Genomic DNA, 225,284 nt, shown 5'->3' on the forward strand with positions numbered 1-225,284 from the left:
TCCGATCGAGTCCGGCGATCAGCACCAGCGCGGCGAAGCCGTCCTCGGTGCCCGGCCACTGGGCTCGAACCGCGTCGATCCCTGCGCGGCGTACGACACCACGCAGGACGGCGGCGACGATGATCGCGTCGTCGGCGTAGCCCAGCACCGGGATGAAGTCGGGCACCAGATCGATCGGCAGCGCGAGGTAGACCATCAGCAGCCCGAGCCTGATCCGTACGCCGCGAGGCATCGACCTGTCAGCCGCGAGCCGGCGCAGCAGCCGCACCACATCGGGCAGGATCCGCAGCGCCTCGCGCAGCAGGTCACCGCGCGGGCGGACGACGAGCAGCGCGACGATGAGGCACAACCAGGTGAGCAACAGGGCCGCGACGATGCCGATCGCCAGGTCCCACCAGAACGAACCGGTCATCCTCACCCTCCGAGCCACGCCGCGCTCCGTGGTGGCGCCGCGCCCCTGAATTCCATCACGGCGCCACACCGGACCGGACGCTCAGGCCGCGACGACCGCCACGCCCGTCCGTCCGCCGTCGACGTCCAGCACGGCGCCGTGGACGAACTCGGCCTCATCGGAGGCGAGGTACGCAACGGCCGCGGCGATCGCGTCCGGACCGCCCGAGCCGCCCGCCGGGGTGCCGGCCATGAGTCCGTCGGCGGCCCAGGGTCCCTCCAGCGCGGGGTCACGGATGACACCGGGCGAGACTGCGTTGACCCTGATCCCGCTGTCGGCGAACTCCGCGGACCAGGCGCGCGTGAGGGTCTCCATGGCCGCCTTCGTCGAGGCGTACAGGGCACCGAGCGGAAGACTCAGCCGCGCGACCCAGCTGCCGAGGTTGATGATGACGCCTCCACCGGCCGCCGTCATCTGCGGCGCGAGCGCCTGGGTCAGGAAGAACGGCGCCTTCACGTTGACGCCGTACACCTGGTCGAACATCGTGGCGTCGGCCGTGAGGGTGTTGGCCGCCGGGAAGATCCCGGCGTTGTTGACGAGGACGTCGAGCCGCCCACCGAGCGTGGCGAGGGCCTGCTCGGCGAGGGCAAGGCTCGCTTCGGGACTGCCGTCGAGATCCGCGACGACGAAGTCGGCGCGGCCACCGTTCGTACGGATCGCCTCGACGACCGCCGCTCCTCGCTGTTCGTTGCGGCCGGACACGATCACGTGCGCGCCCTCGGCGGCGAGACGCTGAGCGATCGAGCGTCCGATGTTGCTGGTCGAGCCGGTGACGAGAGCCGTCTTCCCAGAGAATCTGTGTGTCATGTCTGCGACGGTAGAGAGCGTAAAATGGACTCACAAGTCCAGTTTTTCGACGAGCGGGAGCGGCATGGGGCTGACGCCGAAAGGCATGCGGAGACGCGCACAGATCATCGAGGGCACGGCCGCCCACCTGCGCACCCAGGATCCCGGCGGCATCACGCTCGAGGACATCAGAGCCGTCACCCGAACGAGCAACAGCCAGATCTTCCACTACTTCCCCGGCGGGAAGGAGGAGCTGTTCCTCGAGGTCGCCCGCTACGAGGCCGACCAGGTGATCGAGGACCAGCAGCCCTACCTCTCGGCTCTCGACACCTGGGCGGACTGGGAGCGATGGCGCGAGACCGTCCTCGCCCGCTACCGGGCCCAGGGACAGCAGTGTCCGCTGGGATCGCTGATGAGCCAGCTCGCGGAGACGCCCGGCGCACCCGAGGTCATCTCGGCCCTCATCGGGCGGTGGCAGGCCGAGGTCGAGCGCGGGATCCGCACCATGCAGGCCTCCGGCCTGATCCGCGCCGGTATCGACCCGGTGCGCTGCGCGGCCGCGATGATCGCCGGGATCCAGGGCGGCGTGCTGGTGCTGCGCTCGACGGGCGACATCGGGCACCTCGAGGCATCCATGGAGATCCTGTTCGATCACCTCCGCGGCTGATCCTCGAGCAGTACGCTCGACAAGACGGCGAGCTGACCTCGACGTCATGGTTCACGGAGGAACCCATGCCACTCACCAGAGTCCACAATCTTTCGATCTCGCTCGACGGCTTCGCCACCGGGGAGCCGCAGTCGGCCGAGGCTCCGTTCGGGCATGCCGGCGAGCGCCTTCACGAATGGATGTTCGCCACCCGCTACTGGGACTCGTCCGGCGGCGCGGGCGCGGACGACGCGTTCGCACAGCGGCACAGCCAGGGCATCGGCGCCGAGATCATGGGTGCGAACAAGTTCGGTCCGCCGGGATGGCAGGACGACCCCGAGTGGAAGGGCTGGTGGGGCCCCAACCCGCCGTTCCACTCGCCGACCTTCATCCTCACCCATCGGCCGCGTCCGCCCGTGGAGATGGAGGGTGGCACGACCTTCTACTTCCTGGATGCGCCTCCGGCCGAGGCGCTGGCGGCCGCGTTCGAGGCAGCCGACGGTCAGGACGTACGCCTCGGGGGCGGCGCGACCGTGGTGCGCGACTTCGTCGCTGCTGGGCTCGTCGACCTGATGCACCTGGTCCAGGTCCCGATCGTCCTCGGTCGTGGCGTACGTGTCTGGGACGGGCTGGAGGGCACCGAGAACGACTACGACATCGAGGCGGTATCGACGCCCAGCGGCGTCACCCACCTGACCTTCACCCGCAAGCCTGCCGACTCCTGACTCGGGCGAAGGGTCCGTCGAGGGCGGCCCACTGCAGGAGCATGACCGTCTTGCCGTCGATGATCCGGCCGTCCCGCGTCATCGCGAGCGCCTCGGTGAAGTCGAGCTCGAGCACCTCGATGTCCTCGCCCTCCTCGGCGACTCCTCCCCCGTCTCCGGTGCGGCTCGCCGGCGAGTAGGCCGCCGCGAAGAAGTGGAGCCGCTCGGTCACCGACCCGGGGCTCATGTAGGCGTCGAAGACGTGGTCGACGTGGTCGAGACTGATGCCGAGCTCCTCGGCGCTCTCCCGGCGGATGGCGGTGACCGGGTCATCGGCATCCAGCAGCCCCGCGGCCGCCTCGATGAGGAGCCCGTCGGGATGGTCGTTGACGTAGACCGGATATCTGAACTGCCGCGTCAGCAGGACCGTGCCGCGCTCGACGTCGTAGGGAAGGAGCACGGCGCCGTTCCCACGGTCGTACGTCTCGCGCTGCTGCGTCTCCCAGCGCCCGTCCCGTCGGCGGTAGTCGAACGTGGTGCGCCTGAGCACGTGCCACCCCTGTGAGGTCAGCTCGACGTTTCGGACCACGACGTCGGGGTTGCGGGTCAGCTCCCGCCCGGCGCGGTCGAGACCGATGCGGCCCCGATGGTCGGGGACCTCGATGCCTGGGCGCGCGTCGGCATTGGCTGTCGTCATGGCGGCAGCGTACATGCAATACTGTGCAAGAATAGAAAGGAACGTGCATGCTTGTTGGACAGCGTCGCGCTCACCTCCTGCGCATTCTGGACGAAACAGGCAAGATCGTGGCCAAGGATGTCGCGACAGACCTGGGCGTCTCCGAGGACAGCATCCGCCGCGATCTGCGCGATCTGGCCGCGGAGGGGCTTTGCCAGCGGGTCTACGGTGGCGCGCTCCCCGTCTCCCCCGCGGTCGTCGACTACACCACTCGTCACACCGTCGAGCCCGGTGGAAAGCGTGCGGTGGCGGCCACGGCGGCCGGTCTCGTACGCCCCGGAAGCACGCTCATCCTGGATGGAGGCACCACCGCACTCGCCGTCGCGGAGGCGCTTCCCCGGGACCTGGAGTGCACCGTCATCACCAACAGCCCGACCGTCGCCGCGGCCCTCCTGCAGCACCCGAGCGCCGACCTGTTCCTCCTCGGCGGCCGGGTCTTCAAGCACTCCGCCGTCGCCTGTGGCGCGGCAGCCGTCGAGGCAGCCCAGAACGTCTCCGCCGACCTCTGCCTCATCGGCGTCACCGGCGTCCACCCCGAGGCCGGTCTCACCACTGGCGACGCCGAGGACGCAGCGATGAAGCGCGCCCTGGCCGCGCGTGCGGCCGAGACGTACATCCTCGCCTCCTCGGAGAAGATCGGCACCGCCTCCCCCTACCGGGTGCTCCCCTGGGGTCAGATCACCGGCATCATCACCGACGCCGACCCGGCCGATGACGTGATCGAGCAGCTGTCAGCACTCGACATCGAGATCCTGCACGCCGGCGGCGCGCGCTAGGAACCGTTCGACATCCCGCCTCGATCGAAGCCTGACGAATCGCAGGCGGGAGTGCGGCTCTCCGCAACGTACGCAGAGTGACCTGCACCATCACGCGCCACCGCGGCGGGTTCTTCCTCGACCCACCCCGGGCGCCAATGAATCGCGGCGAGCTCGACGTAAGGCACGCCGAGGATGTCCGCCAGTCTCCTGGCGACCGTCGACTTGCCCGAACCAGAAGACCCGACCACCGATACCCACATCAGAGTGTCTTCTTCATGAGCACACGACGGTATCCACTCTCGACCAAGTAGCCGGTCTCCCCATACCCCAACCGCGCGTAGAGTCGCCGGTTCTCGGTCATCGCCTCATGCGTGAAGAGCTCGACGCACCTCGCGCCGCGGGCCATCGCGCGAGCCTCGACATGGGCGATCAGCGCTCGTCCGATCCCCCTGCCCTGATGACCCGGTGCCACCGCGAGGTTCTCCAACAGCACGCCGTCGTTCCCCGGGTGCCTCATGACCGCGTATCCGGCGACCTCGCCATCAGCCGTCGCCACCCAGACCTCGGCGGACTCGATCGCCTCCTCGTAGTCCGCCCCCATCGGCGCCGGCTCGAGCCCGATCCGCTCCACGTACCTCGCGTACGCCGCTCGCGCTATCTCCTTCAGCCGCGGGGCATCCGCCGGCTCCGCTGGTCTGATGCCCTCCGGTGTCGGCCCGATCGGGATGGCGCTCATGTTGGCAACCGTACGTCGGGTCTATGTGCGTCTGGTGAAGCGGATGTCGCCGCTGGGTAGGCGTTCGTGGAGGTACGCGGCGTCGTGGGCGCGGTGGTGGTGATGGGAGCAGAGCAGGGCGGCGTTGTCGAGGTCGGTCGCGCCGCCTTGAGCCCAGGCGATCCAGTGGTGGGCCTCTGCCCAGGTGCCGGGGATGTCGCAGCCCTCGGCCTCACAGGTCTCCGAACGCAGCAGGAGGGCACGGCGTTGGGCGGCGGTGAAGAAGCGTTCCTTGCGCCCGAGATCGAGGACTTCCGAGGCACCCCCGAGGACCGCCGGAATGATGTTCGCGGTGCAGGCCAGGCGCCGTGCCTCGGCCGCGGTGATCGGGCTGCCACCGAGGATGTCACCGACGCCAGCCTCTTTGCGGAGCTGGTCGATATCGATCGTGACGATCACCGTGGTGGCGTCCCCGCCATGGATCGGGAGCCGGTCGGGTCGAGGGTCTCGAGGAGCTGGCAGAACGCTCGCCCCAGGCGGCGGTCGTAGGGGAGGTATTCGCCGGTGTCGGTGCGGGTGCCGTCGTCGCGGCGGGGTGAGGCGAAGGCTTCCAGGTTGGTGGCCAGCCGGTCCGCGGCCGCATCCGGGACCACAGCCGAGATGCGGGTGGTGCCGTCGCCGAGACGGCGCATGCTGAGTCGGGTCTTCTTGCGGGCGTGGGCCTCCTCCGCGGCGAGGCGTCGGGCTTCTTCGGCCTCGGCGATCTCGGGCGCGATGACATCGAGGATCCGGCGCCCGAGACGACGGAGTTGGGTGGGGTCGAACCGGGTCGCGTAAGCGACCAAGGCCTCCTCGGCCTTGGTCTTGATCTCGGGGTCGAGGTCGGCGGGGAGGTCGTCGAGGGCATTCACGATGACGTGGGCCTGGGCCGGGTTGCAGTCCCCGCGGCGCATGGCTTCGGCGACCTGGTGATAGGTCCGGTCCAAGGCCTCGGCCAACCGGAGGTCGGCGCGCAGGGTCTCGGGGCGTTGGTGGGTGTGGTGATGCAGCCACGCCGCCACATCCCGCGCCGCGGACTCGGCCGCGACATCGTCAGCAACGGCGAGCACCCGCAGCTCGAGCTCAGCCAACTGCGCCTTCGCCCGCGCGATCTCGACCAGGGTGGCGGCCTTCTGGTCGGTGGCCATGAACGCCGGATTCGCCTCAGCAACCAGACCAAGCGAGGCAGTAACCGCGACCACGGCCCCGAGCACAGGGTGTCGTGGCTGTTGCAGCGTGGTCATCACGGTCACCTCCCGACGTACGAACTCAAGGGTTTCTGCCTGTGCAGAATCCCGGTTGGTTCGCTGGTCTCGGAGGCCCGGCAGTACGGGCTATTACTTACCCTCGCAGCTCAGCGTTCACGCCCCTGGTTCCCCTGGATTACCCCACACCCGTTGTGTCCCGGATGAACAGAGCACGCCTCTTGAGAGGTGGTCGGCCTTCACGTTCACGCCTGTGCCGAGCCTACCACACAACGCAAAACCCATGAACCCAATCAGGGACAGGTATCCCCACCAAAACCCAGACCGCTGCTGGAAGCCCGCAAGACACCCACGTGGCACCCAACCCAGGCACCCTGCTTCTAAATCTCCCAACCCAAACAACGTATTGGCCCCACCCACGCTGGAACCCAAACACAAATGCCCGATCCGTCGAATAACCTGCAGCCATGAGTAAGCCGCTGGACGACGGGCCGTTCTACCACGGCACAAAGGCCGATCTTCGCGAAGGAGATCTACTCACCGCCGGGTTCCGCTCCAACTACAAGCCCGACGTCGTGATGAACCACATCTACTTCACCGCGCTTCCCGACGGCGCAGGTCTCGCCGCCGAGATCGCCCCCGGCGACGGTGATCCACGGGTCTACCTCGTCGAACCGACCGGGGACTACGAGAACGACCCCAATGTCACGGACAAGAAGTTCCCCGGCAACCCGACCCGCTCCTACCGCAGCAAGGCGCCGCTCCGGATCGTCTCCGAGGTCCACGACTGGACCCGGCTGACCCCCGAGGCCTTGCAGATGTGGCGAGACCGCCTCGCTGCCATCCGGACGGACGACCGGGCCGAGATCATCAACTAGCCGATCAGTGCAGGGCGGCGTCGGCCGAAGTCGTACGCCAGGCATGGAAGGCGATCGTGAGCCCTGCCCGCGTGGGAGCACAGGTGAACGGCCCGGCCTCGGCGAAGAGGTCCGGGGCGAAGGGGACCAGTCGGACGAGCTGAAGAGACCCACCGTCGACCGCGGCCCGGATGGTGAGCGCGTCACCGGATCGGCTGACCCGCATGAGGACCCGCCGGTCGCGCCAGTCGGGCACCGGCGCCAGCGACCAGTCGGACCTGCCGTCGGTGACGACGGCACCGAGCTGCGGACGGCCGTCGGCGTACTCGACGCCTGCCTTGACCCAGTGTGACTCGCTGACGCGTACGAAGATCCCGGCCTGGTCGAACTGCTGCGAGAACGCGGCCGTGAACTCGACCTCGACCGCGGTGTCCTGGCCGAAGGGAGCCAGTAGGGCGTGCTCGCTGTCTTGGACGAACCCGTAGGAGGTCGTACGCCACGCGTCGCTCCCCTCGGCGGCGGTGACGAGCAGGTCGGAGCCGCGCTCGACAGCGGCGACGGGCGGATGGGTCCAGCGCCCACTCCCCCAGCGGATCGAGGTCAAGGCGGGTCAGCCCTCGCGAATGGTCATCTTGGTGAGCCGGTCGCCGTCGATCTCGAAGACGAACTTCGAGCGGCCGTTGGCGTGGGTGGAGCGCCAGTCACCGATGACGGTCACGCTGTTGCCCGCGGCCTCGACCTCCTCGACGGCGAGGGTGCCGTTCGCGCCGATGAACTCGTTGTCGCTCCACCCCTTGATCTGCTCACGTCCGGTGAAGACACGGCCCCAGTCGTCGACGGCTCCACCCTCGGTGAAGGCGTCGAGGAACGCGGACTCGTCGTGCCGGTTGACGGCCTCGATGAAGGCCGCGACCGGCTCAGGGATCGTCTGCTCTGTCATGTGCACTCCTTCTCAGCGGGTGATGTCGCCAGTATTCAGTGTCGCTCCTCGAGCCCCACGGCCTCGCGCAGGATGCGCACCGAGTCGGCGAGCTCCTCGTCGTCGCGGGCCCGGGACTCCATGAGATCAGAGAGGGCCGAGGCGATGACGTTGAGCTTCTCGTGGGACGCCTCCTCCGAACGCCGCTCGGCGTTCTGGAGCAGCACGAGCAACAGCAGCGAGAGGACCGAGGAACCCGTGTGCACCGCCAGCTCCCACTTGGTGCTCGAGGACCAGAGCGGGAAGCTCACCACCCATACCAGCAGAACGCCGACGATCACATAGAAGAACGGAGCATGGCTGACCACAGAGGTGACCACCTCCACGAAGTGTTCGAACCTGTTCCGTCCGTCGCCTCGCTGACGAGATTTCCTGGCCTTGTTCTCTACGGTCATGCGCACACCGTAGTCGCGATCGCCGCCGCTCAGGCCGCGATGACGGAGGTGACCAGGACGTACGCCGCCGTGCCGGCGAAGATGCTCAGCGTCATGCTGCCTCGCCACAGGTGCAGCCCGATCGTGATCGCGAGGGCCAGGGCGGCCGGTCCGGCAGAAGTCAGGACGACAGGGTCGGTGTCACGAAGGGTGTAGGCGGCGAGGATGACCATCACGCCGATGGGCATCCGGTCGCCGATGTAGGCCAGCAGCGCGCTGTGGCGCAGCGGAGCGAGCATCGCGAACGGCGCCGCGCGAAGGGTCCAGGTGACGGCCGCGGAGACGAGGACGGCGGACAGGACGTACCAGGGATCAGTCACGCCTGCTCCTGCGGGCGGCGAGGACGTACGAGCAGACCAGCGCGACACAGAACATGCCCATCGCGATCAGCAGCATGTTGTCCCGCGAGATCAGCGCCGCGACGATCGCGCAGCCCAGAGCAAGAGCCGAGATCGGCACCGACCGACGGACCTTGTACGCCTCGATCCCCAGCACCACGAACAATGCGGTGACGGCGAAGTCGAGGCCGACCACCTGCGGCGGGATCAGCGAGCCCAGCCCGGCGCCGGCGGCCACGCAGAGCACCCACGCCAGATGGAAGAACGCCTGGATGCTGATGATCCGCGTCCGCGACCAGCCGGCCGCCTCCGGCGTCGCGGTGAGCGCGTACGCCTCGTCGGTCAGGGCGAAGGTGCTGTAGGCCTTCCACCCGCGGCCGTGAACGCGGTGCATCGGGAACGAGATGGCGTAGAAGACGTGCCGGAAGTTCACCAGCAGCGTGCTCACCGCGATCTGCGCCAGCGGCGCGGCGGCGGCCAGGAGGCCGACCAGCAGGAACTCCATGGAGCCGGCGAAAACGACCGCTCCGAGCACCGGCGCCCACCACCAGGCGAGCCCGGACTGGACCACAAGTACGCCGAGCGCCAGCCCCAGCGGGACGACCGCGACACAGGCGGGAAGCACGATGCGCCATCCCGCCGCGACCTCGCTGCGCGCTTCGTCGCGCGCCTGGGGAACTGCCTCCGACTCCATCACTTGCATGCCGCAAGCCTAGGAAAGTTCTGACGTCCTTGGGTTGCCCATTGGCGATGCTAAAGTGCCACTGTGCGCAATGATCATGCGATTGACGACCTGGATCGAGCAATCATTGCCGAGCTCGAGGATGACGCCCGGCTGAGCAACGCCGAGCTGGCCCGACGGGTCGGGCTCACCCCGGCGCCATGTCTGCGCCGCGTACAGCGCCTGGAGCGCGAAGGCGTGATCAAGGGCTACCACGCCAGCATCGACCCGAAGAGCGGCGGACGCGGTTTCGAGGTGATCGTGGCCATCGACATCGCCGTCAACGACGGCAAGACCATCGAGGATTTCGAGACCGCCGCCGTCGCGGTCCCCGAGGTCACCGAGATGCGCCGCATGCTCGGCCAGCCCGACTACTACCTGCGCGTCCAGGTCGCCGACCCCGATGCGTACGAGGCCCTCATCGTCGGGACGATCTCCCGGCTGCCCGCGGTGAACAGGCTGCTCTCGCACCAGACCATGCGGCTGATCAAGGGCTGACCGAACCCTGGTCGAAGCGGGCGAGCCCGAGTCCACCCGCCGAGGTAGGCGGCCCAATAACAGAGGCCGAGCAAGAGGCTCACGCGTTCACCTCGTCCCGACCGGCGCTCAGCACCTGTCGCGTCCGGTCGTCGGCGGGGACGAAGGTCTCCAGATGGAGGCCGTTGAGCGTGACGTCGGAGGCGCTCTCGATCTGGCTGGCGACGCTGAAGAAGCGGAGCACGAGGCCCCCTGCCTCGATCTCCAGCGGGACGACCGGGTCGGCCAACGGCCGGGCGGACGACCCGTCACCGGAGGGTAGGCGGTGACCTCGTCGCGGAGCCCGACCAGGGCCGGGTCACCGCCGGTGTGCGTGATGCGCCGGCCGAGCTGGTGGAGCAGGTGAGCACGCCAGACGGGGAGGTTGCGGATGCGCGGGGCGAGTCCTCGCGGATGCAGGCAGAGCCGGATCACGTTCAGCGGAGGCTCGAGCAGGCTGGGGTCACAGCCGTCGAGCAGCCCGTCGACGGGCTGGTTGGCATCGACGATGTCCCAATGGTCGTCGAGGAGCAGAGCCGGATACGGCGCATGTGCGTCCAACAGGCTGCGAAGTCCGGCCATCACCGGCGCGAGCGCGTCGTGGTCGGTGGCGCGGTGCGGATAGCGAGGGGCGAAGCCGCCAGCGAGCAGCAGCCGGTTCTGCTCGGCCATGGGCACCCGCATCACCTCGGCCAGCCGGACGATCATCTCCGGCGTCGGCCGGGAGCGTCCGTTCTCGACGTAGCTCACGTGCCGGGTGCTCACCTCGGCCTGGGTGGCGAGCGCGAGCTGGCTCAAGGACCGCAGCTCGCGCCAGCGGCGAAGCTCAGTGCCGACAGATGATGAAGACGCTGACGGTGACGTCGCGGTTGAGATCACGGCCCGAGGCTAGCCAACCCGGCATCACAACGACCATGACCTCAGAGGTCATCGACCGGCGCACCGATCAGCGGCGAACCTTCTCGTGGCAACCCGATCCGAGAGAAGGAAGACACCATGAACGACATCGTGACGCGCTACCTCGACACCTGGAACGCCACCGACGAGTCGGTGCTCACCGAGCTGCTGGCCAAGCACTGGTCCGACGACTGCGTCTACGTGGACCCGCTCGCCGACGTGCAGGGGCGCGAGGCCGTCGGGGCGACCATCCAGGCCGTACGCGCGCAGTTCCCGGACTTCGTGTTCACCCCTGTGGGCACGGTCGACTTCCACCACCAGCAGGCCCGCTTCCAGTGGGGTCTGGGACCGGCCGGCGAGGAGCCGGTCGTCGTCGGCTTCGACGTGGTCGTGGTCGATGCGGACCAGCGGATCCGTGACGTACGCGGCTTCCTCGACAAGGTCCCCGCCTGACATCAGGCGCGTGGCAGCACGCCCACGAGTGCGGCGCTGCACGAGGTCCGCAGGGCGTCGCGCAGATCCAGATGGAGTACGCCGAGGTCCGGCTCGTCCGCATATGCGGCTAGCAGGCTCGGCGGTGGGGGGACGTACGCCGCGAGAGCACCCGCGGAGATCAGGCTCATCACGCAGAACGTCTGGGCGCCGTCACCGAGCTCGGGCAGGTGACGGCGCACGAGCTCGACCATGGTCACGAGCTTCGCGTGGGAGGAGCGCTTGTGGCGCTTGACGACCTCGACCGAGACGTTGTGCTCGAGGACACCGCCTTGCGCGCCGAAGAGGTCGCAGAGCACCATCCGCTCCGACAGCGACCGGCTGAGGACCTCGGCCAGCTGGTCCGCCCGCACCTCCGGTGACGCGTCGGCCTCGATACCCGCGGCCAGCTCCTCGGCCAGCTCCTCGAGCCACGTTCCCAAGAAGTCGTCCAGCAGCTCGAGCAGCACCGCCTCGCGCGACTCGAAGTAGCGCAGGACGTTCGACTTGGCCAGCCCCACCCGCCGGCTGAGCTCGTTGAGACTCACCTCGGCCACCGGCATCTCGTCGAGCATCGCCGCCGCCGTGTCCAGGATCGCCCGGCGGCGGATCTCCCGTTGCTCGTCGCTTCGCGCCCGTTGGAATGTCACGGTCCCAGGCTAACTTAAAGACCGCCGGTCCCTTGACATTAGACCACCGGTCTCTTAAGTTGGTCGTAACAGACCGATGGTTCTTTAGGGAGCGGACAAATGAGCGAGACCTGGACCGAGCAGCACATCCCCGATCAGCACGGCAGAGTGGCGATCGTGACCGGCGCCAACACCGGGCTGGGCTACGAGACCGCCCGGATGCTCGCGGAGCACGGAGCCCACGTGGTCCTGGCCGTCCGCGACGTCGAGAAGGGGAAGCAGGCGGCCGCACGCATCGACGGCGACGTCTCCGTCCAGGTCCTCGACCTGACCTCTCTGGACTCGATCCGATCGGCGGCCGCCGATCTCCGCGCCGCCCATCCGCGGATCGACCTCCTGATCAACAACGCCGGCGTGATGTACACGCCGAAGCAGACCACCGAGGACGGCTTCGAGCTGCAGTTCGGCACCAACCATCTGGGCCACTTCGCCTTCACCGGGCTGCTGCTGGACCACCTCCTCCCCGTCCCCGGGTCCCGGGTCGTCACCGTCAGCAGCATCGGTCACCGCATCCGGGCCGACATCCACTTCGACGACCTGCAGTGGGAACGCTCCTACAGCCGCGTCGCCGCCTACGGCCAGGCCAAGCTCGCCAACCTGATGTTCACCTACGAGCTTCAGCGCCGGCTCGCACCGCACGGCACCACGGTCGCGGTGGCCGCTCATCCCGGCGGATCCAACACCGAGCTCGCCCGCAACACACCCGCCGCACTTCGGGTGCCGCTCACCTGGCTCGCGCCGCTGATCACCCAGCCGGCCGAGATGGGCGCCCTGCCCACGCTCCGCGCCGCCACCGACCCGGCCGTCCTCGGTGGCCAGTACTACGGACCCGGCGGCCGGGGCGAGGTCCGCGGACATCCGAAGCTGGTGACCTCGAGCCCCGCCTCCTACGACCCGCAGACCCAGCAGCGACTGTGGACCGTCTCCGAGGAACTCACCGGCGTACGCATCCCTCCTGCTCAGTCGCGGGCCAAGGCGGCGAGAGCTTCGGTCTCGAGGTCGAGGTAGCTCTCGTCGCTGACGTCGACGGCGACGCCGAGGATCTTTCCCCCGGTGAACGTGAACGGTGCCCGGTAGCTGCGGCTGACCGCATCGGCGCTGTCGAAGCCGACACAGAGGCCATCGCCGCACAGGGTGAACTTGCCGACCTGGGCACGCATCTCCCCCGTGGCCACGATCTGGTCGTCGACGTACAGGTTGGTGGTGCCGACCGACTCCTTGTACGGCCCGACGCCTTCGCGGATGAACTCCATCCCCAGCGCGTGCGGCCCCGGGGTCAGCGGTTCAGAGACGAAGGTCTGCTCCGGCGGGATGCCGAGGAAGTTGTAGACGTAGTGGAGCTTGCCGTCCTGGAGGAACAGGGCGTGCCCGCCGAACCGGGAGCCGTGCGCGAAGATCACCCCTTCGGCGCCGTCGCTGATGTCGACGTCCGCGATGATCTTGTACGACCGGCCCCGCACGTTCACAGCCACGCCCTCCGGAACCGCACCGCTGCCCGGGTAGTAGACGTAGCGGTTGCGTGCCGGCTCGGGCACCGGCCTCGGGGTGGTCGCCAGCTCCATCGCGGAGCGGTCGTCGAGCGGGAGCCCGTGGTACTTCTCGGCCTCCTCGAACCAGGCGGCGACCAGCTCCTGCACCTTCTCCGGATACTGCTCGGCCAGGTCCTTCGACTCCGACCGGTCCTCCTCGACGTGGTACAGCTCCCACCGGTCCTGATCGAAGTTGCCCTTCCCGGACAGCGGTGCGTGAGTGGCGGCAGCCTTCCAGCCGTCCTGCCAGACGCCACGGGTGCCGAGCATGTTGTAGTACTGGCGCTTCTTCTTGGTCGGCGCGTCCGGGCTGTCGAAGCTGTAGCGCATCGACACCCCGGGCAGAGGCTCCTGCTCCACCCCCCGGTAGACCTCCGGCATCTCCAGGCCGGCGAGCTCCAGGATGGTCGGCACGATGTCGGTGACGTGGTGGTACTGGTGCCGGATCTCGCCCTTCGCCTTGATACCGGCCGGCCAGTGGATGATCAACGGGTCGCACGTGCCGCCGGAGTACTGGCTGTACCGCTTGAACATCTGGAACGGCGTGCTGAAGGCGGCCGCCCAGCCGGTCGGATAGTGGTTGTACGTCTCCGGCGAACCGAGCTTGTCCAGCATTGCGAGGTTCTCGGCGAGGTCATCGGGGTAGTTGTTGAAGAACTTGTTCTCGTTGACCGAACCGGCGTCCGATCCCTCGCCCGAGGCGCCGTTGTCGGCGCAGTAGAAGACGATCGTGTTCTCGAGCTGACCGGTCTCCTCCAGGTAGTCGATGACCCGGCCGACCTGCGCGTCGGTGTACTCGCTGAAGCCGGCGAAGACCTCCGCCATCCGGGCGAAGAGTCGCTTCTCGTCATCGCTGAGCTCATCCCACGGCGTGACATGGTCGGCCGGGTTGGCCTGATCCTCGGCCACGGGGTTCCAGGGGGTCAGCTCGGTGCCCTCGGGCAGGACGCCTCTCTCGATCATTCGGGCGAGCACCCACTCGCGGTAGGCGTCGTAGCCGTCGTCGAAGACGCCCTTGTACTTGTCGATGTAGTCCTGGGGTGCGTGGTGCGGCGCGTGGTTGGCGCCGGGACAGAACCACATGTACCAGGGCTTCGACGGGTTGGACGCCTTCTGATCGCGCAGCATCTTGATCGCGCGGTCGGCGAGGTCCTTGGAGAGGTGGTAACCCTCGTCGGGCGTGTAGGGCTGGTCGATGTAGTGGTTGTCCTCGACCAGGTCGGGGTACCAGTTGTTCGTCTCGCCTCCGAGGAAGCCGTAGAACCGGTCGAAGCCCTGCTGCAGGGGCCACTGCTTGCGGCTGGCACCGGCGGAGTTGTCCTCCTCCGGAACGTTGTGGTTCTTGCCCAGCCAGAACGTGCTGTACCCGTTGTCCTGCAAGATGTGCCCGATGGTGGCGCACTCCTCCGGAATGCGGCCGGCCTGCCCCGGGAAGCCGTTGGTCGCCTCCATGATCGAGGCCACCCGGTTCGTGGTGTGGTTGCGGCCGGTCAGCAGACAAGATCGGGTCGGCGAGCACAGCGCGGTTGTGTGCCACTGGGTGTAGGTCAGTCCGTTGTCTGCCAGGCGCTGCAGCGTCGGCATGTTGACCCGCCCGCCGTACGGCGACCAGGTGGCCATGCCGGTGTCGTCGTAGAGGACCACGAGCACGTTGGGCGCGCCCTCCTGCGCCCTCGGAAGCTCGTACGGGGACCAGTCCGGGACCGAGTCCCGGACGTCCAGATTGATGACGCCGTTGAATTCCTTGTCGGCCATGACTTGTCCTCTACTCAGCGGATCCGGGCAACGACCGACCGTCAGGGGGAAGTACGTCAAGGACTGAACCTGCACCTGGGGAGGTCGGCCACTTCCACCGTTCGCGCACCTAGCCATCACTGCTTCACCCGGTTTGAGTGAGTCACCCCTCGGGCATCAGGCCTGGTCCGCGACCAGAGGCGAGAGCGGCCGCTCGAAGAAGGTCTCCAGGACCACCGTCGCCTGGGTTCCGCTGACGCCCTCGATGGCGTAGCGCTGGCAGGGCAAACGCCTGAACAGCCCCAACGACGCGACCGTGAAATCCGACGGCTCGATCTGGTTCTCCGACCCAGACTTCGGCATCACCAGCGACTACGAGGGCTACCGCGCCGAGAGCGAGATCGGCTCCAACAACGTCTACCGGATCGACCCCGCCACCGGCGAGGTCCGCCTGGTCGCGGACTGCTTCGGCGCCCCGAACGGGCTGGTCTTCTCCCCCGACGAACGCCAGCTCTTCGTCTCCGACACCCGCGCCGGCCACATCTGGGTCTTCGACGTACGCGAGGACGGCACCCTGTCCGACGGCGAGGTCTTCGCCAACGCCGGAGCCCGCGACGACGCCCGCTTCGACAACCTCCGCTTCGACGACGGCGGTCGCCTCTGGGCCGCCGCGATGAACGACGGCGTGCACTGCTACGACCCCGACGGCACTCTCATCGGCCGGCTGAACGTCCCCGAAGTCGTCTCCAACATCTCGTGGGGCGGCGCCAAGCGCAACCGACTCTTCATCACCGCCGAGACCAGCCTCTACTCGGTCGTCATGGGCGTCACCGGCACCCACCCCACCGGCCCCGGGCGGCAGCCCTGGCGGTAGTCGGCGGCGATCCGGGACTTCAGAAGGACCGCTCCGCGACCCGTACGCGCTCAGCGCTCTCGAGCACAGACGCAAGACGCTCGGCGTCAACCGGAGCGGCGGGTGCGGTCAGCATGTCCTCGACTGGCGTCGACTGGTCGGCGAGGTAGACGCGGGTGTAGCCGGCAGCCTCCGGTTCGAAGCGCCAGCTCTCGGCGAGGGTTCCCGCATCGTGCACGTCGTAGCCCAGGCGATCGATCATGGCGGCCGCGAGCGACTTCGCCCGCTGGTCGTCGCCGGCCACCGGCAGGGCCGTACGGTCGGCGGCTCCTGAAGGCCGGGCGAGCAGCGGGATGTGATGGGCCAGGATGTTGTTGAACGCCTTGACCAGCTGCGCGCCCGCGAAGTGCCGCTGCACGAGCTCGCTCGTGGTGACCTGCTCGTCGTCCAGCTCGCGGATGCGGCCGTCCCGGTAGGGGTAGTAGTTGCCCGTGTCCAGCACCACCTTGCCGGCGAGCAGCGACGGCGGGATGCTCGTGTGGGCCGGCAGCGGCACCGAGAGCACCACGACCTCGCCCGCGGCCGCCGCATCCTCGGTCGTACCCGCCACGGCCAGCGGGCCCAGCTCCTCCACCAGGCCGGCCAAGCTCTCCGGTCCCCGCGAGTTGGCGATGACGACAGGTACGCCGCCCGCCACCGCCAGCCGGGCGATGGCCGCCCCGATGTTCCCGCTGCCGATGATTCCGAGCCTGGACATGATCCTCGATCCGACGAAGGTGGTGGACTGTACGTGCTGAGACGTCCCGTCGCTATGTTCACCTTCATTTAAACATAGGCCTGCGAGATACTGAGAACATGGCCAGCCGCACCTCGACTCCCCTCACGCACCCCGAGCGGGAGGAGCTCGACCTGTTCCAGGTCATGTCGGCGCTGGTGGACCCGATCCGACGGGGCATCGTGGTCCAGCTCGCCGCCTCGGCGGACCCCACGCCCTGCACCGAGTTCCCGCTGCCCGTCAGCAAGGCCGCAGGGACCCGGCACTTCCGGACCCTGCGCGAGGCGGGGATCATCCACCAGCACGATGTGGGCGTACGCCGCATGAACCGCCTGCGGCGCGAGGACCTCGAGGCGCGCTTCCCCGGACTGCTCGAGCTCGTCCTGCGCGAGGCATCGTGACGGGACAGGAAGAGCCCAACCGCCCGACCGACCCGGCAGGCGACTCGAACTCCACGACATCCGTCATCAACGTGCCACCGGCGACTGGTTCGGGGCAGCAGCCAGCACGGTCACGTTGTCGGCGATCGCCAGGCAGAACAGGGGGCACGTACGATCGAGTCAGGAGCTGACCCTGGTTCCCCAATGATGGGAGTCCGGATGTCCGGCGCTGTTCTACCCTTTTCCACCGCCCCCAGCTCATCGACCAGCACGCTGCTCACCCTCGGACTGCTCGCGGCATCCTCGATGGAGAACGAGCACCGGCTGCCGATCCACCCTCATCACCTCGATCTGATCGACCCGGACATCCGCGCGCGGATGATCGTCGAGCGTGGCTACGGCGCTGACTTCCAGCTGGAGCCCGGGTACGTCGAGTCGCGGGTCGGTAGGGTCGCGGATCGATCCGCGGTCATCGAGACGGCTGACGTGCTGCTGCTTCCGAAGCCGCAGGCGGCCGACGTGGCCGTGATCCCCCAGGGGCGTGTGCTGTGGGGATGGCCGCACTGTGTGCAGGACCCCGGGCTGACGCAGACGGCGATCGACCGCCGGCTCACGCTGATCGCATTCGAAGCGATGAACCACTGGAGCGGCCGTGGTGACTTCAGCCTGCATGTGTTCCACAAGAACAACGAGCTCGCCGGCTATTGCTCGGTGCTCCATGCCCTGAGCCTCATCGGATCCACGGGCATGTACGGGCCTCGTCGCAGCGCAGTCGTCATCGGCTTCGGGGCGACGGCACGGGGTGCGGTGACTGCGCTCACGGCGCAGGGCATCCACGACATCCAGGTCCTCACCCAGCGCGGCGCAGCAGCGGTCGGCTCCCCGATCCACGGCGCGCACATCGCCCAGCTCCACACCGGCGACGGCGAGACCCACCTCAGCGAGGTGCTCACGAAGGACGGCAACGTCCTGCTCCCGGAGTTCCTGGCGTCGCACGACATCGTCGTCAACTGCACGCTCCAGGACGTCGCCGCACCGTTGACCTATCTGCGTACCGAGGATCTGGCGGGGTTCGCCACCGGCAGCCTGATCGTCGACGTCTCGTGCGACGAGGGGATGGGGTTCGAGTGGGCGAAGCCCACCACGTTCGACGACCCGATGTTCACGGTCGGCACCGGCGTCAACTACTACGCGGTCGACCACACCCCGTCGTACTTGTGGAACTCGGCCACCTGGGAGATCAGCGAGGCGCTGCTCCCGTTCCTGCGCACAGTCATGGAGGGGCCGACCGCTTGGGCGGCGGACCGGACCGTCTCCCGGGCGATCGAGATCGACCACGGCGTGATCAGCAACCCGAGCATCCTGAGCTTCCAGGGACGCGACCCGGCCTATCCGCACATTCGCGCTGCCGAGGCGCTCAGTCGTTGAAGCGGAACTCCACCGTTCTGTCGCTGACCAACGTTTCGAACCGAGGCCGCTGAATATGATCGGATTGTTGCATGGAGATCGAGCGCATCGCCCCGATCCTGACCGTCGATGATCTCGCGACCGCCATCACCGAGCACACCGGCCTGCTCGGCATGCGGGTGGTCATGAACATGGGGTGGATTGCCTTCCTTGCCGACGACGCCGGCCACCAGATCGGATTGATGACCACTGACGCAACGGCGTCGGTCAACCCGGACGTCTCGATCTTCGTCGACGATGTCGAAGCTGCCCACGCCACGGCAGTGACTGCGGGCGTTGAGATCGTGCACCCCCTGTCCACGGAAGAGTGGGGCGTGCGCCGATTCTTCTACCGCGACTCGTCCGGGCGGGTGATCAACGTCGGCACCCACACCTGACCGCGGAGGACTGCGAAGATGCTGCCCCTACGACTCATCCGAGCCGAAGCCCGGTCCTACGTCCGGTCCGAGCTTTGGGGTACGACAGGTGGCGGGTGCCGTCGCGGCGACTTCATGGCTCCGGGTCACTCGGGCCCGAGGGAGTCGGACGCCTCGATCCGGTGTGCGTGCCGCACCGACACCGAACCGGCGTACCCCTCGACGAAGCCGGCCACCACGTCGTACTCATCCCCCGCGGTGGAGCGCAAGGTGAGCGTCCAGGAGTTGTCCGCCGCGTGGTGCTCCTCCGCGCGGAGCGACAGGGCGTCCGGGTCCACGGCGTACGCCGTCGCGGCCGCGCGCCGGGTGCGCTGGACCGCCGACTCCCGCGAAATCGGCGTCCGCTCCGGCTGGCCGACCACCTCCATCACGTCACGAAAGGCGCGGGACACACCGGCGTACGACGCCTCCGAGACGGTCGTGGTCCGGGGCCCGGTGTTCACCAGCAGCCCGATCTCGAGGGCGCCCGGACTGGCGCCCCAACTGGTGTGCCATCGGTGCTGGTGCAGCGAGTAGTGCCGCCGCGCGTCGGCCCCGGCGTACAAGACTGGCTCCAGTGCGGCGAGGATCCCCCGCTCGTCGAGGACATCCTCGCCTCCCCCGCCGTCCGGCTCTGGGACCGACAGGTCGAGCAAGTACTGCCGATCCACCTGCTCGTCCGGGCTGGCCCGATAGCCGACCTGGACCCGCACCGAGTCCACCCGGCCGAGAGTCAGCAGCGAACGCGAGTCATCGATCGCACGGTTAGTCATCTCTCCAGACTTCTCCTGGTCCCCACCAGGGTCAAGCGCCAGACCGTGCGCCGAGTGCTTCGCGAAGCTGTCTCGAGGCGGATCGCGGGGTAGCGCCCGCCCGCCAGATGGCGAGCAGCAGATCCGCCCGCGGCCGGCCAGGCTCGGTCCAACTCGGCCCGAGTCCTGCCTGGCGGAGCACGTCGATCAGGTCGTCGTCGGCTGCCGTACGCGCTTCGGCCCAGGCCAGCGCGTACGCCTCATCGACCCGGTTCAAGGTCGTCTCGGTCTCTACGATCGCAGGCGACACCGCGACCACGGCTCGGGACTCCTGTCGGTGACGCAGGAACGCGATGAGGAAGTAGACCAAGGCACCTGCCCAGCTGAAGACCAGCACCATCACGATGTCGAGGACGTCCAGCCCACTCATGCGTCCCCGGGCAGAGATACTGCGGACGATCAGGACCAGCGCGACGATCGTCGGCACCCACCACAGCGCCACAAGCGCGACGATCCGCATCACCTCAACCTGGCCAACCATCGCAACTCCACTCCATCAGCCGAGACGTCAGCCGAGACTAGCGGTGGCCAGCAGCACGGGGCGACGAGTGCTCGCGCCACGAGAGCCATCAGACCTCAGGCGCAGAGAGAGCGTCGACCAACCACGCGTTCCGTTGCTCCAGCAGCTTCGTCATGTACCGAGTCAGCACGAGGGCGTTCACGAACCGCCCGACCGCTCCGGCCGGCGACTCGAACTCCACGACATCCGTCATCCGGGTGCCGCCGGCGACTGGTTCGAATCGGTGCTCATGCCACCACCGCCGAAACGGGCCGGACTCCTGCTCGTCCACGAACCGGTACGAAGCGTCGTACTGACTGATCACCGAGGTCATCGTGAACGGGATCCCGAAATGTCGGGCTCCCCAGGTCACTGAGTCGCCGAGACGCATCACACCCGAGGTGACACCGGCGATGGCGCGCTCACCCGAGTCGGACATCGACGACTGGTGCGCGTCCACGGACAAGCTCAGCTCAAAGCACCGCCCCGGCGTCGCCGGAATCTCAGTGGTGAGCTCGATCCGTGGCACCTGAAGATCCTGGACTTCGGTCAGTCCATGCCTTCGATGATGCGGAAGTCGCGCTCGACGCCGACGGAGAGGGCGGCCAGCGCCTCCTGGTACGCCGCGCTCTCGTGCGCCGCGACGGCCTGCTCGAAGCTGTCGAACTCGATCAGGACGGTGCGCTCGGCGATTCCGGCGTCGTGCGCCACGACCCGACTGCCACGGCTGAGGACCCGACCGCCCCCGGCCTTGACGGCCTGCGGGGCAAGCTTGTTGTAAGCGGCCAGCTTCTCGGGGTCTGAAATGGTGCGGTAGGCGCTGACCCAGTAGCCCTTGGGCATGGAACCTCCAGTGTTGGGTTGAGGCGGCGTGTCATGCCCGCTCAGTATCACCTATGCGGATCAGGCCGACGGCCTCCGCTCATCAGGTGCGGTATTCGCCGAACCGAGCGGAGCCACCGCTCGATCAGTGGACGAGGCGCCGGATGGGGTGGGAGTCGCGGGACGTACCTCTGGCGCCTGACCGTTCAGCCGGGCCAGGTCAGTGGGTCGAGACGCAGATAGAAGCTCCGACGCTCGGCGTCGAGACGGATTCCGTACAGCTCGGCGAACTCACGATCGGCCTGGGAAGCGGTGGCCTCATCACGCCAGGTTTCGCGAGCATTCTCCAGCAACAGGGCGATATCAGCGTACGGGTCCGCACGACCGAGACGCCCCAGATCGATCAATCCAGATACGAGCATCGTGTCCGGATCCACGAGGATGTTCGGAAGGCAGAGGTCGCCGTGGCACACGACAGGTGCGCTGCGTTCATGAACCGTACGCTGCGGCAACTCGTCCTCGATCCCGTCGAGAATCATCGCCGGCGGCACGTGCTGCAGCTCTACTGGCAGGAACTCAGCCTGGACTCGACCCGCGGCGACCACTTCACGGGCGAGCCGCATCATCGCCCCAAGGCCCCTGTCGAAGGGACACTCCTCCACAGGAAGGCCATGCAGCGTACGAACGACCTCGGTGATGCTCGGCCAGGCGCGTCGAAGCGCAACGGCATCCAGCTGGTCGGCCGAGACTCCGGCCACCGCACTGGTGATCAGGCACGCGCCATCAGGTGTCACGCGCCAGTCGAGCACGGAGGCGACAGGGAGACCTGCCTCGCCGAGCCAGATGATCCGCTCTCGTTCCGCAGCCAGGTCCTGCGCCGCCGCAGCAGGAACGACTTTCGCATAGCGCGCCGCCTCATGGTCATGAAGCACGGTGGCACCGGATTCTCCGCCGGCGACCGGCGACCACTCCGCGTCGTCGGCCGGCAACAGCCCCGACACGATCAGACGGTCGATCGTCATGACACGAGTATCTCCGCAGAGGCTCGGGCCTGGAGGTTCACACGTTGAAGCGGAACTCCACGACGTCGCCGTCGGCCATGACGTAGTCCTTGCCCTCCATGCGGACCTTGCCGAGGTCACGGGCCTTGGCTACGGAGCCGGCGGAGATGAGGTCGTCGTAGGAGACGATCTCGGCCTTGATGAAGCCCTTCTGGAAGTCGGTGTGGATGACACCGGCGGCCTCGGGGGCGGTGGCGCCCTTGGGGATCTCCCAGGCGCGTACTTCCTTGGGGCCGGCGGTGAGGTAGGTCTGCAGGCCGAGGGTGTCGAAGCCGACGCGGGCGAGGATGTCCAGGCCGGGCTCCTCGACGCCGGCGTCGGCCAGGAACTCGCGGGCCTCGTCCTCGTCGAGCTCGACGAGCTCGGACTCGAACTTCGCGTCCAGGAAGATCGCCTCGGCCGGGGCGACCAGCTCGCGCATCGAGTCCTTCAAAGCCTCGTCTGCGAGCTCGTCGGAGTCGCAGTTGAAGACGAAGATGTAGGGCTTGGCGGTGAGCAGCATCAGGTCGCGGATCAGCGCACGGTCGATCTTCGTGGCGATGATCGGGGTGCCGGCCTCGAGGGCCTCCTTGGCCTCGACCGCGGCGGCGAGGTTCGCCTTGAGGTCAGGAGCCTTGCGCGACTCCTTCTCCAGCCGCGGGATCGCCTTCTCGACCGTCTCCAGGTCGGCGAGGATCAGCTCGGTCTGGATGGTGGAGATGTCGTTGGCGGGCTCGACCTTGCCGTCGACGTGGGTGACGTCGTCGTCGCGGAAGACCCGGGTGACCTGGCAGATCGCGTCGGACTCACGGATGTGGGAGAGGAACTTGTTGCCCAGGCCCTCACCCTGCGAGGCGCCGCGCACGATGCCGGCGATGTCGACGAACTGCACCGTGGCCGGCAGCAGCTTCTGGGACCCGTAGATCTTCGCCAGCTCGGCCAGCCGCTCGTCGGGCACCCCGACGACACCGACGTTGGGCTCGATGGTGGCGAACGGGTAGTTCGCCGCGAGTACGTCGTTCTTGGTCAGAGCGTTGAAGAGGGTCGACTTGCCCGCGTTGGGAAGTCCCACGATGCCGATGGTGAGTGCCACGATCGACAATCCTAGGGTCGTACGCCGACCACGGCCGAAACGCCGGACAGCGCTGGGGCGGTCAGGCCAGAACCGCCGATCACGAATTCCGACGGTAAAGGGACCTCACCCAATAGGCTCGCGCCCGTGAACGCCCCCGACGCACCACAGCGACTGCGCGAACCCGCACATCAGGTCTCCGAACGCGCGCCGGCGTACTGGCGTACGGCGGAGGCGATCGGCGCCGTGATCTGGCTGGCCCTCGCGGTGGGTGCGATCGTGGCGGCGGTCCTCGTCCCGGACGGCTTCTGGACCTGGATCCTCTGGCTCGTCGCCGTGGTCTTCGTCCTGGCGCCGGTGCCGGGGCTGACCTTCGTGCCCTCGATCCGGTTCCGGATCCACCGGTGGGAGGTGACCGACATCGCCGTCCACGTACGCCACGGGTGGCTCACCGTCGTCGACGAGATCGTGCCGCTCTCCCGGGTGCAGACGGTCGACTCGACCCAGGGGCCGCTGATGCGGCGGTTCGGGCTGCGTACGGTCAAGGTCTCCACCGCCTCTTCGGCGGGCATCGTCCAGATCGCCTGCCTCGACGACGCGCTCGCGCTCGAGGTCGTCGCGAAGCTGGTGGCGATCACCGCGGCGACGCCTGAGGACGCGACGTGAGCACACCCGAGGTCCCTGACGTTCCTGTCGCTCCGGACGCGGAGTGGCAGCGCCTGGCCGGCTGGACCGCGGTCGTCAGCCCGCTCTCGACGCTGCGTCAGGCGATCATCCCGGCCGCGGTCGGTGCCTTCGGTGCCGGGCAGGCGAACGTGTTCATCGGTCTACTGGTCGCGGCCGGCATCGCGGTGGTCGCGGCCCTGGCCGGCATGGTCCCGTGGCTGACCACGAGCTATCGGGTGACGCCGACACATCTGGAGGTACGCAAGGGTCTGCTCAACCGCACCACCCTGACCGCCCGGCTCGACCGGGTGCGCAGCGTCGACCTGAGCTCGACCCTCATCCATCGCGCGCTCGGGGTTACCAAGGTCAACGTCGGGACCGGGGTCGACGAGGGCCAGATCACCCTCGACTCGCTCACCAAGGACGCCGCCGCCCGGCTGCGGCGCGAGCTTCTGCACGCGGCCCCAGCGCCATCGGCATCCGCGCCATCCGCGTCCGCCGTGCCCTCAGCTGAAGGTTCCTCGCCAGAGACCGAGCCCGTCGCGACCCCGTCCGACGGCGAGGTCATCGCCAGGCTCGACTGGTCCTGGATCAGGTACGCCCCGCTCAACCTCAAGAACCTCGCGATCGCGGTCGGCGGTCTGGGCGCGGTCTTCGGTGCCTTCTCCGACCTGATCCCGTGGGGGTCCTTCGGCGTCCGGGTCACCAACGGTGAGGTCAACGGCGTCCCGGTCGACGAGGTCGTGCGCATGCTGTTCATCGCCATCCCGATCGCGATCGTCGGCGCGGCCGCGGTGTGGGCGATCGGGTCGTGCGTCGGCTACGCGGTGCGTTGGTGGGATCTCCAGGTCGTGCGCGAGCAGGGCAGGGAGGGCACCACACTGCGGCGCAGCTTCGGCCTGACCAGCACCCGCGCGACGACGGTGGAAGAGGCGAAGGTACGCGGCGCCACCTCCACCGTCGGCCCGCTGATCGGCCTGGCCGGCGGCGCCGACCTCAACCTGCTGACGACCGGGCTCGACGACAACTCCCCCGCGGTCCTGCCGACGGCCCCGGAGCAGGTCGCCTACGACGTCGGCACCGACATCCTCGGTGAGGACGCTTTCTCGGCGGCGCTCACGGGCCACGGGCCGCGGCCACGCCGGCGCTACTGGTTCCGGGCGGTCGTCGCCACCGTCGTATGGACGCTCGTCGCGCTGGTCCCGACCGTGCTGATCGGCGTCTTCGGCGACGTCTGGCTCTGGTGGATCCCGGTCGCCATGCTGCTGCTGGCCCTCGTTCTCGGGCTGCTCGGTGCCGAACTGCGTCACCGCCACCTAGGCCACGCGCTCACCGACCGCTACCTGGTGGTCCGCTCCGGCTCCTACACCGCAGTGCGCACCGCGCTGCAGACCGACGGCATCATCGGCTGGCGGGTCAGGCAGACCTTCTTCGACCGCCGCATCGGCCTGGCCCAGGTCACCGCGATGACCGCGGCCGGCCAGGAGCACGTCGACATCCCGGACGTGCCGCTCGAGACGGCCGTCGCCCTCGCGGCGGCGGCCACGCCGCGTACGGTCTCGGAGTTCGTCGAATAACCCGTTCCTCATCGGAGGGGCTTCGGTGGATGATCCGGCCATGACTATCCAGATCCGCCACCTCACCTTCGACTGCGCCGACCCCCGCAAGCTCGGGGAGTTCTGGTCGGCCGTCACCGGCTGGCACCTCTTCTACGACGAGGACCCCGAGGTGATCGTCGCCCGCAGCTTCCCGTCGAAGGAGCTGATGTTCCTCTTCGTCCCCGTGCCCGAGGCGAAGTCCGCGAAGAACCGGGTCCACATCGACATCAAGCCGGAGGACACCACCCGCGACGAGCTCGTCGAGCGTGCGCTCTCGCTCGGTGCGACCATCTTCGGTGACCACCGCAAGGAGGACGGGACCGGCTTCGTCGCGCTCCGCGACCCCGAGGGCAACGAGTTCTGCATCGAGCGCGGCGAGCACGAGATGACCTCGAGCGGACCGATGACGATCGGCCTCAAGATCTGACCTCAGCGGGCGAGCACCCCGACCCGTCCGCCCGCACCGGCGGCCCAGCAGGCGCCCCGGGTGCAGTCGACGGTGTGGAAGCGGGTCTGGGTGGCGCCGAACGGCTTCCAGGAACGGCCGTTGTCGTGGCTGATGTCGCTGCCGTTGGGGCCGACGGCGATCGCGGTGCGGCCGCCGATCCAGGCGACCGCTTCGCGGTATCCGCCCAGGTCAGAGCTGGAGTTGGTCCAGGTGCGGCCACCGTCGGTGGAGTAGGCGGCGCGGTCGACGCCGTCGTCCTCGAGGCCGAAGTCGCCACCGACCGCGATGCCCTGGCGAGGGTTGCGGAAACCGAGCCCGAAGACACCGGCGGCCTCGCCGGTTGCGATCGTGGAGTCGGCGGCGGACCAGGAACGACCACCGTCATGGGTGGCGTAGATCTTCGCGGCGGCGCCGCCACCGCCGACCCAGGCGTCGCGCGCACCCGCGGTCACCAGGCAGGTCCCGCTGGCCGAGTAGCCGAACTCGCCCGGCGCTTCCAGGCCGCGCGTGTCGGCGATCGTCCACGTGTCGCCGCCGTCCGAGGTCGTGATGATGCGCCACTCGCCGTCGACCGGGTCGCTCATCGCGATCCCACGCTTGCCACCGGGCCAGAAGTCGACGCAGTTGTAGAACGCGGCCGGCTCCGCGGACCGGAAGGTCTCTGTCCAGGTCGCTCCGCCGTCGACGGTCTTGTAGATCCGGCTCGCCTCGCCCTCGCCGATGGAGAGCACCACCGCCTCGCTCGCCGAGCGCGCCTCGACGTCGCGGAAGAGGAGCCCGTCGGATCCCGGCGGCGAGACCTCGTCCCATGTCTCTCCGCCATCGGTCGTACGGAACACTCCCCCGCCGTCGCCGCCGACCCACGCGGTCTCCGCGTCGACGGCGTCCAGCGCCCGGAACCCCTGTGTCGTATCCACGTTCACAGACGTCCAGTCGTACGCACCCCCTGACCGCACTGACTGCACAGCCTGCGCCGCCGGCGCGAACGTGAGGGTGGTGAGAGCGAGAGTGGCCGCCGCTGCGGCTCCGACAACGATGCGCACGAAGGTTCACCCTGGCCCTGCGGGGCCGTTCTGTCCACCGATCCGGCAAAACTCGTCCGCCGAATCGGTGGCAATGGCAGGCGAATCTGCAGTTGTGGACGACGAAAGTCGAGTTTCGTCCTCCAAAAGTGCAGATTCGGCGGGCCAGAAGTGCGGACTCGGGAATTTTCTTCCGTGACCGGTTGGTAGCCCCTAGAGTGAATCGCCGTGCCGCGTACCAGCGGTGCAGATGGGGAGGTTGTCATGAGCAGAACGACACTGACCAGACGCGGAAGGTTGGCGGCTGCGGGACTCGCGGCCGCGGTGGCGGTTGCGACGCCGTACGCAGCAACCCACGCCGCGGAGCCGGATCCGCCCGCGACGACCGCCACAAAGACGCCGACGCAGCACGGCCAGATCGTCTCGCTGATGCGCCACATGTCGCTGCAGCAGAAGGTCGGCCAGCTCTTCGTGATCGAGGTCTACGGACGCGACGCCAACAACGTCAGCGACACGGCGAAGGCCGGCAACCAGAGGCTCTACGGGGTGGACACACCGGCGCAGGCGATCGCCAAGTACCAGCCCGGCGGGGTCATCTACTTCACCACCCGAGGCCCCGACAACATCGGTGACGCGGCCCAGGTGGCGACGCTCTCCAACGGTCTCCAGCGCGCCGCGCTGCAGCAGCGGCCCAAGATCCCGCTCAACATCGCGGTCGACCAGGAGGGCGGCGCGCTCGTGGCCCGCTTCGGTCCAGCCAGCGGCGCCACCCAGATGCCCGGCCAGATGGCGCTGGGCGCCGGCGGCTCGACCGAGGACGCAGCCCGGTCGGCCGAGGTGATCGGCACCGAGCTGGCCGCCGTCGGCGTCACCCAGGACTACGCGCCCGTCGCCGACGTCAACCTCAACCCCAACAACCCGGTGATCGGGATCCGCTCGGCAGGGGCCGACTCCGCCGCGGTCTCCGACATCGTCGAGGCCGAGGTCGGCGGCTTCGACGACGGTGGCCTCTCCTCGATCGCCAAGCACTTCCCGGGCCATGGCGACACCGGCACCGACAGCCATTACGGCCTGCCCGAGGTGACCCACAGCCGCGAGGAGCTCGAGGCGATCGACCTGCCGCCGTTCAAGGCTGCGATCGACGCCGGCATCGACGCGATCATGACGGCCCACGTGACCGTGCCTGCGATCGACCCGAGCGGCGAGCCGGCCACCATGTCCGAGCCGATCCTCACCGGTCTGCTCCGCGAGGAGATGGGCTTCGACGGCCTGATCGTGACCGACGCCCTCGACATGCAGGGCGCGAGCGCGACGTACCCGCCCGACGTCGCCCCGGTCGAGGCGTTCCTCGCCGGCGCCGACCAGCTGCTCATCCCGCCGCAGATGGACACGGCGTACGCCGCGGTCCTCGACGCCGTCAAGGACGGCACCATCTCGCGCCAGCGGCTCGACCAGTCGGTCTACCGGATCCTGGAGCACAAGCTCGACAACGAGATCTTCGAGAGTCCGTACGTCGACGTGGCTGCCGCTCCGGTGGTCTTCAGCAACCCGGTGCACAAGGCCGACGCCCAGGCGATCTCCGACCGCACCACCACGTTGGTGAAGAACGACGACGACCTGCTGCCGCTGGCGCCCGGGGCGAAGAACGTCCTGGTCGCGGGCTGGGGCGTGGACACGACGGCAGGCATCGCGGCCGGGCTCCAGAAGCGCGGCGCGACGACCCAGGTGCTGCAGTCGGGAACGACCCCGACCGACGCGCAGATCAACGCCGCCGTCGAGGCCGCCGTGGGCAAGGATCTGGTGGTCGTGCCGACCAACAACGCCTGGCAGATCAATCCGGCGACCGGCCAGCCGACCCCGGCGTCCGTGGCCCAGACCAAGCTGGTCAAGGCGCTGCTCGCCACCGACACCCCGGTGATCGTGACCGCGATGCGCAACCCCTACGACGTCACCTCCTTCCCCGAGGCCGCGACGGTGCTCGACACCTACGGCTACACCTCCCACCAGCTCGAGTCGCTGGTGCGGGTGCTCTACGGCGAGGTGAACCCGAGCGGCAAGCTCCCGGTGGAGATCCCGGATCTCTTCCCGCTCGGGCACGGGCTGTCCTACTAGGCACCACATGACGGCGGCCCTCCCGGAAACCGGGAGGGCCGCCTTCGTGCTGCTAGAGGATCAGGAGCCGTACAGCGCCCGGATCCCGGCCGCGTCGGAGGCTTGGAACTCCAGGTCCTCCGAGCCACCGTTGCACTGCGGGTAGTGCATGATCGAGGAGAAGTCGTACGGGGTCAACGCACGCCAGTTGTTGTCCTCGAAGCAGGTCGCCGCCTCCGGGCGGGTGTGCTCGTGGCGGAACCCGAGGGCGTGACCGAGCTCGTGGCCGAGGATGTCACCCGGCTCCCAGTTGCCCGACGAGAAGATCGAGTCGTCGATGAGCACGTTGCGCGAACGCTTCGAGGTCGAGGGGAAGAAGGCCCGCGCGATGTACTGCGAGGTGCTGACCGGCTCGACCGAGAAGAGCACGTTGGAGTTGCGGGTGTTGCACGAGCCGTCCTGGGCAGGGACGTAGGTGAACTCGACCGCCGAGCTCGCCGCCTCCCACAGGCCGGCGCCCTGCTCCATCGCGGTGACGATGCCGGCCTTGTTGGTGCCGAACTTGTTCGAGACACAGTAGGTCAGGTTGAGCGCCTGGGAGGCCGACCACTTGTCGTCCTTCCCGCTGACGGTGTTGACGATGAGACCGTCCTTGGGAATGTGCTTCGGCGTCGAGACCATCGACTCGTAGAACTTGTGCAGGTCACCCTGGTTGGACACGACCTCGTCGCCGTTGACGACGTACTGACCGTCGAAGTCGACGTACGTGGACGCCTCGAACTCCTGGTAGCTCGGTGCCTCCTCGGCGAATGCGGGAACCATCGACGCAGTCAGCGCCGCGGCACCCGCAGCCGCGGCGATCATCATGGGAATACGAACTCGCATAGCTCTTCCTCCTGGATTCGTGAACGACCGCCGGCGATTGACGCCGGCGGCCACAGGAGATTCAAGCGTTGCGACTAGGGATGGACTATAGAAACTTCGGTGAAATTACCGTTGAACAGGCAAAACTTTCGAGACGAATTCCTGCGTTTGCCACCGGGAGCGTCACGGAGCGGGCCAGATCACCTTGTCGTTGTCGTCGACGACCGCCTCCGCGAAGGACGTGTCGAACCAGGACGCGGCCTGCTCGGGCGTGACCTTCTGACCCGCGTACGCCGTCACGACCCCGGCCAGCGCCGCGACGTTGTCGGGGTCGACCGAGCCGAACCTGCCCGGGAGCGGGTTGTCGGCCGCGACCTCGACCTCGGTGCGCCAGATGGCCGTCTCGTGCTTCTCGTCGGACTCCGCGCCGGCCAAGTCGTGCTGGTAGCCGATGCACTCCTCGACGTGGTCGTCGGCGGCGCAGTAGGTGTAGGCCTTGAAGACGGCCCGCAGGAAGTCCTCGACCGCGGTGGGGTGCTTCTCGGCCCAGGCGGGGTTGACGGAGTAGGCGCCGAGGGAACCTGGCACGTCGAAGTCGGTCGGCTCCCAGACGGTGACCTCCTCGCCGGCCTCCTTGAGCTGGTTGGGCTCGTTGGAGACGAACCCGACCAGCGCGTCGACCTGACCTCGCGGCAGCACGCCGGGGTCGTAGCCGACCTTGACCTGCTTCACCTTCCCCATGTCGACGCCCGCCTCGGCGAGCATCGCCTGCACGCCGACCGGGACCCAGCCCTTGTGGCCGAGCGTCTTGCCCTCGAGCTGCTTGAGGTCGGTGATCGAGGTGCCGGTCATCAGCACGTCGAGACCCGCGTTGGAGTAGGACGAGACGCCGAGCACCTTCAGGCCGCTCGCGTTGGAGGTCATGATGTCCTGTTCGGAGAGCGGCCCGACCTGCACCTTCCCGGCGGCGATCAGCTTGGCGTTCTGGGAGACGTCGCCCGAGCCCGGCTGGAGCTCGACGTCGAGGCAGAGATCTTTGAAGTAGCCCAGCTGATCTGCGGCGATGGCCTCCATGATCGAGGCCGACGCCTGCCAGTAGTAGCCCGACATGTAGGTGATCTTCCCGGCCTTCTCGTTCTGCTCGCAGCGCTCGGCCGAGACCGCGCTCCCCTGCTCGCCGGCGGAGTTCTGCGAGGACCCGCAGGCGGTCAGCGCACCGAGCAGGACGACCGCCGACGTGAGGGCAGCGGCGAACGGACGTACGCGAGACATGAAGGGCTCCTTCAACTCAGGTCAGGACTCGTGCCAGTGGAGCACTCGACGCTCGGCGAGCGTCACGAGCCAGAACAGCAACGACCCGAGCGCCGCGAGGACGAAGATCGCTGCCCACACCGTAGCCAGTCTGTTCTGCGAGCTGGCCACCTGTATCACGCTGCCGAGGCCGTCTGCCGACCCCGCGGCGGAGAGCTCGGCCACGACGGCGCCGATCATCGACAGCGGGAAGACGATCCGCAGGGACGCGAAGACGTACGGCAGCGAGGCCGGCACCCGCAGGTGGCGCAGCACCTCCAGCCGGCTCGCGGCCACCGTGCGGTAGACCTGCAGCACCGGCGCCGGCACCGCCCGCAGCCCGGTCGCCACGTTGATCAGGATCGGGAAGAAGCAGACCAGCGCGGTCAGAACGACCTTCGGCCCCATCCCGAAGCCGAGCGCGACCACGAGCAGCGGCGCGATCGCCACCAGCGGCGTCACCGAGAGCACGACTGCCACCGGCATCACCGCACGCCGCACCACCGCGACCTCGCTCACCACGACGGCGAGGGCGAAGGCCGCGACGAACCCGATCCCGAGTCCCACCAGCGCCTCGCTGAGCGTGACCAGGGTGTTGCTCAGGAAGTAGCCCGGGTCCTCGCTCAGCACGCTCGCGATGTCGCCGAGCGGCGCGAACAGGTAGGGCATCCGCCGCGCGCCCAGCTCCCAGGCGAGCCCGAGCACCACGACGAGGAGGACGAACGGGAGCCAGTAGCCCGGGCGGAGCAGCCGAGTGCGGCGGCGCAGGCGGCGCGCGGCGAGCTGCTCGGGGGTGGGGACGACGAGATGTGGCCGGCGCGGCGGGGCCGGCTGCGTACCTGAGTCCAGGGTCACGAGACGACCTCTCCGTGGCTGAAGGCGTCCCTCAGGCTGCCCCGGAGGGCCAGCTCGTAGGCGTGGAACTCCGGCGAGGTGAGGAGCTCCTGGTGACGCGGGCGAGGCAGGTCGATGTCGATGACGTCGGTGATCCGGCCCGGTCGCGGGGCCATCACCACGACCTTGTCGGAGAGCCTGACCGCCTCTGAGATCGAGTGGGTGACGAAGACGACCGTCGCGCGGGTCTGCTCCCACAGCTCCAGCAGCTGCTCCTGGAGCGCCTCCCGAGTGAACTCGTCGAGCGCACCGAAGGGCTCGTCGAGAAGGAGTACGTCGGGGCGCAGCCCGAAGGCGCGTACGATCGCGGTCCTCTGCTTCATGCCGCCCGACAGCTCGGCGGGGAGCTTGTGGAGCGACTCCCCCAGGCCAACCTCGCGCAGCATCGCCTCGAGATCAGGCCGGCCGCCGTCGCTGCGGCGATTCGCCCCGCGCCGATTGACTCTGTGCGGCAGGGTCACGTTGCCGAGCACGCTCAGCCAGGGCAGCAGCGCCGGAGACTGCGGCACGAACCCGAAGGCCTTCGCCTCGGCCGCCTCCTTCGGAGTCAGACCGCACACGGTGATCTTCCCGGCGTCGGCCGACTCCTGCCCGCTGATCAGCCGCAACAGCGTCGACTTGCCGCAACCCGAGGGGCCGATGATGCTCACGAACGTGCCGGGCTCGATGGTCAGGTCGATGTCGTCGAGAGCGATCAGCTCGGCGAGATCTGCCTGCTCGTAGAGACGACGGACCCCGTGCATCTCGATCGTCGCGCTGCCCACGCCTCAAACGGTAGTCCAATACGTCTTCTGGATAGTCTGACGGGCGTGCGTATCGCCACCTGGAACATCAACTCCATCCGCTCCCGCATCGACCGCGTCGAGGCCTTCGTCGAGCGACACTCGATCGACGTGCTCGCCCTGCAGGAGACCAAGGCCAAGCCCGACCAGATCCCGACGATGGGACTGGAGGCTCGTGGCTACGAGGTCGCCTCGGTGGGCTACGACCAGTGGAACGGCGTTGCGCTGATCTCCCGGGTCGGGCTGACCGACGTCCAGGTCGGGTTCGAGGGGATGCCGTCGTTCAAGGACGTCGCCGAGGCCCGCGCGCTCACGGCGACCTGCGGTGACGTACGGGTGACCTCCGTCTACGTCCCCAACGGCCGCAAGCCGGACGATCCCCACTACGCCTACAAGCTGGAGTGGCTCGCGGCCCTGCAGAAGGCCTCGCAGGCCTGGCACGACGGCCCCTCGGCCATGGTCGGCGACTGGAACGTCTGCCCCTTCGACGAGGACTGCTTCGACCCCAAGCAGTTCGTCGGCAAGACTCACCTCACCCCCGCCGAGCGCGACGCCTTCTTCGCCATCGAGAAGGACTTCAAGGACGTCGTACGCCCCTTCGTGCCCGGCCCGGAGGCCTACACCTACTTCGACTACTACCGCCAGCGCTTCGAGCGCAACCGCGGCCTGCGCATCGACTTCGTCCTCGGCTCCCCGACGTTCGCCTCACGGGTGACGGGTGCGTTCGTCGATCTCGACGAGCGCAACCCCGCCATCGGGACCGGCTCCCCCTCCGACCACGCTCCGGTGATCGTCGATCTCGCCGACTGACGACGATGCCGTGAAACGGGAGCGCCGGGGAACGGTCTGGTCCCGCGGCACGGTGTGCGCGGTCCTCCTACTCGTCACCGCCGGCGCGATCCTCTTCCGCGCCCATCTCCCGTCGGCGTTCGGCATCGGGAGCCTCGTGGAGACGTTCCTGCCGTGGCTCGGCGCGGTCGCGGTGCTGCTCCTGCTCGTCGGGCTGGCGCGACGCTCGGCCACCGCGGTCATCGCGTTCATCGTCCCCGCCGTAGCGTGGGGCTGGACGTTTCAGACCAAGCTCTCCGACGTACCTGCCCCGCGCCACGACCTGGTCGTCGTCCAGCACAACGTGAGCGACACGAACACGGACATCACCGGGACCGTCCGCGAGATCCTCGCTGCCTCGCCCGACATCGTGACGCTGAACGAGGTCGTTCCCGAGCTGGTCGACGACTACAGCCGGGCGTTCGGAGATGTCCTCCCGCACCACGAGACGTACGGCACCGTCGGGGTCTGGTCGGCACAGCCTCTGGAGAACGCGACACCCCTCGATCTGCGCCCAGCGGGCGTGGACGCGTCGTGGAGACGTGGGCTGCGGGTGGAGACCAGACCGGCCGAAGACGCCCCGGTCGTCGCGGTCTATGCGGTGCACCTGCCCTCGATCCGGCTGGGCGTCCGCGGTCTGGATGTCACGGCGCGCAACGGGAGCATCGGGCTTCTCGCCGAGGCGTTGCGGGCCGACGACGCCGAGGTCGTGATCGTCTCCGGCGACTTCAACGCAGATGCGGGTGACCGCGCGCTTCGTCCGGTCATCTCCCAGGTCAGCGAACCGCAGGACCGCTTCGGGTTCACCTTCCCAGCAGCCCTCCCGGCCATCCGCATCGACCACGTCTTCGCCCGTGGCGCCGAGGTCGAGGACGTACGACCGTTGGACCGGACCGGAAGCGATCACCTTCCCGTGGTCACGCTACTTCGGTGGCAGTGACTCGGCGGTGGCGACGCCGCGCTCGACCCAGCCGGCGAGCGCGTCGCCGCTGAGCAGGTCGGCGGCGACGTTGACGTAGCCGGACATCGTCCGGGCGCCCATGATCATCGGGTCGGCGCCTGCCGCGAGGGCGGCCTCGTAGGCCGACTTGCCGGTGCGTACGAGAAGGTCGTCGGCGCCGACCGCGCACGCCATGTTGCCGTTCACCATGAACGCCAGCCCACCGAACATCTTCACCTCGGTGGTTCCGGCGGGCATCAGGTCCCGGACGCGTTCGGCCAGCTCGACGTTGTGGGCCATGCCTCCATGGAACCACGAACGACCGGCCGTGCCCATCCGAACAAATTGTCGGTGGTCCCTGCGAGGATCGATGTCATGGAGATCTGGATCCTCGTGCTCGGACTGGTGATCGGTCTTGCCCTGGGCGTCGTGCTCGGGGTGCTGTGGGCGCGGGCCCGGAGCGTGGGGACGGTCGCCGCGGGGATGGTGGACCAGGCCGAGGTGATGCAGGGGCTCGACCGGCTCAGCGACCAGATGCAGCATCTCGACCGGGAGCGGGCCCGCTGGCAGGGGCAGTTCGAGACCGAGGTCGGGCGGCTCCAGACCGAGACCCGGTCGCTGTCGACGGCGCTGCGGAAGCCCCAGGTCAGGGGCCGTTGGGGCGAGATGCACCTGCGCCGCGCGGTCGAGCTCGCCGGCCTGGTCGACAAGTGCGACTTCTCCGAGCAGGTCCATCTCGAGGACGGGCGGCTGCGACCCGACCTGGTGGTGCACCTGTCCGGCAACAAGGAGCTGGTCGTCGACTCCAAGGTCCCCCTGGACGCCTACCTCGACGCCGCGTCCGCGGACAACGAGGACGACTACCGCGCTCACCTGCGCCGACACACCGCCCAGCTGCGTACGCATGTGGACCAGCTCGCCTCTAAGTCCTACTGGCGCTTCCTGGAGGAGTCGCCCGAGTTCGTCGTGCTCTTCGTCCCGGCGGAGTCGTTCCTCTCGGCGGCGCTGGAGACCGAGCCCGGCCTGATCGAGTACGCCGCGGAGCGCCGGGTCGTGCTGGCCTCACCGACGACGCTGATCGCGCTGCTGCGCACGGTGGCGCACGGATGGTCCCACGAGGCGCTCGCCGAACAGGCCCGGGAGATCCATCGGCTCGGCCGTGACCTGCACCAGCGCCTGTCCACGATGTCAGGCCACCTGGACGGGATCGGGCGCTCCCTCAACACCGCGGTGACCCGCTACAACCAGGCGATCGGGTCCCTCGACAACCGGGTCCTGGTGGCCGCCCGTCGTTTCAATGAATTATCGGTAACCGACGATGAGCTCGAGACGCCTCGTCCGGTGGAGATACGCGCTGTGGAGCGGCTCAGCAGCGTAAGGGAAGATGATCGGCGCGCCGCCGAGAATGACGGTGTGCCGGGCCCTACCGTGGGTTCGGATACACAGGCTGCATACGAGAGATCGTGACCCCATGAGTCAGCGCACCATCTGGGAGGAAGGACGCGAGTCCGGCCGCCATGTTGTCGCGCTCGGATCCGCCACCTCGCTGACGGTGACCTTCGTCGATCTGCTCATTGACGACCAGATCGGCCTGCTCTTCGACTTCGCCTTCGTGGCGATCGCGCTTACGCTCGCGCTGATCGTCAGACCCAGTGATTTCTTCGTGGTCGCGGTGCTTCCGCCGCTGATCATGCTCGGCATCTTCATCCTGTTGGCCGCGACCCAGCCCGGGTCGATCGCCGACGCCGGAGACGGCTTCGTCCAAGCCGTGGTCAGCGGCCTCGGACACCACGCGATCAGCCTCTTCATCGGCTACGCCCTGTGCCTGGGCTGCCTGGTGATGCGCCGCCGGGTTCTGAAACAGCGCATCGAGACCCGCGACGAGGTCGAGCGCGAACGCGCACTCGCCTCCTGATCAGTCCAGCGCCAGGAACCCGGAGACGTCGCCGGCACCCTCACGGATGACCTCGGGCTCGCCGTCGGACCAATCGATGACCGTGGTCGGCTCGGCCGGGGTCTCACCGGCCTCGATCACGATGTCGACCTGGTGATCGAGCGCCTCCTTGACGTTCCAGCCGAAGACCTCCGGCTCGGTCTCGCCGGGCAGGATCAGCGTCGAGGACAGCAGCGGCTCACCGAGCTCCTCGAGCAGCGCCTGCACGACGGCGTGCTCGGGGATGCGTACGCCGACGGTCTTCTTCTTCGGGTGCATCAGCCGTCGCGGCACCTCAGGGGTCGCCGGGAGGATGAACGTGTAGGGCCCCGGAGTCGCGTGCTTGATCGCCCGGAAGGCGCTGTTGTCGACGTGGACCATCGTGCCGAGCTGCGCGAAGTCCTTGCAGATCAACGTGAAGTGGTGGCGGTCGTCGAGGCCACGGATCCGCAGGATCCGGTCGCGACCGTCCTTGTTGCCGATCCGCGAGCCGAGCGCGTAGCCGGAGTCGGTCGGGTACGCGATCAGCTGGTCGTCACGCAGGGCATCGACGACCTGGCTGATCAGACGGGACTGCGGGTTGTCAGGGTGTACGTCGAGAAATCGGGCCACCCCTCGACCCTAACGCCACCGGGCGGGCTGGGATCAACCCCTCGCGGCAGCGGCTTTCAGGTCCTTGCGGAGTTCGGTGGGCAGCGCGAAGATCAGCGACTCCTCGGCGCTCTTGTGTGCCAGGGCGTCGGGGAAGCCACGCTCCTTGAGGAACTCGACGACGCCCTCGACCAGCTTCTCGGGCACGCTGGCTCCGGAGGTGACCGAGACGCTGCGTACGCCGTCGAGCCAGGACTCGTCGATCTCACTGGCGTCGTCGACGCGGTAGGCGGCCTTGGCGCCGGCCTCGAGCGCGACCTCGACCAGGCGGACCGAGTTGGAGGAGTTGCCGGAGCCGACGACGATGACCAGGTCGCTGGCCCCGCCGATCTCCTTGACGGCCTGCTGGCGGTTCTGGGTGGCGTAGCAGATGTCGTCGCTGGGCGGGTCGAGCAGCTCGGGGAACTTCGCCCGGAGCGCGGCGACCGTCTCCATGGTCTCGTCGACCGAGAGAGTCGTCTGGGAGAGCCAGACGACCTTGGAGGGGTCGGCCACCTCGAGGCCGGGTACGTCACCAGGCCCCTCGACGAGCGTCGTCGCCTCCGGAGCCTCGCCCATGGTGCCCTCGACCTCCTCGTGACCGGCGTGGCCGATCAGCAGGATGCTGTAACCCTCGCGCGCGAATCGCTTGGCCTCCAGGTGGACCTTGGTGACCAGCGGGCAGGTCGCGTCGATCGTCTTCAGCTCGCGCACGGCGGCGTCGGCGTGGACCGCCGGGGAGACGCCGTGGGCGGAGAAGACGACGGTCGCGCCCGAGGGCACCTCGTCGAGCTCGTTGACGAAGATCGCGCCGCGGTTGCGCAGGTCGTCGACGACGTGCTTGTTGTGCACGATCTCCTTGCGCACGTAGACCGGTGCGCCGTAGAGGTCCAGCGCCTCCTCGACGGTGATCACGGCCCGGTCCACCCCGGCGCAATAGCCGCGCGGCTCCGCGAGGAGGACAGCCTTCTCGTCGTCGGAGATCAGGCGTGGGGTGCCGAGGTCGATGCTCATGGGACCAGTCTAGAGACCGTGGCGTGACACCTCTAATGTCGGTGGCCCGCTCTAGGGTTGGCGGCATGGCCCTCGACACCTCCCCCGAGTCGCCCGCTCCGGTGCGGCAGATCGCGAACGCGATCGGCGGCTGGATCGACAAGCTCGGTGCGGTCTGGGTGGAGGGGCAGGTGGCCCAGATGAGCCGACGGCCGGGGATGCAGACCGTCTTCCTGACCCTGCGCGACTCGGTGGCCGACATCTCGGTGCCGGTGACGTGCACACGGTTCCTGCTCGACAGCCTGAATCCGCCGCTGGTCGAGGGCGCCTCGGTGATCATCCATGCGAAGCCGTCCTACTACGCCAACCGCGGCACCCTGTCGCTGCAGGCCCGCGACATCCGTCCGGTCGGGCTCGGTGAGCTGCTCGCCCGGCTCGAGCAGCGCCGGCAGCTGCTGGCCGCCGAGGGGCTCTTCGCTGCCGAGCTCAAGCGGCCGCTCCCCTTCCTGCCGACCAAGGTCGGGCTGCTCACCGCGGCGAACTCCGCGGCCGAGCGGGATGTGCTCGAGAACGCGAAGCGACGGTGGCCGCAGGTGCGGTTCGAGGTGGCGTACGCCGCGATGCAGGGGGCGCGCAGCGCTGCCGACGTCGTCGAGAAGCTGCAGCGGCTCGACCGCGACCCCGAGGTCGACGTGATCGTCATCGCCCGCGGCGGCGGTTCGGTCGAGGACCTGCTGCCGTTCTCCGACGAGCACCTGATCCGTGCGGTGCACGCCGCGCGCACCCCGGTCGTCTCCGCGATCGGCCACGAGCCCGACTCGCCGCTGCTGGACCTTGCTGCTGACGTACGAGCCTCGACGCCGACCGATGCCGCCAAGCTCGTCGTACCCGACGTGGTCGAGGAGCAGCGGATCGTCGCGACCGGACGCGACCGGCTCCGCGGCGGAATCGCCGCACTGATCCACCGCGAGCAGACGCTCCTGGACGCGTTGCGCTCCCGGCCGGTGCTGGCCGACCCGCGCTCACTGATCGACGCTCGGCGCGACGAGGTCACCTCGCTGCGCGACCGCGCCAGGCGCACCGTCGGGCACTCCCTCGACCGGGCCGCCGACGACATCGGCCACCATCGCGCCCGCGCTCGCGCGCTCTCACCCCTGGAGACGCTGAGACGGGGGTACGCCGTCGCCCAGGATGCCGACGGACACGTCCTCACCAGCGTCGCCGACGCCGCCGAGGGCGAGGCGGTCAGCATCCGCCTCGCCGACGGCCGCCTGACAACGACCATCACCTCGATCGAGAAGACTGAGCCCACTAAGGACGTAGCCGATGACTGACGACGACAAGAACCTGTCCTACGAGCAGGCCCGCGAGGAGCTGGTCGAGGTCGTCCGCAAGCTCGAGGCCGGCGGCATCACCCTCGAGGAGTCCCTGGCGCTGTGGGAGCGTGGCGAGAAGCTGGCCACGCTGTGCCAGGAGTGGCTCGACGGCGCCCGGAAGAAGATCGACGCCGCCATCCAGGACTGACGAGACGTCGCTCCCGCCGCCCGAGACGTCACTTAGGTCGGCCGAGAAGTCACAGCGCTGCCACCTCGGCCGACGTAGGCGACGTCTCGGCCGACGCGGGTGACGTCTCGCTACTTCAGGGGCTCGGTGGTGATGAGGGCGAGGTAGTCGCGTACGTCGCCGTCCTTGGGGCCCCAGAGCATCAGGGTCTGGCCGTCGACCTCGGCGGAGTAGCCGGTGTCGCCGCCGGAGTCGGACCATTCGGTCCAGGTGTCGGCGACGTCGGTGTCGATGCTGACCTCGTCGCCCTTCTTGGCCTGGGTGTCGACGTTCTTCTGAGCCAGCGCCTGCGCCGAGCGGGAGGAGAGCTCCAGGCCGACGTAGGAGGTCTCGCCCTTGACGAACGACATGGTCCACGCCGGCTCCTCGCCGCCCTGGTAGGACGGGTCGGTGTTGGCGTACCAGTCCGAGGGCAGCTCGCGCGGGTAGACGACGTCGAGGTCGGCGACCTGGGCGCTGCGTACGGCCTCGGCCCAGTCGGCCTTGTAGGTCTCGTTGGCTCCACTGACCTCGCGCTCGAGGTTGCCGCGCCACTGCACGATCAGCACGATCGGGACGACGAGGACGAGCAGGAAGATCATCGACCCGATCAGGGCACCGAACGTGCGTGGGTAGCTGCGCGCCGGGGTCTCCGGCTGCTCGCCCGCCGGCTCATTCGACGGCTGGGCGGGCTGCTGCTGATCGGTGTCGCTCACGCCCTCCATGGTCCCACTCGGTCGATGTTCCCTCGAATCGTGGTCTCGACGAGCTCGACCATCGAGTCCAAGCGTTCCGCAGATGAGGACATTTCGCACGGATCACGCCGCAGATGCGATACTCCTCCTGTGACCGCCTACCGCATCGCCGAAGCTGCCGGCCTCCTCGGCGTCAGCGACGACACCGTGCGCCGCTGGATCGACGCGGGACGGATCGAGGCGAGCACTGAGAACGGCCGGGCGGTCATCGACGGCGTCGCCCTGGCCGAGCTGGCCTCGGAGCTGGCCGGTGCCCCCGACCCGGACCGGGCGAAGGCGGTCAGCGCCCGCAACCGGATGCTCGGGATCGTCACCAAGACCACCCTGGACACCGTGATGGCCCAGGTGGAGATGGTCTGCGGGCCCTACCGGATCGTCTCGCTGATGAGCGCCGAGGCCGCCATCGAGCTGGGTCTCGAGCCCGGCGTCAGCGCGGTCGCATCCATCAAGTCAACCAACGTCGTCGTGGAGCGCCCATGATCATGAACCGTGGAATCGGTGCCGCCGTCGCGGTGACGGCCGCCCTCGCGCTCGCCGGCTGCGGGAGCTCGAGCGAGGGATCGGAGGACCGTGAGCTGACCGTCTTCGCGGCGGCCTCACTGACCGACACGTTCACCGAGCTGGCGGAGCAGTTCGAGAAGGACCACCCCGGTGTGAAGGTGACCACCAGCTTCGGCGGCTCCTCCGACCTGGTGGCCCAGATCGAGGACGGCGCCCCGGCGGACGTCTTCGCCTCGGCCGACACCAAGAACATGGACAAGCTCGGCGACCTGGCCGCCGACCCTCAGGACTTCGCCGCCAACACGCTGGAGATCGCCACGCCACCGGGCAACCCGGCCGAGATCACCGGCTTCCCGGATCTCGCCAAGGCCGGGACCAAGGTCGTCGTCTGCGCGGCAGAGGTCCCCTGCGGCAACGCGACCGCTCAGATGGAGGAGGAGACCGGCGTCGACATCGAGCCGGTCAGCGAGGAGCAGTCGGTCAGCGACGTACTCGCCAAGGTCACCTCCGGTGACGCCGATGCCGGGGTCGTGTACGTCACCGACGTGACCGCCGCCGGCGACACCGTGACGGGCGTCGAGTTCGAGGAGTCCGACCAGGTCGTGAACACCTATCCGATCAGCACCATCGACGGCTCCGACGACGCCGACCTCGCGCAGGAGTTCGTCGACCTGGTGCTGAGCGAGACCGGACAGAAGGTCCTGACCGATGCCGGCTTCAGCCAGCCCTGATCTTCTCGGGACCGCCAGGCGGACGGACCGGCAGAGGGGGGCCGGTCCGTCCGTCGGTATGCCACGCTGGCTGTGGTTCCCGGCGGCCCTGGCGGCGGCTTTCATCATCGTTCCGCTCGCCGCGATCATCCTCCGCGTCGACCTGGCGAGCTTCCCGGCGCTGATCACCTCGCCGTCCGCACTGGAGGCGCTCTGGCTCAGCCTGCGCACCGCGGTGGCGAGCACCGCGTTGTGCATCCTCCTCGGCGTACCTCTGTCCACCGTCCTCGCCCGCACCAGCTTCCGAGGTCAGGGCCTGGTGCGTTCGCTGGTGCTCCTTCCGCTCGTGCTGCCCCCGGTCGTCAGCGGGCTGGCGCTGCTCTACACCTTCGGCCGCCGTGGGCTGCTGGGACAGTCGCTGGACCTGATCGGCATCCAGATCCCGTTCACCACGCTCGCCGTGGTGATGGCGCAGACGTTCGTCGCGCTGCCGTTCCTGGTGATCAGCCTCGAAGGCGCGCTGCGCACCAGCGGCACCCGCTACGAGGCGGTCGCGGCCACGCTGGGGGCCCGTCCGACCACTGTCTTCCGGCGCGTCACCCTCCCCCTGGTCGGCCCCGGCCTGCTCTCCGGATCGGTCCTGGCCTTCGCTCGCTGCCTGGGCGAGTTCGGCGCCACGATCACCTTCGCCGGCAACCTCCCGGGAGTGACCAGCACGATGCCGCTGCAGGTCTACCTGCTCCGCGTGGACGACCCCGACGCGGCGGTCGCGCTGTCGCTGGTGCTGGTCGTCGTAGCGGTCGGCGTGATCGGGTTCGCCCGCCACGGGAGGGCTCTATGAGCTCTCTCCACCTGCATGCCGTCATCGCCCAGCGCGGCATCGACGTCACCCTCGACGTGGCCGCCGGCGAGACGGTCGCGCTCACCGGCCCCAACGGCGCCGGCAAGTCGAGCATCCTCGGCGTGATCGCCGGACTCCTGCGTCCCGACGAAGGAGAGGTACGCCTCGGCGACCGCGCCCTCGACAGCACTCCCCCGCACGCCCGCGGGATCGCGCTCCTCGCCCAGGACCCGCTGCTCTTCCCGCACCTGTCGGTGCTGGCCAACGTCGCCTTCGCGCCCCGGGCCCGTGGCGTACACCGCCGCCAGGCCAACGAGCTCGCCACCCGCCACCTCGCCGAGGTCGGCGCCGAGATGCTCGCCGGGCGCAGGCCGACGGAGATCTCCGGCGGTCAGGCCCAACGCGTGGCGGTGGCCCGAGCCCTCGCGGCCGACCCCGAGCTGCTCCTGCTCGACGAGCCGATGGCCTCGCTCGACGTCGACGTACGTCCTGCCCTTCGACAGACGCTGCGCACCGCCCTCGAGGACAGGACCGCGATCATCGTCACCCACGACGCGGCCGACGCCCGTGCGCTCGCCGACCGGGTGGTGGTGATCGAGCACGGCCACATCGTCGAGGACGGCCCCACCGAGCAGGTTCTCAACGACCCGCAGTCGGGTTTTGCTGTGAGGCTTGTCTCTGGATCGATCAAGTGACACCGTGGCCGCTCCACCGCGCCCGGCCGATAGATTGACCCTATGAACGACACCCAGCCGCTCGGCGTCGCCCCCACCGCCCCTGACCGCAACCTGGCCCTCGAGCTCGTGCGCGTGACGGAGGCCGCGGCGATGGCCGCCGGCCGCTGGGTGGGTCGCGGCGACAAGAACGGCGCCGACGGCGTCGCGGTCAACGCGATGCGCACGATGATCTCCACCGTCGCCATGAACGGCACCGTCGTGATCGGTGAGGGCGAGAAGGACAACGCCCCGATGCTCTACAACGGCGAGGACGTCGGCGACGGTACCGGCCCCGACTGCGACGTCGCCGTCGACCCGATCGACGGCACCACCCTGTGCGCCAAGGGCATGAGCAACGCCGTCGCGGTGATGGCGGTCGCCCCGCGCGGCAGCATGTACGACCCCAGCGCCGTCTTCTACATGGAGAAGCTGGTCACCGGCCCCGAGGCAGCCGACGTCGTCGACATCCGCCTCCCCGTCGCCGAGAACATCGCCGCGGTGGCCAAGGCGAAGGACACCAAGGCCTCCGACATCACCGTGATCGTGCTCGACCGGCCGCGCCACGACAAGCTGGTCGACGAGATCCGCCAGACCGGCGCCCGGATCAAGTTCATCGTCGACGGCGACGTCGCCGGCGCGATCTCGGCCGCTCGCGCCGGCTCCGGCGCCGACCTGCTGATGGGCATCGGCGGCACTCCCGAGGGCATCGTCGCCGCGTGCGCGATGAAGGCGCTCGGCGGCACCATCCAGGGCCGGCTGTGGCCCAAGGACGACGAGGAGCGCCAGCGCGCCCTCGACGCCGGCCACAACCTCGACCCCGACTTCGTGCTCCACACCGACGACCTGGTCACCGGCGACGACTCCTTCTTCGTCGCCACCGGCATCACCGACGGCGACCTGATGCGGGGCGTCCAGTACCTCCCCCACGGCGCCATCGTCACCGACTCCCTGGTGATGCGCAGCCGCTCGGGCACGATCCGCAAGGTCACCTCGGAGCACCAGCTCGCCAAGCTCCAGGCGTACAGCGCCATCGACTTCTGATCCTCGCCCGGCGCTTGCGCCGGCCAGATGCGCGGCAAGGACCTCCTGGTCCTTGCCGCGCTTCTCGTTGTCCTTCTTGTCCCCGGAGTGACCCCCGCGGTGCCACTTTGTTGCTATCTTGTGGTTCGACACGAGCATTGATGAGCGTCTCAGGTGTATGTCACTCGGGGAGGCATCGTTGTGACGGACCCATTCTTCGCCGCGCTGCGCGAGCGTCGCCCAGACGTCGACATCGTCATCCTGCCTCCGGCAGACCCTCCCGAGCCCTTACCCGAGGCGACGGCCGATCAGCTGAGCCAGTCGGCGCAGGTGGTGGCCGCAACCGTCGCAGCCATCGCCGCACGCATGCCGGAGCCGACCTCGGACGGACCGAGATGGGAGCCGTACAACAGCGAGAACGTACGCCGCTGGGCCCAGCTCGAGGCTCGAACGGCCGACGGCGACGTGATCCTGGGCGGCCTCGATCAGGCGTTCCGAGACGCGAGGTGGCACTCCGGCGTCGCGGCGAAGGCGTTCCACCGCTGGACAGCTTCACGAGCTGACGTCCAGATCGTCGGCACCTGGTCCGAACGTCACCACCGGCTCGTGGTGACCGTGACCGGCCAGATCCTCCGGCCCCCTGCGAACGTGCGGGAGGCGCTGGCATGACGCTGCACGTCGAACCCGCCAAGGTCCAGTCCACGGCTGCCGCGTGGGATACGGAGAATCTCCATCTCACCGCTGCGGCGAAGCAGATCGACGGTGCCGGCGCAGGTGGCTTCACGCCGACCGTGGCGGGTCTGGTCGGACAGTTCATCGAGGCGTGGCAGGCGATCGCCACGAAGTCCGCCCGCTCCGCCGAGTCCCAGGCCGACGGGCTGCGGAGCACCGCGATCGGCCTCCTCGAGACCGACGCGAAGACCGACATCAACGCATCCTTGGTGCTGAGCAGCATCAGGGAGATCCGGTGACCATCACCGTCTCCCTGCCCCCGAGGCCGAGCGAGACGCCCGAGTTCACCGCGGACGGCCAGAAGGTGCAGGAGATGGGGTCCACCCTGCGCACCTCGTCGTCGATCTTCGACGACCACGGCTCGTTCGTCGGCGGAAAGGCGAAGGACTCCGGCCTCCTCGACGGCGACGCGGCCGCCGCGTACGCCCAGGCGCTCAACCCCATCGGCAAACATGCCGATGCCTGCTCGCTGGCGTTGCGCGCCGCGGCCAACGCCGTCCTGGGCCATGGCGACGAGCTGGTCGACCTCAAGAGGCGTCATCAGGATCTCAAGGGCGAACGGGAGCGCCTGACCCGCCAGGTCGACGCGCTCACCGCCCGAGCGAACCCGCTGCCCACCGACGAGGCCGAGCTCCGGAACCTCCAGTCGGACTGCGACCGCTGCACCGACCAGGTCGAGACGTACGAGTCCGATCTGGTGAAGTGGGCCGAGGATCTCAGGGCCAGCGAGGAGAAGGTCGCGGCTGCGCTCCGCGATGCGATGACCGAGCGGCAGATCGACCAGAAGTACGCCGGAGTCGCCGACCCCGCTGACACCGCCAGGGACTCGATGCCGTCGAGCAAGGACCCCAAGGCGGTCAAGGCGTGGTGGGACGGCCTCACCGAAGAGCAACGAGCGGGCATGACCGCCGCCTACCCCGAGATCGTGGGGAACACCGACGGCATCCCGGCTGCCGACCGCAGTGACGCGAACACGATCTCCCTGGACCGCGACCTCGCCGAGCTCGGCGCCATCCCCGAGGACCAACGCACCGACGACGAGCAGACCCGCTACGACAACGCAAAGGCCGCAGATGTCGCGCGTGACAAGATCGAGAGGTCCAGGGACCCGATGACGAACGAGAACTACGACGCCCAGGTCTACATCTATGACCCGATGGCGTTTGGCGGCGACGGGCGTGTCGCGATGGCGGTCGGCGACCTCGACACGGCGAGCAATGTATCGGTCAGTGTGCCGGGCTTGACCACCGACATGGAGTCGTCCCAGTCGAATGCCGAGGATGTGATCAACCTTCATCAGGCAGCTTCGTTCGAAGGCGGCACCAGCACAGCCACCATGTTCTGGATCGGCTATGACGCGCCCAGCGGAGCCGACTCGGCCGGTGTTGCGGCCGAGGGCATGGCCACCGCCGGCGGGGAGCGGCTCGCCGACACCCTCGACGGCCTCAACGCCATGCGTTCCGACGACTTCCACCTCACCGCCATCGGCCACAGCTACGGCTCGACGACCGTCGCGCACGCGATGACCGACGGCCGCCCTGACGTCGACGACGTCGTCCTGCTGGGCAGCCCCGGAGCCGGCGACGATGCCGACTCCGCCGACGACCTGGGCGTCGGCTCGGGACACGTCTTCGTCGGCACGAACAGCGAGGATCTCGTCGGCCGGCTGGGGCAGACAGGATGGGTCAGCCCGGCAGCCGTCGGCGCGGGTGTGCTCACCGGCCCCCTCGGTGGCGTCGTCGCCCAGATGGCCGGCGCCGGCCTCGGCCACAACCCGGCCGAGGACGACTTCGGTGCCGTACGCTTTCAGGCCGAGAGCACCAGCAGGGGGTCGATCCCCAACATCGACGACCACGTCAAGTACTACGACCACGACTCGGAGTCACTCGCCAACATGGCCCACATCGTCAACGGCCAATACGACGAGGTGGTGCGCGCCGGGCAGGTGCACGACCCGTGGTACCGCGACCCGGTCGACCCCGAGAGCGACCGCAGTCCCTCCAGCCCGGACACGGATGGCCAATGACGGCTCGGGCCCTAGCCGCCGTGACGGCGACACTGACGATCCTGCTTACCGGAGGGTGTGGCGGAGTGAGCGACAAGACCTACGCCGAGCTCGAACAACAGCGAGACGACGTACTCACGTGGGCACGCGAGCTGTCGGCCGCTGCCTCAACGACCCTTGCCACGTCCCCCAAGGACGCAACGGAGGCGTACGACGGCGTGGATCAGAAGGGGCTTTCGGACAAGTACAAGTCGTACAAGTACGACGTCCAAGCCGACTTCGTCACGGAGCAACAGGACCCGCTCAACGCGCTGAGCGACGAGCTCGAGGAGTTCAGCCCAACGTTCAGTGGGAACTCGCTGCGGCTTTCGCACGGTGACCTGACCGCCCACTTCCAGACCTACCCGAATGCCCCCGGGGCGGTCGGCCTCGTCGTTCAGGGGCCACCGATCGAGATCGATCAGGAAGACATGAGCGACTGGGACGGCTTCGTCGTCGGTGAACCGGTCGACCTGCAATGACGACCCGGTAAAGTTTGCACATGACCACCGCCGCCGAGCCGACCGAGTCCACCGCCTTCCTCCCCGGAGGGGTCGAGCTGGCGTACGACACGTTCGGCAGTCCCAGCGCTGAACCGCTGCTGCTGATCATGGGGCTCGGCGGCCCGATGACCTGGTGGAACACCGAGCTGTGCGAGCAGCTGGCTCAGGCCGGGTTCTACGTGGTGCGTTACGACAACCGCGACATCGGCCACTCCTCGCCGCACCCGTCCGACGAGCGGATCACGCTCGCGAGGCTGGCCCGGGCGTTCGCGGGGCTGCCGACGCCGGCGCCGTACGCCATGGACGACCTCGCCGACGACGCCGCCGCGCTGCTGACCCATCTCGGCATCGACTCCGCGCACGTGTGGGGTGTGTCGATGGGCGGGATGATCGCCCAGACCCTCGCCATCCGCCACCCCGACCGGGTGCGCTCGGTCTGCTCGACGATGTCCACCACCGGCCGTCGCGGTGTCGGCTTCCAGCACCCGACCCTGCTGCCCGCGCTGGTCATCAAGAAGCCCGGTCTGGAGGGCTACATCGAGCGCCAGATCAAGGGCGGCCTCCAGATCGGCTCCCCCGGCTTCCCCGAGCCCGAGGACGAGGTGCGCCGTCGGGCGATCGACACCTGGAACCGCGGCGTCAGCGGGCCTGCCGTCGCGCGGCAGATGCTCGCCGTCCTCACCCAGCCCGACCGCACCGAGGACCTCGGGCGCGTCAAGGTCCCGTTCAGCGTGATCCACGGCCTGACCGACAAGATGGTCCACGTCTCCGGCGGCCGGGCGACCGCCGCGGCCGTTCCCGGCTCGGAGATCACCCTGTTCAAGGGCATGGGCCACGACCTGCCCCGACCACTGTGGCCGGCCTTCATCAAGGTCGTACGCCGCACGGCTGACCGAGCCGCCGACCGCACCGTCTCCGCGTAGCGGATGCGCGCCACGGTCCCCGAGGGCGAGTCGGGCTCGCTGCTCGCGAGGGCGCTCGCGGACGTCGCCGAGCCCATCGAGGACGAGGCGGTGACCGCGAAGCTCCTCGACGCCGCCGCGGAGCAGTTCCGCCAGATCGGGATCAGGCGCACCACCATGGAGGAGGTCGCGAACCGCGCCGGGGTCGCCCGGATCACCGTCTACCGCCGCTTCGCCAACAAGGACGCCCTGGTCGAGCAGGTCGTACGCCGCGAGTTCCGGCGCTACTTCGACCAGTTCGTGCTCGACATCGCCGATGCCGCCGACGCGGCCGAGCGCGTGGAGATCGGCTTCGCCAGCGCGATGCGGGCGATCCGCGGCAACCCGCTGATCGGGGGCCTGCTCACCGTCGAGACCGACTCGCTGGTGCACTCCATCGTCGGCGACGGCGGCCGCACCGTGGCCACGATCGCGCGCTTCGTCGCGGGCCAGCTGCGTCGCGAGCAGCGGGCCGGCAACGTACCTGCCGAGGTCGAGGTCGACCTCGTCGCCGAGCTGATGGTCCGCACCTCGACCTCGTTCCTGGTCACCCCGAGCGAGGTCGTCGACATCGACGACGAGGCGCAGCTGCGCGCGCTCGCCCGGCTGTTCCTGGTGCCGCTGATCGACCCCGGCAGCCGCCCGAAATAACCTTCGGCCTGGCCCCGGAGTTACCGTGAGACCATGCACGACCACGGCTCCCTGCCCCCGCTCGGTTGGTCCGAGTTCTTCACCACCTGGAGTCTCCAGCCCGGCTGGCTGCTCGCCGTGGTCATCCTCGCCGCGGGCTATCTCACGCTCCGCAACGCCGCCGGTCCGGCCTCCACGGTCAAGGGCTGGCGGGTGGCGTCGTTCCTGACCGGGCTCGGCCTGATGTACTTCGTGGTCGCCTCTGCCATCAACGGCTACGCGATGGCGCTGGCCTGGATGCACATGGTGCTCCACCTGACGCTGATCATGATCGTGCCCACGCTCCTGGTGCTCGGTCACCCGCTCACCGTCATCGCCGAGACCGGCCCGCGGGCCGAGCGGGCAATGCGCTCGCTCCCGGTCACCATCCTGATCCACCCGATCACCGGCACCCTGCTCTACTCGGTGGTCATCATCGGCACCCACCTGTCCGGGTTCATGGACTCGATGGCACAGAGCACCTCGCTGATGGTCGGCGAGCAGGTGCTCTACGTCGTCGCCGGCTTCCTCTTCCTCACCGGCGCGATCGGCGAGGAGAAGGTACGCACCGACCTGCCCTACCTGGGCCGGATCGCGCTCCTCGTCGTCGGGATGGTGCCCGACACGATCGTGGGGATCGTGATGCTGCAGACCGAGCGCGACCTCTACCCGGTCTACTCCGGCGCCCGGCCCGAGTGGGCGCTCGACGCGGTCAAGGACATCCAGACCGCCGGCGGCCTGATGTGGGCCGGCGGCGACGGCGGCATGATGCTGCTCGCCATCGGCCTGGTCATCGCCGTCGTCTCCTCACCGGTGCGGCGGGCCAAGATGACCGGCCGCTTCCTCGATGGCGTACGCAGCAGCCGGCTCGCCGAGGAGAGCGCCCGGGGCTCTGCCAACCATGCGACGGAGGGCCCCGCCGAGCCGGGATCCGTGGATCCCGACAGCGACGAGGCCCTCGATGCCTACAACGCGATGCTGGCTCGGATGAACCAGCAGCACTGAGTGCGTCGGTTGGCGGTCAGTTGACGCGCAGGCCCGACTCGGTGTCGAAGACGTGGACGTCCTCGGGGTCGGTGGTGACGTAGATCGTGTCGCCCTTGCTGACGTGGTCCTTGGAGGAGACCCGGACGATCAGGGTCGACGGAACACCCTCGACGTCGCTGGTGCCGTAGACGTAGGAGTCGGAGCCGAGCTCCTCCACGACGGTCACCTGGACCGGCAGCCCGCCCTGGCCCTCGCCGATGACCCGGAAGCTCTCCGGGCGCACGCCGATGGTGATCTGCGTGGGCATGTCGGTGGCGCCGACGGGGACGACGTACTCCCCGATCTTGGCGCCGCCGTCGGCGGCGGTGGCCTTGATGAGGTTCATCTGCGGCGAGCCGATGAAGCCGGCGACGAAGAGGTTGACCGGCTTGCGGTAGAGCTCGAGCGGGGTGGCTACCTGCTGCAGCTCACCGTTGTTCATCACCGCGACGCGGTCGCCCATCGTCATCGCCTCGACCTGGTCGTGGGTGACGTAGACGGTGGTGATGCCGAGGTCGGCCTGGAGCTTGGCGATGTCGGTGCGGGTCTGCACGCGCATCTTGGCGTCGAGGTTGGAGAGCGGCTCGTCCATGCAGAAGACCTGCGGCTGGCGGACGATCGCACGGCCCATGGCGACGCGCTGGCGCTGACCGCCGGAGAGCGCCTTCGGCTTGCGGTCGAGGTAGTCGGTCAGGCCCAGGGTCTTGGCGGCGTCGGCGACGAGCTTGTCACGCTCGGCCTTCGGGACCTTGGCCATCTTCAGCGAGAACGCCATGTTCTCGGCGACGCTCATGTGCGGGTAGAGCGCGTAGTTCTGGAAGACCATCGCGATGTCGCGGTCCTTGGGCGCCACGTTGGTGACCTCGCGGTCGCCGATCTTGATGGCGCCCGAGTTGACCTCCTCCAGCCCGGCGAGCATGCGCAGGGTGGTGGTCTTGCCGCATCCGGACGGGCCGACGAGCACCATGAACTCGCCGTCCTGGATCTCGAGGTCGATGCCCTTGACCGCGGGCTCGTTCGCGCCCGCGTACCAACGCTGCGCCTTCTCGAATGTAACTGTTGCCATGATTCCGTTGTCTCCTTCACCGGCAGGTACGTGCCGGACGATCCGTTGTGAAGTGACCGAGGACACATTTCCTCGGCGGAGACACCATAGCCCAGATCAGTTATCAGCGGGTCAAAGCCCGGCACACAGCTGGTGCGCAACCCTCGTAGGCGTTCAATCTGCGCATCAGGTCACGGGCGTACGGCTTCGCGTGGTCCTCGGCGAAGACGTTGCGGTCCTCCCACGGTCGGTCGTAGCGGTAGAGCTCGTAGGCGTAGTCGGTGCCCTTCCAGGACTTGTCCAGGTCGAACCGGACCAGCAGCCCCTGCGAGCCGCGCACGCCGATGTAGGACGGGATGATGTCGATGGTGCCGCCCGAGCCGCTGTCGAGGTCGACCTCGCCGGGATGCGACTTGGCGTAGGTGTGCTCGAAGAAGGCGTACCGCCCACCCGGAAGCCGCGGCCGGCTCAGGGTCTCCGCGAACGAGCTCCCGGAGACGTAGGACGGGGTCGGCGCACCGGCGATGTCGAGGAAGGTCGGCGCGAGGTCGATGTTGTTGACGAACTGGCTGCGCTTGCCCGGCACCACGTCCGGGCCGACGACGACCATGGGCACGCGGGTGTCGGAATCGTACGGCGCACCCTTGCCGCCGTTGAGCTGGTGCTGGCCGAGGTGGAAGCCGTTGTCGGAGGTCAGCACGATGTAGGTGTCATCGCCGGCGGCCTCGCGCACCTGGGCGATCATCCGGTCGATCGACTGCACCATCCGGGCGCGGTCGCGATACTGGCTCAGCGCGGTCTCGTCGCTCAGCGAGACCTTGTTGGTGCGCCAGGCGGGAGCCTGCGACGTACGTCCTCCGCGGCCGAGGTAGGTGGGCGCGTTGTCCCAGCGGTCGTCGCCGTAGCCGACCAGGTCCTTCAGCGTCAGGTCGGCGCACTCGACCCGGCCGCAGTTGCCGCCCGCGGGGTCGCCGGCGGGCGCCTGGTCGGCGAACGCGGGCGGGAACCAGGTGTCCAGGCCCGGGTAGTGGTGGCCGAGGCGCGAGTGGGGCCCGTAGGCGGCGATCTCGAGGAAGTAGGGCTTCTCGTCGTCGCGGTGCCCCTGGATGAAGTCCAGGGCGTAGTCACGGGTGACGTTGGTGGCGTACCCGGCGTCCTTGACAGCCGGGCCGGCCGAGGTCGGCGGCCGCGGATGGTTGCGCAGCTGCACCGCGCCGTTGCCGTCGAGGAAGGTGCTCTGGTAGCCCCAGCCGCCGTACGCGCCGCCGAGGAGTGCGTTCCAGGAGTCCCAGCCGGGCACCTTGGGCGGCGGCACGCGCTTGCCGTCGGCTCCGATGGTGGCCTCGTAGGCGTTGATGTACTTCCCCACGAAACCGGTCGTGTAGCCGGCCTCCTGGAGCCCGATGCTGAACTGCTTCTCGACGTTGCCGTAGCGCTGGAACGCCGACCATCCGCCGACCGGGTGCTCCGGGTCGTTCTGGGTGTTGGTGAGGACCTTGGTGTGGTGCGGGGTCTGCCCGGTCAGCAGCGCCGCGCGCGAGGGGCAGCAGAGCGAGTCGATGACGAAGGAGTTCTGGTACGTCGCGCCCTCGGCCGCCATCCTGGTCGCCTCCGGCATCGTGCGGAGCAGCTCCAGGGAGAAGTCGTCCATCAGGATCAGGACCATGTTGGGGCGCTCGTCGGTCGTCGCGGCCAGCTCCGCCGCGTCCTCGACCGGTGCGGCCGACGGGTCGGCGGCGGCAGAGCCGGCAGCGACGGTCTTCGGGCCGAGGACCAGGAGTCCGGCGATCAGGGCCACGACGGCCAGGAGTGCGGCGCCCAGCAGTGCGCTCCACTTCGGCTTCATCCCGAGACTCCTTTGTCTAGTATCTAACTGCACTATATCTGGTTCAGGCGAGGTTAGTGCCTCATTTCCAGGCACGACAAAATGGGTCCGCAGAGCGGACCCAAGGGGCGTGCACAGCCCCGAGTTGGTGCTGCTAGTGCAGCTCGTGCGGCGGCGGCATCTTCAGATGCCTGGAGCCCTTCGCTTCCTTCAGCGGCTTGCGGATGACGGTGACGCCACCCATCAGCGCCAGGCCCTTGACCCGCAACACGGGACCGCCGGTCGGCTCGATCCCGCGCGGACCGACGTAGCCGCCCATGATCCCGACTCCCTGCATCACGACCTGGACATCGGGGCCGACGGTGATGTTGACCCCGCCCATGATCGCGTTGGCGTAGATCACGGTCTCCTGCGCGGAGAACTGCGCCTGGCGCATGTCGAGCTCGGCGCCGCCCATCAGGGCGATCACGTTGCCGGTCGCCGGCACCGTCCAGACGCCGCGCCGGTCGACGCCGCTCATGATCGCGACGTAGAGCTGGCTCTCGATCGGATTGGCTGCGAAGACGGCGGGGCTGTTCGTGGTGGCGGGCTTGGACACCGGGACCGGCGGCGCCGGGGTGCCCGCGGCCGGCAGGTCGACGGTGATCGGGATCAGGTCGGCGTACGTCTTGGCCTTGAAGGTCGCCTCGAGGCGGTCGTCGAGCTCGTCGATCTCCAGGCGGCCCTCGCCTGCGGCCTCGCGCAGGATGTCGGCCACCTTGTGGCGGTCGGCATCGCTGATCCGCAGATTCGGATCAGGATTCTGGCCGCGAAATGGCTCGGGGGTCGTTCCCATGGGGCGAATGGTAGTGGGGGTCTCGCAGGCGTGCCTCAACACTGTGAAATTTGCTGGCCCTGATGGCATTCACTCCAGGCCGAGGTGTTGCCTCAGTGTGCGCTTCGGGCCGCGCGGACCCCGCCGTTTGACGGTCACGTCGCCGAGCACCGCGAGACCCCGCACCCGCACCACCGGCGAGTCCGCGGTGAGCGCCTCGGGCACCTTGTCCGACGGCTCCTTGAAGTCGCCGAGGACGCCGTTGCCCTCCACGATCACGTGCACGTTCGGTGGGACGGTGACCTTCACGCTGCCCAGGACGGAGGTCGCGTTGATGACCACCTCACGGGCTGAGTAGTGCGCCTCGCGGAGGTCGATGTTGGCGTCGCCCAGCACCGCGTTGACCGAGAACTGCTGGGGAACCACCCACACGCCCTTGCGCTCGACGTTGCTCAGGAACGCGCTGGCGCTGTCGCTCGCCGCGCCCTCGCCGTAGACGACGGGCACCGCGCCGGCGGCCGGCGCCGCGGCCAGTGGGGGTGACAGTACCGGCGCCTGCCCCGCAACCGGCAGGTCCTGCGTGATCGGCTCCAGGTCGGCGTACGTCTTGGCCTTGTAGGTCTCCTCGAGCCGCTCCTCGAGCTCGTCGATGTCCAGGCGGCCCTCGCCGGCAGCCTCGCGCAGGATGTCGGCCACCGCGTGGCGGTCGGCATCGCTGACGCGCAGGTCGGCTCGGCGGGGCTGGCCGGGTTGCGGTTCAGGGAGTCCCATGGTCCTGAATGCTATCGGCGTACGTGTCGCCCGTCTCTCAGGTTCAACCCTGAGGCTCTGCACAGACAGATCGACGCGGGGCACGGCTCGGAGGGACTTCCCAGGGTCGTCGAGAGCCTGCGCGCCGACGGGTAGCGCTGGGGCGACGGTGCCCTGGCCGCCGGTCGGCCAGGGCACCGTCGATTTCGGTTCAGTCGGCGAGCGGGAGATACACGCGGCTCCCCGCGGCCGCGAACTCCTTCGACTTCTCCAGCATGCCCGCCTCGATCTCCTCGGGGGACGCGCCGTTCTCGCCGCCGAAGCGGTCGCGTACGTCCTGGCTGATCTTCATCGAGCAGAACTTCGGGCCGCACATGGAGCAGAAGTGGGCGGTCTTGGCGTTCTCGGCCGGCAGGGTCTCGTCGTGGAAGCTCTCCGCGGTGACCGGGTCCAGCGAGAGGGCGAACTGGTCGCGCCAGCGGAACTCGAAGCGAGCCTTGGAGAGCGCGTCGTCGTGGTCGCGGGCGCCGGGGTGGCCCTTGGCGATGTCGGCGGCGTGGGCGGCGAGCTTGTAGGTGATCACGCCCGTCTTCACGTCGTCCCTGTCCGGCAGGCCGAGGTGCTCCTTGGGGGTGACGTAGCAGAGCATCGCCGTGCCGTGCATCGCGATCGTGGCCGCGCCGATGGCGCTGGTGATGTGGTCGTAGCCGGGCGCGATGTCGGTGGCGAGCGGACCGAGCGTGTAGAACGGCGCCCCGTGGCACCACTCCTGCTGGAGGTCGACGTTCTCCTTCACCAGGTTGAGCGGGACGTGGCCGGGGCCCTCGACCATGACCTGTACGTCGTGCTCCCAGGCCCTCTCGGTCAGCTCGGCCAGCGTCCGCAGCTCGCTGAGCTGGGCCTCGTCGTTGGCGTCGGCGGTGGAGCCCGGGCGGAGCCCGTCGCCGAGGGAGAAGGCGACGTCGTACTGCTTGAAGATCTCGCAGAGCTCGTCGAAATGGGTGTAGAGGAAGCTCTCCTGGTGGTGCGCGAGACACCAGCCGGCCATGATCGAGCCGCCTCGGGACACGATGCCGGTGACGCGGTTCGCGGTGAGCGGGACGTATCTCAGCAGGACCCCCGCATGGATCGTCATGTAGTCGACGCCCTGCTCGGCCTGCTCGATGACGGTGTCCCGGAACACCTCCCAGGTCAGCTTGTCGGCCTCGCCGTTGACCTTCTCCAGGGCCTGGTAGATCGGGACGGTGCCGATCGGGACGGGTGAGTTGCGCAGGATCCACTCTCGGGTGGTGTGAATGTCGTCGCCGGTGCTCAGGTCCATCACCGTGTCCGCGCCCCAGGTGATCGCGTGGGTGAGCTTGTCGACCTCCTCCGCGATGCTGCTGGTGACCGCGGAGTTGCCGATGTTGGCGTTGATCTTCACCAGGAAGCGCTTCCCGATGATCATCGGCTCGGACTCGGGGTGGTTGACGTTGTTCGGGATGATCGCCCGGCCCGCCGCCACCTCCTCGCGGACCAGCTCGGGGTCGCAGCTCTCCCGCACCGCGACGTAGGCCATCTCCTTGGTGATGATGCCCTGGCGCGCGTAGTGCATCTGGGTCACGTTCTCGCCCCTGCGCGGCGGCAGGCGCTCGCCCTGCCACTCCTGGGTGGCTTCGCCGCGCCGCACCGCGGTCTTGCCGTTGTCCCGGAGGTCCGTCGGGCGTCCTTCGTACTGCTCGGTGTCCCCGCGCTCCTCGATCCATTCGAGGCGGCGGGGCGGAAGGCCCTGCTCCGGCTGCGAGCCAGGGCCTTCCGTGCAGTAGCGGTCGAAGGTCTCGCCGTTGGTTAGCGCGACCCGGGTCACCGGGACCTTCAGGTCGCCGATCTCGAGGCGGGTGTGGGCGGGGTGGACGGTCATACGGTCTCCTCAGGTGTTCAGGTGGGCGATCGGTCCTCGGCCGCGGCCGAGGGTCCAGTGCTGGCTTCTGGTGAGCTGTCGGGTGACGTACGCCGCGGCCCGCTCGGCCGCTTCTCGCAGCGTCCCTCCGTGGGCGAGGTGGGCGGCCAGGGCCGAGCTGTAGGTGCAGCCGGTGCCGTGGTCGTTCTTGGTCGGGACGGCAGGGTGGGTGAGCGGGATCGGCGGTCTCCCCGGCTCGGCGAGCCAGTCCGTGCACGTCCCGGTTGCCTCCGGATCGCCGCCGGTGACGATCACGGCCGGCTTCAAACCGGCCAGCTCCCTGGCCAGCTCCTCGGGCGACCCGTCGTGCCCGGCCAGGGCCAGGGCCTCGTCCAGGTTGGGGGTGACGACGGTGGCGACGGGGAGCAGGTGGTCGAGGTAGGCGCGGCGTACGTCCTCCCCGCCGAGCACCGCACCGGAGGTGGCGACCAGGACGGGGTCGACGACGAGCGGCCGGCCGGCGCAGAGGCACGCGACGAGCTCGACCGCCGCGGCGCTGCCGAGCATGCCGGTCTTGACCGCCGCGACCGGGAGGTCGTCGAAGACGGCGTGGAGCTGGGCCTCGACGGTGGCGATCGGGACGGCGTGGATGTCGCTGACCCCGGTCGTGTCCTGGGCGGTGACGGCGGTGATCACACAGGCTCCGTGGACCCCGAGCGCGGCGAAGGTGGCCAGATCGGCCGCTGTGCCCGCCGCTCCCCCGGAGTCGGTGCCCGCGATGGTGAGTGCGACCGGCGGGTTCATGACGTCACCGCCGTCGTGTCGAGGGCGGCCAGCAGGTCTCGTACGACCTCGGCCGGCTCCTCCGCACGCATCACCGCGCCCATCACGGCCACCCCGTGGGCCCCGGCCGCCACCGCCGCGGCGGCGTTGTCCGGGGTGATCCCGCCCAGGGCGTACGTCGGGAGCGGCAGGTCAGCGAACGCCCCCGGCCCGAGCGGCGGCCCATAGCCGGGCTTGGACTCGGTCAACGCGTAGGGGCTCAGCATCGCGTAGTCGAACCCCTCCTCGGCGGCTCGGGCGACCTCGGTGGGGCTGTGGCAGCTGCGGCCGCTGGGGTAACACGGTGTTACAACGGGTAGCAGCGTGCTGCAGCCCGCTGCTACCCGAGCGGACACCGTGTTACCCCCGGTGGCGGCGAGCTGCACCCCCGCCGCTCCGGGCAGCGGGCCGTGGGCGGCGATGACCACCAGGCCCAGCTCGGTCGCTGCCGAGGCCAGCCTCGCGCGCTGCTCGGCGGGCTCGTCGAGCTCGCGGAGCACCACATGGGTCAGGCCTGCCTCCGCACACTCGGCCAGGGTCGGGAGCAGGCCGCGGCCGAGGCGGAGCTGGGAGCGGTCGGTGAGGACGAGCAGTCGCGGCAATTCGCTCATGCGATCCGGCCCTCCATCGGAGACGACGCCCTGGCGACCGCTTGGCGTGGGATCCGGCCCGCGGCGCGGGCGGTGTGCCCGGCCTCGACGGCCAGGCGCAGCGCGCGAGCCATCCCGACCGGGTCGTCGGCGCGGGTCACTGCGGTGGCCGCGAGGACCGCGGAGCAGCCGAGCTCCATCGCCAAGGCCGCGTCCGAGGCCGTCCCGACCCCAGCGTCAAGCACGACGGGCACGGACACAGCGGCGACGACAGCCTCGATCGCGTACGGGTTCAGCAGCCCCAGCCCCGACCCGATCGGCGAGCCGAGCGGCATCACCGCCGCGCAGCCGGCGTCCTCGAGCCGGCGGGCCAGGACGGGGTCGTCGGTGGCGTACGGAAGGACCGTGAAGCCCTTGCGCACCAGCTGCTCGGCAGCCTCGACGAGCTCGACGGCGTCGGGCATCAGCGAGGTCTCGTCGCCGATCACCTCCAGCTTGACCCAGTCGGTCTCCAGCGCCTCGCGGGCGAGCTCGGCGGTCAGCACCGCCTCGCGTGCCGAGAGGCAGCCCGCGGTGTTGGGCAGGATCGGCACCTTCGCCGCGCGCAGCGTCTCGAGCAGCCCGCCGGAAGCCGTCGAGGACGTACGCCGCATCGAGACCGTCACCAGACCGGGCTCGGCCGCGTCGATGACGTCGGGGAGCAGGGCCAGGTTGGGCAGGCCACCCGTGCCGAGGAAGAGGCGTGAGGACAGCTCAAGCCCGGCGATCTTCAGGATGTTGCTCATCCGCCCTGCACCGCCGTCACGATCTCGACGACGTGACCGTCCTGGAGCTGCCATCGCGCCCAGTCGTCGCGCGGCACGATCTCCTCGTCGACGGCGACGGCGATGCCGCTCGGCCGCCGGTCGCCGGTCCTGGCCTCGAGCAGGTCCGCGACGGTGCCGCTGACCTCCGTCGGCTCGCTGTTCACGGTGATCTTCATCCGTCCTCCTTCATCAGGAACCGACGCGGATCGACCGCGGGCTCCACTGACCCTGTCTCGATGTGATCGGCCACCAGCTGCGCGATGAGCGGCGCCAGCAGGACCCCGTTGCGATAGGCACCCGCGGCGAGCACGACGCCCGGCTCGTGGGTCGGGCCGACCAGGGGGAGGTTGTCGGCGGTCCCCGGGCGGTCCCGCGAGGTCACCTCCACCACGCTCGCGCGGTCGAGCGCCGGCACCACCCGGCGGGCGGAGTCGAGCAGCCGCCACACGCCCTCGACGGTCGGCAGCAGCGGACCGTCGCGCTCCTCGGTGGTGGCCCCGATGACCACCTCATCGCCGTCGATCCGCGGCACCACGTAGATCTGCTCGCCGTGCGCCCAAGCCCGTACCGTCCGCTCCACCGGTTCCTGCGTCCGCACCCGCACGACGTCCCCGCGCACCGGGCGGATGAGGGAGGAGTACGGATCGGGGAGCTGGGCGCCGGTCGCGATGACGGTGACCGTGTTGGTCTCGACACCGGCTCGCTGGCGCTCGCCGGGTCTGAACGAAGTGGCCCCGACCCGCGTGGACAACCGATCGAGCAGGGCCGCGACGACCGCACGCGGGTCGACCGAGTGGTCCTCGGCGAGGAAGGCCCCACCGGCGACCCGGCCGAGCCCGGGTTCACGGGCGAGCAGCTCGCGCCGTACGAGTCTCTCGTAGGAGACCCCGGCGAGATCGAGCACCGAGAGCTGCCGCTCGACCTGCTGGACGTCCCCGGCATCGACACCGACCAGCAGGGTCCCGCGGGTGTGCACGGGCACCCCGAGCTTGGCGGCGAGGTCGGGCCAGAGCGCGAGGGAGGACAGGCAGAGCCGGGTCAGTTCCTCCTCGCCGTGCCAGGCCTCACCGGCCGGGCTGAGCATGCCGGCTGCGGCGTACGACGCCCCCGAGCCCGGCGCCGGATCGACCACGGTGACCTGGTGCCCGCGACGGATCAGCTCGTCGGCCACGGACAGCCCGACGATCCCGGCACCGAGGATCCGCGCGCGCATCAGCCGGCCGCTTCCACGAGCTCCTTCGCGGCGTGAAGTGGGTCGGGTTGTCGCCAGAGTCCGCCGATCACGGCGACCCCGTGGGCGCCTGCGGCGCGTACGGCACCGGCGGAAGCGGTCGAGATCCCGCCGATCGCGATCAGCGGGAGGACACCGGCAGCGTCGGAGACCGCGGAGACCCCCAGCGGATCGGGAAGCCCGGCCTTGGAGGTGGTGGCGAAGACCGGCCCGAAGCCGGCGTAGTCCGCGCCCTCGGCAGCGGCCGCCTCGACCGCGGCACGGTCCCGGCATGTCGCGCCGATCACCAGCCCCGGCGCGACCGCGTCGGCGATCCGCCGGGCCTCGGCGAGCGGAAGGTCGGAGGCCCCGAGGTGGACGCCGTGCGCACCGGACGCGAGCGCCACGTCGAGCCGGTCGTCGACGACCACACAGGCCTCGTACGCCCCCACCCGCTCGATCACCGCCGCCGTCAGCGCGAGCAGCTCCCGGGTGGTCGCGGACTTGTCGCGGACCTGGAATCCGGCGACACCGGCCTCGGCGAAGGCGGGCAGCAGGGCGAGGTCATCGCTCGATGAGACGAGGCAGAAAATACGTGGAAGAAGCACAACCAATCACTTCCTTCGCCGGCATGATCCGGATCAGGTGTAACGGTCGGAGCGGCCTTAGCTCCCTCTCAGCCCGCTGCCGCGGACTCCCGTGTGGACGTCTCCGACCATAGCGCGCACCACCGAGAACCCCCCAGCCCTAGGCCCATCCAGCGGGATACCTCTGGTAGGTCGAGATCCGCGGCGCCGTCGCCCCGTCGCCCCTGACCCCCGCGACGAGCCGATCGTGTCGATCGACGATCGCGGCGCGCGAAGGTCTGGCGCCGCGATGTGACGTGCCCTACAGTCTTCCCTGAGCGATTGATTCTGCCGATACAAGCGTTGATTCGATCATAAACGATCACTCAGGCCGTGTCGGCCCGACCTCGACTTCGGAGCGAAGACATGCAGACGACGTCCATCACCACGCCCGACACCAAGCTCGCTACCGGGTTCTCCCGGCGCAGCGTCCTGGGCTCCGCCGCCGCAGTGGGCGGGGCCGCCCTGGGCATCGGCGCCCTCACCGCCGGCGCCACCCCGGCGCGGGCCGCCGGCCAGCGCACCATGGTCAACCAGGCCTTCGAGGCGCACGAGATCGTCCGCATCGGGCTGATCGGCCTCGGCAACCGCGGCTTCGGCATGGCCCGTGGCTGGGCCGACATCCCCGGCGCGCAGGTGGTCGCGGTGTGCGACATCCGCGCCGACCGCGCCACGCGGGTGGCCGACGACCTCGTCGCGCGCGGCAAGACCCGCCCCAAGGAGTACGGCGGCAAGCGTGGCTCCTTCAAGCAGATGCTCGACCGCGAGGAGCTCGACCTCATCTACATCGCCACCCCCTGGGAGTTCCACTACGACCAGGCGCGGACCTCGATGCTGGCCGGCGCGCACGTCGCCGTCGAGCTGCCGATCGCCACGCAGCTCAACGAGCTGTGGGACCTCGTCAACACCTCCGAGATGACCCGGAAGCACCTGCTGCTCGCCGAGAACTGCAGCTACGGCCGCAACGAGCTGGCGATGCTCAAGATGGCGCACGAGGGGGTCTTCGGCGACATCACCCACGGCGCCGGCGGCTACCTGCACGATCTGCGAGCCCTGCTGTTCAACGACGGCTACTACACCGACGACTGGCGGCGCCTGTGGCACACCCGCAGCACCGCCAGCTTCTACCCGATGCACGGCCTGGCGCCGATCGCTGCCGCGATGGACGTCAACCGCGGCGACCGAGCCGTCACGCTGGCCGCCACCGCGACCGCGCCGCGGGGCCTGGCCGACTACCGCGAGCGCTTCGTCCCCCGCGACCACCGGTCGTGGAAGGAGGAGTACATCAACGGCGACCGCATCAGCTGCGAGATCACCACTTCCGGGGGTCGCACCATCAGCGCCGAGCACAACGTGAGCCAGCCCCGGCCCTACAGCCGCATCAACAGCATCGAGGGCAGCCGCGGCCTGTTCGAGGACTACGTTGGCGGCGACTCGACCGGCGCCCGTGTCTACGCCGAGCCGCTGCACAGCGGCGACACCTGGCGCGGCTTCAAGGAGCTGCGCCAAGAGTTCGACCACTGGCTCTGGAAGGAGCTCGAGGACGACGCCTCCGGGAGCGGTCACGGCGGCATGGACTACATCCTGCAGTGGCGTCTCATCCAGACGATGCGCGCCGGGCTGGTCCCCGACATCGACGTCTACGACTCGGCCATGTGGTGCTCACCGGTCCCGCTGAGCGTCGAGTCGCTGGCCAAGAACGGCAAGCCGGTGGAGATCCCCGACTTCACCCGGGGCAATTGGCGCAAGCCGAGGGTCGGCCTCGACTCGCGCCAGACCGAGATGCCCCCCGTCCCCTGATCCCTACCGACCTCACCTTCCGAAAGGCACCTACCATGGTCGCTCCGTCGTTCATCGCCCGCGCGGCTCTCGCGCTCACGATCGCCCTCGGCGGTCTTCTGGTGGCCCCCGCCGCCACCACAGCGGCACCGGCACCGGCAGCGGCTGCGGCGACCACGCAGACGGTCGGCGTCACCATCGGAGCGGTCGACCTCGACGGGCCGGCCATCGTCGAGGTGCCGGTCACAGTCCGCAACCAATCGACGGCGGCGCTGCGCAAGCTCACGGTCTCGCTCCGGGGACCGGTGGGCTGGCAGGTCGCCCCGGCTTCGCGGTCGGTCTCGGGAGCCGTGAAGCCGGGCGCCAGCGCCACCGTCACCTTCTCGGTGCGGGTGCCCGCGCGGCGTCCGGGCTTCCAACTGCGCACCTTCACCGCCACGGCCGCCTACCGCGGCGGTGACGGCGCGGGTGCCGCGGTCGGCACGCGGGTGGAGCGCTCCGGCGAGCCGATGGCCAATCTGGCGGCGGCCTTCAACAACACCGGGGTCACCGACGAGAGCGCCACCACCGCCGGGAACTTCGACGGTGCCGGCAACAGCTTCTCGGCCCAGAAGCTGGCCGACGTGGGCCTGGGCCGGGGGGCCGAGGTCGAGGCGCTGGGCGCCACCCTGACGATGCCCGACGTCGCGCCTGGCACGGCCGACAACGTCGCCAGCGGCGGCCAAGCCGTGAAGGTGAGCGGCAGCGGCGACGCGCTGGTCCTGCTCGGCTCGGGCAGCAGCTTCGGTGCCACGGGCACGGTCACCGTCTTCTACACCGACGGCACGTCGTCGACGGACGAGACCGGTCTGCCCAACTGGTCGTTCCAGGAGGCCGACGCGCACGGCGCGACGTTGGTCGCCTCGAGCGTCGGTCGCAACCGACCCGACGGGTACGGCGACGCGGCCTACCAGTACCGGGTCTTCGCCAACTCGGTGCCGCTGACCGCCGGCAAGACCGTCGACTTCGTGGTCCTGCCCGCCAACAGTGCCCTGCATGTGTTCGCGATGGGCCTCGCCGGCTGACCCGCTCGGGTAGGTTGCCGAAGTCAGGAGAGCACCCGAGCGAGTTCGAGGATCACATGTCCAGGCACACCCGGCTCGTGGCGGTGCTCACCGATGCCTGAGCGCGTCCTGCGCGTGGGGCTGGTGGGCTCCGGGCCCTGGGCCCGGCTGACCGTGGCGCCGGCGCTCGCCGCCGCACCGGAGGTGCGGTTGACCCACGGCTGGTCGCGCAACGACGCCGACCTCGCCGACCTGGCCCGCCGACACGGCTTCGAGCCGGCGAGCACGTACCTCGACCTGCTGGACCGGGTCGACGTCGTCGCGTTCTGCGTGCCGCCCGACGTCCAGGCCGGGCTGACGCCGGCGGCGTTGGACGCCGGCAAGGCGCTGCTGCTCGAGAAGCCGGTGGCCCGTCGGGTCGAGCAGGCCGAGCGGCTGCACGGACATCCCGAGCCGGTGCTCGTCCACTACTCCCGGCTGCTCGACAGCACCGTCGCCCCGTGGTTGGGCGCCGCGGCCGAACGCACGTGGTCATCAGCGAGAGCGGTGCTCACGAACACGGCCACGGTCGGCGACGACCCCTTCGGCCGATCTGCGTGGCGGCGCGAGACCGACGGCGCCCTGTGGGATCTCGGACCCCACGTGCTCGCCGCCCTGCAGGTCGCGCTCGGTGACGTGACGACCGTCTCGGCCCGCCGTACCGACGAGGGCATCGTGCTCGAGACCACCCATGCGCGAGGGGCGAGCGCGCGGTCGCTGGTGTCGGTCTCGGCGTCCAGGAAGCAGGACGTCCTCGAGCTGGTCGGCGCCGACGACTGCGTGCACCGCCTGCCCCGGGGCCCACGGCAGGGCGGGGTCCAGACCTACCGTGCGCTCGTCTCCGGCCTGGTGCCGCCGTCCGGCCCGTCCCGCGGCCCGTGCGCCGCGGCGGTGATGGATCCCGCCTTCAGTACCTCCGTGGTGGCGACGCTGGTCGCGGCATCGGCGGCCCTGCGAGCCGGGCCCGCCGCCTGACGGCCGGCTCCCAGCCCCCGCCCGCCCCGCGCGTAACAGCCACGACTCCACGCCGCTCTCGAGCAGGCTGGCGCCAACATCCTCTGCCCTCGATGTCGGCCCCGGAGCCGACGCCGGGACCGAGGCCGGGACCGAGGCCGGGGGCGGCGTACGATTCTCTTCCGTGGCTGACGTTGAGTTCCGATACTCCGACCTCCTCCCGACCGGCAAGGACGACACTCCTTACCGCTTGATCACGAGCGAGGGGGTGGAAGAGATCGAGGTCGACGGGCGCAAGTTCCTCAAGGTCGACCCCGAGGCGATCCGCCGGCTGACCGCCGAGGCGATGAAGGACATCAACCAGTACCTCCGCCCGGCCCACCTCCAGCAGCTCCGCAAGATCATCGACGACCCCGAGGCCTCCGGCAACGACCGCTTCGTCGCGCTCGACCTGCTGAAGAACGTCAACATCTCCGCGGGCGGGATCCTGCCGATGTGCCAGGACACCGGCACCGCGATCGTGATGGGCAAGAAGTCCGAGGGTGTGCTGACCGGCGCCGACGACGCAGAGACCGTCAGCCGCGGGGTCTTCGACGCCTACACCAAGCTCAACCTGCGCTACTCCCAGCTGGCGCCGCTGACCACGTACGAGGAGAAGAACACCGGCTCCAACCTGCCCGCGCAGGTCGAGATCTACTCGACCACCGAGGGCGAGAATGGTCCGGAGTACAAGTTCCTCTTCATGGCCAAGGGCGGCGGCTCGGCCAACAAGTCGTTCCTGTTCCAGGAGACCAAGGCGATCCTCAACCCCGACCGGATCCTGACCTTCCTCGACGAGAAGATCCGCTCGCTCGGCACGGCCGCCTGCCCGCCGTACCACCTCGCCGTCGTCATCGGCGGGACCTCCGCGGAGTTCGCGCTCAAGACGGCCAAGTACGCCTCGGCCCACTACCTCGACAACCTCCCGACCGAGGGCTCGATGAGCGCCCACGGCTTCCGCGACACGGAGCTGGAGGAGAAGGTCTTCGAGCTCACCCAGTCCTTCGGGATCGGGGCCCAGTTCGGCGGCAAGTACTTCTGCCATGACGTACGCGTCGTCCGGCTCCCCCGCCACGGCGCCTCGTGCCCGGTGGCGATCGCGGTCTCCTGCTCCGCCGACCGCCAGGCGCTGGGCAAGATCACCCGCGACGGAGTGTTCCTCGAGCAGCTCGAGACCGACCCGGCGCAGTACATGCCCGACGCCGGCATGGCCGAGGAGATCTCGGCCGGCGAGGTCGTGGACATCGACCTGAACCAGCCGATGTCGGAGATCCTGGCGACGCTGTCGCAGCACCCGGTCAAGACCCGCCTCTCCCTGTCCGGCCCGATGGTCGTGGCCCGAGACATCGCGCACGCCAAGATCAAGGAGCGCCTCGACGCCGGCGAGGAGATGCCGGACTACCTGAAGAACCACCCGGTCTACTACGCCGGGCCCGCCAAGACGCCCGAGGGGATGGCCTCAGGCTCCTTCGGCCCGACCACCGCCGGCCGGATGGACTCCTACGTCGAGCAGTTCCAGGCCGCGGGCGGCTCGATGGTCATGCTCGCCAAGGGCAACCGCTCCAAGGTCGTGGCCGAGGCGTGTGGGACCTACGGCGGCTTCTACCTCGGCTCCATCGGCGGCCCCGCCGCGCGGCTGGCGCAGGACTGCATCAAGTCGGTCGAGGTGCTCGAGTACCCCGAGCTCGGCATGGAGGCGGTCTGGAAGATCGAGGTCGAGAACTTCCCGGCCTTCATCGTCGTCGACGGCGAGGGCAACGACTTCTTCACCGACCCGAGCGGAACGACCACCGTCCCCCTCACCGGGATCAGGGTGCGGTCGAAAGAACGCTGAGCGAACGCCCGCCGGCGCTGAGCCTCGGCGATGCCGGACGACCGGATAGGTTGATGGGCGCCGATCCCCGACGACGAGGAGACCCCCATGCAGTGCCCCATCGACGGTGCCACCCTGGTGATGAGCGAGCGCCAAGGCATCGAGATCGACTACTGCCCGCAGTGCCGTGGCGTATGGCTGGACCGCGGCGAGATCGACAAGATCGTCGAACGGTCCGTCGGCGCCCCGCAGCCCGGCGGCTACCAGCAGCCGCGCCAGGAGCAGCGCCAGGAGAAGCGCGACGAGCGACGCTATGACAAGCGGGAGTACGAGCGGCGCGACTATGACGACGACCGCCGCCAGGACAACCGACGCGGCCACCACCGCGAGTCCTGGCTGGGTGACCTCTTCGGCTGATCCTGCTGGAGGCCGCGAACGCGCCTGACGGTCCCTGCGACACACCGACATGCGGTGTGTCGCAGGGGTTTCCCGCAGGCCCTATGGCCGCCGCTCCCGTCGGATCGGGGGTTCCGCGAGCTCAGCGAGTTCGGCGCGCACCAGCCCAGGAACCGCTAGACGTCGTTGTCGCGCCGGTTCCCGGGCGGCGCCTCGCCCGGTCCGGACCCCTGCGTATCCGGGCTGCCGGACTCGGAGTCGGGATAGCCCGCCGTCGAGTCCGCGGGCGCGATCGGCGTGCCGCCCTCGTCCTCGTCGAGGCGCTGGGTCTCGGAGACCTGCCCGGACTCGTCGGTGTATTCGGGGTCGTCGGGCCCCTCTGCTGGTAGCGGTTGTTGGCTCATGTCCGGTGCGGTACCCGTTACCGGGAGAACCACTCCCGCCGGAGCAGCCCGAAGACCCACGAGTCCGAGACGTCGCCGTTCACCACGCAGTCCTCGCGCAGCGTCCCCTCCAGCGTGAAGCCGAGCTTCTCCAGCACCCGGGCGGAGGCGGCGTTGCGGGTGTCGGCCTCGGCCTGGACCCGGTTCAGGTCCAGCGTGTCGAACGCCCATTCCAAGAGCGCGCCCGCGGCCTCTGTCGCGATGCCCTGACCCCACCCTGCCCGAGCGAGGCAGTAGCCCAGCGAGGCGCTGCGGAACTCGGGGTTCCAGGAGTTCAGGGTGCACCAGCCGACAAAGGTGAAGTCGCGCTCGATGACGAGCCGCGCCCCGCTCCCCTCCTCGGCCATCGCATGGCTCCGGGCGATGAACTGCTCGGCACGCGCCCGCTCGGTCCAGGGCGGCGAGTCCCAGTAGCGCAGGACGTACGCGTCGCTGTGGAGGGCGAACAGCGGCTCGGCATCGGCGTCGGCGAACGGCCGTAGCCGCAGCCGCTCGGTCTTCAGTGTCGGAGTGATCAGCGGCACCCGGCCATCCTGTCAGCGACCGGGTGCCCTCAGGAAACGGGTTTCTGCGACCTTCGCAGCGTCACCCGATGATGCGATCCGCCCGGGCCGACTCCTCGTGGGCCGCCTCGACCGCCTTGGCGGCCTCGTGCTCGGCCTGTTCGATGGCGTCGCGAGGCGAGGGGACCGGCGGCGTACGTCGGGCGTCGTCGCCGTTGTCCGAGACCTTCGCCGACCGCATAGAGGAGGCGTTGTCGGCGAAGGCGCCAGTGACCGTACGCATCGCCTCGGTGAGCTCGCCTGGGATGACCCAGAACGAGTTGCCGTGCGAGGCGAGCGAGGGCAGCATCTCGAGATACTTGTAGGCCAGGACCTTGGCGTCGGCGTCGTTGGCGTGGACCGCCTGGAAGACCCGCTCGAGCGCCGTGGCCTCACCCTCGGCCTCGAGAATCCGGGCCTGCTGGTTGCCCTCCGCCTCCAGGATGGACTTCTGCCGGGTGCCCTCGGCCTCGAGGATCAGCGAGGCCCGCTTACCCTCCGCGTGCAGGATGGCGGCACGCTTGTCACGCTCGGCGCGCATCTGCTTCTCCATCGCCTCCTTGATCGAGGCCGGCGGGTCGATCGCCTTGATCTCGACCCGGTTGACCCGGATCCCCCACTTCCCGGTGGCGTCGTCGAGCACCTCACGCAGCCGCGCGTTGATCGTCTCGCGCGAGGTCAGGGTGCTCTCCAGGTCCATCGAGCCGATCAGATTTCGCAGCGTGGTGACGGTGAGCTGGTCGATCGCCTGCAGGTAGTTGGCGACCTCGTAGGCGGCCGACCGCGGGTCGGTGATCTGGTAGTAGAGCACCGTGTCGATGTTGACCACCAGGTTGTCCTCGGTGATCACGGGCCGGGGGTTGGAGGAGTAGACCGTCTCGCGTACGTCCAGCTTGGTGTTGACCCGGTCCACCAGTGGGATCACGAAGTTGAGCCCTGGCTGCAGCGTGATCCGGTAGCGCCCGAAGCGCTCGATGTTGTAGCGCCGGGCCTGTGGCACGATCCGCACCGTCGAGGCGACCGCCCCCACCACCAGCGCGACCATGACCAGAACGATCAGCAGAAGTTCCATCTCGTACGCCCTCCTCTAAGGGGACAGCGACAGCGGGTCCCGCGGATGCACGAGCGCCGTCGCGCCTTCGATCTCGAGCACGTCGACCCGGCATCCGACAGGGATGACCAGGTCCTCGTCATAGGGGCGGGCGGTCCATTCCTCGCCCGCGAGCCGGACCAGACCGTGCGCGTAGCTCACCTCCGCGAGGACGACCGCCTGACGGCCGACGAGCGCGTCAGTGCCGTCACGCGAGGGCGGCGGCATGGCCAGGTGCCGACGCGCCACCGGCCGCACCAGCAGCACGCTGCCACCGCCCGCGAGGACGAAGACGAGCAGCTGCACCAGCACCGGCGCGCCGAGGGCCGCGCTGCCCGCGGCAAGCAGCGCCCCGCCGGCGACGAAAGCGAACGCCAGCGTCATCGTGAACGCCTCGGCCACTCCGAGGAGCACCGCGACGAGGATCCAGAAGAACGACCACATAAGCCCACCAGACTCGGTTTCCGACCAGCGTACTCCCGGTGTGGTGGTGATCACATGGGATCAGTGGGAGTTGTTTCGCCCATTCATCAGCGGCAGGCCGGCCCATAGCGAGACGAACAGGACCAGGACGGCGATGGCGGCGACGACCCCGGCCCCGAAGGAGAGGACGACGTCGAAGACGAGCAGCACGACCAGCGCCGAGGTGACCGCGAATCCTGCCAGTCCGGCCCGTGCACAGCCGTGCGAGGCCTTGACCAGCCACGGCCGCTGGCGGCGGCGGAACAGGATCCGGTGGAAGGAGACCGGAGCGATGATGAGGGACGTGGTGATGACCGAGCCGACCAGCACCACGAGGTAAATCGTCTGCTGATGGTCGGCCAGGTCCGGGAAGCGGGGCGAGAACGGGACCGTCAGCAGGAAACCGGTCAGAATCTGCACGCCGGTCTGCAGCACCCTCAGCTCCTGGAGGAGCTCGTTCCAGTTACGGGTGATCCGCTCCTCCGGGCCCTCGTCCGGACCACCACCCTCGATCGCATCGCGGTGAAAGCTGCTCGCGGCCATCAGAACACCGGCCGTCCCCCAGTCACCCCGAGAACGGTGCCGGAGACGTAGGACGCCTCGGCCGGAGAGGCCAGGAACACGAACGCGGGCGCGACCTCGGCCGGCTGACCGGCGCGCCCCAGCGGCGTGTTGGCCCCGAACTTCTGCACCTTCTCCGGCGCCTGCGTCGCCGGCTGCAGCGGGGTCCAGATCGGCCCCGGCGCCACCGCGTTCACCCGGACCCCGTCGGGTCCGAGCTCTGCGGCCAGGTTGACGGTGAAGTTGTTGATGGCCGCCTTGGTCGCGGCGTAGTCGAGCAGGCTGGTCGAGGGCTCGTACGCCTGGATCGAGGCGTTGTTGATGACGCAGCCGTTGCTCTTCCGCAGGTGCGGGACGGCTGCCCGGGTCAGCCAGAGCAGGGCGTACAGGTTGGTCTTGAACGTCCGGTCGATCCGCTCGTCGTCCATGTCCGTCAAGCCCTTGTCGCGGGCGAACTGGTAGCCGGCGTTGTTGACCAGGATGTCGAGGCCGCCGAGCTCCTGCACGGTGCGTTCGACGACCTCGTCGCACGCCTCGCGCTCGCGCAGGTCGATCGGGATCGCCAGTGGCGTACGTCCGGCCTCCTCGACCAGCTTCGAGGTCGCCTGCGCGTCCGGCTCCTCCTCCGGCAGGTAGGTGAAGGCCACGTCGGCCCCCTCACGGGCGTACGCGATGGCGACCGCGCGGCCGATGCCGGAGTCGGCACCGGTGATGAGCGCGACCTTGCCGTCGAGGCGGCCGTGGCCCTGGTAGCTGGACTCGCCGTGGTCGGGCAGCGGGTCCATCTCACCGGTGAGCCCGGGAGGCTCCTGCTGCTGGGCTGGGAACTGGGTGTTGTCATCGCTCATGACCTGTCCGGTACCCATATCGGACACAATGGAACCGTGAGCGAATCGGTGATCGTCGACGGCGGCCTGGCCCTACGGCATCGAGCGGACGGCCACCTGGAGCTGCGGGCCAACGGGATCTTCGTGATGGACACCCGGGAGACCTCGACCGAGAAGGCACTGGCCACACACGCCCTCGAGCTGCACCCGGCGCCGAAGCACGTGCTCATCGGCGGCCTCGGGCTCGGGTTCACCCTCGAGGCCGTGCTGACCGACCCACGGGTCGAGGCGGTCACGGTCGTCGAGATCGAGCCGCGCCTGGTCGAGTGGATGCGGACCGGCCGGATCCCCCACGGCCCCGACCTGCTGAAGGACGAGCGCGTCCACATCGAGGTGGCCGACGTGGCCGTGGTCCTGCGGGAGAGCCGGGCCGAGGCGTACGACGTCGTGCTGCTGGACGTCGACAACGGCCCCGGCTACCTGGTCCACGACGCCAACGGGGCGCTCTACGAGGCGCCCGCGCTGGCGGATGCGCGGCGAGCGACGGCCCCGGGTGGCACCGTGGTGGTGTGGTCGGCAGCGAAGGCTCCGGCGCTGCTGGAGGTGATGGCGCAGGTCTTCGACGACGCCGAGGCGCTCTCCTACCCGGTCGACCTGCAGGGGCACTCCGAGACGTACTGGCTCTATGTGGGCCGGCTCTCTGCCGGCGGGGTCTCGCGCGGGAATGGCACCAACTAGTCAAAGGTTGAATCAGACATGGACGACATGAGCTTTCGCATCGAGCACGACTCCATGGGAGAGGTCCGGGTCCCGAAGGACGCGCTGTGGCGCGCCCAGACCCAGCGGGCCGTGGAGAACTTCCCCATCTCGGGCACGCCCATCGAGCCGGCGCTGATCCATGCGATCGGTCATGTGAAGGCAGCCGCAGCGAAGGCCAACTTCGACCTCGGCGTCCTGCCCGGCGACAAGGCCGAGGCGATCATCGCCGCCGCGGGCGAGGTCTCCGAGGGACGCCACGACGACGCGTTCCCGATCGACGTCTTCCAGACCGGGTCCGGCACCTCCTCCAACATGAACGCCAACGAGGTGATCGCGTCGCTGGCGGCTCTGGCCGGTTCCCCAGAAAATGGGCAGAGCGTACATCCCAACGACCACGTCAACGCCTCCCAGTCCTCCAACGACACCTTCCCGACCGCGATCCACGTCGCGGCCGCCGTCGCCGTCACCGAGCAGCTGCTGCCCGCGATCGACGTGCTGGCCGGCTCGCTCGAGGCGAAGGCCCAGGAGTTCTCCGGCCTGGTGAAGTCGGGGCGTACGCATCTGATGGACGCCACGCCGGTCACCCTGGGACAGGAGTTCGGAGGGTACGCAGCCACCGTCCGCTACGCGGCCGAGCGGCTCGAGTCGGTGCTGCCGAGGGTGCGCGAGCTGGCGCTGGGCGGCACTGCGGTCGGGACCGGCATCAACACGCCCGCCGGTTTCCCGCAGGCCGTGATCGCCGACCTCTCCAACCGCACCGGCCAGCCGTTCACCGAGGCCCGCAACCACTTCGAGGCCCAGGGCACCCGCGACTCGCTGGTCGAGCTCTCCGGCGTCCTGAAGACGCTCGCGGTCGGCCTGATCAAGATCAACAACGACCTGCGCTGGATGTCGTCCGGCCCCACCACCGGCCTGGCCGAGATCCACCTGCCCGACCTCCAGCCGGGCTCCTCGATCATGCCCGGCAAGGTCAACCCGGTCGTGCCTGAGGCGACCTTGATGGTGGCCTTCCAGGTGATCGGCAACGACGCCGCGGTGACCGCCGCCGGCGCCTCGGGCGCCTTCGAGCTCAACGTCGCGATGCCGGTGATGGCCCGCAACATCCTGGAGTCGATCCGCCTGCTCTCCACCTCGATGACCGTCCTGGCCGAGCGCACCGTCGACGGGATCGTCCCCGTCCCCGAGCGTCTTCGCGCCTACGCCGAGTCCTCCCCCTCGATCGTCACGCCGCTCAACAAGTACATCGGCTACGAGGCCGCCGCCAAGGTCGCCAAGCAGGCCCTCGCCGAGGGCGCCACGATCAAGGACACCGTCATCAAGCTCGGCTACGTCGCCGACGGCACCCTCACCGAAGCCCAGCTGGACGAAGCCCTGGACGTCGAGTCGATGACCCACCCCTGACCCGAGTCAGCTCATCCTGACCAAGAACCACGTCGAGTCGGCGCGTCATGACGCGCCGACTCGACGGGATTTGATGTCAGGTTGGGCCGACTCGGCCTCTGCTCAGTACCAGCCGGCGGACTGGGAGTGGCTCCAGGCGCCGCAGGGGGAACCGTAGCGGTCGTTGATGTAGCCGAGGCCCCACTCGATCTGGGTGGCGGGGTTGGTCTCCCAGTCGTCGCCGGCAGAGGCCATCTTGGAGCCGGGGAGGGCCTGCGGGATGCCGTAGGCGCTGGAGGAGGGGTTGGCGGCGCTGACGTTCCAGCCCGACTCCTTCTCCCAGAGCGGCTCGAGGCAGGAGAACTGGTCCAAACCCCAGCCGAAGTCGCCGAGCATCGACTTGGCGATGTCCTTGGGGTTGCGCAGATCGATCTCGATCTCTTCGACGCCGGCGATGGCCCGCACGTCGTTGCCGGCCGACAGGGCGGCCTGCTTGCCGGGGTCGGCGACCTCGCGGCGGTCACCGGCCGAACGCGACAGGGAGGTCTCGTTGCCGCGGGCGGCGGACTCGGCCTCGATCGCGGCGCGCTGGGCGTCGGTGAGCTCGGGGATGTCGGCGGCTGCCGACTCACCCGCGCTGAGCGTCGGGTCGTCGGTGGCTGGCCCGGTGTAGGCCACCCCGCCTGCGACTGCGGCGCCGGTCCCGCCGAGGGCGAGGACGGAGAGGAGGAGGGTTGTCTTGGCGGTCGTACGCGCAGCCTTGTGCGGAACGTCGACAAGCGGATTCGCTGGCGCACCGCGATGTCGCGGGGCACGATGAACAGGCTTGGTCACGGGCTCTCATTCGGGGGCTGAGGCATTGCAGACCCGCAAACAATGCATGAGCACCAACCTCGTATCAAACCGGACGCACCGTTTGTAGGTCAGAAATGACCGTCCTGAGCATCACTTCCGTAACATGAGTCACAGAAATCACAACGGCCCCAGACCTTACCGGTCCGGGGCCGTTGACGTGACAAGGATTACGGAACGACGTTCTCCAGCATCTCGGTGACGAGCGCGGCGATCGGCGAGCGCTCGGAGCGGGTCAGGGTGACGTGGGAGAAGAGCGGGTGGCCCTTCAGCTTCTCGATCACCGCGACCACGCCGTCATGGCGTCCGACCCGGAGGTTGTCGCGCTGGGCGACGTCGTGGGTGAGCACGACCTTCGAGTTGGCGCCGATGCGGGAGAGCACCGTCAGGAGTACGTTGCGCTCCAGCGACTGCGCCTCGTCGACGATCACGAACGAGTCGTGGAGAGACCGGCCGCGGATGTGGGTCAGCGGCAGCACCTCCAGCATGCCCCGGTCGATGATCTCGTCGATCACGTCCTGCGTGGTGACCGCGGAGAGCGTGTCGAAGACCGCCTGGCCCCACGGCGACATCTTCTCGCCCTCGGTGCCGGGGAGGTAGCCGAGCTCCTGGCCGCCGACGGCGAAGAGCGGGCGGAAGATCAGCACCTTCTTGTGCTGGTTGCGCTCCATGACCGCCTCCAGGCCCGCGCACAGCGCCAGCGCGGACTTCCCGGTGCCGGCCCGGCCACCGAGGGAGACGATGCCGACCTCGGGGTCGAGCAGCATCTCGAGCGCGATCCGCTGCTCCGCGGAGCGGCCGTGGATCCCGAAGACCTCCCGGTCCCCGCGGACGAGGTGGACCTGCTTGTCGGGACCGACCCGGCCCAGCGCGGTGCCGCGGTCCGACATCAGCACCAGCCCGGTGTGGCAGGGCAGGTCGCGGGCCGTGTCGAGCTCGAGGACGCCGTCGTCGTAGAGCTCGTCGAGGGCCGCGGAGGCGACGTCCAGCTCGGCCATCCCGGAGTAGCCCGGGTCGGAGTCGTTGATCCGCTCACCGCGGTAGTCCTCGGCCTTCAGCCCGACCGCGGACGCCTTGATCCGCATCGGCAGGTCCTTGGAGACCAGGGTGACGTCGAGCCCGTCGCCCTTCAGGTTGCGCGCGACCGCGAGGATCCGAGTGTCGTTGTCCCCGAGCCGGAATCCGCTCGGCAGCGAGGACGGGTCGGTGTGGTTGAGCTCGACACGGATGGTGCCGCCCTCCTCGCCGACCGGGACCGCGGTGTCCAGGCGACCGTGGGTGATCCGCAGCCCATCGAGCTGCCGGAGTGCGGAGCGGGCGAAGTAGCCCAGCTCCGGATGATGCCGCTTTCCCTCCAGCTCGGTGATCACCACCACCGGGAGCACGACCTGGTGCTCGGCGAAGCGCGTCATGGCCTTCGGGTCCGAGAGCAGGACGCTGGTGTCGAGAACGAAGGTACGCGCGGAAGGCGCATCGCTCTCGGAGGGAACTCTTCCCGATTCTGGGGCATCCGACGCCGGTGTCGGAGCGGCCGACGCATCGGCCTCGGTGACATGCTCGTTCGTGGTTGGGTTGGCCACGCGGATCACCTCTCGCGACCGGCTCATACACCCATGAGTCCGGTCATTTCATCGTTAATCAGATGGACCGGACGGTGGACCGTCAGTCGGGGTGCCGACCGCCTCACACCCGTCGGGATCGATGAGATCCTGACGCAGGTTCGGTTCGTGACTACTCACGTAACGGGCCTCCAGGTGCGACGGGAATTTGTTCCCCGCCGTTGGTACAACGCTACGACGCCGGACCAACGGTCTGTGGCAACACGAACGATTTTTCTTTGTGAACTCCTGGTGACACGCCCGAATTGTTCCGGCCAGTGGTCACCTGCCGAGGCGACGCTCGCGGTGGGCGTAGGCGCGCAGGGCCCGCAGGAAGTCGGTGCGCCGGAAGTCGGGCCAGTAGGCCTCGCAGAAGTAGAACTCCGACTTCGCGCTCTGCCACAGCAGGAATCCGCCCAGGCGCTGCTCCCCCGACGTACGGATCACCAGGTCGGGGTCGGGCTGGCCCTTGGTGTAGAGGTGGTCGGCGATGTGCTCGACGTCGATGATCTGGGCGAGCTCCTCGAGCGAGGTGCCGCGGGTGGCGTGCTCGTTGAGCAGGGCGCGTACGGCATCGGCGATCTCGCGGCGGCCGCCGTAGCCGACCGCGACGTTGACCAGCATCCCGTCGACGTCCCGGGTCGCCTCCTCGGCGGCCTTGAGGCGCTGGGACAGCCAGTCGGGCAGGAGATCGAGCGCGCCGACCGGGTGCAGCCGCCAGCGGCGTACGTCCGCCAGCGAGTCGACCGCGTCGGCGATGATCTCGAGGAGCGGTGCCAGCTCGTCGGCGGGGCGGTTGAGGTTGTCGGTGGAGAGCAGCCACAGGGTGACCACCTCGATGCCGATCTCGTCGCACCAGGTGAGCAGCGGCTCGATGTTGGCCGCGCCGGCGCGATGGCCGTGGGCGGTCGACTGGCCGACCTCCTTGGCCCAGCGACGGTTGCCGTCGAGCATCACCCCGACGTGCTTGGGCAGCTTGGAGGCATCGAGCTTGCGGAGCATCCGCGCCTCGTAGGCCGGGTAGAGAACCCGCCGTACGCCTTCCTTCCAGTCTGCCACGTGCAGAAGGGTATCGGCGCCGTGCCCACATCTCCCAGCGGGACGGGGTTCACCCCATCTTCAGGTCGAGCCGATAGTCTTGGCCGTTATGAGCGAGATGACGGACGCCATGCGCTTCAAGGTCGGCACGATCACCGACTCGGTCTCCTCGACCGTTCACGAGGCCCTTCCGAAGATGCGGGGCTGGATCCATCTGGCCACCGCACCGCTCACGCTCGCGGCAGGCATCGTCCTCATCGTGCTGGCGCCCGCGGGAGCGCCGCGGGTCGGCGCGGCAGTGTTCACCATGGCCGCGCTCCTGCTCTTCACCGTCTCCGCGGTCTACCACCGGGTCAACGCTCTCGGTCGGTGGAACGAGCGGTGGTTCACGATCATGAAGCGCTGGGACCACGCGAACATCATGCTGATGATCGCGGGCTCCTACACGCCGTTCTCGCTGCTGCTCCTCGACGGCGTCACCCAGATCGTGCTGCTCTCGGTGGTGTGGACCGGTGCGATCCTCGGTGTGCTGTTCCGGGTCTTCTGGAACGACGCCCCGCGCTGGCTGTACGTCCCCAACTACATCGCGCTCGGCTGGGCGGCGATCTTCTTCATCCCGTCCTTCTTCACCGGCGCTGTGGCGCTCGGCCTCGGCATCGGGATCGCCACCTTCACGCTGATCTGCGTCGGCGGCGCGCTCTACACCGCCGGCGGCGTCATCTACGGCTTCAAGCGCCCCAACCCCTGGCCGCGATGGTTCGGCTTCCACGAGGTCTTCCACACCTTCACGATCCTGGCATTCGTCGCGCACTACACGGGCGTCTCGCTGGCGACGTACGCATTGCGCTGAGCCTGATCCTGGGCGCGTGCCGCGGCCGCGTGCCGGGCGAGCACCGCGGTGAGGATGCCGGTGACGGCGAAGAGCGCGCCCAGCACCATCCAGCCGCCGGTGCCGTGGTCGATCGCAGTGGCAGTCACCACCAACGGCGCGAGCATGTGCGCCAGCGCGTAGCCCATCTGGCTCACGCCCTGGTAGGCGCCGGCCCGCTCCTGGTCGGCGAGCTCGAAGGCCAGTCCCCAGCTGCCCGCCTCGCCACGCGTCTCGGCTGCCGAGGCGGCCAGCGCGGCGAACAGCAACAGGCACGTGGCGAACACCGGGCCCGCATAGGCCGCCCCCGCGAAGAGCAGGCAGGCGGCGAGCAGCAGGAACCCGGCGCCTCGCACGGCCCGACCCGCCGTGGCGATGTCGTGGGTGCCACGCGAGGCCCGCACCTGGAAGAGCGCGACGTAGACGGTGTTCACCACCAGGAGCAGCGAGACCAGGACCGTCGGCGCATCGGTGTGGTCGGCCACCCACAGCGGCACCCCGATCGAGGTCACCCCGAAGTGGATCGCCATCACCCCGCTGAGCACGGTCGCGGTCACGTAGGTGCGGTCGCGCAGCGGTGAGGGCCCTGGGGTCACCGTCGGCCCGGCGCCGGCGTCCATGCACGCGGCCAGGCCGGCGACCCGGCGCCTGAGCCCGATGAGCGGCACCGCCGCGAGCGTGGTGAGCACCCCGACGACCACCATCGTGGTGCGATAGGCGGCTCCGGTGTCGATCGCCAGTGCCAGTGCGGCCAGCAGGGTGCCCACCCCGATCATCACGTTCATGACCACGCGCAGCCGGGCACGTACGGCGACCCGGTCGGGGCCGTCGAACCAGCGCGCGACCAGCGTCGACTGGGCGCTCGACTGGAAACCTCGCGAGGCCGAGACCCACGTCGCGACCAGCACGAACGCGACCACGTCACGGGCCAGGGCGTAGGCGAGCAGGGCGATGCCGTAGCTCGCCATCGCCCACAGCTGCACCCGGTCGGCGCCCCACTTGTCGCTGAGCCGACCACCTGCGTACGTCGCCACGACCCCGACTGCTCCGGCGACGGTCAGGCCGATGCCGACGGTCACCGCCGAGAGGCCGATCGTGCGGGTGAAGTAGAGCGCGCTGACCGCGAAGAACATGCCGCGGGCGAGCGAGAGGGCGGCGACCGCGCCGACGAGCGGGCGCTCGACCGGGTCGCTGGGAAGGCGAATCACGGGTCCAGTTGTCGCACCCCGCGCTCCCGCGCGCTAACGATGTAGCGTATTGCTTCATGATCAGGTACGAGCTGGCCGGTCCCGACCTGAGCGAGGTCCGGTTCGCCATCTCGCCGCTCAACGAGCTCACCCTCTCGTTGCGAGCGCTGCGCGACCCCGGCCGGTTCCCACTCCACCTGCCCTGGCTCCGCACGGTCCGTGCCGCGGACCTGGATCGCGAGACCCTGCTGGCACTGACCAACGAGCGACTCTGGACACCCGACTTCCTCAACCCGCGACCGCGCAACCCGCTCGCCCGGCTCGAGGACGAGCTCGAGGTGATCGCCGCGACCTCGCCCCAGCGCGTACGTGCCGACCTCGACGCGGTCCACTTCGACGGCGGCCCGCCGGTGGTCCTGAGCGGACGCCCGCAGGTGGTGCTTCGCCGCGTCCTCACCGCGCTGCGCGGCTACTGGGACGCCTGCTTCGAACCGCACTGGCAGCGGATGCGAGCGGTGCTGGAGGCCGACATCGTCCATCGCGGCCGGACGATCGTCCACTCCGGTATGGCGTCGATGTTCGCCGGTATCTCGCCGCGAGTCACCCTCTCCGACGACCTCCTCACGATCCGGCTCACCACATCGAAGGTCGACTATCGGCGTACGACCGCGGGCGACGGGCTCACCCTGGTGCCCACCCTGTTCAGCCGCAACCCGTCGACGCCGATCTCGCCCGAGGAGCCGCCGGTCATGTTCTACCCGGCGCGCGGCCTCGGCATCCTCTGGACGAGCGACCGGCCGCAGGCGCCACGAGCGCTGCGCGACCTCATCGGTGAGACCCGATCCGGGCTCCTGACCCTGCTGGCGGCTCCGGCGTCGTCGACCGAGCTGGCCGTACGCCTCGGGGTGACCCCCACGGCCGTCAACCAGCATCTGCGGGCGATGCGCGCCGCGGGGCTGCTGACCTCGGCCCGCCACGGTCGATCGGTGCTCTATCTCCGCTCCGACCTGGGCGATCGTCTGGTCGATGCTGTCAGGTGACATCCAGACGATGAAAGGGGCGCGCGGCCATTCCGGCCGCGCGCCCCTTCTCGTCTACGAGATCCTCACATGTGCAGCGGCTCGACGACGTTGTCGTCGCCGCCCTTGCCGACCCGCGAGTTGCGGTAGCCGTAGAGGAAGTAGATGGCGAAGCCGATCACCATCCAGACCAGGAACCGCAGCCAGGTCTCGACGCTCAGGTTGAGGGTCAGGTAGATACAGATCAGCGCGGCCACGATCGGCAGCACCGGGCTGAACGGCACCTTGAAGGAGCGCGGCAGGTCCGGGCGACGCTTGCGCAGGATCGGCACGGCGATCGAGACCAGCGCGAACGCGGTCAGGGTGCCGATGTTGACCATCTCCTCGAGCTTGCCGATCGGGGTGAAGGTGGCCACGATCGCGACGAAGACACCGACGGTGAGGGTGATCCGGACCGGGGTGCCGGTCTTCGGGTTGACGTGCGCGAACCTCACCGGGAACAGGCCGTCGCGGCTCATCGCGAAGATGACCCGGATGGCGCCGATCATCAGCGTCATCACGACGGTGGTCAGACCGGCCACGGCACCCGCCGAGATCAGGGTCGCGAAGCCACCGCGGCCGACGTCGCGGAACGCGGTGGCGAGCGCGGCCTCGGTATCGATCTGGTCGTACTTCACCATGCCGGTGATGACCAGGGCGACGGCGACGTAGAGGATCGTGCAGATCACCAGCGAGCCGATGATGCCGCGGGGCAGGTCGCGCTGGGGGTTGTTGGCCTCCTCCGCGGTCGTGGCGACCACGTCGAAGCCGATGTAGGCGAAGAAGACGACCGACGCTGCGGAGATGATGCCGAGGACACCGAAGGTCTGCGGCTCGAGGCCGAAGGCCCACTGGATCAGCGGCTGGTGGATGCCCTCACCGCTGACGGAACCGGCACGGTCGGGGATGAACGGGTCGTAGTTGGAGCCGGTGATGTAGAACATGCCGGCGACGATGACGAACAGGACGATGAACAGCTTGACCGCGACCAGCACGAGGTTGACCCGCAGCGACTCCTTGATACCGATCGCGATCAGGCCCACCAGGACGATCACGAGCAGCAGGGCGGCCAGGTTGGGCTGACCCCAGTCGGCGCTGGCGTCGGGCCCGTAGCCCTTGGGCCAGCCGAGGCCGATCTCCTCGAGGAACGTCACCAGGTAGCTGCTCCAGCCCTGGGCGACCACGGACGCACCGAGCACCATCTCCAGGATCAGGTCCCAGCCGATGATCCAGGCGAGCATCTCGCCGAGGGTGGCGTAGGAGAACGTGTACGCCGACCCCGACACCGGCACGGTCGAGGCGAACTCGGCGTAGCACAGCGCCGCCAGGCCACAGCAGATCGCGGCGATGATGAAGGAGAAGACCACACCCGGTCCGGCGTACTCGGCCGCGGCTCTACCGGTCAGGGTGAAGATTCCCGCTCCGATGATGACGCCGATCCCGAAGACGGTCAGGTCAACCGAAGTGAGTCGCCTTTTGAGCTTGAACTCCGGGGTTTCGGCATCGGCAAGGGATTGCTCGATGGATTTGGTGCGCCAAACAGACATGAGGGATAGGAAACCATCTCGGCTGATGGACTGGAAAGGTCGGGGGTGTAGTCCGTCACATCTCGCACCGGAAGCTGCTCGCCTCCGAGGCGGGTCCTCCGACGTACGCAGGCCAGGCCGGCCATTCGCACAACGGCCGCGTGCGGGCGGCCCCGGCGTTTCCGTCGGCGACCACCTGGTTCTCGCTCGGCGCGACTCCGTGCTCGGCCCATTTCTCCAGGGCCGTGAGCGAGTCGTACGAGGCGGAGAAGGCGACCGGGGCGAAGTTGGCGTGGTTCGCTCCGGGCACCAGATAGAACCGCGAGAACCCCTCGGTCGCCCGCTTGCCCATCACCCGCTGGACGCGCTGGTAGTAGTCGATCGTGGAGCGGTGGCTGACCAGCTCGTCGGCCGCACCATGGACCAGGATCAGCCTGCCGCCGGACCGGGCGAACGGGCGCAGGTCGGCATCGTTGACGTCCTGGAGCGCGGTCAGCTCGCTGATCCGGCGCTGCCACTTCCCCGGGTCGGCCGGGTCGATCGCGAACGGGCTGATCTGCGGGTCGCGGGCGACGAAGTACTTGGCCCACTGGTTCCAGAACTGCATGCCGTAGCCGGCGGTCACCGGCATCGGGTCGGCCGGCGCGCTGGTGCCGAATCCGAGGACCGGCGTCGACATCCGTGCCCCGGACAGCAGCGGGAACCCGGGGTAGCCCCACTCCCCGCTCGCCACCCGGTAGGGCAGCCGCCAGCTGCTGTCGGCGGCCACCACCGCGTCCACCTGCTCGCGGGAGAGGCAGGTGTCCCCGGGCGTCTCGCCCTCGCCGCACAGCAGCGTCTCCGGATCGAAGTCGCAGCCGGCCTCGTCGGAGATCACCCCGTCCGCGAGCCCGTCGCCGCCGTCACAAGCAGCCAGGACTCGCTGTGCGACGAGGTCCTGCTGCGCCTTCGACGGGAACGCGCCGGGCTTGCCGAACTCGTGGGTGATCCGGCCGAAGAAGAGGTCGAGGGTGGCGGCGTTCCAGGCGGGGTACGCCGAGATCACCCCGTCGAAGTCGCGCGGCCAGCGCTGCGCGACCGCCAGGGCCTCCCGGCCACCGGTCGAGCCGCCGGCGAAGTAGGCGGCGCCTGGCGCGCGGCCGAAGGCCTTCGCGATCACGTACGTCGCGGTGTCGTGCACCTTCTTGAGCGCGTCACCGGAGAAGTTGCGCACCGCCTCGTCGTTCTGGCCGAACCAGCCGTCCAGGCTGGCGATCGGGTGGCGGCTGGTGTCGGCCTGATGGCCGGAGTCGCTGGCGTAGGTGGCGTAGCCACGGCCGAGCGGGGTGCGCTGGTCGACCGGCCCGAAGGGCACGTTCTGGGCGAGGTTGGGGACGGTGCCGTTGTAGCCGCCACCACCGAACATCATCGTCTTCCCGTTCCACCCCTGCGGCAGGGCCAGGCCCATCCGGATGTCCGGGGCGGCGGGGTCGACCGGGTGGATCGCGATGTCGGCGCGGCAGTAGGCCGGGAGCGCGGTCGGGCCGGTCCCGGAGGCCGGCATCGACGTCGTCGCGGTGACCTCGGCACCGGTGGTCGGCAGGCCGATGCGGTGGGCGGGGATCCTCAGCCCGACCAGCGACTCGCAGTCGGCGGCCGTGGACGGGGCGGCGGACGCGGGCGCCTGGCCGACGACCAGAGCCGCGGCGGCGAGGGCCAGGGAGGAGCCGACGGTCAGGAATCTGCGTACGAGGGTGGGGGCCATTGCTCAAGGATCGCGACGCGGTGTGACGTGCGCCATGTGGCCGTCGCACACAACTCCGGTGCGCGAGATGTGGCCAGCCGGGAGCCGAGCACCGAAAGGCTGGCATGGCCGTGAGCCACACAATGACTGGGCTCAGTGTGTCCCGAACCCCTATGGCGTACGTCTCACCACTTCCCTAGCGTCGCCCCTGTGACGAGCACCACACCGACCCCGAGGTGCGCACTACGGACCGAGGGTCTCACCAAGGACTTCCGCGGCTTCCGTGCGGTCAGCTCCGTCGACCTGGAGGTCGCCGAGGGCACCGTTCACGCGCTAGTCGGCCCCAACGGCGCCGGCAAGACGACCCTGTTCAACCTGCTGACCGGGTTCCTCAAGCCCACCGGCGGACGGATCACGGTCTTCGGTGACGACGTCACCGGGATGGCACCGGAGCGGATCACCCGCCACGGAGTGGCCCGCTCCTTCCAGATCACCAGCCTCTTCGAGAACCTCACCCCGCGCGAGCACGTCGAGATCGCGCTCCAGGGGCTGACCAACCAGGGGCTGAAGTTCTGGCGCTCGGAGAAGCTGCTCGGGCGCCGTCGCGAGGAGGTCGACCGGCTGCTGGCCGAGGTCGGCCTGACGGAGCTGGCCGACAAGCCGACCGGGCTGATGGCGTACGGACAGAAGCGGGCGCTCGAGCTCGCTCTCGTGCTCGCCGTCGAGCCCCGGCTGCTGCTCCTCGACGAGCCGACTGCGGGGATGGGCATCGAGGACGTCGACCGCACCATCGAGCTCGTCCGGCGCATCGCCGAGGGCCGCACGGTCGCCTTCGTCGACCACAACATGCACGTCGTCGCCCACCTCGCCGACCGGGTCACCGTCTTGCAGCAGGGCTCGGTGCTCGCCGAGGGTCCCTACGACGAGGTGCGCGCCGACCCGCGCGTCATCACCGCCTACCTCGGAGAGGCTCACAGTGCTTGAGATCCCAGTGCTTGATGTCGTTGGGCTGAGCGCGTGGTACGGCGAGGCGCAGGCCCTGCGCGAGGCGACCCTGAGCGTCGGCGAGGGCGAGGTCGTCACCCTCGTCGGCCGCAACGGCGCCGGCAAGACCACGCTCGTTCGCTGCCTGATGGGCCTCCACAAGCACCTGACCGGATCGATCCGGCTCGACGGCCGCGAGATCACGTCGCTGCCCGCGCACAAGCGGGCCCGCGCCGGGCTCGGCTGGGTGCAGGACGACCGCGGCATCTTCGCCAACCTGAGCGTGGAGGAGAACCTGCTGCTGCCTCCGCAGGTCTCCGAGTCGGCGTGGACGCTGGAGCAGGTCTACGACGCCTTTCCGGCTCTCGGCAGCCGTCGGCGTGCGGGTGGGACGACGCTCTCGGGCGGTGAGCAGCAGATGCTCGCCGTCGCCCGCGTGCTCCGCACCGGCGCCCGCGTGCTCCTGCTCGACGAGCCCTCCGAAGGGCTCGCCCCGGTCATCGTCGCCCAGATCGGCGACATCGTGCGGACCGCGAAGCAGTCCGGGATCGGCGTGCTCCTGATCGAGCAGAACGTACGTTTCGCCGCCACCGTCGCCGACCGCCACTACCTGCTCGCCCAGGGCCGCCTGGTCGAGAGCCTCGACAACGACGAGTTCGTCGAACGTCAGGACGAGCTACTCGAACACCTCGGGATCTGACGTACGTCCCCAGAGATCGAGCACAGCCCTACCCCACGAGGAGAGACACGATGAACAAGCGACGCACAGCTGCCGGCGCCTCGATACTGATGGCAGGTGTCCTGGTCACCGCAGGCTGCGGTGCCGGCGGACCGAGCGCGAGCGGAGGCGACTTCACCGACGACAAGGTGGTCCTCGCCCTGCTCAACGACGCCTCCGGTGTCTACAAGGACGTCTCCGGACCCAACTCGAAGATCGCGATCCAGATGGCGATCGACGACTACCAGGAGAAGTACGGCGACGAGGCCGTCGTCGACGACATCGAGGTGACCTCGGCAGATCACCAGAACGAGCCGGACATCGCCAACACCAAGGCCCAGGAGCTCTACGACCGCGAGGGCGCCGACGTGATCCTGGACGTGCCGACCTCGTCGGCCGCGCTGGCCGTCGCGACGCAGGCGAAGAACAAGAAGAAGCTCTACATGAACATCGGCGCCGGCACGACCGAGCTGACCGGCGCACAGTGCAACAAGTACACCTTCCACTACGCCTACGACACCTGGATGCTGGCCAACGGCACCGGCACCGTCGTCACCGAGGAAGGCGACAAGAACTGGCAGCTGATCTACCCCGACTACGCCTTCGGCCAGGACATGGTCAAGTCGTTCACCGGCGCCATCGAGGCCGGCGGCGGCAAGGTCGCGGGCACGATCGCGACGCCGTTCCCGAACGACAACTTCGCGACGTACATCACCAAGGCGGGAGCCGCGAAGCCGCAGGTCATCGGCACCATGCACGCCGGTGGCGACCTGATCAACCTGGTCAAGCAGTACAACGAGTCCGGGCTCAAGGACCAGGGCATCGACCTGGCCGTCGGACTGATGTTCATCTCCGACATCCACTCGCTCGGCGTCGAGGCGTTCGAGGGCACGATCTTCACCGACGCCTGGTACTGGAACCTCGACGAGAAGTCCCGCGAGTGGGCCGACCGCTTCATGGAGGAGACCGGCGACCGGCCGACGTACGCCCACGCGGGCAACTACTCGGCGGCGACGCAGTATCTCGAGGCGGTCCAGGCGGCCGGCACCGACGACGCCGACAAGGTCGTCGAGGAGCTCGAGGGCAAGAAGGTCGAGGACATGTTCCTGCGCAACGGCGAGATCCGCGCCGAGGACCACCGGGTCATCCACGACGTCTACCTGGCCCGGGTCAAGGGACCGGACGACGTCAAGGAGGACTGGGACTACGAGGAGATCATCAAGACGATCCCGGCCGAGGAGGCGTTCCGACCGGCAGCTGAGTCCGGCTGCTCGATGTAGGCGCGAGGTCTAGAGGGATTGGTATGAACGCGGTTCTGCAGTACACCGTCCAAGGGCTCGCGGCCGGCAGCTTCTACGCGCTGGCCGCGCTCGGCCTGGCGGTCATCTTCGGGGTGCTGGGCGTGGTCAACTTCGCCCACGGCGCCTTCTACATGCTGGGAGCGGTCGCCGCCGCGGTGCTCCTGGACACCGTCGGGATGAGCCTGTGGCTGGCGCTGATCGTGGTGCCGCTGCTGATGCTGGTCTTCGGGATGCTGGTCGAGCGGCTGCTGGTGCAGTGGCTGCTGCCGCTCGACCCGCTCTACAACCTGCTGCTCACCTTCGGGCTGACCCTGCTGCTGGTCGACCTCGTGAAGCGCCGCTACGGCGTGAGCGGCCTGCCCTACGAGCGCCCCGCCGCGCTCGACGGACGGGTCGAGCTGGCCGGGGTAGGGCTGCCGATCTACCAGCTCTTCGTGATCGGTGTCGCGCTGCTCGTCTGCCTCGGCGTCTGGCTGCTGATGACACGTACGCGGGTGGGCATGATCGTCCGCGCCGCGACCGAGCGGCCCGAGCTCGCCGGTGCGCTCGGGATCAACGTCGGGCGCTGGGTGACGCCGGTGTTCGGCTTCGGGGTCGCGCTCGCCGGTCTGGCCGGGGTGCTGGCGGCACCGTTCCGGGCGATCACCGCCGAGATGGGCAGCGACTTCATCATCATCCTGTTCGCGGTCGTGGTGATCGGCGGGCTCGGCTCGATCGTGGGTGCCGTCGTCGGCGGGTTCCTGGTCGGGCTCGTGGAGGCCTTCGGGCAGGCGTACGCACCGACGTTCTCGCAGGTGCTCATCTTCGTGCTGATGGCTGTGGTCGTCCTGGCCCGGCCTGCCGGGCTCTTCGGCCGAGACGAGGCGACGGCATGACGTCCATCGCAACGGCCGGCGCGAGCGTCACCGAGCAGCATGCGGCGATCGCCGGCGCACGCCCGTGGCAGCGACTGGTCCTGCTGGCCGTGGGGCTGGTGGTGGCGCTGGCGCTGCCGTGGTTCGTCTACCCGCCGGTGGCGATGGACATCGCCGCGTGGGCGCTCTTCGCGGTGGCCCTCGACCTGCTGCTGGGCTACTGCGGGCTGCTCTCGTTCGGCCATGCCGCGTTCTGGGGCGGGTCTGCCTATGCCACGGGACTGATCGCGATCCACCTCGGTGTGCCGTTCCCCGTGGCGGTCCTCGGCGGGGCGCTCTTCGCGATGCTCCTGGCGGTGCCGATCGGCTATCTGTCGGTGAAGCGGTCGGGGATCTACTTCGCGATGGTCACCCTCGCCTTCGCACAGATGCTCTTCTTCATCGCCAACCAGGCCTCCTCGGTCACCGGAGGTGAGAACGGGCTCCAGGGCGTGCCGCGCTCCTTCTTCGGGATCGAGGCCGTCGAGACCGACTCGTTCTTCTTCTACTACGCCGCGCTGCCGATCATCCTGCTCGGGATGTGGGCGGCCTGGCGGATCGTCCACTCCCCCTTCGGGCGGGTGCTGGTCGCGATCCGTGACAACGCACCGCGTGCCCGGGCGCTGGGCTACGACGTCGAGCGCTACAAGCTGATCGTCTTCGTGCTCTCGGCCGGGCTCTCCGGGCTCGCCGGCGGCGTCTTCGCCGTCTCGCACGGCTTCGTCGCGCTGCCCGAGCTGCACTGGACCACCTCCGGCGAGGTCGTCCTGATGACCGTGCTCGGCGGGATCGGGACGCTGTGGGGCGGCGTCATCGGCGCCGGCCTGATCGTGATGCTCGCCGACTACCTGGCCTCGTCCGGGTTCGACGGGATCGGGATCGTCACCGGCGCCGTGTTCGTGACGGTGGTGCTGCTCTTCCGACGCGGGATCTGGGGCACCGCCCGCCACCTCTGGCTGACCCGTCGTCGTTCCTGAGCCTGCTCTAGGCGACCAGCTGATGGAGCCGGAGCGCCAGCTGCACCTCGAGCTGGCGCTCCGGCTCCTGCCAGCCCTTGCCCAGCAGCCGGGTGACCCGCTCCAGGCGCTGGGTGACGGTGTTGACGTGCACGTGCAGAGTGCCGGCGGTGCGGGTGAGGTTGCGGTCGGCGGCGAAGTAGGCCCGCAGGGTCTCCACCAGCTTCGACCCCTTCGCGGTGTCGTAGTCGATCACCGGACCCAGCCGCGAGGTGACGTACGCCGCCGGGTGGCCGTCGGAGCCGAGCAGCAGGCCCACGAAGCCGAGGTCCTCGGCGGTGACCACCTGGCCCTCGCGCCCCAGGGTCATCGCGGCCGCTAGGCAGCGGCGGGCCTCGTCGTAGCCCTTCACCACGGCGTCGGGACTGCTCAGCGGTCCCGGCACCGGGCCGGCGGCGCCGACCGTCACCGGCGCGCCGGCGGACAGCCGCAGCCCCTCGACGACCAGCTCGCCGGCGGCGCGGGCGTCGCAGTCGGGGAAGATCAGCACGACCTGCCCCTGCCGCACCGCCGCGAACCCGTCATGGGTCGCCGCGACGAACGTCGCCGCCTGACCGACCCGGGCGCGGTCGCCGGGGACGTTCGCCACCACCACGGCATAGGGCCGGGACAGATCCGCCTGCAGCAGCCGGCCGCGCTCGCGCAGCGTCTCCGGGTCCGGGGTGGTGCCGGAGAGGAGCTCGTCGAGGAGCTCGCCGCGTACGCGTCCCTCGGCCTCGGCGACGCTGCGGCGAAACAGCAGCAGCAGCGCCGTCACCAGCGCCGCCCGCTCCAGGATCCGCTGGTCACCGTCGTCCAGATCCCCGTCCTCGCGGTCGACCTCGCGGGGGCCGAGGAGCATCGAGCCGAGCTGCTCAGCGCCGGCGAGGACCGGGGTGGCGTAGATGTCGCCGCTGCCTGCGGTGCGGCTCAGGTCGAGGCTGCGCCTGGTCACGGCCGCCTCGTAGTCGGAGACGGGCTCGCCCGGGGCGCTGCTGGCGATGGTCTCGCCGTCGAGGTCGAGCACGACAACCCGGGCGCCCAGGACCTCGGCGACGCTGCGTACGACATCGTCGACTCCGCCGCCCTCGACGACGATCCGAGTGAGCCGGTCGTGGGCGTCGGCGGCGCGCTCGACCGTCTCGTTGCGCGTCTGCAGCTTGCGGGTGGTGACCTCGAGCTCAGCGACCGCGGCACGGGTCTCCTCCAGCAGCCGGGCCTTGTCCACGGCGATCGCTGCGTGGGCCGCCAGGGAGACGAGCAGCGCGCTCGCCTCGGCTCCGAAGGGACGTACGGTGCGGTTGGCGGCGAAGAGGACGCCGATGACCTGGGTGCCGAGCAGGAGAGGTACGCCGATGATCGCGCGGATGCCCTCGCCGCTGACCGCGCCGTCGATGTCGGGGGCGTGCCGGAACCGCTCGTCGGGGATGTAGTCGGCGGTCGAGTAGGGCTTCATGGTCTGGGCGACGAGGCCACCGAGCCCGATGCCGTAGGGGATCCGGGTCGAGCGGAAGGCCGCGGTCAGGATGCCCTCGGTCACGCGCATGTACTCGCCACGACGCTCGTCGTTGAGGGTCAGGTAGGCGACATCGGTGTTCAGCAGCTGCTTCGCCCGGGTCACGATCGCCTGCAGCACCGCCTCCAGGTTGGTCAGCATCGCCAGGTCGTTGGCCGACTCGAACAGCGCCCCCAGCTCGCCCTCCCGCCGGCGGCGCGCCTCCAGGGTCGCCCTGACCTGAAGCGCAAGCCTCCTGGCGTAGTCGATCCGCTCCTGGTCGTCCGGGCTCGCCCCCGCCGCTCGCGCGGCCCGCGACGGTCCCTCGAAGTCGGCCTCCGCGGCATCCCCGGCCAGCAGCTCCAGGAACGCGACCACATCGACCGTCATGTGACCGAAGTTACACTTCTACGCGCGCATCGACATAGGGGATCACCACATAGTTGCCCGGGATCAGGTATGGGACTTCGCCAGGTCCCCCACGGAGGTGACGGGACGCTCGCAGACGAACCCCCGACAGACGTACGCCGCCGCCTTCCCGTCCACGGGAGTGCGGCTGCTCAGCAGCGGGATGTCGTCGCGCGCCGCGTCGGCGACGACCACCACCGCACCCGGCTTGCGCCGGGCCGCGGCCTCGAGAGCGTCGCGGTCGGGTCCCGGCGGTCCGACGACCGCGATCTCGAGCGGACCGTCGGCCATCGTCGCCGCGGCCGCCAGCGACCAGCCGGCGAACCGGGGCGCCTTGGTCATCAGGTTGCTCGTGGCCGCGAGCGTCTCCTCGGCGGCGGTGCGGTAGCGGCCCTCCCCGGTCAGCGCGTGGGCGGTGACGAGCGCATGGGCCATCGCGCTGGTGCCGCTGGGGCTGGCGTTGTCCGAGGGGTCCCGGGGCCGGGTGACCAGCGCCTCCGCGTCGTCGGCGGTGTCGTAGAAGCCGCCGTCCTCCGCGCGGAAGTGGGTCAGCGCGGTGTCGAGCAGCGCCGTCGCCCGGTCGAGCCAGGTGCTGTCGCCGGTCGCCTGGGTCAGCGCGAGGAATCCCGACGCGACGCAGCCGTAGTCCTCCAGCACCCCCGCGTGCGCGCCGGCCACGCCGTCGCGGCTGACGCGGAGAAGGCGGGCCGTGGGTTCCTTCGGCAAGGTATGCAGGCCAGCGCTCACATCCCCTGCGGAGTTCCGCACGGGATCTGTTCCTTCGTCTGCATACCTTGACGAAGGAACATGCACCCGCCAGAGCAACTCCGCAGCGCCGATTGCCACGTCGAGATACCGCCGCTCCCCCAACATCAGCCCGGCGTCGACCAGACCGCTGATCGCCAGCCCGTTCCAGGCCGCGACGACCTTGTCGTCGCGCGCCGGGCGTACCCGCTCCGCACGCGCCGCGAGGAGACGCGCCTTGACCGACTCGAGCCGCTCGGTGTCGTCGGGCCGGTGCCGTAGTTGGAGCGTCGAGGCACCTTCCTCGAAGGTGCCGGCCTCGGTCACCTCGAAGACCTCCGCGGCCCAGGCCCCGTCGTCGGCGCCGAGGACGTCGACGAGCTCGCCCGGGGTCCAGACGTAGAACTTCCCCTCGACCCCCTCGCTGTCGGCGTCGAGCGCGGAGGCGAACCCGCCCTCGGCGGTGCCGAGCTCGCGGATCATCCAGTCGGCGCTCTCCCGGGCGACCCGGTCGCCGAGCTCGGTGCCGAGGCGGGCGTAGAGGCCGATCAGCTGCGCGTTGTCGTAGAGCATCTTCTCGAAGTGCGGAACGACCCAGCCGCGGTCGACGGCATAACGGGCGAACCCGCCCCCGACCTGGTCGTAGATCCCGCCGCCGGCCATCCCCGCGACGGTCCGCGAGAGCATGTGCGAGACCCGCGAGTCAGCACCAAGAGCCCCGGCCGCTCGCCGCAGGAACTCCAGCACCATCGACGGCGGGAACTTCGGAGCACCCCCGAACCCGCCCGCCATCGGATCGAACTCCCCCGCCAGCGTCTCGACCGCGGCATCGACGTCCACCTGCCAGTCGCCCGCGGACCCGGCCGCCCCAGACACGGCGGCCAGATGCTGACGTACGTTCTCCGCCACCGCCCCGATCTCCGAGCGCCGCTGCGTCCACGCCTCCGAGAGCGCCTGCAGCACCTGCGTGAACGCCGGCTGCCCATGGCGCGGCATGTCCGGGAAGTAGGTGCCGGCGAAGAACGGGTTCCCGTCGTGGTCGAGCACCACCGTCATCGGCCACCCACCCGACCCGGTCATCGCCGTCGTCGCAGTCATGTAGACCGCGTCCACATCCGGCCGCTCCTCCCGGTCGACCTTGATGTTGACGAAGTGCTCGTTCATGTACGCCGCCGTCGTCTCGTCCTCGAACGACTCGTGAGCCATCACGTGGCACCAGTGACAGGCCGCGTAGCCAACGGACAGGAGGACAGGTATTCCTCGGCGCCTGGCCTCCTCGAACGCGGCGTTTCCCCATTCCCACCAATCCACGGGGTTCTGAGCGTGCTGGAGCAGGTACGGCGAGGTCGCGGACGCGAGTCGGTTGGCCACTCCCCCAGCCTTGCACGCATGTGAGCAAGTGACACATGCCTGTCCCAGGACACGAATTGGGGACAGGAATTCAGCCCACGGCGCCGAACGGACCTCATGGCAGCAACCAGTGAGGAGCGAGTTGGGCCGTCCCAGCGCTTCGCGGGTCGCGCCACAGATCTTGACCCCAGGTCACGGTGTCAACAGCACTGGATGATGCCTGACCGAGGCAGAGCAGTCACGTTCCTTAGCATCGTCCAACCCTTGCTAGTAGCACGCGGCCCATATCCTCTGCGCTCCGCGGACTCGTACGCTACGGCCACTTCCTACGGGATCGGTTCGAGTTCGGGCGGAAACCGCTGTAACCGAGTCAGACAACTACCAGTCCACCTAAAGTGACGGGCGACCGCCAGGAGCTACTTGGAGCAGGGCCGCCCATGAGCAGACAACCACCGCGGCGGGACTCGTTCCGTCTGGACGACCAGATGCCGTACCTACTCCGCTTGGACGAACCATCTCGGGACGATGCCCTGCAGCTCGGGGTAGAGATGGACTATCCCAGCAAGGCAGTCGTGATGCGACAAGGCGAGCCGTCCACGCACGTGCTGTTGATCCGCAGTGGCTGGCTGAAGGTCACCGGAACCACCCCTACCGGACACGAGGGCCTGCTCGCGATGCGCGGACCCGGGGACGTGATCGGCGAGAGTGCCGGACTCGACGGAACGAACCGCGCGGTGACCGTGACGACGCTCGAACCGGTGCAGGCTCGCAACGTGCCTGGCGAGGAGTTCTCACGCTTCCTCGACCGGCACCGGAACGCCTGGCGGCAGCTCCTTGCCCTCACCAACGATCGCTGGCGAACCTCGGACCGACAACGGCTGGAGCAAGCCACGAAGACCGTCAGCCAACGGCTCGCACGCCTATTGCTGGAACTCGCGGAAGTCCACGGCGAACGCCACGAAGCGGGTTTGGTCATCCGTATGTCGCTGACTCAGCACGAACTCGCCGGTTCTGTCGGGTCCTCTCGCGAAGGCGTCACCAGGCTCCTCAAGGAGTTTCGCAACAAGGGCCTGGTGACGACCAGCGACCGGCGGTATGTCGTGCTCCGGCCAGAGACGTTGCGCCGAATCAGCGAAGGTAAATCCATCACATCCGGCCGGTGACAACCGTCCTTTCGGAGTCCTGTGAACGACGGGATGCTGAGGTCTCATCCACCTATGGAGGTAGGCCATGAGCGATCCAGTCCACAAGACTCTGCTGGTGTTCGACATCGAGAAGTTCGGGCCGCGAAAGCACCTCGAGCAAGCCGAGGCCCAGCGTGTGATGTACGACTTCTTCCGCCAAGTGCTGGCAAAGGCGGAGGTCGAGCAGACGGCTGCACGAGTGGAGGATCGCGGCGACGGCCTCTTCGCCGTCCTCGACGCCGACGTGTCGAAGGCGAAGCTCATTCGCTCGGTTCTCACCGAGCTTCCGACCGCTCTCTACGACTACAACCGTCTGGCCAGCGACTCAACGAAGATCCGGATACGGGCCGCTGTCCACGCCGGCGACGTCGAGATCACTGACAAGGGTGTCGTCGGTACACCGGCGATCGAGGTCTTCCGCCTGCTCAACTCCAAGAAGCTGTACGCACAGCTCGAGGCTTCGGACGAGCCGCTCGTGTTCGCGGTCACCGATGCCATCCATCGCGACGTGATCCGGCACGACCACAGCGGAGTACGTGCCGACCGCTTCTACCCGATCGACGCCGACGACAAGGATCCGCAAGTCGCTGCGTGGATCTATTCGCCGACACTGGCAGGCATGGCACCGAGGACCGATTCTCCGTCGTCTCAGCCTCAGCCGCCCGCCCCGGCTCAAGCCCCGGCGCCCGCCCACACCCCGACGCCGACCCCAACGTCCGGCAACTTCTTCAGCGCAGGGGTGACGATCCACGGCGGCGACATTGTCGCTGGCAACAAGACGGTGAATGAGCGATGACCTCCGGTGCCGCAGAGCCTGAAGCGGCAGAATCCGAGGCCGCAGAGTCCGAAGGCGCAGGACCTGAAGCGGCAGAGCTCGACGTCGATGCCAAGCAAGGCGATCAGAGCAGCAAGGACCAGCACGTCAACGACGACGAAGCGGCCGACGTGGACGAGCAGGCCGACACTGAGCAGTCTGTCGAACGGTTTCGGCGAGAGGCTCAGCGCCTGCTCGCACACAGCGCGAATGTCCTCGGCAGGGCCGATGTCACTGGTGACCTGGTCGGCGGTAACAAGTTCGTCACCATCCACTCAGCCAGCAATCTCCCGCAACGGGTCACAAGCGGCCAGATGCCTGCCGCGCAGCTGGCCTCCGTCCTCGAACGATTCGCCAAAGCCCCCGACCACGACGAGCTCGTCCATCGACTGCGTACCAACCGGGTCCTGGTGCTTCGTGGTCCGCGGGCGTCAGGACGTCGAACGGCCTCGCTCGGCGTCCTCGCCGACGTTAAGCAAGATCCCCAGCCATTACTGGTTCTCGATCCGGCGATCCCCCCAGGTGAGCTGGTCGACCAGTTGCGCCCTGGCGCACGTCACCTGATCGCCGACTTCTCGACGACCACCGATGCCCCGCTCCGTCAATACCATCTGCACGCGATCCAAGAGCGTCTCCGGGCGAGCGACGGCTTTGCGATCATCACGATCGATCCTCACGTCGCCGTGGACGGGACGCTGGCGGAAATGCACGAATGGCACCCGCCAGCACCGGAAAGCATCCTGAATGCACACCTAGAGGCGGACTGTCCCCACCCGTCCGTCCGCCAGCCCGCGCTGGACCTCGACGAGACCCGCTCGTACCTGAAGACCCAGCCATCCCCAGAGGAGATAGCAGGGTACGCACGGACGCTCCTCCTCTACGTCGATGGCCAGCGAAGTTTGCAGGACCTCGCGACCTACAGCACCAGCGCCGTCGAGGACTATGCACAGCGCGTTTTCTCGGACACCGACGGCTCCATGCGGGAGAAGGCTTTCTTGATCGCACTCGCGGTGTTCAACCAGCTGCCCTACTCGACCATCGCCGAGGCTGGTGATGCCCTCTATCGTGCTTTCCAGGAGCGCGAAGACCCCGAGACAGAGGCCGGCGTGTCGATCTTCGACACCAGCCGCAGCGCCAGACTCACCTGGGCGAGAGCCTTAGAGTACGACTCGTTCGAGACCGATCAAGATCGCGACTCGACGAGGCTGGCCGCCTTTCTCAACCCGTCGATGTCGTCGATCGTGCTCCGCCATGTGTGGCTTGAGCATCCCGCCGCGAGAGAGCCGATCCGTCGTTGGCTCCGGGAGCTCGGGGAGAGCGGCGCGGACGTGTCGAGGGTGCGAGCGGCACTCGCCGCGGGCCGCCTGGCCGCCGCCGACTTCTCCTCGATCATGCGGCCGTTGCTTGAGCCGTGGGCAGGATCGAGACCGCTCGGTCAGCGGCAACTGGCTGCCTGGACACTGTTCGCCGCGCTGCAGCAGGGCGCCGATGATGAGGTCCGTCGCGTATTGCAGCGTTGGGCCGAGGGAGGTGAAGGCAGACGCTGGACCGTCCTCCACACCGCCGATGCGCTCGCCGATATGCTCGGCAAATCCACCATCCCGCTGATCTCCGCGATCGCGGAGAAGCCGGCGAGGGATCCTCGGCTGCGCAACGAACTGGAGCGGGTCACGGCTCGTCTGCTCACAGGCCCCACCGCCCTTCAGGCCCTCGACACCATGGTGGGCTGGTTGCAGAATCCTGGACCCCGCCGAGAGCTGGCGTATCGAGCATTCGTCAGGGCAGCCGGAAAACGGGAGGAGGGCCGCCCAGCCCTGCTGAGCCACGGCAACGCCGACCAGCAGGCTTGGACCGCCCTCATCATTCTGTGGCGTGCCGTGCTGAACAACCCAACTGTTCGCGACGACGCCCGACTTGGCCTCGCAGGCTGGGTCATCCTCGCGGCCGAGGACAAGTCGCTCGAGCCGGATCTGTGCCGCCTGTTCAGCGAGCTCGCCGGAAGCGCGAACGAACGCGCCCGACTCGACTACCTGTTGCGCCACTTGCCCCGCGAAGCACCAGAGGCTGCGCGCCCGGTCGCCGACCGCATCCGAACCCACCTTGTCGATAAGTGAGGTATCCCTGATGTCCGAAGCACCCACTCGCGGAGAGCCCGCGACGATCGTGAACGATCCGATTCGAAGCGCACGCCAGCTTCGCAGGTTCGAGTTCGTCCGAGCCCCGCTCGACGTCTCCGCCGACGCCGCGCTCATCCTCATCGGCGCCGACGGCAGCCTCACCACGTACGCAGCCAATCACCAGCCCACACGGGGCGAACTCGCCTGGCGCAGCTACGTCAAGCTCTACGAGGTCGACCTCGGACACCACCACCAGTCCTTCGGCTACGACCTGCCAAGCGCGGGCGACGCCTTCTTCTTCCATGCCGAGGTCGACGTCAGCTGGCATGTGGAGAACCCGGAGACCGTCGTACGGCACGGAGTCCGCGACGTCAGAGCAACGATCGAACCTGTGCTCCGCAAAGTATTGATCAGTGTCACCCGACAGTTCGACATCGAGCAGAGCGCGACAGCCGAGGCAGCGGCGAACAGCGCACTCGAAGAGACCCGCCTCGGCACGAGGCTCGGCCTGCAAGTCAGCTGCATCGTTCGTCTCAGGCTGGACGCTCAGGCGCTGGAACACTTCACCACCATTCGCCAGCACAAGTATCAGAAGGTGCAAGACGAGGTGCAGCACGTCACCGCCGCGGCTGCCGTCCAACAGGAGCACGAGCTCACCCAGCACAACATCGAGTTCTTCAGAAAGCTCTTCCACGATGCTGACGACATGTGGGCGCTGCTGCTCGATCGCAACCCCGACAACGTTGCGCAGGTCCTGGACGGACGGCGTAGCGATGAGCGGGACGTCAGGGCCACCAGGCTGCAAGCGCTCCAGAAGGTCCTCGATGCCGGCGTTCTTGAAGGCCACATGCTCGAAGAGCAGGTACGAATGGCTCTCGAGTCGCTGCCCGGCAGTCCCGGGAACGCAGCAGAAGGCACCCCTATGCAGCGGCCGATGTCCAAGCAGCAGCTGCCCCCGCGAGAGCCGAGCTCAGACGATGAAGACTGACACGATCGCTGAACTGGCTGCCGCGTCGGTCATAGCGGCGACGGGCTTCTATCTCGCCTACCGCTGGTTGCTGAGCCCGCTCGCCCAACGCCTACCAGCCGCCGTCGGACTGATCGTAGATGCAGTCGGGGCTCTCCTGCTCATCCCAGAGTACGCATGCACGACCGTCCTCCGCCGAGCCAACGGGCATCCGCCGCCCCTCGTCTTCGCCTATGGCGAGATCGTCTCCAGCCTCGCCTGTGCGTTCCACTCGTGTGGCCTAGTGGTCTCGGATGCCATCGATACCGCCTCGATGGAGGTGGGACGCACCCAGGCCCTGATCGGAGCCATCGTCAGTGCCCTATGTCTGGTGTTGCTTACATGACGGATGAACTCGACTCGGCGACCGCGCTAGTGGCCGATCTACGCGCTGAGGTAGTACGTGCGGACACCAAGGCCTCCATGCTCATCGCCGCGATGAGCCTGGGCCTCGCCGCACCCATCGGTCTCACCACCGTCGACGGCAGCGGCCTGTCTGCAGCCCTCGCACGGCTCGGGTTCCTTCTATGGTTTCTGGCACTGGGATGCTTGCTCAAGGTCCTGACTCCACGTTATCGCCGCAGCGTGTGGACAGCGGGGGCCGCGTTGACGTCGTTCGCCGACATCGATCGCGCCGCCAGATCCGGTCACCTCGATGAAGCATTGGACAGCACCGGCCCAGTCGAACGATCCCGCCTCGTCGACACAGCCGCCGAGCTGAGCCACATCATCGTCGTCAAGTATCGCTGGATCCGTACCTCCCTGGCGCTCTTCGCATCGGGCATCTCCATCGCCGCATCCTCGATTCTGGTTTCGTAACCAGACAGAACGAGGCAACATCGGCAATCGCAGGTCCGACCAGATGTACGCCGGGCCGAACACGAACCTCAGTTCGCCTCGGGCAGGACATCGACCTGTCTTCCTACTTCGAACACCTCAACGACCCCGACCTCGGGTTCGCCTACTTCATCAGCCTGATCGTCGCCCTGGCGAAGTCCTCCCAACCGCGACCGGGCAGTCCCTTGGTTACCGACATGGACCTGATCGATCCGCTTCAGTGACCCATCCGACATCACCACCCGGGTATCACCCGCGAGGGATCTCAGAGAACACGAGGCGCCGCCGCCCGACTTCTTTCCAGCGATGGCTCCCTTGAGTGCACTGGCGAGTGCTTGGCGGAGCATTGACCTCTCCAACCCCGACCAATCGAGTAGCTGGCAGGTCGGCGTAGGAGTCAACGAGGACGAGCAAGCCAAGACTGGAAATGGTCTTAGTCGCGGTGCCTTTGGCTGCGCCTCAGTCTTCGAGCGGGCCCAGGGACGGCCCGGCGACGAACCGGGCCGTCGGATCGGCGAGCACCTCCAGCTCCAGTACGACCATCTCGTTGCCTTCGGGACGCAGCACCGGGCCTGGCACGAAAAGGGTGCGCTGCGGCCCGCGCCGCCAGTAGCGCCCCAGGCAGAAGCCATTGACCCAGGCGATGCCCTTGCCCCAGACGGTGGTGTCGAGGAAGAGGTCGACGTGGGGCTCGGCCGAGAAGAGTGCGCGCCACGCGGTGGGCCCGACCCCGGAGTCACGGCCCTCTGGTGGGCCGGTCTCCCACAGCCGCGGCACCCGGTCGAGGTCGATGGCCAGGACCTCCCAGCCCGTGAGTGGCACCCCGTCGAGCAGAGCCGGCCCGACCAAGCCCTTGTGCTCACCGATCCGGGCGCCGTAGTTGACTCGGCCCTGGTCCTCGACGACCAGCTCCAGTCCCCCGCGCCCGCGCGGCAGCGCGATCGCCCGCTCGCTGTGCTCCCGCTCGAGGATGCCGACCGGAGCGCCGTCGAGGAAGACGGCGGCCCGGTCACGGACCTCGCCGAGGGTGAGGACGCCCGGGCGGTCGCCCGGCAGCTCGGTCCGATAGACGGCCAGACGAGTTTCTGTCTCCAGCTCGTCCAGCACCGGCGGCGACTCCCAGTTGCTCCAGGAGCCCCAGGGCGCCGGGTCGTCGAGCAGCCGGACCGGCTCGCCCAAAGCCACCGTCTGCTCGGGGGTGAGACCGGCTGCGCCGGGGATCTCGGTCGGCACCGGGGCGTAGCGGGCGATGACGTCGCGGAACGCGAAGTACTTCGCGGTCGGGTTCCCGGCCTCGTCCAGGGGAGCATCGTAGTCGTACGAGGTCACTGTCGGCCGGTAGATCCCCTTGTCGTTGGCCCCGCTGGTCAGGCCGAAGTTCGTGCCGCCGTGAAACATGTACACGTTGACCGAGGCTCCTGCGGCGAGGAGGGCATCGAGCTCCTCGGCTGCCTGCTCGACGGGGGTGGTGTGGTGCCGGCCTCCCCAATGGTCGAACCAGCCGTCCCAGAACTCCATGCACATCAGCGGCCCGGTCGGCTGGTGGTCGCGGAGGGTGCGCAAGCGGTTCACGCTGTCCGAGCCGAAGGAGCTGGTACGCAGCACCCCGTCGATTCCGCCGGCGGCGAGCATGGCATCGACCGGCTGGTCCACAGTGACCAGCGGCACGCCGATGCCGGCTCCACGGATCATCTCCACGAGTGCCTGCAGATAGCTCCGGTCGTCACCGTACGCGCCGTACTCGTTCTCCACCTGGACCAGCAGCACGGGTCCGCCCAGGTCGACCTGGTGCGGGTGCACGAGCGCCAGGACCTGGTGGAGGTACTTCTCGACCTCGTCGAGGAAGCGCGGCTCGTGGCGGCGGATCCCGACGCCCGGCTCCCGGAACAGCCAGGGCGGCAGCCCGCCGTTGTCCCACTCCGCACAGATGAACGGCCCCGGACGCACGATCGCGTACATGCCCGCCTCTCCCACCAGGCGCAGGAACCGCGGCAGGTCGAGGATGCCGTCCGTGTCGAAGACGCCCGGGCGGGGGTTGTGGGCGTTCCACGGCACGTAGGTCTCGATGGTGTTGAGGCCCATCAGCCTGGCCTTCTCGATCCGGTCCGCCCAGTGGTCGGGGTGGACCCGGAAGTAGTGCAGCGCACCGGAGAGGATCCGGAACGGCTCACCGTCGAGGAGGAAGTCGGTCTCGCCGATCGTGAACTCGGGCATGCCTACCTCTCGCGAGAGGACAGCCGCCGCTCCGCGAGATGCGGCGGCTGTCGGTCCCGTCAGTCGTGGGTCAGTTGACGCTGAAGCCCTGCTCGTTGCCGTACTTCACGAGCGCTTCCTGCCAGGCTCCCAGGCCGTCCTCGAGGGCGGAGTGGGTCTGGTAGGACTTGCCGACGGTGTCGCCGTAGATCGTGTCGGCGTACAGCTGGTACGGCAGGTACTGCCAGCCCTCGACCACCTGGGTGGCCGCGTCGGTGAGCACCTGGTTGACCTGCTGGCCACCGAAGTAGTCGAGCTTCTTGTCGACGAACGCCGGGTCCTGCAGATCCGCGACCGTGGCTGGGAAGCCACCGCTCTCCAGGAACGGCTCGACGCCCTCCTCGTGGTTGAGCCAGCGCACGAACGCCGCCGCCAGCGCGGGGTTCTCGCTCTGCTCCAGCACCGACTGGGTGCTGCCGCCGTTCTCGGCGGTCGCCGGCTGCCCGTCGTACGTCGGCATCGGTGCGGCCCGCCACTTGCCCGCCCCCTCGGGCACGGACTGCTCGAACACGCCGGGTGCCCAGGCACCGAGGCCGATGGACGCGATGGTCCCGTCACCCAGCGCCTTGTACCACTCCTCGGTCCAGCCGGGGATGGTGCAGACCAGCTCGTCCTCGATGAGCTGGTTCCACACGCCCGTCCACTTCTGCGTGCCCTCGTCCTGCAGATCGATCGTGACGCTCTCACCGTCGGACTGGAACGGCGTGCCACCGGCCTGCCAGATCATGCTGGTGGTGAACCCGGCATCACCGCTGTCGTTGGTGATGCACTGCGACGGGTCCTCCTTCTTGATGGTCCGGGCGGCCTCGACGTACTCGTCCCAGGTGGTCGGCACCTCGAGCTTGTGCTCGTCGAAGACCTGCTGGTTGTAGAAGAGCGCCATCGGACCGGAGTCCTGCGGCAGCCCGTAGAGGCCCTCGCCGGCCTGCACCGAGGCCCAGGTCGACGGCGTGTAGTCCGACTCGAACTCGTCGAAGCCGTACTGGCGCAGGTCGATCAGGTCGCCGGGCAGCGCGAACTGCGGCAGCGCCTTGTACTCGACCTGCGCCACGTCGGGGCCGCCGGAGCCGGCCTTGATCGCATTCTGCAGCTTCGTGTAGTGGTCGTTGCCGGTGCCGGCGTTGACCAGCTTCACGTCGACGTTCGGGTACTGGTCCTCGAACGCGGCCACTTGGGCCTCGGCGGACGGGGTCCACGTCCAGTAGGTGATGGTGCCCCCTTCCTCGAGGGCGGCGTCGAGGTCTGCGGCGGTGCCTTCGCTTCCGCCGCCGCCCCCGTCGCCCGAGCCGCAGCCGGCGAGCACGGAGGCGGCGGTGAGGGCTGCCGCGACGAGGGCGATCCGGCGGGCTCTGCGCCCATTGATGATCAACATGGCGTTCCTTTCATTTCACTGTTTGACGCTTCCCGCGCTCAAGCCGGACTGCCAGAACCGCTGGAGGAGGAGGAAGGCGATGACGAGCGGGGCGATGGTCAGTAGGGAGCCGGTGACCACCAGGTTGTAGACGGGCTGCGCGTTCGCGCCCGTCGCCTGAGCGCTCCACTGGGTGAGGCCCACGGTGAGCGGATAGAGCTTCGGCTCGCTGAGCATGATCAGTGGCAGGAAGTAGTTGTTCCACGTCGAGACGACGGCGAACAGCAGCACCGTGACGATGCCGGGAGCGAGCAGGCGCAGAGCGACCGTGAAGAAGATCCGAATCTCGCCGGCGCCGTCGATGCGCGCCGCCTCGAGCAGCTCATCCGGTACGGCGTCCGCGGCGTAGACCCACATCAGGTACAGGCCGAACGGGCTGATCAGCGAGGGGATGATGATCGCCCATACCGTGTTGGTGAGCCCCATGTTCGAGAACATCAGGAACGTCGGCACGGCCAGCGCGGTGCCGGGCACGGCCACCGCGCCGATGATGACGGCGAAGACCGCCCGCCGTCCGGGGAAGCGGTACTTGGCCAGGCCGTAGCCGGCCGCGGTGGCCAACAGGGTCGCGCCGCCAGCACCCACCACGACGTAGAGAAGGGTGTTCGCCAGCCAGCGCAGGAAGATGCCGTCGCGGTAGGTCAGCGTGTCGCGGACGTTGCTGAAGAACGCGAACTCGTCGCCGACCCACAGCCCCGGGCTCGAGAACAGATCCGCCTGTGTCTTGGTGGCGCTCAGGATCAGCCACGCCAGCGGCACCAGCGTATAGACGAGGAACAGCGCCATCAGCACGGTCAGCAGCGGCGACCGTCGCGGCGCCAGCGGCGACGTGCTCACCCCGCGCGTCACTTCATTGCCTCTCGTGAGCCGCGGAGCTGGACGGCGTACGCGATCACCGCGGTCAGCAGGCCCATCACAATCGCGACCGTCGCCGAGTAGTTGTACTGCTGCCCGCCGAAGGACAGGTTGTAGGCGTAGAGGTTCGGTGTGTAGTAGGTCGTGATGATGTTGGGTTCCAGCGTGCGCAGGATGTTCGGCTCGTTGAAGAGCTGGAAGGTCCCGATGATGGAGAAGATCGTGGCGATCAGGATGGCCCCGCGCAGGGCCGGGATCTTGATCGAGAGCACGGTCCGCAGCGGCCCGGCGCCGTCGAGCGCGGCGGCCTCGTAGATCTCGCCGGGCACGGTGCGCAACGCGGAGTAGAAGATCAGCATGTTGTAGCCCACGAACTCCCAGGTCACGATGTTGGCGATCGAGGCGAGCATCCAGTTCTGGCTGAGCGGCGCGATCGAGGTTCCGAACAGGTCGTTGAGGTCGGCGGCCAGCCCGAAGTTGGTGCCGTACATGAAGCCCCACATCAGGACGGCCACGACGCCGGGAACGGCGTAGGGCAGGAAGATGAAGAGCCGGAAGAAGCTCGTGCCGTAGAGCCGGGCGCTGTCGATGGCCAGCGCGGCCACCAGGGCGAGGCCGAGCATGATCGGCACCTGTACGACGAGGAACAGCAGGACCCGCAACGAGCCATCCCAGAACTTGTCGTCGGTGAACACGTCGACGTAATTGTCCAGACCGACGAACTCTGTGGTGCCGAAGAACGCCTGCGCACGGAAGAGGCTGAGGTAGGCGGCGTAGGCGATCGGCGCCAGGAAGGTCAGCGCGAAGACCGCCAGGAACGGGCCGACGAAGATCCACCCCTTCGTGTCGCTGCGCGACCACCGGCGACCGGGCACGGGCGGTCGCCCACCACCGCGGGTCTCCCGGCTTCTCTCCAGCTGAGTCACGGTCCCACCTCCCTTCACCGCCATTCGATGGCGGCCTGTTAACGTCAACAGGTACAGTGACGTACGACACATGTTGACGTCAACAGGTTGGCGGAAGGATTATTCGGTCCATGGCGACAGACAGCACGGCCGGGGCACCAGTTACACGGCGGGGGGCCTCACAGGCCGACGTTGCCCGGATCGCCGGGGTCTCGGGACAGACGGTCTCGCGGGTCGCGAACGGCGCCCGCTACGTCGACGCGGCCACCCGCGAACGGGTGCTGTCCGCGATGCGCGAGGTCGGCTACCGGCCCAACCGGGCGGCCCGGGCGCTGCGCAGCGGACGGTTCCAGAGCATCGGCGTGATCGCGTTCGAGCTCTCCAGCGTCGGTACCACCCACACCCTCGACGCGATCGCGTCGGCCGCCACCCAGACCGGGTACGCCATCAACCTGCTGCCGGTGCTGGACGCCACCCAGGACGCCGTGCGAGCGGCCTTCGACCAGCTCGGCGAGCAGGCGGTGGACGGCATCATCATCCTGGTCGAGACGCACCGGCTCGACGGCGTCGCCGTACCGGATGGACTGCCGGTGGTCGTGGTCGACTCCAGCGCGGAGTACGACTACCCGATCGTCGACAACGACCAGGCCCTCGGAGCACGGTTGGCCACCGAGCACCTGCTCGACCTCGGTCACGAGACCGTCTGGCACGTCGCCGGGCCCGAGCTGTCCTACTCCGCGCGGCGCCGCCGGACGTCGTGGCAGGAGACGCTCGAGGCCCACGGCCGAACGGTGCCACCGGTGCTGCCGGGCGACTGGTCGACCGGAGCCGGCTACGAGGCCGGCCTCCGGCTGGCCGACAACGAGGAGGTGACCGCGGTGTTCACCGCGAACGACCAGATGGCCCTGGGACTCCTGAGAGCCCTGCACGAGCGCGGTCGCCGGGTCCCCGCCGACGTCAGCGTCGTCGGCTTCGACGACATGGAGGAGGCGGCGTACTTCTGGCCGCCACTGACCACCGTCCACCAGTCGTTCGACGAGGTCGGCCGGGGCGCAGTCGATGCCCTGATCCGGGAGATCCAGTCCGGCGAGCACGAGCACCAGGAGGCCCTGGTGCGGCCCCGGCTGGTGGTCCGGGCCAGCACCGCACCGCCCCGCAGGACGACCGCATGAGCCGGCGACTCCACCGGTGGGTGCGATGGCCCGAGTCGCTCGCGGTCGAGAACGCTCGCGGACCGCTCGGCTTCGGGGCCGACTACAACCCCGACCAGTGGGATAGGGAGGTGTGGGACGAGGACGTCCGGCTGATGCGTCAGGCCGGGGTGAACATCGTCTCCCTCGGGATCTTCTCCTGGGCCCGCCTGCAGCCGGGCGAGGACACCTGGGACTTCGGGTGGCTCGACGAGGTGATGGACCTCCTGCACGCCCACGGCATCGCCGTCGACCTCGCCACCGCGACCGCCTCGCCGCCGCCCTGGTTGGCCGCCGGGCACCCCGAGATCCTTCCCGTCACACGCACCGGCGAGACCATGTGGCCGGGCGCCCGGCAGCACTGGCGGCCGACGTCACCGGTGTTCCGACAGCACGCCCTAACGGTCGTCGAGGCGATGGCGAGCCGGTACGCCGATCACCCGGCCCTCGCCGCCTGGCACGTCTCCAACGAGCTCGGCTGCCACAACCTCTACGACTACTCCGACGACGCCGCGGCGGCGTTCCGCACCTGGCTGTCGCAGAGGTACGGCGACCTCGACGGGCTCAACCACGCCTGGGGCACCGCGTTCTGGTCGCAGCGCTACAGCGACTGGAGCGAAGTGCTGCCGCCGCGGCTGATGCCCACCATCCCCAACCCGACGCACCAGCTCGACTTCAAGAGATTCTCCTCCGACGCCCTCAAGGACTACCTGCGCGCCGAGCGGGAGATCCTCGACCGGCTGACCCCCGACGTGCCGGTGACCACGAACTTCATGGTGATGGACCACTTCAACGGCATCGACTACGCCGACTGGGCGGCCGAGGTCGACTTCGTCTCCAACGACCACTACACGCTCGTCGACGACAGCGCCCGCGACGAGCTGTCGTTCTCGGCCAACCTGACCGGCGGCATCGCCGGCGGTGATCCGTGGTTCCTGATGGAGCACTCGACCAGCGCGGTCAACTGGCGCGCGATCAACCCGCCCAAGGCGGACGGCGCGCTCGTGCGGGACTCGCTCACCCACGTGGCACATGGTGCGGACGCCGTCTGCTTCTTCCAGTGGCGGCAGTCCCTGGCCGGCGCTGAGAAGTACCACTCGGCGATGGTTCCCCATGCCGGCGAGGACAGCGAGGTCTATCGGACGGTGGTCCGACTGGGCGGGCACCTCGAGCGGCTCGCCTCCGTCGTCGGGTCGCGGCGACAGCAGGCCCGGGCCGCGATCCTCTTCGACATCGATTCGTCGTGGACCCTCGACCTGGAGGCCAACCCGAGCTCCTCGGTGAGCCATCGGGCGGAGGCGCTCGACTGGTACGTCGCGTTCCTCGCGCTCGGTGTCCGGGCTGACATCCTGCCCGTCGGCGCGCCGCTCGACGGGTACGACGTGGTGGTGGCGCCGGTGTTGCACGTGATGCCGGCCGCGAGGGCCGACCTGCTGGGGGCTTTCGTCGACCGCGGTGGCCACCTGATCATGACGTACTTCTCCGGCGTCGTGGACGAGAACAACCACGTATGGCCGGGTGGTTACCCGGGTGCGCTGCGCGACCTGCTCGGCATCCGCATCGAGGAGTTCGGGCCGCTCCTGGACGGGTGCGAGGTCGTTCTCGACGACGGCAGTACCGGGACGCGGTGGACCGACCGGATCACAGCGACGACTCCCGGCACGCAGGTCCTCGCGTCGTACAAGACCGGCCTGCAGGCGGGCCGCCCGGCAGTGACCCGACGGGCTCTGGCGCACGGCTCGGCCACCTACGTCTCCACCCGGTTGGGTGCGGATGGTCTCGAGCCGCTGCTGGCCCGACTGCTCGAGGCCGCCGGGGTGGACAGCGAGCTGCCCGCGGAACTTCGCGGCCGGGTGGAGCTCGTCATCCGATCAGACGGCGAGAGGGAGTACTGGTTCCTGGTCAACCGGACCGACGACGTGGTCGACCTCGGCGAGCTGGGCGACCTCGGCGAGCCGGTGTTCTCCTCGGGTGCCGATCGCGGCGTCGCCGAGCTGGCGGGCTCCGGGGTGGCCGTGTTCACCCGCACCGCCCGATGACCAGCGAGACCCGCCGCGCCCGCGGCGCGCACCTCCGGCGCGGCGACACCAGCCTGGTGGTCCGGCTGGACTCCACCGAGCTCCCGTGCATCCTCCACTGGGGACCGGACCTCGGCGAGACCACGGTCGAGCACCTGCCCGACCTTCTCCGCTCGCTGGAGATGCCGAGCCTCGACGGGGCGATCTACCAGCACTCGTGGGCATCCGTGCTGCCGCAGCAGACCAGTGGCTGGGTAGGCCGTCCGGGTCTGCTGGGCAGCCGCGCCGGCCAGGCCTGGGCGCTCACCTTCGACTCGGTGGACCACACGGTCACCGAGTCGACCGACTGCACCCGGCTCACCAGCGTCGCGCTGGACCGGCCGGCCGGTGTGGAGGTGACCACCGAGATCGAGCTGTTCGGGAACGGTCTGCTGCGCCTGCGTGCCTGCGTGCGGAACCTGGCGGCGACGCCGTACGAGGTGACGCTGCTCGAGCCGGCTCTGCCGGTGCCGGGCGAGGCCGACGAGCTCCTGGACATGGCAGGGCGGCACGCCCACGAGCGCACCCCGCAGCGCCACGCGTTCACCCAGGGACAGCACGTCCGCGAGGCCTGGGGCGGTCGTCCCGGCCACGACTCGGCCACCGTGCTGTGTGCCGGCCGGTCCGGATTCGGCTTCCGTGCCGGTCGGGTTTGGGGTGTTCACCTCGGCTGGAGCGGCAACCAGGTGCTCTGCGCCGAGAACTCCTTCACCGGTTGGAAGCTGCTGCGCGGAGGCGAGCTGCTCATGCCCGGCGAGATGGTGCTGGGCCACGACGAGACCTATGCCTCGCCCTGGCTCTACGCCTCCTGGGGCGAGGGGCTCGATGCCTTCTCCGGCCGCTTCCACGAGCACCTGAGGGCGCGGGACGTGCACCCACGGCGCGCGCGACCCGTACTCCTCAACACCTGGGAGGCGGTCTACTTCGACATGGACATGCAGAAGCTCGTCGAGCTCGCCGAGCGTGCCGCCGAGCTGGGCGTCGAGCGGTACGTCCTCGATGACGGCTGGTTCAAGGGGCGGCGCGACGCCACGAGCTCCCTGGGTGACTGGGTCGTGGACGAGGGCGTGTTCCCGGACGGGCTCACTCCCCTGGTGAAGACCGTGCAGGGCCTGGGCATGGAGTTCGGGCTGTGGTTCGAGCCCGAGATGGTCAGCCTCGACTCCGACGTGGCCCGGGAGCATCCCGAGTGGACCCTCGGCACCCATGCCGGTCCCGGCATCAGTTCGCGCAACCAGCACGTCCTCGACCTCTCCAACCCGGACGCCTGGGACCACGTGTTCGGTCAGATCTCGGCGCTGGTGGACCGCTACGACATCGCCTACATCAAGTGGGACCACAACCGTGCGCTGACCGGCGCCGGCCGCGGCCGAGACCACAGGCCCGCGGTCCACCTGCAGACACTCGCGGCCTATCGCCTGATGGACGCACTCCGTGCCCAGCATCCCGCGCTCGAGATCGAGTCCTGCTGCGGCGGTGGCGGGCGCCTCGACCTGGGAGTGCTCGAGCGGACCGACCGGGTCTGGGTCTCCGACTGCATCGACGCGCACGAAGGGCACCGTCTGGTCCGGTGGACCGGGCTGACCCTCCCGCCCGAGCTGATGGGCACCCACGTGGGATCGGGCGCCGACCACACCACCGGCCGACAACACACCCTGCGCTTCCGGGCCGGCACCGCCGTTTGGGGACACCTCGGCATCGAGTGGGACCTCACCGCCATGACGGACGAGGAGCGCGAGGAGCTCCGGGCCTGGATCGCGCTGCACAAGCGGTTCCGTGGCCTGCTCCACTCCGGCCGGGTCGTGCGGGCGGACACCTTGCACGAAGGCCTGCAGCTGGACGGGGTGGTCGCCCCTGACGGGCGCGAGGCGCTGTTCCGTCTCTCGGCGCTCGATCACACCCTGGGCCAGCCGGCCGGCCGCATCCGGTTCCCCGGCCTGACCCCGGAGACGGCGTACCGAGTGACGCCGGTGCCGCTTGCGGTGTCGCCCAAGGACCGCCCGCGACCCGCGTGGTACGACGGCGGCGCGGTGATGAGCGGCCGACTGCTCGACGAGGTCGGCGTGGTCGCGCCCCTGTTGGAGGCCGACGACCTGGTCATCGTGCACCTGGTCGCGGAGGTGGCGTCGTGACCGTCACCGTCGGTGCCGGCCGCGATACCCAGGATTCGTCGCTCGTTCGCGCCTTGTTGGTCTGGCCAGGTTCCACCTGACGTACGGGTCCTGTTGTCTGACTCACGCCTTACCGCTCGAGCTCGCATGCCAGCCATCGCCAGCAACAGGACCCCCACATGAACCAGATCAAGTTGGTCGTCGCCGGCGCAGTGGCCCTTCTGGGCGCGATCGCCTTCAGCGGGCACTTCTCGGACCCCGCACCATCCGCGAGCGGAAAGGCGAGCGCCGCGGCCGGCAGCAGCAACACCCTTCGGATCGGTGTCGACAGCACCGAACCCGTCTACTACGAGAGCGGCGGCGCGACCAAGGGCTTCGACTACGAGATGGCGCACAGCGTCGCCGAAGGCATGGGCGTCGAGCCTGAGTTCGTGGCGATGGACTTCAACGAGCTCTTCCCGGCCCTGCGAGCGGGCAAGATCGACATGATCGGGGCCCAGGTCACGAGCACCTCAGAGCTCGAGCGGGAGTTCGACTTCAGCGCGCCGTACTTCTCGACGTACGTCGCCTTCCTCACCCCGAAGGGGTCGACCATCCGGACGCGCGGTGACGTCAACGGGAAGAGGATCGCGGTCGTCGACGGCGCCGTCCAAGGGTCCTACCTCGAAGAGAAGTACCACGACGTCGAGATCGTCAGGGCCCCTGACGTGGGCGCTGCCATCGAGCTGATCGAGCGAGGCGAAGCGGACGCGTTGTTCCACGGAGCTCCTTACGCTCAGTCGATCATCAAAGGCGCACCCATAGCCCTGGAGGAGCCGATCGTCTACCCGGTCAAGGACGCCCCGATCGGATTCGTGATCCGCTCCGGCGACCAGCGCAAAGAACAGATCGACGAGGTCCTGAAGAACATGGTCCTCGACGGCGAGTGGCTGAGGATCAAGACCGCCTACTTCGAGGCAGACCCGCTTTCCGATGTGTTCCCCGACAAGGGAGCCTGAACCCTGTCCGCTGCGGGCGAAGGCTCGTTCATGCACGCCGACTTCCATCAACTCCTGGCCGAATCGCGCACATCGCCACCGGGTCCGTGATACACGGGAGTGATACCCGAAGAACATCCTGGTAGGCCGGGAGGTCCGTCACATGGAAACCTCGGCGCTCGTAGCGGTCCTCGCGACGATCGTCGCGTGGTGCGTCCTCGCAGGTCGCCTACAACAGCTGGGACTCACCGCCCCGATCGTGTTCGTGGCAGGCGGCTGGGTGTTCGCGGACGTACTCGGCGTTCTCGAGCTCGAGGCCGAACCCGAGCTGGTCAAGGTCATCGCAGAGGTCACCCTCGTCTGGGTCCTCTTCGCGGATGCATCGCGGGTCCAGTTCGGGCAGTTCCGACGCGATCTGAGCACCTACGTTCGGCTGCTCGGTATCGGTCTGCCGCTGACGATCGCCATCGGCACCGGAGCCGCGATGATCGTGCTCGGCTTCGACCCGTGGGCAGCGCTCCTGGTCGGCGCCGCGCTCGCGCCGACGGATGCTGCTCTCGGTGCACCTGTCATGTCCAACCCGCACGTGCCGGCGAAGGTGCGGAGCGTACTGAACGTGGAGAGCGGGCTCAACGACGGCATCGCCACCCCGATCGTGCTGGTGGCCATCGCCGGTGTCGCGGTCGATGAGGGGGTGCTCGGTGTCGAGAGCCCCGGCGGCGCGGTCGTCTCCCTGCTGGTCGGCCTCCTCGCGGGCATCGTCGTCGGCAGCGTGGGCGGCCTGGTCACCAGGCGCGCACGCGAGCGCGGCTGGCTGTCCGAGGAGCTCGGCGGTCCGGCGGTTCTCGCACTCGCCCTGCTGGCGTACACCGCGGCGCTTTTCACGGACGGGAATGGTTTCGTCGCCGCCTTCGTGGGCGGTCTGGTCTTCGGGAACGTCGCCGGACGAAGCGGCGAGAAGGAGGTCTACTTCGTCGACCAGTCCAGCGACATGGCCTCGATGATCAGCTGGCTGATCTTCGGCACGCTCGCGATTCCGGTCATCCAGGACTCGTGGAGCTGGGCGATGCTGGGCTATGCCGTGCTCAGCCTGACCGTCGTTCGCATGCTGCCGGTCGTCCTGGCACTGCTCGGTGCGGGGCTCGACCGCTACAGCGTGGTGTTCGTCGGTTGGTTCGGCCCGCGCGGTCTGGCCTCGGTCATCTTCGCGTTGATCGCGCTGGAGGATCTCCACGGCGCGGGTGAGGACGTGGTCGCGGTCATCTCGCTCACGGTCCTGCTCAGCGTGATGGCACACGGCTTCAGCGCCGTACCCGCGGCGAACCGGTTCGCCGCGAAAGGACCGCCGGCGGAAGGCTAGGAGCCGAGCAGCCCGATCGAGATCACCTGCCGGACCGCATCACTCCGCGATGTGACGCCCAGCTTCCGGTAGATCGAGGCGACCTGCGAGCTGACGGTGTTGCGGGAGACGAACAGTCGCTCGCCGATCTCGCCGATGGTGAGGTGGGTCTGGAGGTAGGGCAGCAGGCGCAGCTCGGCCGGGCTCAGGGGCGGCCTTCCAGCGGTGGTGCGTTCTGAGGAGTTGATCCTGGCGCGCAGCCTCGCGACCTGGTCGACCAGCACCCCGAGGTCCGGTCGGCGCTGCAGCACGTCGTCGATCTCGCGCAGCAGGTGCCGGGCGGACGTCTGGTCGCCGCGTGCCCAGAACACCCTGGCCAGCTGGAGACGACTACGCACGGCCAGGTACGGCAGCACGTACGTGCAGGACGGACGCGCACGCATGGCCCGCGTCAGCTGCCGGTCCACCTCACCGAGACTCCCGTCGTGCAACCCGAGCCGGGCAGCGGCCGCGAACGCGAGGACGCTCATCGCGTAGTCGTACATCCGGTGCTTCTCGACGACGGCGAGGGCGACGGCGACCCGCTCCGCCGCCTCGTCCCATCTCCCGCGTTCCATCGCCAACAGCGCGAGCTCGGCCTGAGCGTTGACGATGGTGTCGGTGTTGCCGAGCTCGGCTCCGGCGGTGGAGCTCTCGGCGAACAGCGCGGCGGCCCTTTCGACGTCCCCCATGAGCAGATGCGCCTCGGCAGCACCGGCCAGGGCGGTGTCGCGCCAGGGGCTCCACGGCGGTTCCTGGGCCATGGCGAGGTCGGCATCACGCATCATCGCCGCGGGTCCCGCCGGGCACATGGCGGCCCGCAACATGGCGCGCGCCGACTCGAACGATGCGGTGCCGTCCATCGGCACCCAGTCGTACTCCGCAGCCTCTGCCACGGCAGCCCAGCGCTGCGCCCCGAGGGGGTCGCCACCCAGGACGTCCATCCAGGCGGCCAGTACGGCCAACGGAGGGTGTTCCTCGATGGCCGAGTCACCGAGCACGGACAGCCACCGCCCCACGGTCGACATCTGCCCGGCGCTGTAGGTCGGCAGCACCAGCTGCGTCGCGATCTGGACGCACCGATCCCGCTCGGGCGTGTTCAGCAGGTGCTCGAGGGCCATCGCCGAGGACTCGTTGGCCTCGAACCAGTCGGCGGCCCGAAGGTGCAGCTTCGCGACGACCTCGGGTTCGACCCGACGCAGCTCTCCGAGCAGGAACTCTCGATACAGCGGGTGATAGCGGTACCACTCCCGCCGCCGGTCGAGCGGGAGCAGGAACGAGTTGGATCCCTCGAGCGCGAGAAGCCGATCCTGACCGTGGGTATCCCCCGACAGCGCATCGCAGAGGGAGCCACAGAGTCGGTCGAGCACAGCGGTACGCCGCAGGAACCGTTGCGTCGCCTCGTCCTGCTGGCTCAGCGACTCCCGGTAGAGGTAGTCGGCCACGTACCGGTCGTCGCCGGAGATGGTCGACACGTCCTGCCTCGTGTCCCTGGCGATCATCGCCGCCAGGTGCAGGCCGGCCGCCCAACCCTCCGTCCGTTCGGTCACCACCATCGCCTGGTCACGCGTGAGCGGCACCTGTGCCGCGCTGAAGATCTGCTCGGCACCCGTCACGTCCAGCGCCAGGTCGGGTCCCAGCACGTCGAGGACCGCGCCGGAGGCGCGCAGCCGAGCCAGGTGCGGCTGCTCGACCCGGCTCGCCGACACCAGCTGGGAGCCGACCGGGACACCGGAGATGACCACGCTCAGCACATCGTGGCAGGCCGAGGAGTGCAGCTCATGCAGGTCGTCCACCATCAGCACGAAAGGTTCCGGACTTCGGCTGAGGGCGGCGGCCAGGCGTGGTGCGGCGCGTCCCAGCGGCGAGACGCCCAGACCGCTCACATCGGCGACCACTCCCTGCTGATCCGGCACGGCCCGCGCGTACGCCGAGGCGAGCAGCACGAGGAGGGCGCTGGAGTCGTCGTCCAGGCGGTCGAGCGACACCCAACCGACCGGGCGGTCCTCGGCCTGTGCCCACTGCGCCAGAAGTGTGGACTTGCCGTAGCCGGCAGGCGCGGTGATTCCGACCGACGGCGCGCCGCTGCTCCGGGCCGCCTCGATCAGAGGGGCCCTGCTCACCAGTCTGAGCGGCAGCTCGGGAACCGAAAGCTTGACGTCCAGCAGAACTTCGTCGAGCCCGGCAGCCGTTCGCGCGGCTTCGCCAGCGTCTTCCACCATTCGCACGCTAGAGATCCGGGCAGCCCGACGTCTCATCCCTGACGGATGACTTGTCGATGGACGCGTCGGAGTCCCGGCCACCTTCTCAGTCCTGACGCCCTCACCTTTCACACAATGAGGATGATTCGCCAACAGGTCGCGGCGACCAGATTGAGATCGTCCGTTCACTTCACGACCCGACATCGAGTCCCTCGTGGTCGGCGGCAATCCAAGGAGCGTCCCGTCATGACCGAACAGACCCCATTGAACGATGAGACCACCACCTGGCAGGCGCAGGAACCGCCGCCCAGTGGCTGGGCGACCGGCTTCATCATGTTCGCCGGCGTGATGATGATCATGGCCGGCAGCTTCCAGGCCTTCGCCGGCCTGGTCGCCATCTTCGAGAACGAGTTCTACGTCACGACCCCCAACTACCTGCTCCAGCTCGACGCCACCAGCTGGGGCTGGATCCACCTGCTGCTCGGACTGCTCGTCGTGTTCGCGGGCTTCGCTGTGCTCAACGGCATGGTCTGGGGTCGCATCATCGGAGTCACCCTGGCCGTACTGAGTGCCTTCGCCAACTTCGCGTTCATCCCGTACTCGCCGTTCTGGTCGACGCTGATCATCGCTGTCGACATCTTCGTCATCTGGGCGCTGACGGTGCACGGTCGCGACATCACCCGCTGACCTGGCCGCCGGTTCGTCCACTTCGGGTGATGCCTCGGGCGGGCCCTCCAGACAGCCTGGGGACTGGCCTCGCTCGAAGCCAGTCCCACGACCACCGAAGGGTTGCCATGTCAGACATGACCGCATCCGACACCCCCGTCCTCGACCTGCTGGCCAACATGACGGCCGAATCCGTGCAGGTATCGAGCCTCGACGTACAGTCCATCGCTCTCGTCCGACTCGCTGCCCTCGTCGCGAGCGACGCTCCGGCCGTCTCCTACGCGTTGAACCTCGCGATCGCCGATGAGGTCGGCCTCGACGCCGAGGCCGTCCGCGGTGTGCTCGCGGCGATCGCACCCATCGTCGGGACGTCGCGGGTCGCAGCGGCGACCAGCCGCATCGTCCTGGCGATCGGAGTCGGCATCGAACAGGCATCCGCGCAGATGGCCGACGACGAACTGGACTGACGCACCATGTCGAACGACTCGCCCATCACACGCGAACTCCGAGAACCCACCGACGACCCCGTCGTCACCACCGCAGACCGACCGTCACGAGGCCGCTCGATCGCGGCGGTGATCTGCCTGGTGCTGGCCGGGTTGTTGACCACGCCGGCCGCGGTGGCCTACTGGGGGCAGCGCACTTTGAACGACGCCGAGCGGTACGTCGAGACCGTCGGCCCTCTCATCGAGTCCCCCGAGGTGCAGGACGTGATCGCGACCCGGGTCACCGGGGCGATCCAGCAACAGGTCGACATCGAAGCGATGCTCAACACCGTGTTCGCCGGCGTGATCGACGACAAGCCGCGCCTGCAGCAGCTCGTGGCGCCTCTCGCCGCTGCCATCAACGGTCTGGTGGATCGCGAGGTCCGCGCGTTCATCGCCTCCGACGAGTTCGCCGACATCTGGGTCCTGGTCAACACCAAAGCCCAGCAGACCCTCCAGCGAATCCTGAACGGCGACGACTCCGGTGCCGTGTCGCTCCAGGGCGAAGAGGTCGTGCTCGACGTCGACGAGGTCATCGAACGGGTCAAGGAGCGACTCGTCGCCCGGGGTCTGACCATCGTCGAGAACCTGCCCATCCCCGAGACCGACCGTCAGATCGTGCTGATGGAGGCACCCCAGCTCAAGCAGGTGCGCACGATCTACGCGTTCTCGAACCCGGTGGCCCAGTGGCTCCTTCCCGTGGTCGGGGTCCTGTTCCTGGCCGCCTTGGTGCTGGCCCGCCGCCGGCCACGGATGGCGGTGTGGATCGGGGCGATCGTGGCCGCCAACGCGCTACTGCTGGCGTGGGTGCTGTCCATCGGGCAGCAGATGTTCATCAACGCGCTCTCCGGCACCGATTTCGGGCCGGCGAGCAGGGTCTTCTTCGACACCCTGCTCGCCTACCTAGAGCGCGGCCAGCAGGTGGTCCTGTGGCTCGGTCTGGTGATCGTGCTCGCTGGCTGGTTCGCCGGTTCCAACAGGTACGGCACCACCGCACGTACGACCATCGGCGGGGGTCTCGAGAGCGTCGGCGCTCGCCTGGGGGACGGTCCCGTCGGCGGAGCGGGCCGCTGGGTCGCCGCCAACGTGACCTGGCTGCGAGTCGCCGTGGTGGCGTTGGGCGGTGTGGTCCTGCTCTGGGGCAACAACGTCACGATGGACCGACTCTGGTGGTCCCTGGCTCTGGCGCTCGGCCTGCTGGTCGTTCTCCAAGTTCTGGTCGGAGCCGGTCGAGGCAGGGAGCCAACCGCTTCCCTGGATTCTGACTTGGCGACCTAGTCGGAGACATGATGAACGTCATCATCGGCATCGTCGTTCTGGTCCTGGTCACTGGCCTGACGGTGGCGGCGATGCTGGCGGTACGACGACGTGCACCGGAGGGCTCGTACTTCACCGACGGGGACCGGGCCTCGGGGGTGTTCGGGGTGCTGGCCACCGGCTTCTCGGTGCTGCTGGGGTTCATCATCTTCCTGGCCTTCACCTCCTACGACGAATCCCGCCAGGGCGCCGAGACCGAGGCGACGATCGTGGCCCAGCAGGTGCAGACCGCCCAGTTCATGCCCGAGGACTCATCTGCCGAGCTCACCGGCGAGCTCACCTGCTACGCCCGGTCCGTGGCCGGCACGGAGTGGCACGCCCTGAACAAGGGCAACCTCGGCGACGCGATCAACCCGTGGGGCGCCGAGCTGTTCCGCACCATCTCGACCGTCGACCCGAAGACGGCCACCGAGCAGTCTGCCTACGACCGGTGGATGGACCAGACCGACGACCGCGAGCAGGCCCGGATCGATCGCGTCCACGGTGCCGAGGGCATCATCCCCGGACCGCTCTGGATCGCCCTGTTCGTGATCGCCGGGGTGATCTTCGCCTACATGCTGTTCTTCGCCGACCGGGCCGAGGGTGCGGTCACCCAAGGGATGCTGATGGGCAGCGTGACCGTGGTGATCACCCTGCTGATGTTCCTGTTGGTGTTCTTCGACCACCCCCACGGCGGTGGCGCGGGTCGGCTGCAGCCAACGGCCATGAAGCGCACGCTGGGCCTGATCGACGTTCAGCTCGAGTTGGCCGGGCTCTCGGTGGCTCCCCCGTGTGACGAGGCCGGCAATGCACGCTGAGCAGACGGAAGGCGGCGGCCACAGCTGACAGGAGCCACTGGCCACCGTGCTCCTGGTCCTGGCGGCCGCCCTGCCGACGTCGTGGAGCAGCTACCAGGCCACCAGGAACTCATCACGGAAACGGTCGACATAGAACATCCAGCGGTCACACGCTGCCCCACGCCCTCTCGATGACGTCGATCACCTTGGGCCGCAGGTCGCTGGCCGCGATCACCTCGTCGACCGAGCCGACCTCCACGGCGCGGTGGATGTCGTGCACGTCGTCGAACTCGGCCGCGACCTCGGCGATCTTGTCGGCCCGCAGCTGGGCGCGGAGCTCGGCCAGCTCGACGACGAGCTCGCCGCGCTCCCCGTCCTCGGCGTGGTCGATGCGCTCCTCTAGCGCGGCGACCCGCGGGTCGGCCGCCGCCCGCTTGGAGACCTCCGCGGCGAACACGACAGCCGCCGCAGGAGCGCCACCGAGGACCGAGGCGTACGAACCCTCGATGGCGAGCACCGTCATCGACGGGTTCAGGTGCTTGGAGAACACCACGAACGCACCCCCGTGGTAGCGGGAGATGACGCAGAAGACGATCGGGCCCTGGAAGTTGACGACCGCGCGGCCGATCTCTGCGCCGTACTCGAGCTGCAGGTTGCGCATCGACTCCGGGGAGCCGTCGAAGCCGGACAGGTTGGCGAGCACCACCAGCGGCCGGTTGCCCGATGCCGCGTTGATCGCGCGCGCGACCTTCTTCGACGACCGCGGGAACAGGGTGCCCGCGGTGTAGGTGTCCGGACCGTCGGTGGGAGGGAAGCCGGCGCGCGGCACCGGCTTGGACTCGATCCCGACCAGGCTGACCGGGTAGCCACCGATCCGGGTGTCGACGACCACGGCGGTGTCGGCATCGGCCATGCCGGCCCACCGCTCGAGCATCTCGTGGTCGGCGTCGGCCAGCGCCCGCATCACCGTGCGGATGTCGAAGGGTCGCTTGCGGTCGGGGTTGTGCTCGGCCGAGAAGATCTCGCCGACCGTGGCGAAGTCACCCGCGTGCGGGAACGACGACACGTCACGGTCGATCGGGTCGGCCGTCGGCGCGCGGCGCGGCCCGGTCTCTCCGGGGACCACGTAGCTGTGCTCGTAGTGCGCCATGAGCACCCGGAAGGCACCGGCCAGGTCGGGCACCCAGTACTGCGCCTGCCCGTTCGGGCCCATCACCCGGTCGTAGCCGCCGATGCCGTGGTTGTCCTCGGCGGACACACCGCCGGAGAAGTCGAGCGACTGCTTGCCGGTCAGCACCATCGCGCTGTCCGGGGTCATCACCAGGATGCCCTTGGTGTGCATCAGCATCGTCGCTTCGGCGTTCCAGTACGGCTGGGCGCCGACGTTGATCCCGGCGACGACGATGTTGATCTCGCCGCCGTCCTGGGTGAACTGGACGATCCGGCGCAGCGCGGCGGCGACCCAGTCCATGTTCTCGGTGCCGCTCTCCATCGAGATCCGCGCACCTGCCGACACCGCGAACCACTCGACCGGAATCTGCATCCGCTCGGCCAGATCGATGGCCGCGATCACCCGGGCGCACTCGGGCTCCGAGAGCGCCCCGAGCGACTTGAGCGGGTCACCGCAGAGCACGACACGGGCGATGCCGTCAGGGTAGAGAGCGCTCGGCGTGGTCACGACGGCGACGATGATGCCGGCGCTGTTGAGCCCGGGAGCTCGATCGACGGGTACGAGTACGCCGTCGGCGTCGAGATCGTGCTCGACGACCGTGCCGCTCCCGGCCAGGGCGCGCTGGAGCTCGTAGGGGTAGACGAGGCCACGGCGTCGGGCGCGCAGCACCTTGGCGGCGTACTCGTCCATCGGGGCGAGCGGCTCGGTGGGCGGTTCGATGACGTCCGCCACCACACCAGCGCCTGGCTTGGCGTGGAAGCGGATGGCCAGCGGGGTCGGGGCGCCGCCATCCCGCCCGGCCACGCGGCCCTGCGCGAGCACCTCCTCGATCCCGGCGCCCTCGCTGAGCGGGGTGATCTTGCTCTGCAGCGCGGTGATCTGGTCGAGATCCGCCTCGACCACCGGCCACACCGTCACCCACACGTGGTTGACGTCGAGCTTGGTGCCCTCGCGACCCCGGGCGGAGCGTACGCGGCGGATCGCCTCGAGGCAGTTCTCCACGGCCCGCTCGACGTGCGGCAGCGCGATCACGCGGCCCTCGTCGTCGCGGACGACGGCGAGCTGTCGGGCCTGGGCCGCCGCGACGAGCCGGCGGTCGGCCGGGTTGGCCCGGGCGACGCACTCATAGAGCAGGACGTCGTCGGGCGCGGCGAGCCTGGTGACGTCGAACTCGCTGAGCCGCCACAGGTTGAGCCTGCGACCGACCATCGGGTGCATGCCCCGGACCAGGCTGTCCTCGACCAGCTCGGCGGTCGGGGTCTGAGGGGCGCCGTCCGCGTGGTGGCGGTAGGTGAAGTAGTCGATGGGCTGTGGCGCGGCATGGCAGACCGCGATCGAGACACGGCGGGCGCGGCGGGCGAACTCGTGGCCGGCGAGCATCTTGGCGAGCTCGGACGAGGCGAGGTCCGGATCGGCGGGCGCATCCGTCCAGCGCAGGTAGATCTCGACGACGTCGTCGTGGTCGGAGCTCAACGCCGAGGTGATGGCAGTACCGAGTGGGCCGTCGGGACGGGCGAGCTCCGTCACGTCGCCGATGGTGGACACGACTCGGGTCGCACCCTTCTCGTCAGTGGCGTACTCGGCGTGCGCGACCGGGCGTCCGCCGTCGTCTATGCCGGTGACGGTCAGGTCGTGCAGGTGGTAGTCGCGGTAGTGGCGCCGGATCAGCACCTCCAGCAGCGGCTCGCGCTCGGGAATACCCTCGACCAGCCGGTCCCGGAGGAACCCGACCAGTGGCTCGGGGACAGCCGCCAGTGCATCGATGCGGGCGGCCCGGTCAGGGGCGTCCGGGTCGGTGAGGGCGGCGACCTCGGCCGGCACTCCCTCCAGCACCGCGCGGCGCTCGTCATCGACCAGCGCCTGGTCGAACCAGCCGAACCGGACCGAGCGGGCCAGGTCGCCGACCACGGCGAACCGGAGCTGCGTGGCGCGCACCATCCGCTCGAGCAGCGCGCGGACCGCGGCGGCGTCCTCCGTCGCCGGCGGCGGGTCGCCGAGCCAGCGCTGCAGCACCCCGATCGCGACATCGACGTCGGAGGGATGCTGCTGGGCGAGGAAGATGCGGAACACCGCGCGCTCGAGCTCCGGCGTACGTTCGAGGTCCGTGACCCCGTAGTGCGCGAGCACCCGCAGCAGCTTGTCGCGGAAGTGGTCCGGGAGCGCGCCCCGGTCGGGGTCGAGGCTGCGCAGGTAGGTGTGGAAGTACTCCCGCGAGCTGTGCACGCGCAGCTCGGTGGACGGCTCGTCACCGGCCGGGCGGTTGCGGCTGAGCTCGGCGAAGTCGGTGAACAGGGCCAGCAGGTCCATCTCGGTGCGCAGCGTGTCCGCGGGCGCACCGGTGGAGCGAGAGGCCAGATGGGCGGCGAGCAACGCCGGACGCTGATCCTCCTCGACGTCGTAGCCGAGCAGCAGGCTGCTCAGGTCGTCCAGCGCACCGTTGCTGCGGCCGGGCTCCGTGGTGGGCTCGGGCAGATCGAGGTCGGCCAGGGTGGCGGTGGTCGCCTCGCCCTCGGCCTCGCCGGTCGGCTCGAGGCGCAGCAGCGGCGCCGCGGTCTCGACCTGGCTCCCGACCCGGACCAGCAGCTCCTTGACCCGGCCGGTGAACGGCGCGGTCAGCGCGGTCTCCATCTTCATCGACTCGAGCACCAGGACCGGGTGACCGGCTGCCACCTCGTCACCGACGGCGAGCGGGGTGGAGACGACGAGCGCCGGCGCGGGGGCGCGGACCATGCCGCCCTCGTCGCGGCTGACCCGGTGCATCACGTCGTCGACCTCGACCAGATGGACGGGGCCGTGGGTGGCGGTCACCAGCCGGTAGCGGTGGCCGTCGACGGTGAGCCGGCCATGCACCTCGTCGATCCGGTCGAGGGTGGCGGTGAGGGTGCGCCGCTCGCCGCCGGCCGTGATGGTGACCTGGTAGCGGGCAGGTCCGGACTGCCGCACGGTCAGGGCGTACGTCGCCCCGCGCAGCTTGAGCTCGATGGTGCGGGCGGGGTCGTGCTGGATCTGGGGCCGGCCACCCTGGGCGGTCTGGAGCATGCGGGCGATCTCGCCGCGCTCGGCCTCGTCGTACCCCTCGATCGCGGCGGCGACGAGCGCGACGCCGGCGTGCCGGGCGGCCTGGAGCCGCCCCTCGCCGCGCACCCGGTCGATCCAGCCGGTGTCGGCCCAGGCCGGGCTGCCGGTGGTGACCTCGGGCTGGTCGAGGAGGTCGAGGATGAAGCTCTTGTTGGTCGCGCCGCCGTCGATGATGACGGTGGTCTCGCCCATCGCCCGGCGCAGTCGCGCCAGCGCCTGTTCGCGGTCGGCACCCCAGGCGATCACCTTGGCGATCATCGAGTCGAAGTCGGCCGGGATGGTGTCACCCTCGGCCACGCCGGTGTCGACCCGGATGCCGGGGCCGGCGGGGAACTCGAGGCGGCTGATCCGGCCCGGAGCGGGCGCGAAGTCGCGGTCCGGGTCCTCGGCGTTGAGCCGGGCCTCGACCGCGTGGCCACGCTCGACCGGCCTGTCGCCGCTGAGCGGTACGCCGGAAGCCACCTGGATCTGCAGCGCGACCAGGTCAGTGCCGGTCACGGTCTCGGTGATGGGGTGCTCGACCTGGAGACGGGTGTTGACCTCGAGGAAGGCGAACGTCTTCTCACCCGGGTGGTAGAGGAATTCGACGGTGCCGGCTCCGGCGTAGCCCACCGCCGTGGCGAGCCGCTCGGCGGACGCCTTGAGCCCGGCGGCCTGGTCTTCGCTCAGCAGCGGGGAGGACGACTCCTCGATGACCTTCTGGTTGCGTCGCTGCACGGAGCAGTCGCGTACGCCGATCGCCCAGGCGGTGCCTTGACCGTCGGCGATGACCTGGACCTCGACATGGCGGGCATCGGTGACCAGCTTCTCGAGGAAGACGACGCCGCTCCCGAACGCGCGCTCGGCCTCGTCCCGGGTTCGCTGGTACGCCTCGGTGAGCTCGGCACCGGAGGTGACCTTCCGGATGCCGCGACCGCCACCACCGGCGGTGGCCTTGAGCATGAGCGGGTAGCCGATCTCCTCGGCGCTGGCGAGTGCCGACTCGAGGTCGTTCACGCCGCCGCGGCTCCAGGGAGCGACCGGGACGCCGACCTCCTCGGCGATCAGCTTCGAGCCGATCTTGTCGCCCAGTTTCCGCATCGCCTCGGCGCTGGGGCCGATGAAGGTGACGCCCAGCCGGTCGCACAGCTCGGCGAAGGCTGGATCCTCGGCGACGAAGCCCCAGCCGACCCAGGCGGCGTCGGCCCCGGAGGCGACCAGCGCCTGCTCGAGGACGGCGAGATCGAGGTAGGGGCGATCCGCGGCGGCGCCGAGCAAGTAGGCCTCGTCGGCCTCACGTACGAACGCCGACCCGGCGTCGACGTCGGTGTGCAGCGCGATGGTGCGGATCGTCCCTTCGGACGTATCCCGCGCGTTGAGGTCGCGGACGGCATGGATCAGACGCATCGCGGCTTCACCGCGGTTGACGATGGCAATTCGAGAGACCTGTGGCACGGTGCAGACCCTTTCATCAGGCGCCGCCCCTGTGACCGCTCGACTCCGACAGGCTTCTGATGGATTCCTTGTCGATTTCCTAGTGGACACCGCCCGGCGACGCCCCAGGATCGCGCCGGTGTGATGCGTCCAGGATGGCCGTTTCCTACAACGTCCGGCGGGCTCCGTTGACCTTCTGCCGGAGCCAGTCCGGGACGCGGTCGTCGGCACGGGGGAACGTCTCGAGGTCGAGCGCGTACAGGCCCGGGTGGGCCGGCCAGCGCCAGACCGGTTCGTCGTCGTAGTTGAAGACGACATTCGTCGAGTGCTTCTCCCCCTCGCCCTCCCCGCTCGCGATGGTCCAGCGCGCGGAGAACCAGGCGCCGCGGCCGGGCTCGTACATCACCCGCCTGAGCTCGTCGGTCAGCGCGAGGATCGTGTCGGGCGGTCGGGCGTGGGCGAGGCTGCCGTCCGGCCGGTGCACATCGACGCGCCCGGTGAAGAACATGGACAGGTTGCGGTGGTTGAAGACCAACGTGGACCAGTCGCCCTCTACCTCGTCAGCGAGGTGGAGGGCGATCTCGTCGATGAGCTGTTCCTGTCTGACCACAGGAGGAACGGTCATGGCCATCAACCTACTACCGCTGTCGACAGCATTTCGAAACTCCGTTTCGTGGCGGCGGCACGGATGTTGTTTCCGACACACGTCGGCTCCGTGAGTTCCTCGTGACGCGGTGAACACGAAGCACCGACGACGGCTAGGTTGAGCAGGTGACTCGGAACCCGCGACAGTCCCTGGATCGCTCGGTGCTTCGCTTGGGCGCCCGCGTACGGGAGCTGCGCAAGGCGCGTGGGATGACGCTGGTCCAGCTAGCCGAGGCGACCGACCTCTCGCACCCGTTCCTGAGCCAGATCGAGCGTGGGATGGCGCGTCCCTCGATGTCCTCGCTGTTCCGGATCGCGGAGACGCTGGGCACGACCCAGCAGGCGCTGCTCGCGGACAGCGTCGAGAGCGCTTCCGCCGGCCCCGTGTCAGTCGTACGCCGCTCCGACCCCGGCACCGCGGAGGCGGCCAACGGCGCCGTGCAGGCGCTGGTCGCCGGGGCCGATCACGCCTTCATCCCGATGGAGTTCACCGGGGACAGGTCGGCCTGGGACCGCTACTGGCAGCACGAGGAGGACGAGTTCGTCTACGTGGTCGGCGGGACCCTTCGGATCGACCTGGACGGCGAGGAGCAGGTCATGGAGACCGCCGACTCGGTCTACATCCCCGGTGGCGTACGGCACCGGTGGGCCAGCGCCGACGGCGAGCTCTTCCGGCTGCTGGTGGTCAAGGAGCAGCGCGGGCGCTGAGCCGCCCCAGATCCGCGACGATCTCGCGCTCGTCGGCGGTGGTGAGCACCCCGTCGCGTACGACGACCCGGCCGGCCACGACCACGTGCCGCGGACGCCGCCCGGGCGAGGCCCACAGCAGGCCGGCGACCGGGTCGTGGACGCCGGCGTCGGCGACCCCGGAGACGTCCCAGACGCACAGATCCGTCCCCGAACCCAGCCCCGGTCGGCCGAGGCCGGCCGCTGAGCCGGTGGTCGCCATCGCGAGCACGTCGGCGGCCGCCAGCGGAGGACCGACCAGCGGCGCCACCTGCATGGCGAGACGGGCATCGGCGAGCAGGTGGCCGGCGTCGTTGCTGCCGCCGCCGCTGGTGCCGAGCCCGACCTCGACCCCGGCCGCGCGGAGGGCGGCGACCGGCGCGATCCCCCACCCCATCGGCAGGTCGCAGCCGGGCGCATGGGTGGCGCTCACCCCGGCCGCGCTCAGCCTCCGGATCTCGTCCGGCGTCACGTCGCACAGATGGGCCAGGGTCACGTCGGGCGCGAGCCAGCCCCACTCCTCCAGCAGGTCGATCGGACGGCGACCGTAGCGCTCGGCCGCGATCGCGACGTCGACCTGCTCGTTGGCCTGGGTACGCCGCCGCAGCCCGCGCCGGGCAGCCACCTCCCCCATCAGCCGGAAGGTCGGCTCTGGATCGGAGTGCACCCCGGCCGGCCCGACCGCGACCTGCAGCATGCCGTCGGCGCTCACCCCACCGGGAGCGTCCCCCACCAGCGCCTCCGCGATCAGGTCGGCGCTGTGCGCCGCGGTCTCGGGGTCGTCCCGGGCGGCACCGCGTACGAAGACCAGGCGGGCACCCAGCTCGGCCGCCGCTCGCGCGGTCCCCTGCGCCAACGGCACCGTCTCCTCCGGTGTCAGGGAGTCCGGCCAGGTCAGGTGATGGTCGGCCACCGTCGTCACCCCACAGAGCAGCGACTCGGCGAGCCCCGCCCGCGCGGCGGCGTAGGTGAGCTCGGCGTCGACCCCGACACGGTCGTAGGCCGCCGCCATCGTGGGCAGCCAGGTCGCCATCGGGACGCCGCGCGTCCCGGGCAGGGTGCGGAACGCGGTCTGCAGCAGGTGATGGTGTGCGTTGACCAGACCCGGCGTGACCAGGCAGCCCGAGGCGTCGAGGGTGTCCTCGGCCCCCTCGATCGAGAGGTCGCCCGAGGCTGCCCCGGTGATCCGCAGCGTCATGCCGACGGCGTGAAGCGGGAGGCTTCCACGATGACCTCGGCCAGCGTGGCGACCCCGGCCTCGAAGCGGAGCTTGCCGTCCTCGGCGGTGGCGGTGGTCGGGTCGCCGAGGTAGCCGTCGGTGCCGAAGTCGTCGGAGAGCCAGCCGAAGGAGACCGGCTTGCCGAAGCCGATGTGCCGGTAGCCGGCCAGCTGCTCGGGCACCTTCCGCTCCCCTCGCTCCTGGTGCACCAGCTCGGGACGCAGGTGGAGCATCATCGAGGTCTCGCCGTGGCCGCCGTGGATGCCGAGGCCGAGCTCGTCCTCCCGCGAGGACCGTCCTCCTTGGTCGGGTGGCACCGAGAGATGCGCGAAGAACGTCGCCAGCCCGAACTGCTTGCGCAGCTCGCGGCTGGCGACCTGGCCGAGCGCGGAATTCCCGCCGTGCCCGTTGACGAAGAGCAGCCGGGTGATCCCGGAGGTGCTCAGCGAGCGGCCGATGTCGACGAGGACCCGCATCAGGGTGTCCCAGGAGAGCCAGATCGTGCCGGGCGACCAGGAGTGCTCGTCGGACTTCGTGTAGGCCAGCGGCTCGAGCAGCACCACGGACGCGCTGCCTGCCGCGGCGACCGTCGCCACCGCGGCCTCGGCGGCCTCGGCGGCGATGACGTAGTCCGTCGAGACCGGCAGGTGGGGACCGTGCTGCTCGATCGCGCCGAGACCGAGAACCGCGACGGTGTCCTCGGGCAGAGCGGCGATCTCGGGAGCGGTGAGGTCGGCGAAACGGGGCATCAGCGGACTCCGATGTTGATGCGGGTGTCGACCAGCGCGTGGTCGGTGAGCTTGCCCTGGTTGAGCAACCCCTTGGGGTCACGCTCGCGCGCGACCGCGGTGACGAGCTCGACGTTGCGGTCGACGTACCACTGGTGGGGCGAGTGCACGCCGACCCCGATCTCGTCGAAGCGCGGGATCCCGGCGAGGACCTGCTCCTCGGAGACGTACTCGGCGACCACCATCGCCAGCGGGCCCTTCCCCATCAGCTCCAGGTGCAGCCAGACGGGGCCGTCGTAGACCTTCCGCACCTGGTCGGCGTCGCTCCAGTAGAGCTCGCCCCCGGTCTCCATGTGGAACCAGCTCCGGTCGCGGTGGGCGCGCTGGAGGAAGTAGACCGGATGGTTGTAGGACATCCCGGAGAGCAGATCGGTCGCGGCGTAGTCCTCCAGACGAGCCCGTACGCTGCCTCCGGCCGCCACGACGAGCGACTCGATCTCGGCGACCGTGGACGCCTCCGCGATCACCCGCAGGCTGTGCTGGGCCGGGTCGAGCTCGACGTTGGTGGTCAGGGTCGGGACCAGCGCCGGCTCGTCACCCGAGGCCAGCCTCGGCAGCACCGGCAGGTCGAGCAGGCGGCGGTGCACGGACACCATCGCGTCCCAGCTGTCGAAGGCGGCATAGACCGCCACCCAGTCCCGCGCGGGGTCGGTGCGGACGACCACCGAGGTCACCACGCCGGTCACGCCGTAGGCGTGGATGTAGGGCAGCGTCTCCTCGCCAGTCACCGTGAGCAGGCGCCCGCTGCCGTCCATCGGGGCCACCGTCAGCTCGGTGACGAAGCCGTCGGAGGTGGTGCCGTGCTCGATGGTCCCGGTGCCGGCGCTGCCGCCGCCGATGAAGCCGCCGATCGTGGAGCCCTTGGTGGAGGGGAAGATCCACAGGTCGCGCCCGGCCGCCCGGGCGACCTTGTCGATGCGGGTCATCCGGGCACCGGCCCCGGTGCGTAGGTTGCCGTCGGCCCGAACCTCGATCGAGTCCAGGCCGCGCAGGTCGAGGATGATCCCGCCGGTGAACGGGGTCGCCTGGCCGTAGTTGCCGGTCCCGGCCCCACGCGGGACGACCGGCACGTCGTGCTCGTAGGCCACGGCCAGCACGTCGGCGACCTCCTGCTCGGTGCGCGGCCGGACGATGGCGTCGGCGACGTACCTGCCGCTCGGCACCTTCTCCTGGAGGACCGGCGACATCCGGGACCAGTCCGAGGAGAGCTTGACCAGCGCGGCCGGGTCGGTCTCGACCCGGTCCGCGCCGAGGCGGTCGGCGACCAGGGCGGTCACCTGGGACGTACGCTGCGAGATGGTCATCGACATCACTTCATCGAGATCGAGTCGTCGATGAACCGGTTGTCGTAGAGCGACTCCGGGTCGATGTCGTCGGAGGTGATCGTGCCGGCCTGCTTCATGATCGGCGCGAACGTCTCGACGATCCCCTTCATCCGCTCGCCGTCGATCTGGCCGAAGACTCCGGACTTCGGGTCGTCGTGGACCAGGTCGAGGTCGGTCATCGTCTTGGCGGCGTACGTGGCGACGCCCTCGCTGTAGGTCCAGCCGGTCTGGTAGCGCTCGACGATGTCGACGATGATGCCGTTGGCCCAGTCGGGATCGGCCAGGTAGTCGATCTCGGCCTGCTGCATCACCGGGACGAGCTTCTCGAGGCAGTCGGCCTCCTTCTCGACGTCCTCGGCACGTACCGCGATCGGCTCGGGGTAGATGGTGTAGCCGACCTCGGCGAGCAGCTGGTAGCCGATCGGCTTGGCCCAGTTGCTGATCTCGTTCTCGTAGATGTAGGGCTCGGCGGTGGCGAAGCCCTGCTGGAGGATCGTGGGCTCGGTGACGAAGCGCTGCGGAGTGCCCTCGTAGGAGAGGTCGGACTGCTTCTTCTCGATCATCCCCTGCGACTCGAGCAGCGCCGGGATCACGTCACCGGCAGTGACGACCGGGTCGCCGTCGCCGGCGGCCTCGGCGATGGTCTTCGCGTCGTCCTGGCTCTTCGGGTCCCACATCAGGATCTGTGGCGAGACGGTCAGCTGCGAGGCCAGCGCCACGGTCGGCTGCTTCTCCGCGGCCGCGATCGCGGCGTCGGTGTTGACCGCTCCGATCAGGATGTCCTTGTCGAGGTACATGGTCGCGGGGACGGGCTGGAACCCGGTCGCCGGACCACCCGAGCGGACCTCGACCTTCACGCCCGTGTCGACGCCGCCGGAGACGAGCGGCCCGGTGACGGTCTTCTTGTCGGTGTCGACGGTGTAGCCCTCGCCGATCAGGCTGTACATGCCGCCGTGCTCGGCCTCGGGCTGCCAGTCCTGCTGCATCACCACGGTCGCGGGACAGACGTCGGAGAGGTCCTTCGCGCTGCCCTTCTCCGCCTTCGTCACCTCACCTGCGGTGGCGGTGTTTGCGGAGCCGGAGTCGCTCCCGCAGCCGGTCAGGGCGAACGGGACGATCGTCGAGAGCGCCACGAGGGTGGCGGCGCGCAGGGGTATGTGTCGGTTCATGCTGTGTCCGTTTCTTGGGGGATGGAGTGAGGTCAGCGCTCGCCGTACCACTTGCCGATCACGGCACGGTCGAGAGCGGCGAAGGCCGAGAAGACGACGACACCGAAGAGGGCGGTCAGGATGATCGCCAGGAAGAGCGGCTCCATGCTGAGCCGGAGCGTGTAGACGCGGAGCAGGCCGCCGATACCGGGGCTGCCCTGCTGGAAGTAGAAGTCGCCGACGATCACGCCGATGACCGACAGCCCGGCGGCGTTGCGCAGGCCGGTGAAGATCGCCGGCATCGCGGCAGGCAGCTGCAGCTTGAGCAGCCGCTGCAGCCGCGTCGCCCGGTTGAGGGTGAAGAGGTCGTGCGCGGGTGCCGTCGCCGACTGCAGGCCGAAGAGGGTGTTGGCGATCATCGGGAAGACCGCGATGATCACGCAGACCACGATCCGGGCCGCGATGCCGTAGCCCATCCAGATCCCGATCAGAGGCGTCAGCGCCAGGATCGGGACCGTCTGCAGGATGACCGCATAGGGGTAGAGCACCTTCTCCAGCAGCCGGGTCTGGGCCATCACCATCGCCCACGCCATCCCGATGACCACCGAGATCACCAGACCGGCCAGCGCGACCATGACCGACTGCCACAGCGCGGCGAGCATCGGCTGCATGATCTCCGGCCGGCCCAGCGTCTCGCCGAAGACCTGGTGCGGCGGCGGCAGCAGGAACCGCTTGTCCTCGCTGAGGACGAGGTACGTCACGGCGTACCACACGGCCGCCAGGCCGGCGAGCGCCGCGATCATCGGCAGGACCTTGGCGATGAGCCTGCGGAGCACCGGGGACGTACGTCTGGTGGGCGGCTCGGCGGGTGCCGCCTCGGTCGCGGACTCGACGTCCGGCTCGACGATCAGCCCGGTGTTCAGCTCGGTGCTCAGCTCGGTGCTCATGCGTGCTCCTCCAGTGCCTCGGAGACCTGGCCGACCAGGTGGGCGAAGTCGGACTCGAAACGCAGCTCGGGTGGGCGCGGGAACTCCCAGGGCACCGGGATCTCCGCGACGATCCGGCCCGGCCGGCCGCTCATCACGACGACGCGCGTCGAGAGGTAGACGGCCTCGGCCACGGAGTGGGTGATGAAGAGGCCGGCGAAGCCCAGCAGCTTGAAGAGCCGCTGCAGCTCGGTCTGCATCGCCAGCCGGGTGATCTCGTCGAGCGCGCCGAACGGCTCGTCGAAGAGGGCGAGATCGGGCTCGGCGACCAGGGCTCGGGCGATCGAGACCCGCATCCGCATGCCTCCGGAGAGCTGGCGCGGATGCTGCTTCTCGAAGCCGGTGAGGCCGACCAGGTCGAGGGCCTCCTGGGCCGCGCGGCGGCGCTGCTCCTTGGGGAGCCCGCTCAGCTCGCCGATCAGCTCGACGTTCTTCCGGGCGCTGCGCCACTCCAGCAGGGTGGGGTCCTGGAAGACGTAGCTGGTGGTGTCCGCGTCGACGTCGACCCGGCCGACGGTGGCGTCCTCGAGTCCCGAGGCCAGCCGGAGCAGGGTGGACTTGCCGCAGCCGGACGGGCCGACGACGGAGACGAACTCCCCGGCGTCGACGCTGAGGTCGACCCCGGTCAGCGCGGTCGTACCGGTCGGGAATCGCTTCGTCACCCCGGAGAGGGCGAGCGTGGCGGTGGTGGTCGTCGTGTTCATGTCACCTCGGCATGGGATCGAGATCGAGGACGGTGCTGACGCGGGTGTCGGCGAGCACGCGGCCGCCATGGACGACGACGCGGGCGGTCTGGGTTCCGGCGACGACCTCGTCGAGAGGTACGTCGGGGACGAGCATGAAGTCGGCCCGGCTGCCCGGTCCCGTGCCCGCGTCGGGGAGCCCGAGCACGGTGCGGGTGGTCGTCGTGACTGCGGCGAGGGCCTCGGCCGGCCGGAGATGACCGGCGGCGACCAGGAGCGAGGTGGTCTCGAACGGGTCGGCCCGGCCGACGGGGTTGAAGGGGTCGCGCAGGTTGTCGGCACCAGCGGCGACCGGCACCCCGGCCTCGAGCAGCGCCCGGACCGCGGTGAGACCACGCGGCACCGCACCGTCCACGTCGCGGCCCTGCAGATAGAGGTTGGTGATCGGGAGCGTCACGATGCCGATCCCCGCCTTCGCCACCAGGTCCACGACGGGACCTCGGCGGTCGTGGCCGAGCATGCCGAGGCGTACGCAGTGTGAGGCGGTCACGCGCTGCTGCATCCCCCGGGCGATGACCTGTTCGGCGAGGTCGGCCAGGTCGAGGTGGCCGGTGGTGGTCTGCTCGTCGGTGTGCAGGTCGACTGGGAGACCGGACCGCTCCGCGTGGTCCAGGATGCGGCTGGTCTCCTTGGCGGGCTCGTCGGCCAGGTGCGGACACCCGCCGATGACGTCGATCCCGCGCCCGATCGCGTCCTCGATCACCGCGTCGGGGACGTCCTGGCCGGCGAGCAGGCAGACCTGGAGCGTCACCGTTCCGCTGAGCTCCTCGCGCAGGCCGAGCAGGGCATCGACCCCGCGCAGCGGGTCGCCCGCGAGGAGCGCGTCGGCGTGCGTACGGATCGTGGTGATGCCGTTCGCGACATAGCGGCGCACCGCCCGCCGGGCGCGGTCGGCGAAGTCGTCGGAGGTGAGCGTGGGAACGAGCGAGCGCCACTGCTCGATGGCGGTGACCAGGTCGTTCCCGGCCTGCGGGCCCGGCTCGATCTGCTCCGCGCTCAGCGCCTTGTCGAGGTGCGCGTGCGGCTCGCCGGCGGCGGGAATCAGCCGCCAGCCGCTCGCGTCGGTCCCGGAGTCGGTCTCGGCGACCGGCTTCTCCCCCGCCGCCCGGACGGCGGTGATCTCACCGTCCGCGAGATCGAGATCGGCGAGGGCGCCGTCGAGGAGGCGTACGCCGCGCAGCGCGGTCAGCTCCACGCCGGCCAGCTGCGCCGGGCCGTCCGCCGGCCCGACCTGTCCTGCACTTCTTGCCACGGCCATCGACTACCCCTTCCGGCTCAAATGTTGATGAGATGAACATTTTCGAGCGTAAGGAGCGGTTATTTCGGTGGCGTAACCGTTTCGGTCCTCCTCGATGAAACCAGTGACGGCGGCCATCCGGTCAAGCACGGGCGACGGACGATCAACGCGAGCGCTCGGATCGCGGCGACGATCGAAGGGTGACAACGACTTCACCTGAAACGACCCCCTCTCCGACCACCTCCCGAGGCCGAGCGGCGCCGGTGGTCGCGCTCGCCGCCGGGATCGCGATCCTGGTCTCGAGCGAGTTCCTGCCCGCGGGCGTACTGCCGACAATGGCGCGCGACCTCGGGATCAGCGAGGGGACGGCCGGGCTCGCGGTGGCGGCGACGGCGATCGCCGGGGCCGCGACCGCACCGACGATCGCCATGATCCTTCCCCGGATGGACCGGCGTACGTTGCTGGTCGGCCTGCTGGTCGCCGCGGCCGTCGCCAACCTGGCGGTCGCGATATCCCCCGGTTTCATCGTCCTGCTCCTCGGCAGGCTCGTGCTCGGCGCGGCGATCGCCGGCTACTGGTCCTTCGCGTTCGCTGTCGGGACGTACGCGTCGCCGGGCCGCGACCACGTCATCTCGACCTCGATCGCGCTGGGCGTCACGGTGGCCTCGATCGTCGGTCTGCCGCTGGGCTCGATGCTCGCTGACGGCCCCGGCTGGCGCTGGGGGTTCGCGGCCGCGGCGGTGCTGAGCCTGGTCTCCGCCGCCGCGCTGGCCCGAGCGCTGCCGACGGTGCCGGCCCACCCGTCGGCCGGGCTGACCATGATGCGTCAGGCCCTCCGCAACCCGCGATTGGTCGCCGGGGTGGTCCTGGTGGTCGTGGTGGTGCTCGGCAACTTCGTGGCGTACCCGTTCATCCGGATCGCGATCTCGACCACCTCGCCCGGCGACGGCATGTGGATGCTGGCGCTGTGGGGCCTCGGCGGGCTCTTCGGCAATCTCGCAGCCGGCCGGTTCGCCGACCGGCTGCGGGTCGTCGTCACCGTCGCGCCGCTCCTGCTCGCTGGCGGGTTGGTGCTGACGTTCCTCGCCGAGAGCACGCCGGTCATGGCGCTGGCCATGATCGTGTGGGGCTTCGGGTTCAACCTGGTGCCGGTCGGCACGCAGCTCTGGGTCACCCGCGTCGAGCCCGAGCGCACCGAGTCGGCGCTGGCGCTCCAGGTCACCGCGTTCCAGATCGCGATCACCCTCGGCGCGGCACTAGGAGGCGCGGTCCTCGATGAGTACGGCGTCGGGCGCGTGCTCCTCATCGGCGCGATCGGTGCGGTGATCGCCGCGGCGGGCTTCGGCGCGGTCCGCGTCCCGCGTGGTTGAGGCGTCCCGCCACGCCTGCGGCCCGGTCCCGTGGACGGCGGTGAAGGCCCGGCTGAACGCCGCGCCCGACCCGTAGCCCACGGCGTACGCCACCTGTTCGACCGGACGGTCACCGCCGGCCAGCAGGTGGCGGGCCGCGCGCATTCGCACGTCCCGCAGCGCTTCGCTCGGGCTCTGCCCCAGGCTCCGCCGGAACCGCTCCCCCAGCGCCGACCTCGACAGGTGCACGGACTCCGCCATCGCCTCGACCGACCAGGCCCGTGCCGGATCCGCGATCAACGCGGACAGCACCTGCGCCACCGTCGGGTCGAGGACGGGCGCGGGACCGTCGGTCCCGCGCCCGGTGTCCTCGAGCCAGGAGGCTGTCATCGCCGCGCCGAGCAGGGACGCGTAGCCCGACGCGAACAGCGCTGTCGGCCGGCACGGCCCCGCCAGCGGACAGCGCCGCACCAGCTCGGCCACCCCGCCGTGGCGACCGACGAAGTCGCGCACGACCAGCGGGTTGGCGAGCGGGTACGCCACCGCGACCGCCCGCAGATCGGCCCGCGTCACCGCGGCCCCGTCGTGGGTCGCCAGCCGGTGCCTGACCTGGCCCCCGACCAGAGCCGCATCTCCTGTGCGGAGAAGGTGCGACTGCCCGGCCGCGGTCAGCACGACCGTGCCGTCGTCGACGAGCAACCAGGTGGCGGAGCGTACGTCCTCACCGGCGGAGCCGGCGGCCAGCTCCTCCTGGTAGGCGAGCGTCATCTCCCACGACGGACGGTCCTCGTTCACATCAGCCCCAGCGTGCGACCGCCGTCCAGCTATTCCCGAGGCCGTCGCCGCCACGTCATCCGTGCAGGGCGCGATACGCCGACAAGGCGCCGGGATGGAGAGGGATCCGCCCCGTCTGGATCATCGTGGCGGGCTCCAGGTATTGAAGCCCTCGGACGAAGTCCGGGATCAGCAGGTCCGCACGGCTGACCATGACGTCGACGATCTCCCGCGCCACCCGGTGCGGTAGGTCGCGGCGAGCCAACAGCAGGTTGGGAACGCCGATCGTCGTGCCACCCGAGGGAGGACCGTAGTCGACCGGTGGCACCTTCCGGGTTGAGTAGCGGTAGCCGGACTGTCGTGACATCGGGACGGCGAGCGCGCCGAGGTCGATCATCCGGAGCGGCCGCTCATGCCCCGCCTTGCTGATGGTGGGCGTCGGGATCCCGCCGGACCAGAACACGGCGTCGACCTCGTCCTCGAGCAGCCGGTCCAGACCGGCAGCCAGTCCCATGTACCTCACCGTGAGATCGCGGGTCCGCAGACCAGCTGCCTCCAGGAGCACGACAGCGGTCACGGCGGCGCCGGACCCGGCGGCTCCGAGCACGACGCGCCGTCCACGAAGGTCGCCGACCTCGCGGATGGGACTGTCGTCGGTCACGAGGAGTTGCAGATAGTTCTCATAGATACGCGCCAACGCCATCGGCCGCTCCGCTTCGGGCACATCGGCGACGATCCGATCGAGGCCGTCCTCGAGCGCGAGCCCGAGCGCGGCCTCGCCGTCTCTGAGGAGACGTACGTTGTCGAGGCTTCCCTCCGTCGACAGGACCGTCGGTTCCAGCCCAGGGCTCACGGCACGCAGCTGTTCGGCGAGCAGGCCGGCGAAGACCGCGTAGGTCCCGTACTCCGTGCCTGCCGCAATCGTGACGGGTGACGTCGCGGTGTCGCGGCATCCCGCCAAGGACGCCACGGTCGGCGCAACTGCGGCGGCGGTGACCGTTCGCACCAACGTCCGCCTCGTCAGCCCCTCACCCAGCCAGGTCACGACGCCACCCGCAGCGAGAACTCGGCAATCGTCCCGACCGGTTCGGCGGGCCGCAGACGTACGCGACCACCGTTGGCGCCGGCGAGCTCCTCGGCGATCGCCAGCCCGAGGCCGGATCCCGTCCGCCGGTCACCGGATCGCCAGAACCGCTCGGTGGCCAGGTCCCACTCGTCGTGCTCGAGCCCCGGACCGTCGTCACGGACCCAGCCGACGACTCCGTCGGCGGTCTGGGTCGCCGAGAGTTCGACGCGGGCGCCCGGACCGGCGTAGCGGATGGCGTTGTCGATGAGTACGTCGAGGATCTGGTCGAGCACCCCGGCCACCTCCACCTCGGGAAGGTCTCTGGTGACCTCCAAGGACTGCCCAGCCGCTTCCGCTGCCGGCCGCCAGGCCTCGACGCGCTCACGGATGACGGTGCCCACCACCTGGTTCGCGACGGTGACCTGTCCTCCGGCACGTGCCACCCCTGCCTCCTGGGCCCGCGCCAGCGACATCAGCTGGTCGAGGAGCGTCTCCAGGCGCTCCAGCTCCTTGGTCAGACCCGCATAGGCCCGCTCACCGGTGCTGTTCACATGTGACTCCAGTCCGTCGGCTCGCAGGCGCAGCGCCGCCAGCGGGTTGCGCAGCTGATGCGACGCGTCGGCGACCAGCTGACGCTGTTGCTCCAAGGACCTGTCGACGGCTGCACCCATGCGGTTGAACTCCGCCACCAGTCCGCGGAGCTCCGCGGGGCCGGTCGCGAGCACGTCCGCGCTGCGGTCCCCATGAGTGATCGTGCGCGCCGCTGCCTCGAGCGAATGCACCGGACGCATGGTCCATCGCGACAGCCGCCTGGTCAGCGCGGCGGCCAGCAGCAGGAGCGCCAACGCCCCGACGGCGATGAGCGCCCAGTCCCGCCTCACCTGTGCGGCGGCAGCCGAGGTGTCGACGCGAGTCAGCGCGTACGACCTGACCTCGCCGTCCTCGCGGCCCGGCGCTCCGCGCAGCGGGTCAGCGGTGGTCCAGGGCAGGATCCGGCGCATCGCGACGGGAGGCACGCCGACCAGTCCGATACGCAGCGCTCCCCTGACGGAGGCGGCGCCGGCGTCGAGGTCGCCTGCGAGCGAGAGCTCCTGGCCGTCGGCATCGACGACGAGGACCGGCTCGTCGTAGACGTCGTGGTAGCGATCGACCAGCTCTGCGACCGGCTGGCCGGAGGCCGCCGCCTCCGCGATCACCGCCATCTGCCGGTCCCGCTCGGACGCGAGCCGGGCGGTACGCCGGTCAGCGAGCGTCGTCGCCAGCGGAAACGCGAGTGCCAGGAGCGTCCCGAGCAGGAGCAGGCCGACCACGAGCTGTACCCGACGCTCCATCACCGACGTCTCCCCCTTCCCGATCAGCCGAGCCGGAAGCCGTAGCCGCGCACCGTGTGCAGCGGCAGGTCCCGACCCAGCTTGCTGCGAAGCGCGGTCACGAAGAAGTCCAGCGACCGCGACTTGCCGACCGCCGGCGTACCCCACACCTGGAGCAGCAGCTCGTCGCGACTCACCGCCTCGCCGGTGCGGGCGATCAGCGCAGCCAGCAGGTCGAACTCCGTCGCGGTCACCGAGACCGGGGACCCACCACGGTGAACGGTGCGCGCGGCGACGTCGACGCTCAGCTCGCCCAACGTGACCACGCGCTCGGCCGGTCGCGGTTCGGCGGAGGCCATCCGGCTCCGCCGAACCAGCGCGTGGACACGCGCGAGCAGCACTGCCCTGCCGACCGGCTTCACCAGGTAGTCGTCGGCGCCGGCACGCAGGCCGAGGACGACAGACCCGTCACTGTCACGGGCCGTGAGCACGAGCACCGGAACCGTCGAGACCCGCCGCACCGTACGCAGGAAGTCGAGTCCGTCCATGTCCGGCAGGCCGAGATCGAGCACCACCAGGTCGGCTCCGGCGATCTGGTGCAGCCCGTCGTCGCCGCGGCTGCAGTGGGTCGGGGTCCACCCCACGTCCTGGAAGGCGTCCACCAACGCCTCCGCAACGCTCGGGTCGTCCTCGACCACCAGAATCCGCACGGAGCAAACCTAACGTGGTGCGGTGATCAGAGCGCGCCGGTGATGACGACGCGGACCTGATGCACTGCCAGTGCCAAGAAGGCGAGTGCGCACAGGCCCATCACGACGTTCGAGGAGATCCGGTTGCGCCATTCGCGCGGCACCCGGTCGGTGTTGAGGATCCACAGGAGAGTGATGGCGAGGAACGGCATGAAGAGCGCCCCGAGCACACCGTAGGCGAGGATCAGATAGACCGGCTGGTCCAGGAACAGGGCGATGATCGGCGGGAACGTCAACCACAGGATGTACGCGCGGTACCAGACGCCGCCGGCCATCCGCTCGGGCGCGTCCTCGGGGGCCTTCCGCACGTGCCCGGCGAAGTCGGCGAACATGAGGCTGACCCCGTGCCACACCCCCACCAGCGAGCTCAGCGCGGCGGAGAGGAAGCCGATCAGGAAGATCGTTCCGGCGGCCGGGCCGTACCGATCCTCGAGGACGTTCCCGATGTCGAGCATCCCCTTGTCGCCGGTGTCGACCGCGATGCCGGCCGAATACAGCAGCTCGGCCCCGACGATGAGCGTGGAGACGACGAAGATTCCGGTCACGATGTACGCGACCGAGTTGTCGATGCGCATCACCCGCATGTACGCCGGGGTCGCCCAGCCCTTCTCACGCAGCCAGTAGCCGTAGGCGGCAAGCGTGATCGTCCCGCCGACACCGCCGGCGACGCTCAGGATGTTGAGCAGCGACCCGTCCGGAATCCGAGGCACCAGGCCGGCGGCGAGTTCGGGCAGGTTCGGCACCGTGAGCGCCGCAGCGGCGACCATCGAGATGAACATCAGCAGCACCATGATGCTGAGCGCCTTCTCGAACAGCCCGTAGCGGCCGGTCCAGACCAGCGCGAGGCCGAAGATGCCGGCGATGATGCCCCAGGCCTTCACCGACAGCACCGGCACCAGGGCGTGGGCGGCGAGCCCGGTGCCGGACATGGCGGCAGCGCCGTACACGAAGCCCCAGATGATGAGGTACGGCCCGAAGTAGGCGTGGGTCCAGCGGCCCAGGCTGCTCCAGCCCTCGTAGATCGTGCGTCCGGTCGCCAGGCTGTAGCGACCGGCCCCCTCCACGAGCACGACCTTCATCAGGCACCCGAGCACGACGGCCCAGAGCAGCGCATAGCCGTACTTGCTGCCCGCGATCATGGTGGCGACCAGGTCGGCGGCGCCGACACCGGTGGCGGCGACGACCAGGCCGGGTCCGATCAAGCGCCAGCGAGGGACGGCCCCTGCGGACTTGTCATCGATGACAGTCATCAGTTGTAACTCCTCGGTCTTCTCCGGGTGGGGTCACCCGGACGCCCGACTATGTGACGGCCGACACAGTCACGTCCACGAGGAGAGGCCCTGAGCGGGCTTTCCTTACACAACCCAATGAAATCTGGCCTCGCCCGCGGCTCACCCGAGCGCCTGGTTGCCGACGACCGTCGCCAGCGCCAGACGCTCGGCGTCCTCGGTGCCGGGTTCGGCGGTGTAGACCATGATCCGCAGGTCCTCGACGGCGACGGTCAGGGTGTCGCAGTCGAGCGCGATCCGGCCGACCGTGGGGTGGTCGATGATCTTGTGTCGCGCCGGTTCGTGTTGCCGGGACGGGTCGGTGCTCTCCCACAGGTCCGCGAAGCGGGGGCTGGCGGCGCGCAGGTCGGCGATGAGCCCCCGCAGCCGCTGGTCCCCGGGGTAGCGGGCCGCGGTGAGGCGCAGGTCGGCGACCAAACCCACCTGCAGCGCCTTCGTCTCCGCCGAGGTGGAGACGGCTCGGCTGCTCTCGAGAACGATGTTGCGCCATACCGCGTTGCGCTCGCGGCCGCGCCAGGTCGTCGTCGCACCCATCAGCGCGTCGTACGCCTCGTTGGCGATCACCAGGTTCCACGCGGCGTCGTAGACCACGACCGGGGTGTGCGCCAGCCGGTCCAGGAGACGCTGCACGCTCGGCGAGACCCGCGAGGAGATCACGTCCCTCCCGGGGGTGACGTGCCCGGCGAGACGGAACAGCACGTCGCGGTCCGCGTCCGGGAGCCGGAGCGCACGGGCGAGTGCCTCGACCACCTGCGCCGACGGCGAGGTCGCCCGGCCCTGCTCGAGCCGGGTCAGGTAGTCGACGGAGATACCCGACAGGTGCGCGACCTCCTCGCGCCGCAGACCGGTCGCCCGGCGACGGCCCCCGGCCGGCAGCCCGACAGTGGCGGGCTCCACGCGATCACGCCAACCGCGCAGCATGCGACCGAACTCCGATGACTCCACCCCACCAGTCTCCGACACTGTGGAGCCGATGTCCTGGCCCTGCCAGTCCTACGAAAACCGGACCGCTTCCTGGACCCGCGTCGCCGGCGCAGCCTGGAGGCATGACCACCACACTGATCACCGGGGCCAACAAGGGCCTCGGCAAAGAGACCGCCCGCCGCCTTCTCGCCGCGGGGCACACCGTCTACATCGGGGCTCGTGACGAGGCCCGTGGCCGGGCCACCGCCGCCGAGCTCGGCGCCCGGTTCGTACGCATCGACGTCACCGACGACGCCTCCGTCACCGCCGCGGCCGAGCAGATCGCCGCCGACGGCGGCCTGGATGTGCTCGTCAACAACGCCGGGGTGGAGCCGCGAATGGCCGACAACGCCATCCCCACCGCCGCCGACGAGAGCGTCGAGGACGTACGGGCCACCTTCGAGACCAACCTGTTCGGCGGGATCCGGGTGACCCATGCCTTCGTGCCGCTGCTGCTGAAGTCGCCGGCACCTGTCATCGTCAACGTCTCCAGCGGCCTCGCCTCACTGGGCATGCTGAGCGATCCCGACGGCTTCACCTACTTCTACCGGGGACTGAGCTATCCGGCGTCCAAGGCCGCCGTCAACGCCGCCACCATCCAGCTCGCCAAGGCCTACCCGAGCATCCGGATCAACGCGGTCGAACCCGGCTTCACCGACACCGACCTCAACGGCCACACCGGCACCCAGAGCGTCCAGGAAGGTGCCGAGATCATCGTCCGGATGGCGCAGGTCGGCCCGGACGGCCCGACCGGAACATTCGTCTCCGGCCACGGCCCGCTCCCCTACTGAGCGTCGAGCAGCGGCAGTACGTCGGCGATGGAGGAGACCACGCGGGTCGGCCGGAACGGGAAGGTCTCGACCTGCTCGGGCCTGGTCGACCCGGTCTCGACGAGGATGGTGCGCATCCCGGCCTCGAGGCCACTGATGATGTCGGTGTCCATCCGGTCGCCGATCATCACGGTCGTCTCGGAGTGGGCCTCGAGCTGGTTGAGGGCGCTGCGCATCATCAGCGGGTTGGGCTTGCCGATGAAGTAGGGCGCCCGGTTGGTCGCGGCGCTGATCAGCGCGGCGACGGAGCCCGTCGCGGGCAGCGTGCCCTGCGGGCTCGGCCCGCTCGGGTCGGGGTTGGTCGCGATGAACCGCGCGCCGCCCTCGATCAGCCGGATCGCCCGGGTGATCGCCTCGAACGAGTAGGTGCGGGTCTCGCCGAGCACGACGTAGTCAGGGTCGTTCTCCGTCATCACGTAGCCGACCGCGTGCAGCGCGGTCGTCAGACCGGCCTCGCCGACGACGTACGCCGATCCATCCGGTCGCTGGTCGGCGAGGAACTGCGCGGTCGCGAGCGCCGAGGTCCAGATCGACTTCTCCGGGACGTCGAGGCCGGACCGGAGCAGCCGGACCCGGAGGTCCCGTGGGGTGTAGATCGAGTTGTTGGTCAGCACCATGAACGGCACCGACGCCTCGGTGAGCTTCGCCAGGAACTCGGCGGCGCCGGGGATCGGCTCCTCCTCGCGCACGAGGACGCCGTCCATGTCGGTCAGCCATGTCTTGATGGGGCGCTCGTCGATCACGGAGACATCCTCGCCGATCGCGGGCCAACCGCCAACCGTCGTCGCTGACTACTACTTTCTCCACCGGTCAATAGTCCTTTCGGCCACCCCGCAAATGGTCTTCGGCCGGATGTTCCCGACGTCCGATCAGCGAAGACTGACACCGTCCCAGCACCATCCTCGGGAGGAAGAAATGAAACGCATCTCAGTCCCGCTCGCGGTCGCCGTCGTCTCGCTGGCGGCCACACTGGCCCCAGTGGTCTCGCCGGCGGGTCCGGCCGCGGCGCAGGCCGCACCACCGGACACCATCAAGTGGGACAAGTGCCCCGCCGAGGTCTCTCCGGTTCCGATCCCGGAAGGGATGCAGTGCGGGACCCTGAAGGTCCCCCTGGACTACAGCAACCCGGACGGGCGGACGATCGACATCGCGGTCTCGCGGCTGGCGAGCACGAAGCCCGACAAGCGACGCGGCATTCTGGTGACCAACCCAGGCGGTCCCGCCGCGGGCGAGGGCTACCCAGCGATGCTCGTCGCGACCGGGCTCCCGCAGGGCGTCCTGGACAGCTACGACGTGATCGGCTTCGACCCGCGCGGGATCGGCCGCAGCACGCCGGTGACGTGCGACCTCACCGCGGAGCAGCAGCTGACCGGGAACATCCCGCCGTACGCGCTCGACGCCGCCGACGTGACCGAGCGGGCGGCCATGAGCAAGCAGATCGCCCAGCAGTGCGAGACGTCCAAGACATCCTGGATGCTGCCGCACGTCAGCCCGGCCAACACCGCCCGCGACATGGATCGGATCCGGGCCGCGCTGGGCGAGTCGAAACTGTCGTACGCCGGCGCTTCGTGGGGGACCCACCTCGGCGCGGTCTACACAACCCTGTTCCCCCAGCGCAGCGACCGGGTCGTCCTCGACAGCAACATGGGTCCGGGTGGCTGGGACTACGCGGGCGACCGGCTGTGGTCGCAGGGCGTCGAGGACACCTTTCCGGCCTTCGCGAAGTTCGCTGCGGCGAACCACCGCGAGTACGGCCTGGGCAAGACACCGGCACAGGTACGAGCGAAGTTCTTCGAGCTCGCCGAGCGGCTGGAGAAGAAGCCGATCCCGACGCCGGACGGCCCCTTCGACCACGTCTCGTTCCGGCTGATCAACTTCGGTCTGCTGTACGCGCCGACCCAGCTGCCGCTGCTGGCGGACATCTGGCAGGCGGTCGACGCGAACCAGCCGCCGCCACCCCTGCCCGGAGGCGGCGCCGTGACCGACGTGGACAACCTCATCTCCGGTCGCTACTACATGATCTGCAACGACGCGCGCTGGCCGTCGTCGGTGGCGACCTACCAGCGCAACGTCGCCGTCGACCGGATCAGGTACCCGCTGTTCGGTGCGGCCGGAGCCAACATCACGCCGTGCGCGTACTGGCCGGATCCCGCCGAACCGCAGGTCCGGATCACCGATCAGGGCCCGTCCAACCTACTGATGGTGCAGAACCTTCGCGACCCGGCGACACCGCTCGCCGGTGCGCGGAAGATGCGGGCGGCATTGGGCAAGCGGGCCACCATGGTGACTGCCGACCAGAGCGGCCACGGCGTCTACCCGGGCGGCAGGAACCGCTGTGCGAACCACGTGGTGACGACCTATCTGACCACGGGTGAGCGGCCGTTGCGCGACTACCACTGCTCGGCCGACGCCGCACCCCGCGCCGCGACACCCTTCACCGGCTAGCCGGCCAGGTCTCCGCGCGGCCAGCCACTAGATTGGCCGCGTGGAGACCATCGACTGCGAGCCGGTGCTGAACCGGCCGACCACGGCCGAGGTCGAGGCGGCGCAGGGCGACGGCCGCTGGGACAACCCCTGGACCTGACCCTCAGCTGCGCTCGAGCCTCTTCCTCAGCCCGTTGGTCATCGAGCCGACCGCGAGCGAGAGCACAGCCCGGACGATGGGTGCCGTGGGCCCGGATGCCTTCGCCACCTCGAGGGCAACGGTCCAGGTCAGCCGCGAGCCGGTCGGGGTCGACTCGACGACGTAGTCCTCCGCGAAGCGGCGGATGCCGGGGCGGTTCGATTCGGCGACCGCGAAGGTCATCCGCTCGTTCTCGTCCCAGCGGTAGAACTTCTCCCGCACCGTGGCCACACCGCCCATGGTGACCTCTCGCACCGTACCGACGCCGTACGGTCGCGGGCCGACCCACCGCGTCTTCGTGGCACCAGGCCCCCAGGAGACCACGGCGTCGTCTGCGGCCAGCGCCTCCCACAACGTCTCGACCGGCACGTCGACATCGAGCACCTTGGTGGTGACCGTTCGTGCGGTCCGCAGGAAGTCGTCGTCGGCGGGGTCGAGGGGGTACCAGCGGGTCATGTGGCCAACCTTTGTGAGCTCGAGGAGGGGACGAGGACATCTTCGTCGACACAGGATCGCAGGAACGTCGCGGCGCGGCGAAGCGCTCGGCGAGCTTCGGGCACCAGGCGATACATCGTGACGTAGGAGTGGATCTGGCCCCGCGAGACGATCAGCTTGTTGGGCACGCCGGCGCGGGTGAGCCGCTCATGCAGCCGCTCGGAGTCTCCGGCGAAGCACTCCGTGCCCCCGACGTGGGTCTGGATCGGCGGGAAGGTACGCAGCAGCCCGATGCTCACGGTGAGTGGTGACAGGCACGGATCGTGGAAGTCGCCACCAGGATGGAAGGCCTCCGCACAGCGCGCCGCGAACGTCGGTGTCAGGACCGGGTCGTGGTGCCGGGCATCGCGGCGTACCGCCTCGGTCAGCGCCGGGTCGAGCAGCGGTGAGAAGAGCGTCACGCCTGCCGGCAGGTCGCGTCCACACCGGGCGAGCGTCGTCAGTAGGCCGAGGGCGAGGTGGCCGCCGGCTGAGTCGCCCGCCACCACGATCCGCTCCGGCGGGTGGCCCTGCGCCAGTAGCCAGTCGTACGCCGCCACGGCGTCGTCGAGCGCGGCGGGGTAGACGTGCTCGGGAGCGCGCCGATAACCGACCGCCAGCACCGGCAGCGCGCTCAGCGCCGAGAGCGGCTCGGTGACACACCGGTAGGACCGTGGGGAGGACGCCACGTAGCCCCCACCGTGGAAGTAGATGATCACGCCGTCGTCGCCGGTCTTGGCGTTGCGGGCGCGCACCCACTCACCCTCGAAGCGCGGGGTCCGGACCTGATCGATTCGTGCCGTGGTCGGCCAGCCCGCCAGGACGCCACCGACCGCGATCACACCGCGCAGATAGCGCAGCTGCAGTCCCTCGAGGCGCAGGCGGTCGACCTGTGGACGCACCGCGAGCCGGGCACCAGCCACCAGCACGCGGCTCGTGGCACTCGGACCGAGCAGCTTCAGGTAGCGGATCACCCCCGTGTCTCCGTACGGGCCTCGAGGTCGCGCACCATCTCGTGCACCCGGCGGTCGCGGGCCAGCACCCGGTCGGCGCCGGCGTTGAGCACGCCGCGGAGCAGGGAGTAGGGAACCCACCGGGCGGGGGCGACGGTGGCGCCTGCCCGGTCGGCGATCCCCTCGGCGATCGACTCGGCCGCGGCGTCCGCGGAGATGCGGTGGTTCAAGGGCCAGCCGAGCAGTTCGTCGAGGCGGCGTCCGATGGGGTCGTCATCGAGAGTTGCGGTGGCCAAGGGTGTGTCGACGAAGCCGAAGTAGGCGACGCCAGCACTCGCCCCGTGGGGCGCCAGCTCGAGCTTGAGGGCCCGGCCGATCTGCTCGGCGGCGGCCTTGCTCGACATGTAGCCGACGCCACCGACCCCGGGCGAGAAAGCGGCACAGGAGGCCACCACGACAACGTGCCCCTTCGCCCCGATCACCGCGTCCAGCGCAGGCTGCACGGTGTTGAGCACACCGGTCTGGTTGATCGCGACCACCCGGTCGTAGTCAGCCAGGTCCATCGTGCGGATCGTGGCCGGCGGAGGCGTCACACCGGCGTTGGCCACCACGACATCGAGCTGCCCGTAGCGCTCGAGGGTCCGAGCCACGACGCCGGCCATGGCGGCACGGTCGGTGACGTCGGCGACGACGGTGAGGACCCGCTCGGCGTTGAGGCTGGATGCGACCACCTCGAGCCCGGACTCGTTCAGGTCGACCAGCGCCAGCCGGGCGCCCTGGTCGTGCAGCCGCCGGGCCAGGGCCAGGCCGATGCCCTGCCCGGCTCCGGTGATCAGCACGACCCGGTCGCGTACGTCGTACTTCTTGCCGAACCGGCCGCTCATGCCCGGATCCCCTCCTTCACGACGCGTCGAACGGCGTAGTGGCCGAGGTCGACCTTGCTGGTACGGGCGCGGAAGCCCGCCGAGAAGCCCGGGTAGTGGGTGAAGTTCCGGCCGGCCGAGCTCAGGTAGTAGCTGCGGCAGCCGCCGGTGAGGAAGACCGACCTGCTCAACCCCTTGTCGACCCACTCGAGGAACTCGTCCTGGGCCTCGGCGGTCACCTCGAGCGAGGCCAGACCAGCGTTCTCCATCTCGTCGAGCGCCTCGATGATGTAGTGCACCTGGTCCTCGATGGTGATCACCGCCGAGGTGTAGACGCCGGAGTTGGGGCCGAGGATCAGGAAGAGGTTCGGGAAGTCGTGCACAGCCGTGCCGAGGTAGGCGGCCATCTCCCCGTCCCGCCATACGTCGCCGATGCTGGCGCCGCCGCGGCCGTGGATCAGGTCGAAACCCGGGTGGTCGGTCATCCGGAAGCCGGTGCCGAGGATGATCGTGTCGAGCTCGTGCTCGGTGCCGTCGGCGGTCACGACGCCGCGCTCGGTGATCTCGACGATGCCGTCGGTGACCACAGTGGCGTTGTCGGCGGTGAGCGCCGGGTAGTAGGCGTTGGAGAAGGTCGGCCGCTTGCAGCCCACGGCGTACGTCGGCGTCAGCCTCCTGCGAAGCTCAGGGTCCTTGACCTGCCTCCTGAGCAACGCACGCCCCATCAGCTCGAGCGGCTTCTGCAGCCTCGGCTCATGGATGAACCCCGGCACCAGCGCCTCGAAGGTGAGCTCCCATGCCTTGCGTGCCGCCTTCTGCGCGCCCGGCACGCGGCGGTAGAGCGCGCGGGTCACCGTGCCGACCGGTCGATCGGGGTGCGGCAGGATCCACGTGGGCGTGCGCTGGAAGACGGTCAGGTGGCCGACCTCCGGCTGCACCCGAGGGATGAACTGCACCGCGGAGGCGCCGGTGCCGATCACCCCGACCCGCTCACCGCGTAGATCGTGGTCGTGGTTCCAGCCCTGGGAGTGGAACACGGTGCCGGCGAACGTGTCGAGGCCGGGGATGTCGGGCACCGCCGGTGAGCTGAACGGGCCGATCGCACCGACCAGGACCTGTGCGGTCAGGTCGCCCGTACTCGTGGCGATGCGCCACAGCTGGACGTCGTCGTCCCACGAGGCGTCGGTCACCTCGGTGCGGAAGCGCACGTGCGGCAGCACGTCGTGTTCGACCGCGCACCTGTGCATGTAGTCCTTCAGCTCGGACTGCAGCGGGTAGAGCCGGCTCCAGTCAGGGTTGGGCGCGAAGGAGTAGGAGTAGATCAGCGACGGTACGTCGCACTGGGCGCCCGGATAGTCGTTGATCTGCCAGGTGCCGCCGACCGCGTCGGCGCGTTCGAGCACGACGAAGTCGTCGATGCCTTCCTGCTTCAGGCGAATGGCGGTGCCCAGGCCCCCGAAGCCCGCGCCGATGACGGCGACCCTCACGTGTTGACTCATCTCAGATCCTCCGGGTCACAGGTCGATGGTGAGGCTGTCGCCGGCGGCGCGCGAGACGCAGATCAGCATGGAGTCGTCGCGCTCCGAAGGCCGCAGCTTGGTGTCCCGGTGCTCGACTTCTCCGTCGAGGACGGCGTGCTTGCACGTGCCGCAGAAGCCCTGCTGGCACGAATAGCGGACGCCCGGCACCTCGCGGCGGATCGCAGCCAACGCGGACTCGTCGGCGCCCACCGGCACGGTCACGCCCGTGCGTTCGAGGTGCACCTCGAACGCACGACCACCCACGACGGGCGGCGCGGAGAACCGCTCGCTGTGCAGGGAGCCGGTCGGGTTCAGCGTCGGTTGCAGGGCACGGGCGGCATCGATCAGCGCCGGAGGACCGCACACGTAGATCGCGGCTCCCTCCTCGGCCCGACCCAGCAGGTCTGCCGCATCGGAGACACCGAACTCGTCGTCGGGCCGGAGCTCGAGCCGGCCGCCCTCGAGCACCTGCAGCTCGGAGACGAACGGCATCGTGGCGAGCGAGCGACCGAGGTACACCATCGTCCAGCGCGCGCCACGACGCGACGCCTCGCGCACCATCGGCAGGATCGGGGTGATGCCGATGCCGCCCGCGACGAACAGGTAGGACTCGACATCGATGAACGGGAACGCGTTCCGCGGCCCGCGCACCGTCAGCAGATCGCCCTGCGAGATCTCGCGGTGCATGGCCAGCGATCCGCCACCGCCGTCGTCGATGCGGCGTACGGCGATGCGGTAGCTGGTGAGGTCGGACGGGTCGCCGCAGAGGGAGTACTGCCGCTGGATTCCCGAAGGCAGGAAGACATCGAGATGGGCACCAGGCACCCAGGCCGGCAGTGGATCGCCGTCTGGGCGGCGCAACGTGAAGCTGACCACGTCATCGACCTCACGCGCGGTCGAATCGACCACGAGGTCGAGATCGAAGCCGGTGCGGCGTACGGGCCGCGACCTCGAGAGGTACGGCGCGGCAGGGCTGGCCGCGAACAGGGCGGAGTAGGCCTGCGCCCCTCTGGCCAGGGCCCGGAGCCTGGGTGAGGGCTCGCTGGATCGCTGTGGCGTCAATGTCGCCGCCATCAGAGACCACTCGCCGCCGGCGACTGCGCGAGGTAGCGCACCGCCTTGTCGATCGGGCCCATCTGGGAGGGATGGAAGCCCGGGCGGAGGTATTGCGGGATCTCCTTGATGATGAACTTCAGGCCGGGGATGAGGCCCTTGCGAGTGTCCTTGACGAACTCGATCGGCCAGGTCCAGCGGGGGCGGGTGACCGACGGGTCGTTGGCGTACATCCACGACGACGTGTAGAGCCACAGCATGAGCAGGCCGGCCGAGGCGAGCAGTGCGGTGCGAACCCGGCGCGCGTAGCTGCCATCGACGTACTGGAACACGTCGAAGGCGACGTTGCGGTGCTCCATCTCCTCGGCGCCGTGCCAGCGCAGCAGGTCGAGCATCGTCGGGTCCACGCCGATCTCGTCGAAGCGCTCGTTGTCGAGCAACCACTCGCCGACCGTGGCCGTGAAGTGTTCGGCGGCGGCGTAGATACCCAGGCGCTCGTGGAACCAGGCCTCGCCGGCGCGGCCCTTCAGGCCGTGGTCGCCGAAGACCTGGTCCATCAGGAACTCCATCAGCCGCATGATCTCGGGGATGTCGAAGCCCTTCTCCTCCAGGTAGATCCGGAACGACTCGTGCGAGCTGGCATGGGTCTCCTCCTGGCCGATGAAGCCGACGAGCTCCTCGGCCAGGCGCGGGTCCTCGATCTGCGGCAGCGCGCGACCGAGCACGTCGGCCATGGCGCGCTCGCCCTCGGGCAGCACGAGGTGCATGACGTTCCAGAAGTGCGTGGCATAGGGGCGGCCGGGGATGTACTCGGTGGGCACGTCCGTCCAGTCGAAGGAGACGTCGCGGGCGTGGATCGCCAGCGCCTCGTCTGAGTACTCGTGCTGCGTGGTTGCCATCGTCTTCCCTTCCTGGTCAACGGGTCGCCCGACTGTAACAAAGCAACACTTATTGTTGCAATGATGCAGACGTGATCACGTTATGCTCATCGACATGAAGGACGCTCTGAGCCGTGCGGTGAACGCGGTCGCCGACTCCCCCGGTCTTGACGAGGCCGCACGACGGTCACCGGAGACCCAGCGCATCCTCGACGCCGCGCTCAATCAGTTCGCGGAGTTCGGCATCAAGCGCACGACCATCGGCGACATCGCGCGCGCTGCCGGCATCGACCGGGTCACCATCTACCGCCGGGTCGGCAACAAGGACGCCGTGATCCAGGCCGTGGTCACTCGCGAGGCCATCCGCCTCTTCGAGTTGGTCACCACCACAGCCCGCCGCGGCACCACCATCGAGGAGCGCGTCGAGCTCGGGTTCACCTCGATGATGGAGGAGGTACGCGGCAACGCCATGCTCGCGCGGATGCTGCAGGTCGAGCCCGAGACGGTGCTGCTCCAGCTCACCACCGAGGGCGGCCTGCTGGTCACCGGCGCGACGACGGCCACGCTGGGTTTCTTCGGCGAAGCCGTCGAGGACGGCCTCCTCGAGACGACCGACGGCATGGATGCCAGTGCCGAGCTGCTGGTGCGCATCGTGCACTCCTACATGCTCACGCCCCGGGCTCTGATCGACCTCGACAGCCACCAGAAGCTCCGCGACTTCGCGCGTACGCATCTCGTGCCGATGGTGCTGCGCGCGGTGCCCCAACGCTGATTGGCTCGGCGGTCAGCGCCCGTGACGGACGCTGAGCACCTTCTTCATCAGTGGCATGACGTGGCTCGCCCGGCGCAGCGTGATCAGCTCGAAGCCCGGCAGCGCGAACTTCTGGCGTACGACGCCGCGCGGCCGCGCGAACTCCCGCAGCCCGTCAGCGCCGTGCACCCGCCCGAAGCCGCTGGCGCCCACACCGCCCATCGGCACGGCCCCCATGCCGGCGAAGGCGATCACGGAGTTGACGGTGACCTGGCCGGCACGCAACCGATCGGCGATCTCGTCACCCTGGGCACGGGAGAACACCGAGGCGCTCAGGGCGTAGTCGTGGTCGTTGGCCAAGGTGATCGCCTCGGCGACGTCGGTGCACCGGCGCAACGTGACGGTCGGCCCGAACGTCTCCTCGCGCACCGCGGCCGCGTCCTCCGGGAGGTCGGTGATCACGATCGGCTCGATCAGCCGGTCACCGATCGACTCGGGTCCTCCCCTGAGGAACGTCGCCCCGCGCGCGACGGCGTCGGCCACATGACGGCGTACGACGTCGACCTGAGCCGGCATCGTCATCGGACCGTAGGTGGCGCCCGCGTCCGACCCAGGACGGACCTCGTCGAGCTCGCGCAGCAGCGCCGACTCGAACTCATCGGCCACCTCGTCGACGACATAGACGCGCTCGACACCGACGCAGGTCTGCCCCGAGTTGGTGAAGGCACCCCACGCAACGGCCCGGGCCGCTGCGGCGACGTCGGCGTCGGCAGCGACGATCACCGGGTCCTTGCCGCCACACTCGAGGACGACCGGGGTGAGCGTCTCGGCGCACTGGGCCATCACCCGCTTGCCGGTGCGGGTCGACCCGGTGAAGCCGATCTTGTCGACGCCGGCGTTGCACAGGGCGGCGCCGCTCTCACCGAAGCCGGTGACCAGCGACAGCACGCCCTCGGGCGCGTCCGGGTTGGCCGCGGCGAACGCGTCGACGTACCACCGGCTCACGGCGGGCGTGAACTCGCTCGGCTTCAGGACCACCGTGTTGCCGGCCGCGAGGGCGAACGACACGGCGCTGTTCGGAGCGTAGAGGGGGTAGTTCCACGGCCCGATCACGCCGACGACACCGAGCGGGTCATAGTCGACGCGGGCACCGTAGTTGGAGAACAGTGGACCCGGGCTGACCTTGTGCGAACGCAACACCCTGCCGGCGTTCCGGGCCGCCCAGTGCAGGTGCTCGACGGTGAGCACGACCTCGAGCACGGCGTCGTCGAGAGGCTTGCCGTTCTCGCGGTGGAGCAGATCGGCGATCTCGTCGACGCGGCGCCAGATGTGCTTGCGCCATGCGGCCAGGCGCGCGGCACGACCGTCGAAGCCCAGGTCACGCCACCACGTCGAGGCGGCGCGAGCCGTCGCGACCACGGCACGCACCTCGTCCTCGCCCATCACCGGGAAGCTGGCGACCAGCGCACCGTCTTCCGGGGAGAGGGAGTCGAGACTCACGCGCCGGCCAAGTCGTTGGCCGGCGCGGTGGATCGGGCGTAGGCGTCGCGCAGCTCGCGCTTGAGCACCTTGCCCGCACCACTGATCGGCAGCTCGCCGACGAACTCGAAGCTGCGCGGCGTCTTGTAGCCGGCGATGTGGTCGCGGGAGTGCGCCTTCAGCTCCTCGGCGGTCACCGTCTTGTCGGCAGCGAGGACGACGCAGGCATGCACGCGCTCGCCGAACTTCTCGTCGGGCAGGCCGATGACGGCCACCGCGGCGACGGCGGGGTGCTTGCTCAGGGCGCTCTCGACCTCGGCGGAGTAGACGTTCTCACCGCCCGTCACGATCATGTCCTTGATCCGGTCGACGACATAGACGAAGCCCTCCTCGTCGATGAAGCCACCGTCACCGGTGCGATACCAGCCGTCGCGCAGCACGGCGGCGGTCTCCTCGGGCTTGTTCCAGTAGCCCTTCATGACGTGCCCGCCGCGTACGCAGATCTCGCCGACCTCGCCGGTCGCGAGGTCCTTGCCGTCGGCGTCGACGACCTTGATCTCGGAGTGCGGGGCCGCACACCCACCGGACCGGAGGTACTGGTCGTGGTGGTCCTGCGGCAGCAGCAGCGTCGCCACCGGTGCGACCTCCGTCATGCCGTACGCCTGGGTCATCCTGATACCCGGGAATGCGTCCATGGTGCGCTTGAGGACACCTTCGGAGATCACCGAGCCGCCGTAGAGCATGCGGTTCAACGACGACAGGTCGTATTCGGGAAGCCCGGGGTGGTCGACCAGCATCTGGATCATCGTCGGCACGAGCAGGACGTCGGTCACCTTGTGCGTCTGTACGGCCCCGAGCACAGCCGCGGGCTCGAAGAACGGCACCATCACGTGCGTCCCACCGAGGGCAACCTGTCCGGCCCACGCCGCGAGGTCGGCGAGGTGGAACATCGGTGCCGCGTGCAGGAAGATCGCGCCCTGACCGAGGAGCTCACCGCTGGCCACGGTGCCCAGCGCCGACGTGGTCAGGTTGGCCTGGGTGAGCATGACGCCCTTGGGAAAACCGGTCGTGCCACCGGTGTAGAAGATCCCGGCCAGGTCCTCCCCGGAGCGGCGGGCATCCTCGACGGGCTCGTTCTCGGCCACCAGGGCCTCGTAGGAGACCATGCCCTCCGGGAGCGGGCCGTCGCCGCAGTGCACGAGCGTGGTGAGCTCGGGGCACTGGGCGGTCAGCACCGGCGCCATCGGAGCGAAGGCGTCATCGATCAGCAGAACCGTGGTGCCGGAGTCCTTGAGCGAGTAGGCGATCTCGGCCGGGCTCCACCGGATGTTGATCGGGTTGACCACACCTCCGGCCCACGGGACGGCGAGCAGGTACTCGGCGTACCGGTCGCTGTTGAGCGACAGCATGGCGACTCGGTCGTCGGCGACCACACCGAGCGAGTGCAGGCCGGCGGCGAAGCGAGCGATCCGGTCGCCGTGCTCGGCGAAGGTCCGGGTGCGCTCGCCGTAGATCGTCGCCGTCTTGTTCGGGGTGGCCTGGATCGCGCGGTGCAGTCCCTGGGTGAGGTACATGTCGTCTCCTGCTGAAGTGGTGGGTCTCGAGTTGGTGCGGCCCGGCCGAGATCCGGAGCTCCGTGATCAGTACGTCTCGCCGGCCTCGGCCTTGGCGACCAGCGATGCCGGCGGCGTGAACTGGGGGCCGTACTTGTCGGCGAGGTCGCGGGCGCGGTTCACGAAGCCGGGCAGACCACCTGCGTAGCCGTTCATGTACTGCACGACCCCGCCGGTCCAGGCCGGGAAGCCGATGCCGAGGATCGAGCCGATGTTGGCGTCCTCGACCGAGCGCAGCACGCCCTCGTCGAAGCACTTGACGGTCTCGATGGACTCCGCGAAAAGCATCCGCTCGACCATGTCCTCGAACGGGATCTCGTTGGTGCCCGCGCCGAGGTTCTCGGCGAGGCCGGGCCACAGGCCGGTGGCCTTGCCGTCGACGTAGTCGTAGAAGCCGCCGCCCTGCGCACGGCCGGTGCGGCCGTGCTTCTCGATCATCGCGTCGATGACGTCGTACGCCGGGTGGTGGTAGTAGAGGTGACCCTTGCCGTCGGCTTCGAGGCCGCTCTGCGTGGCCTTCTGGATCTTGCTCATCGTCGAGAAGTTCAGCTCGTCGGAGAGCTTCAGCGGCGCGGCCGGGTAGCCCGCCTGCAGACCGGCCTGCTCGATCGACGCGGCCGAGATGCCCTCGGCGACCATCGCGTGGGCCTCGTTGAGGAAGGTGCCGATCACCCGGCTGGTGAAGAAACCGCGGCTGTCGTTGACGACGATCGGGGTCTTCTTGATCTGCTGAGCGATGTCGAACGCCTTGGCGAGCGTCTCGTCACTGGTCTTGTCACCCGCGATGATCTCGAGCAACGGCATCTTGTCGACCGGGCTGAAGAAGTGCAGGCCGATGAAGTCCTCGGGCCTCTTCACGCCGTCGGCCAGTCCCGTGATCGGAAGCGAGGAGGTGTTGGAGCCGAGCACCGCACCGGGCGCGACGATGTCCTCGATCTCCTGGAACACCTTGTGCTTGAGCTCGACGCTCTCGAAGACCGCCTCGATCACGAGGTCGCAGCCGGCGAGGGCCTGGGGGTCGGCCGCCGGGTGGATCTTGGAGAGCAGCGCGTCCGCCTTCTCCTGGCTCATCCTGCCGCGCGAGACCGCCTTGTCGAGCAGGTCCTTGGAGTAGCCCTTGCCACGCTCGGCGTTCTCGAGCGACACGTCCTTGAGCACGACGTCCATCCCGCCCTTGGCACACACGAACGCGATCGCCGCGCCCATCATCCCGGCGCCGAGGACGCCGACCTTCTTGGCGACGTACTTCTCATGGCCCTCGGGGCGGCTGCCGCCGGCTGCGATGTGCTGCATGTCGAAGAAGAACGCCTTGATCATGTTCTTCGCTACCTGCCCGGTCACCAGCTCGACCAGGTAGCGCGACTCGATGACCAGGGCGTTGTCGAAGTCGACCTGGGTGCCCTCGACAGCTGCCGCCATGATGGCGCGCGGAGCCGGGTAGTTGGCGCCCTTGAGCTGCTTGCGCAGGTTGCTGGGAAGAGCCGGCAGGTTCGCCGCGAAGGCCGGGTTGGCCGGCGTTCCGCCGGGAACCTTGTAGCCCTTGACGTCCCACGGTTGTACGGCGTCGGGATTGGCCTTGATCCATGCCTTCGCGGCGGGGACCAGCCCGTCGACCGGGACGATCTCGTCGATGAGGCCGATCTCGAGGGCCTTCGCCGGAGTGTGCCGCTGCCCCTGGCCGAGCACCTTCACGAACGCGTCGACGACACCGAGCATGCGGACGGTGCGTACCACTCCACCGCCGCCGGGCAACAGACCGAGGCCGACCTCGGGCAGACCGATCTGGCTGCCCTTCACGTCGGCCGCGACGCGGTGGTGGGTGCTCAGTGCGATCTCGAGGCCGCCGCCGAGCGCGGCGCCGTTGATCGCCGCGACGACCGGGCGACCGAAGGTCTCCAGGGTGCGCAGAGCGGCCTTGATCTCGGTGATCATGTCGAAGACGCGTTGAGCGTCCTCCTTCTTGGCGGCGAGCAGGTCGTTGAGGTCGCCGCCGGCGAAGAAGGTCTTCTTCGCCGAGGTGAGGACGACACCGGTGATGGTCTCCTTCTCGGCGACCAACCGCTCCACGGTCGCGTTCATCGAGGCGATGTACGCCGCGTTCATGGTGTTGGCGGACTGGCTCGGGTCGTCGATCGTCAAGGTGACGATGCCGTCGGCGTCCTGCTCCCAGACGATGATGTTCTGTTCAGTCATTTCGAAGATTCCCTTGACCTGTTGGAGTGTGGACGCTCAGACGCGTTCGATGACGGTGGCGACGCCCATGCCGGCGCCGATGCAGAGGGTGAGGACGGCACGCTTCCCGCCGGTGCGCTCGAGCTCGTCGACCATGGTGCCGAGGATCATCGCGCCGGTGGCCCCGAGCGGGTGGCCCATGGCGATGGCGCCGCCGTTGACGTTGAGCTTCTCGTCGGGGACGTCGAAGTCCTTCTGCCATTTCAGGGCGACGGCGGCGAAGGCCTCGTTGATCTCCCAGAGGTCGATGTCATCGGGGGCCAGGCCGGCGGCGGCAAGCACCTTGTGGGTGGCGGGCGTCGGACCAGTGAGCATGATCGTCGAGTCGGCACCCGAGGTGGCGGTGGCGACGATGCGAGCGCGTGGCGTCAGACCGAAGTCCTTGCCGACCTGCTCGCTGCCGATCAGCACCAGGGAGGCACCGTCGACGATGCCGGAGGAGTTGGCCGGAGTGTGCACGTGGTCGATGCGCTCGACGCTGTGGAACTTCTGCAGCGCCACGGCGTCGAAGCCGCCCATCTCGCCCATCGCAGCGAACGACGGCTTCAGCGCACCCAGCGACTCGACGGTCGACTCGGGACGCATGTGCTCGTCACGGTCGAGGATGACGAGACCGTTCTGGTCGAGCACCGGGATGACCGAGTTCTTGAACCGGCCCTCCTCCCATGCGGTGGCGGCACGCTGCTGCGAGCGGACGGCATAGGCGTCGACGTCCTCGCGGCTGAAGCCCTCGATCGTGGCGATCAGGTCGGCACCCACACCCTGGGGGATGAAGTAGGAGTCGTAGTTGGTGGCCGGGTCCATCGCCCACGCGCCGCCGTCGGAGCTGATCGGCACCCGCGACATCGACTCGACGCCACCGGCCAGGAGCAGCTTGTCCCACCCGGAGGCGACCTTCTGGGCGGCGGTGTTGCAGGCCTCGAGGCCCGAGCCGCAGAAGCGGTTGATCTGCAGGCCGCCGACGGTGTCGGGGAGGCCGGCGGCCATCGCCGCGGCCTTCGGGATCACCGATCCCTGGTCACCGACGGGCGAGACGACACCGGCGATGAAGTCGTCGACCGCGTTGGTGTCGAGGTCCGGGTTGCGCTCGCGCAGCTCATCGATGAGCCCGACCAGCAGGCTGACCGGCTTCACGCTGTGCAGCGAGCCATTCTTCCCGCGGCCTCGCGGCGTACGGATGTGGTCGTAGATGAATGCGTGGTTGCTCATGGTGAGCGGTCCTTCCGTCGGGAGATCAGAGCGGCTGTCACAGCGAACGGGCGATGAGCTCCTTCATCACTTCGTTCGCGCCTGCGAGGATGCGCAGCACGCGCACGTCGGTGTAGATGTGGGCGATCGGGTATTCGTTCATGTAGCCGTAGCCGCCGAAGAGCTGCAGGCAGCGGTCAGCGACGTCGGTGGCCCGGTCGGAGATCCAGTACTTCGCCATCGAGGCCTCGGTGGCGTCGAGCTCACCCCGGAGGTGCTTCTCGATGCACTGGTCGAGGAAGGCGCGGTTGAGCCGGGAGATGGTCTCGCACTCGGCCAGCTCGAAACGGGTGTTCTGCAGCGCCATCAGCGGTTTGCCGAAGGCGTGGCGCTCCTTGGTGTAGGCCACCGCGAGCGCGACGGCCCTCTCGATCTGCGCCTGGGCGAGGATCGCGGTGATCAGCCGTTCCTGCGGGAGCTGCTCCATCATCTGGTAGAAGCCCTGGCCCTCTTCGGGGCCGAGCAGGTTGGCCCGCGGCACCCGCATGTCCTCGAAGGCCAGCTCCGCGGTGTCCTGGTCCTTCTGACCCATCTTGTCGAGCACCCGGCCGCGGGTGAAGCCGGGAGTCTCGTCGTCGACCTCGGCCACGATCAGCGAGATGCCGGCAGCACCCTGGTCGTCGCCGGTCTTGGCGGCGATCACGATCAGGTCGCATACGTGGCCGTTGGAGATGAAGGTCTTGGCGCCGTTGAGGACGTAGTCGTCGCCGTCCTTGACCGCGCGGGTCTTGATCGCCTGTAGGTCCGAGCCGGTGCCGGGTTCGGTCATCGCGATCGAGAGGACCCACTCACCGGTGCACACCCTGGGCAGCCAGCGTCGCTTCTGCTCCTCGGTGGCGTACGCCGCGATGTAGTGGGCCACGATTCCGACCGAAACGGCGAATCCCATGGAGGTGTCACCGGCTCGGACCTGCTCCTCGAGCAGCACGGTCTCGGCCGCGAAGGACGCTCCTCCCCCGCCGTACGCCTCGTCGAGAGACATGCCGACCAGGCCGAGCTCCCCGGCCTTGAGGTAGGCCTCGCGGCTGGCGTGACCCTGAGCGACATGCTCGTCGGCCCGGGTCAGCACCTCCTTGGTGAAGTAGGTCGCCGCGAGGTCGCGGACGGCTTGGAGGTCCGCGGTCATCCACGAGGACGTCGTTGTTGGCATGGCGCCAATAGTGGCCTATTGTTGGCACTCGGTCAACAAGGTCATCGAAATCCGCACGAAAGCAGGCCAACCGTGGACACCAGCACACCAACGGCGGAGCACGCCTACACCGCCATCACCTACGCCGTGGACGAGCGGATCGCGACGATCACGCTCAACCGCCCGCAGTCGCGCAACGGCTACACGCTGACCATGGCCGACGAGCTGAACCTGGCCCTCGATCGCGCGGACCGCGACGAGGACGTCCGGGCCGTTGTGCTCACCGGGGCCGGAGACCACTTCTGCGTCGGCGCCGACCTCTCCGGTGGCGGTTTTGACGTCAACGAGGAGGGCAGCGACGCCGACACATGGCAGGAACCGGCGGGCCGGTGCTCGAAGCGCATCTTCACGATGAACAAGCCGGTCATCGCTGCCATGCGCGGGGCGGCGGTCGGCGCTGGACTGACCATCACGCTCGCCTGCGACTTCCGACTGGGCTCCACCGACTCGAGGTTCGGCCTCGTCTTCGCCCGCCGCGGCATCTTCCCCGAAGGCGGCTCGGCCTGGTACCTGCCTCGCCTGGTCGGCACGACCAAAGCCCAGGACTGGATGATCACCGGGCGCGTGTTCGGTGCCGACGAAGCACTCTCCTCCGGCCTGCTCACCGCCGTCCATCCTCCGAACGAGGTGCTGGATGCGGCGTACGAGCTGGCCCGCGACCTGCGTGACAACACCGCACCGGTCTCCGTGGCGGTCATCCGCCAGATGCTCAACCGGCTGGGCGGCGAGCCCTCTCCGTTCGTCGCACACGACGTCGACTCGCGCTTGATCGCCGGCCTCCCGACCAACGCCGACGCCGTCGAGGGCGTGATGTCATTCCTCGACAAACGTCCTCCGGTCTTCGCCAACACGGTCGAGAAGGACCTTCCGGGCTGGCTCCCCTGGCTCGCGGAGAACGCGGCAGGGCAGACTGCTCCGGGTGAGCATGTCTGAACCCCGCTGGCGACGCCTCGGCGCCGACCAGCGCCGCGAGGAGATCTTCGCCTGCGCCCAGCGACTCTTCACCCAACGGCCGTACGCCGAGGTGTCGACCACCGACATCGCCCGAGAGGCCGGTGTCGCCCGCGGGCTGCTCAACCACTACTTCGGCACCAAACGCGACCTCTATCTCGAGGTCGTCCGAGAAGCCGCCACGGTCCCCGAGATCGCAGTAGCCCAGCTCCCGAACGGGACGCTCGCGGAGCGGATCGACGCCGCGGTCACCTGGTTCCTCGACTCCCTCGACCAGCAGGGCGCGAGCTGGATCAATGCCACCGGCAGCCACGGCATGGGCCGAGACCCGGAGCTGGAGAAGATCCTGGTTCAGGCCGAGAACGACTCCGTCGACCGACTGATCGAGGCGATCGGGGTGTCCGAGACGGAGGGCCGCCGCGACGAGCTCCGGGCCTTCATCCGCACCTATGGTCAGCTGGCCCGGGCCGCAGGCCGGGAGTGGCTCGTGAAGAAGGCGCTCACCCGCGAGCAGGTCCACCAGCTGCTGACGGTGTGCCTGCTGGCGATCGTGGACGACGTACTGCCGGCCTCGCTCGACCACTGATACCCGGAGCAGCGCCGTCAGACCGCCATTCCGGCCCCTCACCCCTCCTGGCGCAGGTCGCCCTCGGCCCGGGGCGGCAGGTTGGAGAGAGCTGCCTGGACGAGCGCGACGCGGGCCTTGACCGTGACCGCGCGGCGGAGCCGGCCGACGTCGTCACCGATGTTGCGTTCGACGGACTCACGGATCTGCTCTTCCGGGAAGGTCGGGCGACCACCGACGGGGACATCGATGTCGGGGAGGTCGGTGAGCACCGGAAAGATCTGGGTGCCGATGCTGTCCAGCAGCTTGAACCGCTGGAAGCGGTCGGTCTCGTCCCAGACCTTGTCGATGTCGGCACCGCCCTTGCGGAACCTCCGGCCGGAGGCCAGGACGGACTTGGCCGTCCCGGTCAGGGCCACGGTGAGCTCATGCTCGGTCAATCGCATGCGCCAAGCATGCCCGCAACCGGCCCGGACATCTCCCCCGGGCCGATTACCCTTCGATAACACCTGCCCCAGATATCGGGCACAGATATCAGGCGGCGTTGAACGTCGCCGGGTTCGGGCCGGTGCGGCCCTCGCTCTCCAGGGCGTCGATCGCGGCCAGGTCGGCGTCGGTGAGGTCGAAGCCGAACACGTCGAGGTTCTGCGCGATCCGCGACGGGGTCACCGACTTGGGGATGACGATTCGGCCCTGCTGGAGGTGCCAGCGCAGGATCACCTGGGCAGGAGTGCGGCCGAGGCGGTCGGCGATCGCGGTGATCGCCGGGTTCTCGAGCATCGCGCCCTGGGCGAGCGGGCTCCAGGCCTCAGTGGCGATACCGAGCCCGTCGCCGGCAGCGACCGTGGCGCGCTGCTGCAGCGCGGGGTGCAGCTCGATCTGGTTGACCGCCGGCACCGTGCCGCCGAGCTCGACGATCCGATCCAGGTGCTCGGGCAGGAAGTTCGAGACGCCGATCGCACGGACCCGCCCCGCGGCGTACAGCTCCTCGAGGCCCTGCCAGGCGCCGACGTACAGGTCGCGGGCGGGAGTGGGCCAGTGGATCAGGTAGAGGTCGACCTGGTCGAGGCCGAGGAGCTCGAGGCTCTTCTCGTACGCCTCGACCGGCCGCTCGTGGTCGGAGTTCCAGAGCTTCGTGGTGATGAAGAGCTCCTCGCGGGCGATGCCCGACTTCGCGAGCGCATGGCCGACGCCGGCCTCGTTGCCGTAGACCGCCGCGGTGTCGATGCTGCGGTAGCCGGCCTCGAGTGCCGCGGTCACGGCCGCCTCGGTCTCGTCGTCGGGCACCTGGAAGACGCCGTAGCCGAGCTGCGGCATCGCGACGCCGTTGTTCAAGGTGATGTTCGGGATGGTCATGAGACTTCCTTCGCTGAGATGAGTGAGGTTCAGGCAGGGACGGGAACGGACGTACGCCGCTCGCCCCCGGGCGCTCGGACGGCGACCAGCAGCACGAGGAGACCGAGAGCGGTTACCCCGGCACCCGCCCACAGCGGCGAGGTGTAGCCGAACCCGGCCGCGAGGGTCACGCCGCCGATCCAGGCACCCAGTGCGTTGCCGAGGTTGAAGGCGCCGATGTTCGCGCCGGAGGCGAGGGTGGGGGCCTGGTCGGCGTACCCCATCACCCGCATCTGCAGGGCCGGCACCGTGCCGAAGCCGACCGCGCCCATCAGGACCAGGGCGACGATGGTCAGCACCTGGCTGGTGGCGACGAGGGCGAAGGCGGCGAGGATGACGGTCAGCGCACTCAAGAGCACACCGAGGGTCTTGACCACGTTTCGGTCGGCGGCCCGGGCGCCCACGATGTTGCCGAAGAAGAGGCCGACACCGAAGAGGACGAGCAGCCACGGGACCGCGCCCGCGGAGAAGCCGCTGACCTCGGTCAGGGTGAAGGCGATGTAGGTGAACCCGCCGAACATGCCGCCGAAGCCGAGGACGGTCAGGGCGATCGAGAACCAGACCTGCGGGCTGGCGAAGGCGGCCAGCTCGGTGCGTACGGCCGGGGCGGCCGCCTCGCTGCGACCGGTGTGGGCCGGGACCAGGAGGGCGATGCCGATGAAGGCGATGATGCCGATGACTGTGATCGCCCAGAAGGTCGAGCGCCAGCCGGCGGCCTGGCCGAGCAGGGTGCCGAGGGGTACGCCTAGGACGTTGGCCAGAGTGAGGCCGCCGAACATGAAGGCGATCGCGCTGGCCTTGCGCTCCGGAGCGACCAGCTGGGCGGCGACGACGGCGCCGATGCCGAAGAAAGCGCCGTGGCACAGGGCCGCGACGATCCGGCCGGCCATCATCGTGGCGTAGTCGGGCGACATCGCGGAGATCAGGTTGCCGAGGATGAACAGCACCATCAGGCCGAGCAGGGCGATCTTGCGGGGCACCCGGGTGAGCAGGAGGGTCAGGCCGACGGCGCCGATCGCGACGCTGAGGGCGTAGCCGGAGATGAGGTAGCCGGCGGTGGTCTCGCTGACCCCGAAGTCGGTGGAGACCTCGGGCAGCAGGCCCATGATGACGAACTCGGTGAGGCCGATGCCGAACCCTCCGATCGCGAGGGCTAGCAGTGCGACGGGCATGGATGACTCCTGAACGTGGACGGGTTGCGTCTGTCGATAGTCCGCGTGCGCAGTAGTTGCACACGCTTCGTATTTATAGTTGCACGCGCGCACTATCCGCGCAACTCGGGTATGCTTGCGGTGTCCACGAAGGAGGACCCATGGGAATCGCTGACGACGCTGTCGAGATCCGCGCACAGGGCTGGCGCACGCTGGCCGCCGTGCACGGCCTGATCGAGGCCGCGCTCGAGAAGGCACTGCAGCGCGAGCACGGGCTGTCGGTCGTCGAGTTCACCGTCCTCGACGCGCTCAGCCGTCAGGACGGCTGGCACATGCGCATGCAGCAGCTGGCGCGCGCGGCGGCCCTCTCCTCCTCGGCCACGACCCGTCTGGTCACGCGCCTGGAGAACCGCGACCTCCTCACCCGGATCCTGTGCGCCGACGACCGCCGCGGGATCTACACCGAGCTCACGCCCGCCGGGCGCGCGCTGCTGAAGAAGGCCCGTCCGTTGCACGACGAGGTGCTGCGTACGGCGCTGGACGAGGCCGCCGAGATCCCCGAGCTCGCGCCGCTCGTGCACGCGCTCGGGTCGTTGTCGCCGGCCCCGGCCTGATCGCGCAGTCTCAGGCGAGCCAGCCGTTGCGGCGAGCGGCGAGGGCCGCCTCGGTCTTGTTGCGCGTGCCGGTCTTGCCGATGGCCGCGGAGAGATAGTTGCGGACCGTGCTCGGCGAGAGGAAGAGCCGGCCGGCGATGTCGGCGATGCTCGCCCCGTCCTCGGAGGCGGCGAGCACGTCGCGCTCGCGCGCGGTCAGCGGATTCGGGGCGGCGCGTAGCGTCGCGGCGGCCAAGTCGGGGTCGAGGACCGTCTCACCGCGCAGCACCCGGCGGATCGCGTCGGCCAGCTCCTCGACCGGCCCGTCCTTGACCAGGAAGCCGACGGCTCCTGCGGCCATCGCCTGGCGCACGTAGCCGGGCCGGGAGAACGTCGTCAGGATCATCACCCGGCACTCCGGGATCCTCGCGGTCAGCTCGCGCGCGGCCTCGAGACCGCTGATCCCGGGCAGCTCGATGTCGAGCAGGGCCACATCGGGGCGCACCTCGAGCGCCATCGGCACGATCTCGGTGCCGGCCCCGACCTGGGCGACCACCTCGAGGTCGTCCTCGAGCCCCAGCAGCAGGGCGAGCGCGCCGCGCATCATCGCCTGGTCCTCGGCGAGCAGAATGCGGATCACGATGCCGGCACTCTCGCCTCGAGGCGGAACCCGTCGGCCCCAGGACGTACGTCGAGGCGACCGTCGACCGCACGCAACCGCTGCCGCAGACCTTCGAGCCCGCCCGATCTCTCGCTCGTGTCCACCGGACCGCCGACCCCGTCGTCGACCACGGCGAGCCGGAACTCGCCGCCGTCCTCGGTGAGCTCGAAGCGGCAGCTGGCCGCGCCGGAGTGCCGGAGCACGTTCGTGGCGCCCTCGCGCACGACCCAGGCGAGCGCCTGTCCGGCGATGTCAGGCACCTCGGCCGGGGCAGCGGTCACCGACGTACGGATGCCGGCGGCGTCGAGCGCGCGCCGTGCGCCGTCGAGCTCGTCGGCCAGGGAGAGCGTCTTCATCTGGTCGACGGCGGCCCGGACGTCGGCCAGGGCAGCACGCCCGACCTCCTCGATGTCGGCCGCGTGCGCGGCGGCCGCCTCGGGATCACGAGCCGCCAGGCGGCGTACGGCCTCGGCCTTGACGACCATCACGCTCAAGGTGTGGCCGAGCAGGTCGTGGAGATCGCGCGACATCCGGGCACGCTCCTCGGCGACCGCAGCCCGGGCCAGCTCCTCCCGGGTGCGCCGGAGCTGCTCGACCGCTTCGACGAGGCGGAGGAACGAGGTGGTCGTGACACCGCTGAGGAAGACGCCGCCGACACTGAGCAGGTAGGCGTCGCCGATGCCCTCGATCACCGCGATCGAGACCGCGACGCCGACCGTGGCCGCGACGATGGCGACCAGCAGGCGCCAGCCTCGCAGGACCGCCGGGGAGACGATGGCCAGCACTCCCCAGACCGTCTGCCAGCCCTCGCCCTGAATCGCGGCGAGCACGATCAGGGCGACGAGGACGGGCAGCAGAACCGGGACCCGGCCGGTGACCACGAGAGCGACCGCGGTCGTGGCGAGGGCCAGCACCAGGACCACCTGGCCGGCCGCCGCCAACGTGTCGCCGGAGAGGTTGAGCAGCGGGAAGAGCAGCAGCACCGGCAGCCACACCAGCACCACGCCGTGGCGCTCGAGGTGACACCTCAGGCCGGACACGCGCGTCACTTTACCGTCGCCGCAGTCCGGCGATGACCACAACGGCCACGACGATGTGCAGGCTCGCGAGCCCCAGTCCGGCGGCCACGGTGAGCGCGCTGGTCGGTGTGATCAGGGAGACCACGGCGATCCCGACGGCGAGCATCGTCCATCGCCGCGTCCCGCGCTCGGAACGGCCCTCCCACCAGCGCAGCAGCGCCCCGCCGACCAGCGCGATCAGCAGGGTGCTGACGATCACGGACCCGACCCCGATCTGCTGGCTGCCGGCGCCCGACTTCACCTCCAGCTCGACTCCCCCGGCCGCGGTCCACAGCAGCCACACGGCGGTCGCCGCCACGGCCGCGATGGCCGCCGTCCCCGCGATCCGCGGCCACCCCACCCGGGTGCGCTGCGCGGTCTCGTTCGTCACGGTTGTCATGCCTGTCCTCCGTCTCCACCACCCACCGTGGGCGGTGTCTCCAGACTCGCGCTCCGTGGCACCCGGACGTCAGATCTGATTGTCCGGACCCGGCGGTGACAATTGTCAGTGGTGGATGTGCCTATCGTGGACGCATGCGTATCGCCATCGTCGGCGGCCACGGCAAGGTCGCCCTGCATCTCCATCCGATCCTCGCGGCCGCGGGCCACACCCCGGTCGCGCTCGTACGCAGCGAGAGCTACCGAGCCGAGCTCGAAGCGCTCGGCGCCGAGGTCGGCCTGCTCGACATCGAGAACCAGGACGCCGACGCGTTCGCCGCCGCCTTCGCCGGCTGCGATGCGGTGGTCTTCGCCGCCGGCGGCGGCCCCGACGGCAACATCGAGCGCAAGCGCACCGTCGACCTGGAAGGCTCGACCAAGTCGATCGCGGGCGCGAAGGCCGCCGGCATCCGGCGCTTCGTTCAGGTCTCGGCGATCGGCGTCGACGAGCCGGTCCCGGCCGATGCGGGCGAGGTGTGGAAGGCCTACGTCGAGGCCAAGCGCGACGCCGACATCGCCCTGCGCGACAGCGACCTCGCCTGGACCATCCTGCGTCCCGGAGGCCTCACCGACGAGCCCGCCACCGGGCGGGTGAAGCTGGCCGAGAAGCTCGACCGCCACACTATCCCGCGTGCCGACGTGGCCGCGGTCATCGCCGCCGTGATCGACGACGACGCCACCGTCGGCAAGCAGTGGGAGCTGGTCTCCGGCGACGCCTCGATCGACGAGGCCATCGCCGCCGTCCTCTGACTCGGCCGCTGAATCAGCGGAGACCCAGCAAGCCCTTGACGTACGCCGCCTGGCCGATGTGCTGGGCGGCGTCGTCGACGACGCTGACCAGCCTCACGGCGAGGGTGACGGGCGGGTCCCAGCGCTCGTCGATGACGCGGGCGAGGTCGTCCTCGCTCAACGTGTCGACCAGCTCGATCGTGGCCTGGTGGACGGCCTGGTAGTAGCCGGTCAGCAGCTTCGGGTCCTCGAGCCGGAATGCCGCGACGTCATCGGCGCTCTGCCCGTAGCCCATCGCGCCGGGCGCGTACGGCAGCGCGAACCGCTCCACCCAGCCGTCGCGCGCCCACACCTCGTCGGCGCCGGCAAGCGGCGCGATCTGGGCGTCCTCCATCCGGGCGATGTGCCACAGGATCCAGGCGATCGAGTTCGCGCGGTCGTAGGGCCGCCACAACAGGTCGTCGACCGACAGGCCGTCGACGATCGAAGGAAGGGTCTCCGCGATCCGGCCGAAGCCGTCCGCGAGCAGTCGCTGGGACCAGGTTTCGCTCATGCCTTCCGTTCTACACGGTCGATCTCAACCGTGTCCGGCAAGTGGCTCCGTGCCTCGCTCCACATGCGGGTCACGATGTCGGCGGCCGGCTCGGCCACCGCGCGCGCCGCGGCCTGGCCGGCCCAGTGGTTGGCCCGGTCCAAGGCCACCTCGGCAGCGGGGTCGGGCGTTCCCTTGCGCCACCTGGCGACCAGGCGTCGCTGGTGCGGGTAGGGCGCGGGCGAAGGCGCATCCGGCGCCTCCCAGGAGCGCACATACGGAGTCGGGGCGGCGCGGCCGAGGCGGCCGGAGTAGGCGCGGGTGGCGACCGTGTCCTCCGGCGCGAGGCCGTCGAGCGAGGCCGCCCAGGCGTCGGCGATCGCGGTCTCCGGCGACCGCAGCAGCGCGGTGCCGACCTGCACGGCACTCGCCCCGAGGGTCAGCGCGGCGGCGACGGCACGTCCGTCGGCGATCGCGCCAGTGGCGATGACCGGCACGTCGACACCGTCGACGATGTGCGGCAGCAGGGCGAAGAGCCCGACGGCCGTACGCTCAGCCGTCTGCGGCTCGAAGACCCCTCGGTGCCCGCCGGCCTCGAGACCCTGCGCCACGATGGCGTCGGCACCGGCCTCCTGCGCGGCGATCGCCTCGGCCAGGGTCGTGGCGCACGCGAACCAGGCGATCCCGGCCTCGTGCAGGCGGTCGACGTACTCCGGCGAGAAGAGCCCCATGATCGAGGAGACGGCCGTCGGCCGCGCGGCGAGCATCGCCTCGCACTGCTCCTCGAACGACGGCGCGGGCGGCTGTTCGGGGCCCGGCGTACCGAACCGGGTCAGGAACTCCTCCGCCGCCGAGATCCTCGCCGGGTCGTCATCGGCCGGGTCGGGGATCCAGATGTTCAGCTGGAACGAACCCGTCGACAGCGACCGGAACTCAGTGGCCCACTCCGCGATCCGCTCCGGCGAGTCGAGCACCACCCCAGCTGCGCCCATCCCGCCGGCGTCGGCGACCGCGGCCGCCGCCGCGGGCGGGCAGGCACCCGCCATCGGCGCCTGAAGGATCGGCATCGAGAGGCCGTACGCCTCGCAGAACTCCTGAGCACGTCGTCGAGCGGTCACCCGGCCAGGCTAGTCCTTCACCAACCCGTCGCGGCCCCAGCGGGGCGTCGGCCCCGGGTCGCCGAGGTCGGTCCCCGGCGGCTCCTGGGAGACGTCCTTGGCGATGGCGGTGCCCCAGTCGAAGTAGGCCATCAGCGTCTCGTGCAGTTCTGGCCGGTCGGCCAGGACCTCCTCGATCGCTGCCCGCATGAGCTCGAGCCAGCGCTGCCGGTGCTCCTCGCGGATCCCGAGGCCGAGGTGGACGTTGAGCAGGGCCTGATGGCCGCCGAGCCTGGCGGTGAAGTCGGCCGGGCCACCGAAGATCTCGCCGAGCCAGATCGCCACCCGCTCGACATGGGTGGGCGTGAAGTTCGCGAACACCGGCGCGAGGAGCTCGTCGGCCAGCACCCTCTCGTAGAACGCGTCGCTCAGCCGGCGCAGCGCGGGCTCGCCGCCGAGGTCGTCGTACAAGGTCATGCCTCACCATCACGTGCGGCACCGAGATACGCAACGAAATACTTGTGGCGGTATGGGGACCCGCGCGGCAGGATCGACCCATGCGCACACTCATCTACTCCGCCTTCGTGTCCATCGACGGCGTCGTCGACTCCCCCGGCGGCGGCTCCGAATACGAGCAGCACCGCAGCGGCGGCTGGACCTACAAGGACATCGAGTTCCTGCCGGAGGCCTACGCGATCAAGGGCAGCGAGATGGAGGAGGCCGGCGCGATGATGTTCGGCCGGCGCAGCTATGAGGCGTTCTCGCCGATCTGGCCCGACATGGAGGACTTCGCGGTGGTGAAGGAGATCCCGAAGTACGTCGTCTCGACGACCCTCGGCGACGACGCCCTGGTCGAGGGCTGGGGCCCGCAGACCGTCCTGAAGTCGCTCGACGCGGTCGAGGACCTCAAGCAGGGTGACGGTGGCCCGATCCTGGTCGCCGGCAGCGCCGAGCTCGCCCGCAACCTCGCCGACGCCGGCCTGATCGACCGCTACCACCTGCTCGTCTTCCCTGTCGTCCTCGGCGCCGGCAAGTCGATGTGGAGCGAGACCGACAAGGACAAGCAGCGGCTCGCGCTGGTCGAGTCGGAGACCTACGCCAACGGCATCATCAAGCTCGTCTACGACGTCGTCCGCTGACCTCCGGTCAGGGGCAGCGCGCGTAGAGACGACGCGACCCGGTCCCGTACGCCGTGGGATCGGTGAACGCGCAGCCGTAGTCGGGTGCTGCGACGGCTGCCCGGTCGAGCACGTCGTCGCCGGCCGGACGGTCACCGTGCTCGACCCAGTCGACGAGGTCGCCCCAGGCGGCCGAGGCCTCGGCGGGGCTGAACTCGCAGTGCCCGGCCGAGCGGATCGCCCGCTGCACGACCAAGCCACCGCGGTGGTGGCGATTCACCTCGCGCAGATAGATCTGCTCCAGCGAGAACGGCACGAACATGTCGCCGAGGTTGTGCAGGCTCACCACCGGGGCGGTCGGACGGCCGGAGATCCGTGACGGGGCATTGAGCCGGTGGCTGTAGCGCCCGGCCGGATCAGTCGGGTCCGCCCGCTCGATCTCGGTGTTGAGGTCGACCGGCGAGCTCGGCGTGTAGACGGTGTCCCGGTTGGTCGCCACCCGGCCGATGTTGAAGCCCAGCGTGCCGCCGTCGTCGACCGACGGCAGCGTGAAGAGGAAGTCCTTCCACTGCCCGAAGGCCGCCACCGCGCCCGGCCGCGGACCGCCGCTGCGCTCGATGGTCATGGCCCGCAGCTGCTCGCCCTCCGGAGTCAGGGTGCCGCCGAGCCCGAGCCGCTCCTTGATCACCGGGACGTCGACGCTCTGATAGTCCTTGGTGTACGGGTAGGCGTCGTGCCCCGCCAACGCCTGCGCACCGAGGTTGTAGTCGACGAAGAAGTCGAAGAGCTCCACGTCCCCCAGCTGCCCGCACATCGGCATCGCGCCGTCGTAGAAGCCCGGATACTGCTCCAGCGAGCGCCCGATCACGTGCCCGCCCATCGACACCCCGGTCACATAGGTGCGGGTCGCCTTGCGCGGCAGCAGCTCGGGGGCGTACGTCGCCAGGTCCCGGGTCGAGCGCACCCCGGCTCCCACGTCATAGCCGTTGGTCGAGTAGCTCGACGCCGCCCAGGCGTAGCCCTGCTCGAGGAACGTACGCCGCAGCCCGAACCCCGGCGTCTCGGGCGTCAGCGTGTAGCTGAGCCCGCGGTAGCCGTGGGCCCACATCACCAGCTCGCCGTTCCAGTCGGCCGGCACCTCGAGGACGTACGCGGCATGCTCGTGCACGCCCTGACGCACGGTGGTCGCCTCGCCGCCGACGACGATCGGCGCCACCGGCGGGTTGCTGATCGTGTAGCCGGGAAGCGGCTGGTCACCGGGTGGTTCCGGGTCTGCGAGCGCCGTGCCGGTCGAGGCGACAAGAGCGGAAGCGGTCAGAAGCAGGGCGAGGAGAGCGGCTGACGCACGTGGCATGCCTTTGAGAATAGGGCTCTCTTGTGACTCACGTCACAGAAATAGGAAGAGGCCTCGCTGTTCAGCCCGGAACGCTTCCGGCGTACCAGCGCTGAACCTTGATCCGACCGACCCGCACCGCACCGTCGCCGATCCTCGCGGCCGTCGGGGTGAACCGGTTGGCGGGGCCGCGGTAGGACTTGGTGCACCTGGTGACGTACGAGGAGTTGTTCACGCTGGTCTCGGTGCTGAACGCCTGCGGCTGGAGGTTCACGGTTCCGCGTCCCCTGAGCGTCACGCAGTAGCGGTACCTGACGTTCGCCGAGGTGCTGAAGGCAGGACGAAGCGTGGTCCACGACCTCGAGCTGAGCACCTTGTTCACGCTCCGGTCCGAGATGGTTCCCCACCCCGCCGCCTGCGAGGAGGTGGTGCTCATGGCCACGAGCGCCGAGCCCATCACGAGTCCGGCCACCGCGGTGGCGAGGAGCTTTCGAGCAGCGCGCTGAGTGACAGTGTTCACGGTCTTCCCTTCGGTTGAGGTACGAACCGGCCAGTGTTGGCCGGAGGTCCAGCGGACGCTATCTCCGCGCCGGCTCCGGGCCTTCCCGTACCTTTCCCGTACCTCAGCGCCCGACGACCCTCCGGATCGCGCCGAACGCTGCCCGGCCGACGCCCTTGATGCCGGCTGCGATGAACGTCGTCCAGTCGAAGTAGTCGCGCCAGAGCACGATCTTGCCGTCGCGCACCTCGAAGGTGCCGCACACCCAGAACTCGGCGGAGACCGAGCCGCGGCTGAGCACGTCGATGCGTTCGGTGAGCACCACCGGGCCGTTGGCGGCGATGTTGATCATCCGGACCTCGAAGCCGGTCGTGTACTTCCCCATCACCCGCAGCTGGCGCCCGACCTCGGACAGGCCACGCGCAGGTGGAAGAGGAACGTTCTGGTAGGTGACGTCGTCGGCGCACAGCGCCAGCGCAGCGTCGACCTCACCGGTCTCGAGCGCGGCCAGGAACTGCTCGACGATCTGGATCTCGGTCATGCCGCCACGTTATCGCTGTTCAGCGGCCAGCGGCGGGCTCAGGACCAGACAGTCCTGCCGGTGCAGCCTCGGGTCATCGAGAAGCTCCTCGACGGCGACCCGCCCGCCCGGCACCCGCTGGAGCGAGGTCGAGTCCTTCTCCTTCACGAACACGTCGCGCGTCCTGGCCAGCTCGGCGAGGTAGCCACGGTCCATGTGCTCGATCTCGAGCATCAACGCCCAGTGGGCAGTATCGGTCAGCGACCGCACTGCGCCGTCGACGACCTCGGGCTCGAAGCCCTCGACATCCACCTTCACGCAGAACGGCCGCCCGGAGCCGGCGAGCACCTCGTCGAGCGTGGTGACCTGGACGTCGCGAAGCTGCCAGCGGGCCGAGCCGTCGTGGCGCTCGTCGTACAGCGACGACGTCCCCGACCAGGTCCGGTCGACCGCGAACCGCGCGGCGCCGGGCTTGTCGGCGACGGCCTGCGCGCGCAGGTCGATGGTGATCCCGCGGGTCTCGAGGGTCTTTCGCAGGACCTTGTGCAGCGAGGTGTTCGGCTCGAACCCGATCAGCTCCACGCCCTCGGGGATGTCCACCCCGACGAGCATCTCGCCGTAGTTCACACCGATGTCGATCACGGTCCGCCACTCGTGCAGCCCGAGCGCCAGCCGCCACAGCTCGAGCGAGCCGCGGATGATCCGACCCTTGTTGGCGATCAGGCCCAGTGCCCGCGGATCAGTCGGCTTCACATAGATCCGATGCCCGTCTTCGGTTGTCGCGTACGCCATCTCGAGCACCTTCGCCTAGGGGTCTTCCGGCACAGCTACCGTTGGCTGTCGCCGAACCCTAAAGTGCCTACGGAAACGCGAGCCGAACCTGGGGCAACGCGGACCGGGCCGCGCGCAGCCCGAGCCCGGTCAGGAGATCTGCTCGACCAGGTTCGCGGCGTACTCCTGGACGGTGTTGCCGTCCTGGAACTGCTTGCCGTCGAGCAGGACGGTCGGGGTGCCCTGGACGCCGTCGTCGGCGGCGGCCTTGGTGGCGGCGTCGGCCCAGGCCTTGCCGTCGAGGCTCTCGATGCGGTCCTTGACGGCGGACTCCTCGGCACCGGCCTCGACGGCGAGGTCGACGAGATCGGCGGCCTTCGGGAACGGGCCGGACTCGCTGGGCTGGTTCTCGAAGAGCAGGTCGTGGAACTTCTTGGCAACCTCGTCACCGGCCTCCTCCTGGACGACCGCGAAGGCCGAGGTGGCGAGCTCGGAGTAGGGGCCGACCTGGTCGAGGAGCACGAACGGGCGGTAGTCGACCTGGACCTTGCCGTCGGCGGCGAGGTCGGCGAGGTCATCGCGGGACGCGGCCTCGAACTCGCCGCAGTAGGGGCACAGGAAGTCCTCGTAGATGACGACCTTGTGCGGCGCGTCGTCGGGTCCGATCACCAGGCCGTGCTCGCTGCTGCCGGCCTCCACCGCGGTGACCTTGTCGTCGCCGGAGCGGTTCACGCTGAACCAGACGAGGCCACCGATGATCACCGCGATGGCGACGACGACCGCCGCGACGGTGAGGATCGACTTGCGGGCCTGCTTCTTGCGCAGAGCCTCCAGCTCCGCGGCGGCCTTGGCAGCGCGTGCCTCACGCTTCTCTTTGCGCGAGTGGCTGCTGGCTGAATCCGTGCTCATGGAGCCAACATAGGCACTTCTCCTGAGCGCAGGCTGAAACCACGCCATGGGAACCGTTATCACATCGTCGCCTATCCCTCCGCAAAGCCGTTGACCAGCGGCGTTATGGTGCTCCGGTGGCTTCACTGAACGAACGTCTGGTCTGGATCGACTGCGAGATGACGGGGCTGTCCCTCGAGCACGATGCGCTCATCGAGGTGGCAGCCCTCGTCACCGACTTCGATCTCAACGTGCTCGGCGACGGGGTCGACATCATCATCAAGCCCCCGGCCGAGGCGCTGGAGCAGATGGACGACTTCGTACGAGACATGCACACCAAGTCCGGCCTGCTGGTCGAGCTCGAGAACGGTGTGCCGATGCGGGAGGCGGAGGAGCAGGTCCTGGCCTACGTCTGGGAGCACTGCGGCAAGGACTCCCGACCGCCGCTGGGCGGCAACACGGTGGCCACCGACCGCAACTTCCTGGCCCGCGACATGCCCGAGCTGGAGGGGTTCCTCCACTACCGCAACGTCGACGTCTCCTCGATCAAGGAGCTGTCACGGCGCTGGTTCCCGCGGGCCTACTTCTCGGCTCCCCCCAAGCGCGGCAACCACCGTGCGCTGGCCGACATCCAGGAGTCGATCGAGGAGCTTCGCTACTACCGCGAGGCGGTCTTCGTGCCGATGCCCGGCCCGGACTCCGAGGTGGCGAAGGAGATCGCCGGCCGGCACGGAGCCTCGATCACCGGCCTCGGCGACCCGGTGGCCGCCCCCGATTCCACAGATCCGGTCTGATTCCCCTATGATTCTTGCTGGTTCGGACATGCGCTGTCCGAGCCGATGGTGGGCGTAGCTCAGCTGGTAGAGCATCGCGTTGTGGTCGCGAGGGTCGCGGGTTCAAGCCCCGTCGCTCACCCCATCAGAACGGCCCGTCCGAGAGGACGGGCCGTTTGTCATTTGTAGGGAATCCGCCCTTGGGTTCTGTCATATACCTGACTAAAGTCAGGTATATGACAGTGGACACCTCGGTGATGCGCAAGTTCAACATGAACTACGTCCGTCGGGTGGGAGCGCTCGAGGACTCCTTCCTCGGCAGTGGCCTCCCCTATGGCACGGCTCGGATCCTCTACGAGATCGGGCTCGGCGCTCATACCGTTCAGGACCTCAGGACCAGGCTCGGCGGCCTCGACTCCGGCTACGTCAGCCGGATGCTGCGGACGCTGGAGAGCAAGGGGTACGTCGCGATGGACCGCGACCCCTCCGACGGCCGGCGCCGGCTGGTGGCGCTCACCGAGGACGGCCTCAAGCAGTGGGACGACCTCGAGCGCCGCTCCGAGGAGCGCGCCCACCTGCTGCTCGATCCGCTGACCCAGCGGCAGCGCGACCGTCTCAACGAGGCGCTGGCGACGGCCGACCTGCTGGTGCGGGCCGCCGCGATCACGATCGAGCAGGTCGACCCACGCGACCCGATGGCCCAGGAGGCGATGGGCCACTACTTCGCCGAGATCGGCGACCGCTTCGGGTTCACCGTCGGCGACGAGGGCTTCGGCGACGACCCCTCCCTGCGCGCGCCCCACGGTGCCTTCTTCGTGGCTGCCAGCGACGGCGCCCCGGTCGCCTCCGGTGCGGTCCGCGAGTTCGGCGGCACCGGCGAGATCAAGCGCATGTGGGTCGATCCCGCCTGGCGCGGCGCGGGCCTCGGCTCACGCCTGCTGCGCCACCTCGAGGCCGAGGCGCTGCGGCTGGGCCACACGGTCGTACGCCTCGACACCCGCGACGTCCTCAGCGAGGCGATCGGGATGTACGAGCGGGCCGGCTACGAGCGCATCGACCGCTACAACGACAACCCCCACGCCACCCACTTCTTCCGGAAAGAACTGGGCTAGACGTACGTCTCGAACCGCTCCAGCGGCGGCTGGGCGCTGGGGTGCGCGACCGCGGCGGCGCCGACCGCGCAGGCAGTACGCAGCGCCTGATCGTCCGGTGTGCCGGCCTGGATCGCGAGGGTGAGCGCAGCGGAGAACGCATCGCCGGCGCCGACGGTGTTGACCACGTCCGGCGCCGGCGCGGCGGGGACGCGAGCGGTCTCGGTGCCCTCGGTGATCATGGCCGCACCCGAGGCGCCGTAGGTCACCGCGACCCGCCGGGCCGCGCGCAGCTCGGGCATCGCGGCGTACTCGGTCTCGTTGACGATGAACAGGTCGACCCGCTCGACGAGGTCGGCCGGGAGGTGCTGGGCCGGGGCGGCGTTGAGCGCGACGAACCCCGGCGCCCGCGCGGCGACGGCGCGGATCACCTCCAGGGACAGCTCGAGCTGCATCAGCACGGCCTCGTCCGCCCCGACCGAGATCCCGTCGGCGCCGACCGACGCGTTGGCGCCGGCGCACACCACGATCTGGTTCTCCCCGGCCGCGTCGACGGCGATCAGCGCCGTGCCGGTCGGCGAGTCGGTGATGCAGACCCCGGCGACATCGACCCCGGCGGTCCGGATCGTCTCGAGCGCCCAGGTACCGTCGGCATCGGAGCCGACCGCGCCGATCATCCGCACCCGGGCTCCCAGCCGGCTCGCCGCGACGGCCTGGTTGGCACCCTTCCCACCGACGTCACGGCGCAGCCGACCACCACCGACGGTCTCTCCGGCGCCGGGCAACCGCTCGACGAGCGCCGTCAGATCGACGTTGATGCTCCCGACGACGACCAGGTCCTGTGGCGGGCGCACCGGCATCAGGGACGTACGAGACCGATGCAGGAGTAGGGCAGGCCGGAGATGCGCTCCACCGGCACGTCGCGCGCCTCGGCGAGCTTCTTGACGGGGCCCAGGTCGGTGTCGTGGGCCGGGTCCACCAGGATCTTCGCCGGCTCACCGTGCAGCAGCAGCCGGAGGGTCTCGTCGACGCCGGCCTGGACGAGGCTGACGTCGCCGTCCGCGAACTTCTCCGCGACCTCCTCGACCGCGTCCCAGCCCACCCAGGTGGGCGTGTGGTCGCCGCCTAGGTGGGCACCGAGGTCGAGCATCACCTTGGTGCGCACGATCGGGAAGCGGGCCGCGACGGTGTCGATGAACTTCTTGGACACGTCGGCCGAAGCCAGGTCGGCGTGGAACACCGCGCCGTGGAAGTCGTTGGGGCCGACCCGGTCGTCGTCGATGATGGGGCGCGAGACGAGGCCGGAGACTGTCGACCCGAGGGACGCCGACGGGATCAGGTAGTCCTCGCGGGTGCCGTAGACCGCCACGCTCCGGCCCGGGTCGGCGAGGACCGCGAGCTCCGGGGAGAACGGCGAGGCCAGATGGGCGTCGAGCGTCGAGTTGGCCTTCTCGACCGACGCGGCCAGCTCGCGGGCGATCGCGCCCGTGCCGGTCCACCCGTCCACGAACATCACCTGCGCGGGGTCGTGGTGGGCGGCGAGATAGGCGAGCGCGGTCTGGTCGATGCCGCGCCCACGGATCATCGAGATCGCATAGTGCGGCAGGTCGAGCCCGTGCACGCGCTGCGCCCAGCGCCGCATCAGCACCCCGATCGGGATGCCGGCACGCACCAGGGAGACTAGCACGGCGTCCTGCCCGCGCCGGGCCAGCACCTGCTCGGTGACCAGGCCGATGGCGTACGCGACCCGCTGGGCCGATGCGGTCAGGGCCTCGTCGAAGAGCTCCCGGTGAGCCTCCGCGTGCTCCTCGGCCGGTGCCTCGGCCGTGTCCGCGGACAGGTCCTTGAGCAGCCAGGCGACGTCATCGCGGTCATAGGAGCCGAAGGCCGGCCCGTGGAGCGGAGCAGGCAGCTGCCGCGCCGGCTGGTCGTGGCGCGGCTCCGGGGCGTACGCCGGGATGGTCACGACCACGACCCGCGGCGCGAGCCGGGCGAGCTGGTCGACCAGGCCGCCCTCCTCGTGCAGCGCGGGGGTGTCGGCCGGCTCGTCGACCACCAGCACGATCGTCTCGAAGGCGCCCTCACGCAGGTTGTAGGCGTAGCGCGGCCCGTCGCCGTCGGCCGGGGCGTCGTGGGACGGGAAGGTGATCGCGGTGCGGATCGCGTAGCCCGGATCGTCGACGTCGAGCACCGGCGACCGCGTCGTCGTCGAGTAGGTGATCTCGTGGCGGCGGCCCTCGGCCGCGCGCCGGTCCGCCAGCGCGGAGGCGATCCGCAGGGGTGCGTACATCAGCTCCTCGGTGCCGAGCACATGCACCGGGCCGTCGGGGATGCGGCCGGCGACGGCCGCCGCGGTCACCGTGACGGCCGACTCGTAGGAGCCGGAGGCGCCGGCCGTGAAGCCGTGGCGGCCGCCCTCCGGGACGGCGCGTGGCCAGGTCGCGACGACCTGGACGACCTCGCCGCGCGGACGCCGGTTCGTCTCGACGCCGGCCAGCTGACGGAGGTTCTCGACGGTGTCGATGAGCCGGTTGCCGTTGTCGGCGAGGTCCTCGGGCAGCTCGATCTCGCCGCTCGCGAGGGAGACCACGTCCAAGGTCGCGCGCAGCCGCTTGATCGAGCGCTCCATCCGGCCGCGGTCCGCCTCCGAGCGCAGGTCGACGAGCGCGGCCACGACGTAGTGCTTGTGCGGGAACTTCTTGTGCAGCGCCCGGATGGTGTTGACGACGGTCTTGCCGGTGATGACCTCGTCGTCGACCAGCACCAGGGTCTCGGCACGGGCGAGGAAAGCCGGGTCGGCGGGGAGCAGCCGGTGGGCGGTCGCGTGCGAGTGCTCCTCGAAGAAGTCGGCGACTGACTCGATACCGTCGACGACCCGGCGGGTGGAGTGCAGGTAGGGCGCTCCGAGGGCGTCGGCGACGAGATGGCCGAGCGCGGTCGCGGTCTCGGCGTAGCCGAGGACCACCGCGTCACCGGTGGCCGCGGCGCGCGCTTTGGCCCCCAGGCGCAGCCCTGCGTCGGTCACCAGACGCGGGTCGGTCGGGACGTGCTTGCCGAGGACGGAGGAGACCAGGAGCTGCGCCCGGCGGGGGTTGCGTCGCACCGCCAGACCGACCAGATCGGTGAGCATCATCCCGCTCGGCGCGTCGGTCGTCCGCAGACGCACGCCCAGACGTTCGGCCACCCAGGTGCCTGACCAGCCGCTCGCTTCGTCTCTCACAGGTGACATTCTCCCCCAATGCTCCTCGTCTGACTCAACCGCACGTAGGGCACCCATGTCCACTGCAGGCGCCGTCCTGGCGGGCCATACGTCCAGAATGAGAACACGTTCTTGTCGGTGGCGGCGGGGACCAATAGGTTCCGGACATGCCTCGTCGCTCGGGAAGCTTCGGAATCGTGGCCGCCGCGGCGGCCGTGCTCGCCTTCGGGACCTCGCTGCTGAGCCCGGTCGGGCCCGCTGGCGCGGACCCGATGGAGGAGACGCCACGGCTCTCCCGCGAGGGGCGCTGGCTGGTCGACCAGCACGGCCGGATCGTGCTCGTGCACGGGCAGAACCTGGTCTGGAAGCACGATCCGTACGTCCCACCCGACTCGCCCGAAGGCTTCACCGCGGCCGATGCGGAATGGCTGGCGGAGCACGGCTTCAACGGCGTCCGGATCGGCACCCTGTGGGCGGGCGTGACCCCGGACGCCCCCGGGCAGGTCGACGAGGACTACCTCGACGACTGGCAGCGGGTGATCGACCTGCTCGCCGACAAGGGCATCTGGATGCAGTACGACTTCCACCAGGACATGTGGCACGAGACCTACGGCGGCGAGGGCGTACCCGACTGGGCGGCGAAACGGCCGGCGCCCTACAACCTGCACCCGCCGATCAAGCTGTCCTTCCCTGCGACGTACATCACGCCCGAGCTGGCCACCGTCTACGACAACTTCTGGGCGAACAAGAACGGTGTGCAGGACGGCTGGGCCGCGGCCTGGGGCGCGGTCGCGCAGCGGTGGGGCGACCAGCCCTACTCGATGGGCTACGACCTCATCAACGAGCCGTGGGCGGGACGGGAGTGGCTGACCTGCCCGATCACCGGGTGCGCGAGCTCCTACCGGGACGAGTTCCAGCCGGCGTACGAGAGGGCGACGGCGGCGATCCGCCGGTCCGACCCCGACGGCATCGTCTGGTTCGAGTCGCAGCTGCTCGCCAACCAGGTCCCCAACTCGAGCTTCGGGCGGGCCAACGACGACCAGGTCGGCTACTCCTGGCACAGCTACTGCCCGTACGGCTACCTCGACTCCCAGGGCATCCCGATCGGGGTCAGCGGCTGCAAGGACTACGACGAGACACACAACCTCAAGGCGCTCGAGCAGGCCGAGACGATGGGCGCGACCAACCTGATGTCGGAGTTCGGCGCGACCGACAACACCGAGCTGCTGGCCATCGACACCGCCTCGGCCGACGACCACTTCACCTCCTGGATGCACTGGGCCTACAAACATTGGGACGACCCGACCACCGCCGACGGCGCGCAGGGGATGTTCGCAGACGACGCCGATCTCTCGACGGTGAAGTCCGAGAAGCTGCGTACGCTGGTCCGCACCTACCCGCAGGCCACGGCCGGCACCCCGGTCGACCTCTCCTTCGACCCCGCCACCGGCGCGTTCAGCTACACCTACGAGCCGTCCGCTGAGATCGAGGAGCCGACCGAGATCTTCGTCAGCCCGATCCACTACCCCTCCGGGCCGGACATCGCCGTCGAGGGCGGTCGGGTCGTCGGCGAGGCCGAGCACAACCGGATCCTGGTCGAGGCGACCGGAACCGAACCGGTGACCGTCACGATTGACTAGGGTGGTGGCGTCCCGCCCGCTCCGGCCCGCGTCGGTCCAGCCCTCGGAGGATCAGTTGTCCGTCTCGCTCGCCAAGGGACAGTCGGTCTCGCTCACCACAGGTGACGGCAGCAGCATGACGCACGTACGGATAGCGCTCGGTTGGGACGCCGTCAGACAGGGGCTCTTCGGCGGGTTCCGTGGCGCCGACGTCGACATGGACGCCTCCGCGATCCTCTACGACGCGACCGGCGCCCACCTCGACCAGGCCTGGTTCCGGCAGCTGAAGTCCAGGGACGGCGCCGTCGTCCACACCGGCGACAACCGCACCGGCGCCGGCGAGGGCGACGACGAGTCGATCATCGTCCACCTCGACCGCGTGCCGGCCGAGGTCGCGCAGATCGTGTTCACGATCAACTCCTTCACCGGACAGAGCTTCGCCCAGATCCAGAACGCGTTCTGCCGTCTCGTCGACGAGAACACCCGCACCGAGATCGCCCGCTTCGACGTCAGCCAGACCGGCCCGCACACCGCCGAGATCATGGCCAAGGTCAGCCGTCAGGACGGTGGCTGGGCGATGACCGCGCTCGGCGAGATCGGCAACGGGCGTACGTTCCAGGACCTGCTGCCCTCGATCGCCCCGACGCTCTGAGCGCCGGGCTCTCGAGAACTAGCGCTTCAGCTTCTTGATCTCGTCCTTGGCGGCCTGCTGGGCGATCGCCTCGGCCTGGGCCTCCTCGCCGAAGACACCCTCGACCTTGGCCTTCTCGACCTTCTTGAACTGACGCAGCATGCTCCACGCGATCACCGCGACGGCGACGCAGAGCGCGATGAAGATGCCGAAGGCGGTCCAGCCCGCGACCACGTCCTCGTCCTGCGGCGGGGTGGGCTCAGGAGCGGGCTGGGAGGTGTGCAGAGTCTGCGTCGTCATCGGGAGGCCGGACATACCGACATTGTCTCACTCTTGTCTGAGGAAAGCTCAGGCGGTGACGACCTTGCCGAAGCTGATCTCGCGACCGACGGCGGCCTTGCCCTCGTCGTCGGCGGTGGAGACGTCGAGACCGGCGAAGAGATCGGTCTCCTCGCGCTTCTCCGCCTCCGGCACCGGCACGTAGGAGGTCACCAGCTCGTAGTCCTCAGTCGGCCAGGCCTCCTTCTCGATCTCCCGGGGCACCGCGAACCAGGGGCCGTCGGGGTCGATCTGGGTGGCGTGCGCGAGCAGGGCCTGGTCACGTACGCCGAAGAACTCGGCGCACTCGACCTTCGTGGTGACCCGCTCGTCCCAGCCCGGGTCCGGCTTCCACTCCTCGAGGCGCTCCTCGTATGGCGAGGCGAGGCCATGACGCTTGATCGCCTCGTGCAGGGCGATCATGCGGGGGTAGTTGAAGGTGTGGCTGTAGTAGAGCTTCAGCGGCTGCCACGGCTCGCCCGCGTCCGGGAACAGGTCAGGGTCGCCCGCCGCCCGGAACGCCTCCACCGAGACCCGGTGGCACATGATGTGGTCCGGGTGCGGGTAGCCCCCGTTCTCGTCGTACGTCGTGACCACATGCGGCCGGAAGGAGCGGATGATCTCGACGAGCCGGCGCGTGCTCACCTCGAGCGGCGTCCGGCCGAAGCAGCCCTCGGGGAGCAGCGACCAGTCCTTGGCCCCCATCTCCTTGACCAGCATGAACTCCTCGACCCAACCGGAGTCGACGAAGCCGAGCCAGTCCTGCTTGATGCCGAGGATGTCGCGGGCGCGATGCATCTCCTCGCGGCGGATCTCGTGGATGTTCTCCAGGATCCCGGGGCGCTCCATCTTCGGGTTGAGGATGTCGCCCCGCTCGCCGCCCGTACACGTCGCGACATGGACGTCGACCCCTTCGGCGACGTACTTCGCGGTGATCCCGGCGCCCTTGCTCGACTCGTCGTCGGGGTGCGCGTGCACGTGCATCAGGCGGAACGCCTGCTGGAGCTGCTCTGGCATGGGTTCAATCCTAACCACGCTCCGTCTCACCAATCGGTTACCCGCTCCCACTCCGCGGACAACTTTGGTGGTAGGCGTCCGGGGACGGATGTGCGGTCTCCTTCGGCGGGGTGGGACCATGTTTCCCGTGAGCACGCCGTCATCTGCCGAAAGCGGATCCCGAAGCCGTGAGTCTGCTGAAGCGGAGCCCGAAGCCATGAACTCTGAAGAATCCCGCATCGCGGCCCGCTACGGCCGCGGCCCGCGCCGTCGCCCGGGCGTACTCATGATCGGGCTTGTCCTCGCCCTGGTGGCGATCATCGGCTGGTTCGGCTGGGCACTGTGGCTGGCTCTTCACCCCGAGGTCTCCTCCGGGCTGGAGAAGTGGGAGGCAGTCAGCGAGAACGAGGTCGAGGTGACCTTCGTCGTACGCCTCCACGACAAGGACGCGAAGCCGGTCTGCACCGTCGAGGCCGAGGACGACCAGGAAGAGAAGGTCGGCCACGTCGAGTTCACCGCCACCGAGGGGCGCCAGACGATCACCATCCCGACCGAGCGCCGCGCGCTGCGGGTCGAGTGGGGCGAGTGCACGGTCGAGTGACCGTACTTCTCAGGCAATCCCTGCACTTCTCTGGCGTTGCATTGCCCGAGAAGTGCAGGAATCACCGGTTAACCGGGTATCCCTACCCGGTGAAAACCTCAGTCTTCAGGATCTCGACCTTGAGCGGCCCGCGAGGACCCTCGTAGGTCACGGTGTCGCCGACGCTGGCACCGATGAGGGCAGCGCCGATGGGCGAGGCTGCAGAGGAGATCTCGACGCCGCCCGCGTAGTCCTTCATCTCGATCGAGGCGATGAGGCGGGTCTCGGCCTCGTCGTCGTCATCGCCCTCGAACTTGAACGTGACCAGCTTGCCGACCGAGACGACACCGTCGTCCTCGGGGACGGTGGTGTCGGCCTTGCGCAGCAGTGCCTCGAGCTGCTGGATCTGCCCCTCGAGCTTGCCCTGCTCCTCGCGAGCGGCGTGGTAGCCGCCATTCTCCTTGAGGTCACCTTCGTCGCGGGCAGAGCTGATCTCGGCAAGGATCTCCTGGCGTCGGGGGCCCTTCAGGTCTTCCAACTCGGCGGTGAGCTTGTCGAATGCACCCTTGCTGAGCCAGATAGTGGCAGCCGTGGTCTCGGTCGACTGAGTCATAGCGAGTTACTCCTGATGGGTAGTGAATAGGTAAGGGGCGCCGGTCAACCCCCATCAACCGGCGCCTTTTCTCCCTGCTGAGCGGGCGTGTTTCACCCAGCTGAACGTTCCGCGGGAGATCGTCAGAAGGTTCAGTTTAACAAGGCAACCACACCCGAAGACAGTTCGCGACCGAAACGTTGCGCAATCTGACCTCGGGACCGTTCCCCGGAACGTCAGGTCAAACGTCAGGGCGTGGTCGCTGGATATCCCTTGCTGCGCAACTGTTCGAGCACTCGCTCGGCGTGGGTCTGACCCCGGGTCTCCAGCTGGAGCTGCACACCGACCTCGGCGAGCCGCAGTCCGGGGTTGGTGCGCGAGTGCACGACCTCCATGACGTTGGCTCCGGTGTCGCCGATCACCGACAGCAAAGTGGCGAGCGCCCCGGGCTGGTCGGGGATCGTCACCGCGACCGGCAGGTAGCGCCCGGCCAGCGTCATGCCGTGCTGGATCACCTTGCCGAGCAGGAGCGGGTCGATGTTGCCGCCGGAGAGCACCACCACGACGGGGCCCTCGAAGGCCTCGGGCGCGTCCATCAGAGCGGCCACGCCGACCGCGCCGGCGGGCTCGACGACCAGCTTGGCCCGCTCGGCGAGCGCCAGCAGCGCGCTCGAGATCGCCTCCTCCGAGACCGTACGGATCTCGTCGACGTAGGTCTGGATCATCGGGAAGTTGGTCTCCCCCGGCAGACCGACCGCGATGCCGTCGGCCATCGTCGGCATCTTGTCGAGCCGGATCGGACGGCCCTCGCGCAGCGAGACCGGGTAGGCGGCGGCCGTCTCGGCCTGCACGCCGATCACCTTCACGTCGGGATGCTTCGCCTTGATCGCGAGCGCCGCACCGGCGAGCAGGCCACCACCGCCGAGCGGGATGACGACCGTCTTCACGTCCGGGGCCTGCTCGAGGATCTCGAGCCCGATCGTGCCCTGGCCGGCGACGACGTCGGGGTGGTCGAAGGGGTGGATCATCACGGCACCGGTGCGCTCGGCGAAGGCCATCGCGGCCTCGAGGCACTGGTCGACGTACTGCCCCTCGAAGATCACCTCAGCGCCGTACGCCCGGGTGGCCTTCTCCTTCGGGATCGGCGCGCCTTCGGGCATGAAGACGGTGGACGGGATGCCGAGGGTCGTCGCCGCCAACGCGACGCCCTGGGCGTGGTTGCCCGCGCTAGCGGCCACCACCCCGTTCTTGCGCTGCTCCTCGGTCAGCCGGGCGATGCGTACGAAGGCCCCGCGGGCCTTGAAGGAGCCCGTTCGCTGCAGGTTCTCGCACTTGAGGATGACCGTGTCGCCGATCATGTCGGTGAGCCAGCGGGCACCCTGGACAGGCGTTTCGGTGATGTGATCGCGCAGCAGCTCGCGGGCCTCGAGGATGTCCTCGTACGTCGGCTGACCATGCATCTCAGGCACTGCCTGCTCCTGGGCTCGGCGGGGGTGGGGAGGTCGGCCCGTTGGCCGTCAACGGGGGCGGCGACGTCGGCACCTGAGCCTGGGCCAGGGCCTGGGCCGGGGCGGTGGCGGTCAGGTGGTTGGCCACCGCGTTGAGGGCGGCCACCAGCGGCACGGCCACGAGCGCACCGGCCACGCCACCGAGCACGATGCCGGTCGCGACCGCCAGGATGACGCCGAGCGGGTGGACCCGGACCCAGCGGCCGAGCAGGAACGGCTGCAGGCCGTGGGCCTCGAGCTGCTGGACCAGGATCACGCCGCCGAGCATCAGCAGCGCCGTCACCGGTCCCTGGGAGACCAGCGCGACGAGCACGGCGACCGCGCCGGCGACGGTGGCACCGATCAGGGGCACGAACGAGCTCAGGAAGACGAGCACGCCGATCGCCGCCACGAACGGGACCTGCAGGGCCGTGGCGATGATCATGATGCCGACCGCGTCGACCGCGGCCACGATGACCGTCGCCCGGGTGAACTGGGTCAGCGACACCCAGGCCACCCGGCCCGAGCTGTCCATCCGGCTGCGCGCGGCCCGCGGCGCGAGCCGGACCAGCCAGCCCCAGATCCGCTCGCCCTCGGCGCAGAAGAAGTAGGTGGAGAAGAGCACGATGAACAGGCCGGCGAAGACGTCGAGGGCGACCCCGCCGACCTCGCTGACCCGGGAGAACGGGTTGGAGGCGTACGCCGCCGCCCAGTCCTCCAGCGTGGTCTGCACCGTGTTGAGCCAGGTGTCGATCTGGGTCTCGCTCGCGTTGAACGGGCCGTTGATCAGCCAGTCGCGGATCTCGTCGAGCGCCTTGACGGTCTGCCCGGCCAGGTCGTTGAAGCCGTTGGCGACCTGGGTGCCGGCGAAGCTCAGCATGGCGATGACAGCCACGAGCACGCCGATCACCACGAAGAGTGCCGAGATGCTCCGCTTGAGCCCTATCCGGGCCAGGCCGTTGACGACCGGGGAGACGAGCGCGGCGATCAGCAGCGCGATGACCACCGGGACCACGACGATGCTGAGGAAGCCGAGAGCGCGGACGATGAGGTAGCCGGCGGCGACGATCACCAGGAACCGCCACGCCCACTGCGCGGAGAGCTCGACGCCGTAGGGCACGTCGGTGCGGCTGACGGCCTTGGGAGCGGTCACCGGCTCCGGCGCGGCCAACTGCTCCTGGCGCTCCTCGCGCAGGCGCTCGAACTGGTTGACGAGGCGAAGCGCGAAGTTCTCGGCCGACTCACGGGCCTCTGCTGCGGCCTCCTTGGCGACCTCGGCGGACTCGCGCGCGTCGGCCTCCTCCTGGGCGAAGCGATGCGCCTCACGCGTCTCTCGGCTGCGTTTGAACGCGCCCTTCATCCGATCGAGGCCATCCTTGGCACTCCGCTTCTCGCCCCCGGGAACATCCCCCTGATCTGTCACCTGACAGAGGCTACCGGGAGGGTGTGAGGTGGGTCGCAAGGTGCCGTGCCGTCGCGGGGTGCGACCGCGCGAGGAGCCCTACTGCGGCGAGCACGTAGTCGCTGTCGACCGCCCGCAGCGGCGCCTCCGGGAGCTGCCATCCGCCGCGCGCCGACCAGCGCATCACCCGCTCCTCGATGCCCCGGCGACCGTGTCGCAGTACGCCGCCGGAGCCGATCACCACGCCGACCCGGCGCAGGTCGGTGCCGGTGCGCTCGATGACCTTGCCGCTCGGGGACAGGACGACCCGAGAGCGTCCAGCGTGCCGCTGCAGGGCCGTGGAGATCGCGATCCTCGCCAGGAGCTCGTCGATGTCCTTGTCCTGCTCGGTGCGCGGCAGCCAGCCGGGGTGGTTGCGCCGATGCTCGACCTCGCCGGAGAGATCCGACTCGGCGAGGCTCGGGTCGGAGTGGTCGGCCGCCGCGAGGGTCGTGGTCGCCGACCAGCGCATGCCCAGATCGCCCTCGACGGTCCGGGTCACCGGGGTGACGGCGACGACCTCCTCGCGTACGTGCTCCGCCTCGGGGTCGGGGCGGACCACGCTGTGCACGTCGGTCGTGGCGCCGCCGACGTCGACGACGACCACGTCCTCGCCGAGCACCTCGGCCAGCGTCTCGACTCCCTGGAGCACGACATCGGGAGTCGCACCCTGGACGATCCGCCGGAAGTCGGCCCGGCTGCTGAGGTTCTTGCCGCCGATCACGTGCTCGAGGAACATCTCCCGGACCGCCGCGCGGGCGCTCTCGGGCGCCAGCACGCCGATCTTGGGAACGACGTTGTCGCAGGTCACATGAGGGACATCGGCCAGGATCTCGTCGATCTCCTGGTTCGCCTCGCGGTTGCCCGCCACGACCACCGGTCCACGCCAGCCGGCCCCGGCCAGCTCGCGTGCGGCCGAGACGACGGCATCCCGGTTGCCGCCGTCGGTGCCGCCTGTCAGCAGCACCAGGTCGGGGGTTGTGACGCTGAGAGTGGCCCCTAGGTCACTCTCAGCTTCACGACCTGCGGTCGCGATCACCGCGACGACCTTGCCCCCGCTGGACAGTGCCACCCGGCGCCCGGCCTCGGCGGTCACCAGCTCCTCGTTGCCGACCACGGCGATCCGAAGACCGCCGCCTGCCGAGGAGCAGGCGAGGATCTCAGCGTCGGCCGCCCGGGAGTCCTTCTCGGTGAGAGCGGTCAGGCAGGCGTCGTACGCCTCCATCACCTCGTGCAGCGACGTCGGTGCGCTCGCGGTGCCGAGGATCTCGCCGGAGACGAGGTCGACGTGGAGCGCCTTGGTCCAGGTGGAGCCGAAGTCGACGCAGACGGCGGTCTGTGGCGAGTCAGCTCTGGTCAAGGGCCTGCTCGAGGTCCGCGACGAGGTCCTCGGCGTACTCGATCCCGACGGAGAGCCGGACCAGGTCGGCCGGCACCTCGAGGTCGGTGCCCGCGACCGACGCGTGCGTCATCCGCCCCGGGTGCTCGATCAGGCTCTCGACACCGCCGAGCGACTCGCCCAGCGTGAAGATCTTGGTGCGCTCGCACACTGCGAGCGCAGCGGCCTCGCCGCCCTCGACGCGGAAGGAGATCATGCCGCCGAACCGCTTCATCTGCTTCTGGGCGGTCGTGTGACCCGGGTGCGTCTCCAGGCCCGGGTAGATGACCTCACCGACCTTCGGGTGCGAGGTCAGGAAGTCGGCGACGCGCTCGGCGTTGTCGCAGTGGCGGTCCATGCGTACCGCCAGGGTCTTGAGGCCACGAAGGGTCAGCCAGGCCCCGAACGGGTCGGCGATCGCGCCGGCGGCGTTCTGGAGGTAGCCGATCTTCTCGGCGAGCTCGAGGTCACGCACGACCACGGCGCCGCCAACGACGTCGGAGTGGCCACCGACGTACTTCGTCGTCGAGTGCACCACCACGTCGGCGCCGAGGGTGAGCGGCTGCTGCAGGTAGGGGCTGGCGAAGGTGTTGTCGACGACCAGCAGCGCGCCGGCCTCGTGGGCGACCGTGGCCAGGGCCGAGATGTCGGCGATGTTGAGCAGCGGGTTGGTCGGCGTCTCGACCCAGACGACCTTGGTCTTGCCAGGCTGGATCGCGGCCGCGACCGCGTCGACGTCGGCGACCTGGGCCGGGGTGTGCGCGATCCCCCACTGGCTCTCGACCTTGTCGATCAGCCGGTGCGTGCCGCCGTAGGCGTCGTCGGGGATGACCATGTGGTCACCGGGTCGCATCAGGCTGCGGATCAGGGTGTCCTCGGCAGCCAGACCGGAGGCGAAGGCGAACCCCTTCTCGCCCTCCTCGACCGCCGCCAGCGCACCCTCGAGCGCGGTGCGGGTCGGGTTGGCGGAGCGGCTGTACTCATAGCCGTTGCGCAGGCCACCGACGCCGTCCTGCTTGTAGGTCGTGGTGGCGTAGATCGGCGGGATCACCGCACCCGTCGTCGGGTCGGGCTCGTAGCCCGCGTGGATCGCCTTGGTCTCGAAACCGGCCTTGCCGAGGTGCTGCTGCTCGCTCACACAACCGAGCCTACGTCCGATCCCACCTCGCGGCCCATCCGGGAACGTTCGCGCGTCGAACTGTGTTGGAGACTGGTAGCAACCCTGACTTTCTGGAGGTCACTCATGTTCGGTCGGCCAACACAGCTCTTCCCCGAGGACCGCACCCTCGCCGGGCGCGACCAGGCCCTCTTCGACCTGCCCGCGAAGCACCGCGTCCTGGGGACTCCGCTGCTCGCCTCCCCCGAGGACGGCACCGCGCCGGAGGGGTCGGAGGTGGCGTACTTCGGTCTCGGCTGCTTCTGGGGCGCCGAGGAGATCTTCTGGCAGACGCCGGGGGTCTACTCGACCGCTGTCGGGTATCAGGGCGGCACGACCGCCAACCCGACCTACGACGAGGTCTGCAGCGGTCAGACCAACCACACCGAGGCGGTCCGGGTCGTCTTCGACCCCGCCGTGGTCTCCTACGCGGAGCTCGTCAAGAAGTTCTTCGAGGTGCACGACCCGACGCAGGGGATGCGGCAGGGCAACGACGTCGGGACCCAGTACCGCTCGGCGCTCTACTACGTCTCCGACGCGCAGCGGGAGACCGCTGAGGAGCTGACCAAGGTCTACGGCGACGAGATCGCCCGGCGGGGCTACGGCGAGATCACCACCGAGATCCGCGAGGTCCCGACCTTCTATGCCGCCGAGCCCGCGCACCAGCAGTACCTGGACCGCGTGCCCAACGGCTACCGCTGCCACGCGAACACGGGCATCGCCTTCCCCGCGAACGCCTGAGGTCAGGTCAGCGGCAGATACATCACATGGAGGCCGACCCGGCCGTGCGACGTCGAGTCGAACGCGTCCGGGACGGTCCCGATGATCTGGAAGCCGAGGGACTTCCACAGGCGTACGGCGGTGGTGTTGGTCTCCACGACCGCGTTGAACTGGATGCCGTGGAAGCCCTGCTCGCGGTGCCAGCTCACGCAGTAGTCGCCGAGGGCGCGGCCGACGCCCTTGCCGCGGGCGTTCGGGGAGACCATGAACGAGGCGGTCCCGATGTGGCTGCCGCGGCCCGGGCGGTTGGGGCCCATCTTGGCGCTGCCGAGGATCTCCTCGCCCTCGACCGCGACGACCACGTGGTCGTACATCCACATGTCCTTGGCCTCCTCGGAGGACAGGCCTTCGGGGTAGGCGTAGGTCTCCCCCGCCGCCACGATCTCGGACCAGAACGGGTAGATCTGCGGCCAGTCCTCGGCCGTCGCTTCGCGGATCTGCATCAGAGGTCAACCTTTCCGTCGATGGCCTCGCGCATGAGGTCGGCGTGCCCGCAGTGGCGGGCGTACTCCTCGATCATGTGGACCAGGATCCAGCGCAGGCTGATCGACTGGCCGTCGCGGGTCGTGCCGACCGCGATCTGGTCGAGGGAGCCAGCGGTGTCGGTGAGCTCGTTGGAGCGGGCGATCGCGTCGCGGAGCAGGGTGCGCAGCGCCTCGGGATCGTCCGCGGCGGCGCTGTTGAACTCCCAGTCCTGGTCGTTGTCCCAGGGAGCCGTGTCGAACGGCGGGACCGGGCTGTTGCCCGCCAGGCGTACGCCGAACCAGATGTCTTCCACGTACGCCATGTGCTTCAGGAGTCCGGCCAGCGTCATGGCGGTGGGCGGGAAGGGGCGGTTGAGCTGCTCGTGGTCGAGGCCGGCGACCTGCCTGAGCAGGGTCGCCCGGTGGAAGTCGAGGAACGTGCGCAGGGTCGTGGACTCGTCCGCGACGTAGGGGGCACCGGTTGGATGGCGGGTGTCCTCGAAGAGTGCCTCGGTCATGGGCGCCAACGTAGCGCCGGCGAGTTTCCTCGGCGAATCACTTTCGCGAAACTGAAACGCGTTCTAGATTTGCCGTCATGCCCCACGCCCCCAGAGGTCCACAGAGTCCCGAGAAACCGCTCAGAGTCGTCGTCTGGTCCACCGGGACGGTGGGTCGTCATGCGATCGCGGGAGTCGATGCGCATCCCGACCTGGAGCTCGTCGGGGTCTGGACCTCGACGCCGGCGAAGGCAGGTCAGGACGCCGGAGAGCTGGCCGGGCTCGGACGTACGCTCGGGGTGGCGGCGACAACGTCGCGCGACGAGCTGCTCGCACTCGCCCCGGACTGCGTCGTCCACGCGGCGATGACCGACGACCGGGTCTTCGAGGCGATCGAGGATCTGACCGGGCTGATCCGGGACGGGGTCAACGTCGTCTCTTCCGGGCCGGTGATCCTGGTGCACCCGCAGGGGACGCTGCCGGACGAGATGATCGAGGGCATCGACCAGGCCGGGCGCGAGGGCGGTGCGTCGCTGCACGTCAACGGCATCGACCCGGGCTTCGCCAACGACGTGCTGCCGCTCGCGATGACGTCGCTGTCCCAGCGGATCGACCACCTTCGGGTCAGCGAGATCGCCGACTACTCGACGTACTTCCAGCCCGTTGTGATGAAGGATCTCTTCGGCTTCGGGGGCTCGCTGGAGGACAAGCCGTTCCTGTGGGAGCCGGGCGTGCTGAGCACAGCATGGGGCCCCGTCGTCCGGGTCCTCGCCGCCGGCCTCGGGGTGACCCTCGACGAGCCGCTCGTCGAGCACGTCGAGCGCCGCCCGGCGACCAAGGACACCAAGACCGTGTCGGTGGACATCGCCGAAGGCACCCAGGGCTCCGTACGCTTCACCGTCACCGGCAGCGTCGACGGAGTCCCCCGCATCACTCTCGAGCACGTCACCCGGACCGACGCGGAGTCCGATCCCGACTGGCCCACCCCGGCCACCGGCGACGGCTGCTACCGCATCGAGGTCACCGGCGAGCCGTCGATGACCGTCGAGTTCAGCCACCACGGCGAGCACGGCGACCACAACGTCTCCGGGATGATCGTCACCGCCCAGCGCCTGGTCAACGCCATCCCAGCCGTCGTCGCCGCCGAACCCGGCCTCGTCTCCCCTCTCGACCTCCCGCTGATCACCGGCCGCGGCCTCGTCGCCGGAACCAACTGAAGCCGAGGCGTCAGCTACGTCGGCCGAAGCGTCACCGTGGTGCCCACTCGGCCGACGCGCGTGACGTCTCGGCCGACGGGGGCGCCTTCTCGGCAGGAAAGGAAACCAGATGAGCATTCTCGAACGATTCAGGCTGACCGGCCACGTGGCCGTCGTGACGGGGGCGGGGCGCGGGATCGGGGCGGCCACCGCGGTGGCTCTGGCCGAGGCCGGGGCGGACGTGGTGATCGCCTCGCGCACCGAGAAGCAGCTTCGGGAGGTCGCCGCGAAGGTCGAGGCGGTGGGCCGACGGGCGCTGGTGGTGCCGGCGGACCTGGCCGACACGGACGCGACGGCGGGGCTGGCGGAAACGGCGTACGAGGAGTTCGGGCGTCTCGACATCGTGGTCAACAACGTGGGCGGGACGATCCCGAACACGTTCCTCGACACCGACGAGGGCTACCTCGAGGAGGCCTTCCACTTCAACGTGACCACCGCGCACGCACTGACGCGGGCGGCGGTGCCGTACCTGGTGAAGAGCCCGGACGGGCAGCAGTCGGTGGTGTCGATCAGCTCGATGATGGGGCGTACGGCAGGGCGCGGCTATCTCGCCTACGGCACCGCGAAGGCGGCGCTGGCGCACTGGACGCGGCTGGCCGCGACCGACCTGGCGCCGCGGATCCGGGTCAACGGCATCTTCGTCGGCTCGGTGCGTACCAGTGCCCTCGAGTTCGTGGCGGGCGACGACACCATGCGTGGCGAGATCGAGTCGAAGACCCCGCTCGGACGCATCGGGGAGGCGGAGGACATCGCCGCCGCGGTGGTCTACCTGACCTCCCGGGCCGGGCAGTTCGTCACCGGGAAGATGCTCGAGGTCGACGGCGGCACCGAGGCGCCGACGCTCGACCTCAAGCTCCCCGACGTCGGCGCCTAGAGGTCTAGACCGTGACGTCCTTGTGCCAGGACTCGGTGATGTAGTCGGTCACCCAGCCCATCGACTTGTAGAGCCCGTCGGCCCCGGTGGGGCTGTCGGCGTCGACCTCGAGCGAGACCCGGTCACGGCCGCGCTCGAGGGCGTCGCCGATGACGGCGTAGAGCAGCCCCTTCGCCACCCCGCGGCCGCGGGCGTTGCGGTTGACGCCGATGTACTCGACGTACGTCCCCTCGACCCCGGCCGCGTTGGCGGGCAGCACCGAGGCGACCAGCGTGCCGGCCGGCAACGTCTCGTCCACGTAAGCCAGCCACCAGTGGTCCCAGCGGTGACCCGGGTCCTCACGGAGGCGCTGTACGAACTCCGGGAAGCTCTCCCGGTAGGAGTTGAAGTGGTCCTGGAAGGACTCCTCCAGGGTCTGGTGGACCGTCTGCAGGTCGGCCGCAACGGGCATACCGTTTTCGTGGGTCTCGACCGGGCGGATCGTCACCCCTTCGCGGAGCGGAGGCACCTTCTCGTCGGGCAGCACCGGTCGGCTCATGTGCAGCCAGGTGCGCTTGTTGGTGAACTCCGCCGCGGCCAGCCACTCGCGCTGCACGGTGTCGTCGGCGAACGGGCTGGCGTCGAGGTGGGACTCGGTGATGCCGCGCAGCTCGGCCATCGATCGGGCCTGGTCCTCGAGCCAGGCGTAGAGCCCGGCCGCGACCTCGGCGGCCTGGGCGATGGTGCGATCTACGTAGAGGTAGACGAGCGTGCGCCCGGCGGCGCGGTCGTGGGCGATGGCCCAGGCGCGGATGTCGCCGTCCGGGTCGATGGCGACGAGCTGCTGGCGGGTCCAGGAAGCAGGCCCGGCGATCTCGCCGGTGATGGCGTCGGCATCGACCTTTCCGGAGCCCTCGAACGGCGTCTTGTCGGCCGCCCGCAGCCTCAGCAGGGCGGGCAGATCGTCGAGGTCTGGGACCTTCGCCGTCCATCCGGCAGGGAGTTCCACGGGCGTCTCGCTATGGTCGCTCACCCGGCCATTCTCCCAAAGAGAGTCAGCGGTCGACCCAGCGGTCCGTGCCTGGGACCAGCGACGATGCCCCGGCGGTCAGTTCGGCGAGCAACGATTCCAGTCGGTTCTCGTCCTCCGGAGGGGCCCCGATCCGCAGGGTCACGGCGGTCCCATAGGCAGTGTCGAGGACGGTCACACCGGCGGATCGCAGGTCGGTCTCGAGGCGGCCGGCGGCATCGTACGGAACTTCGATCCGATACTCCCGGACCAGCTCTCGCCGCAGCGTGCCGACCTCCACGAGCGCGGCGCGGACGGCGTCGGAGTAGGCCCGGACGAGGCCACCCGCGCCGAGCAGGGTTCCACCGAACCAGCGGGTCACGACGGCGACCGTGTCGGAGACTCCGGCGCCGCGGAGCACCTCGAGCATCGGCGCCCCGGCGGTGCCGGCCGGCTCACCGTCGTCGTTGGAGCGCTCGACCGGCTGCGGCGGCGGGCCGATCCTGAAGGCCGAGCAGGTGTGGCGGGCGTCCCAGTGCTGCTTGCGCAGCCGCTCGACCACCGCTCGCGCGTCGGCCTCGTCCTCCACCCGGGCGAGCGTGCACAGGAACCGGGACCGCTTCTCCTCGATCTCGGCGGCGCCGTCGCGGCCGATGGTCAGGTAGTGCACTGCCTCACCAGATCCCCAGCACGCTGCCGCCGAGGCGGATGATGAACCCGGCGACCACGACGATGAAGAAGACGCGTACGAACCCGGCGCCCTTCGCCACCGCCGTCCGCGCCCCGAGGTAGCCGCCGATCAGGTTGCACACACCCATCACCAGGCCGGTCTTCCACATCACTGCGCCCTGCGGGATGAAGACGACGAGGGCGGCGAGGTTGGTGGCGACGTTGGCCATCTTCGCCTTCGCGCTCGCCTCCAGGAAGGAGTAGCCGAGGAGGCCGACGAGCCCGATCACCAGGAAGCTGCCGGTCCCGGGGCCCAGGGCACCGTCGTAGAAGCCGACCGCGAACCCGACCGCCATCGCGCCGATCAGATGCCGGTGGCCGTCGTACCTCAGCTCGGTCGCCTCGCCCAGGGACGGCTTGAAGAGCACCCACGCCCCGACCAGGATCAGCGCGATCAGGACGATGGGTTCGAAGACGCTCTCCGGGAGATAGGAGGCGACGCCCGCGCCCAGGGCGGACCCGGCGAACGCGAGGATCATGAGCGGGATGAACGTCTTCGGGTCCGGCCCCACCCGCCGGTAGTAGGTCGCCGCGCTGATCGAGGTGCCGAAGATCGAGGCCAGCTTGTTGGTCGCCAGGATCTGCACCGGCGCGGCGCCGGGAAGGAAGAGCAGCAGCGCCGGCAGCTGGATCAGCCCACCTCCGCCGACCACCGCGTCCACGTAGCCGGCGGCCAGGGCCGCGAGGGCGAGAAGGGCAAGTACGTTCAGCGTCTCCTCGGGCACCAGCGCAGATTACGCGGCCTGATGCTCACCGAGTTAACTCGGTGAGCATTCAGCCAAGCCGGTTCAGCCGGCCCACCAGCCGCGGCCACCGAACGCGTCGGGATAGCCGTAGGAGTTCGACGTACGCCGCGCCGTCCTGTCGCCGAGATAGGACCCGACCACGGCCGCGCCGAGGTCGTCCAGCTCGGGCGCGACGACGCGGCCCTCCACGCGGCGGGCCATGGAGTCGATGAATCGGGCCAGGCCGGGATCGTCGCCGAGGCGGAAGAAGGTCGTCTGGGCGCCGAGGCGGCGGGAGTTCTCCAGCTCCTCGACGGACCGGGCGATCGTCACCGGGTGGGGCGGGTAGGAGAACCAGACGTCGCCGCCCGCCTCCAGATGGGCGGTGGGCTCGCCGTCGGTCACGATCAGGAGCACCGGCTGGGCGCCGGGATGCTTGCGGAAGTGCCGGTTGGCGAGCAGCAGCGCGTGGTGCAGGTTGGTGCCCTTGTCCCAGATCGCGTCGAGGGCGGTCAGCTTCTCGATCTCCATCGTCTGGGCATAGCGGCCGAACGAGATCAGCTGCAGGTCGTCGTTGCGGAAACGGCTCTTGATCAGCGTGTGCAGCGCCAGCGCGGTGCGCTTCATCGGCACCCAACGGCCGTCCATCGCCATCGAGAAGCTGGTGTCGACCAGAAGCGCGACCGCTGCCTGCGTACGGGCCTCTGTCTCCTGGACCTCGATGTCGTCGACACTCAGTCGCACTCCTGGGCCGCGTCGGCACTCGCCGACCTCCCGGATGACGGCGTTCGTGATCGTGCGAGGTACGTCCCAGGGTTCGGTGTCGCCGAATGCCCAGGGCCGCGAGGAGCCGGAGAGGTCGCCCGCCGCACCGGCACGCTGCAGGTCGCGTTCGCCCTGCCGTCCGGAGAGCCGCTGCGCGACGTCGCGGAGCAGGGCCTTGCCGAGCTGGCGCATCGCCTTCGGGGTCAGCCGGAGGTCGCCGTCGGAGCCGCGCTCGAGCTGGCCGGAGTCGCGCAGCGCCTGCTCGAGCTCCTGCAGGGTGCGCGCGTCGACCGCGGCCTGGTCACCGAGCTGACGGGAGAGGGCGTCGAGGTCGATGTCGTCGAGCCGCGAGCCGGCGTAGGACTGCTGGAGCTGCTCGGAGAGCTGGTCGAGCTCGGCGATGTCCTGCAGCACGCCGGTGCCGTCACCGAGGCCCAGGCCCTCGCCACCGCCGAACTCCTCGGAGCCGTACCAGTCCTCGCCGGGCCGCGCTGCCTGCAGGTTGGCGTCGAGCTGAGCCATCTGCTCCATCAGCGCGGGCGATCCAAAGGCCTGCTGGGAGAGCTCCATCAGCTCGCGTCGCTGCTCGGCCGACATCGAGTTGAGCATCCGCTGCGCTGCCGCCGAACGCTGCGCGAGAGTGTCGAGCAGCTCGTCGATGTTCTGCGGGTTCTCGGGGAAGAACTGGCCGTGCTTGGCCATGAACTCGTCGAAGTCCTCGGATGTGTCCTCGCCGCGGTTGTGCTTGTCGAGGAGCTCGTTGAGATCGCGCAGCATCTCCGCGATCGCCTCGCGGTCCTCGTCGGTCGCCCCTTCGAGCGCCTGCTTCATCCCGGCAAACCGCTGGTCGAGGAGCTCGCGGCCGAGCAGGTCCTTGATCTCCTCGTAGGCCTCGCGGGCCTCGCGTGAGGTCCAGTCGTAGGAGGCGAGCTCGCTGACCGCGGCGGCGGTGTTCGGCGAGAGGTTGTCGATCTGCATCTCCCGGAACGCGCGATCGCCGTCGTCCATGGTGACGTCGCGGGCCAGCTGCTTGCGCTCCTCCAGGACCGCCTTGTCCAGCAGCTCACGCACCTGCTCGAGCGTGCCGTCGAGGTTGTGCCGCTGCAGCAGCTCACGACGCCTCTCCGCGACCTGCCGGGCAATGTCGTCGAGCCCGCGCTGGTCCTGTCCCCCGCGCCGCAGGAACTCCCGCATCGCCCGCTCGGGCGAGTAGCCGGACATCACGTCCTCACCGATCGCGTCGAGCGCCTCGGCGATGTCGACCGGCGGCGCGAGCGGGTCACCCCCGGCGTACTTCTTGTAGCGGCTCATGGTCGGTGCTCCTTCACGCATGTAACACGCTGTTCGTAGGTCTATCCGGTCGTTCTGATAGGGCGAGTAGTCCTACGAACGACGTGTTACCCCCTGCCGATGCCTCCCGGCTCAGCCATAGATCGTTTCCCCGTCGGCTGTGTCTTTGCCGATCTTCCTCGCAAGGAACAGGCCCTCGAGGGCCAGCTCGATGGCGCTGGCCAGCTGGCCGTCGTTCTTGGGACCGCCGGTGGACTCGTAGACGCGGTCGCCGATCTGGTCGTAGAGGTCGGACTCGCCCAGGACGGGGAGGCCGGCCAGGAAGTCGGCGGCAGCGACCTTGGTGCCGGTGGTGACCATGCGGCCGTCCTCGATGGCGTCGATGAGAAGCGCGAAGTCGAGGCCGCGGAAGGACTTGCGGACGGTCTCGGCGATGGCCGTACGCAGCAGGTGGGTGAGGATCTCGGCCTCGCGGCCCTCCTCGCCGGACTCGAACTCGATCTTGCCGGAGAGCACCTCGACGGCCGTCTCCAGATCGACGATGCGGGCGACCGCGTCGGCCTCGCCCTGGACGGTGGCGCGATGCAGGGCCGCGGCGGCGACGGTCTCGGCGCCCGCGATCGAGAAGCGGGCGGAGACCCCGGAGCGCTGGTCGACCGCGGAGGAGCTGCGCAGGTGACGGGTGAAGACGGCGAGGATCTCGAGGAGGTGGTCGGGTACGTCGGCGACCAGGGCGGCCTCCTGCCGGATGACCGCCATCTCCGCGGCGAGCTCGCGCGGGTAGTGGGTGCGGATCTCGGCACCGAAGCGGTCCTTCAGCGGCGTGATGATCCGGCCGCGGTTGGTGTAGTCCTCCGGGTTCGCCGAGGCGACCACTAGCAGGTCGAGCGGCAGCCGCAGCACGTAGCCGCGGATCTGGATGTCGCGCTCCTCCATCACGTTGAGCATCGCGACCTGGATCCGCTCGGCGAGGTCGGGCAGCTCGTTGATCGCGACGATGCCGCGGTGGGAGCGCGGGATCAGGCCGAAGTGGATCGTCTCCGGGTCGCCCAGCGAGCGTCCCTCGGCGACCTTCATCGGGTCGACGTCGCCGATCAGGTCGGCCACGGACGTGTCGGGGGTGGCCAGCTTCTCCGAGTAACGCTCGGAGCGATGCTTCCACGCGATCGGCAGCGCCTCGCCGGCGGTCGCTGCCAACCGCTGGGACCCGACGCTGACGGGCTCGTAGGGGTGCTCGCCGAGCTCGGATCCCTCGATGACCGGTGTCCACTCGTCAAGCAGTCCGACCAACGTACGCAGCAGCCTGGTCTTTCCCTGACCGCGCTCGCCCAGCAGGACGACGTCGTGTCCGGCGATCAGGGCACGCTCGAGCTGCGGGATGACGGTGTCCTCCAGCCCGTGGAGCCCGGGCCAGGGGTCCTCTCCGGCTGCCAGCTTCGCCAGCAGGTTGTCGCGGATCTCCTCACGGAGCGACTTGAACACATGGCCACTCGCGCGAAGCTGGCCGAGGGTGCTGATCGTGGGTGCGGCAGTCACGGACGCAACGCTACGCCGCCGCCCAACCCCTGGGCGGCCTCGGCGTCGACGTCCCGATCCGCGGATGCGGAGGACCCGACGCTGGCGAGCAGCTCCTCGACCCGCTCCCGGGTCAGCGCGGTGCGGTCGAGCTCCCCCACCTCGTCCAGGATCGCGACGACCTCGTGGAGCGTCGCCCGGGCCTGCGCGACACGCTCGGTCTCGCGCTCGACCACGGCCCGGCGTACGAGGACGTTGGCCTCACCCCACCGGTTGCGCTCCTCGAGTCGGTGGGTCAGCTCCAGCCGCAGATGGGTCTCGGCCTCGGCGTAGCGCCGCAGGCCGATCAGGGCATCGACCAGGGTCATCCGCGGCGAGGCTGAGGAGTCGACGTCGACCGACGCGTAGCCGATCTCCTCCTCGACCAGCCGCACGGCGTCCTCGTAGCGCTCCATCCGGACGTAGACCTCGGCCAGCCCGATCAGGCTGGCGCGGGCACGGTCGTCCATCCCGGCCGAATCCGCGACGGCGTACGCCTCCTCGAGGACTGCGACGGCCTCGTCGAGCGAGCCGGTCATGCTGAGCGCCTGGCCGCAGTTGGACAGCGCCATCTCCAGGCCGGCGGCGGTCCCAGCCTCGCGGAACACCTCGGCGGCGCCACGGAACTCCGTGATCGCGCGGGTCAGGTCGCCGACCCGGGCCCGGCTGATCCCGGACTGGTTGCGGATGTAGGCCGCATCGACGTGCTGACCGGCGCGGAGGGCGGCGTCGAGGCCGAGCTCCTGGAGCGGGATGGTATCGGCGGGTGGGTGCCGCATCGAGAGGCTGAACATCTTGTTGACCAGCTGGTACGCAGGGCCCAGCAGCCCCGCGCGCACGGCGACACGTACGGCGCTGCCCATGGTCAGCCACTCCCGGTCGCCCCAGGCGCGGGCCTGCTGCGAGGTGGCGAAGCTCAGCGGTGTCACCCCATCCACGACGGGGTCGAGGCTCATCAGCCGGAAGGACCGGCCGTCGGCCTCTGAGGCCGCGACCAGGGAGTGGGTGTACCAGCTCACCAGCCGCAGCAGCGCCTGGCCGGACTCCTTCTCCGAGCCCATCTCCAGGGCGTAGTCGCGGATCAGGTCGTGGAGCACGAAGCGCCCGGGCCGGTGCTCACGGACGAGGTTGGCGTCGACCAGCTTGTCGACCAGGCGCCGGGCGGCGGCGATGTCGACGGCGAAGAGCGCCGCCATCGCGGGCATCCCGATCTCATGACCCGGGCGGAGACCGAGGAGGCGGAAGGCACGCTGCGACTCCTCGTCGAGGGAGTCGTAGGACCAGGAGAAGACCGCGCGCAGGTCGGAGATCGGGTCGAGCGGTGCCTCCAGCGCCGCCAGCCGGCTGGTCTCGCCGTCGAGCTCGGCGACCAGGTCGGTCAGCGGGAGGTCGGGGTAGCGGCTGCAGCGCTCGGCAGCGACGGCGAGAGCCAGCGGCAGGTGTCCACATCTGTCCGCGAGGGCGCGTACGTCCGCCTCGTCGGCCGTCCGGTCGATGAGCCGCTGCCTCAGGAAGGCCGCCGACTCCGCCGGGGCGAGCGTGTCCAGCGCGAGCCGGCGGGCACCCTCGCGGGTCGCCAGGCCACGCAGCTGGCTCCGGCTGGTCACCAGCACCAGAGAGTCACCACCCGGCAGCAGGGGTCGCACCTGGGTGGAGTCGCGAGCGTTGTCGAGCACCAGGAGCATGCGCCGCTGCGCGAGCGTCGTACGCAGCAGCGCCGATGCGGCGTCCACCTCGGCCGGCACCGAGGCGGCGTCGACGCCGAGCCCGATCAGCAGGGTCGTGAGCGCCTGGGCGTGCGAGAGCGGCTCGCCCGGGCCGAAGCCGCGCAGGTCGATGAAGAGCTGACCGTCGGGGAAGTGCTCGGTCCGGGCACGCGCCCAGTGCACCGCGAACGCGGTCTTGCCCACCGCCCCGATGCCGTGCACGGCGACCACGCTCGGCCAGCCGGCGTCGTGGGAGATGGTCACCGCGTCGAGCAGCCGGAGCTCGGCCTCTCGCCCGGAGAAGCTGGGGATGTCGGCCGGAAGCTGTCTCGGGACCATGTCCTCCTCCGAGACGCGCTGCGCGGGCACGGTCGCCTGACCCTGGGAGGCCTCGACCTCCGGGGCCGGCGAGGAGCCGGTCAGCAGCCGGGTGAACGTGGACCGCAGCTCCGCGCCGGGGTCGGCGCCGAGCTCGTCGGCCAGTCGCGCCCGGACCTCCTCATAGGCCTCCAACGCCTCGGCCGTACGCCCCGCCGCGTCCAACGCGTCCAGGAGCACCACCCACAGGGACTCCCGCAACGGATGGTCGCCCACCACCCGACGCACGTCGGCGACCGCCTTCGCGGCCCGGCCGGCGGCGATGTCGATCTCGGCGCGATGCTCCAACGCGGCGAGGTAGCGGTCGACCAGCCACGGGCGGGTGCGCTCGGCCAGCGAGTCCCCGGAAGGCTCGTCGAACGGCTCGGCGCGCCACAGCGCGATGGCCTCCTCGAGCCGGTCGTAGGCCTCGAGGCCCTCGGCGGCGTCGAGCAGGTCGATGAAGGCGAGCGCGTCGACCGAGGAGCGGGGCAGGTCGAGGATGTAGCCGCCGGCGGCGCGGCGTACGACCTCCTTGCCGAGCACCCGACGCAGCCGCCCGATGTAGGTGTGCAGGCTACCGCGCGGGTTGTCGGGGAGCTCCTCGCCCCAGATCCGGTCGGCGAGCAGGTCGGCGGAGACCGGGGTGCCGGCCTCCAGGGCCAGCAACGACAGCAACGTGCGCGGGCGTCGTCCCGGGACCTCCACGGGCTCGCCTGCGCGCGTGACGATCAAGGGGCCCAGCAGACAGATGTTCACATCCGTCACCGATGCACCCCCGCCGTCCCGAGCCGCTTGCGCCTGAGAGCCACCCCCACACAATAGACGGGGCGCTCCGGGCCTACGACGAGAATGCGTCCTTTCCAGTACACAATGGGGCGCATGTCTCCCTTCGGCCGCACCGCCACCGGATCGCCCCTGCCCGAGGAGTGCCCGTGCGGCAGCGGGCGGCGCTATGCGATGTGCTGCCACCGACTGCACCGTGGCGGCGCCCTGGCCGAGACTCCGGAGGAATTGATGCGCAGCCGCTACGCGGCGTACGCCCTCGGAGACTGGGACTACATCTTCCGCACCTGGCATCCGGGGACCCGCCCCGACGACCTGGGCGTGGCCGCACCCGACTCACGACTGACGTGGACGGGGCTGGAGATCGAGGGCTTCGGGCTCGATGACGACACCCACGGCTGGGTGGCGTTCCGGGCGTCCTACCAGGCACCGTCTGGCGACGGGGTGCTCGCCGAGCACAGCCGGTTCGAGGTGCGTGCCGGACGGTGGCTCTACGTCGACGGCGAGATCGCGAGTCAATGACCAAACGCAAGCATTCGCGTGAGTTTGAGGCAGACAGTGGAGAAACTGTTGCCGATATGTGGACGCGACCGGGTCCGGCACGACAGACTCTGACAAGTGACCACTGACGCGACCGAGGACCTGACCGGTCTGGAGCCATCGGCGCGCTCGCTCTTGGACGCGGTCATCGCGATGTCGAGCGAGCTCGACCTGAGCGCCATGCTGGAGAGAATCACCCGCTCCGCCTGCGAGCTGACCGGAGCGAGCTACGGCGCCCTCGGCGTCCTCAGCCCCGACGGTGACCTGCAGGACCTGATCACCTACGGCCACCAGCAGGAGCCGACGCTGCAGGTCGTCGGCAAGAGCCGGGGCCGCCGGGCTCGTGTCGAGGATGATGGCGATGACGACGAGCCGGCATCGACGACCCGGCCCAGAGGAGTCACCGCTCCCGAGCCTCTCCTGCTGGTCTCACCCCGCACCTCTGATGGCGGCGGCAGCCACGCGCTGCGTACGGGCGACCCCGGCAAGCGCAGGTTCATCGAGGTGCCGCTGCGCATCGACAACCGCGACTTCGGCCACCTGCTGCTGTCGGAGAAGGTCGGCGGCGCCGAGTTCACCAGCCACGACGAGCAGCTCGTCGTCGCCCTCGCCCGAGCCGCCGGCGCCCAGATCGACAAGGTGCGCGAGCTCGAGCTCAGCGAGCAGCGCCGCAGGTGGCTCGAGGCGAGCGCCGAGCTCAGCCGCGCCCTGACCCCGCCGCTGGACCACCTGGTCGCCCTCGAGCGGATGTGCGAGACCGCGCTGCCGCTGATGCGCGCGATCGGCGTCGGTGCCGGCACCCGCATCGAGCACGGCCTCGTCTCCGGCGTCGCTGCCGCGCCCGGCGAAGAGGAGCGGGTCCGGGCCGTGACCGAGAAGGTCCCGCTCCTGATCGACCGTCGCATCGTCGAGCCGCTCGACCTCGAGGTCGACGGCCTCTACGTCGTGGTCGCTCCGGTGCGCTCCTCGCTCGCCGGCCGCGGCGCGCTGCTGGCGATCTACGACAAGGCCAGCGCCGCCCACGACGAGCACGAGCGCGAGCTCTTCTTCGGCTTCGCCGGCCAGGCCGCCCTCGCCCTGGACCGCCTCCGCGCGGTCGAGGACCGGGCCGACCTCGCCGTCATCACCGACCGTGACCGGATCGCCCGCGACCTGCACGACGTGGTCATCCAGCGCCTCTTCGCGATCGGGCTCCAGCTGGAGACCCTGGGCCGCAACCCGCAGCGGGTCGAGGACCTGCCCAAGCGGCTCTCGGAGCAGGTCGACGCGTTGGACCAGACCATCAAGGACGTACGCGGCTCCATCTTCGACCTCAGCAACCACGACGCCTCCTCGCTGCGCGCGCAGGTGCGCGAGGTCGTCCGGGAGTACGCCGGCGTCATGGACTTCACCCCGGAGATCAAGATCACCGGGCCGGTCGACACCGCGGTGCCCGACTCGGTCCGCAACCACCTGCTGCCGGTCCTGCGCGAGGCGGTCTCCAACCTCGCCCGGCACGCCCAGGCCCACAGCGCCCAGATCGAGCTGAGCCTTCAGGACGACGAGATCAAGCTCGTCGTACGCGACGACGGCGGCGGCGTCCCCGACGAGGCCGAGGAGAGCGGGCTGAAGAACGCCCGTTGTCGCGCGGTCCAGCTCGGCGGTCAGCTCGAGATCGGCCCGCGCTCCCCCAGCGGCACCGAGCTCGTCTGGCAGGTGCCGTTGGGCGCTGGGGTCTGATTCCTACTACTGACCCCGGCGAGGGTGGAGCAGCTCCTTGGCCATCAGCGCCGCCTGGGTGCGTCGCTGCACACCGAGCTTGGCCAGGATGCTGGAGACGTAGTTCTTGACCGTCTTCTCGGCCAGGAACATCCGCCCGGCGATCTCGCGGTTGGTCAGGCCCTCGCCGATGAGCGCGAGCAGGCGCTTCTCCTGGGGCGTGAGCGCCTGCATCTGCGGCGACTCGCCATCGGGGTTGCGCATCTTCTCCATGACCTTCGCGGTCATCAGCGGGTCGAGCAGCGAGCCGCCACCGGAGACGGTGCGGATCGCCTCGACCAGGTCGTTGCCGCGGATGTCCTTGAGGACGTACCCCTTGGCCCCGGCCATGATCGCCGAGAAGAGCGCCTCGTCGTCGTCATACGAGGTCAGGATGAGTGCGAGCATCTCGGGGTAGGCCGCACGGACCTCACGGCACACCTCGATCCCCGAGCCGTCGGGCAGGCGGGCGTCGAGCACGCACACGTCCGGCTGGAGGCGGTCGATGTCCTCGCGTGCCTGGGCGGTGGTGCCGCCTTGGCCGACGACGGCGATGTCGTCATGACTGTCGAGCAGTGTCGTCAACCCTTGGCGCACGACCTCGTGGTCGTCGAGCAGGTAGACCCGGATCGTCCTTGTCTCGGTCAACACCGTCTCACTTCCCCCATTCGTTGAAGGGAGACCACGGTATCGGTCAGCCCCAGTCCGGTCGATGTGTGAGTCATCCACAATACGGTTTTCGTGCCGCCATGCGGACCAGGCTCTGCGCCAGCTGTCGAGCCATCCTCCCGCGCGAGCACCTCACGCGCCAGCGACGCGGCGGTCGCGGTGTCCAGATGAGCCAAAGGTTCATCCAGAACCAGGACCTTGTGCCCTGCCAGCAGCGACCTCGCCACCGCCAGCCTGGCCCGTTCGCCTCCCGAGACCTCAGCGGCGCCGTCGCCGAGCCTGGTCTGCATTCCGGCGGGGAGGGCATCGAGCCAGTCGCCGAGGTGGGCGCGCCGGATCGCCTGCTCGACCTCGTCGTCGGTGGCCTCGGGCCTGGCCAGGCGTACGTTCTCGACGAGGCTGGAGGCGAAGACGTGCGGGTCGTCGTCGACGAGACCCACGATCTTCCGTACGTCCTGTGGGTCCATGTCGCCGGTCGATCTTCCGCCCAGGGTGATCGTGCCGGTGTCCGGGTCGAGGAAGCGCAGCAGCAGCGCGGCCAGGGTGCTCTTGCCGGAGCCGGACGGGCCGACGATGCCGATCCGCGCGCCCGGCTCGACGTGCAGGTCGGGGATCTCGACGCTCTGGCCGACCTGCTGGCCGCCAGGGTGGGCGGTGACGCCGGTGATCGTGATCGTGGTGTCGTCGGCGGGCCGCTCGGGATGCTCCGGGGCTCTGACCGCCGGCGGGCGGCTGGTGAGGTCGTCGAGACGGCGCTGCGCGGCACGGGTACGGGCCCGGGCCGCGCCGGCGTCGGCGAGGGTCGCCGCGGGCTCGGCGAGCGCCAGCGGGACCAGGGTGAGCAGAGCGAGCATCGGGCCGTCGCCGACGGTGGCGTAGGCGGCGGTCGCCGCGACCGCCGCGCCGGCGGTGACCAGCACGAGGGCCTTTGCCAGCGAGGAGGCCGACGCCGCTGTCGTGGTCGCCCTGGTGGCTGCACCGGCCAGGTCGTCGAGGGTCTGCAGCACCGGCTCGCCGGCCTGCCACATCCGGCGCTCGGTCGCCGTCTGGGTCGCCTCGACCACTTGCTCGGACACCTTCGCCCGCACCGTGACCGAGATGTTCTCGGCGCGTGCGGCTCCGGCGTACGCGATCCCGAAGGCGGCTCCCGCCGCCAGCACCGTGGCCATGGTGAAGGCCCCGGCGACCGGGTCGATGAGCGCGGTCGCCAGGACTGCGAGGGCCGCCACGACGGCGTACTCCCGGATCGGCAGCCGCACCCGCAGCTCCTCGTCGAGCACTGCGTCGACATCGTCGACGACGCTGGCCAGCACGTCTCCCCTGCGGCCGGGCAGCGCGCCGGGCACCAACGGCACCAGCGCGTCGTAGATCTGCACCCGCCGCCTGGCCAGCAGCCGCAGCGCACTGTCGTGCGACCACAACCGCTCCAGGTAGCGCAGCACCGGCCGCGCGATCCCGAACGTACGCACCCCCACCATCGCCGCCACCAGCGTCAGGATCACCGGGTGGTAGGAGGCCTTGATGATCAGCCATCCGGCCAGCGCCGTCAGCGCCACCCCCGACGCCCAGCTCAGCCCGCCGACCACCGCCGATCCCCACAGCGCCACCCGCGCCGAACCCTCACTTGTGGCGGCCGAATCGTGAGCTGTGGCGGGCGAATCGGTAGTTGTGGGCGACGAAACTCCACTTTCGTCCGCCATTTCTGCGGTCTCGGCCGCCGCTTCTACGGTTTCGGCGGGAGGGGACCCGGCGGAGAGGGAGATGACCTGGTCGGCGATGTCGATGAGCGCGTCGCGGTGGGCGACGAGGACGACGGCTCGATCGCGGGCGAGGTCGGTGACGGTGTCGGCGATGATCCGCTCGGTGTCGGGGTCGAGGTGGGCGGTCGGCTCGTCGAGGAGGACCCAGGAACGATCGGAGAGTACGACGCGGGCCAGTGCCAGCCGGGCCCGCTCACCCGCCGAGAGCGAGCGGCCGTCCTCTGCCAAGTCGGCTCCGAGCCCGCCGGGGAGGTCGGCGATCCGGTCGGCGAGGGCTACCCGCTTGAGTACGCGCCACAGGTCGCTCTCGGTCGCCTCCGGCGACCCCAGCCGCAGGTTGTCGGCGATGGTGCCGCTGACGAACACCGGGCGCTGCGGCAGGTAGGCGAACCGCCGTCGCCACTCGTCACCCGCAGCCGGGGTCAGTCCGTCGAGCTCGACGGTGCCAGCGTACGTCTCGTGGAGGCCCGCGATCGTCGCCAGCAACGTGGACTTCCCGCAACCGCTCGGACCGACGATGGCGGTGATCCCCCGAGCGGGGACCGTCGCGGAGACCGGCGCCAGCGCCGGCCGCTCGCGGCCCGGGTAGGTCAGCCCCACCTCGGCCAGAGACATGCCGAGACGTCGCTCCCGTCGGTCGAGTTGGCAGTCGGTGACGTCTCGGCCGACGCTGGTGACGTCTCGCGCGGAGAGGTCCGCGGTGGCCTCGAGGGTGGCCGTACCCTCGGCGGCCGCGTGGAACTCGGTGCCGACGCGGCGCAGCGGCCAGTAGGCCTCGGGGGCGAGCAGCAGGACGACGAGAGCCGTCTGCAGGTCGACCGAGCCGGCGGCGAGCCGGACCCCGATGATCACCGCCACCAGGGCGACCGAGATGGTGGCGACGAGCTCGAGCACCGCCGAGGATGCGAACGCGATCTTCAGGGTCTCGAGGGTGCGGCGGCGGTAGCGGTCGGTGATCGTGGCGATGACGCGCGACTGCGCCGTGGCGCGACCGAAGGCGACCAGGGTCGGCAGGCCCTTCATCACGTCGAGGAAGTGACCGGCCAGGGCCGACATCGCTCGCCACTGGCTGGCCGCCTGGTCACGCGTGGCCAGCCCGACCAGCACCCCGAAGATCGGGATCAGCGGCAGCGTGAGTCCCACGATGAGACCACTGAGCGGGTCGGTCCAGACGATCACCGCGAGCACCATGACAGGCAGCACGCACGCCAGTACCAGCGCCGGCACATAGCGCGTCAGGTACGGCTCGGCGGCCGAGACCCCGCGCGTGGCCAGCGCCGAGAGCGAGCCTGAGCTCTCCGACCGGCCGCGCAGGATCGCCCCGACCACCCGGCGCCGCAGGTCCGCCCCGACGACACCGGCGGCCCGGGCACCGGCCACGTCGGAGACCACTCCGAAGACGGCGCGCCCGGCGAAGACGGCGACGACCGCCAGGGCCCAGCCGCTCACCGACCCCGTGTCGCGGATCGCGGAGATGAGCAGTCCGGTGACGGCGTACGTCTGGGCGATCAGCAGCACCGCACCCAGCACCCCTGCCGCCACCACGACGGCCAGCGGCCGCCGGGCTACCGACAGCTGGGCGCGCAGTCGCGGGTCGTTCGGGCGCATCTCAATGGGCGGCGGGGATGTGATGGATCGAGATCCGCTTGCGGAAGATCCAGTACGTCCAGGCCTGGTAGCCCACCACGATCGGCGTGAACACCGCCGCCACGATGGTCATCAGCTTCAGCGTGTAGGGCGTCGCCGCGGCATTGGTCGTCGTCAGCGAGTTGGCGACGTCGGTGCTCGAGGGCATCACGTCGGGGAAGAGCCCCACGAAGAGCCCGGCCACGGCCAGCCCGATGGCGAGGAAGGTGCCCGCGAAGGCGAACCCCTCACGACCGACGTACGCAGCCGCCAGCCCGCCCACGAGCGCGAGCGCCGCCACCACGAAGATCACGGCGGTGCCGAGGTTGCCGGTCAGAACCTGCGTCCAGACCAGGAACACCACGGCGAGCACGGCGGCGACCACCCCGACCTTGAGCGCCAGCGCACGAGCCCGGCCGCGGATCTCGCCGTCGGTCTTGAGGGCGATGAACAGCGCACCGTGGGTCACGAAGAGCGACAGCGTGACGAGTCCGCCGAGGAGCCCGTACGGGTTCAGCAGCGTCAGCACCGTCCCCGTGAACTCGAAGTCGGCGTCGATCGGCACCCCGCGCACGATGTTGGCGAAGGCCACACCCCACAGGAACGCTGGGACGTAGGACCCGAAGATCACCGCGCGGTCCCACCAGCCGGCCCAGGTGACCGAGGGCCGCTGGTGGCGATACTCGAAGGCGACGCCACGCACGATCAGCGCGATCAGGATGAGGAACAGCGGCAGGTAGAAGCCGGAGAACAAGGTGGCGTACCACTCCGGGAACGCCGCGAACGTCGCCCCTCCTGCGGTCAGCAGCCAGACCTCGTTGCCGTCCCAGACCGGGCCGATCGTGTTGATCATGACGCGCCGCTCGCGGTCGTCGCGGGCCAGCACCGGGAGCAGCATCCCGACGCCGAAGTCGAAGCCCTCCAGGACGAAGTAGCCGATCCACAGCACGGCGATGAGGCAGAACCAGACAGTCGTGAGTTCCATCAGTTGCTCCTCAGTACGCGAAGTTCATCGGCTCGTCGGCATCCGAGTCGGAGCCGCGCAGGGAGGGGTCGGGTGGCTCGACGAACGGGTCCGGAGCCTTCTTCACGTACTTGATGAGAAGGCCGACCTCGACCACCGCGAGCACGGCATAGAGCGCGGTGAACCCGAGGAGCGACATCCACACCTCCCAGGGCTCGACGCCCGGCGAGACGCCGTTGGCGGTCGTCAGCACCCCGAAGACCACCCATGGTTGGCGGCCCATCTCGGTGAAGATCCAGCCCATCGAGTTGCCCAGCAGCACCATCACCGGCGCCGAGATCGCCAGCGCGGGCAGGAAGCGCCCGACCAGCCCCGTCGGCGTACGTCCTCGGCGGGTGAACCAGAGGACCGCCAGCCCGATGAGGCTGCCGACGACGCCCAGGCCCATCATCCAGCGGAAGGTCCAGTAGGTGACCGGGATGTTGGGGGTGTAGTCGCCGGGTGAGTAGTAGGTCGCGCCCGGCGTCGAGCCGTACTTCTCGCGGTACTGCTCCTGCAGGTCGTAGATGCCCTCGACCTTGCCGTCGAAGGTGCCGGTGCCGAGGAAGGACAGCACGCAGGGCACCTCGAGCGCCCACTTCTCGTGCTTCCCGTCGCGGGTGCCGATGGTCAGGATGGAGAACGGCGCACACGAGTCGGAGGTCTCCCACAGCGCCTCCGCGGCCGCCATCTTCATCGGCTGCACCTCGGTCATGATCTTGCCCTGGATGTCGCCCGAGACCGCCACACCGATACCGGAGAAGACCATGATCCAGGCCGCCAGCACCATCCCGCGCCGGTGCATCGGGCGGTCGGCGTTGTTCTCACCGGGCCGGCGCAGGTAGAGCCAGCCCAGGATGCCGAGCATGAAGGCCGCCGAGGTCAGGTACGCCGCGAGGATGACGTGCGGGAACGTACCCAGCTGCACCTTGTTGACCATCACCGCCCAGAAGTCGGTGAGCTCGGCGCGGCCGGTGACCTCGTTGAACGTGTAGCCGACCGGGTGCTGCATCCAGGAGTTGGCCGCGAGGATGAACCACGACGACGCCAGGGTGCCGAGGTGCACGATCCACATGCACGCGTTGTGCAGCGCTCGTGGCAGCTTGTCCCAGCCGAAGATCCACAGGCCCAGGAAGGTCGACTCCAGGAAGAAGGCGAGCAGCGCCTCGATCGCCAGCGGAGCCCCGAAGACGTCCCCGACGAAGCGGGAGTAGTCCGACCAGGTCATCCCGAACTGGAACTCCTGCACGATCCCGGTGACCACACCGAGCGCGAAGTTGATCAGGAAGAGCTTCGCGAAGAACTTCGTCAGCCGAAGCCACTCAGGGTTCTTCGTACGCAGCCAGATCGTCTCCAGCACGGCGACGAGCATGGTGAGTCCCACCGTGAGCGGGACGAACAGGAAGTGGTAGACGGTCACGATGCCGAACTGCCACCTGGCTAACTCCAGGACGCTGTCCACGTCGATCACTATGTCACTGCCGCCACATGAACCTCAGCACCCCCTCCCGAGGGGGTACGTTTCTTGTGAGCCACCGCACCTGAGCCCATCGCAGACACAAAGAAGCCCGGCCGCCCTGGGCTCGAGGTCACGACCGCGGGGGGATGATCGCGACCTCGAGTCCGGGACGGCCGGGCTCTCAGATCTTCGTGCCACCAGGGCCGCATACAGATGGGGGAGCTGATGCGGCAACCTGGTGTCACTCAGTGTTCAGGCCGAGGAGAACCTCAGCCCGTGAGATCACTATCTCATCATCTGCGCCCAGAGGTTGCGGTCGCGGACGGACTGTTTACGTACTGTAAACAGGTAACCTGCGTATCAGTAGACCTAATACGCGGGCGATACAGCGGCTCCACAGAAAATCGGGTATGCATTTGGATGTACCTTGAGGTGGGGGGTGAGCATGTCGGATCGCGAAGGTGTCCTCGCGCGGGTGGTCGACGAGGTCATCGACTACGTCGGCGCGGGCCTGAGCGTCCATCTGGTGGGGCCCCGCGCATCCGGCCGCAGCGAGCTCTGCGCCCTGGTCGCCAACCGGCTCGAGGACGAGGGCCGGTCCGTGCTCCAGCTCAGCGGCCACCGCGCCTGGCAGAACGAGCCGTTCGCCGCGCTGACCGCCGCCGGCATCGGCAGCGCGACGCCCACCGGTCCCCGGCGCACCATCGGTGAGATGACCACGGCGCTGAGCAAGCAGCTCGGCAACGGCACGGTCCTGGTGATCGACGACGCCGACGCGCTCGACACCTACTCGGTCGGAGCCCTGCGAAACATCCACCGCCAACGACGTCTCCTGGCCGTGACCAGCAGCCGCCACCAGCACCCTGTCGCCGAGAACACGCTGATGCTCGGCATCGCACCGTCGGTCCAGGTGCGCTCCCCCGCGCTCGAGGTCGACGAGGTGCACGAGGTGTGCCGCGGGATCCTCGGCGGCCCGGTGGAGGCCGGGTCCCTGGCCCGGATCGCGATGGCGACCGGCGGCCTGCTCGGCCTGGTTCGGGCCATCGCCACCGTCGGGCCGCGGGCGGGGGTGCTGGAGCAGCTCGACGGGTTGTGGCGGCTGCCGCGGCGTACGGGCTGGGCTCCTGAGCTCGCCTCGGCCGTCGAGCCGATCGTCGCCGGGCTCGACCAGGACGCCTGGGACGGCGCGACCGCGCTCGCGGTGACGGGTCCGGTGCCGCTGGACGAGGCCGAGAAGCTGCTCGAGCGCAACGTGCTCGACGCGCTCTTCGCCCACGGCCTGGCGCGGCACAGCGAGGACGGCCCGGGCAGCGGCGTCGTGGGCCTCTACCCACCGCTCATCGGCGACTACCTGATCACCGAGGGCTCGGCGTTCGGGCTGGTGATCGCCCGCAACCACCTCGCCGCAGAGCAACCGCTCCTCGACTACGCCACCCACCGTCCCCGCGGCGCCGACGCCGCCCTGCTCCACCAGCGATCGCTGCGCCAGATGGCCGACGAGGTCACCCGAGCGCGCCGCTCCTGGACCGAGATGCCGTCGCCCGAGACGGCGCTGCCGCTCCTGGTCGCGCTCCGCAACACGGCGGCGCCCAGCGACCAGATCGAGGAGGTCGAGCGGCGTACGCCGCTGACCGACACCCAGGAGTCGGCCTGGATGCTGGCCTGGTTCGCCACCTGGAAGGCGGTCGAGCTGGGCGACCTGAACGCCGCCAAGGCTGTGCTCGACGACGGGCTGAACCGGCTGCCCACCTTCGCCGCGACGCTCGAGGCCACCCGCGCCCATCTGCAGTTCCAGACGGAGTACGTCCCCGAGGTGCCCGACGTCGAGCCCGACCCGCGCGACTCGGCCGGCCCCGAGATGCTCGGCGTGGTCGCCGCCGAACGCCTCCTCGCCGCCGGGATGGTCGAGCAGGCACGCAACCTGCTCGAGAGCCAGCAGCCGCAGAACCCGCTGCCCGCCGGGCTGCACGCCTTCCTCATCGGGCTCGCCGACATGCTCGGCGGCGACCTGGAACGAGGCATCGACTTCGCCCGCGAGCAGCTCGAGGCGGCCTACCAGAGCTCGGGCGCCATGCTCATCCAGGCCCACGCCTATCTCTGCGTACTCGGTCTGAGCATCGCCGGCCGGCTGACCGAGGCGAGCCAGGCGGCCTTCCAGAGCCTCTCCTCCTCGAGCGTCGCGGCCTATCGCGACGTCGCCCACACCGGCATCCTGACCCTCGGCGCCGAGATCGCGATGGCGCAGGGCCGCCCGGAGTACGCCCGCAGCCTCGCCTCCCAGATCGGCGGCGCGAAGGTCGCCTTCGGCCCCTGGCCCGGGATGGTGGCCAGCATCATGGCGCCGGCCAGCGGCCGGATGCCCAGCCTGAAGGAGCTGTGCGAGCTCGTCGGCCAGCGGCTGGACGCCGGCTACATCACCGGCGGCATCTTCCTCGCCGTCGAGGCGGTCGAGCGCGGCGCCAACGAGAACAAGCACATCACCCGGGCCGCCAGCCTGGCGGCCGGCACCGAGAGCCCGCTGCTGCAGGGCATGGGAGCGTACGCCGCGACCACGGCCGCCGGCGACGTCGACGGCCTCCGCGAGGCGATCGTGAAGCTCGCCGATGCCGGCGCCCTCGTGTTCGTGACCAGAGCCGCGATCTCGCTGGCGATCCTCCAGCGCGAGGCCGGCGACCTGGCCGGCGCCGCCGAGACCCTCGACACCGCCTGGGAACGCTCCGAGATCTCCGGCAGCCGGGCCGGCATGTTCCGTCGCGCGGCAACCCACATCGGGCTCTCCGGACGGGAGAGCGAGGTGCTTCGGCTGCTCCCCGAGGGACCCACGACCGCCTCGCTGGCCGCGGACCTGGAGATGAGCACCCGCACCGTCGAGACCCACCTGCACAACATCAGCCGCAAGACCGGGGTCTCGGGTCGCGAGGACCTCGCCCGGGTGGCCGACACCTGGCTCCGGCCGGCGCCGAACGGCGACTACTCAGCCGGCGACAGGCACTTCACCAGCGGCTCGTAGAGCTCCTTGCTGGCCTTCTGGTCCGCCTCCGAGAGATCCTCCGGGCTGATCTTGGAGACGTCCTCGGCCTCGACCAGGAGGCGTACCGCCTCGTCGGAGAGATCCGACTCGTAGTAGGTCTTCGCCAGGCATGCGGCCTGCTTCTCGGTCACCTGGTCGCCGCTGCTCTGGGTGATCTGGCCCTCGATGTCCTCGACGCTGGGCCGATCACCCCCGCCACCGCCGCTGCCCTCGCCACCACCACATGCGGTCAGCGCGAACAGCGTGAGCAGAGAGGCCGCGGCGATGGCCGTCAGGCGATGCTGACTGCCTCGGGCTCCGCTTCGGCGGGTGTGGGGGGACGCGATCATGAGCACGCATCATGGCGTACGCGACCCTCCCCCGCTAGGGGGGAGGGTATCCGCGGACTCAGGAGCTGGTGAGGAAGAAGAGCAGGTCCTGGCGGGTGAGGACGCCGACGGGCTTGCCGTCCTCGTGCACCAGCAGCGCGTCGGAGGAGCCCAGGGTGTGGGCGGCGTCGTGGGCGTCGGCGCCGGAGCCGATCGAGGGCAGCGGCGGGGACATGTGCTCCTCGACGGAGTCGGTGAGCTTGGCCTTGCCGGTGAACAGCGCCTCCAGCAGGGTCCGCTCCGAGACCGAGCCCGCGACCTCGGCGGCCACGATCGGCGGCTCGGCGCGGACGACGGGCATCTGCGAGACGCCGTACTCCTGCAGGATGTGCACCGCCTCGGCGATCGTCTCGCCGGGGTGGGTGTGGACCAGGTCGGGCAGCCGGCCGGACTTGCCGCGCAGCACGTCGCCGACGGTCTGCTTGCCGGCCTCGCCGGTCGCGAAGCCGTACTGCGCCAGCCACTCGTCGTTGAACACCTTGGTCAGGTAGCCGCGTCCGGAGTCGGGCAGCAGCACGACGATCACGGCGTTCTCGCCCTCCGGCGTGCCGGCCAGCTCCGCGGCGAGCTGCTTGGCGGCGTACGCAGCCATGCCGGCGCTGCCGCCGACGAGCATCTGCTCCTCGCGGGCGAGCCTGCGGGTGTAGGCGAAGGAGTCGGCGTCGGAGACCTCGATGATCCGGTCGGCGACATCGCGGTCGTACGTCTCCGGCCAGAAGTCCTCGCCGACACCCTCGACCAGGTAGGGCCGCCCGCTGCCGCCGGAGTAGACGCTCCCGGCGGGGTCGGCACCGATCACCTGGACGTCGGGGTTCTGCTCCTTGAGGTAGCGGCCGATCCCGGAGATCGTGCCGCCGGTGCCGACACCGGCGACGAAGTGGGTGATCTTCCCCTCGGTCTGGCGCCAGATCTCGGGACCGGTCTCCTCGTAGTGGGAGCGCGGGTTGTTGGGGTTGGCGTACTGGTTCGGCTTCCAGGCCCCGGGCTGCGAGGCGAGCCGGTCACTGACGTTGTAGTAGGAGTCGGGGTGCTCCGGCGGCACGGCCGTGGGCGCGACGACGACCTCGGCACCGTAGGCCTTCAGCACGTTGCGCTTGTCCTCGCTGACCTTGTCGGGGCAGACGAAGATGCACTTGTAGCCCTTCTGCTGGGCCACCATCGCCAGGCCGACACCGGTGTTGCCGGAGGTGGGCTCGACGATCGTCCCGCCCGGCTTCAGCTCACCGGACGCCTCGGCCGCCTCGATCATCCGGGTGGCGATGCGGTCCTTCACCGAACCGCCCGGGTTGAGGTATTCCACCTTGGCCAGAACCAGCGGTCCTTGGCCGGGTGCGGAGGCGCCGGCGCCGTCCAACGCACGCTCCAGCCGCACGAGCGGAGTGTTGCCAATAAGGTCGAGAAGCGAGTCCACGTACTCCATGCCGACAGCGTATGTCCACTAGGTGAGATCCCCTATATCCCGATACTGAGTGCCCGGTAATGCGCCGAAGACTTTAGAGTGGTCCCCGTGGCGAAGAAGAGTCTGGCACGCAAGACCGCGTACGCCGGCGGGGGTGTTCTGGCCGCGACGGCCGCGTTCGCCGGGGTCCTCGTCGCGGAAGCGGCGCTTGCCGTCAGAGCGACGCATCAGGTCAAGATGCCGGTGGCACCCTCCCCGACCGGGTGGTACGGAGCACGGCAACCGGGGCGACCGATCAGCATCGCGCTGCTCGGCGACTCGAGCGCCGCAGGCTATGGGATGACCGAGGTCGAGGACACGCCCGGCGCCGTCCTCGCCTCCGGCGTCTCCGAGAAGGCACACCGGCCGGTGCGCCTGCACGACCTCTCCGAGATCGGCGCCAAGTCCTCCGACCTGCACCCGCAGGTCGAGAAGGCGATCGCCGCCGACGCCGACATCGCGGTCATCTTGGTCGGCTCCAACGACGTGATCCGCCGGGTGCGCCCTCGGGTCGCCGTGAGCCACCTAGCCCAGGCCGTCATCCGGCTCCAGGAGGCCGGGGTGACGGTGCTCGTCGGCACCGTCCCCGACCTCAGCACCGCCACCCCGATCCTGCCGCCGCTGCGGTCGATCATGCGGGCCTGGTCGATCCGTATCGCCGCCGGGCAGATCTTCCACGTCATCCGCGCCGGTGGCCACACGGTGTCGCTGGGCGACGTCCTCGGTCCGGCCTTCAAGGCCACCCCGGCGTTCTGGTTCGGCGCCGACCAGTTCCACCCCTCCGCCGCCGGCTACCACGCCCTCGGCGAGGTGCTGGTGCCGCCGACGCTCTCTGTGCTCGGCCTCGTCGGCGACGAGAACGCCATCCTGGAGACCTACAACGGCAAGCAGGTGATGCCGCTGGCGGCAGCCTCGCTCCGCGCCGTCATCCGGCCAGGAACCGAGATCGACCCGGCCCCGCGCCCCCGTGGCCGCTTCGGCCGCAACTGGGCCCGTGCACGTTCCTTCGAGAACGAGCAGCGCGAGCCTCGCCGGGGCGAGCGCCCCGACGAGACTCCCCCGGTCGCCGAGCGCCACCACGCCCAGCGCTGACGACAAACAAACCGCCCCGCTCCGGAAAGGAGCGGGGCGGTTTATTTGTTGGACTGATCAGTCCTGCTGGAAGATCGCCAGCAGGCGGAGCAGGTTGGTGTAGATCCAGACGAGGCTGACGGTCAGACCGAAGACGGCGCGCCACGACTCACGCTCAGGGAGCTGGGCACGGATGCCGTACTCGATCTGGTCGAAGTCGAGGATCAGCATGAACACACCGAGCGCGAGGCCGGCGATGGCGGTGATCATGCCGAGCGTGCCGAAGCCGAAGAGGCCGAAGCTGGCGCCGAACATGCCGAGCACGAGCTCCATCAGGCTCAGGCCCACCATGCCGAACATCGCGGCGATCACGAAGGTGCGGAACTTGTTGCCGACCTTGATGTTGAAGAACTTGTACGCAGCCAAGGTGCCCGCGAACGCGGCGAAGGTGCCGATCACGGCCTGGACGACGATGCCGCCCCCGAACATGGCGTCGAAGGTCTTGCTCAGCGCGCCCAGCGCGATGCCCTCGGCGAGAGCGAAGGCCAGGACCAGCGCCGGGCTGACCACGCGCTTGAACGAGTTGACCAGCGACAGGATGAACGCGGCACCGGCACCGAGGGTCGCGGCCAGGTAGAGCGGCGCGAGGTTGGCGTTGGAGCTGATGTCGGGGGTCATGATCCACGTCGCGATGGCGGCCAGGAAGACCACGCCGAGCGTGATCGCACCCTTCTGCACCACCGAGTCGATCGTCATGGGGGCGCCCGTGGTGGGAGCCTCGGGGCCGCCGGTCGACCACTGGCTCGGGTCCTGCCCGTATCCGGCGTACGAAGCCCCGTTGCCACCGTAGGTCGCGTTGCCGTAGGCGTTCTGCGACGGCTGCCCGAAGCCCTCTGCCCTACGGAACACCGGGTTGTTGCTCTGCATCTGGGGGTCACTCCTCGAAAGCGACTGGAAAGTCGCCGCCACGGTGGCGGCTCCTGCGGCCAGCGTACCGGCCCTGTGTCTCACTCAACGTCCGGGACAACCCTGATGTTCCGGGGATCGCAGAGTGCCCCGGGTGGGACTCGAACCCACACTGAAGCGTTTTTAAGACGCCGTCCTCTGACCGATTGGGATACCGGGGCGCGCGGCCGACCTTAGCGTCATAAGTACGTCTGGCGCTGGTGCAGCGCGTGGGCGCCGGCGACGCGGTCGATGAAGAGCAGGCCGTTGGTGTGGTCGATCTCGTGCTGCAGGCAGCGGGCCTCGAAGGCGTCGGTGACGATCTCGACGGTCTCGCCGGTGACCGGGAGCTGGCCGCGTACGGTCAGCCGGGAGGCCCGCTTCACGTCACCGGTCAGATCGGGGACGGACATGCAGCCCTCGCGCGCCTTCTCGTTGCGGCTGGCCCCGATGACCTCCGCGTTGCACAGGACGTACGTCCCGTGGTGGGTCTTGGTCTTGACGTGGGTCGAGACGTCGACGCAGAAGACCCGGGCCGAGACTCCGACCTGGTCGGCGGCCAGGCCGACGCAGCCTGGCGAGACCCGCATGGTGGCGATCAGGTCGGCGGCGAGCTGGACGGTCTCGGGGGCGGTGGGGTCGACGTCCTTGCCGGGCACGGAGAGGACCTGCGCGGGAGCGCGTACGACCTCGAGGACCTTGCCCTCGACACCCAGCTCGGCCTCGGTCCAGGCCACGACCCGTTCGTTCACGCTCACAGGTCGTCGGCCTCGATCGGCCGCAGGGTGGCGTCGACGCCGAGCTCCTGGGTGACCCGCTTGATCGACGCCTCGAGCACGGAGACGTCGACGTCCGCCGGCAGCTCGAGCTCGGCGACGACGACATAGAGATCCCCGGAGAGACGGGTGGTCAGATCGGTGATGTTGCCGCCGACGGCGGCGATCTCGGCGGTCACCGTGGAGACGATGCCCGGGCGGTCGCCACCGTGGACGGAGAGCACGAAGAGCTGGCCGGCGCCGGCCGGCGCCTGCTCCTCGGGGAGCTCGTAGACCGTGACCGTGAGGGTGCCCTCGGCCGCGATCGGCTCGAGATCGGCCTGGATGGCCTCCGTGGTCGCCTCGCCCGCGCAGAGCAGCGTCATCGCGAAGTGTCCGCGGAGCCGGGTCATCGTCGAGTCCTCGAGGTTGAGTCCGAGTCCGGCCAGGCGGGCGGTGGTGTCGGCGATGATCCCCGGGCGGTCGTGTCCCAGGACGGTGATGGCGTGGATGGTCACCAAACCATTGTCACCCGCGGCCCGCCGATGGCGGACCGCGGGTGACTCAGATGGACTTCTCTAGCCGCAGCTCAGCCGCGGAACCACTTGTCCTTCTCCTCCTCGGGAGAGTCGACCGGCTCGGGAGCGAACTCGGGCGTGCCCTCCGAGGTGGGCTTGACCGCGGTGTCGCCACCGCCCAGGTCGTCGTAGGACGCCTTGTCGGGGTCGGCCGGCGGGGGCGGCGGAACCTCGGTGGCGTACGGGTCGGCCGGGGCGATCGGGTCGGTGAGCGGGTCACCGGTGACCCCGGCCTGCGGGGCAGACGGCGCCGGCGGAACCGGCGGAGCCGGCGGGTAGCCGCCGTACTCGCTGCTCGAGGACGAGCCGGTGGTCGACTCCGGGGCCTCCGGAGCGGCCGCCGGGGTGGACGTCGGGGTGGAGCCGTTGCGGTGCAGCTTCTCGGAGGCGACCTCGGCCGCGGCCGTGACCTTCTCCTTGGCCTGCTCCGCGTAGGGACCGGCCTTCTCCTTCACCGTGGCGGCGTAGGGACCGGCCTTGGCCTTGGCGGCCTCGGCATAGGGAGCAGCCTTCTCCTTGATGGGCGCCGCCTTCTCCGAGGCGGTCGCGAGGGCCGACTGGACGCGCGGGTCATGGGTGACCTTGTTCGCGCCGGCCTTCAGCTGCTCAGACTTGTTCTTGACCAGCACGCCGACACCAACGGCAGCGATGGCAAGCAGGATGAGCTTTTTCACTTCTTGACCTTCCGAGAGACAGCATTTGGTTCTGTTTGATGGGATATTCGCCGGTAAACTTAGACCTAGGCGTCAAACACCAAGATGCCATAAAAACAGATCAAGTCCCCCGACATGCCTAGTCTCTAACGGACCAGGCGATTCCGTCGAGGATGTCGGACTCGGAGACCAGAAGAGACTCGACCCGCGAGCGCCTCAGGATCCGGCTGAGGATCACTCCACCGGCGGCGATCACGTCGGCCCGGCCGGGGTGCATCCAGGGCAGCGCCAGGCGATCCTCGACGGTCATCGCCAGCAGGCGGTCGACGAGCCGGTAGACGTCGTCGGGCGCGACCTCGGCGTGATCGGTGGCGGTGCGGTCGTACGCAGCCAGCTCGAGCAGGCCCATGGCCAGCTGGATCATGGTGCCGCCGACGGCGACCACGGTGTTGGCCGTGGCCGGGTCGACGGGGCAGTCGTCGAGGTGGGCGTCGATGTCGCGTACGCAGGCCTCGATCTCCTCCCGCGTGGGCGGGTCGGAGCGCAGGTGACGCTCATGCAGACGCACCGAGCCGATGTCCATGCTGTCCGCCGCGCCGACGCCCAGTGTCGGGCCATCACCGAGGATCAGCTCGGTGGACCCGCCGCCGATGTCGATCACCAGCACGGGCGGTTCCGGGGTGCCGCGCAGGTTGCGGACCGCGCCGCCGAAGGAGAGCGCCGCCTCCTCCGCCCCGGTGACGACCTCCGGCGTGACCCCGAGCCGAGCACGTACGCCGTCGATGAAGGTCGCCGCGTTGCCGGCGTCCCGGGTGGCCGAGGTGGCCACGAAGCGCACCTTCTCGACACCGTGCTCGCGGATCAGCGTCGCGTACTCGTCGATGGCCCCGAAGGCGCGCTGCAGGGCCTCCTCCGCGAACACGCCGGTGCGGTCGACACCCTGTCCGAGGCGGACCATGCGGGCCTCGCGTACGTCCTCGTTGAGGCCGTCGGCGGTGACCGTCGCGATCAGGAGCTTGATGGTGTTGGTGCCGCAGTCGATGGCAGCGACCCTCGTCACTGCTCCTCGTCCTCCAGCTCCAGGTCCACGCAGGGACCGGACTTCCACCACTCGCCGAGGCGCTCGAGCACCTCGTCGCCGAGCGGGTTGACGCCGGGGCCCTGGGCCAAGGCCTGGCCGGCGAGGACGTGCAGGCACTTGACCCGGTTGGGCATCCCACCTGCGGAGATGCCGTGGATCTCGGGCGGGTCGCCGAGCTCGTAGCGAGCCTCGAGATAGGCCTCGTGGGCCTTGGCATAGGCGGCGGCGAGCTCCTCGTCGGACGCCAGCCGCGCCTCCATGTCCTTCATCACGTGGGTGCCCTCGAGGGTGCCGATCTTCGAGGCGGCCCGCGGGCACGTGAGGTAGAAGGTCGTCGGGAACGGGGTGCCGTTGGGCAGCCGCGGCTCGGTGGTCACCACATCGGGCAGCGAGCACGGGCAGCGGTGCCCGACCTCGTGGATCCCCCGTGGCTCGCGTCCCAGCTGTGCCGTGATCGCGGACACGTCCTTGGGATCGATCGCCATGTCTTCAGTCTTTCTTCTGCTTGGGCGGGTCGATCTCCGACTCCGGCCCGTCTCCTGTCTGCTCCGGCGGGTCACCGGCCAGCAGCACGGAACCCCACGCATCGTCCCACCAAGCCTTCGGCTGCTCCGCACTGCCCACCTTGCCGGGGTCGGTGAGCTCCGGCTCGGTCTGGATGCGCTCGCCGTTCTCGTCGAGGGCGACGTACGCCGTCTCGCCCGGCATCACGAACCCGAACCGCTCCCGGGCCTGCTGCTGAACGTAGGCGGGGTCCTCCCAGCGACGGGTCTGCTCCTCGAGCCGCTTGATGTGTTCCTTGCGCTCGGCGATCTCGGTCTGGAGGGCGTTGATGTCATGGCGCTGCTGGATGTAGGCGCGCAGCGAGGAGGCATAGGAGATCACCATCACGGCGGCCACGACGATGATCATCATCGCCCGGCCGGTGAGCTTGGGCCGGCGCAGCCGCTTTCGCAGCGCATCGATGCCGCCGATGCCGCCGATCGACGCCGGGCGGGCCGGGATGGGGGCGCGCGGCCGTCGCCCCGGCCCCTGCGGGGCCCGAGGACCGCGTACGCGCTTGCTCTGACCGGGTCCCTGCGTTGCCACGTCGCTCATCCTCCCATCCACGACCTACCTCCTGGCGGCAGACGCGCGGCGGCCCGTGTCCTGAGGACACGGGCCGCCGCGGCGTACGGAACTACCTACGCCTGGTAGCGCGGGAAGGCGGAGGCGCCGGCGTAGCGGGCGGCCTCGCCGAGCTCGTCCTCGATGCGGAGGAGCTGGTTGTACTTCGCCACGCGCTCGGAGCGGGCCGGGGCGCCGGTCTTGATCTGGCCGGAGCCGACGGCGACGGCGAGGTCGGCGATGGTGGTGTCCTCGGTCTCGCCGGAGCGGTGGGACATCATCGTCTTGAAGCCGGCGCGGTGAGCCATGTCGACGGCGTCGAGGGTCTCGGTGAGCGTGCCGATCTGGTTGACCTTGACCAGCAGCGCGTTGCCCTGACCGCCCTCGATGCCGCGGGCGAGGCGCTCGACGTTGGTGACGAACAGGTCGTCGCCGACGAGCTGGGTCTTGGAGCCGATGGCGTCGGTGATCGCCTTCCAGCCGTCCCAGTCCTCCTCGTCGAGGGGGTCCTCGATGGAGACGATCGGGTAGGCCGCGACGAGCTCCGCGTAGTAGGCGGTCATCTCCTCGGCGGTCTTCTTCGCGCCCTCGAAGAGGTACGCCCCGTCCTCGTAGAACTCCGAGGCGGCCACGTCGAGCGCGAGGACGACGTCCTTGCCGAGCTCGTAGCCGGCCTTGCCGATCGCCTCGGCGATCAGGTCGAGGGCGGCGCGGTTGGACTCGAGGTTGGGCGCGAAGCCACCCTCGTCACCGAGGCCGGTGGCCAGGCCCTTCTCCTTCAGCACGGACTTGAGCGCGTGGTAGACCTCGGCGCCGATGCGCAGCGCCTCGGCGAAGGTCGGCGCGCCGATCGGCGCGATCATGAACTCCTGGATGTCCACGTTGGAGTCCGCGTGCGAGCCACCGTTGAGGATGTTGAGCATCGGGACCGGGAGCACGTGGGCGTTGGGACCACCGACGTAGCGGAACAGGGAGAGACCCGCCGAGTCGGCGGCGGCCTTGGCGACCGCGAGCGAGACGCCGAGGATCGCGTTGGCGCCGGCCTTGGCCTTGTTGGGGGTCGCGTCGGCCTCGATCATCGCCTGGTCGATGGCGCGCTGGTCGTCGGCGTCGAAGCCCTCGATCGCGGGTGCGAGGGTCTCCACGACGGCGGTCACGGCGTTCTGCACACCCTTGCCGCCGTAGCGCTCGCCACCGTCGCGCAGCTCGACGGCCTCGAAGGCTCCGGTCGAGGCACCACTGGGGACCTGGGCGCGGGCGAAGGTGCCGTCGTCGAGGACGACCTCAACTTCGACAGTCGGGTTGCCTCGCGAATCGAGGATCTCGCGGGCGCCTACGGCGTCGATCGATGCCACTGAACTACTCCTGGGTCAGGACTGGATTGATAAAGGCGGAGGTGTCGTCCGTCAGCCTATTACCCGGCCGGGTGAGCCTGGCGATTGGAACGTTAACCGGTCGGTAGGGCCACTCCGACCCACGCCCACCTGGTGTTCACGTCGAGGTCGGCACCTCGTCGCCACGTCGATGCCTCAGGGTGCGGTGCCGCCCGGATCGTTCCTCCGGCAACAATTCCCCGAGAGGAACCCTCACATGCTTCTCCGCAAGAACCGCCTCGCACTCGCCGGGGTCGGCGTCCTGGCCATCGGGGGCCTGGGCGTCTCGCTGATGACCGTCCTCGGTGGCACCGCCACCGCCGATCCGGGCCGGCACCGCGAGTTCAGCAGGCTCGCGACCTATCCGGTCTTCCAGAACGTGCCCGCCGGGGTCGACCCGGCCGACCCGACCGTCGCCGAGATCTCGGCCGTCTCCGAGGACGGCAGGACACTGGCCTACACCGACGCGGCCGGCGGCCGCATCGGCTTCCTGGACATCACCGACCCCTCCTCACCGAAGGGCATCGGCAGCCACGACGTCGCCGGCGCGAAGGGCGGCTCGCCGACGTCCGTCTCGATCGTGGGCGACCACGCGCTCGTCGTCGTCGACGAGTCGACCTACCCCGGCCTCGAGGACACCGAGTGGGAGGACGAGGAGCCTGCCGTCGGCACCCGTGCCGGGCGGATCGACGTGATCTCGCTGGCCGCTCCGCACGAGGAGGTGGCCTCGTACGACCTGGGCGGTCAGCCCGACTCGATCGCGGTCAGCCCCGACGGGACGTACGCAGCGATCGCGATGGAGAACCAGCGCAACGAAGCCGCCACCCCTGCCGGCGGCGAGGAGGGTGACCTGCCCCAGGCGCCGGCCGGATCGGTCAAGATCGTCGGCCTCGACGGTGGGCCGGCCGAGTGGCGGATCACCGACGTGGCGCTGCTCGCCTCGCTGTTGAAGGGGCTGGACACTCCGGAGGACGCCGAGCCGGAGTACGTCGACATCAACGCCGACAACCAGCTCGCGCTCACGCTGCAGGAGAACAACGGCGTCGCGATCATCGACCTTCCGTCCGCGACCGTCGAGACGGTGTGGAGCGCCGGGAACGCGGTCGTCTCCGGTGTGGACGCGAGCAAGGACGGGCTGTTCGACCCGGTCGACACCATCGACGCACCGCGCGAGCCCGACTCGATCCAGTGGGTCGGCAAGGGCCTGGTCGCCACCGCCAACGAGGGCGACTGGAAGGGCGGCACCCGCGGCTGGACCGTCTTCCGCGCCGCGACCGGCGAGGTGGTCTGGGACGCCGGATCCACCTTCGAGGACCTAGCCACGAAGTACGGCCTGCACAACAACGACCGCGCCGCCAAGAAGGGCGCGGAGCCCGAGGGGCTGGCCTTCGAGAACTTCGGCGGCGTCCCGTACGCCTTCGTGGGCTCCGAGCGCAGCAACTTCGTGGCCGTCTACGACATGCGTACGCCTTCGGCCCCGAGGTTCACGCAGGCGCTGCCCGCGACCAACGGGCCCGAGGGGCTGCTGCCGATCCCGTCGCGCAACCTGCTGGCGATCTCCTCGGAGGAGGACTCGGCCGAGGACCTGGTGCGGGCGTCGGTCTCGCTCTACGGGTTCGGCCGGAGGTCGTCTTCGTTCCCCACCGTCGAGTCGGCCTCCCGGAACGGCAAGCCGATCGGCTGGGGTGCACTCGGGGCGCTCTCGAAGGTGCCCGGCGAGCCCGGCAAGCTCTACGCCGCCAGCGACGCGGCCTACGCCACCGGCCGGATCTACACCCTCTCGGTGAACCGCTCCCCCGCCGTGATCCGCGACGTCCTCGAAGTCACCGACTCCTCGGGCGAGGTGGCCGAGGGGCTCGACATCGAGGGCCTGGCCGCCCGTCGTGGCGGTGGCTTCTGGGTGGCCAACGAGGGTGCGACCGGTGCCAGGAACGCGCTGCTCCGCCTCGACCGCGACGGCCGGATCGCCGAGACGGTGCCGCTGCCCACAGAGATCGCCGAGAAGGTCGGCAAGTGGGGCCTCGAGGGCGTCACGGTGACCGGGAAGCGCCGCTCGGAGAAGGTGTACGTCGCGCTCCAGCGCCCGCTGTGGGCCGACTCGACCGCGAAGAAGCCAGGCGTGGACGGCGCGGGCACCGCCCGGATCGGTCGCTACACCCCGGCGACGGGTGAGTGGGAGTGGTTCGGCTACGGCCTGGAGTCGACCTCGGTGGCCGGTGACTGGCTCGGGTTGTCCGAGATCACCGCCGTCGACGACGACACCCTCGCGATCATCGAGCGCGACAAGCAGAACGGCACCACCGCCGCGATCAAGCGGGTCTACACGATCGAGGTGCCCCGCCGAGGCGTCATCGGGCTCAGCCCAGTGACCCCGCTGCGCAAGCGCCTTGCGTACGACCTGCTGCCTGCGCTGCAGGCCGGCCACGGATGGACCCAGGAGAAGCTCGAGGGCTTCACCATCGGCGCCGACGGTCGCGCCTACGCGGTCACCGACAACGACGGCCTCGATGACGCCACCGGAGAGACGGTCTTCCTCGACCTCGGTCGGGTATCCAAGCGCTGAGGATCAGCATCACGCCGGCCCGTCACCGTTTCGGTGGCGGGCCGGCGTGATTCTTGGACTGGGTCAGTCTTCGGAGCAGCGGTCGGCCGGAAGATGCGTGCCGGCCCACTCGGTGAGCGCGCCGAGGGTCGGCGCGAGCGCGGCACCGGATCCGGTGAGCGCGTAGCGAACAGCCACCGGCGGGCCGGGGTCGACCTCACGGGCGAGCAGGCCCAGGCCGGCCAGCTCACTGAGCCGCTCGGAGAGCATCGAGTCGCTGATGCCGGCCACCGCTCGCTTGAGTTCGGCGAAGCCGAGCGGGCCCTGGGTCAGGCTGCCGAGGATCACGCCGTTCCAGCGCTTGCCGAGGAAGTCGAAGGCCCGCACCAGCGCTGCATTGCACACCTGCGGATCGTGTGCGGGCTTCGTCGCGGGCATGCATCCCAGCGTACAGGACTTGCCTGAATCCCGAGGTACTACTATTTTCGAAGTAACCGGAATATCCCTAGTAACCACGGAGTTCAGAGCAACATGACCGAGACCACTGCCCTCGAGACCAATACGCTCGAGAAGCTGGACGACCGCGGCCGCCAGATCGTCTTCACCGGTGCGCGCACGTCCAACACCTTCGCCGACACCCCTGTCACCGACGACGAGCTCGCCGACGTCTGGGAGCTCACCCGCTGGACTCCGACGATGGCCAACACCCAGCCGCTGCGCGTCGTGTTCGTGCGCACGGGAGAGGGCAAGGAGCGCCTCCTCCCGCACATCGCCGAGGGCAACCTCGAGAAGACGAAGGCTGCGCCGGCGACCGCGATCGTCGCCTACGACAACAACTGGCACGAGGAGATCCCCAACGTCTTCCCGATCCGCCCGGAGATGAAGGACTACTTCGAGGCCGACGAGACCGCCCGCCACGGTGCCGGCGGCTGGTCCGCGGGCCTGCAGGCCGGTGCCCTCATCCTCGCCGTCCGCGCCGCCGGTCTCGCCGCCGGCCCGATCGCGGGCTACGACACCGCGGGCGTCGACAAGGAGTTCTTCCCCGAGGGTGACTGGACCACCAAGATGATCGTCAACATCGGCCACCCGGGCGAGAACCCGTGGTTCGACCGGCTCCCCCGCGTGGAGACCGAGGCCGCGGTGAAGTGGGCCTGACCAGCTGAACTGTTCGTTCGAGGCGCTCGCTTGCCGTCACGGCAGGCGAGCGCCTTTAACTTTCGCCAGAATACAGTTAGCCAAGCTAAACTTTGCCTCGATGTCCGTGACTCACACCAGCCCCCGCCTCACCTTCGCCATCGTCGCCATCGGCGTCTGCTCCTACTCCCTGCTGCAGTCGGTCTCCGTACCGACGATGCCGCTGATCCAGACCGAGCTGGAGACCGACCAGGCGACCGCGTCCTGGATCCTGACCGCGTTCCTGCTCTCGGCCTCGGTCGCGACCCCGATCATCGGCAGGATGGGCGACTCGTTCGGCAAGCGCCGGATGTACGTGTGGAGCCTGGCCGCCCTCACCGCCGGCGCCCTTCTCGCCGCCGCGGCGCCCAGCATCGAGGTCATGATCGGGGCGCGGATACTGCAGGGGCTGGGTGGCGGCACCCTGCCGCTCGCCTTCGCGATCCTGCGTGACGAACTGCCCAAGGAGCGCGTCGCCGGTGCGATCGCGGTGACCTCGTCCCTGCTCTCGATGGGCTTCGCGGCCGGGATCGTGCTGGCAGGTCCGGTCGCCGAGACGCTCGGCTTCCGGGCGCTGTTCGTGCTGCCCGCCCTGGTCGCGGCCGGCGCCGCGATCGCCGCGCTGTGGCTGGTGCCCGAGTCCCCGGTGCTCACCCGCGAGCCGATCCCGCTGCTCCCCGCCGTACTCCTCGCCGGGTGGCTGGTCGCGCTCCTCCTCGGTGTCAGCCGGGCACCGTCGTGGGGCTGGACCTCGCCCGCCACCATCGGTCTGCTCGGTGCCGCCGTCGTGCTCCTGGCCACCTGGATCCGGGTCGAGTGGACCGTACGACAGCCATTGGTCGACCTGCGCCTGATGGGCCGCCGCGGCGTATGGACCGCCAACCTGGTCGCGCTGCTGATCGGCATCGCGATGTACGCCTCCTTCGGCTTCATCCCGCAGCTGACCCAGACCCCGCCGTCGGCCGGCTACGGGTTCGGCGCGTCGGTCACCGTCGCCGGCTACCTGATGCTCCCGACGGCCATCACCTCGTTCCTGTGCGGTCTGGTCAGCGCCCGGCTCGCCGAGCTCATCGGGATGCGCCGCATCCTGGTCATCGGCGGACTGCTCACCGCGGTCTCCCTGGCCATGGTCGCCTTCGTCCACGACGAGCCGTGGCAGATGTGCGTCGCCGCCGGGCTCTCCGGCTTCGGCACCGGCCTGGTCTTCGCCAACCTCGCCAACGCCGTTGTGGCCGCAGTGCCACCGGAGCACACCGGCGTGGCCACCGGGATGAACGCCAACATCCGCACCGTCGGCGGCACCATCGGTACCGCGGTCATGACCTCCCTGGTCACCGCCCACACCCTGCCGTCGGGCTACCCGACCGAGCAGGGGTACGTCAACGGCTTCGGCTTCCTCACCGTCGTCGCCCTGGGCGCGGCCCTAGCGGCCATGCTCATCCCCCTGGCTCCGCGAAAGGTCGCCCCCGCCGGCCGAGAAGTCACGTACGCGAACCGAGGCGTCGCTCCCGTCGGCCGAGACGGCAGTGAGGTGCCGTGTCGGCCGACGTAACTGACGTCTCGGCCGACGTATGTGCCGTTTCGGCCGACGTATGTGCCTATTCGGCGGGGTGGGCGCGTTCGGCGGCCTTGGCGGCCGACCAGAGCTTCTCGACCTCTTCGAGGGTGTAGCGGCGGCCGGAGGCGGCCTCGGGGCCGAAGACGTGGGGGTTCCGGCGCTTCATCTTGGCGGTGAGGCCGGCGATGACATCGTCCATGGTGAACTCGCCGGCCTCCTCCGCGATGGCGGCGTGGAAGTAGACCTGGAGCAGGAGGTCGCCGAGCTCCTCCTTGAGGTGCTCGGGGTCGGCCTCGTCGATGGCCTCGAGTACCTCGTCGGACTCCTCGCGCAGGTACTGCGCCAACGACGCGTGGGTCTGCGACGACTTCCACACGCACCGTTCACGCATCAGCCGCATCAGGTCGAGGAACTCGACGAGCCCCTCCCCCGATGCGTACGTCCTGCCCTCGTCGTCGGCTGGGCTCAATCCAGCGCCCCGAACGCGCTCAGGCACTGCCGCAGCAGCACGCCGCGACCGCCCTCCATGTCGCCGACGACCTCGTCGGAGGCGGCCTCGGCCGGTGTCATCCAGGACAGCTCCAGGGCGTCCTGGCGCGGCTCGCACTCGCCGGTCACGGGGATCACGTAGACCAGCGAGACCGCATGCTGGCGCGCGTCCTGGTAGCGCTCGCCGGGCCACGGGAAGTATTCGGCGACGGTCACCGGCACCGTGGTCAGCGGCAGGGTC

Annotated in this window: 225 protein-coding genes, 2 tRNA genes and 1 riboswitch (2 of these 228 cut by a window edge); of the genes, 88 read left to right on the forward strand and 139 right to left on the reverse strand. The window is 69.5% G+C overall.

Annotated elements, in window-relative coordinates:
* Both OH802_RS26840 and OH802_RS26845 read right to left on the reverse strand, forming a co-directional pair.
* A protein-coding gene (locus OH802_RS26840; protein WP_406023425.1) for a YkvA family protein crosses the window boundary here: on the reverse strand, positions 1-412 show its 5' portion. 5 nt of this gene lie to the left of the window's left edge; only the first 412 of its 417 coding nucleotides appear in the window; it begins with the start codon at positions 410-412; its stop codon lies off the left edge, out of view.
* Between the two features lie 81 nt (positions 413-493).
* Entirely contained in the window at positions 494-1,258 is a 765-nt protein-coding gene (locus OH802_RS26845) for an SDR family NAD(P)-dependent oxidoreductase (protein ID WP_406023426.1), read from the reverse strand.
* An 85-nt stretch (positions 1,259-1,343) separates the two neighbouring features.
* Here OH802_RS26845 and OH802_RS26850 point away from each other — a divergent pair, with 85 nt between their 5' ends.
* Entirely contained in the window at positions 1,344-1,904 is a 561-nt protein-coding gene (locus OH802_RS26850) for a TetR/AcrR family transcriptional regulator (RefSeq protein WP_406023427.1), read from the forward strand.
* Between the two features lie 65 nt (positions 1,905-1,969).
* Positions 1,970-2,608 (forward strand): dihydrofolate reductase family protein, encoded by a 639-nt coding sequence (locus OH802_RS26855; RefSeq protein WP_406023428.1) that lies wholly within the window; start codon positions 1,970-1,972, stop codon positions 2,606-2,608.
* Here OH802_RS26855 and OH802_RS26860 read toward each other — a convergent pair.
* Complete coding sequence (locus OH802_RS26860) at positions 2,583-3,284, reverse strand: NUDIX domain-containing protein (RefSeq protein WP_406023429.1); 702 nt, start codon at positions 3,282-3,284, stop codon at positions 2,583-2,585. The genes OH802_RS26855 and OH802_RS26860 overlap by 26 nt on opposite strands.
* Before the next feature lie 47 nt (positions 3,285-3,331).
* Here OH802_RS26860 and OH802_RS26865 point away from each other — a divergent pair, with 47 nt between their 5' ends.
* Complete coding sequence (locus OH802_RS26865) at positions 3,332-4,099, forward strand: DeoR/GlpR family DNA-binding transcription regulator (RefSeq protein WP_406023430.1); 768 nt, start codon at positions 3,332-3,334, stop codon at positions 4,097-4,099.
* Here the strand turns inward: OH802_RS26865 and OH802_RS26870 are convergent.
* From OH802_RS26870 to OH802_RS26885, 4 genes are read right to left on the reverse strand one after another with little or no spacing between them, the layout of a single operon-like run.
* Complete coding sequence (locus OH802_RS26870; protein WP_406023431.1) at positions 4,096-4,341, reverse strand: AAA family ATPase; 246 nt, start codon at positions 4,339-4,341, stop codon at positions 4,096-4,098. The two genes, OH802_RS26865 and OH802_RS26870, sit on opposite strands and share 4 nt — an antisense overlap.
* Positions 4,341-4,817: a GNAT family N-acetyltransferase gene (locus OH802_RS26875; RefSeq protein WP_406023432.1), complete on the reverse strand. Its 477-nt coding sequence runs from the start codon at positions 4,815-4,817 to the stop codon at positions 4,341-4,343. The genes OH802_RS26870 and OH802_RS26875 overlap by 1 nt, the downstream gene beginning before the upstream one ends.
* Before the next feature lie 21 nt (positions 4,818-4,838).
* Positions 4,839-5,255 (reverse strand): DUF222 domain-containing protein, encoded by a 417-nt coding sequence (locus OH802_RS26880; RefSeq protein ID WP_406023433.1) that lies wholly within the window; start codon positions 5,253-5,255, stop codon positions 4,839-4,841.
* Positions 5,252-6,079 carry a DUF222 domain-containing protein gene (locus tag OH802_RS26885; RefSeq protein WP_406023434.1) on the reverse strand — a complete coding sequence of 276 codons (828 nt, stop codon included), beginning with the start codon at positions 6,077-6,079 and terminating at the stop codon, positions 5,252-5,254. Before OH802_RS26885 ends, OH802_RS26880 begins: the two co-directional genes overlap by 4 nt.
* 428 nt (positions 6,080-6,507) lie before the next feature.
* Here OH802_RS26885 and arr point away from each other — a divergent pair, with 428 nt between their 5' ends.
* Positions 6,508-6,918, forward strand: coding sequence for an NAD(+)--rifampin ADP-ribosyltransferase (gene arr / locus OH802_RS26890; RefSeq protein ID WP_406023435.1), 411 nt, complete (start codon positions 6,508-6,510; stop codon positions 6,916-6,918).
* Between the two features lie 4 nt (positions 6,919-6,922).
* Here arr and OH802_RS26895 read toward each other — a convergent pair whose 3' ends face one another.
* Genes OH802_RS26895 through OH802_RS26915 form a run of 5 tightly spaced genes read right to left on the reverse strand, consistent with a single transcriptional unit; the run spans position 6,923 to position 9,351 of the window.
* Positions 6,923-7,501: a DUF1349 domain-containing protein gene (locus OH802_RS26895; RefSeq protein ID WP_406023436.1), complete on the reverse strand. Its 579-nt coding sequence runs from the start codon at positions 7,499-7,501 to the stop codon at positions 6,923-6,925.
* Between the two features lie 6 nt (positions 7,502-7,507).
* On the reverse strand, positions 7,508-7,837 hold the full coding sequence (locus tag OH802_RS26900) for a nuclear transport factor 2 family protein (protein ID WP_406023437.1): 330 nt from the start codon (positions 7,835-7,837) through the stop codon (positions 7,508-7,510).
* Positions 7,838-7,872: 35 nt separating this feature from the next.
* Positions 7,873-8,271, reverse strand: coding sequence for a low affinity iron permease family protein (locus OH802_RS26905; protein ID WP_406023438.1), 399 nt, complete (start codon positions 8,269-8,271; stop codon positions 7,873-7,875).
* 29 nt (positions 8,272-8,300) lie between these two features.
* Complete coding sequence (locus tag OH802_RS26910) at positions 8,301-8,630, reverse strand: branched-chain amino acid transporter permease (RefSeq protein WP_406023439.1); 330 nt, start codon at positions 8,628-8,630, stop codon at positions 8,301-8,303.
* Positions 8,623-9,351: an AzlC family ABC transporter permease gene (locus tag OH802_RS26915; protein ID WP_406023440.1), complete on the reverse strand. Its 729-nt coding sequence runs from the start codon at positions 9,349-9,351 to the stop codon at positions 8,623-8,625. The genes OH802_RS26910 and OH802_RS26915 overlap by 8 nt, the downstream gene beginning before the upstream one ends.
* A 63-nt stretch (positions 9,352-9,414) precedes the next feature.
* Here OH802_RS26915 and OH802_RS26920 point away from each other — a divergent pair, with 63 nt between their 5' ends.
* Positions 9,415-9,867 (forward strand): Lrp/AsnC family transcriptional regulator, encoded by a 453-nt coding sequence (locus OH802_RS26920; RefSeq protein ID WP_406023441.1) that lies wholly within the window; start codon positions 9,415-9,417, stop codon positions 9,865-9,867.
* 108 nt (positions 9,868-9,975) lie between these two features.
* On the opposite strand, the gene OH802_RS26925 is transcribed toward OH802_RS26920, so the two are convergent.
* Entirely contained in the window at positions 9,976-10,683 is a 708-nt protein-coding gene (locus OH802_RS26925; protein ID WP_406023442.1) for a helix-turn-helix domain-containing protein, read from the reverse strand.
* Positions 10,684-10,881: 198 nt separating this feature from the next.
* Here OH802_RS26925 and OH802_RS26930 point away from each other — a divergent pair, with 198 nt between their 5' ends.
* The gene (locus OH802_RS26930; protein ID WP_406023443.1) at positions 10,882-11,235 is read left to right on the forward strand and encodes a nuclear transport factor 2 family protein; all 354 of its coding nucleotides are present in this window, start codon (positions 10,882-10,884) and stop codon (positions 11,233-11,235) included.
* A gap of 2 nt (positions 11,236-11,237) precedes the next feature.
* Here OH802_RS26930 and OH802_RS26935 read toward each other — a convergent pair whose 3' ends face one another.
* Entirely contained in the window at positions 11,238-11,903 is a 666-nt protein-coding gene (locus OH802_RS26935; RefSeq protein WP_406023444.1) for a TetR/AcrR family transcriptional regulator, read from the reverse strand.
* Between the two features lie 99 nt (positions 11,904-12,002).
* On the opposite strand from OH802_RS26935, the gene OH802_RS26940 reads away from it, so the two are divergent.
* Positions 12,003-12,950 (forward strand): SDR family NAD(P)-dependent oxidoreductase, encoded by a 948-nt coding sequence (locus OH802_RS26940; RefSeq protein ID WP_406023445.1) that lies wholly within the window; start codon positions 12,003-12,005, stop codon positions 12,948-12,950.
* Here the strand turns inward: OH802_RS26940 and OH802_RS26945 are convergent.
* Both OH802_RS26945 and OH802_RS26950 read right to left on the reverse strand, forming a co-directional pair.
* Complete coding sequence (locus OH802_RS26945) at positions 12,902-15,226, reverse strand: arylsulfatase (protein WP_406023446.1); 2,325 nt, start codon at positions 15,224-15,226, stop codon at positions 12,902-12,904. The two genes, OH802_RS26940 and OH802_RS26945, sit on opposite strands and share 49 nt — an antisense overlap.
* Before the next feature lie 156 nt (positions 15,227-15,382).
* Positions 15,383-15,511, reverse strand: coding sequence for a hypothetical protein (locus tag OH802_RS26950; RefSeq protein WP_406023447.1), 129 nt, complete (start codon positions 15,509-15,511; stop codon positions 15,383-15,385).
* Between the two features lie 10 nt (positions 15,512-15,521).
* Between OH802_RS26950 and OH802_RS26955 the strand changes: the two genes are divergently transcribed.
* Positions 15,522-16,079, forward strand: coding sequence for an SMP-30/gluconolactonase/LRE family protein (locus OH802_RS26955; RefSeq protein ID WP_406023448.1), 558 nt, complete (start codon positions 15,522-15,524; stop codon positions 16,077-16,079).
* 19 nt (positions 16,080-16,098) lie between these two features.
* On the opposite strand, the gene OH802_RS26960 is transcribed toward OH802_RS26955, so the two are convergent.
* The gene (locus OH802_RS26960) at positions 16,099-16,815 is read right to left on the reverse strand and encodes an NADPH-dependent F420 reductase (protein WP_406023449.1); all 717 of its coding nucleotides are present in this window, start codon (positions 16,813-16,815) and stop codon (positions 16,099-16,101) included.
* Between the two features lie 98 nt (positions 16,816-16,913).
* On the opposite strand from OH802_RS26960, the gene OH802_RS26965 reads away from it, so the two are divergent.
* From OH802_RS26965 to OH802_RS26975, 3 genes are all read left to right on the forward strand, one after another.
* Complete coding sequence (locus OH802_RS26965) at positions 16,914-17,234, forward strand: ArsR/SmtB family transcription factor (RefSeq protein ID WP_406023450.1); 321 nt, start codon at positions 16,914-16,916, stop codon at positions 17,232-17,234.
* 198 nt (positions 17,235-17,432) lie between these two features.
* A complete protein-coding gene (locus OH802_RS26970) occupies positions 17,433-18,641 on the forward strand; it encodes a N(5)-(carboxyethyl)ornithine synthase (protein WP_406023451.1) in 1,209 nt (402 codons plus the stop codon).
* A 71-nt stretch (positions 18,642-18,712) separates the two neighbouring features.
* Positions 18,713-19,057: a VOC family protein gene (locus OH802_RS26975; RefSeq protein WP_406023452.1), complete on the forward strand. Its 345-nt coding sequence runs from the start codon at positions 18,713-18,715 to the stop codon at positions 19,055-19,057.
* 125 nt (positions 19,058-19,182) lie between these two features.
* Here OH802_RS26975 and OH802_RS26980 read toward each other — a convergent pair whose 3' ends face one another.
* The 6 genes from OH802_RS26980 to ychF all read right to left on the reverse strand — a co-directional run bounded on the left by OH802_RS26980 (position 19,183) and on the right by ychF (position 23,341).
* Positions 19,183-19,848 (reverse strand): hypothetical protein, encoded by a 666-nt coding sequence (locus tag OH802_RS26980; RefSeq protein ID WP_406023453.1) that lies wholly within the window; start codon positions 19,846-19,848, stop codon positions 19,183-19,185.
* A gap of 31 nt (positions 19,849-19,879) precedes the next feature.
* Entirely contained in the window at positions 19,880-20,368 is a 489-nt protein-coding gene (locus tag OH802_RS26985; protein WP_406023454.1) for a hypothetical protein, read from the reverse strand.
* An 88-nt stretch (positions 20,369-20,456) separates the two neighbouring features.
* A complete protein-coding gene (locus tag OH802_RS26990; protein ID WP_406023455.1) occupies positions 20,457-20,915 on the reverse strand; it encodes an SRPBCC family protein in 459 nt (152 codons plus the stop codon).
* 20 nt (positions 20,916-20,935) lie between these two features.
* Entirely contained in the window at positions 20,936-21,229 is a 294-nt protein-coding gene (locus tag OH802_RS26995; RefSeq protein WP_406023456.1) for a DUF1330 domain-containing protein, read from the reverse strand.
* 185 nt (positions 21,230-21,414) lie between these two features.
* The gene (locus OH802_RS27000) at positions 21,415-22,230 is read right to left on the reverse strand and encodes an APH(3'') family aminoglycoside O-phosphotransferase (RefSeq protein WP_406023457.1); all 816 of its coding nucleotides are present in this window, start codon (positions 22,228-22,230) and stop codon (positions 21,415-21,417) included.
* Positions 22,231-22,267: 37 nt separating this feature from the next.
* Positions 22,268-23,341 (reverse strand): redox-regulated ATPase YchF, encoded by a 1,074-nt coding sequence (gene ychF / locus OH802_RS27005; RefSeq protein ID WP_141803377.1) that lies wholly within the window; start codon positions 23,339-23,341, stop codon positions 22,268-22,270.
* 126 nt (positions 23,342-23,467) lie between these two features.
* On the opposite strand from ychF, the gene OH802_RS27010 reads away from it, so the two are divergent.
* The 3 genes from OH802_RS27010 to OH802_RS27020 are packed head-to-tail and all read left to right on the forward strand — an operon-like array spanning position 23,468 to position 26,011.
* Entirely contained in the window at positions 23,468-23,986 is a 519-nt protein-coding gene (locus OH802_RS27010; RefSeq protein WP_406023458.1) for a PH domain-containing protein, read from the forward strand.
* On the forward strand, positions 23,983-25,563 hold the full coding sequence (locus OH802_RS27015) for a PH domain-containing protein (protein ID WP_406023459.1): 1,581 nt from the start codon (positions 23,983-23,985) through the stop codon (positions 25,561-25,563). The genes OH802_RS27010 and OH802_RS27015 overlap by 4 nt, the downstream gene beginning before the upstream one ends.
* Positions 25,564-25,603: 40 nt before the next feature.
* A complete protein-coding gene (locus OH802_RS27020; RefSeq protein ID WP_355018503.1) occupies positions 25,604-26,011 on the forward strand; it encodes a VOC family protein in 408 nt (135 codons plus the stop codon).
* A 2-nt stretch (positions 26,012-26,013) separates the two neighbouring features.
* Here OH802_RS27020 and OH802_RS27025 read toward each other — a convergent pair whose 3' ends face one another.
* The gene (locus OH802_RS27025) at positions 26,014-26,949 is read right to left on the reverse strand and encodes a WD40/YVTN/BNR-like repeat-containing protein (RefSeq protein ID WP_406023460.1); all 936 of its coding nucleotides are present in this window, start codon (positions 26,947-26,949) and stop codon (positions 26,014-26,016) included.
* Positions 26,950-27,318: 369 nt separating this feature from the next.
* Between OH802_RS27025 and OH802_RS27030 the strand changes: the two genes are divergently transcribed.
* On the forward strand, positions 27,319-29,166 hold the full coding sequence (locus tag OH802_RS27030) for a glycoside hydrolase family 3 protein (RefSeq protein ID WP_406023461.1): 1,848 nt from the start codon (positions 27,319-27,321) through the stop codon (positions 29,164-29,166).
* Positions 29,167-29,226: 60 nt separating this feature from the next.
* On the opposite strand, the gene OH802_RS27035 is transcribed toward OH802_RS27030, so the two are convergent.
* The 4 genes from OH802_RS27035 to OH802_RS27050 form a co-directional block, all read right to left on the reverse strand.
* Complete coding sequence (locus tag OH802_RS27035) at positions 29,227-30,030, reverse strand: M57 family metalloprotease (RefSeq protein ID WP_406023462.1); 804 nt, start codon at positions 30,028-30,030, stop codon at positions 29,227-29,229.
* 162 nt (positions 30,031-30,192) lie between these two features.
* Positions 30,193-31,281 carry an ABC transporter substrate-binding protein gene (locus OH802_RS27040; protein WP_406023463.1) on the reverse strand — a complete coding sequence of 363 codons (1,089 nt, stop codon included), beginning with the start codon at positions 31,279-31,281 and terminating at the stop codon, positions 30,193-30,195.
* A gap of 21 nt (positions 31,282-31,302) precedes the next feature.
* The gene (locus OH802_RS27045; RefSeq protein ID WP_406023464.1) at positions 31,303-32,154 is read right to left on the reverse strand and encodes an ABC transporter permease; all 852 of its coding nucleotides are present in this window, start codon (positions 32,152-32,154) and stop codon (positions 31,303-31,305) included.
* Positions 32,151-32,957, reverse strand: a complete 807-nt coding sequence (locus OH802_RS27050) for an ABC transporter ATP-binding protein (RefSeq protein WP_406023465.1) — start codon at positions 32,955-32,957, stop codon at positions 32,151-32,153. The genes OH802_RS27045 and OH802_RS27050 overlap by 4 nt, the downstream gene beginning before the upstream one ends.
* 45 nt (positions 32,958-33,002) lie before the next feature.
* Here OH802_RS27050 and OH802_RS27055 point away from each other — a divergent pair, with 45 nt between their 5' ends.
* Positions 33,003-33,785, forward strand: coding sequence for an exodeoxyribonuclease III (locus OH802_RS27055; protein WP_406023466.1), 783 nt, complete (start codon positions 33,003-33,005; stop codon positions 33,783-33,785).
* A 10-nt stretch (positions 33,786-33,795) separates the two neighbouring features.
* Positions 33,796-34,743: an endonuclease/exonuclease/phosphatase family protein gene (locus OH802_RS27060; protein ID WP_406023467.1), complete on the forward strand. Its 948-nt coding sequence runs from the start codon at positions 33,796-33,798 to the stop codon at positions 34,741-34,743.
* On the opposite strand, the gene OH802_RS27065 is transcribed toward OH802_RS27060, so the two are convergent.
* Positions 34,726-35,043, reverse strand: a complete 318-nt coding sequence (locus OH802_RS27065; protein ID WP_406023468.1) for a TfoX/Sxy family protein — start codon at positions 35,041-35,043, stop codon at positions 34,726-34,728. The genes OH802_RS27060 and OH802_RS27065 overlap by 18 nt on opposite strands.
* Before the next feature lie 75 nt (positions 35,044-35,118).
* Here OH802_RS27065 and OH802_RS27070 point away from each other — a divergent pair, with 75 nt between their 5' ends.
* A complete protein-coding gene (locus tag OH802_RS27070; protein ID WP_357353345.1) occupies positions 35,119-36,210 on the forward strand; it encodes a DNA recombination protein RmuC in 1,092 nt (363 codons plus the stop codon).
* Between the two features lie 4 nt (positions 36,211-36,214).
* Complete coding sequence (locus tag OH802_RS27075) at positions 36,215-36,658, forward strand: DUF6542 domain-containing protein (RefSeq protein WP_406023469.1); 444 nt, start codon at positions 36,215-36,217, stop codon at positions 36,656-36,658.
* Here OH802_RS27075 and OH802_RS27080 read toward each other — a convergent pair whose 3' ends face one another.
* Positions 36,659-37,288 (reverse strand): L-threonylcarbamoyladenylate synthase, encoded by a 630-nt coding sequence (locus OH802_RS27080; RefSeq protein ID WP_406023470.1) that lies wholly within the window; start codon positions 37,286-37,288, stop codon positions 36,659-36,661. It lies immediately after the preceding gene.
* A 33-nt stretch (positions 37,289-37,321) separates the two neighbouring features.
* Entirely contained in the window at positions 37,322-38,320 is a 999-nt protein-coding gene (locus tag OH802_RS27085; protein ID WP_406023471.1) for a 4-hydroxy-3-methylbut-2-enyl diphosphate reductase, read from the reverse strand.
* A 65-nt stretch (positions 38,321-38,385) separates the two neighbouring features.
* Here OH802_RS27085 and xseA point away from each other — a divergent pair, with 65 nt between their 5' ends.
* Entirely contained in the window at positions 38,386-39,633 is a 1,248-nt protein-coding gene (gene xseA, locus OH802_RS27090; protein ID WP_406023472.1) for an exodeoxyribonuclease VII large subunit, read from the forward strand.
* Complete coding sequence (locus OH802_RS27095; protein WP_350662415.1) at positions 39,626-39,823, forward strand: exodeoxyribonuclease VII small subunit; 198 nt, start codon at positions 39,626-39,628, stop codon at positions 39,821-39,823. The genes xseA and OH802_RS27095 overlap by 8 nt, the downstream gene beginning before the upstream one ends.
* A 110-nt stretch (positions 39,824-39,933) precedes the next feature.
* Here OH802_RS27095 and OH802_RS27100 read toward each other — a convergent pair whose 3' ends face one another.
* A complete protein-coding gene (locus tag OH802_RS27100) occupies positions 39,934-40,557 on the reverse strand; it encodes a DUF4245 family protein (RefSeq protein ID WP_406023473.1) in 624 nt (207 codons plus the stop codon).
* A gap of 129 nt (positions 40,558-40,686) precedes the next feature.
* Here OH802_RS27100 and OH802_RS27105 point away from each other — a divergent pair, with 129 nt between their 5' ends.
* The 12 genes from OH802_RS27105 (at position 40,687) to OH802_RS27160 (ending at position 50,278) form a co-directional block, all read left to right on the forward strand.
* Positions 40,687-41,076 carry a molybdopterin-binding protein gene (locus OH802_RS27105; RefSeq protein WP_406023474.1) on the forward strand — a complete coding sequence of 130 codons (390 nt, stop codon included), beginning with the start codon at positions 40,687-40,689 and terminating at the stop codon, positions 41,074-41,076.
* Entirely contained in the window at positions 41,073-41,828 is a 756-nt protein-coding gene (modA, locus tag OH802_RS27110; protein WP_406023475.1) for a molybdate ABC transporter substrate-binding protein, read from the forward strand. Before OH802_RS27105 ends, modA begins: the two co-directional genes overlap by 4 nt.
* A gap of 58 nt (positions 41,829-41,886) precedes the next feature.
* Complete coding sequence (locus OH802_RS27115; RefSeq protein ID WP_406023476.1) at positions 41,887-42,648, forward strand: ABC transporter permease; 762 nt, start codon at positions 41,887-41,889, stop codon at positions 42,646-42,648.
* Complete coding sequence (locus tag OH802_RS27120) at positions 42,645-43,343, forward strand: ATP-binding cassette domain-containing protein (protein WP_406023477.1); 699 nt, start codon at positions 42,645-42,647, stop codon at positions 43,341-43,343. The genes OH802_RS27115 and OH802_RS27120 overlap by 4 nt, the downstream gene beginning before the upstream one ends.
* Before the next feature lie 42 nt (positions 43,344-43,385).
* On the forward strand, positions 43,386-44,405 hold the full coding sequence (glpX, locus tag OH802_RS27125; protein WP_406023478.1) for a class II fructose-bisphosphatase: 1,020 nt from the start codon (positions 43,386-43,388) through the stop codon (positions 44,403-44,405).
* A 180-nt stretch (positions 44,406-44,585) separates the two neighbouring features.
* The gene (locus OH802_RS27130; protein WP_406023479.1) at positions 44,586-45,053 is read left to right on the forward strand and encodes a hypothetical protein; all 468 of its coding nucleotides are present in this window, start codon (positions 44,586-44,588) and stop codon (positions 45,051-45,053) included.
* Positions 45,050-45,355, forward strand: coding sequence for a hypothetical protein (locus OH802_RS27135; protein WP_406023480.1), 306 nt, complete (start codon positions 45,050-45,052; stop codon positions 45,353-45,355). Before OH802_RS27130 ends, OH802_RS27135 begins: the two co-directional genes overlap by 4 nt.
* Positions 45,352-47,142 carry an alpha/beta hydrolase gene (locus tag OH802_RS27140; protein WP_406023481.1) on the forward strand — a complete coding sequence of 597 codons (1,791 nt, stop codon included), beginning with the start codon at positions 45,352-45,354 and terminating at the stop codon, positions 47,140-47,142. The genes OH802_RS27135 and OH802_RS27140 overlap by 4 nt, the downstream gene beginning before the upstream one ends.
* Entirely contained in the window at positions 47,139-47,642 is a 504-nt protein-coding gene (locus tag OH802_RS27145) for a hypothetical protein (protein ID WP_406023482.1), read from the forward strand. The genes OH802_RS27140 and OH802_RS27145 overlap by 4 nt, the downstream gene beginning before the upstream one ends.
* Before the next feature lie 20 nt (positions 47,643-47,662).
* On the forward strand, positions 47,663-48,586 hold the full coding sequence (locus OH802_RS27150; protein ID WP_406023483.1) for an alpha/beta fold hydrolase: 924 nt from the start codon (positions 47,663-47,665) through the stop codon (positions 48,584-48,586).
* A 3-nt stretch (positions 48,587-48,589) separates the two neighbouring features.
* The gene (locus OH802_RS27155) at positions 48,590-49,255 is read left to right on the forward strand and encodes a TetR/AcrR family transcriptional regulator (RefSeq protein ID WP_406023484.1); all 666 of its coding nucleotides are present in this window, start codon (positions 48,590-48,592) and stop codon (positions 49,253-49,255) included.
* 33 nt (positions 49,256-49,288) lie between these two features.
* Positions 49,289-50,278: a cytochrome c oxidase assembly protein gene (locus tag OH802_RS27160; RefSeq protein WP_406023485.1), complete on the forward strand. Its 990-nt coding sequence runs from the start codon at positions 49,289-49,291 to the stop codon at positions 50,276-50,278.
* 16 nt (positions 50,279-50,294) lie between these two features.
* On the opposite strand, the gene OH802_RS27165 is transcribed toward OH802_RS27160, so the two are convergent.
* The 11 genes from OH802_RS27165 to OH802_RS27215 form a co-directional block, all read right to left on the reverse strand.
* Positions 50,295-51,365 carry an ABC transporter ATP-binding protein gene (locus OH802_RS27165; RefSeq protein WP_378829406.1) on the reverse strand — a complete coding sequence of 357 codons (1,071 nt, stop codon included), beginning with the start codon at positions 51,363-51,365 and terminating at the stop codon, positions 50,295-50,297.
* A gap of 103 nt (positions 51,366-51,468) precedes the next feature.
* Positions 51,469-53,190 carry a sulfatase-like hydrolase/transferase gene (locus OH802_RS27170; protein WP_406023486.1) on the reverse strand — a complete coding sequence of 574 codons (1,722 nt, stop codon included), beginning with the start codon at positions 53,188-53,190 and terminating at the stop codon, positions 51,469-51,471.
* A 133-nt stretch (positions 53,191-53,323) separates the two neighbouring features.
* Complete coding sequence (locus OH802_RS27175; protein WP_406023487.1) at positions 53,324-54,004, reverse strand: DUF1707 domain-containing protein; 681 nt, start codon at positions 54,002-54,004, stop codon at positions 53,324-53,326.
* A 69-nt stretch (positions 54,005-54,073) separates the two neighbouring features.
* Positions 54,074-54,754 (reverse strand): DUF1707 domain-containing protein, encoded by a 681-nt coding sequence (locus OH802_RS27180; protein ID WP_406023488.1) that lies wholly within the window; start codon positions 54,752-54,754, stop codon positions 54,074-54,076.
* 190 nt (positions 54,755-54,944) lie between these two features.
* Complete coding sequence (thiC, locus tag OH802_RS27185; protein WP_406023489.1) at positions 54,945-56,633, reverse strand: phosphomethylpyrimidine synthase ThiC; 1,689 nt, start codon at positions 56,631-56,633, stop codon at positions 54,945-54,947.
* Positions 56,634-56,642: 9 nt separating this feature from the next.
* Positions 56,643-57,416: a bifunctional hydroxymethylpyrimidine kinase/phosphomethylpyrimidine kinase gene (gene thiD / locus OH802_RS27190; protein ID WP_406023490.1), complete on the reverse strand. Its 774-nt coding sequence runs from the start codon at positions 57,414-57,416 to the stop codon at positions 56,643-56,645.
* On the reverse strand, positions 57,413-58,045 hold the full coding sequence (locus tag OH802_RS27195) for a thiamine phosphate synthase (RefSeq protein WP_406023491.1): 633 nt from the start codon (positions 58,043-58,045) through the stop codon (positions 57,413-57,415). Before OH802_RS27195 ends, thiD begins: the two co-directional genes overlap by 4 nt.
* Positions 58,042-58,809: a thiazole synthase gene (locus OH802_RS27200; RefSeq protein WP_406023492.1), complete on the reverse strand. Its 768-nt coding sequence runs from the start codon at positions 58,807-58,809 to the stop codon at positions 58,042-58,044. Before OH802_RS27200 ends, OH802_RS27195 begins: the two co-directional genes overlap by 4 nt.
* Complete coding sequence (gene thiS / locus OH802_RS27205) at positions 58,806-59,006, reverse strand: sulfur carrier protein ThiS (protein WP_179656574.1); 201 nt, start codon at positions 59,004-59,006, stop codon at positions 58,806-58,808. Before thiS ends, OH802_RS27200 begins: the two co-directional genes overlap by 4 nt.
* Positions 59,003-60,043: a glycine oxidase ThiO gene (gene thiO, locus OH802_RS27210; RefSeq protein WP_406023493.1), complete on the reverse strand. Its 1,041-nt coding sequence runs from the start codon at positions 60,041-60,043 to the stop codon at positions 59,003-59,005. Before thiO ends, thiS begins: the two co-directional genes overlap by 4 nt.
* Positions 60,043-60,648 carry a thiamine phosphate synthase gene (locus tag OH802_RS27215; protein ID WP_406023494.1) on the reverse strand — a complete coding sequence of 202 codons (606 nt, stop codon included), beginning with the start codon at positions 60,646-60,648 and terminating at the stop codon, positions 60,043-60,045. Before OH802_RS27215 ends, thiO begins: the two co-directional genes overlap by 1 nt.
* Positions 60,642-60,751, reverse strand: a riboswitch (TPP riboswitch). It overlaps the preceding gene by 7 nt.
* Before the next feature lie 281 nt (positions 60,752-61,032).
* Here OH802_RS27215 and OH802_RS27220 point away from each other — a divergent pair.
* From OH802_RS27220 to OH802_RS27240, 5 genes are all read left to right on the forward strand, one after another.
* Entirely contained in the window at positions 61,033-62,466 is a 1,434-nt protein-coding gene (locus OH802_RS27220) for a Gfo/Idh/MocA family protein (RefSeq protein WP_406023495.1), read from the forward strand.
* A 35-nt stretch (positions 62,467-62,501) separates the two neighbouring features.
* The gene (locus OH802_RS27225; protein ID WP_406023496.1) at positions 62,502-63,509 is read left to right on the forward strand and encodes an NEW3 domain-containing protein; all 1,008 of its coding nucleotides are present in this window, start codon (positions 62,502-62,504) and stop codon (positions 63,507-63,509) included.
* A gap of 93 nt (positions 63,510-63,602) precedes the next feature.
* Positions 63,603-64,502, forward strand: coding sequence for a Gfo/Idh/MocA family protein (locus tag OH802_RS27230; protein ID WP_406023497.1), 900 nt, complete (start codon positions 63,603-63,605; stop codon positions 64,500-64,502).
* A 163-nt stretch (positions 64,503-64,665) separates the two neighbouring features.
* The gene (locus OH802_RS27235) at positions 64,666-66,354 is read left to right on the forward strand and encodes a fumarate hydratase (protein ID WP_378829507.1); all 1,689 of its coding nucleotides are present in this window, start codon (positions 64,666-64,668) and stop codon (positions 66,352-66,354) included.
* Between the two features lie 87 nt (positions 66,355-66,441).
* Positions 66,442-66,750: a zf-TFIIB domain-containing protein gene (locus OH802_RS27240; RefSeq protein WP_406023498.1), complete on the forward strand. Its 309-nt coding sequence runs from the start codon at positions 66,442-66,444 to the stop codon at positions 66,748-66,750.
* A 155-nt stretch (positions 66,751-66,905) separates the two neighbouring features.
* On the opposite strand, the gene OH802_RS27245 is transcribed toward OH802_RS27240, so the two are convergent.
* The 6 genes from OH802_RS27245 to OH802_RS27270 form a co-directional block, all read right to left on the reverse strand.
* Positions 66,906-67,133 (reverse strand): hypothetical protein, encoded by a 228-nt coding sequence (locus OH802_RS27245; protein WP_406023499.1) that lies wholly within the window; start codon positions 67,131-67,133, stop codon positions 66,906-66,908.
* A 17-nt stretch (positions 67,134-67,150) separates the two neighbouring features.
* Entirely contained in the window at positions 67,151-67,696 is a 546-nt protein-coding gene (locus OH802_RS27250) for a GNAT family N-acetyltransferase (protein ID WP_406023500.1), read from the reverse strand.
* Positions 67,697-67,757: 61 nt separating this feature from the next.
* Positions 67,758-68,786 carry an SPFH domain-containing protein gene (locus tag OH802_RS27255; RefSeq protein WP_406023501.1) on the reverse strand — a complete coding sequence of 343 codons (1,029 nt, stop codon included), beginning with the start codon at positions 68,784-68,786 and terminating at the stop codon, positions 67,758-67,760.
* A gap of 15 nt (positions 68,787-68,801) precedes the next feature.
* Entirely contained in the window at positions 68,802-69,248 is a 447-nt protein-coding gene (locus OH802_RS27260; RefSeq protein WP_406023502.1) for an NfeD family protein, read from the reverse strand.
* 60 nt (positions 69,249-69,308) lie between these two features.
* On the reverse strand, positions 69,309-69,809 hold the full coding sequence (locus tag OH802_RS27265) for a DUF6328 family protein (RefSeq protein WP_406023503.1): 501 nt from the start codon (positions 69,807-69,809) through the stop codon (positions 69,309-69,311).
* Positions 69,809-70,675, reverse strand: a complete 867-nt coding sequence (locus OH802_RS27270) for a glucose 1-dehydrogenase (protein ID WP_406023504.1) — start codon at positions 70,673-70,675, stop codon at positions 69,809-69,811. The genes OH802_RS27265 and OH802_RS27270 overlap by 1 nt, the downstream gene beginning before the upstream one ends.
* Before the next feature lie 36 nt (positions 70,676-70,711).
* Here OH802_RS27270 and OH802_RS27275 point away from each other — a divergent pair, with 36 nt between their 5' ends.
* Together OH802_RS27275 and OH802_RS27280 are read left to right on the forward strand one after the other, a co-directional pair.
* Positions 70,712-71,392 (forward strand): spermidine synthase, encoded by a 681-nt coding sequence (locus OH802_RS27275; RefSeq protein WP_406023505.1) that lies wholly within the window; start codon positions 70,712-70,714, stop codon positions 71,390-71,392.
* A gap of 18 nt (positions 71,393-71,410) precedes the next feature.
* Complete coding sequence (locus OH802_RS27280) at positions 71,411-72,814, forward strand: class II fumarate hydratase (protein WP_406023506.1); 1,404 nt, start codon at positions 71,411-71,413, stop codon at positions 72,812-72,814.
* 102 nt (positions 72,815-72,916) lie between these two features.
* On the opposite strand, the gene OH802_RS27285 is transcribed toward OH802_RS27280, so the two are convergent.
* From OH802_RS27285 to OH802_RS27295, 3 genes are all read right to left on the reverse strand, one after another.
* Positions 72,917-73,627 (reverse strand): lytic transglycosylase domain-containing protein, encoded by a 711-nt coding sequence (locus tag OH802_RS27285; protein WP_406023507.1) that lies wholly within the window; start codon positions 73,625-73,627, stop codon positions 72,917-72,919.
* A gap of 188 nt (positions 73,628-73,815) precedes the next feature.
* Positions 73,816-75,225 (reverse strand): PhoH family protein, encoded by a 1,410-nt coding sequence (locus OH802_RS27290; RefSeq protein WP_406023508.1) that lies wholly within the window; start codon positions 75,223-75,225, stop codon positions 73,816-73,818.
* A gap of 300 nt (positions 75,226-75,525) precedes the next feature.
* Positions 75,526-76,302, reverse strand: a complete 777-nt coding sequence (locus OH802_RS27295; RefSeq protein ID WP_355231977.1) for an isoprenyl transferase — start codon at positions 76,300-76,302, stop codon at positions 75,526-75,528.
* 88 nt (positions 76,303-76,390) lie between these two features.
* Here OH802_RS27295 and OH802_RS27300 point away from each other — a divergent pair, with 88 nt between their 5' ends.
* The gene (locus OH802_RS27300; protein ID WP_406023509.1) at positions 76,391-77,131 is read left to right on the forward strand and encodes a hemolysin III family protein; all 741 of its coding nucleotides are present in this window, start codon (positions 76,391-76,393) and stop codon (positions 77,129-77,131) included.
* Here the strand turns inward: OH802_RS27300 and OH802_RS27305 are convergent.
* Positions 77,092-78,357: an MFS transporter gene (locus OH802_RS27305; RefSeq protein WP_406023510.1), complete on the reverse strand. Its 1,266-nt coding sequence runs from the start codon at positions 78,355-78,357 to the stop codon at positions 77,092-77,094. The genes OH802_RS27300 and OH802_RS27305 overlap by 40 nt on opposite strands.
* A 56-nt stretch (positions 78,358-78,413) precedes the next feature.
* On the opposite strand from OH802_RS27305, the gene OH802_RS27310 reads away from it, so the two are divergent.
* Positions 78,414-79,376: a DUF5937 family protein gene (locus OH802_RS27310; RefSeq protein WP_406023511.1), complete on the forward strand. Its 963-nt coding sequence runs from the start codon at positions 78,414-78,416 to the stop codon at positions 79,374-79,376.
* A 65-nt stretch (positions 79,377-79,441) separates the two neighbouring features.
* On the opposite strand, the gene OH802_RS27315 is transcribed toward OH802_RS27310, so the two are convergent.
* A complete protein-coding gene (locus tag OH802_RS27315) occupies positions 79,442-80,941 on the reverse strand; it encodes an amino acid permease (RefSeq protein WP_406023512.1) in 1,500 nt (499 codons plus the stop codon).
* Between the two features lie 55 nt (positions 80,942-80,996).
* The gene (locus OH802_RS27320) at positions 80,997-82,664 is read right to left on the reverse strand and encodes a tannase/feruloyl esterase family alpha/beta hydrolase (protein WP_406023513.1); all 1,668 of its coding nucleotides are present in this window, start codon (positions 82,662-82,664) and stop codon (positions 80,997-80,999) included.
* A 189-nt stretch (positions 82,665-82,853) separates the two neighbouring features.
* Between OH802_RS27320 and OH802_RS27325 the strand changes: the two genes are divergently transcribed.
* From OH802_RS27325 to OH802_RS27345, 5 genes are read left to right on the forward strand one after another with little or no spacing between them, the layout of a single operon-like run.
* Positions 82,854-83,627 (forward strand): ABC transporter ATP-binding protein, encoded by a 774-nt coding sequence (locus tag OH802_RS27325; protein WP_406023514.1) that lies wholly within the window; start codon positions 82,854-82,856, stop codon positions 83,625-83,627.
* Positions 83,620-84,327, forward strand: a complete 708-nt coding sequence (locus OH802_RS27330; protein ID WP_406023515.1) for an ABC transporter ATP-binding protein — start codon at positions 83,620-83,622, stop codon at positions 84,325-84,327. The genes OH802_RS27325 and OH802_RS27330 overlap by 8 nt, the downstream gene beginning before the upstream one ends.
* Before the next feature lie 50 nt (positions 84,328-84,377).
* Positions 84,378-85,625, forward strand: coding sequence for an ABC transporter substrate-binding protein (locus tag OH802_RS27335; protein ID WP_406023516.1), 1,248 nt, complete (start codon positions 84,378-84,380; stop codon positions 85,623-85,625).
* A gap of 23 nt (positions 85,626-85,648) precedes the next feature.
* Complete coding sequence (locus tag OH802_RS27340; protein ID WP_406023517.1) at positions 85,649-86,521, forward strand: branched-chain amino acid ABC transporter permease; 873 nt, start codon at positions 85,649-85,651, stop codon at positions 86,519-86,521.
* On the forward strand, positions 86,518-87,516 hold the full coding sequence (locus OH802_RS27345) for a branched-chain amino acid ABC transporter permease (protein WP_406023518.1): 999 nt from the start codon (positions 86,518-86,520) through the stop codon (positions 87,514-87,516). The genes OH802_RS27340 and OH802_RS27345 overlap by 4 nt, the downstream gene beginning before the upstream one ends.
* A 7-nt stretch (positions 87,517-87,523) precedes the next feature.
* Here OH802_RS27345 and OH802_RS27350 read toward each other — a convergent pair whose 3' ends face one another.
* Both OH802_RS27350 and OH802_RS27355 read right to left on the reverse strand, forming a co-directional pair.
* Positions 87,524-89,419 (reverse strand): helix-turn-helix domain-containing protein, encoded by a 1,896-nt coding sequence (locus tag OH802_RS27350; RefSeq protein ID WP_406023519.1) that lies wholly within the window; start codon positions 89,417-89,419, stop codon positions 87,524-87,526.
* Positions 89,420-89,482: 63 nt separating this feature from the next.
* Positions 89,483-91,552, reverse strand: a complete 2,070-nt coding sequence (locus OH802_RS27355; protein WP_406023520.1) for a thioredoxin domain-containing protein — start codon at positions 91,550-91,552, stop codon at positions 89,483-89,485.
* Between the two features lie 482 nt (positions 91,553-92,034).
* Between OH802_RS27355 and OH802_RS27360 the strand changes: the two genes are divergently transcribed.
* The 6 genes from OH802_RS27360 to OH802_RS27385 all read left to right on the forward strand — a co-directional run bounded on the left by OH802_RS27360 (position 92,035) and on the right by OH802_RS27385 (position 97,471).
* On the forward strand, positions 92,035-92,694 hold the full coding sequence (locus tag OH802_RS27360; protein WP_406023521.1) for a Crp/Fnr family transcriptional regulator: 660 nt from the start codon (positions 92,035-92,037) through the stop codon (positions 92,692-92,694).
* 67 nt (positions 92,695-92,761) lie between these two features.
* A complete protein-coding gene (locus tag OH802_RS27365) occupies positions 92,762-93,511 on the forward strand; it encodes a hypothetical protein (RefSeq protein ID WP_406023522.1) in 750 nt (249 codons plus the stop codon).
* Positions 93,508-95,643, forward strand: a complete 2,136-nt coding sequence (locus OH802_RS27370; protein ID WP_406023523.1) for a hypothetical protein — start codon at positions 93,508-93,510, stop codon at positions 95,641-95,643. The genes OH802_RS27365 and OH802_RS27370 overlap by 4 nt, the downstream gene beginning before the upstream one ends.
* A gap of 10 nt (positions 95,644-95,653) precedes the next feature.
* Positions 95,654-96,634, forward strand: a complete 981-nt coding sequence (locus OH802_RS27375) for a hypothetical protein (protein ID WP_406023524.1) — start codon at positions 95,654-95,656, stop codon at positions 96,632-96,634.
* Positions 96,624-96,998 carry a hypothetical protein gene (locus OH802_RS27380; RefSeq protein WP_406023525.1) on the forward strand — a complete coding sequence of 125 codons (375 nt, stop codon included), beginning with the start codon at positions 96,624-96,626 and terminating at the stop codon, positions 96,996-96,998. The genes OH802_RS27375 and OH802_RS27380 overlap by 11 nt, the downstream gene beginning before the upstream one ends.
* Complete coding sequence (locus OH802_RS27385; protein WP_406023526.1) at positions 96,995-97,471, forward strand: Pycsar system effector family protein; 477 nt, start codon at positions 96,995-96,997, stop codon at positions 97,469-97,471. Before OH802_RS27380 ends, OH802_RS27385 begins: the two co-directional genes overlap by 4 nt.
* A 68-nt stretch (positions 97,472-97,539) precedes the next feature.
* On the opposite strand, the gene OH802_RS27390 is transcribed toward OH802_RS27385, so the two are convergent.
* From OH802_RS27390 to OH802_RS27410, 5 genes are all read right to left on the reverse strand, one after another.
* Entirely contained in the window at positions 97,540-97,836 is a 297-nt protein-coding gene (locus OH802_RS27390; protein WP_406023527.1) for a hypothetical protein, read from the reverse strand.
* Between the two features lie 112 nt (positions 97,837-97,948).
* Positions 97,949-99,703, reverse strand: coding sequence for a glycoside hydrolase family 35 protein (locus tag OH802_RS27395; RefSeq protein ID WP_406023528.1), 1,755 nt, complete (start codon positions 99,701-99,703; stop codon positions 97,949-97,951).
* Between the two features lie 70 nt (positions 99,704-99,773).
* The gene (locus tag OH802_RS27400; RefSeq protein WP_406023529.1) at positions 99,774-101,114 is read right to left on the reverse strand and encodes an ABC transporter substrate-binding protein; all 1,341 of its coding nucleotides are present in this window, start codon (positions 101,112-101,114) and stop codon (positions 99,774-99,776) included.
* Positions 101,115-101,129: 15 nt separating this feature from the next.
* The gene (locus tag OH802_RS27405; RefSeq protein WP_406023530.1) at positions 101,130-101,990 is read right to left on the reverse strand and encodes a carbohydrate ABC transporter permease; all 861 of its coding nucleotides are present in this window, start codon (positions 101,988-101,990) and stop codon (positions 101,130-101,132) included.
* Between the two features lie 8 nt (positions 101,991-101,998).
* The gene (locus OH802_RS27410) at positions 101,999-102,934 is read right to left on the reverse strand and encodes a carbohydrate ABC transporter permease (protein WP_406023531.1); all 936 of its coding nucleotides are present in this window, start codon (positions 102,932-102,934) and stop codon (positions 101,999-102,001) included.
* Positions 102,935-103,044: 110 nt separating this feature from the next.
* On the opposite strand from OH802_RS27410, the gene OH802_RS27415 reads away from it, so the two are divergent.
* From OH802_RS27415 to OH802_RS27435, 5 genes are all read left to right on the forward strand, one after another.
* Entirely contained in the window at positions 103,045-104,085 is a 1,041-nt protein-coding gene (locus OH802_RS27415) for a LacI family DNA-binding transcriptional regulator (RefSeq protein WP_406023532.1), read from the forward strand.
* Positions 104,082-106,142: a beta-galactosidase gene (locus tag OH802_RS27420; protein ID WP_406023533.1), complete on the forward strand. Its 2,061-nt coding sequence runs from the start codon at positions 104,082-104,084 to the stop codon at positions 106,140-106,142. Before OH802_RS27415 ends, OH802_RS27420 begins: the two co-directional genes overlap by 4 nt.
* Entirely contained in the window at positions 106,139-108,292 is a 2,154-nt protein-coding gene (locus OH802_RS27425; protein ID WP_406023534.1) for an alpha-galactosidase, read from the forward strand. Before OH802_RS27420 ends, OH802_RS27425 begins: the two co-directional genes overlap by 4 nt.
* Positions 108,293-108,450: 158 nt before the next feature.
* Complete coding sequence (locus tag OH802_RS27430) at positions 108,451-109,269, forward strand: substrate-binding periplasmic protein (RefSeq protein WP_406023535.1); 819 nt, start codon at positions 108,451-108,453, stop codon at positions 109,267-109,269.
* A 142-nt stretch (positions 109,270-109,411) separates the two neighbouring features.
* Positions 109,412-110,608, forward strand: a complete 1,197-nt coding sequence (locus tag OH802_RS27435; RefSeq protein ID WP_406023536.1) for a cation:proton antiporter — start codon at positions 109,412-109,414, stop codon at positions 110,606-110,608.
* On the opposite strand, the gene OH802_RS27440 is transcribed toward OH802_RS27435, so the two are convergent.
* Entirely contained in the window at positions 110,605-112,749 is a 2,145-nt protein-coding gene (locus OH802_RS27440) for a LuxR C-terminal-related transcriptional regulator (protein ID WP_406023537.1), read from the reverse strand. The two genes, OH802_RS27435 and OH802_RS27440, sit on opposite strands and share 4 nt — an antisense overlap.
* 324 nt (positions 112,750-113,073) lie before the next feature.
* Here OH802_RS27440 and OH802_RS27445 point away from each other — a divergent pair, with 324 nt between their 5' ends.
* The 4 genes from OH802_RS27445 (at position 113,074) to OH802_RS27460 (ending at position 116,092) form a co-directional block, all read left to right on the forward strand.
* Positions 113,074-113,514 (forward strand): hypothetical protein, encoded by a 441-nt coding sequence (locus tag OH802_RS27445; RefSeq protein ID WP_406023538.1) that lies wholly within the window; start codon positions 113,074-113,076, stop codon positions 113,512-113,514.
* A gap of 116 nt (positions 113,515-113,630) precedes the next feature.
* Positions 113,631-113,960, forward strand: a complete 330-nt coding sequence (locus tag OH802_RS27450; RefSeq protein ID WP_406023539.1) for a carboxymuconolactone decarboxylase family protein — start codon at positions 113,631-113,633, stop codon at positions 113,958-113,960.
* Positions 113,961-113,966: 6 nt separating this feature from the next.
* Positions 113,967-115,256, forward strand: a complete 1,290-nt coding sequence (locus OH802_RS27455; protein WP_406023540.1) for a hypothetical protein — start codon at positions 113,967-113,969, stop codon at positions 115,254-115,256.
* Between the two features lie 11 nt (positions 115,257-115,267).
* Entirely contained in the window at positions 115,268-116,092 is an 825-nt protein-coding gene (locus tag OH802_RS27460) for a hypothetical protein (RefSeq protein WP_406023541.1), read from the forward strand.
* A gap of 145 nt (positions 116,093-116,237) precedes the next feature.
* Here the strand turns inward: OH802_RS27460 and OH802_RS27465 are convergent, their stop codons facing one another.
* On the reverse strand, positions 116,238-121,706 hold the full coding sequence (locus tag OH802_RS27465) for a carboxyl transferase domain-containing protein (protein WP_406023542.1): 5,469 nt from the start codon (positions 121,704-121,706) through the stop codon (positions 116,238-116,240).
* A gap of 193 nt (positions 121,707-121,899) precedes the next feature.
* Positions 121,900-122,358, reverse strand: a complete 459-nt coding sequence (locus tag OH802_RS27470; RefSeq protein WP_406023543.1) for an agglutinin cell wall attachment protein — start codon at positions 122,356-122,358, stop codon at positions 121,900-121,902.
* Between the two features lie 182 nt (positions 122,359-122,540).
* On the opposite strand from OH802_RS27470, the gene OH802_RS27475 reads away from it, so the two are divergent.
* Complete coding sequence (locus OH802_RS27475) at positions 122,541-123,086, forward strand: helix-turn-helix domain-containing protein (protein ID WP_406023544.1); 546 nt, start codon at positions 122,541-122,543, stop codon at positions 123,084-123,086.
* Here the strand turns inward: OH802_RS27475 and OH802_RS27480 are convergent.
* From OH802_RS27480 to OH802_RS27510, 7 genes are read right to left on the reverse strand one after another with little or no spacing between them, the layout of a single operon-like run.
* Positions 123,064-124,302 carry an amidohydrolase family protein gene (locus tag OH802_RS27480; protein ID WP_406023545.1) on the reverse strand — a complete coding sequence of 413 codons (1,239 nt, stop codon included), beginning with the start codon at positions 124,300-124,302 and terminating at the stop codon, positions 123,064-123,066. The genes OH802_RS27475 and OH802_RS27480 overlap by 23 nt on opposite strands.
* Complete coding sequence (locus OH802_RS27485) at positions 124,299-125,072, reverse strand: creatininase family protein (RefSeq protein WP_406023546.1); 774 nt, start codon at positions 125,070-125,072, stop codon at positions 124,299-124,301. The genes OH802_RS27480 and OH802_RS27485 overlap by 4 nt, the downstream gene beginning before the upstream one ends.
* Positions 125,072-126,415 carry an FAD-binding oxidoreductase gene (locus OH802_RS27490; protein WP_406023547.1) on the reverse strand — a complete coding sequence of 448 codons (1,344 nt, stop codon included), beginning with the start codon at positions 126,413-126,415 and terminating at the stop codon, positions 125,072-125,074. Before OH802_RS27490 ends, OH802_RS27485 begins: the two co-directional genes overlap by 1 nt.
* Positions 126,416-126,420: 5 nt before the next feature.
* Entirely contained in the window at positions 126,421-127,605 is a 1,185-nt protein-coding gene (locus OH802_RS27495; RefSeq protein ID WP_406023548.1) for a hypothetical protein, read from the reverse strand.
* A gap of 32 nt (positions 127,606-127,637) precedes the next feature.
* Positions 127,638-128,531: an ABC transporter permease gene (locus OH802_RS27500; protein ID WP_406023549.1), complete on the reverse strand. Its 894-nt coding sequence runs from the start codon at positions 128,529-128,531 to the stop codon at positions 127,638-127,640.
* Positions 128,528-129,274 carry an ABC transporter ATP-binding protein gene (locus OH802_RS27505; RefSeq protein ID WP_350714400.1) on the reverse strand — a complete coding sequence of 249 codons (747 nt, stop codon included), beginning with the start codon at positions 129,272-129,274 and terminating at the stop codon, positions 128,528-128,530. Before OH802_RS27505 ends, OH802_RS27500 begins: the two co-directional genes overlap by 4 nt.
* Before the next feature lies 1 nt (position 129,275).
* Positions 129,276-130,571 (reverse strand): amidohydrolase family protein, encoded by a 1,296-nt coding sequence (locus OH802_RS27510; protein ID WP_406023550.1) that lies wholly within the window; start codon positions 130,569-130,571, stop codon positions 129,276-129,278.
* 179 nt (positions 130,572-130,750) lie between these two features.
* Between OH802_RS27510 and OH802_RS27515 the strand changes: the two genes are divergently transcribed.
* Entirely contained in the window at positions 130,751-131,920 is a 1,170-nt protein-coding gene (locus OH802_RS27515) for an MFS transporter (protein ID WP_406023551.1), read from the forward strand.
* Here the strand turns inward: OH802_RS27515 and OH802_RS27520 are convergent.
* From OH802_RS27520 to OH802_RS27545, 6 genes are all read right to left on the reverse strand, one after another.
* Positions 131,807-132,694, reverse strand: a complete 888-nt coding sequence (locus tag OH802_RS27520) for a helix-turn-helix domain-containing protein (protein WP_406023552.1) — start codon at positions 132,692-132,694, stop codon at positions 131,807-131,809. The genes OH802_RS27515 and OH802_RS27520 overlap by 114 nt on opposite strands.
* A gap of 55 nt (positions 132,695-132,749) precedes the next feature.
* A complete protein-coding gene (locus tag OH802_RS27525) occupies positions 132,750-133,679 on the reverse strand; it encodes a TAXI family TRAP transporter solute-binding subunit (RefSeq protein ID WP_406023553.1) in 930 nt (309 codons plus the stop codon).
* A gap of 35 nt (positions 133,680-133,714) precedes the next feature.
* Positions 133,715-135,070, reverse strand: coding sequence for a sensor histidine kinase (locus OH802_RS27530; protein ID WP_406023554.1), 1,356 nt, complete (start codon positions 135,068-135,070; stop codon positions 133,715-133,717).
* Between the two features lie 23 nt (positions 135,071-135,093).
* Complete coding sequence (locus OH802_RS27535) at positions 135,094-135,759, reverse strand: response regulator transcription factor (RefSeq protein WP_406023555.1); 666 nt, start codon at positions 135,757-135,759, stop codon at positions 135,094-135,096.
* A gap of 26 nt (positions 135,760-135,785) precedes the next feature.
* Complete coding sequence (locus tag OH802_RS27540; RefSeq protein WP_406023556.1) at positions 135,786-137,048, reverse strand: Nramp family divalent metal transporter; 1,263 nt, start codon at positions 137,046-137,048, stop codon at positions 135,786-135,788.
* Positions 137,049-137,189: 141 nt separating this feature from the next.
* A complete protein-coding gene (locus tag OH802_RS27545) occupies positions 137,190-138,032 on the reverse strand; it encodes a helix-turn-helix transcriptional regulator (RefSeq protein ID WP_406023557.1) in 843 nt (280 codons plus the stop codon).
* Between the two features lie 101 nt (positions 138,033-138,133).
* Here OH802_RS27545 and OH802_RS27550 point away from each other — a divergent pair, with 101 nt between their 5' ends.
* On the forward strand, positions 138,134-138,841 hold the full coding sequence (locus OH802_RS27550) for an SDR family NAD(P)-dependent oxidoreductase (protein ID WP_406023558.1): 708 nt from the start codon (positions 138,134-138,136) through the stop codon (positions 138,839-138,841).
* Here the strand turns inward: OH802_RS27550 and OH802_RS27555 are convergent.
* Positions 138,835-139,584 carry an HAD-IIA family hydrolase gene (locus tag OH802_RS27555; protein WP_406029420.1) on the reverse strand — a complete coding sequence of 250 codons (750 nt, stop codon included), beginning with the start codon at positions 139,582-139,584 and terminating at the stop codon, positions 138,835-138,837. The genes OH802_RS27550 and OH802_RS27555 overlap by 7 nt on opposite strands.
* 211 nt (positions 139,585-139,795) lie before the next feature.
* On the opposite strand from OH802_RS27555, the gene OH802_RS27560 reads away from it, so the two are divergent.
* Complete coding sequence (locus OH802_RS27560) at positions 139,796-141,325, forward strand: alpha/beta hydrolase (protein ID WP_406023559.1); 1,530 nt, start codon at positions 139,796-139,798, stop codon at positions 141,323-141,325.
* 142 nt (positions 141,326-141,467) lie between these two features.
* Here OH802_RS27560 and OH802_RS27565 read toward each other — a convergent pair whose 3' ends face one another.
* The 6 genes from OH802_RS27565 to OH802_RS27590 are packed head-to-tail and all read right to left on the reverse strand — an operon-like array spanning position 141,468 to position 147,265.
* On the reverse strand, positions 141,468-141,959 hold the full coding sequence (locus tag OH802_RS27565) for an SRPBCC family protein (RefSeq protein ID WP_406023560.1): 492 nt from the start codon (positions 141,957-141,959) through the stop codon (positions 141,468-141,470).
* The gene (locus tag OH802_RS27570) at positions 141,956-142,951 is read right to left on the reverse strand and encodes an alpha/beta hydrolase (protein WP_406023561.1); all 996 of its coding nucleotides are present in this window, start codon (positions 142,949-142,951) and stop codon (positions 141,956-141,958) included. Before OH802_RS27570 ends, OH802_RS27565 begins: the two co-directional genes overlap by 4 nt.
* Positions 142,948-143,814, reverse strand: coding sequence for a short-chain dehydrogenase/reductase (locus tag OH802_RS27575; RefSeq protein ID WP_406023562.1), 867 nt, complete (start codon positions 143,812-143,814; stop codon positions 142,948-142,950). The genes OH802_RS27570 and OH802_RS27575 overlap by 4 nt, the downstream gene beginning before the upstream one ends.
* Positions 143,811-145,292 carry a flavin-containing monooxygenase gene (locus OH802_RS27580; protein ID WP_406023563.1) on the reverse strand — a complete coding sequence of 494 codons (1,482 nt, stop codon included), beginning with the start codon at positions 145,290-145,292 and terminating at the stop codon, positions 143,811-143,813. The genes OH802_RS27575 and OH802_RS27580 overlap by 4 nt, the downstream gene beginning before the upstream one ends.
* 15 nt (positions 145,293-145,307) lie before the next feature.
* Entirely contained in the window at positions 145,308-146,375 is a 1,068-nt protein-coding gene (locus OH802_RS27585) for a PDR/VanB family oxidoreductase (protein WP_406023564.1), read from the reverse strand.
* An 11-nt stretch (positions 146,376-146,386) separates the two neighbouring features.
* Positions 146,387-147,265 carry a metal-dependent hydrolase gene (locus OH802_RS27590; RefSeq protein WP_406023565.1) on the reverse strand — a complete coding sequence of 293 codons (879 nt, stop codon included), beginning with the start codon at positions 147,263-147,265 and terminating at the stop codon, positions 146,387-146,389.
* 94 nt (positions 147,266-147,359) lie between these two features.
* Here OH802_RS27590 and OH802_RS27595 point away from each other — a divergent pair, with 94 nt between their 5' ends.
* A complete protein-coding gene (locus tag OH802_RS27595) occupies positions 147,360-148,016 on the forward strand; it encodes a TetR/AcrR family transcriptional regulator (RefSeq protein ID WP_406023566.1) in 657 nt (218 codons plus the stop codon).
* 12 nt (positions 148,017-148,028) lie between these two features.
* Here the strand turns inward: OH802_RS27595 and OH802_RS27600 are convergent, their stop codons facing one another.
* From OH802_RS27600 to OH802_RS27620, 5 genes are all read right to left on the reverse strand, one after another.
* Positions 148,029-149,495, reverse strand: a complete 1,467-nt coding sequence (locus tag OH802_RS27600) for an aldehyde dehydrogenase family protein (protein WP_406023567.1) — start codon at positions 149,493-149,495, stop codon at positions 148,029-148,031.
* On the reverse strand, positions 149,492-151,048 hold the full coding sequence (locus OH802_RS27605; protein ID WP_406023568.1) for an acyl-CoA synthetase: 1,557 nt from the start codon (positions 151,046-151,048) through the stop codon (positions 149,492-149,494). Before OH802_RS27605 ends, OH802_RS27600 begins: the two co-directional genes overlap by 4 nt.
* A 66-nt stretch (positions 151,049-151,114) precedes the next feature.
* The gene (locus OH802_RS27610; RefSeq protein WP_406023569.1) at positions 151,115-153,280 is read right to left on the reverse strand and encodes a 3-hydroxyacyl-CoA dehydrogenase NAD-binding domain-containing protein; all 2,166 of its coding nucleotides are present in this window, start codon (positions 153,278-153,280) and stop codon (positions 151,115-151,117) included.
* Between the two features lie 36 nt (positions 153,281-153,316).
* The gene (locus OH802_RS27615; RefSeq protein ID WP_406023570.1) at positions 153,317-154,528 is read right to left on the reverse strand and encodes an acetyl-CoA C-acetyltransferase; all 1,212 of its coding nucleotides are present in this window, start codon (positions 154,526-154,528) and stop codon (positions 153,317-153,319) included.
* A 37-nt stretch (positions 154,529-154,565) separates the two neighbouring features.
* Positions 154,566-155,717 (reverse strand): acyl-CoA dehydrogenase family protein, encoded by a 1,152-nt coding sequence (locus tag OH802_RS27620; protein ID WP_406023571.1) that lies wholly within the window; start codon positions 155,715-155,717, stop codon positions 154,566-154,568.
* A 72-nt stretch (positions 155,718-155,789) separates the two neighbouring features.
* Here OH802_RS27620 and OH802_RS27625 point away from each other — a divergent pair, with 72 nt between their 5' ends.
* Positions 155,790-156,689, forward strand: a complete 900-nt coding sequence (locus tag OH802_RS27625; RefSeq protein ID WP_406023572.1) for an enoyl-CoA hydratase-related protein — start codon at positions 155,790-155,792, stop codon at positions 156,687-156,689.
* Entirely contained in the window at positions 156,682-157,293 is a 612-nt protein-coding gene (locus tag OH802_RS27630; RefSeq protein WP_406029422.1) for a TetR/AcrR family transcriptional regulator, read from the forward strand. Before OH802_RS27625 ends, OH802_RS27630 begins: the two co-directional genes overlap by 8 nt.
* 38 nt (positions 157,294-157,331) lie before the next feature.
* Here the strand turns inward: OH802_RS27630 and OH802_RS27635 are convergent, their stop codons facing one another.
* From OH802_RS27635 to OH802_RS27645, 3 genes are all read right to left on the reverse strand, one after another.
* Positions 157,332-157,718: a hypothetical protein gene (locus OH802_RS27635; protein ID WP_406023573.1), complete on the reverse strand. Its 387-nt coding sequence runs from the start codon at positions 157,716-157,718 to the stop codon at positions 157,332-157,334.
* An 88-nt stretch (positions 157,719-157,806) separates the two neighbouring features.
* Complete coding sequence (locus OH802_RS27640) at positions 157,807-158,628, reverse strand: aldo/keto reductase (protein WP_406023574.1); 822 nt, start codon at positions 158,626-158,628, stop codon at positions 157,807-157,809.
* A 29-nt stretch (positions 158,629-158,657) separates the two neighbouring features.
* Positions 158,658-159,839 carry an MFS transporter gene (locus OH802_RS27645; protein ID WP_406023575.1) on the reverse strand — a complete coding sequence of 394 codons (1,182 nt, stop codon included), beginning with the start codon at positions 159,837-159,839 and terminating at the stop codon, positions 158,658-158,660.
* 140 nt (positions 159,840-159,979) lie between these two features.
* Here OH802_RS27645 and OH802_RS27650 point away from each other — a divergent pair, with 140 nt between their 5' ends.
* Positions 159,980-160,432, forward strand: a complete 453-nt coding sequence (locus OH802_RS27650; protein WP_160024973.1) for a MarR family winged helix-turn-helix transcriptional regulator — start codon at positions 159,980-159,982, stop codon at positions 160,430-160,432.
* Between the two features lie 10 nt (positions 160,433-160,442).
* Here OH802_RS27650 and OH802_RS27655 read toward each other — a convergent pair whose 3' ends face one another.
* Genes OH802_RS27655 through OH802_RS27665 form a run of 3 tightly spaced genes read right to left on the reverse strand, consistent with a single transcriptional unit; the run spans position 160,443 to position 162,530 of the window.
* Positions 160,443-161,018: a DNA-binding response regulator gene (locus OH802_RS27655; protein WP_406029424.1), complete on the reverse strand. Its 576-nt coding sequence runs from the start codon at positions 161,016-161,018 to the stop codon at positions 160,443-160,445.
* 29 nt (positions 161,019-161,047) lie between these two features.
* Positions 161,048-162,112, reverse strand: coding sequence for a sensor histidine kinase (locus OH802_RS27660; protein WP_406023576.1), 1,065 nt, complete (start codon positions 162,110-162,112; stop codon positions 161,048-161,050).
* 10 nt (positions 162,113-162,122) lie between these two features.
* Positions 162,123-162,530 carry a DUF6069 family protein gene (locus tag OH802_RS27665; protein WP_406023577.1) on the reverse strand — a complete coding sequence of 136 codons (408 nt, stop codon included), beginning with the start codon at positions 162,528-162,530 and terminating at the stop codon, positions 162,123-162,125.
* 134 nt (positions 162,531-162,664) lie between these two features.
* On the opposite strand from OH802_RS27665, the gene OH802_RS27670 reads away from it, so the two are divergent.
* Positions 162,665-163,318: an SDR family oxidoreductase gene (locus tag OH802_RS27670; protein ID WP_406023578.1), complete on the forward strand. Its 654-nt coding sequence runs from the start codon at positions 162,665-162,667 to the stop codon at positions 163,316-163,318.
* Positions 163,319-163,331: 13 nt separating this feature from the next.
* On the opposite strand, the gene OH802_RS27675 is transcribed toward OH802_RS27670, so the two are convergent.
* From OH802_RS27675 to OH802_RS27685, 3 genes are read right to left on the reverse strand one after another with little or no spacing between them, the layout of a single operon-like run.
* The gene (locus OH802_RS27675) at positions 163,332-163,850 is read right to left on the reverse strand and encodes a DUF664 domain-containing protein (RefSeq protein WP_406023579.1); all 519 of its coding nucleotides are present in this window, start codon (positions 163,848-163,850) and stop codon (positions 163,332-163,334) included.
* On the reverse strand, positions 163,847-164,947 hold the full coding sequence (locus OH802_RS27680) for an NAD(P)H-dependent flavin oxidoreductase (RefSeq protein WP_406023580.1): 1,101 nt from the start codon (positions 164,945-164,947) through the stop codon (positions 163,847-163,849). The genes OH802_RS27675 and OH802_RS27680 overlap by 4 nt, the downstream gene beginning before the upstream one ends.
* Before the next feature lie 9 nt (positions 164,948-164,956).
* A complete protein-coding gene (locus tag OH802_RS27685; protein WP_406023581.1) occupies positions 164,957-165,403 on the reverse strand; it encodes a group II truncated hemoglobin in 447 nt (148 codons plus the stop codon).
* An 80-nt stretch (positions 165,404-165,483) separates the two neighbouring features.
* Between OH802_RS27685 and OH802_RS27690 the strand changes: the two genes are divergently transcribed.
* The gene (locus tag OH802_RS27690) at positions 165,484-166,065 is read left to right on the forward strand and encodes a dihydrofolate reductase family protein (protein WP_406023582.1); all 582 of its coding nucleotides are present in this window, start codon (positions 165,484-165,486) and stop codon (positions 166,063-166,065) included.
* 7 nt (positions 166,066-166,072) lie between these two features.
* Here the strand turns inward: OH802_RS27690 and OH802_RS27695 are convergent, their stop codons facing one another.
* The 5 genes from OH802_RS27695 to OH802_RS27715 all read right to left on the reverse strand — a co-directional run bounded on the left by OH802_RS27695 (position 166,073) and on the right by OH802_RS27715 (position 170,076).
* Positions 166,073-167,398, reverse strand: coding sequence for a hypothetical protein (locus tag OH802_RS27695; RefSeq protein WP_406023583.1), 1,326 nt, complete (start codon positions 167,396-167,398; stop codon positions 166,073-166,075).
* Between the two features lie 61 nt (positions 167,399-167,459).
* Positions 167,460-167,897, reverse strand: coding sequence for a hypothetical protein (locus OH802_RS27700; RefSeq protein ID WP_406023584.1), 438 nt, complete (start codon positions 167,895-167,897; stop codon positions 167,460-167,462).
* A gap of 103 nt (positions 167,898-168,000) precedes the next feature.
* A complete protein-coding gene (locus OH802_RS27705; RefSeq protein ID WP_406023585.1) occupies positions 168,001-168,417 on the reverse strand; it encodes a limonene-1,2-epoxide hydrolase family protein in 417 nt (138 codons plus the stop codon).
* 9 nt (positions 168,418-168,426) lie between these two features.
* Positions 168,427-169,188, reverse strand: a complete 762-nt coding sequence (locus tag OH802_RS27710; RefSeq protein ID WP_406023586.1) for an FkbM family methyltransferase — start codon at positions 169,186-169,188, stop codon at positions 168,427-168,429.
* Positions 169,189-169,317: 129 nt separating this feature from the next.
* Complete coding sequence (locus tag OH802_RS27715) at positions 169,318-170,076, reverse strand: DsbA family protein (protein ID WP_406023587.1); 759 nt, start codon at positions 170,074-170,076, stop codon at positions 169,318-169,320.
* 158 nt (positions 170,077-170,234) lie between these two features.
* On the opposite strand from OH802_RS27715, the gene orn reads away from it, so the two are divergent.
* From orn to OH802_RS27730, 3 genes are all read left to right on the forward strand, one after another.
* Positions 170,235-170,849, forward strand: a complete 615-nt coding sequence (orn, locus tag OH802_RS27720) for an oligoribonuclease (RefSeq protein ID WP_406029426.1) — start codon at positions 170,235-170,237, stop codon at positions 170,847-170,849.
* A 48-nt stretch (positions 170,850-170,897) separates the two neighbouring features.
* Positions 170,898-170,973: transfer RNA gene (locus tag OH802_RS27725), tRNA-His, on the forward strand.
* Between the two features lie 91 nt (positions 170,974-171,064).
* On the forward strand, positions 171,065-171,940 hold the full coding sequence (locus tag OH802_RS27730; RefSeq protein ID WP_406023588.1) for a GNAT family N-acetyltransferase: 876 nt from the start codon (positions 171,065-171,067) through the stop codon (positions 171,938-171,940).
* Here OH802_RS27730 and OH802_RS27735 read toward each other — a convergent pair.
* Positions 171,937-172,773, reverse strand: coding sequence for a ribokinase (locus tag OH802_RS27735; protein WP_406023589.1), 837 nt, complete (start codon positions 172,771-172,773; stop codon positions 171,937-171,939). The genes OH802_RS27730 and OH802_RS27735 overlap by 4 nt on opposite strands.
* Positions 172,774-172,778: 5 nt before the next feature.
* Positions 172,779-175,139: a phosphoribosyltransferase domain-containing protein gene (locus OH802_RS27740; protein ID WP_406023590.1), complete on the reverse strand. Its 2,361-nt coding sequence runs from the start codon at positions 175,137-175,139 to the stop codon at positions 172,779-172,781.
* Between the two features lie 146 nt (positions 175,140-175,285).
* Here OH802_RS27740 and OH802_RS27745 point away from each other — a divergent pair, with 146 nt between their 5' ends.
* Together OH802_RS27745 and OH802_RS27750 are read left to right on the forward strand one after the other, a co-directional pair.
* Positions 175,286-176,758 (forward strand): cellulase family glycosylhydrolase, encoded by a 1,473-nt coding sequence (locus OH802_RS27745; RefSeq protein WP_406023591.1) that lies wholly within the window; start codon positions 175,286-175,288, stop codon positions 176,756-176,758.
* Positions 176,759-176,813: 55 nt separating this feature from the next.
* Positions 176,814-177,389, forward strand: coding sequence for a TerD family protein (locus OH802_RS27750; protein ID WP_406023592.1), 576 nt, complete (start codon positions 176,814-176,816; stop codon positions 177,387-177,389).
* Between the two features lie 18 nt (positions 177,390-177,407).
* Here OH802_RS27750 and OH802_RS27755 read toward each other — a convergent pair whose 3' ends face one another.
* The gene (locus OH802_RS27755) at positions 177,408-177,683 is read right to left on the reverse strand and encodes a hypothetical protein (RefSeq protein WP_091050473.1); all 276 of its coding nucleotides are present in this window, start codon (positions 177,681-177,683) and stop codon (positions 177,408-177,410) included.
* Between the two features lie 33 nt (positions 177,684-177,716).
* A complete protein-coding gene (gene mca / locus OH802_RS27760) occupies positions 177,717-178,703 on the reverse strand; it encodes a mycothiol conjugate amidase Mca (RefSeq protein WP_406023593.1) in 987 nt (328 codons plus the stop codon).
* A 196-nt stretch (positions 178,704-178,899) separates the two neighbouring features.
* Here mca and OH802_RS27765 point away from each other — a divergent pair, with 196 nt between their 5' ends.
* Positions 178,900-179,283 carry a DUF4307 domain-containing protein gene (locus OH802_RS27765; RefSeq protein WP_406023594.1) on the forward strand — a complete coding sequence of 128 codons (384 nt, stop codon included), beginning with the start codon at positions 178,900-178,902 and terminating at the stop codon, positions 179,281-179,283.
* Positions 179,284-179,365: 82 nt separating this feature from the next.
* Here OH802_RS27765 and greA read toward each other — a convergent pair whose 3' ends face one another.
* The 5 genes from greA to OH802_RS27790 form a co-directional block, all read right to left on the reverse strand.
* Entirely contained in the window at positions 179,366-179,875 is a 510-nt protein-coding gene (gene greA / locus OH802_RS27770; RefSeq protein ID WP_355228320.1) for a transcription elongation factor GreA, read from the reverse strand.
* Between the two features lie 227 nt (positions 179,876-180,102).
* On the reverse strand, positions 180,103-181,314 hold the full coding sequence (ilvA, locus tag OH802_RS27775) for a threonine ammonia-lyase (RefSeq protein WP_406029428.1): 1,212 nt from the start codon (positions 181,312-181,314) through the stop codon (positions 180,103-180,105).
* A gap of 1 nt (position 181,315) precedes the next feature.
* Complete coding sequence (locus tag OH802_RS27780; protein ID WP_406023595.1) at positions 181,316-182,764, reverse strand: AI-2E family transporter; 1,449 nt, start codon at positions 182,762-182,764, stop codon at positions 181,316-181,318.
* A gap of 10 nt (positions 182,765-182,774) precedes the next feature.
* Positions 182,775-184,142 carry a glutamate mutase L gene (locus OH802_RS27785; protein WP_406023596.1) on the reverse strand — a complete coding sequence of 456 codons (1,368 nt, stop codon included), beginning with the start codon at positions 184,140-184,142 and terminating at the stop codon, positions 182,775-182,777.
* Entirely contained in the window at positions 184,129-185,298 is a 1,170-nt protein-coding gene (locus tag OH802_RS27790; protein ID WP_406023597.1) for a cystathionine gamma-synthase, read from the reverse strand. Before OH802_RS27790 ends, OH802_RS27785 begins: the two co-directional genes overlap by 14 nt.
* A gap of 105 nt (positions 185,299-185,403) precedes the next feature.
* Here OH802_RS27790 and msrA point away from each other — a divergent pair, with 105 nt between their 5' ends.
* Positions 185,404-186,057, forward strand: a complete 654-nt coding sequence (msrA, locus tag OH802_RS27795) for a peptide-methionine (S)-S-oxide reductase MsrA (RefSeq protein ID WP_406023598.1) — start codon at positions 185,404-185,406, stop codon at positions 186,055-186,057.
* Between the two features lie 2 nt (positions 186,058-186,059).
* On the opposite strand, the gene OH802_RS27800 is transcribed toward msrA, so the two are convergent.
* The gene (locus tag OH802_RS27800) at positions 186,060-186,539 is read right to left on the reverse strand and encodes a GNAT family N-acetyltransferase (RefSeq protein WP_406023599.1); all 480 of its coding nucleotides are present in this window, start codon (positions 186,537-186,539) and stop codon (positions 186,060-186,062) included.
* Complete coding sequence (locus OH802_RS27805; protein WP_406023600.1) at positions 186,539-187,078, reverse strand: DinB family protein; 540 nt, start codon at positions 187,076-187,078, stop codon at positions 186,539-186,541. The genes OH802_RS27800 and OH802_RS27805 overlap by 1 nt, the downstream gene beginning before the upstream one ends.
* Positions 187,079-187,155: 77 nt before the next feature.
* Here OH802_RS27805 and OH802_RS27810 point away from each other — a divergent pair, with 77 nt between their 5' ends.
* Together OH802_RS27810 and OH802_RS27815 are read left to right on the forward strand one after the other, a co-directional pair.
* Complete coding sequence (locus OH802_RS27810; protein WP_406023601.1) at positions 187,156-188,274, forward strand: diacylglycerol kinase; 1,119 nt, start codon at positions 187,156-187,158, stop codon at positions 188,272-188,274.
* A gap of 109 nt (positions 188,275-188,383) precedes the next feature.
* A complete protein-coding gene (locus OH802_RS27815; RefSeq protein WP_406023602.1) occupies positions 188,384-189,187 on the forward strand; it encodes an SDR family oxidoreductase in 804 nt (267 codons plus the stop codon).
* Positions 189,188-189,191: 4 nt separating this feature from the next.
* Here OH802_RS27815 and OH802_RS27820 read toward each other — a convergent pair whose 3' ends face one another.
* The 6 genes from OH802_RS27820 to OH802_RS27845 all read right to left on the reverse strand — a co-directional run bounded on the left by OH802_RS27820 (position 189,192) and on the right by OH802_RS27845 (position 198,069).
* Positions 189,192-190,175, reverse strand: coding sequence for a GNAT family N-acetyltransferase (locus tag OH802_RS27820; protein WP_406023603.1), 984 nt, complete (start codon positions 190,173-190,175; stop codon positions 189,192-189,194).
* A 46-nt stretch (positions 190,176-190,221) separates the two neighbouring features.
* Positions 190,222-190,845, reverse strand: coding sequence for a YigZ family protein (locus OH802_RS27825; protein ID WP_406023604.1), 624 nt, complete (start codon positions 190,843-190,845; stop codon positions 190,222-190,224).
* A gap of 4 nt (positions 190,846-190,849) precedes the next feature.
* Complete coding sequence (locus tag OH802_RS27830) at positions 190,850-191,629, reverse strand: sulfite exporter TauE/SafE family protein (protein WP_406023605.1); 780 nt, start codon at positions 191,627-191,629, stop codon at positions 190,850-190,852.
* Positions 191,630-191,692: 63 nt separating this feature from the next.
* On the reverse strand, positions 191,693-193,705 hold the full coding sequence (locus OH802_RS27835; RefSeq protein ID WP_406023606.1) for a hypothetical protein: 2,013 nt from the start codon (positions 193,703-193,705) through the stop codon (positions 191,693-191,695).
* A gap of 111 nt (positions 193,706-193,816) precedes the next feature.
* Positions 193,817-195,220: a magnesium chelatase gene (locus tag OH802_RS27840; protein ID WP_355228297.1), complete on the reverse strand. Its 1,404-nt coding sequence runs from the start codon at positions 195,218-195,220 to the stop codon at positions 193,817-193,819.
* Positions 195,217-198,069 (reverse strand): BTAD domain-containing putative transcriptional regulator, encoded by a 2,853-nt coding sequence (locus tag OH802_RS27845; RefSeq protein ID WP_406023607.1) that lies wholly within the window; start codon positions 198,067-198,069, stop codon positions 195,217-195,219. Before OH802_RS27845 ends, OH802_RS27840 begins: the two co-directional genes overlap by 4 nt.
* 114 nt (positions 198,070-198,183) lie before the next feature.
* Between OH802_RS27845 and OH802_RS27850 the strand changes: the two genes are divergently transcribed.
* Together OH802_RS27850 and OH802_RS27855 are read left to right on the forward strand one after the other, a co-directional pair.
* Positions 198,184-198,609, forward strand: coding sequence for a YchJ family protein (locus OH802_RS27850; RefSeq protein WP_406023608.1), 426 nt, complete (start codon positions 198,184-198,186; stop codon positions 198,607-198,609).
* 96 nt (positions 198,610-198,705) lie between these two features.
* Positions 198,706-200,346 carry a GAF domain-containing sensor histidine kinase gene (locus OH802_RS27855; RefSeq protein WP_406023609.1) on the forward strand — a complete coding sequence of 547 codons (1,641 nt, stop codon included), beginning with the start codon at positions 198,706-198,708 and terminating at the stop codon, positions 200,344-200,346.
* 6 nt (positions 200,347-200,352) lie between these two features.
* On the opposite strand, the gene OH802_RS27860 is transcribed toward OH802_RS27855, so the two are convergent.
* The 4 genes from OH802_RS27860 to OH802_RS27875 are packed head-to-tail and all read right to left on the reverse strand — an operon-like array spanning position 200,353 to position 206,884.
* Positions 200,353-201,015 (reverse strand): response regulator transcription factor, encoded by a 663-nt coding sequence (locus OH802_RS27860; RefSeq protein ID WP_350662111.1) that lies wholly within the window; start codon positions 201,013-201,015, stop codon positions 200,353-200,355.
* A complete protein-coding gene (cydD, locus tag OH802_RS27865; protein ID WP_406023610.1) occupies positions 201,009-204,401 on the reverse strand; it encodes a thiol reductant ABC exporter subunit CydD in 3,393 nt (1,130 codons plus the stop codon). Before cydD ends, OH802_RS27860 begins: the two co-directional genes overlap by 7 nt.
* 1 nt (position 204,402) lies before the next feature.
* Positions 204,403-205,404, reverse strand: coding sequence for a cytochrome d ubiquinol oxidase subunit II (gene cydB / locus OH802_RS27870; protein ID WP_406023611.1), 1,002 nt, complete (start codon positions 205,402-205,404; stop codon positions 204,403-204,405).
* A gap of 10 nt (positions 205,405-205,414) precedes the next feature.
* A complete protein-coding gene (locus OH802_RS27875; RefSeq protein ID WP_406023612.1) occupies positions 205,415-206,884 on the reverse strand; it encodes a cytochrome ubiquinol oxidase subunit I in 1,470 nt (489 codons plus the stop codon).
* A gap of 442 nt (positions 206,885-207,326) precedes the next feature.
* On the opposite strand from OH802_RS27875, the gene OH802_RS27880 reads away from it, so the two are divergent.
* Positions 207,327-209,891, forward strand: a complete 2,565-nt coding sequence (locus OH802_RS27880; RefSeq protein WP_406023613.1) for a LuxR C-terminal-related transcriptional regulator — start codon at positions 207,327-207,329, stop codon at positions 209,889-209,891.
* On the opposite strand, the gene OH802_RS27885 is transcribed toward OH802_RS27880, so the two are convergent.
* Both OH802_RS27885 and OH802_RS27890 read right to left on the reverse strand, forming a co-directional pair.
* On the reverse strand, positions 209,852-210,241 hold the full coding sequence (locus tag OH802_RS27885) for a hypothetical protein (RefSeq protein WP_406023614.1): 390 nt from the start codon (positions 210,239-210,241) through the stop codon (positions 209,852-209,854). The two genes, OH802_RS27880 and OH802_RS27885, sit on opposite strands and share 40 nt — an antisense overlap.
* A gap of 58 nt (positions 210,242-210,299) precedes the next feature.
* Positions 210,300-211,700 carry a cystathionine beta-synthase gene (locus tag OH802_RS27890; protein WP_406023615.1) on the reverse strand — a complete coding sequence of 467 codons (1,401 nt, stop codon included), beginning with the start codon at positions 211,698-211,700 and terminating at the stop codon, positions 210,300-210,302.
* Between the two features lie 87 nt (positions 211,701-211,787).
* Between OH802_RS27890 and OH802_RS27895 the strand changes: the two genes are divergently transcribed.
* The gene (locus OH802_RS27895; RefSeq protein WP_406023616.1) at positions 211,788-212,810 is read left to right on the forward strand and encodes an SGNH/GDSL hydrolase family protein; all 1,023 of its coding nucleotides are present in this window, start codon (positions 211,788-211,790) and stop codon (positions 212,808-212,810) included.
* Positions 212,811-212,867: 57 nt separating this feature from the next.
* On the opposite strand, the gene OH802_RS27900 is transcribed toward OH802_RS27895, so the two are convergent.
* The 9 genes from OH802_RS27900 to eno form a co-directional block, all read right to left on the reverse strand.
* A complete protein-coding gene (locus OH802_RS27900) occupies positions 212,868-213,716 on the reverse strand; it encodes a Bax inhibitor-1/YccA family protein (protein ID WP_406023617.1) in 849 nt (282 codons plus the stop codon).
* Between the two features lie 125 nt (positions 213,717-213,841).
* Positions 213,842-213,916, reverse strand: a tRNA-Leu gene (locus tag OH802_RS27905).
* Between the two features lie 18 nt (positions 213,917-213,934).
* Entirely contained in the window at positions 213,935-214,492 is a 558-nt protein-coding gene (gene def / locus OH802_RS27910; RefSeq protein WP_406023618.1) for a peptide deformylase, read from the reverse strand.
* Positions 214,489-215,007, reverse strand: coding sequence for a glycine cleavage system protein R (locus OH802_RS27915; protein ID WP_406023619.1), 519 nt, complete (start codon positions 215,005-215,007; stop codon positions 214,489-214,491). The genes def and OH802_RS27915 overlap by 4 nt, the downstream gene beginning before the upstream one ends.
* A 71-nt stretch (positions 215,008-215,078) precedes the next feature.
* Positions 215,079-215,741 carry a hypothetical protein gene (locus tag OH802_RS27920; RefSeq protein ID WP_406023620.1) on the reverse strand — a complete coding sequence of 221 codons (663 nt, stop codon included), beginning with the start codon at positions 215,739-215,741 and terminating at the stop codon, positions 215,079-215,081.
* Positions 215,742-215,859: 118 nt separating this feature from the next.
* Positions 215,860-216,780, reverse strand: a complete 921-nt coding sequence (locus OH802_RS27925) for an exopolyphosphatase (protein WP_406023621.1) — start codon at positions 216,778-216,780, stop codon at positions 215,860-215,862.
* Entirely contained in the window at positions 216,777-217,286 is a 510-nt protein-coding gene (locus OH802_RS27930) for a DUF501 domain-containing protein (RefSeq protein ID WP_141803236.1), read from the reverse strand. Before OH802_RS27930 ends, OH802_RS27925 begins: the two co-directional genes overlap by 4 nt.
* A 4-nt stretch (positions 217,287-217,290) precedes the next feature.
* Positions 217,291-217,890: a septum formation initiator family protein gene (locus OH802_RS27935; protein WP_406023622.1), complete on the reverse strand. Its 600-nt coding sequence runs from the start codon at positions 217,888-217,890 to the stop codon at positions 217,291-217,293.
* Positions 217,891-217,985: 95 nt separating this feature from the next.
* A complete protein-coding gene (gene eno / locus OH802_RS27940) occupies positions 217,986-219,263 on the reverse strand; it encodes a phosphopyruvate hydratase (RefSeq protein WP_406023623.1) in 1,278 nt (425 codons plus the stop codon).
* A gap of 235 nt (positions 219,264-219,498) precedes the next feature.
* Between eno and OH802_RS27945 the strand changes: the two genes are divergently transcribed.
* Positions 219,499-221,844: an esterase-like activity of phytase family protein gene (locus OH802_RS27945; RefSeq protein ID WP_406023624.1), complete on the forward strand. Its 2,346-nt coding sequence runs from the start codon at positions 219,499-219,501 to the stop codon at positions 221,842-221,844.
* 63 nt (positions 221,845-221,907) lie between these two features.
* Here OH802_RS27945 and OH802_RS27950 read toward each other — a convergent pair whose 3' ends face one another.
* Positions 221,908-222,261, reverse strand: coding sequence for a helix-turn-helix domain-containing protein (locus tag OH802_RS27950; protein ID WP_350662075.1), 354 nt, complete (start codon positions 222,259-222,261; stop codon positions 221,908-221,910).
* Positions 222,262-222,354: 93 nt separating this feature from the next.
* Here OH802_RS27950 and OH802_RS27955 point away from each other — a divergent pair, with 93 nt between their 5' ends.
* Positions 222,355-222,978, forward strand: coding sequence for a malonic semialdehyde reductase (locus tag OH802_RS27955; RefSeq protein WP_406023625.1), 624 nt, complete (start codon positions 222,355-222,357; stop codon positions 222,976-222,978).
* Between the two features lie 100 nt (positions 222,979-223,078).
* Positions 223,079-224,548, forward strand: coding sequence for an MFS transporter (locus OH802_RS27960; protein WP_406023626.1), 1,470 nt, complete (start codon positions 223,079-223,081; stop codon positions 224,546-224,548).
* Between the two features lie 46 nt (positions 224,549-224,594).
* Here OH802_RS27960 and OH802_RS27965 read toward each other — a convergent pair whose 3' ends face one another.
* Together OH802_RS27965 and OH802_RS27970 are read right to left on the reverse strand one after the other, a co-directional pair.
* Complete coding sequence (locus OH802_RS27965; RefSeq protein WP_378822105.1) at positions 224,595-225,023, reverse strand: MazG nucleotide pyrophosphohydrolase domain-containing protein; 429 nt, start codon at positions 225,021-225,023, stop codon at positions 224,595-224,597.
* On the reverse strand, positions 225,020-225,284 hold the end of the coding sequence (locus tag OH802_RS27970; protein ID WP_355021663.1) for an NUDIX hydrolase family protein. Its footprint extends 317 nt past the window's final position; 265 of the gene's 582 nt are visible here — the last part of the coding sequence; its start codon lies beyond the right edge, outside the window — the gene reads right to left on this strand; it ends in the stop codon at positions 225,020-225,022. The genes OH802_RS27965 and OH802_RS27970 overlap by 4 nt, the downstream gene beginning before the upstream one ends.

Source organism: Nocardioides sp. NBC_00850 (assembly GCF_045207335.1).
Classification (GTDB): domain Bacteria; phylum Actinomycetota; class Actinomycetes; order Propionibacteriales; family Nocardioidaceae; genus Nocardioides.

What these genes read in the sequence shown, in the direction of transcription:
- OH802_RS26845 (WP_406023426.1), bottom strand. Translation starts at nt 1,258, where the DNA reads ATGACACACAGATTCTCTGGGAAGACGGCTCTCGTCACCGGCTCGACC.
- OH802_RS26850 (WP_406023427.1), top strand. Translation starts at nt 1,344, where the DNA reads ATGCGGAGACGCGCACAGATCATCGAGGGCACGGCCGCCCACCTGCGC.
- OH802_RS26855 (WP_406023428.1), top strand. Translation starts at nt 1,970, where the DNA reads ATGCCACTCACCAGAGTCCACAATCTTTCGATCTCGCTCGACGGCTTC.
- OH802_RS26860 (WP_406023429.1), bottom strand. Translation starts at nt 3,284, where the DNA reads ATGACGACAGCCAATGCCGACGCGCGCCCAGGCATCGAGGTCCCCGAC.
- OH802_RS26865 (WP_406023430.1), top strand. Translation starts at nt 3,332, where the DNA reads ATGCTTGTTGGACAGCGTCGCGCTCACCTCCTGCGCATTCTGGACGAA.
- OH802_RS26870 (WP_406023431.1), bottom strand. Translation starts at nt 4,341, where the DNA reads ATGTGGGTATCGGTGGTCGGGTCTTCTGGTTCGGGCAAGTCGACGGTC.
- OH802_RS26875 (WP_406023432.1), bottom strand. Translation starts at nt 4,817, where the DNA reads ATGAGCGCCATCCCGATCGGGCCGACACCGGAGGGCATCAGACCAGCG.
- OH802_RS26885 (WP_406023434.1), bottom strand. Translation starts at nt 6,079, where the DNA reads ATGACCACGCTGCAACAGCCACGACACCCTGTGCTCGGGGCCGTGGTC.
- arr (WP_406023435.1), top strand. Translation starts at nt 6,508, where the DNA reads ATGAGTAAGCCGCTGGACGACGGGCCGTTCTACCACGGCACAAAGGCC.
- OH802_RS26900 (WP_406023437.1), bottom strand. Translation starts at nt 7,837, where the DNA reads ATGACAGAGCAGACGATCCCTGAGCCGGTCGCGGCCTTCATCGAGGCC.
- OH802_RS26905 (WP_406023438.1), bottom strand. Translation starts at nt 8,271, where the DNA reads ATGACCGTAGAGAACAAGGCCAGGAAATCTCGTCAGCGAGGCGACGGA.
- OH802_RS26915 (WP_406023440.1), bottom strand. Translation starts at nt 9,351, where the DNA reads ATGCAAGTGATGGAGTCGGAGGCAGTTCCCCAGGCGCGCGACGAAGCG.
- OH802_RS26930 (WP_406023443.1), top strand. Translation starts at nt 10,882, where the DNA reads ATGAACGACATCGTGACGCGCTACCTCGACACCTGGAACGCCACCGAC.
- OH802_RS26940 (WP_406023445.1), top strand. Translation starts at nt 12,003, where the DNA reads ATGAGCGAGACCTGGACCGAGCAGCACATCCCCGATCAGCACGGCAGA.
- OH802_RS26945 (WP_406023446.1), bottom strand. Translation starts at nt 15,226, where the DNA reads ATGGCCGACAAGGAATTCAACGGCGTCATCAATCTGGACGTCCGGGAC.
- OH802_RS26960 (WP_406023449.1), bottom strand. Translation starts at nt 16,815, where the DNA reads ATGTCCAGGCTCGGAATCATCGGCAGCGGGAACATCGGGGCGGCCATC.
- OH802_RS26965 (WP_406023450.1), top strand. Translation starts at nt 16,914, where the DNA reads ATGGCCAGCCGCACCTCGACTCCCCTCACGCACCCCGAGCGGGAGGAG.
- OH802_RS26970 (WP_406023451.1), top strand. Translation starts at nt 17,433, where the DNA reads ATGTCCGGCGCTGTTCTACCCTTTTCCACCGCCCCCAGCTCATCGACC.
- OH802_RS26975 (WP_406023452.1), top strand. Translation starts at nt 18,713, where the DNA reads ATGGAGATCGAGCGCATCGCCCCGATCCTGACCGTCGATGATCTCGCG.
- OH802_RS26980 (WP_406023453.1), bottom strand. Translation starts at nt 19,848, where the DNA reads ATGACTAACCGTGCGATCGATGACTCGCGTTCGCTGCTGACTCTCGGC.
- OH802_RS26985 (WP_406023454.1), bottom strand. Translation starts at nt 20,368, where the DNA reads ATGGTTGGCCAGGTTGAGGTGATGCGGATCGTCGCGCTTGTGGCGCTG.
- OH802_RS26995 (WP_406023456.1), bottom strand. Translation starts at nt 21,229, where the DNA reads ATGCCCAAGGGCTACTGGGTCAGCGCCTACCGCACCATTTCAGACCCC.
- OH802_RS27000 (WP_406023457.1), bottom strand. Translation starts at nt 22,230, where the DNA reads ATGACGATCGACCGTCTGATCGTGTCGGGGCTGTTGCCGGCCGACGAC.
- OH802_RS27020 (WP_355018503.1), top strand. Translation starts at nt 25,604, where the DNA reads ATGACTATCCAGATCCGCCACCTCACCTTCGACTGCGCCGACCCCCGC.
- OH802_RS27030 (WP_406023461.1), top strand. Translation starts at nt 27,319, where the DNA reads ATGAGCAGAACGACACTGACCAGACGCGGAAGGTTGGCGGCTGCGGGA.
- OH802_RS27035 (WP_406023462.1), bottom strand. Translation starts at nt 30,030, where the DNA reads ATGCGAGTTCGTATTCCCATGATGATCGCCGCGGCTGCGGGTGCCGCG.
- OH802_RS27040 (WP_406023463.1), bottom strand. Translation starts at nt 31,281, where the DNA reads ATGTCTCGCGTACGTCCGTTCGCCGCTGCCCTCACGTCGGCGGTCGTC.
- OH802_RS27065 (WP_406023468.1), bottom strand. Translation starts at nt 35,043, where the DNA reads ATGGCCCACAACGTCGAGCTGGCCGAACGCGTCCGGGACCTGATGCCC.
- OH802_RS27070 (WP_357353345.1), top strand. Translation starts at nt 35,119, where the DNA reads ATGGAGATCTGGATCCTCGTGCTCGGACTGGTGATCGGTCTTGCCCTG.
- OH802_RS27075 (WP_406023469.1), top strand. Translation starts at nt 36,215, where the DNA reads ATGAGTCAGCGCACCATCTGGGAGGAAGGACGCGAGTCCGGCCGCCAT.
- OH802_RS27085 (WP_406023471.1), bottom strand. Translation starts at nt 38,320, where the DNA reads ATGAGCATCGACCTCGGCACCCCACGCCTGATCTCCGACGACGAGAAG.
- xseA (WP_406023472.1), top strand. Translation starts at nt 38,386, where the DNA reads ATGGCCCTCGACACCTCCCCCGAGTCGCCCGCTCCGGTGCGGCAGATC.
- OH802_RS27095 (WP_350662415.1), top strand. Translation starts at nt 39,626, where the DNA reads ATGACTGACGACGACAAGAACCTGTCCTACGAGCAGGCCCGCGAGGAG.
- modA (WP_406023475.1), top strand. Translation starts at nt 41,073, where the DNA reads ATGATCATGAACCGTGGAATCGGTGCCGCCGTCGCGGTGACGGCCGCC.
- OH802_RS27115 (WP_406023476.1), top strand. Translation starts at nt 41,887, where the DNA reads ATGCCACGCTGGCTGTGGTTCCCGGCGGCCCTGGCGGCGGCTTTCATC.
- OH802_RS27120 (WP_406023477.1), top strand. Translation starts at nt 42,645, where the DNA reads ATGAGCTCTCTCCACCTGCATGCCGTCATCGCCCAGCGCGGCATCGAC.
- glpX (WP_406023478.1), top strand. Translation starts at nt 43,386, where the DNA reads ATGAACGACACCCAGCCGCTCGGCGTCGCCCCCACCGCCCCTGACCGC.
- OH802_RS27135 (WP_406023480.1), top strand. Translation starts at nt 45,050, where the DNA reads ATGACGCTGCACGTCGAACCCGCCAAGGTCCAGTCCACGGCTGCCGCG.
- OH802_RS27145 (WP_406023482.1), top strand. Translation starts at nt 47,139, where the DNA reads ATGACGGCTCGGGCCCTAGCCGCCGTGACGGCGACACTGACGATCCTG.
- OH802_RS27150 (WP_406023483.1), top strand. Translation starts at nt 47,663, where the DNA reads ATGACCACCGCCGCCGAGCCGACCGAGTCCACCGCCTTCCTCCCCGGA.
- OH802_RS27155 (WP_406023484.1), top strand. Translation starts at nt 48,590, where the DNA reads ATGCGCGCCACGGTCCCCGAGGGCGAGTCGGGCTCGCTGCTCGCGAGG.
- OH802_RS27160 (WP_406023485.1), top strand. Translation starts at nt 49,289, where the DNA reads ATGCACGACCACGGCTCCCTGCCCCCGCTCGGTTGGTCCGAGTTCTTC.
- OH802_RS27165 (WP_378829406.1), bottom strand. Translation starts at nt 51,365, where the DNA reads ATGGCAACAGTTACATTCGAGAAGGCGCAGCGTTGGTACGCGGGCGCG.
- OH802_RS27170 (WP_406023486.1), bottom strand. Translation starts at nt 53,190, where the DNA reads ATGAAGCCGAAGTGGAGCGCACTGCTGGGCGCCGCACTCCTGGCCGTC.
- OH802_RS27175 (WP_406023487.1), bottom strand. Translation starts at nt 54,004, where the DNA reads ATGGGAACGACCCCCGAGCCATTTCGCGGCCAGAATCCTGATCCGAAT.
- OH802_RS27180 (WP_406023488.1), bottom strand. Translation starts at nt 54,754, where the DNA reads ATGGGACTCCCTGAACCGCAACCCGGCCAGCCCCGCCGAGCCGACCTG.
- thiC (WP_406023489.1), bottom strand. Translation starts at nt 56,633, where the DNA reads ATGACCGTCCACCCCGCCCACACCCGCCTCGAGATCGGCGACCTGAAG.
- thiD (WP_406023490.1), bottom strand. Translation starts at nt 57,416, where the DNA reads ATGAACCCGCCGGTCGCACTCACCATCGCGGGCACCGACTCCGGGGGA.
- OH802_RS27195 (WP_406023491.1), bottom strand. Translation starts at nt 58,045, where the DNA reads ATGAGCGAATTGCCGCGACTGCTCGTCCTCACCGACCGCTCCCAGCTC.
- OH802_RS27200 (WP_406023492.1), bottom strand. Translation starts at nt 58,809, where the DNA reads ATGAGCAACATCCTGAAGATCGCCGGGCTTGAGCTGTCCTCACGCCTC.
- thiS (WP_179656574.1), bottom strand. Translation starts at nt 59,006, where the DNA reads ATGAAGATCACCGTGAACAGCGAGCCGACGGAGGTCAGCGGCACCGTC.
- thiO (WP_406023493.1), bottom strand. Translation starts at nt 60,043, where the DNA reads ATGCGCGCGCGGATCCTCGGTGCCGGGATCGTCGGGCTGTCCGTGGCC.
- OH802_RS27220 (WP_406023495.1), top strand. Translation starts at nt 61,033, where the DNA reads ATGCAGACGACGTCCATCACCACGCCCGACACCAAGCTCGCTACCGGG.
- OH802_RS27225 (WP_406023496.1), top strand. Translation starts at nt 62,502, where the DNA reads ATGGTCGCTCCGTCGTTCATCGCCCGCGCGGCTCTCGCGCTCACGATC.
- OH802_RS27230 (WP_406023497.1), top strand. Translation starts at nt 63,603, where the DNA reads ATGCCTGAGCGCGTCCTGCGCGTGGGGCTGGTGGGCTCCGGGCCCTGG.
- OH802_RS27240 (WP_406023498.1), top strand. Translation starts at nt 66,442, where the DNA reads ATGCAGTGCCCCATCGACGGTGCCACCCTGGTGATGAGCGAGCGCCAA.
- OH802_RS27245 (WP_406023499.1), bottom strand. Translation starts at nt 67,133, where the DNA reads ATGAGCCAACAACCGCTACCAGCAGAGGGGCCCGACGACCCCGAATAC.
- OH802_RS27255 (WP_406023501.1), bottom strand. Translation starts at nt 68,786, where the DNA reads ATGGAACTTCTGCTGATCGTTCTGGTCATGGTCGCGCTGGTGGTGGGG.
- OH802_RS27260 (WP_406023502.1), bottom strand. Translation starts at nt 69,248, where the DNA reads ATGTGGTCGTTCTTCTGGATCCTCGTCGCGGTGCTCCTCGGAGTGGCC.
- OH802_RS27265 (WP_406023503.1), bottom strand. Translation starts at nt 69,809, where the DNA reads ATGGCCGCGAGCAGCTTTCACCGCGATGCGATCGAGGGTGGTGGTCCG.
- OH802_RS27270 (WP_406023504.1), bottom strand. Translation starts at nt 70,675, where the DNA reads ATGAGCGATGACAACACCCAGTTCCCAGCCCAGCAGCAGGAGCCTCCC.
- OH802_RS27280 (WP_406023506.1), top strand. Translation starts at nt 71,411, where the DNA reads ATGGACGACATGAGCTTTCGCATCGAGCACGACTCCATGGGAGAGGTC.
- OH802_RS27300 (WP_406023509.1), top strand. Translation starts at nt 76,391, where the DNA reads ATGAGCGAGATGACGGACGCCATGCGCTTCAAGGTCGGCACGATCACC.
- OH802_RS27310 (WP_406023511.1), top strand. Translation starts at nt 78,414, where the DNA reads ATGATCAGGTACGAGCTGGCCGGTCCCGACCTGAGCGAGGTCCGGTTC.
- OH802_RS27315 (WP_406023512.1), bottom strand. Translation starts at nt 80,941, where the DNA reads ATGTCTGTTTGGCGCACCAAATCCATCGAGCAATCCCTTGCCGATGCC.
- OH802_RS27320 (WP_406023513.1), bottom strand. Translation starts at nt 82,664, where the DNA reads ATGGCCCCCACCCTCGTACGCAGATTCCTGACCGTCGGCTCCTCCCTG.
- OH802_RS27335 (WP_406023516.1), top strand. Translation starts at nt 84,378, where the DNA reads ATGAACAAGCGACGCACAGCTGCCGGCGCCTCGATACTGATGGCAGGT.
- OH802_RS27340 (WP_406023517.1), top strand. Translation starts at nt 85,649, where the DNA reads ATGAACGCGGTTCTGCAGTACACCGTCCAAGGGCTCGCGGCCGGCAGC.
- OH802_RS27345 (WP_406023518.1), top strand. Translation starts at nt 86,518, where the DNA reads ATGACGTCCATCGCAACGGCCGGCGCGAGCGTCACCGAGCAGCATGCG.
- OH802_RS27350 (WP_406023519.1), bottom strand. Translation starts at nt 89,419, where the DNA reads ATGACGGTCGATGTGGTCGCGTTCCTGGAGCTGCTGGCCGGGGATGCC.
- OH802_RS27365 (WP_406023522.1), top strand. Translation starts at nt 92,762, where the DNA reads ATGAGCGATCCAGTCCACAAGACTCTGCTGGTGTTCGACATCGAGAAG.
- OH802_RS27370 (WP_406023523.1), top strand. Translation starts at nt 93,508, where the DNA reads ATGACCTCCGGTGCCGCAGAGCCTGAAGCGGCAGAATCCGAGGCCGCA.
- OH802_RS27375 (WP_406023524.1), top strand. Translation starts at nt 95,654, where the DNA reads ATGTCCGAAGCACCCACTCGCGGAGAGCCCGCGACGATCGTGAACGAT.
- OH802_RS27380 (WP_406023525.1), top strand. Translation starts at nt 96,624, where the DNA reads ATGAAGACTGACACGATCGCTGAACTGGCTGCCGCGTCGGTCATAGCG.
- OH802_RS27385 (WP_406023526.1), top strand. Translation starts at nt 96,995, where the DNA reads ATGACGGATGAACTCGACTCGGCGACCGCGCTAGTGGCCGATCTACGC.
- OH802_RS27390 (WP_406023527.1), bottom strand. Translation starts at nt 97,836, where the DNA reads ATGCTCCGCCAAGCACTCGCCAGTGCACTCAAGGGAGCCATCGCTGGA.
- OH802_RS27395 (WP_406023528.1), bottom strand. Translation starts at nt 99,703, where the DNA reads ATGCCCGAGTTCACGATCGGCGAGACCGACTTCCTCCTCGACGGTGAG.
- OH802_RS27400 (WP_406023529.1), bottom strand. Translation starts at nt 101,114, where the DNA reads ATGTTGATCATCAATGGGCGCAGAGCCCGCCGGATCGCCCTCGTCGCG.
- OH802_RS27415 (WP_406023532.1), top strand. Translation starts at nt 103,045, where the DNA reads ATGGCGACAGACAGCACGGCCGGGGCACCAGTTACACGGCGGGGGGCC.
- OH802_RS27420 (WP_406023533.1), top strand. Translation starts at nt 104,082, where the DNA reads ATGAGCCGGCGACTCCACCGGTGGGTGCGATGGCCCGAGTCGCTCGCG.
- OH802_RS27425 (WP_406023534.1), top strand. Translation starts at nt 106,139, where the DNA reads ATGACCAGCGAGACCCGCCGCGCCCGCGGCGCGCACCTCCGGCGCGGC.
- OH802_RS27430 (WP_406023535.1), top strand. Translation starts at nt 108,451, where the DNA reads ATGAACCAGATCAAGTTGGTCGTCGCCGGCGCAGTGGCCCTTCTGGGC.
- OH802_RS27435 (WP_406023536.1), top strand. Translation starts at nt 109,412, where the DNA reads ATGGAAACCTCGGCGCTCGTAGCGGTCCTCGCGACGATCGTCGCGTGG.
- OH802_RS27445 (WP_406023538.1), top strand. Translation starts at nt 113,074, where the DNA reads ATGACCGAACAGACCCCATTGAACGATGAGACCACCACCTGGCAGGCG.
- OH802_RS27450 (WP_406023539.1), top strand. Translation starts at nt 113,631, where the DNA reads ATGACCGCATCCGACACCCCCGTCCTCGACCTGCTGGCCAACATGACG.
- OH802_RS27455 (WP_406023540.1), top strand. Translation starts at nt 113,967, where the DNA reads ATGTCGAACGACTCGCCCATCACACGCGAACTCCGAGAACCCACCGAC.
- OH802_RS27460 (WP_406023541.1), top strand. Translation starts at nt 115,268, where the DNA reads ATGAACGTCATCATCGGCATCGTCGTTCTGGTCCTGGTCACTGGCCTG.
- OH802_RS27465 (WP_406023542.1), bottom strand. Translation starts at nt 121,706, where the DNA reads ATGCGTCTGATCCATGCCGTCCGCGACCTCAACGCGCGGGATACGTCC.
- OH802_RS27470 (WP_406023543.1), bottom strand. Translation starts at nt 122,358, where the DNA reads ATGACCGTTCCTCCTGTGGTCAGACAGGAACAGCTCATCGACGAGATC.
- OH802_RS27480 (WP_406023545.1), bottom strand. Translation starts at nt 124,302, where the DNA reads ATGACGCTGCGGATCACCGGGGCAGCCTCGGGCGACCTCTCGATCGAG.
- OH802_RS27485 (WP_406023546.1), bottom strand. Translation starts at nt 125,072, where the DNA reads ATGCCCCGTTTCGCCGACCTCACCGCTCCCGAGATCGCCGCTCTGCCC.
- OH802_RS27490 (WP_406023547.1), bottom strand. Translation starts at nt 126,415, where the DNA reads ATGACCATCTCGCAGCGTACGTCCCAGGTGACCGCCCTGGTCGCCGAC.
- OH802_RS27495 (WP_406023548.1), bottom strand. Translation starts at nt 127,605, where the DNA reads ATGAACCGACACATACCCCTGCGCGCCGCCACCCTCGTGGCGCTCTCG.
- OH802_RS27500 (WP_406023549.1), bottom strand. Translation starts at nt 128,531, where the DNA reads ATGAGCACCGAGCTGAGCACCGAGCTGAACACCGGGCTGATCGTCGAG.
- OH802_RS27505 (WP_350714400.1), bottom strand. Translation starts at nt 129,274, where the DNA reads ATGAACACGACGACCACCACCGCCACGCTCGCCCTCTCCGGGGTGACG.
- OH802_RS27510 (WP_406023550.1), bottom strand. Translation starts at nt 130,571, where the DNA reads ATGGCCGTGGCAAGAAGTGCAGGACAGGTCGGGCCGGCGGACGGCCCG.
- OH802_RS27530 (WP_406023554.1), bottom strand. Translation starts at nt 135,070, where the DNA reads ATGGAGCGTCGGGTACAGCTCGTGGTCGGCCTGCTCCTGCTCGGGACG.
- OH802_RS27540 (WP_406023556.1), bottom strand. Translation starts at nt 137,048, where the DNA reads ATGACTGTCATCGATGACAAGTCCGCAGGGGCCGTCCCTCGCTGGCGC.
- OH802_RS27550 (WP_406023558.1), top strand. Translation starts at nt 138,134, where the DNA reads ATGACCACCACACTGATCACCGGGGCCAACAAGGGCCTCGGCAAAGAG.
- OH802_RS27555 (WP_406029420.1), bottom strand. Translation starts at nt 139,584, where the DNA reads ATGGACGGCGTCCTCGTGCGCGAGGAGGAGCCGATCCCCGGCGCCGCC.
- OH802_RS27560 (WP_406023559.1), top strand. Translation starts at nt 139,796, where the DNA reads ATGAAACGCATCTCAGTCCCGCTCGCGGTCGCCGTCGTCTCGCTGGCG.
- OH802_RS27565 (WP_406023560.1), bottom strand. Translation starts at nt 141,959, where the DNA reads ATGACCCGCTGGTACCCCCTCGACCCCGCCGACGACGACTTCCTGCGG.
- OH802_RS27575 (WP_406023562.1), bottom strand. Translation starts at nt 143,814, where the DNA reads ATGAGCGGCCGGTTCGGCAAGAAGTACGACGTACGCGACCGGGTCGTG.
- OH802_RS27580 (WP_406023563.1), bottom strand. Translation starts at nt 145,292, where the DNA reads ATGAGTCAACACGTGAGGGTCGCCGTCATCGGCGCGGGCTTCGGGGGC.
- OH802_RS27590 (WP_406023565.1), bottom strand. Translation starts at nt 147,265, where the DNA reads ATGGCAACCACGCAGCACGAGTACTCAGACGAGGCGCTGGCGATCCAC.
- OH802_RS27595 (WP_406023566.1), top strand. Translation starts at nt 147,360, where the DNA reads ATGAAGGACGCTCTGAGCCGTGCGGTGAACGCGGTCGCCGACTCCCCC.
- OH802_RS27605 (WP_406023568.1), bottom strand. Translation starts at nt 151,048, where the DNA reads ATGTACCTCACCCAGGGACTGCACCGCGCGATCCAGGCCACCCCGAAC.
- OH802_RS27610 (WP_406023569.1), bottom strand. Translation starts at nt 153,280, where the DNA reads ATGACTGAACAGAACATCATCGTCTGGGAGCAGGACGCCGACGGCATC.
- OH802_RS27615 (WP_406023570.1), bottom strand. Translation starts at nt 154,528, where the DNA reads ATGAGCAACCACGCATTCATCTACGACCACATCCGTACGCCGCGAGGC.
- OH802_RS27620 (WP_406023571.1), bottom strand. Translation starts at nt 155,717, where the DNA reads ATGCCAACAACGACGTCCTCGTGGATGACCGCGGACCTCCAAGCCGTC.
- OH802_RS27630 (WP_406029422.1), top strand. Translation starts at nt 156,682, where the DNA reads ATGTCTGAACCCCGCTGGCGACGCCTCGGCGCCGACCAGCGCCGCGAG.
- OH802_RS27635 (WP_406023573.1), bottom strand. Translation starts at nt 157,718, where the DNA reads ATGCGATTGACCGAGCATGAGCTCACCGTGGCCCTGACCGGGACGGCC.
- OH802_RS27640 (WP_406023574.1), bottom strand. Translation starts at nt 158,628, where the DNA reads ATGACCATCCCGAACATCACCTTGAACAACGGCGTCGCGATGCCGCAG.
- OH802_RS27645 (WP_406023575.1), bottom strand. Translation starts at nt 159,839, where the DNA reads ATGCCCGTCGCACTGCTAGCCCTCGCGATCGGAGGGTTCGGCATCGGC.
- OH802_RS27650 (WP_160024973.1), top strand. Translation starts at nt 159,980, where the DNA reads ATGGGAATCGCTGACGACGCTGTCGAGATCCGCGCACAGGGCTGGCGC.
- OH802_RS27655 (WP_406029424.1), bottom strand. Translation starts at nt 161,018, where the DNA reads ATGATGCGCGGCGCGCTCGCCCTGCTGCTGGGGCTCGAGGACGACCTC.
- OH802_RS27665 (WP_406023577.1), bottom strand. Translation starts at nt 162,530, where the DNA reads ATGACAACCGTGACGAACGAGACCGCGCAGCGCACCCGGGTGGGGTGG.
- OH802_RS27670 (WP_406023578.1), top strand. Translation starts at nt 162,665, where the DNA reads ATGCGTATCGCCATCGTCGGCGGCCACGGCAAGGTCGCCCTGCATCTC.
- OH802_RS27675 (WP_406023579.1), bottom strand. Translation starts at nt 163,850, where the DNA reads ATGAGCGAAACCTGGTCCCAGCGACTGCTCGCGGACGGCTTCGGCCGG.
- OH802_RS27685 (WP_406023581.1), bottom strand. Translation starts at nt 165,403, where the DNA reads ATGACCTTGTACGACGACCTCGGCGGCGAGCCCGCGCTGCGCCGGCTG.
- OH802_RS27690 (WP_406023582.1), top strand. Translation starts at nt 165,484, where the DNA reads ATGCGCACACTCATCTACTCCGCCTTCGTGTCCATCGACGGCGTCGTC.
- OH802_RS27695 (WP_406023583.1), bottom strand. Translation starts at nt 167,398, where the DNA reads ATGCCACGTGCGTCAGCCGCTCTCCTCGCCCTGCTTCTGACCGCTTCC.
- OH802_RS27705 (WP_406023585.1), bottom strand. Translation starts at nt 168,417, where the DNA reads ATGACCGAGATCCAGATCGTCGAGCAGTTCCTGGCCGCGCTCGAGACC.
- OH802_RS27710 (WP_406023586.1), bottom strand. Translation starts at nt 169,188, where the DNA reads ATGGCGTACGCGACAACCGAAGACGGGCATCGGATCTATGTGAAGCCG.
- OH802_RS27715 (WP_406023587.1), bottom strand. Translation starts at nt 170,076, where the DNA reads ATGAGCACGGATTCAGCCAGCAGCCACTCGCGCAAAGAGAAGCGTGAG.
- orn (WP_406029426.1), top strand. Translation starts at nt 170,235, where the DNA reads ATGACGGGGCTGTCCCTCGAGCACGATGCGCTCATCGAGGTGGCAGCC.
- OH802_RS27730 (WP_406023588.1), top strand. Translation starts at nt 171,065, where the DNA reads ATGACAGTGGACACCTCGGTGATGCGCAAGTTCAACATGAACTACGTC.
- OH802_RS27745 (WP_406023591.1), top strand. Translation starts at nt 175,286, where the DNA reads ATGCCTCGTCGCTCGGGAAGCTTCGGAATCGTGGCCGCCGCGGCGGCC.
- OH802_RS27755 (WP_091050473.1), bottom strand. Translation starts at nt 177,683, where the DNA reads ATGTCCGGCCTCCCGATGACGACGCAGACTCTGCACACCTCCCAGCCC.
- mca (WP_406023593.1), bottom strand. Translation starts at nt 178,703, where the DNA reads ATGCCAGAGCAGCTCCAGCAGGCGTTCCGCCTGATGCACGTGCACGCG.
- OH802_RS27765 (WP_406023594.1), top strand. Translation starts at nt 178,900, where the DNA reads ATGAACTCTGAAGAATCCCGCATCGCGGCCCGCTACGGCCGCGGCCCG.
- greA (WP_355228320.1), bottom strand. Translation starts at nt 179,875, where the DNA reads ATGACTCAGTCGACCGAGACCACGGCTGCCACTATCTGGCTCAGCAAG.
- ilvA (WP_406029428.1), bottom strand. Translation starts at nt 181,314, where the DNA reads ATGCATGGTCAGCCGACGTACGAGGACATCCTCGAGGCCCGCGAGCTG.
- msrA (WP_406023598.1), top strand. Translation starts at nt 185,404, where the DNA reads ATGTTCGGTCGGCCAACACAGCTCTTCCCCGAGGACCGCACCCTCGCC.
- OH802_RS27800 (WP_406023599.1), bottom strand. Translation starts at nt 186,539, where the DNA reads ATGCAGATCCGCGAAGCGACGGCCGAGGACTGGCCGCAGATCTACCCG.
- OH802_RS27805 (WP_406023600.1), bottom strand. Translation starts at nt 187,078, where the DNA reads ATGACCGAGGCACTCTTCGAGGACACCCGCCATCCAACCGGTGCCCCC.
- OH802_RS27810 (WP_406023601.1), top strand. Translation starts at nt 187,156, where the DNA reads ATGCCCCACGCCCCCAGAGGTCCACAGAGTCCCGAGAAACCGCTCAGA.
- OH802_RS27815 (WP_406023602.1), top strand. Translation starts at nt 188,384, where the DNA reads ATGAGCATTCTCGAACGATTCAGGCTGACCGGCCACGTGGCCGTCGTG.
- OH802_RS27835 (WP_406023606.1), bottom strand. Translation starts at nt 193,705, where the DNA reads ATGAGCCGCTACAAGAAGTACGCCGGGGGTGACCCGCTCGCGCCGCCG.
- OH802_RS27850 (WP_406023608.1), top strand. Translation starts at nt 198,184, where the DNA reads ATGTCTCCCTTCGGCCGCACCGCCACCGGATCGCCCCTGCCCGAGGAG.
- cydD (WP_406023610.1), bottom strand. Translation starts at nt 204,401, where the DNA reads ATGCGCCCGAACGACCCGCGACTGCGCGCCCAGCTGTCGGTAGCCCGG.
- cydB (WP_406023611.1), bottom strand. Translation starts at nt 205,404, where the DNA reads ATGGAACTCACGACTGTCTGGTTCTGCCTCATCGCCGTGCTGTGGATC.
- OH802_RS27880 (WP_406023613.1), top strand. Translation starts at nt 207,327, where the DNA reads ATGTCGGATCGCGAAGGTGTCCTCGCGCGGGTGGTCGACGAGGTCATC.
- OH802_RS27885 (WP_406023614.1), bottom strand. Translation starts at nt 210,241, where the DNA reads ATGATCGCGTCCCCCCACACCCGCCGAAGCGGAGCCCGAGGCAGTCAG.
- OH802_RS27890 (WP_406023615.1), bottom strand. Translation starts at nt 211,700, where the DNA reads ATGGAGTACGTGGACTCGCTTCTCGACCTTATTGGCAACACTCCGCTC.
- OH802_RS27900 (WP_406023617.1), bottom strand. Translation starts at nt 213,716, where the DNA reads ATGCAGAGCAACAACCCGGTGTTCCGTAGGGCAGAGGGCTTCGGGCAG.
- OH802_RS27930 (WP_141803236.1), bottom strand. Translation starts at nt 217,286, where the DNA reads ATGGCGATCGATCCCAAGGACGTGTCCGCGATCACGGCACAGCTGGGA.
- OH802_RS27945 (WP_406023624.1), top strand. Translation starts at nt 219,499, where the DNA reads ATGCTTCTCCGCAAGAACCGCCTCGCACTCGCCGGGGTCGGCGTCCTG.
- OH802_RS27950 (WP_350662075.1), bottom strand. Translation starts at nt 222,261, where the DNA reads ATGCCCGCGACGAAGCCCGCACACGATCCGCAGGTGTGCAATGCAGCG.
- OH802_RS27955 (WP_406023625.1), top strand. Translation starts at nt 222,355, where the DNA reads ATGACCGAGACCACTGCCCTCGAGACCAATACGCTCGAGAAGCTGGAC.
- OH802_RS27960 (WP_406023626.1), top strand. Translation starts at nt 223,079, where the DNA reads ATGTCCGTGACTCACACCAGCCCCCGCCTCACCTTCGCCATCGTCGCC.